General features: G+C 70.7%; 214 protein-coding genes, 2 tRNA genes, 1 other RNA gene and 1 pseudogene (2 of these 218 cut by a window edge). 107 read left to right on the top strand and 111 right to left on the bottom strand.

Annotated features, from left to right (window positions below):
• Positions 1-55, bottom strand: the 5' portion of a protein-coding gene (locus KUG39_RS09590) for a ligase-associated DNA damage response DEXH box helicase (protein WP_216914762.1). It extends 2,456 nt beyond the left edge of the window; only the first 55 of its 2,511 coding nucleotides appear in the window; it begins with the start codon at positions 53-55; the stop codon falls past the left edge of the window.
• Positions 56-77: 22 nt separating this feature from the next.
• Entirely contained in the window at positions 78-287 is a 210-nt protein-coding gene (locus KUG39_RS09585) for a DUF350 domain-containing protein (protein WP_094584670.1), read from the bottom strand.
• A 54-nt stretch (positions 288-341) separates the two neighbouring features.
• On the opposite strand from KUG39_RS09585, the gene KUG39_RS09580 reads away from it, so the two are divergent.
• From KUG39_RS09580 to KUG39_RS09565, 4 genes are all read left to right on the top strand, one after another.
• Positions 342-1,376 carry a hypothetical protein gene (locus KUG39_RS09580; protein WP_216914760.1) on the top strand — a complete coding sequence of 345 codons (1,035 nt, stop codon included), beginning with the start codon at positions 342-344 and terminating at the stop codon, positions 1,374-1,376.
• 1 nt (position 1,377) lies between these two features.
• Positions 1,378-1,611 carry a hypothetical protein gene (locus KUG39_RS09575; RefSeq protein ID WP_094584667.1) on the top strand — a complete coding sequence of 78 codons (234 nt, stop codon included), beginning with the start codon at positions 1,378-1,380 and terminating at the stop codon, positions 1,609-1,611.
• Positions 1,608-3,155: a polyamine aminopropyltransferase gene (locus KUG39_RS09570; RefSeq protein WP_216914758.1), complete on the top strand. Its 1,548-nt coding sequence runs from the start codon at positions 1,608-1,610 to the stop codon at positions 3,153-3,155. The genes KUG39_RS09575 and KUG39_RS09570 overlap by 4 nt, the downstream gene beginning before the upstream one ends.
• Before the next feature lie 93 nt (positions 3,156-3,248).
• The gene (locus KUG39_RS09565) at positions 3,249-3,857 is read left to right on the top strand and encodes a DUF4178 domain-containing protein (protein ID WP_216914756.1); all 609 of its coding nucleotides are present in this window, start codon (positions 3,249-3,251) and stop codon (positions 3,855-3,857) included.
• On the opposite strand, the gene KUG39_RS09560 is transcribed toward KUG39_RS09565, so the two are convergent.
• The 3 genes from KUG39_RS09560 to KUG39_RS09550 all read right to left on the bottom strand — a co-directional run bounded on the left by KUG39_RS09560 (position 3,833) and on the right by KUG39_RS09550 (position 10,277).
• On the bottom strand, positions 3,833-5,509 hold the full coding sequence (locus KUG39_RS09560; protein ID WP_216914754.1) for an ATP-dependent DNA ligase: 1,677 nt from the start codon (positions 5,507-5,509) through the stop codon (positions 3,833-3,835). The genes KUG39_RS09565 and KUG39_RS09560 overlap by 25 nt on opposite strands.
• A 16-nt stretch (positions 5,510-5,525) precedes the next feature.
• Positions 5,526-9,065, bottom strand: coding sequence for a bifunctional diguanylate cyclase/phosphodiesterase (locus KUG39_RS09555; RefSeq protein ID WP_216914752.1), 3,540 nt, complete (start codon positions 9,063-9,065; stop codon positions 5,526-5,528).
• Positions 9,066-9,236: 171 nt separating this feature from the next.
• The gene (locus KUG39_RS09550) at positions 9,237-10,277 is read right to left on the bottom strand and encodes a ligase-associated DNA damage response exonuclease (RefSeq protein ID WP_216914930.1); all 1,041 of its coding nucleotides are present in this window, start codon (positions 10,275-10,277) and stop codon (positions 9,237-9,239) included.
• Positions 10,278-10,386: 109 nt separating this feature from the next.
• On the opposite strand from KUG39_RS09550, the gene KUG39_RS09545 reads away from it, so the two are divergent.
• Positions 10,387-11,472 (top strand): class I fructose-bisphosphate aldolase, encoded by a 1,086-nt coding sequence (locus KUG39_RS09545; RefSeq protein WP_094584659.1) that lies wholly within the window; start codon positions 10,387-10,389, stop codon positions 11,470-11,472.
• 34 nt (positions 11,473-11,506) lie between these two features.
• Here KUG39_RS09545 and nadA read toward each other — a convergent pair whose 3' ends face one another.
• A complete protein-coding gene (gene nadA, locus KUG39_RS09540; protein WP_216914928.1) occupies positions 11,507-12,472 on the bottom strand; it encodes a quinolinate synthase NadA in 966 nt (321 codons plus the stop codon).
• 68 nt (positions 12,473-12,540) lie between these two features.
• Here nadA and KUG39_RS09535 point away from each other — a divergent pair, with 68 nt between their 5' ends.
• From KUG39_RS09535 to KUG39_RS09525, 3 genes are all read left to right on the top strand, one after another.
• Entirely contained in the window at positions 12,541-13,416 is an 876-nt protein-coding gene (locus tag KUG39_RS09535) for a TIGR04168 family protein (protein WP_094584657.1), read from the top strand.
• On the top strand, positions 13,410-14,495 hold the full coding sequence (locus KUG39_RS09530; RefSeq protein ID WP_216914750.1) for a hypothetical protein: 1,086 nt from the start codon (positions 13,410-13,412) through the stop codon (positions 14,493-14,495). The genes KUG39_RS09535 and KUG39_RS09530 overlap by 7 nt, the downstream gene beginning before the upstream one ends.
• A gap of 315 nt (positions 14,496-14,810) precedes the next feature.
• Complete coding sequence (locus KUG39_RS09525) at positions 14,811-15,566, top strand: glycoside hydrolase family 24 protein (RefSeq protein WP_190609523.1); 756 nt, start codon at positions 14,811-14,813, stop codon at positions 15,564-15,566.
• Between the two features lie 4 nt (positions 15,567-15,570).
• Here the strand turns inward: KUG39_RS09525 and KUG39_RS09520 are convergent, their stop codons facing one another.
• Positions 15,571-16,482 (bottom strand): TPM domain-containing protein, encoded by a 912-nt coding sequence (locus KUG39_RS09520; RefSeq protein WP_286193085.1) that lies wholly within the window; start codon positions 16,480-16,482, stop codon positions 15,571-15,573.
• A gap of 49 nt (positions 16,483-16,531) precedes the next feature.
• Between KUG39_RS09520 and KUG39_RS09515 the strand changes: the two genes are divergently transcribed.
• Entirely contained in the window at positions 16,532-17,710 is a 1,179-nt protein-coding gene (locus tag KUG39_RS09515) for a class I SAM-dependent methyltransferase (RefSeq protein WP_216914748.1), read from the top strand.
• Positions 17,711-17,886: 176 nt separating this feature from the next.
• The gene (locus KUG39_RS09510; RefSeq protein ID WP_216914940.1) at positions 17,887-18,072 is read left to right on the top strand and encodes a DUF8642 family protein; all 186 of its coding nucleotides are present in this window, start codon (positions 17,887-17,889) and stop codon (positions 18,070-18,072) included.
• Between the two features lie 6 nt (positions 18,073-18,078).
• On the opposite strand, the gene KUG39_RS09505 is transcribed toward KUG39_RS09510, so the two are convergent.
• The 3 genes from KUG39_RS09505 to recQ form a co-directional block, all read right to left on the bottom strand.
• On the bottom strand, positions 18,079-19,173 hold the full coding sequence (locus tag KUG39_RS09505) for a DUF4912 domain-containing protein (RefSeq protein ID WP_216914745.1): 1,095 nt from the start codon (positions 19,171-19,173) through the stop codon (positions 18,079-18,081).
• Positions 19,174-19,311: 138 nt separating this feature from the next.
• Positions 19,312-20,451, bottom strand: coding sequence for a 3-dehydroquinate synthase (gene aroB, locus KUG39_RS09500; protein WP_216914743.1), 1,140 nt, complete (start codon positions 20,449-20,451; stop codon positions 19,312-19,314).
• Between the two features lie 27 nt (positions 20,452-20,478).
• Complete coding sequence (gene recQ / locus KUG39_RS09495) at positions 20,479-22,308, bottom strand: DNA helicase RecQ (protein ID WP_216914741.1); 1,830 nt, start codon at positions 22,306-22,308, stop codon at positions 20,479-20,481.
• Between the two features lie 82 nt (positions 22,309-22,390).
• Here recQ and KUG39_RS09490 point away from each other — a divergent pair, with 82 nt between their 5' ends.
• The 4 genes from KUG39_RS09490 to KUG39_RS09475 all read left to right on the top strand — a co-directional run bounded on the left by KUG39_RS09490 (position 22,391) and on the right by KUG39_RS09475 (position 25,353).
• Positions 22,391-23,287 (top strand): carbohydrate ABC transporter permease, encoded by an 897-nt coding sequence (locus KUG39_RS09490; protein ID WP_216914739.1) that lies wholly within the window; start codon positions 22,391-22,393, stop codon positions 23,285-23,287.
• A gap of 43 nt (positions 23,288-23,330) precedes the next feature.
• On the top strand, positions 23,331-24,653 hold the full coding sequence (locus KUG39_RS09485) for a 5-(carboxyamino)imidazole ribonucleotide synthase (protein WP_216914737.1): 1,323 nt from the start codon (positions 23,331-23,333) through the stop codon (positions 24,651-24,653).
• A 6-nt stretch (positions 24,654-24,659) separates the two neighbouring features.
• Positions 24,660-24,842, top strand: a non-coding RNA gene (gene ssrS / locus KUG39_RS09480) — 6S RNA.
• Positions 24,843-24,903: 61 nt separating this feature from the next.
• The gene (locus KUG39_RS09475) at positions 24,904-25,353 is read left to right on the top strand and encodes a hypothetical protein (protein WP_216914735.1); all 450 of its coding nucleotides are present in this window, start codon (positions 24,904-24,906) and stop codon (positions 25,351-25,353) included.
• Here the strand turns inward: KUG39_RS09475 and KUG39_RS09470 are convergent.
• On the bottom strand, positions 25,298-25,573 hold the full coding sequence (locus tag KUG39_RS09470; RefSeq protein WP_094584642.1) for a DUF2103 domain-containing protein: 276 nt from the start codon (positions 25,571-25,573) through the stop codon (positions 25,298-25,300). The genes KUG39_RS09475 and KUG39_RS09470 overlap by 56 nt on opposite strands.
• Positions 25,574-25,582: 9 nt before the next feature.
• Positions 25,583-25,876 (bottom strand): ATP-dependent Clp protease adapter ClpS, encoded by a 294-nt coding sequence (gene clpS / locus KUG39_RS09465; protein WP_094584641.1) that lies wholly within the window; start codon positions 25,874-25,876, stop codon positions 25,583-25,585.
• 63 nt (positions 25,877-25,939) lie between these two features.
• Between clpS and petN the strand changes: the two genes are divergently transcribed.
• From petN to KUG39_RS09450, 3 genes are read left to right on the top strand one after another with little or no spacing between them, the layout of a single operon-like run.
• Complete coding sequence (petN, locus tag KUG39_RS09460) at positions 25,940-26,041, top strand: cytochrome b6-f complex subunit PetN (RefSeq protein WP_094584640.1); 102 nt, start codon at positions 25,940-25,942, stop codon at positions 26,039-26,041.
• Complete coding sequence (locus KUG39_RS09455) at positions 26,019-26,183, top strand: hypothetical protein (protein WP_015108282.1); 165 nt, start codon at positions 26,019-26,021, stop codon at positions 26,181-26,183. The genes petN and KUG39_RS09455 overlap by 23 nt, the downstream gene beginning before the upstream one ends.
• Positions 26,183-27,562 (top strand): hypothetical protein, encoded by a 1,380-nt coding sequence (locus KUG39_RS09450; protein WP_216914733.1) that lies wholly within the window; start codon positions 26,183-26,185, stop codon positions 27,560-27,562. Before KUG39_RS09455 ends, KUG39_RS09450 begins: the two co-directional genes overlap by 1 nt.
• On the opposite strand, the gene psb29 is transcribed toward KUG39_RS09450, so the two are convergent.
• Positions 27,525-28,220 (bottom strand): photosystem II biogenesis protein Psp29, encoded by a 696-nt coding sequence (gene psb29, locus KUG39_RS09445; RefSeq protein ID WP_190609508.1) that lies wholly within the window; start codon positions 28,218-28,220, stop codon positions 27,525-27,527. The two genes, KUG39_RS09450 and psb29, sit on opposite strands and share 38 nt — an antisense overlap.
• A 95-nt stretch (positions 28,221-28,315) precedes the next feature.
• On the opposite strand from psb29, the gene clpP reads away from it, so the two are divergent.
• A complete protein-coding gene (gene clpP, locus KUG39_RS09440; protein ID WP_094584637.1) occupies positions 28,316-28,906 on the top strand; it encodes an ATP-dependent Clp endopeptidase proteolytic subunit ClpP in 591 nt (196 codons plus the stop codon).
• 66 nt (positions 28,907-28,972) lie between these two features.
• Here clpP and ftsH read toward each other — a convergent pair whose 3' ends face one another.
• From ftsH to pyk, 4 genes are all read right to left on the bottom strand, one after another.
• Entirely contained in the window at positions 28,973-30,952 is a 1,980-nt protein-coding gene (ftsH, locus tag KUG39_RS09435; RefSeq protein WP_216914731.1) for an ATP-dependent zinc metalloprotease FtsH, read from the bottom strand.
• 75 nt (positions 30,953-31,027) lie between these two features.
• Complete coding sequence (locus tag KUG39_RS09430; protein ID WP_216914729.1) at positions 31,028-31,336, bottom strand: DUF1830 domain-containing protein; 309 nt, start codon at positions 31,334-31,336, stop codon at positions 31,028-31,030.
• A 190-nt stretch (positions 31,337-31,526) separates the two neighbouring features.
• Positions 31,527-32,756, bottom strand: a complete 1,230-nt coding sequence (locus tag KUG39_RS09425) for an ABC transporter permease (protein ID WP_094584634.1) — start codon at positions 32,754-32,756, stop codon at positions 31,527-31,529.
• A gap of 27 nt (positions 32,757-32,783) precedes the next feature.
• Complete coding sequence (pyk, locus tag KUG39_RS09420; protein ID WP_190609502.1) at positions 32,784-34,568, bottom strand: pyruvate kinase; 1,785 nt, start codon at positions 34,566-34,568, stop codon at positions 32,784-32,786.
• Positions 34,569-34,627: 59 nt separating this feature from the next.
• On the opposite strand from pyk, the gene KUG39_RS09415 reads away from it, so the two are divergent.
• Together KUG39_RS09415 and KUG39_RS09410 are read left to right on the top strand one after the other, a co-directional pair.
• Positions 34,628-34,957, top strand: coding sequence for a nucleoside triphosphate pyrophosphohydrolase family protein (locus KUG39_RS09415; RefSeq protein ID WP_094584632.1), 330 nt, complete (start codon positions 34,628-34,630; stop codon positions 34,955-34,957).
• A gap of 98 nt (positions 34,958-35,055) precedes the next feature.
• Positions 35,056-35,529, top strand: a complete 474-nt coding sequence (locus KUG39_RS09410) for a hypothetical protein (protein WP_216914924.1) — start codon at positions 35,056-35,058, stop codon at positions 35,527-35,529.
• Here the strand turns inward: KUG39_RS09410 and KUG39_RS09405 are convergent.
• The 3 genes from KUG39_RS09405 to ilvA are packed head-to-tail and all read right to left on the bottom strand — an operon-like array spanning position 35,523 to position 38,141.
• Complete coding sequence (locus KUG39_RS09405) at positions 35,523-35,810, bottom strand: YggT family protein (protein WP_216914727.1); 288 nt, start codon at positions 35,808-35,810, stop codon at positions 35,523-35,525. The two genes, KUG39_RS09410 and KUG39_RS09405, sit on opposite strands and share 7 nt — an antisense overlap.
• A gap of 52 nt (positions 35,811-35,862) precedes the next feature.
• Complete coding sequence (gene scpB / locus KUG39_RS09400) at positions 35,863-36,492, bottom strand: SMC-Scp complex subunit ScpB (RefSeq protein ID WP_216914725.1); 630 nt, start codon at positions 36,490-36,492, stop codon at positions 35,863-35,865.
• Between the two features lie 41 nt (positions 36,493-36,533).
• Positions 36,534-38,141, bottom strand: coding sequence for a threonine ammonia-lyase, biosynthetic (gene ilvA, locus KUG39_RS09395; protein ID WP_216914723.1), 1,608 nt, complete (start codon positions 38,139-38,141; stop codon positions 36,534-36,536).
• Between the two features lie 96 nt (positions 38,142-38,237).
• On the opposite strand from ilvA, the gene dxs reads away from it, so the two are divergent.
• Together dxs and KUG39_RS09385 are read left to right on the top strand one after the other, a co-directional pair.
• The gene (gene dxs / locus KUG39_RS09390) at positions 38,238-40,157 is read left to right on the top strand and encodes a 1-deoxy-D-xylulose-5-phosphate synthase (RefSeq protein ID WP_216914721.1); all 1,920 of its coding nucleotides are present in this window, start codon (positions 38,238-38,240) and stop codon (positions 40,155-40,157) included.
• A complete protein-coding gene (locus KUG39_RS09385) occupies positions 40,147-41,394 on the top strand; it encodes an NAD(P)/FAD-dependent oxidoreductase (RefSeq protein WP_216914719.1) in 1,248 nt (415 codons plus the stop codon). The genes dxs and KUG39_RS09385 overlap by 11 nt, the downstream gene beginning before the upstream one ends.
• A 4-nt stretch (positions 41,395-41,398) precedes the next feature.
• Here KUG39_RS09385 and psaK read toward each other — a convergent pair whose 3' ends face one another.
• From psaK to KUG39_RS09370, 3 genes are read right to left on the bottom strand one after another with little or no spacing between them, the layout of a single operon-like run.
• Positions 41,399-41,656 carry a photosystem I reaction center subunit PsaK gene (gene psaK / locus KUG39_RS09380; protein ID WP_094584626.1) on the bottom strand — a complete coding sequence of 86 codons (258 nt, stop codon included), beginning with the start codon at positions 41,654-41,656 and terminating at the stop codon, positions 41,399-41,401.
• A gap of 55 nt (positions 41,657-41,711) precedes the next feature.
• Positions 41,712-42,071 (bottom strand): DUF3593 domain-containing protein, encoded by a 360-nt coding sequence (locus KUG39_RS09375; RefSeq protein ID WP_094584625.1) that lies wholly within the window; start codon positions 42,069-42,071, stop codon positions 41,712-41,714.
• Positions 42,068-42,385, bottom strand: coding sequence for a DUF2499 domain-containing protein (locus tag KUG39_RS09370; RefSeq protein ID WP_216914717.1), 318 nt, complete (start codon positions 42,383-42,385; stop codon positions 42,068-42,070). The genes KUG39_RS09375 and KUG39_RS09370 overlap by 4 nt, the downstream gene beginning before the upstream one ends.
• A gap of 55 nt (positions 42,386-42,440) precedes the next feature.
• Between KUG39_RS09370 and csaB the strand changes: the two genes are divergently transcribed.
• Complete coding sequence (csaB, locus tag KUG39_RS09365) at positions 42,441-43,472, top strand: polysaccharide pyruvyl transferase CsaB (protein WP_216914715.1); 1,032 nt, start codon at positions 42,441-42,443, stop codon at positions 43,470-43,472.
• Between the two features lie 4 nt (positions 43,473-43,476).
• Here the strand turns inward: csaB and KUG39_RS09360 are convergent, their stop codons facing one another.
• The 11 genes from KUG39_RS09360 to KUG39_RS09310 form a co-directional block, all read right to left on the bottom strand.
• Entirely contained in the window at positions 43,477-44,046 is a 570-nt protein-coding gene (locus tag KUG39_RS09360; protein ID WP_216914713.1) for a peroxiredoxin, read from the bottom strand.
• A gap of 52 nt (positions 44,047-44,098) precedes the next feature.
• On the bottom strand, positions 44,099-44,335 hold the full coding sequence (gene rpmB, locus KUG39_RS09355) for a 50S ribosomal protein L28 (RefSeq protein WP_216914711.1): 237 nt from the start codon (positions 44,333-44,335) through the stop codon (positions 44,099-44,101).
• A 48-nt stretch (positions 44,336-44,383) separates the two neighbouring features.
• Positions 44,384-45,394, bottom strand: a complete 1,011-nt coding sequence (locus KUG39_RS09350) for an ABC transporter ATP-binding protein (RefSeq protein WP_216914709.1) — start codon at positions 45,392-45,394, stop codon at positions 44,384-44,386.
• Positions 45,391-46,185 carry a carbohydrate ABC transporter permease gene (locus KUG39_RS09345; RefSeq protein WP_190609483.1) on the bottom strand — a complete coding sequence of 265 codons (795 nt, stop codon included), beginning with the start codon at positions 46,183-46,185 and terminating at the stop codon, positions 45,391-45,393. Before KUG39_RS09345 ends, KUG39_RS09350 begins: the two co-directional genes overlap by 4 nt.
• Positions 46,182-47,048, bottom strand: coding sequence for a carbohydrate ABC transporter permease (locus tag KUG39_RS09340; RefSeq protein ID WP_216914707.1), 867 nt, complete (start codon positions 47,046-47,048; stop codon positions 46,182-46,184). The genes KUG39_RS09345 and KUG39_RS09340 overlap by 4 nt, the downstream gene beginning before the upstream one ends.
• The gene (locus KUG39_RS09335; RefSeq protein WP_216914705.1) at positions 47,045-48,454 is read right to left on the bottom strand and encodes an extracellular solute-binding protein; all 1,410 of its coding nucleotides are present in this window, start codon (positions 48,452-48,454) and stop codon (positions 47,045-47,047) included. The genes KUG39_RS09340 and KUG39_RS09335 overlap by 4 nt, the downstream gene beginning before the upstream one ends.
• Before the next feature lie 50 nt (positions 48,455-48,504).
• Positions 48,505-50,424, bottom strand: coding sequence for a molecular chaperone HtpG (gene htpG / locus KUG39_RS09330; RefSeq protein ID WP_216914703.1), 1,920 nt, complete (start codon positions 50,422-50,424; stop codon positions 48,505-48,507).
• 87 nt (positions 50,425-50,511) lie between these two features.
• Positions 50,512-50,739 (bottom strand): ferredoxin family protein, encoded by a 228-nt coding sequence (locus KUG39_RS09325; RefSeq protein ID WP_015108256.1) that lies wholly within the window; start codon positions 50,737-50,739, stop codon positions 50,512-50,514.
• 27 nt (positions 50,740-50,766) lie between these two features.
• Complete coding sequence (locus KUG39_RS09320) at positions 50,767-51,954, bottom strand: ATP phosphoribosyltransferase regulatory subunit (RefSeq protein WP_216914701.1); 1,188 nt, start codon at positions 51,952-51,954, stop codon at positions 50,767-50,769.
• 41 nt (positions 51,955-51,995) lie between these two features.
• A complete protein-coding gene (locus KUG39_RS09315) occupies positions 51,996-52,910 on the bottom strand; it encodes an inositol monophosphatase family protein (RefSeq protein WP_190609474.1) in 915 nt (304 codons plus the stop codon).
• Entirely contained in the window at positions 52,907-53,275 is a 369-nt protein-coding gene (locus tag KUG39_RS09310) for a 2Fe-2S iron-sulfur cluster-binding protein (RefSeq protein ID WP_190609472.1), read from the bottom strand. The genes KUG39_RS09315 and KUG39_RS09310 overlap by 4 nt, the downstream gene beginning before the upstream one ends.
• A gap of 60 nt (positions 53,276-53,335) precedes the next feature.
• Between KUG39_RS09310 and KUG39_RS09305 the strand changes: the two genes are divergently transcribed.
• Positions 53,336-53,422: transfer RNA gene (locus tag KUG39_RS09305), tRNA-Ser, on the top strand.
• Positions 53,423-53,561: 139 nt separating this feature from the next.
• Here KUG39_RS09305 and pstB read toward each other — a convergent pair.
• The 3 genes from pstB to pstC are packed head-to-tail and all read right to left on the bottom strand — an operon-like array spanning position 53,562 to position 56,334.
• On the bottom strand, positions 53,562-54,371 hold the full coding sequence (gene pstB, locus KUG39_RS09300; protein WP_094584610.1) for a phosphate ABC transporter ATP-binding protein PstB: 810 nt from the start codon (positions 54,369-54,371) through the stop codon (positions 53,562-53,564).
• A gap of 50 nt (positions 54,372-54,421) precedes the next feature.
• Complete coding sequence (gene pstA, locus KUG39_RS09295) at positions 54,422-55,330, bottom strand: phosphate ABC transporter permease PstA (RefSeq protein ID WP_216914697.1); 909 nt, start codon at positions 55,328-55,330, stop codon at positions 54,422-54,424.
• Between the two features lie 50 nt (positions 55,331-55,380).
• Positions 55,381-56,334 (bottom strand): phosphate ABC transporter permease subunit PstC, encoded by a 954-nt coding sequence (pstC, locus tag KUG39_RS09290; RefSeq protein ID WP_216914695.1) that lies wholly within the window; start codon positions 56,332-56,334, stop codon positions 55,381-55,383.
• Positions 56,335-56,458: 124 nt separating this feature from the next.
• On the opposite strand from pstC, the gene dnaK reads away from it, so the two are divergent.
• The 4 genes from dnaK (at position 56,459) to murQ (ending at position 60,982) form a co-directional block, all read left to right on the top strand.
• Complete coding sequence (dnaK, locus tag KUG39_RS09285) at positions 56,459-58,600, top strand: molecular chaperone DnaK (protein ID WP_216914693.1); 2,142 nt, start codon at positions 56,459-56,461, stop codon at positions 58,598-58,600.
• Positions 58,601-58,605: 5 nt separating this feature from the next.
• Positions 58,606-59,550, top strand: a complete 945-nt coding sequence (locus tag KUG39_RS09280) for a DnaJ domain-containing protein (protein WP_216914691.1) — start codon at positions 58,606-58,608, stop codon at positions 59,548-59,550.
• Positions 59,551-59,636: 86 nt separating this feature from the next.
• Positions 59,637-60,038, top strand: a complete 402-nt coding sequence (locus tag KUG39_RS09275; protein ID WP_216914699.1) for a DUF3110 domain-containing protein — start codon at positions 59,637-59,639, stop codon at positions 60,036-60,038.
• Complete coding sequence (gene murQ / locus KUG39_RS09270; RefSeq protein ID WP_216914689.1) at positions 60,035-60,982, top strand: N-acetylmuramic acid 6-phosphate etherase; 948 nt, start codon at positions 60,035-60,037, stop codon at positions 60,980-60,982. The genes KUG39_RS09275 and murQ overlap by 4 nt, the downstream gene beginning before the upstream one ends.
• Here murQ and mtnP read toward each other — a convergent pair.
• On the bottom strand, positions 60,948-61,919 hold the full coding sequence (mtnP, locus tag KUG39_RS09265) for an S-methyl-5'-thioadenosine phosphorylase (RefSeq protein WP_190609462.1): 972 nt from the start codon (positions 61,917-61,919) through the stop codon (positions 60,948-60,950). The genes murQ and mtnP overlap by 35 nt on opposite strands.
• 49 nt (positions 61,920-61,968) lie before the next feature.
• Between mtnP and KUG39_RS09260 the strand changes: the two genes are divergently transcribed.
• The 6 genes from KUG39_RS09260 (at position 61,969) to KUG39_RS09235 (ending at position 73,307) form a co-directional block, all read left to right on the top strand.
• Complete coding sequence (locus KUG39_RS09260) at positions 61,969-62,409, top strand: peptidylprolyl isomerase (protein WP_094584601.1); 441 nt, start codon at positions 61,969-61,971, stop codon at positions 62,407-62,409.
• A gap of 659 nt (positions 62,410-63,068) precedes the next feature.
• Complete coding sequence (locus KUG39_RS09255) at positions 63,069-65,780, top strand: beta strand repeat-containing protein (protein ID WP_216914687.1); 2,712 nt, start codon at positions 63,069-63,071, stop codon at positions 65,778-65,780.
• Between the two features lie 92 nt (positions 65,781-65,872).
• A complete protein-coding gene (locus KUG39_RS09250; RefSeq protein WP_216914685.1) occupies positions 65,873-67,936 on the top strand; it encodes a calcium-binding protein in 2,064 nt (687 codons plus the stop codon).
• A gap of 47 nt (positions 67,937-67,983) precedes the next feature.
• Positions 67,984-68,799 (top strand): peptidylprolyl isomerase, encoded by an 816-nt coding sequence (locus KUG39_RS09245; protein WP_216914683.1) that lies wholly within the window; start codon positions 67,984-67,986, stop codon positions 68,797-68,799.
• A 3-nt stretch (positions 68,800-68,802) separates the two neighbouring features.
• Positions 68,803-71,901, top strand: a complete 3,099-nt coding sequence (locus KUG39_RS09240; protein WP_216914681.1) for a peptidase domain-containing ABC transporter — start codon at positions 68,803-68,805, stop codon at positions 71,899-71,901.
• Complete coding sequence (locus KUG39_RS09235) at positions 71,898-73,307, top strand: beta-barrel domain-containing protein (protein WP_216914679.1); 1,410 nt, start codon at positions 71,898-71,900, stop codon at positions 73,305-73,307. Before KUG39_RS09240 ends, KUG39_RS09235 begins: the two co-directional genes overlap by 4 nt.
• A gap of 15 nt (positions 73,308-73,322) precedes the next feature.
• Here the strand turns inward: KUG39_RS09235 and KUG39_RS09230 are convergent, their stop codons facing one another.
• Positions 73,323-75,872: a hypothetical protein gene (locus tag KUG39_RS09230; RefSeq protein ID WP_216914677.1), complete on the bottom strand. Its 2,550-nt coding sequence runs from the start codon at positions 75,870-75,872 to the stop codon at positions 73,323-73,325.
• A 132-nt stretch (positions 75,873-76,004) separates the two neighbouring features.
• Entirely contained in the window at positions 76,005-77,714 is a 1,710-nt protein-coding gene (gene ribBA / locus KUG39_RS09225; protein WP_286194000.1) for a bifunctional 3,4-dihydroxy-2-butanone-4-phosphate synthase/GTP cyclohydrolase II, read from the bottom strand.
• Between the two features lie 79 nt (positions 77,715-77,793).
• Here ribBA and argC point away from each other — a divergent pair, with 79 nt between their 5' ends.
• Positions 77,794-78,858: an N-acetyl-gamma-glutamyl-phosphate reductase gene (gene argC / locus KUG39_RS09220; protein WP_216914639.1), complete on the top strand. Its 1,065-nt coding sequence runs from the start codon at positions 77,794-77,796 to the stop codon at positions 78,856-78,858.
• Here argC and purN read toward each other — a convergent pair.
• Positions 78,849-79,508 (bottom strand): phosphoribosylglycinamide formyltransferase, encoded by a 660-nt coding sequence (gene purN, locus KUG39_RS09215; RefSeq protein WP_216914637.1) that lies wholly within the window; start codon positions 79,506-79,508, stop codon positions 78,849-78,851. The genes argC and purN overlap by 10 nt on opposite strands.
• A gap of 7 nt (positions 79,509-79,515) precedes the next feature.
• Here purN and KUG39_RS09210 point away from each other — a divergent pair, with 7 nt between their 5' ends.
• The 3 genes from KUG39_RS09210 to KUG39_RS09200 are packed head-to-tail and all read left to right on the top strand — an operon-like array spanning position 79,516 to position 82,473.
• Positions 79,516-79,860 carry a DUF1257 domain-containing protein gene (locus KUG39_RS09210; protein ID WP_216914635.1) on the top strand — a complete coding sequence of 115 codons (345 nt, stop codon included), beginning with the start codon at positions 79,516-79,518 and terminating at the stop codon, positions 79,858-79,860.
• On the top strand, positions 79,853-81,601 hold the full coding sequence (locus KUG39_RS09205; protein ID WP_216914633.1) for a M61 family metallopeptidase: 1,749 nt from the start codon (positions 79,853-79,855) through the stop codon (positions 81,599-81,601). Before KUG39_RS09210 ends, KUG39_RS09205 begins: the two co-directional genes overlap by 8 nt.
• Positions 81,598-82,473: an N-acetylmuramoyl-L-alanine amidase gene (locus tag KUG39_RS09200; protein ID WP_094584590.1), complete on the top strand. Its 876-nt coding sequence runs from the start codon at positions 81,598-81,600 to the stop codon at positions 82,471-82,473. Before KUG39_RS09205 ends, KUG39_RS09200 begins: the two co-directional genes overlap by 4 nt.
• A 40-nt stretch (positions 82,474-82,513) precedes the next feature.
• Here the strand turns inward: KUG39_RS09200 and KUG39_RS09195 are convergent, their stop codons facing one another.
• Complete coding sequence (locus KUG39_RS09195; protein ID WP_094584589.1) at positions 82,514-83,317, bottom strand: helicase DnaB; 804 nt, start codon at positions 83,315-83,317, stop codon at positions 82,514-82,516.
• Positions 83,318-83,602: 285 nt separating this feature from the next.
• Here KUG39_RS09195 and KUG39_RS09190 point away from each other — a divergent pair, with 285 nt between their 5' ends.
• The 3 genes from KUG39_RS09190 to fghA are packed head-to-tail and all read left to right on the top strand — an operon-like array spanning position 83,603 to position 87,216.
• A complete protein-coding gene (locus KUG39_RS09190; RefSeq protein WP_216914631.1) occupies positions 83,603-85,204 on the top strand; it encodes a glucose-6-phosphate isomerase in 1,602 nt (533 codons plus the stop codon).
• Between the two features lie 19 nt (positions 85,205-85,223).
• Positions 85,224-86,336, top strand: coding sequence for an S-(hydroxymethyl)glutathione dehydrogenase/class III alcohol dehydrogenase (locus tag KUG39_RS09185; protein WP_216914629.1), 1,113 nt, complete (start codon positions 85,224-85,226; stop codon positions 86,334-86,336).
• A gap of 31 nt (positions 86,337-86,367) precedes the next feature.
• Positions 86,368-87,216: an S-formylglutathione hydrolase gene (gene fghA, locus KUG39_RS09180; protein ID WP_216914627.1), complete on the top strand. Its 849-nt coding sequence runs from the start codon at positions 86,368-86,370 to the stop codon at positions 87,214-87,216.
• Here fghA and leuS read toward each other — a convergent pair.
• Together leuS and KUG39_RS09170 are read right to left on the bottom strand one after the other, a co-directional pair.
• On the bottom strand, positions 87,200-89,821 hold the full coding sequence (gene leuS / locus KUG39_RS09175; protein ID WP_216914625.1) for a leucine--tRNA ligase: 2,622 nt from the start codon (positions 89,819-89,821) through the stop codon (positions 87,200-87,202). The two genes, fghA and leuS, sit on opposite strands and share 17 nt — an antisense overlap.
• A gap of 46 nt (positions 89,822-89,867) precedes the next feature.
• Positions 89,868-90,107 carry an Hfq-related RNA-binding protein gene (locus tag KUG39_RS09170; protein ID WP_094584584.1) on the bottom strand — a complete coding sequence of 80 codons (240 nt, stop codon included), beginning with the start codon at positions 90,105-90,107 and terminating at the stop codon, positions 89,868-89,870.
• Between the two features lie 43 nt (positions 90,108-90,150).
• On the opposite strand from KUG39_RS09170, the gene dapF reads away from it, so the two are divergent.
• The 5 genes from dapF to KUG39_RS09145 all read left to right on the top strand — a co-directional run bounded on the left by dapF (position 90,151) and on the right by KUG39_RS09145 (position 95,162).
• Positions 90,151-91,296 (top strand): diaminopimelate epimerase, encoded by a 1,146-nt coding sequence (gene dapF, locus KUG39_RS09165; protein WP_216914671.1) that lies wholly within the window; start codon positions 90,151-90,153, stop codon positions 91,294-91,296.
• A complete protein-coding gene (locus KUG39_RS09160) occupies positions 91,280-92,473 on the top strand; it encodes a cysteine desulfurase family protein (protein WP_216914623.1) in 1,194 nt (397 codons plus the stop codon). Before dapF ends, KUG39_RS09160 begins: the two co-directional genes overlap by 17 nt.
• 26 nt (positions 92,474-92,499) lie before the next feature.
• Positions 92,500-93,189 (top strand): DUF1995 family protein, encoded by a 690-nt coding sequence (locus KUG39_RS09155; RefSeq protein WP_216914621.1) that lies wholly within the window; start codon positions 92,500-92,502, stop codon positions 93,187-93,189.
• Between the two features lie 76 nt (positions 93,190-93,265).
• Positions 93,266-93,796, top strand: coding sequence for a DUF4330 domain-containing protein (locus KUG39_RS09150; protein ID WP_216914619.1), 531 nt, complete (start codon positions 93,266-93,268; stop codon positions 93,794-93,796).
• 1 nt (position 93,797) lies between these two features.
• Entirely contained in the window at positions 93,798-95,162 is a 1,365-nt protein-coding gene (locus tag KUG39_RS09145; RefSeq protein ID WP_216914617.1) for a D-alanyl-D-alanine carboxypeptidase/D-alanyl-D-alanine-endopeptidase, read from the top strand.
• Positions 95,163-95,183: 21 nt separating this feature from the next.
• Here KUG39_RS09145 and KUG39_RS09140 read toward each other — a convergent pair whose 3' ends face one another.
• Positions 95,184-96,131: a coiled-coil domain-containing protein gene (locus tag KUG39_RS09140; RefSeq protein WP_094584578.1), complete on the bottom strand. Its 948-nt coding sequence runs from the start codon at positions 96,129-96,131 to the stop codon at positions 95,184-95,186.
• Positions 96,124-96,627 carry a pantetheine-phosphate adenylyltransferase gene (gene coaD / locus KUG39_RS09135; RefSeq protein WP_216914615.1) on the bottom strand — a complete coding sequence of 168 codons (504 nt, stop codon included), beginning with the start codon at positions 96,625-96,627 and terminating at the stop codon, positions 96,124-96,126. Before coaD ends, KUG39_RS09140 begins: the two co-directional genes overlap by 8 nt.
• Positions 96,628-96,711: 84 nt before the next feature.
• On the opposite strand from coaD, the gene KUG39_RS09130 reads away from it, so the two are divergent.
• From KUG39_RS09130 to KUG39_RS09105, 6 genes are all read left to right on the top strand, one after another.
• A complete protein-coding gene (locus KUG39_RS09130) occupies positions 96,712-97,203 on the top strand; it encodes a flavin reductase family protein (RefSeq protein ID WP_190609430.1) in 492 nt (163 codons plus the stop codon).
• A 9-nt stretch (positions 97,204-97,212) separates the two neighbouring features.
• On the top strand, positions 97,213-99,225 hold the full coding sequence (uvrC, locus tag KUG39_RS09125; RefSeq protein ID WP_216914613.1) for an excinuclease ABC subunit UvrC: 2,013 nt from the start codon (positions 97,213-97,215) through the stop codon (positions 99,223-99,225).
• Positions 99,222-99,539 carry a hypothetical protein gene (locus KUG39_RS09120; RefSeq protein WP_094584574.1) on the top strand — a complete coding sequence of 106 codons (318 nt, stop codon included), beginning with the start codon at positions 99,222-99,224 and terminating at the stop codon, positions 99,537-99,539. Before uvrC ends, KUG39_RS09120 begins: the two co-directional genes overlap by 4 nt.
• Positions 99,540-99,623: 84 nt before the next feature.
• Complete coding sequence (gene hemJ / locus KUG39_RS09115; protein WP_286193063.1) at positions 99,624-100,253, top strand: protoporphyrinogen oxidase HemJ; 630 nt, start codon at positions 99,624-99,626, stop codon at positions 100,251-100,253.
• Positions 100,240-100,905 carry a PHP domain-containing protein gene (locus KUG39_RS09110; protein WP_094584729.1) on the top strand — a complete coding sequence of 222 codons (666 nt, stop codon included), beginning with the start codon at positions 100,240-100,242 and terminating at the stop codon, positions 100,903-100,905. Before hemJ ends, KUG39_RS09110 begins: the two co-directional genes overlap by 14 nt.
• A gap of 29 nt (positions 100,906-100,934) precedes the next feature.
• Positions 100,935-101,471, top strand: a complete 537-nt coding sequence (locus KUG39_RS09105) for a hypothetical protein (protein WP_216914611.1) — start codon at positions 100,935-100,937, stop codon at positions 101,469-101,471.
• Positions 101,472-101,495: 24 nt separating this feature from the next.
• Here KUG39_RS09105 and cobN read toward each other — a convergent pair whose 3' ends face one another.
• Positions 101,496-105,263 carry a cobaltochelatase subunit CobN gene (cobN, locus tag KUG39_RS09100; RefSeq protein ID WP_216914609.1) on the bottom strand — a complete coding sequence of 1,256 codons (3,768 nt, stop codon included), beginning with the start codon at positions 105,261-105,263 and terminating at the stop codon, positions 101,496-101,498.
• A 53-nt stretch (positions 105,264-105,316) separates the two neighbouring features.
• Between cobN and KUG39_RS09095 the strand changes: the two genes are divergently transcribed.
• Genes KUG39_RS09095 through KUG39_RS09085 form a run of 3 tightly spaced genes read left to right on the top strand, consistent with a single transcriptional unit; the run spans position 105,317 to position 110,229 of the window.
• Positions 105,317-106,234, top strand: coding sequence for a branched-chain amino acid transaminase (locus tag KUG39_RS09095; protein WP_094584571.1), 918 nt, complete (start codon positions 105,317-105,319; stop codon positions 106,232-106,234).
• Positions 106,234-109,905 carry a methionine synthase gene (metH, locus tag KUG39_RS09090; RefSeq protein WP_216914607.1) on the top strand — a complete coding sequence of 1,224 codons (3,672 nt, stop codon included), beginning with the start codon at positions 106,234-106,236 and terminating at the stop codon, positions 109,903-109,905. Before KUG39_RS09095 ends, metH begins: the two co-directional genes overlap by 1 nt.
• 51 nt (positions 109,906-109,956) lie before the next feature.
• Positions 109,957-110,229 carry a small RNA NsiR4-regulated ssr1528 family protein gene (locus KUG39_RS09085; protein WP_094584569.1) on the top strand — a complete coding sequence of 91 codons (273 nt, stop codon included), beginning with the start codon at positions 109,957-109,959 and terminating at the stop codon, positions 110,227-110,229.
• Between the two features lie 31 nt (positions 110,230-110,260).
• On the opposite strand, the gene KUG39_RS09080 is transcribed toward KUG39_RS09085, so the two are convergent.
• On the bottom strand, positions 110,261-110,488 hold the full coding sequence (locus KUG39_RS09080) for a DUF8667 family protein (protein ID WP_015108208.1): 228 nt from the start codon (positions 110,486-110,488) through the stop codon (positions 110,261-110,263).
• Positions 110,489-110,604: 116 nt separating this feature from the next.
• Between KUG39_RS09080 and KUG39_RS09075 the strand changes: the two genes are divergently transcribed.
• Positions 110,605-110,991: a DUF2237 family protein gene (locus KUG39_RS09075; RefSeq protein WP_190609421.1), complete on the top strand. Its 387-nt coding sequence runs from the start codon at positions 110,605-110,607 to the stop codon at positions 110,989-110,991.
• Positions 110,992-111,013: 22 nt separating this feature from the next.
• On the opposite strand, the gene KUG39_RS09070 is transcribed toward KUG39_RS09075, so the two are convergent.
• The gene (locus KUG39_RS09070) at positions 111,014-111,742 is read right to left on the bottom strand and encodes an SDR family NAD(P)-dependent oxidoreductase (RefSeq protein WP_216914605.1); all 729 of its coding nucleotides are present in this window, start codon (positions 111,740-111,742) and stop codon (positions 111,014-111,016) included.
• A gap of 63 nt (positions 111,743-111,805) precedes the next feature.
• Here KUG39_RS09070 and KUG39_RS09065 point away from each other — a divergent pair, with 63 nt between their 5' ends.
• From KUG39_RS09065 to KUG39_RS09050, 4 genes are all read left to right on the top strand, one after another.
• Positions 111,806-112,726, top strand: a complete 921-nt coding sequence (locus KUG39_RS09065) for an NAD(P)H-dependent glycerol-3-phosphate dehydrogenase (RefSeq protein ID WP_216914603.1) — start codon at positions 111,806-111,808, stop codon at positions 112,724-112,726.
• A 117-nt stretch (positions 112,727-112,843) separates the two neighbouring features.
• Positions 112,844-113,893: a SpoIID/LytB domain-containing protein gene (locus KUG39_RS17310; RefSeq protein WP_353617369.1), complete on the top strand. Its 1,050-nt coding sequence runs from the start codon at positions 112,844-112,846 to the stop codon at positions 113,891-113,893.
• Positions 113,883-114,713 (top strand): ATP adenylyltransferase family protein, encoded by an 831-nt coding sequence (locus KUG39_RS09055; RefSeq protein WP_216914601.1) that lies wholly within the window; start codon positions 113,883-113,885, stop codon positions 114,711-114,713. Before KUG39_RS17310 ends, KUG39_RS09055 begins: the two co-directional genes overlap by 11 nt.
• A gap of 166 nt (positions 114,714-114,879) precedes the next feature.
• Positions 114,880-115,644, top strand: coding sequence for a sigma-70 family RNA polymerase sigma factor (locus KUG39_RS09050; protein ID WP_216914599.1), 765 nt, complete (start codon positions 114,880-114,882; stop codon positions 115,642-115,644).
• Here the strand turns inward: KUG39_RS09050 and KUG39_RS09045 are convergent.
• The gene (locus KUG39_RS09045; RefSeq protein ID WP_094584563.1) at positions 115,592-115,783 is read right to left on the bottom strand and encodes a sigma factor SigF; all 192 of its coding nucleotides are present in this window, start codon (positions 115,781-115,783) and stop codon (positions 115,592-115,594) included. The two genes, KUG39_RS09050 and KUG39_RS09045, sit on opposite strands and share 53 nt — an antisense overlap.
• A 143-nt stretch (positions 115,784-115,926) precedes the next feature.
• On the opposite strand from KUG39_RS09045, the gene KUG39_RS09040 reads away from it, so the two are divergent.
• Positions 115,927-117,588: a DUF3370 family protein gene (locus tag KUG39_RS09040; RefSeq protein WP_216914597.1), complete on the top strand. Its 1,662-nt coding sequence runs from the start codon at positions 115,927-115,929 to the stop codon at positions 117,586-117,588.
• Positions 117,589-117,633: 45 nt separating this feature from the next.
• Positions 117,634-118,716, top strand: a complete 1,083-nt coding sequence (locus tag KUG39_RS09035; RefSeq protein WP_094584561.1) for a J domain-containing protein — start codon at positions 117,634-117,636, stop codon at positions 118,714-118,716.
• Between the two features lie 988 nt (positions 118,717-119,704).
• On the opposite strand, the gene KUG39_RS09030 is transcribed toward KUG39_RS09035, so the two are convergent.
• On the bottom strand, positions 119,705-120,199 hold the full coding sequence (locus KUG39_RS09030) for an allophycocyanin subunit alpha-B (protein WP_216914595.1): 495 nt from the start codon (positions 120,197-120,199) through the stop codon (positions 119,705-119,707).
• Positions 120,200-120,321: 122 nt separating this feature from the next.
• Here KUG39_RS09030 and rlmD point away from each other — a divergent pair, with 122 nt between their 5' ends.
• On the top strand, positions 120,322-121,692 hold the full coding sequence (gene rlmD, locus KUG39_RS09025; protein WP_216914593.1) for a 23S rRNA (uracil(1939)-C(5))-methyltransferase RlmD: 1,371 nt from the start codon (positions 120,322-120,324) through the stop codon (positions 121,690-121,692).
• Here the strand turns inward: rlmD and pheT are convergent.
• Positions 121,689-124,145, bottom strand: a complete 2,457-nt coding sequence (gene pheT, locus KUG39_RS09020) for a phenylalanine--tRNA ligase subunit beta (protein WP_216914591.1) — start codon at positions 124,143-124,145, stop codon at positions 121,689-121,691. The two genes, rlmD and pheT, sit on opposite strands and share 4 nt — an antisense overlap.
• A 112-nt stretch (positions 124,146-124,257) precedes the next feature.
• Between pheT and rpmG the strand changes: the two genes are divergently transcribed.
• The 3 genes from rpmG to KUG39_RS09005 all read left to right on the top strand — a co-directional run bounded on the left by rpmG (position 124,258) and on the right by KUG39_RS09005 (position 126,804).
• Positions 124,258-124,452 (top strand): 50S ribosomal protein L33, encoded by a 195-nt coding sequence (rpmG, locus tag KUG39_RS09015; RefSeq protein WP_015108195.1) that lies wholly within the window; start codon positions 124,258-124,260, stop codon positions 124,450-124,452.
• Positions 124,453-124,541: 89 nt separating this feature from the next.
• Positions 124,542-124,763 (top strand): 30S ribosomal protein S18, encoded by a 222-nt coding sequence (gene rpsR / locus KUG39_RS09010; RefSeq protein WP_006041316.1) that lies wholly within the window; start codon positions 124,542-124,544, stop codon positions 124,761-124,763.
• Position 124,764: 1 nt separating this feature from the next.
• Positions 124,765-126,804: an RNB domain-containing ribonuclease gene (locus KUG39_RS09005; protein ID WP_216914589.1), complete on the top strand. Its 2,040-nt coding sequence runs from the start codon at positions 124,765-124,767 to the stop codon at positions 126,802-126,804.
• An 11-nt stretch (positions 126,805-126,815) separates the two neighbouring features.
• On the opposite strand, the gene KUG39_RS09000 is transcribed toward KUG39_RS09005, so the two are convergent.
• Genes KUG39_RS09000 through KUG39_RS08990 form a run of 3 tightly spaced genes read right to left on the bottom strand, consistent with a single transcriptional unit; the run spans position 126,816 to position 129,616 of the window.
• Positions 126,816-127,130 carry a hypothetical protein gene (locus KUG39_RS09000; RefSeq protein ID WP_233133818.1) on the bottom strand — a complete coding sequence of 105 codons (315 nt, stop codon included), beginning with the start codon at positions 127,128-127,130 and terminating at the stop codon, positions 126,816-126,818.
• Between the two features lie 36 nt (positions 127,131-127,166).
• On the bottom strand, positions 127,167-127,757 hold the full coding sequence (locus KUG39_RS08995) for a hypothetical protein (protein ID WP_216914587.1): 591 nt from the start codon (positions 127,755-127,757) through the stop codon (positions 127,167-127,169).
• A complete protein-coding gene (locus KUG39_RS08990; protein ID WP_216914585.1) occupies positions 127,754-129,616 on the bottom strand; it encodes an FAD-dependent oxidoreductase in 1,863 nt (620 codons plus the stop codon). The genes KUG39_RS08995 and KUG39_RS08990 overlap by 4 nt, the downstream gene beginning before the upstream one ends.
• A gap of 149 nt (positions 129,617-129,765) precedes the next feature.
• Here KUG39_RS08990 and KUG39_RS08985 point away from each other — a divergent pair, with 149 nt between their 5' ends.
• Both KUG39_RS08985 and lptC read left to right on the top strand, forming a co-directional pair.
• Positions 129,766-131,316, top strand: a complete 1,551-nt coding sequence (locus KUG39_RS08985) for a methionine--tRNA ligase (protein WP_216914583.1) — start codon at positions 129,766-129,768, stop codon at positions 131,314-131,316.
• On the top strand, positions 131,313-132,446 hold the full coding sequence (gene lptC / locus KUG39_RS08980) for an LPS export ABC transporter periplasmic protein LptC (protein WP_158219496.1): 1,134 nt from the start codon (positions 131,313-131,315) through the stop codon (positions 132,444-132,446). Before KUG39_RS08985 ends, lptC begins: the two co-directional genes overlap by 4 nt.
• On the opposite strand, the gene KUG39_RS08975 is transcribed toward lptC, so the two are convergent.
• Entirely contained in the window at positions 132,364-133,041 is a 678-nt protein-coding gene (locus KUG39_RS08975; RefSeq protein ID WP_216914581.1) for a cofactor assembly of complex C subunit B, read from the bottom strand. The two genes, lptC and KUG39_RS08975, sit on opposite strands and share 83 nt — an antisense overlap.
• A gap of 37 nt (positions 133,042-133,078) precedes the next feature.
• Here KUG39_RS08975 and psb32 point away from each other — a divergent pair, with 37 nt between their 5' ends.
• The 6 genes from psb32 to KUG39_RS08945 all read left to right on the top strand — a co-directional run bounded on the left by psb32 (position 133,079) and on the right by KUG39_RS08945 (position 137,388).
• The gene (gene psb32, locus KUG39_RS08970) at positions 133,079-133,867 is read left to right on the top strand and encodes a photosystem II repair protein Psb32 (RefSeq protein WP_216914579.1); all 789 of its coding nucleotides are present in this window, start codon (positions 133,079-133,081) and stop codon (positions 133,865-133,867) included.
• A gap of 22 nt (positions 133,868-133,889) precedes the next feature.
• Positions 133,890-135,035 (top strand): proton extrusion protein PcxA, encoded by a 1,146-nt coding sequence (gene pxcA / locus KUG39_RS08965; protein WP_094584551.1) that lies wholly within the window; start codon positions 133,890-133,892, stop codon positions 135,033-135,035.
• Positions 135,022-135,603 (top strand): bifunctional adenosylcobinamide kinase/adenosylcobinamide-phosphate guanylyltransferase, encoded by a 582-nt coding sequence (locus KUG39_RS08960; protein WP_216914577.1) that lies wholly within the window; start codon positions 135,022-135,024, stop codon positions 135,601-135,603. Before pxcA ends, KUG39_RS08960 begins: the two co-directional genes overlap by 14 nt.
• A gap of 12 nt (positions 135,604-135,615) precedes the next feature.
• Positions 135,616-136,107, top strand: coding sequence for a tRNA (cytidine(34)-2'-O)-methyltransferase (locus KUG39_RS08955; RefSeq protein ID WP_094584550.1), 492 nt, complete (start codon positions 135,616-135,618; stop codon positions 136,105-136,107).
• 154 nt (positions 136,108-136,261) lie between these two features.
• A complete protein-coding gene (locus KUG39_RS08950; protein WP_286193062.1) occupies positions 136,262-137,269 on the top strand; it encodes a LysM peptidoglycan-binding domain-containing M23 family metallopeptidase in 1,008 nt (335 codons plus the stop codon).
• Between the two features lie 45 nt (positions 137,270-137,314).
• A tRNA-Met gene (locus tag KUG39_RS08945) sits at positions 137,315-137,388 on the top strand.
• A gap of 97 nt (positions 137,389-137,485) precedes the next feature.
• Here the strand turns inward: KUG39_RS08945 and KUG39_RS08940 are convergent.
• Positions 137,486-137,842: a hypothetical protein gene (locus tag KUG39_RS08940; protein WP_190609392.1), complete on the bottom strand. Its 357-nt coding sequence runs from the start codon at positions 137,840-137,842 to the stop codon at positions 137,486-137,488.
• Positions 137,843-137,889: 47 nt separating this feature from the next.
• Between KUG39_RS08940 and KUG39_RS08935 the strand changes: the two genes are divergently transcribed.
• The gene (locus tag KUG39_RS08935; RefSeq protein ID WP_216914573.1) at positions 137,890-138,489 is read left to right on the top strand and encodes a peroxiredoxin; all 600 of its coding nucleotides are present in this window, start codon (positions 137,890-137,892) and stop codon (positions 138,487-138,489) included.
• Positions 138,490-138,493: 4 nt separating this feature from the next.
• On the opposite strand, the gene purQ is transcribed toward KUG39_RS08935, so the two are convergent.
• Both purQ and purS read right to left on the bottom strand, forming a co-directional pair.
• Complete coding sequence (gene purQ, locus KUG39_RS08930) at positions 138,494-139,147, bottom strand: phosphoribosylformylglycinamidine synthase subunit PurQ (RefSeq protein ID WP_216914571.1); 654 nt, start codon at positions 139,145-139,147, stop codon at positions 138,494-138,496.
• An 11-nt stretch (positions 139,148-139,158) separates the two neighbouring features.
• On the bottom strand, positions 139,159-139,416 hold the full coding sequence (gene purS / locus KUG39_RS08925; protein ID WP_094584545.1) for a phosphoribosylformylglycinamidine synthase subunit PurS: 258 nt from the start codon (positions 139,414-139,416) through the stop codon (positions 139,159-139,161).
• A gap of 93 nt (positions 139,417-139,509) precedes the next feature.
• On the opposite strand from purS, the gene KUG39_RS08920 reads away from it, so the two are divergent.
• Positions 139,510-139,872, top strand: coding sequence for a hypothetical protein (locus KUG39_RS08920; protein ID WP_233133816.1), 363 nt, complete (start codon positions 139,510-139,512; stop codon positions 139,870-139,872).
• Between the two features lie 47 nt (positions 139,873-139,919).
• Here the strand turns inward: KUG39_RS08920 and cobW are convergent, their stop codons facing one another.
• Together cobW and KUG39_RS08910 are read right to left on the bottom strand one after the other, a co-directional pair.
• Positions 139,920-141,017 (bottom strand): cobalamin biosynthesis protein CobW, encoded by a 1,098-nt coding sequence (cobW, locus tag KUG39_RS08915; RefSeq protein WP_216914569.1) that lies wholly within the window; start codon positions 141,015-141,017, stop codon positions 139,920-139,922.
• A 52-nt stretch (positions 141,018-141,069) separates the two neighbouring features.
• On the bottom strand, positions 141,070-141,642 hold the full coding sequence (locus tag KUG39_RS08910; protein ID WP_286190922.1) for a pentapeptide repeat-containing protein: 573 nt from the start codon (positions 141,640-141,642) through the stop codon (positions 141,070-141,072).
• A gap of 47 nt (positions 141,643-141,689) precedes the next feature.
• On the opposite strand from KUG39_RS08910, the gene upp reads away from it, so the two are divergent.
• The 4 genes from upp to KUG39_RS08890 all read left to right on the top strand — a co-directional run bounded on the left by upp (position 141,690) and on the right by KUG39_RS08890 (position 144,851).
• On the top strand, positions 141,690-142,355 hold the full coding sequence (gene upp, locus KUG39_RS08905; protein WP_094584543.1) for a uracil phosphoribosyltransferase: 666 nt from the start codon (positions 141,690-141,692) through the stop codon (positions 142,353-142,355).
• Positions 142,356-142,397: 42 nt separating this feature from the next.
• Positions 142,398-142,685 (top strand): hypothetical protein, encoded by a 288-nt coding sequence (locus KUG39_RS08900; RefSeq protein ID WP_094584542.1) that lies wholly within the window; start codon positions 142,398-142,400, stop codon positions 142,683-142,685.
• Positions 142,686-142,733: 48 nt separating this feature from the next.
• Complete coding sequence (gene ilvD / locus KUG39_RS08895) at positions 142,734-144,410, top strand: dihydroxy-acid dehydratase (RefSeq protein WP_094584541.1); 1,677 nt, start codon at positions 142,734-142,736, stop codon at positions 144,408-144,410.
• Positions 144,411-144,626: 216 nt separating this feature from the next.
• Positions 144,627-144,851: a ribbon-helix-helix domain-containing protein gene (locus KUG39_RS08890; RefSeq protein ID WP_094584540.1), complete on the top strand. Its 225-nt coding sequence runs from the start codon at positions 144,627-144,629 to the stop codon at positions 144,849-144,851.
• Between the two features lie 18 nt (positions 144,852-144,869).
• Here KUG39_RS08890 and KUG39_RS08885 read toward each other — a convergent pair whose 3' ends face one another.
• Positions 144,870-145,805 carry a helix-turn-helix transcriptional regulator gene (locus KUG39_RS08885; RefSeq protein ID WP_216914567.1) on the bottom strand — a complete coding sequence of 312 codons (936 nt, stop codon included), beginning with the start codon at positions 145,803-145,805 and terminating at the stop codon, positions 144,870-144,872.
• Positions 145,806-146,376: 571 nt separating this feature from the next.
• On the opposite strand from KUG39_RS08885, the gene KUG39_RS08880 reads away from it, so the two are divergent.
• Complete coding sequence (locus KUG39_RS08880; protein ID WP_216914564.1) at positions 146,377-149,592, top strand: chemotaxis protein CheB; 3,216 nt, start codon at positions 146,377-146,379, stop codon at positions 149,590-149,592.
• On the opposite strand, the gene KUG39_RS08875 is transcribed toward KUG39_RS08880, so the two are convergent.
• The 7 genes from KUG39_RS08875 to glpX all read right to left on the bottom strand — a co-directional run bounded on the left by KUG39_RS08875 (position 149,583) and on the right by glpX (position 156,582).
• Positions 149,583-149,981: a DUF8659 family protein gene (locus KUG39_RS08875; protein WP_216914561.1), complete on the bottom strand. Its 399-nt coding sequence runs from the start codon at positions 149,979-149,981 to the stop codon at positions 149,583-149,585. The two genes, KUG39_RS08880 and KUG39_RS08875, sit on opposite strands and share 10 nt — an antisense overlap.
• Positions 149,968-150,522, bottom strand: a complete 555-nt coding sequence (locus KUG39_RS08870; RefSeq protein ID WP_216914559.1) for a CIA30 family protein — start codon at positions 150,520-150,522, stop codon at positions 149,968-149,970. Before KUG39_RS08870 ends, KUG39_RS08875 begins: the two co-directional genes overlap by 14 nt.
• An 8-nt stretch (positions 150,523-150,530) precedes the next feature.
• Positions 150,531-151,262, bottom strand: a complete 732-nt coding sequence (gene pgl / locus KUG39_RS08865) for a 6-phosphogluconolactonase (protein ID WP_094584535.1) — start codon at positions 151,260-151,262, stop codon at positions 150,531-150,533.
• Positions 151,259-152,677, bottom strand: a complete 1,419-nt coding sequence (gene gnd, locus KUG39_RS08860) for an NADP-dependent phosphogluconate dehydrogenase (protein WP_094584534.1) — start codon at positions 152,675-152,677, stop codon at positions 151,259-151,261. Before gnd ends, pgl begins: the two co-directional genes overlap by 4 nt.
• Positions 152,678-152,789: 112 nt before the next feature.
• Positions 152,790-154,085: a glucose-1-phosphate adenylyltransferase gene (locus tag KUG39_RS08855; RefSeq protein ID WP_094584533.1), complete on the bottom strand. Its 1,296-nt coding sequence runs from the start codon at positions 154,083-154,085 to the stop codon at positions 152,790-152,792.
• A 147-nt stretch (positions 154,086-154,232) separates the two neighbouring features.
• A complete protein-coding gene (locus tag KUG39_RS08850) occupies positions 154,233-155,543 on the bottom strand; it encodes a glutamyl-tRNA reductase (RefSeq protein ID WP_094584532.1) in 1,311 nt (436 codons plus the stop codon).
• Between the two features lie 34 nt (positions 155,544-155,577).
• Positions 155,578-156,582, bottom strand: coding sequence for a class II fructose-bisphosphatase (gene glpX / locus KUG39_RS08845; RefSeq protein WP_216914557.1), 1,005 nt, complete (start codon positions 156,580-156,582; stop codon positions 155,578-155,580).
• Between the two features lie 204 nt (positions 156,583-156,786).
• Between glpX and rpe the strand changes: the two genes are divergently transcribed.
• Positions 156,787-157,470, top strand: a complete 684-nt coding sequence (gene rpe, locus KUG39_RS08840; RefSeq protein WP_216914555.1) for a ribulose-phosphate 3-epimerase — start codon at positions 156,787-156,789, stop codon at positions 157,468-157,470.
• 96 nt (positions 157,471-157,566) lie between these two features.
• Here rpe and ccsB read toward each other — a convergent pair whose 3' ends face one another.
• The 7 genes from ccsB to KUG39_RS08805 form a co-directional block, all read right to left on the bottom strand.
• Entirely contained in the window at positions 157,567-158,478 is a 912-nt protein-coding gene (gene ccsB / locus KUG39_RS08835) for a c-type cytochrome biogenesis protein CcsB (RefSeq protein ID WP_094584721.1), read from the bottom strand.
• Between the two features lie 56 nt (positions 158,479-158,534).
• The gene (locus tag KUG39_RS08830) at positions 158,535-159,755 is read right to left on the bottom strand and encodes an LptF/LptG family permease (RefSeq protein ID WP_502988644.1); all 1,221 of its coding nucleotides are present in this window, start codon (positions 159,753-159,755) and stop codon (positions 158,535-158,537) included.
• On the bottom strand, positions 159,752-160,480 hold the full coding sequence (lptB, locus tag KUG39_RS08825; protein WP_094584529.1) for an LPS export ABC transporter ATP-binding protein: 729 nt from the start codon (positions 160,478-160,480) through the stop codon (positions 159,752-159,754). The genes KUG39_RS08830 and lptB overlap by 4 nt, the downstream gene beginning before the upstream one ends.
• Positions 160,477-160,965, bottom strand: coding sequence for an LptA/OstA family protein (locus KUG39_RS08820; protein WP_233133815.1), 489 nt, complete (start codon positions 160,963-160,965; stop codon positions 160,477-160,479). The genes lptB and KUG39_RS08820 overlap by 4 nt, the downstream gene beginning before the upstream one ends.
• Before the next feature lie 29 nt (positions 160,966-160,994).
• On the bottom strand, positions 160,995-161,411 hold the full coding sequence (locus KUG39_RS08815; protein WP_094584527.1) for a DUF309 domain-containing protein: 417 nt from the start codon (positions 161,409-161,411) through the stop codon (positions 160,995-160,997).
• Positions 161,408-163,216: a translational GTPase TypA gene (gene typA, locus KUG39_RS08810; RefSeq protein WP_015108155.1), complete on the bottom strand. Its 1,809-nt coding sequence runs from the start codon at positions 163,214-163,216 to the stop codon at positions 161,408-161,410. Before typA ends, KUG39_RS08815 begins: the two co-directional genes overlap by 4 nt.
• A gap of 323 nt (positions 163,217-163,539) precedes the next feature.
• Entirely contained in the window at positions 163,540-164,253 is a 714-nt protein-coding gene (locus tag KUG39_RS08805; RefSeq protein ID WP_190609363.1) for a M15 family metallopeptidase, read from the bottom strand.
• 170 nt (positions 164,254-164,423) lie between these two features.
• On the opposite strand from KUG39_RS08805, the gene chlP reads away from it, so the two are divergent.
• Positions 164,424-165,809, top strand: a complete 1,386-nt coding sequence (gene chlP, locus KUG39_RS08800; RefSeq protein ID WP_094584525.1) for a geranylgeranyl reductase — start codon at positions 164,424-164,426, stop codon at positions 165,807-165,809.
• 40 nt (positions 165,810-165,849) lie between these two features.
• Here chlP and KUG39_RS08795 read toward each other — a convergent pair whose 3' ends face one another.
• Positions 165,850-167,187 carry a hemolysin family protein gene (locus KUG39_RS08795; protein ID WP_233133814.1) on the bottom strand — a complete coding sequence of 446 codons (1,338 nt, stop codon included), beginning with the start codon at positions 167,185-167,187 and terminating at the stop codon, positions 165,850-165,852.
• A 66-nt stretch (positions 167,188-167,253) separates the two neighbouring features.
• Complete coding sequence (gene glyS, locus KUG39_RS08790) at positions 167,254-169,419, bottom strand: glycine--tRNA ligase subunit beta (RefSeq protein WP_216914553.1); 2,166 nt, start codon at positions 169,417-169,419, stop codon at positions 167,254-167,256.
• A gap of 113 nt (positions 169,420-169,532) precedes the next feature.
• On the opposite strand from glyS, the gene sir reads away from it, so the two are divergent.
• Complete coding sequence (sir, locus tag KUG39_RS08785; RefSeq protein WP_216914551.1) at positions 169,533-171,302, top strand: sulfite reductase, ferredoxin dependent; 1,770 nt, start codon at positions 169,533-169,535, stop codon at positions 171,300-171,302.
• On the top strand, positions 171,302-171,745 hold the full coding sequence (locus tag KUG39_RS08780) for a hypothetical protein (RefSeq protein ID WP_216914549.1): 444 nt from the start codon (positions 171,302-171,304) through the stop codon (positions 171,743-171,745). Before sir ends, KUG39_RS08780 begins: the two co-directional genes overlap by 1 nt.
• Here the strand turns inward: KUG39_RS08780 and KUG39_RS08775 are convergent.
• From KUG39_RS08775 to KUG39_RS08725, 11 genes and pseudogenes are all read right to left on the bottom strand, one after another.
• A pseudogene (locus KUG39_RS08775) lies at positions 171,706-172,425 on the bottom strand (M15 family metallopeptidase). The gene KUG39_RS08780 and the pseudogene KUG39_RS08775 sit on opposite strands and share 40 nt — an antisense overlap.
• Before the next feature lie 36 nt (positions 172,426-172,461).
• A complete protein-coding gene (gene recG / locus KUG39_RS08770; protein ID WP_353617366.1) occupies positions 172,462-174,948 on the bottom strand; it encodes an ATP-dependent DNA helicase RecG in 2,487 nt (828 codons plus the stop codon).
• A 35-nt stretch (positions 174,949-174,983) separates the two neighbouring features.
• A complete protein-coding gene (locus tag KUG39_RS08765; RefSeq protein ID WP_216914547.1) occupies positions 174,984-176,084 on the bottom strand; it encodes a hypothetical protein in 1,101 nt (366 codons plus the stop codon).
• Between the two features lie 10 nt (positions 176,085-176,094).
• Positions 176,095-176,754, bottom strand: coding sequence for a translation elongation factor Ts (tsf, locus tag KUG39_RS08760; RefSeq protein ID WP_094584521.1), 660 nt, complete (start codon positions 176,752-176,754; stop codon positions 176,095-176,097).
• A gap of 38 nt (positions 176,755-176,792) precedes the next feature.
• On the bottom strand, positions 176,793-177,509 hold the full coding sequence (rpsB, locus tag KUG39_RS08755; protein ID WP_094584520.1) for a 30S ribosomal protein S2: 717 nt from the start codon (positions 177,507-177,509) through the stop codon (positions 176,793-176,795).
• 107 nt (positions 177,510-177,616) lie between these two features.
• Positions 177,617-178,555, bottom strand: coding sequence for a glycosyltransferase family 2 protein (locus KUG39_RS08750; protein WP_216914545.1), 939 nt, complete (start codon positions 178,553-178,555; stop codon positions 177,617-177,619).
• 115 nt (positions 178,556-178,670) lie between these two features.
• Positions 178,671-178,826, bottom strand: a complete 156-nt coding sequence (locus tag KUG39_RS08745; protein ID WP_011293689.1) for an Asl3888 family RNA-binding protein — start codon at positions 178,824-178,826, stop codon at positions 178,671-178,673.
• A gap of 42 nt (positions 178,827-178,868) precedes the next feature.
• Entirely contained in the window at positions 178,869-179,612 is a 744-nt protein-coding gene (locus KUG39_RS08740; protein ID WP_094584518.1) for a DevA family ABC transporter ATP-binding protein, read from the bottom strand.
• A gap of 19 nt (positions 179,613-179,631) precedes the next feature.
• Positions 179,632-180,798 carry an ABC transporter permease DevC gene (gene devC / locus KUG39_RS08735; RefSeq protein WP_216914543.1) on the bottom strand — a complete coding sequence of 389 codons (1,167 nt, stop codon included), beginning with the start codon at positions 180,796-180,798 and terminating at the stop codon, positions 179,632-179,634.
• Complete coding sequence (locus tag KUG39_RS08730) at positions 180,795-181,661, bottom strand: efflux RND transporter periplasmic adaptor subunit (RefSeq protein ID WP_094584516.1); 867 nt, start codon at positions 181,659-181,661, stop codon at positions 180,795-180,797. Before KUG39_RS08730 ends, devC begins: the two co-directional genes overlap by 4 nt.
• Positions 181,662-181,672: 11 nt before the next feature.
• Positions 181,673-182,425: a phycocyanobilin:ferredoxin oxidoreductase gene (locus KUG39_RS08725; protein ID WP_094584515.1), complete on the bottom strand. Its 753-nt coding sequence runs from the start codon at positions 182,423-182,425 to the stop codon at positions 181,673-181,675.
• 42 nt (positions 182,426-182,467) lie between these two features.
• On the opposite strand from KUG39_RS08725, the gene KUG39_RS08720 reads away from it, so the two are divergent.
• Together KUG39_RS08720 and KUG39_RS08715 are read left to right on the top strand one after the other, a co-directional pair.
• A complete protein-coding gene (locus KUG39_RS08720; protein WP_216914541.1) occupies positions 182,468-183,742 on the top strand; it encodes a M16 family metallopeptidase in 1,275 nt (424 codons plus the stop codon).
• The gene (locus KUG39_RS08715; protein WP_216914539.1) at positions 183,739-185,094 is read left to right on the top strand and encodes a M16 family metallopeptidase; all 1,356 of its coding nucleotides are present in this window, start codon (positions 183,739-183,741) and stop codon (positions 185,092-185,094) included. Before KUG39_RS08720 ends, KUG39_RS08715 begins: the two co-directional genes overlap by 4 nt.
• Here the strand turns inward: KUG39_RS08715 and KUG39_RS08710 are convergent.
• On the bottom strand, positions 185,054-185,338 hold the full coding sequence (locus KUG39_RS08710) for an NAD(P)H dehydrogenase assembly family protein (protein ID WP_353617365.1): 285 nt from the start codon (positions 185,336-185,338) through the stop codon (positions 185,054-185,056). The two genes, KUG39_RS08715 and KUG39_RS08710, sit on opposite strands and share 41 nt — an antisense overlap.
• Positions 185,339-185,443: 105 nt before the next feature.
• Between KUG39_RS08710 and KUG39_RS08705 the strand changes: the two genes are divergently transcribed.
• Genes KUG39_RS08705 through KUG39_RS08690 form a run of 4 tightly spaced genes read left to right on the top strand, consistent with a single transcriptional unit; the run spans position 185,444 to position 190,260 of the window.
• A complete protein-coding gene (locus tag KUG39_RS08705; RefSeq protein WP_233133811.1) occupies positions 185,444-186,025 on the top strand; it encodes a biotin transporter BioY in 582 nt (193 codons plus the stop codon).
• Positions 186,025-186,501: a signal peptidase II gene (gene lspA / locus KUG39_RS08700; protein WP_216914537.1), complete on the top strand. Its 477-nt coding sequence runs from the start codon at positions 186,025-186,027 to the stop codon at positions 186,499-186,501. The genes KUG39_RS08705 and lspA overlap by 1 nt, the downstream gene beginning before the upstream one ends.
• Positions 186,482-188,668 carry a transglycosylase domain-containing protein gene (locus KUG39_RS08695; protein WP_190609345.1) on the top strand — a complete coding sequence of 729 codons (2,187 nt, stop codon included), beginning with the start codon at positions 186,482-186,484 and terminating at the stop codon, positions 188,666-188,668. Before lspA ends, KUG39_RS08695 begins: the two co-directional genes overlap by 20 nt.
• Complete coding sequence (locus KUG39_RS08690) at positions 188,665-190,260, top strand: YcjF family protein (protein WP_216914535.1); 1,596 nt, start codon at positions 188,665-188,667, stop codon at positions 190,258-190,260. The genes KUG39_RS08695 and KUG39_RS08690 overlap by 4 nt, the downstream gene beginning before the upstream one ends.
• Before the next feature lie 116 nt (positions 190,261-190,376).
• On the opposite strand, the gene KUG39_RS08685 is transcribed toward KUG39_RS08690, so the two are convergent.
• Positions 190,377-191,810, bottom strand: a complete 1,434-nt coding sequence (locus KUG39_RS08685) for a pyridoxal phosphate-dependent decarboxylase family protein (protein ID WP_216914533.1) — start codon at positions 191,808-191,810, stop codon at positions 190,377-190,379.
• Between the two features lie 83 nt (positions 191,811-191,893).
• Between KUG39_RS08685 and KUG39_RS08680 the strand changes: the two genes are divergently transcribed.
• The gene (locus KUG39_RS08680) at positions 191,894-192,397 is read left to right on the top strand and encodes a nucleoside deaminase (protein WP_216914531.1); all 504 of its coding nucleotides are present in this window, start codon (positions 191,894-191,896) and stop codon (positions 192,395-192,397) included.
• Position 192,398: 1 nt separating this feature from the next.
• Here the strand turns inward: KUG39_RS08680 and KUG39_RS08675 are convergent, their stop codons facing one another.
• Both KUG39_RS08675 and KUG39_RS08670 read right to left on the bottom strand, forming a co-directional pair.
• Positions 192,399-193,595: a pyridoxal-phosphate-dependent aminotransferase family protein gene (locus KUG39_RS08675; RefSeq protein ID WP_216914529.1), complete on the bottom strand. Its 1,197-nt coding sequence runs from the start codon at positions 193,593-193,595 to the stop codon at positions 192,399-192,401.
• A gap of 47 nt (positions 193,596-193,642) precedes the next feature.
• Positions 193,643-194,161, bottom strand: a complete 519-nt coding sequence (locus KUG39_RS08670; protein WP_190609337.1) for an allophycocyanin subunit beta — start codon at positions 194,159-194,161, stop codon at positions 193,643-193,645.
• A 163-nt stretch (positions 194,162-194,324) separates the two neighbouring features.
• On the opposite strand from KUG39_RS08670, the gene KUG39_RS08665 reads away from it, so the two are divergent.
• Positions 194,325-195,596 (top strand): glutamine synthetase family protein, encoded by a 1,272-nt coding sequence (locus KUG39_RS08665; RefSeq protein ID WP_216914527.1) that lies wholly within the window; start codon positions 194,325-194,327, stop codon positions 195,594-195,596.
• 1 nt (position 195,597) lies between these two features.
• On the opposite strand, the gene KUG39_RS08660 is transcribed toward KUG39_RS08665, so the two are convergent.
• Complete coding sequence (locus KUG39_RS08660; protein ID WP_143594024.1) at positions 195,598-195,867, bottom strand: hypothetical protein; 270 nt, start codon at positions 195,865-195,867, stop codon at positions 195,598-195,600.
• A 65-nt stretch (positions 195,868-195,932) separates the two neighbouring features.
• Here KUG39_RS08660 and KUG39_RS08655 point away from each other — a divergent pair, with 65 nt between their 5' ends.
• Positions 195,933-196,268 (top strand): DUF6439 family protein, encoded by a 336-nt coding sequence (locus KUG39_RS08655; protein WP_353617364.1) that lies wholly within the window; start codon positions 195,933-195,935, stop codon positions 196,266-196,268.
• Here the strand turns inward: KUG39_RS08655 and KUG39_RS08650 are convergent.
• The gene (locus tag KUG39_RS08650) at positions 196,234-196,659 is read right to left on the bottom strand and encodes an ATP-binding protein (RefSeq protein ID WP_216914523.1); all 426 of its coding nucleotides are present in this window, start codon (positions 196,657-196,659) and stop codon (positions 196,234-196,236) included. The two genes, KUG39_RS08655 and KUG39_RS08650, sit on opposite strands and share 35 nt — an antisense overlap.
• Before the next feature lie 32 nt (positions 196,660-196,691).
• Positions 196,692-197,438, bottom strand: a complete 747-nt coding sequence (locus tag KUG39_RS08645) for a GUN4 domain-containing protein (RefSeq protein WP_216914663.1) — start codon at positions 197,436-197,438, stop codon at positions 196,692-196,694.
• A 147-nt stretch (positions 197,439-197,585) separates the two neighbouring features.
• Here KUG39_RS08645 and psb28 point away from each other — a divergent pair, with 147 nt between their 5' ends.
• Genes psb28 through KUG39_RS08630 form a run of 3 tightly spaced genes read left to right on the top strand, consistent with a single transcriptional unit; the run spans position 197,586 to position 200,034 of the window.
• Positions 197,586-197,960 (top strand): photosystem II reaction center protein Psb28, encoded by a 375-nt coding sequence (psb28, locus tag KUG39_RS08640; protein ID WP_094584502.1) that lies wholly within the window; start codon positions 197,586-197,588, stop codon positions 197,958-197,960.
• Entirely contained in the window at positions 197,957-199,030 is a 1,074-nt protein-coding gene (locus KUG39_RS08635) for an AI-2E family transporter (RefSeq protein ID WP_216914521.1), read from the top strand. Before psb28 ends, KUG39_RS08635 begins: the two co-directional genes overlap by 4 nt.
• The gene (locus tag KUG39_RS08630; RefSeq protein WP_094584500.1) at positions 199,027-200,034 is read left to right on the top strand and encodes an AI-2E family transporter; all 1,008 of its coding nucleotides are present in this window, start codon (positions 199,027-199,029) and stop codon (positions 200,032-200,034) included. Before KUG39_RS08635 ends, KUG39_RS08630 begins: the two co-directional genes overlap by 4 nt.
• Before the next feature lie 34 nt (positions 200,035-200,068).
• On the opposite strand, the gene KUG39_RS08625 is transcribed toward KUG39_RS08630, so the two are convergent.
• The 7 genes from KUG39_RS08625 to rsmA form a co-directional block, all read right to left on the bottom strand.
• The gene (locus KUG39_RS08625; protein ID WP_094584499.1) at positions 200,069-200,296 is read right to left on the bottom strand and encodes a hypothetical protein; all 228 of its coding nucleotides are present in this window, start codon (positions 200,294-200,296) and stop codon (positions 200,069-200,071) included.
• The gene (secF, locus tag KUG39_RS08620; protein WP_216914518.1) at positions 200,293-201,252 is read right to left on the bottom strand and encodes a protein translocase subunit SecF; all 960 of its coding nucleotides are present in this window, start codon (positions 201,250-201,252) and stop codon (positions 200,293-200,295) included. Before secF ends, KUG39_RS08625 begins: the two co-directional genes overlap by 4 nt.
• Before the next feature lie 9 nt (positions 201,253-201,261).
• Positions 201,262-202,788 carry a protein translocase subunit SecD gene (gene secD, locus KUG39_RS08615; RefSeq protein ID WP_216914516.1) on the bottom strand — a complete coding sequence of 509 codons (1,527 nt, stop codon included), beginning with the start codon at positions 202,786-202,788 and terminating at the stop codon, positions 201,262-201,264.
• Between the two features lies 1 nt (position 202,789).
• The gene (locus KUG39_RS08610) at positions 202,790-203,773 is read right to left on the bottom strand and encodes a pyruvate dehydrogenase complex E1 component subunit beta (RefSeq protein ID WP_094584496.1); all 984 of its coding nucleotides are present in this window, start codon (positions 203,771-203,773) and stop codon (positions 202,790-202,792) included.
• A 154-nt stretch (positions 203,774-203,927) separates the two neighbouring features.
• Complete coding sequence (locus KUG39_RS08605; protein WP_094584495.1) at positions 203,928-204,230, bottom strand: DUF3082 domain-containing protein; 303 nt, start codon at positions 204,228-204,230, stop codon at positions 203,928-203,930.
• A complete protein-coding gene (gene ispE / locus KUG39_RS08600) occupies positions 204,227-205,177 on the bottom strand; it encodes a 4-(cytidine 5'-diphospho)-2-C-methyl-D-erythritol kinase (RefSeq protein WP_216914661.1) in 951 nt (316 codons plus the stop codon). Before ispE ends, KUG39_RS08605 begins: the two co-directional genes overlap by 4 nt.
• Positions 205,178-205,182: 5 nt before the next feature.
• The gene (gene rsmA / locus KUG39_RS08595; protein ID WP_216914514.1) at positions 205,183-206,028 is read right to left on the bottom strand and encodes a 16S rRNA (adenine(1518)-N(6)/adenine(1519)-N(6))-dimethyltransferase RsmA; all 846 of its coding nucleotides are present in this window, start codon (positions 206,026-206,028) and stop codon (positions 205,183-205,185) included.
• 25 nt (positions 206,029-206,053) lie between these two features.
• Between rsmA and KUG39_RS08590 the strand changes: the two genes are divergently transcribed.
• On the top strand, positions 206,054-206,425 hold the full coding sequence (locus KUG39_RS08590; protein WP_216918287.1) for a hypothetical protein: 372 nt from the start codon (positions 206,054-206,056) through the stop codon (positions 206,423-206,425).
• A gap of 47 nt (positions 206,426-206,472) precedes the next feature.
• Here KUG39_RS08590 and KUG39_RS08585 read toward each other — a convergent pair whose 3' ends face one another.
• The 4 genes from KUG39_RS08585 to KUG39_RS08570 form a co-directional block, all read right to left on the bottom strand.
• Positions 206,473-206,838 carry a YraN family protein gene (locus KUG39_RS08585; protein WP_094584493.1) on the bottom strand — a complete coding sequence of 122 codons (366 nt, stop codon included), beginning with the start codon at positions 206,836-206,838 and terminating at the stop codon, positions 206,473-206,475.
• A gap of 62 nt (positions 206,839-206,900) precedes the next feature.
• Positions 206,901-207,410, bottom strand: coding sequence for an HPP family protein (locus KUG39_RS08580; RefSeq protein WP_353617640.1), 510 nt, complete (start codon positions 207,408-207,410; stop codon positions 206,901-206,903).
• A 93-nt stretch (positions 207,411-207,503) separates the two neighbouring features.
• Complete coding sequence (locus KUG39_RS08575; protein ID WP_094584492.1) at positions 207,504-207,998, bottom strand: DUF2721 domain-containing protein; 495 nt, start codon at positions 207,996-207,998, stop codon at positions 207,504-207,506.
• Positions 207,999-208,010: 12 nt separating this feature from the next.
• The gene (locus KUG39_RS08570; protein ID WP_216914508.1) at positions 208,011-209,612 is read right to left on the bottom strand and encodes a putative bifunctional diguanylate cyclase/phosphodiesterase; all 1,602 of its coding nucleotides are present in this window, start codon (positions 209,610-209,612) and stop codon (positions 208,011-208,013) included.
• 227 nt (positions 209,613-209,839) lie between these two features.
• Here KUG39_RS08570 and KUG39_RS08565 point away from each other — a divergent pair, with 227 nt between their 5' ends.
• The 4 genes from KUG39_RS08565 to KUG39_RS08550 are packed head-to-tail and all read left to right on the top strand — an operon-like array spanning position 209,840 to position 212,524.
• On the top strand, positions 209,840-210,367 hold the full coding sequence (locus KUG39_RS08565; RefSeq protein ID WP_094584490.1) for a pentapeptide repeat-containing protein: 528 nt from the start codon (positions 209,840-209,842) through the stop codon (positions 210,365-210,367).
• Positions 210,368-210,377: 10 nt separating this feature from the next.
• Entirely contained in the window at positions 210,378-210,833 is a 456-nt protein-coding gene (locus KUG39_RS08560) for a hypothetical protein (RefSeq protein ID WP_216914506.1), read from the top strand.
• 42 nt (positions 210,834-210,875) lie between these two features.
• Positions 210,876-211,265 carry a LexA family protein gene (locus tag KUG39_RS08555; RefSeq protein ID WP_233133809.1) on the top strand — a complete coding sequence of 130 codons (390 nt, stop codon included), beginning with the start codon at positions 210,876-210,878 and terminating at the stop codon, positions 211,263-211,265.
• A complete protein-coding gene (locus KUG39_RS08550; RefSeq protein WP_216914504.1) occupies positions 211,244-212,524 on the top strand; it encodes a Y-family DNA polymerase in 1,281 nt (426 codons plus the stop codon). Before KUG39_RS08555 ends, KUG39_RS08550 begins: the two co-directional genes overlap by 22 nt.
• 5 nt (positions 212,525-212,529) lie before the next feature.
• Here the strand turns inward: KUG39_RS08550 and KUG39_RS08545 are convergent, their stop codons facing one another.
• Both KUG39_RS08545 and dnaG read right to left on the bottom strand, forming a co-directional pair.
• Positions 212,530-213,528 (bottom strand): GGDEF domain-containing protein, encoded by a 999-nt coding sequence (locus tag KUG39_RS08545; RefSeq protein ID WP_216914502.1) that lies wholly within the window; start codon positions 213,526-213,528, stop codon positions 212,530-212,532.
• A gap of 59 nt (positions 213,529-213,587) precedes the next feature.
• Positions 213,588-215,672, bottom strand: a complete 2,085-nt coding sequence (gene dnaG / locus KUG39_RS08540; protein WP_094584486.1) for a DNA primase — start codon at positions 215,670-215,672, stop codon at positions 213,588-213,590.
• Positions 215,673-215,796: 124 nt separating this feature from the next.
• Between dnaG and KUG39_RS08535 the strand changes: the two genes are divergently transcribed.
• Entirely contained in the window at positions 215,797-216,711 is a 915-nt protein-coding gene (locus KUG39_RS08535) for a DMT family transporter (RefSeq protein WP_353617363.1), read from the top strand.
• Positions 216,708-218,126 carry a cation:proton antiporter domain-containing protein gene (locus tag KUG39_RS08530; RefSeq protein WP_216914499.1) on the top strand — a complete coding sequence of 473 codons (1,419 nt, stop codon included), beginning with the start codon at positions 216,708-216,710 and terminating at the stop codon, positions 218,124-218,126. The genes KUG39_RS08535 and KUG39_RS08530 overlap by 4 nt, the downstream gene beginning before the upstream one ends.
• Here the strand turns inward: KUG39_RS08530 and KUG39_RS08525 are convergent.
• Positions 218,115-218,588 (bottom strand): hypothetical protein, encoded by a 474-nt coding sequence (locus tag KUG39_RS08525; RefSeq protein WP_216914497.1) that lies wholly within the window; start codon positions 218,586-218,588, stop codon positions 218,115-218,117. The genes KUG39_RS08530 and KUG39_RS08525 overlap by 12 nt on opposite strands.
• Before the next feature lie 22 nt (positions 218,589-218,610).
• On the opposite strand from KUG39_RS08525, the gene ruvA reads away from it, so the two are divergent.
• From ruvA to KUG39_RS08510, 3 genes are all read left to right on the top strand, one after another.
• Positions 218,611-219,261, top strand: coding sequence for a Holliday junction branch migration protein RuvA (gene ruvA, locus KUG39_RS08520; protein WP_216914495.1), 651 nt, complete (start codon positions 218,611-218,613; stop codon positions 219,259-219,261).
• A gap of 77 nt (positions 219,262-219,338) precedes the next feature.
• Positions 219,339-219,608 (top strand): 30S ribosomal protein S15, encoded by a 270-nt coding sequence (rpsO, locus tag KUG39_RS08515; protein WP_015108092.1) that lies wholly within the window; start codon positions 219,339-219,341, stop codon positions 219,606-219,608.
• Positions 219,609-219,618: 10 nt separating this feature from the next.
• Complete coding sequence (locus KUG39_RS08510; protein WP_216914493.1) at positions 219,619-220,044, top strand: PAM68 family protein; 426 nt, start codon at positions 219,619-219,621, stop codon at positions 220,042-220,044.
• Here the strand turns inward: KUG39_RS08510 and KUG39_RS08505 are convergent.
• Positions 220,024-222,470 carry the 3' portion of a DNA polymerase III subunit alpha gene (locus tag KUG39_RS08505; RefSeq protein ID WP_216914657.1) on the bottom strand. The gene runs 1,084 nt beyond the window's last position, so the window shows 2,447 of its 3,531 coding nt (coding positions 1,085-3,531); the start codon falls outside the window, past its right edge; the stop codon is at positions 220,024-220,026. The genes KUG39_RS08510 and KUG39_RS08505 overlap by 21 nt on opposite strands.

Here is a 222,470-nt window from a genome sequence, read left to right as displayed (position 1 = left end):
GGCTGGTGAACCAGGCCTCGATCGGCCGCAGCGCCGCCGCGGTGGAAGGGGTCAAGGGTTGGCGGGGCGGGGACGGATCAGGTGGAGAGCACCGCCACCACAACGGCGGCGATGGCCAGGATCACGGCCCCCAGCACCACCCCGGCGGCGATGTTGCCCCGGCGGATCTCGGCCCGGTAATCAATCGGAGAGAGCCGATCGAAGAGCAGGAGCCCGACATAGATGAGGATGATGCCCAGAAAGGTCCAGCCGACCATCAGCAGCATCTGGAGCAGTGGTTTGACCATCCCCGCGTCGCGAAGCCGGCCCCACCGTAGGGACAGCCCGGAGGCCGCCCGCTGATGGGGCTGTCTTCCCCGGGCGGACGGCGGGATCCGTCGCTGCTGCTCTGGCCGCTGGCCAGCCTGCTGCTGCCGCTTCTGCCTTTGCTGGTGCTGGCGGTCTCGGCGCTGGAGTGGCCCCGGCGGCTGGTGATGGTGGTGCCTGAAGGCCAACGGGTGCTCAGTGCCCCGTTCGAGCTGCGGGACGGCTGGCTGGGCAGCCCCCGGCTGACGTTGACGGCCGAGATCCCCCCCAACAGCAGCGTCGAGCTGGATGTGGCCCTCCTCGATGCCGGCGGCCGCACCGTGCTGAGCCTCACCAAGGACGGCTGGCGGGCCAGCGGCACCTGGGCGGAGGAGGGGGAGAGCGGCACCTGGGAGGAGGGCGACGCGGGCCTGGCGCTGGCGATGCGTCCGGGCCGCACCGGACGCTTCCAGCTGGCGGTGCAGCTGCAGGATCTGTTCGATGAAGCGGGCCGCCCCCTGCCGAATCCGGTCGTGGTCCGCGGCAGCATCCGCAATCACAGCGTCGACGCCCCCCTGCTCCTGTTCACCGCCGTAGTGACGCAGGCGACGGCGCTGGTGCTGCTGATGGCCTGCTACGGCATCGCCCGGGGCCGCTGGGTCCGCCGCAGCGATGAGGGCGTCGCCGCGATCCGCTGTGAGGCCGGTGGCCAGGGCCTGGTGCGGGTGGGGGTGGTGGCCCGCTGGGAACTGCCCCATGACAATCCCCCCCTGGGCCAGCCCCCGGCCACCGCTTCTCTGGAGCTGCGGGTGTGCGACGCCTTGGGGCGCCCCTGCCTCCGGCACCGGCAGACGGTGACCGTGGCCCACCGCTCCAGCGATGGGGACCACTGGCTCTCGGCCTGCCAGGTGGTCCATCTGCGGATGCCGGAGCCGGGCAGCCACCGCTTCCGCGTGCAGCTGCCCGAGACCTTCCGCGCCGACGGGGACCTCTGGGAGATCGAATGGCTGCGGCTCACCGTGGAGGACGGGCTCATGACGCCGCGCCCGGTGCCGGTGTTGTCCCCGGACGCCGTGACGGAGGGCCGCTGAGATGGTCGATGAGCGCGCGGTGGTGATGGTGCTGGCCGTGACGGTGGTCACCGCCGGCACCCTGGCGGCCATCACCCGCCCCGGCCTCTGGCGCCTTGGCCAGGAGGGGACCCCGGCCGCCTCCAGCGGCGTCCGCTACGGCGGCAGCTACCGCTCCGGCCGCTGGGTGACGGCGACACCCCGCCGGCAGGACTGGTCGGGCTTCCAGGGGCGCGGACCCGGCGCGGCCAAGTGACGGCCAGGAGCCTGCCGGCCCTCAGCCCCGTTCAGGTGCGGGTGCTGCTGGCGGCGGCGGCCCTCTCCTCCAGCGTCAGCCTGGTGCTGGAGCTGATGCTGATCACCCAGGCCAGCTATCTGCTCGGCGATCACGCCCTGGCCACCGGCGTCGTGGTGGGCACCTTCCTGGCCGCCATGGGTCTGGGTGCCTGGGTGAGCCAGTTCCTGGCCACCGGGCCCGACCCCGGTATGCCCCTGTTGCAGTGGTTCCTGGCGGTCGAACTGGCCCTGGCGCCCCTGTGCCTGCTGGCGCCCCTCGGCCTGTTCGCCCTGTTCCGGCTGGGGGGGCCGGTGTGGCTGGCTCTGGTGGTGTTCACCGTGCTGGTGGGGGCGCTCGGTGGCATGGAGGTGCCGCTGCTGACCCGCCTGCTGGAGTGCGGCCAGCAGCTGCGTGTCGCCCTGGCCAGGGTGCTGGCCCTGGATTACCTGGGTGCCCTGGTGGGGGCCCTGCTGTTTCCCCTGGTGCTGCTCCCCTGGCTGGGGCTGCTGCCCACCGCCGGCCTGCTGGCCCTGATGCCGCTGGTCAGCTGCGTGGTGATCGTCGCCGTGTTCCCGGTGGGGCGGCTCTGGCGCCGCTCGATCGCCGTCGCCGTTCCCGTGGTCGCCCTGGCCGGCCTGGGGCTGGTTCCCCTCGGCGACCGGATCGAGGACGGGCTTTACGAGGATCCGGTGGTGGGCCGCATCCAGAGCCGCCACCAGCGCATCGTGCTCACCCGCCGCCGCGACGACCTGCGCCTGTTCCTCGACGGCCAGCTGCAGTTCTCCAGCCTCGACGAGTACCGCTACCACGAGGCCCTGGTGCATCCGGCGATGGCCTGGCACGGTCGGCCTGCCCGGGTGCTGCTGCTGGGGGCGGGCGATGGCCTGGCCCTGCGGGAGGTGCTGCGCTGGCCCGCGGTGCGGCAGGTGGATGTGCTGGAGCTCGACCCGGCCATGGTGCGCCTGGCCCGGGAGCAGCCGTTCCTGCGGCGCCTCAACGGCGCCAGCCTCGAGGACGCTCGGGCGCGGCTGGTGATCGGCGACGCCTTCGAGCGGGTGCGGCAGCTGCGGGGCACCTACGACGTGATCATCGCCGATTTTCCTGACCCGGCCACGCCGGCCCTGGCGCGTCTCTACAGCGTCACCTTCTACGGCCGCCTGCTGCGGCGGCTCGCCCCCCACGGCCTGCTGGTCACCCAGGCCTCGACGCCGTTCTTCAGCCCCAGGGTGCTGGCCTCGATCCAGGCCACCCTGGCCGAGCTGCGGCTGACCACCCGCCCCTACGGCGTGGATGTGCCCAGCTTCGGGCCCTGGGGTTTCGTGATGGCCCACCGGGGCCCGCCGCGGCCGGCTCCGGCCGTGCTCCCCTTCCAGGGCCGCTGGATCGACCAGGGCCAGCTGGATCGCCTGTTTCCCCTGAGCAGGGATCTGGCCCTGCCGCCGGGGGAGCGGGTGCTGCCGAACCGGCTGCACCGGCCGGTGCTGGCCGACTACCAGCGCCAGGGCCGCTGGCGGGAGAACTGATCGTCACCGCCACCCGGACCGCCACCGGCGCCAGGCGACGGCGTCCATATGCTGGGCCCGCCGGCCTTGATGGTCCGGCCCCCGAGCGCTCCGATGGCCGTCTGGCTTCTCCTGCTCCTGCTGCTGCTCGCCGCCGTCGCCCTGGTGCTGGGGCGGCGGGCCCGCCTGCGGCGCCGTGCCCCGAAGCTGCAGGCCCGCACCCTGTTCAACCTCACCACCGGCGACATCGTTCAGCACGACGGCCGTGACTGGGTGGTGGAAGACCGGCTGCTCTACGACGACGACGGTTTCCAGTGGCTGGAGTACCTGCTGCGCGACGGCACCGATGGCCGCTGGCTGAGCGTCTGTGAGGACGACTGGCTGGAAGTGAGCTGGTTGGAGGACGTCCCCGCCGCCGAGCTGGAGGGTCTGACGGCCGACTTCCCCGAGCACGTGCGCTGCCGCGGCCAGCTCTATCACCTCAAGGAGACGGGTCGGGCCTCGGTGACCGCCGCCGCCCGGGTGATGAACCGGCGCCTGACGGGCTGCCGTTACGGCGATTACGAGGGGGCGGAGGGCCGGGTGCTGTCCCTGGAGCGCTGGGAGGAGGGTGGTGATTCCGGGCCGCCGGAGCTCAGCCTGGGCCTGCGCATTGACCCGGCCGCACCGCTGCTGCTGCCCGGGGATGGCCGCTCGGTCTATCGCTCAGCTGTTTCCCCCTGACCAGCCGATCGCTGAGCCGGATTCTGCAGCAGGGCCAGGGCACTGGCGAGGGTATCGGCGGATTCGGCGGTGCGGTCACGGCGCCAGCGCAGGATGCGGGGGAAGCGCACGGCCAGGCCGCTGCGGTGGCGGGAGGAGCGCTGCAGGCCCTCGAAGCCCAGGGTGAAGACCTGCAGCGGTTCGACGGCCCGCACCGGACCGAAGCGCTCGGTGGTGTGGCGGCGGATCCAGCGGTCCAGCTCGGTGATCTCGCCGTCGTCGAGCCCCGAATAGGCCTTGGCGAAGGTCACCAGGCGGCCTTCGCCGTCCCAGAGGCCGAAGGTGTAGTCGGTGTGGAGGTTGGCGCGGCGGCCGCTGCCGGCCTGGGCATAGAGCAGCACCGCATCCAGCTCCATCGGCTCCAGCTTGTGCTTCCACCACAGCCCGCGGCGCCGGCCGACGCCGTAGGCCGAATCGAGGGCCTTGAGCATCAGCCCCTCGGCGCCAACCGAGCGGGCCTGCTGCCGCAGGGTGTCCAGCTCCTCCCAGCTCCCCAGCGGCAGCACCGGGGAGAGGCGCAGGAGCCCGGCGGCGGGGGTGGAGACCGCCTCCGGCAGCCCCCGCACCAGATCCTCCAGGGCGGCGCGGCGCCGGCCCAGGGGCTCGGGGCGCAGGTCTTGGCCCCCCTTCTCCAGCAGGTCGTAGGCCACGAAGGCCGCGGGACACTCCCGCAGCAGGGCGACTCCGGGCTTCTGCCGCCCCAGCCGCCGCTGCAGGGGGCCGAAGCCGGCGGGCTGGCTCGCCCCGGCCGACCAGACGGTCAGCTCCCCATCCAGCACCGTGCCCGGCCCCAGCAAGGCGGCGACCCCCTCCAGCTCGGGGAAGCTGCCATTGATCAGTTCCTCGCCCCGGCTCCAGAGAAAGGTCTGGCTGTCGCGTCGGATCAGCTGGGCCCTGATCCCGTCCCACTTCCACTCCACCTGCCAGCCGGCGGGGTCGGTGGCGGCGAGGCGCTCCGGCTCCAAAGGGGAAGCCAGGCAGAAGGGATAGGGCCGGCTGATCGGGGCGGCCGCGCCGGCCTCCAGCGGCGCCAGCAGGGCCTGCATCGTCTCCAGGGAGGGTTCGAAGCCGCCCATCAGCCGGTGGGCCAGCTCCGCCTCCTCCAGCCCTGCCACCTCCGCCAGGGCCCGGGTGACCAGGCCGGCCGCCACCCCCACCCGGAAGCCACCGGTGAGCAGCTTGTTGAACAGGAAGACCTGCCCCTCGGGGAGCCCCGCCCAGACCGCCAGCACCGCCTCGGCCTGCGCCTCGCCCTCCAGGGCGGCCAGGGCCGGCAACCGCGTGCCCATCCACGCGGCCAGGGGCAGCTCCAGGGGCGGGGCCGGCGGCAGGGCCAGCCGGGGGAGCAGCAGGGCGATGGTCTCGGCCGAATCCCCCACCTGGGCGTGGCAGGAATCGAACAGCCATTCGGGCAGACCGGAGCCCTCCAGAGCGATCTGCCGCAGCCGCCGGCCTGTGATCAGCCGCCGGCGCCGCTTGCCCAGCAGCAGGGCCAGGGCCCAGGCGCCATCGGCCGGATCGGCCACCCGGAAGAAGCCGGCCAAAGCGGCCACCCGGGCCCGGGTGCCGCTGCTGTGCTCCAGGGTTTCGATCAGCTCGGCAAACAGCTGCATGGCCCCAGCCCCAGGTTCAGAGGGCGACCACCCGGTGGCGGCCGGCGGCCTTGGCTGTGTACATGTTGCGGTCGGCCCGCCGGAGGAACAGATCCGCATCCTCCCCGGCCCCGTGCAGGGCGATGCCGATCGAGAACGAGGGCTCGAGGGTGGCGTCACTCCAGGTGATCGGCTCGCTGATGCTGGTCTGGAGGTCTTCGGCGAAGGCGATCGCATCCTCCAGATGCTCGATCCCCTCCAGCAGCAGCAGAAACTCATCACCGCCGATCCGGCCGGCATGGTCACCACGGCGGGTCCGGGCCTGGATCCTGCGGGCCACGGTTCTCAGCACCGCATCACCGCAGGCGTGGCCATGGCGATCGTTGATGCCCTTGAAGCCGTCACAGTCGCAGAAGAGCAGGGCCAGGGGCTGGGCGCTGTGGGCCCGTTCATCCAGGAGCAGCCGCTCCAGCCGCTCGAGGATGGCGGCGCGGCTGCAGAGGCCCGTGAGGGGATCGGTGTTGGCGCGCTGCAGCAGCAGGCGTTCCTCCAGGACCTGCTCATCCACCGGCTGGAGCGTGATCACATAGCCATGGGCCAGGCTCAGGGGGGCCCCGACCGGATCCACCTCGCCACTGGTGTCGACCCCCTGGGTATCGAGGCTGCGCAGCTGGTCGCCGTCGAGCCTGCGGACGCTCAGCTGCACCCAGCTCCAGCCTCCGCCGGGATCGGCCAGCCGCAGACGGCCCTGGCGGATCGGGCCCGACTCCGCCAGCCACTGGTCGAGATCCACCGGCCCGGGTGGCTCCTCGGCGGAGGCGAACAGATCCCGGAACCTCCGGCCGTGCCACTGCTTCTGCTGCCAGCCTGTCATCGGCTGCAGCGACGGCGACACCCACACCACCTGCTGGTGGTGGTTCAGCAGCAGCATCACATCGACGATGTTGTCGGCGAGCAGTCGGTAGAGGGCCGCCACATCCGCCAGGCTGCGGGCGGCCTGGTCCTGCTCGGTCACATCCCGCCAGGTGACCGCGAGCATGCCGCGCTCCGGGGTGATCTCGATGTCGAACAGGCGACGGCCCGTGGCCATGGGCCCATCGGTGGCGGCAAAGCCACTGACGGCGGTGGGGACGTTGCGCATGGCGGCATCGCCATACAGATCGATCAGGCCCTTCTGGCCCATCGACGGGCTGATGGCCAGCAGGGTCTGGCCCAGGATCGCCTCGCGGTCCTGCTGCAGGTGGGAGCAGACGGCTCTGTTGACATCCAGAACCCGGAAGTCTTCGATACTGCCGTCATGGCGATGGACCGACTGCAGCAGCAGAAAGAAATCGCGGCTGGCGTCCACGGCCGTTCGCAGCAACGTGAGCTGCTCGAACGTGCCGGGCAGATGGGCCCCATCCGTCGGCAGGCTGGACGGGGCTTCGCTGCCCTGCGGCGCGCTCGACCAGCGCTCCGGGGGAGGCATCACGGCGGCGTCCGGATTCAGGAGCAGGGCCTCGAAGGCCTCCGGTTCCAGTGGAGGGCCGCACAGGAAGCCCTGGAAGCAGTCGCAGCCAAGATCCTGCAGCATCCGGCGCTGCTCCTCGGTCTCCACCCCCTCGGCGGTGCATTCCATCCCCAGGCCATGGGCCAGGGCGATGGTGGTGGCCACGATGGTCTGATCGACGGGGGAGGTCGCCAGCGCCTGCACGAAGGTGCGATCGATCTTGAGCCGATGGACCGGCAGGGTCCGCAGCAGTTCCAGGGAGGAATAGCCGGTTCCGAAGTTGTCGATCGCGATCCGGAACCCCTGATCGGCCAGCACCCGCAGCTGTTCACGGGCCAGCAGGGGATTGCGGATCAACGCCGTTTCCGTGATCTCGAGTTCCAGCTGCTCCGGCCGCAGCTGGTGCTCCGCCAGGGTCTCCAGCATGGCGCCGATGAAGCGCCCGTCCGGCAGCTCCAGCTCCCGCGGGGAGACGTTCAGGGCCAGTCGCGGGGGGCGGAGGCCCGCCGCCTGCCAGTCGCTGATCCGCTGGGCGGTCTGACGCAGGACCCAGGGGGAGAGCTGCAGGATCAGACCGCTCTCCTCGGCCAGCGGCAGGAAATGGCTGGGCGGTACCGAGAGGCTCAGATGGTTGGTCCAGCGCAGCAGGATCTCTCCGCCGGCGAGCGCGTTGGATGGGGTTCGCTGCGGTTGAATCAGCAGCCGGAACTGTTCGCGATCCAGCGCCTGGGAGAGCTGCAGGCTCAGCTCCATGCGCTCCTGAATCTGGCGGCAGATCGTGCTGGAGTACGCACACACCTGAAGGCTTCCCTGGGCCTTCGCCTTCATCAGTGCCGTGTTGGCGCACTGGATCAGCGTCCGGCTCTCCTGGGCGTGCTCGGGATAGGTGGCGATGCCCACGGAAAAGGTCGGGTCGAGGGGCAGGTCCTTCAGTAACGGCTGCTGCTGGCCCCACGCCTGCTGCAGACGACGGGCGGCGCCCATGGCATCACCGATGGAGCGGACTCCCTCCTCCATGAGGATCAGAAACTGGTCGCTGCCCAGCCGCGCCAGCCAGTCGCCCGGGCCGATCAGATCCCGCAGCCGGCCGGCCATGGCGCGGAGCACCCGATCGCCGACATCGGATCCGAAGTGGTCGTTGATGTCCCCGAAACCATCCACATCCAGGCTCAGGACCGCCATCGACGCGTTGTAGCGGCGACCGCTCAGGCGTCGGTTCAGCTCCTCCAGGGTGGCGAGCTTGTTGGGAAGTCCGGTGAGGGGGTCGCAGGAGCGCTCGCCCGCCACAGCCTGCATCAGGGCCTGCTCGCCGGTGACATCCCTGAGGGTCCCCACCATGCGCGCCGGCGCTCCGCTGTGGTCGTAACTGAGGTGACCCACAGCCTCCACCATCACCTCCGTGCCGTCCCCGAAGCAGACCCGATGGCAGCTGCGGAACACATCGCCCCGGGTGACGGCTCGCCGCACATCCATGTGCCAGCGGAGCCGGTCGTCGGGATGCACCAGGGCGCCGTAGTCCCGGAGCGAGGTGTGCTCACCGCTGCGCTGGCCTTTGCAGAGGCGCCGGGTCTGCTCCGACCAGCGCATGCGGCCGTCACTGAAGCGCAGATCCCAGACACCGATGCCGCTGATCGAGGATCCCTCCTCCAGCAGGGAGAGGGTGTCGGCGAGTTGGATTTCCCGATGGCGCTGCTGGGTTTCGTCGCTGACGCAGCTCACGATCAGTTGCTGCCCGTCGATCTCCAGGACACGGCTGCGGACGATGACATCGCGGATGGAGTCATCGCTGCAGCGATGACGGGTGTGCATGGTCCCGCCGCCGGCGGCGATCAGCTCGCGGCGACGCTCGGCCACCCAGGCAGCGTCGTGATCGGGATCGGCCTGGATCGCTTCCGGGGACAGGGCAAGCAGTTCCGGGATGCTGTACCCCAGATGGGTGTGGGCTGAATCATTGCAGGCGAGAAATTCGCCGCTCAGCGCATCGGAGGCGAGCAGGTCGGTGTCGGTGAGGTCGGCGATCAGGCAGAAATCGGCCAGGCGATCGTGGAGGGTCGCGATGTGGTCTGCCGATCCCCCACGTTCACCCATGACGCCACCGTCCCTTCCTGAAGAACGCTAAAGGCGAGCTGCCCCCGTCACCCCGGACCTTCAACAGTTATTGATTCCCTCGCCGCCCATACTGCGGTTCCATCGCGAACATTCAGCGGGCCTTGATCTCTTCAAGGCTTCAGGCCCGTAAAGCTTCAGGCCGGCAAGGTTTCAGGCCGGCAAGGCTGCGGCCACCTCCCCCTCCTCATTGCGCTGCCCCTCGAAGGCCCTCCCCAGGGGCTCGGCCGCCAGTCCCAGCTCCTCGCGCAGGTAGCGGGCCAGTCCGTCGCTGTTGCCGTGGGTGACGTAGATCTGCCGGGCGCCGCAGTCGCGCACCGTGGCCAGCAGCCCGTCCCAGTCGGCGTGGTCGCTGAGGGCGAAGCCCCGCTCGAAGCCGCGCCGCCGCCGCGCCCCCCGCACCGCCATCCAGCCGCTGACGAAGGCGGTCTGGGGGGTCGTGAACCGCCGCATCCAGGGCGAGCGGTGGGCCGAGGGAGGCGCCAGCACCAGGCGCCCCGCCAGTGAGGCGCTGCGGGGGAGCTCGCTCAGCGGCCGCGTCGGCGGCAGCACCACGCCCTGGCTCCGGTAGGGCTCCATCAGCGCCTGCACCGCCCCGTGCAGCAGCACCTCCTCCTCCACCCCCAGCACCGCCAGCTCCGCCAGCAACCGCTGGGCCTTGCCGAAGGCGTAGGCAAACAGCACGGAGGGCCGCTGGGGTGCCCCGCGCCACCAGGCCAGGATCTCGGCGGCCACCCGGTGGCCGGGCCGCCAGCGGTAGATCGGCAGGCCGAAGGTGGCCTCGGTGATCAGCACGTCGGCGCTCACCGGCTCGAAGGGGGCGCAGCTGGGGTCGGCATCGCGCTTGTAGTCGCCGCTGACCAGCCAGGTCTCGCCGCCGGCGGTGATCCGGATCTGGGCCGAGCCCAGCACATGGCCGGCCGGATGGAACGACACCAGGGCCTCGCCGATGCGGCGCTCCTGGCCGTAAGCCACCCCCGTCAGTTCGATGCCGGCCCCCAACCGCTGGCGCAGCACGCCCTCACCAGGGGTCGCCGCCCAGTAGGCGGCGCTGCCGGGCCTGGCGTGGTCGGCATGGCCGTGGGTGATCAGGGCCCGGCTCACCGGTCGCCAGGGGTCGATCCAGGCCGCCGCCGCCGGGCAGTAGAGCCCCTGGGGGGTGAGCTGGAGCAGGCCGTCGGGCGGCAGGGCCATGGCGCGCTGGTGCTGCTGCAGGGGGATGGCGGCATCCTGGCGGCCCCGGGCCCATTGACGGCGTGCGGGCTCACCACTAGCCATGGGGACAGCCGTCGCCCCTGGCCCGATGTCACTCGACACCCATCGCGAGGAGCTGGAGGCCACCGCGGCCGCCCTGGCCCGGCCGGGCACCGGCCTGCTGGCGGCGGATGAATCCACCGGCACGATCGGCAAGCGCTTCGCGGCGATCGGTGTCGAGAACAGCGAGGAGAACCGCCGCGCCTACCGCACCCTGCTGGCCACCACCCCCGGACTCGGCGAGACCATCAGCGGCGTGATCCTCTACGAGGAAACCCTCTACCAGGAGGCGGCCCCGATCCCGGGCCGGCCGGCCGGATCGATCGTCGATCTCTTCAAGGAGCAGGGGCTGGTGGTGGGGATCAAGCTGGATCTCGGTGTCGAGCCCCTGGCCGGAGGCCTGGCCGGCGAGACCTGGTGCACGGGCCTGCGGGGGCTGCAGGAGCGGGCGGCCCTGGCCTACGCCCGCGGTGCCCGCTTCGCCAAATGGCGGGCCGTGCTGCGCATCAGCGCTGACGGCTGCCCCTCGGAGCTGTGCGTGCGCGAGAACGCCTGGGGGCTGGCCCGCTACGCCCGCACGGCCCAGGAGGAGGGCCTGGTGCCGATCGTGGAGCCGGAGATCCTGATGGACGGCGACCACGACATCCTCACCACTGCGGCGGTGCAGGAATGGGTGCTGCGCAGCGTCTACGAGGCCCTTGGCCGCAACGGCGTGTTCCTGGAGGGCACCCTGCTCAAACCCTCGATGACCTTGCCAGGCGCCGAAGGCTCCGACCGTCCCGGCGCCGCCCAGGTGGCGGCCTACACCGTCCGCACCCTGCGCCGCAGCGTGCCCCCGGCCGTGCCGGCGATCCTGTTCCTCTCGGGGGGACTGGGGGAGGAGGAGGCCAGTGTCCTGCTCTCGGCCATCCATGCCGCCGACCCGGGCGCCCCCTGGCACCTGGGGTTCTCCTACGGCCGGGCCCTGCAGCATTCCTGCCTGAGTGAATGGAAGGGGAGCGACACGGCGGCGGGCCAGGCGGCCCTGCTGGCCCGCGCCCGGGCCAACGGCGCCGCGGCCCGCGGGGCCTATGTGGCCGGCTCCGAACCCTCCGGTGATGCCGGCTCGCTGTTCGTGGCCAACTACAGCTACTGAGCCGCTGCCGAGTCCAGGGGTCCGGGCCGGCCCCTCAGGCGCTCATCGCCAGCATGCGTTCGATCGGCACCAGAGCCCGCAAGCGGATCTCCTCGTCGAGCTCGATGGCCGGCGCCATGGTGTGGAGGCATTGCCACAGCTTCTCGAGGGTGTTCAGCCGCATGTAGGGGCAGGCGTTGCAGCTGCAGCCATCGGCCCCGGGCACCTCATGGAAGGTCTTCTCCGGTGCCCGCCGCCGCATCTGATGGAGGATGCCCGGCTCGGTGAGCACGATGAAGGAGGGGGCCGGGCTGGTCTGGGTGCGCTGCAGCAGCTTGCTGGTGGAGCCGATGAAGTCGGCCAGATCGAGCAGGTGCTGCTGACACTCCGGATGGGCGATCACCTCGGCCTCGGGGTGTTCCTGGCGCAGGCGCAGCAGGGCCTGCTCGCTGAAGGTCTCGTGGACGATGCAGCTGCCGGGCCAGAGGGTGAGCTCCCGGCCGCTCTGGCGGGCCACCCAGCGCCCCAGGTTCTGGTCGGGGGCGAACAGGATCGGGCGATCGGCCGGCAGCTGCTGCACCAGGTGGACCGCGTTGCTGCTGGTGCAGATCAGGTCGCTCTGGGCCTTCACCGCCGCGGAGCAGTTGATGTAGCTCACCACGACGTGGTCGGGGTGGCGCTGGCGGAAGTCGGCGAAGGCGTCGGCCGGACAGGCGTCGGCGAGGCTGCAGCCGGCTTCCAGGTCGGGCAGCAGCACCGTGCGGCCGGGATTGAGGATCTTGGCGGTCTCCGCCATGAAGTGGACGCCGCAGAAGACGATCACCTCGGCGTCGGTGCTGGCGGCGCGGCGGGAGAGCTCGAGGGAGTCACCGATGAAATCGGCGCAGTCCTGGATGGCGTCGTCCTGGTAGTAGTGGGCCAGGATGATGGCGTTGCGCTCGTTCTTGAGCGTGTCGATCGCGGCGGCCAGCTCAGCACGGGGCGGGCAGGCCTCAGGGCTGGGTTGGGGCGTGTGGGTCAGCGTCTGCGTGAAGACCAACCGATGCCCCTTCTCATGCACGATGATCCCACTCTAGGAAGCGGTCGGTATTGGCTGAGCTGAACATCGCCATTGCGGGGGATCTGCACGACCAGTGGGATCGCAGTGACCACGACGTGCTGGATCGGATCCGTCCGGATGCCCTCCTGCTGGTGGGCGACCTCAGCGACGGCAAGTGCCGCATCCCCGAACTGCTCGCCACCCTGGAGCTGCCGATCGCCTGCGTGCTCGGCAACCACGATGCCGGCAAGGACGGCAGCGGCCGCACCCTGCGCCGCCAGCTGGAGCTGCTCGGCGAGCGGCACTGCGGCTGGGGTCTGAGGGAGCTGCGTCCTCCCGGACTGGCGGTGGTGGGCGCCCGTCCCGGCACCGCCGGCGGCGGCTTCCACCTCTCGAAGGCAGTGCGATCGGTCTACGGACCGGTGGGCCTGCAGGAGTCCGCCGAGCGCATCAGCCGGGCGGCCCTGGCCGCCGATCCCCAGCTGCCGCTGATCCTGCTGGCCCATTCCGGCCCCAGCGGCCTGGGCACCCAGGTGGACGACCTTTGCGGCCGGGACTGGAAGGCACCCGCCTGCGACTGGGGGGATCAGGATCTGGCCCTGGCGGTGGACCAGATCCGCCGCCGCCGCCGCCTGCCCCTGGTGGTGTTCGGCCACATGCATCACGCCCTCTGCCATCACCAGGGGGAACGGCTCAGCTTCCGCCGCGACGCCCAGGGCACCGCCTTCCTCAACACCGCCTCTGTTCCCCGCCACGGCGTGGATCAGCAGGGACGGGCCCTGCGTCACTTCAGCTGGGTCGTCTTCTCAGACGGCGATCTGCGCCACATCAGCCACCGCTGGTACGGCATCAACGGCGCCCTCCATTACGAGCAGACCCTCTGGACGGCGTCCCTGCCGGCGGCGGGGGTGCTGAGTCCTTGCTGATCCACGCCTGCGTCAGCAGCCATGGCTTCGGCCACGGATCCCGCACGGTCTCGGTGCTCTCTGAACTGGCCGCCCTGAGGCCCGACTGGCGGCTGGTGGTCTCCACCGGGCTGCCCCAGGGGTTCCTGGAGCTGTCCTTCGGACGTGTGCCCTACGAGCTGCGCCCCTGCCGCTGGGACGTGGGGGTGATCCAGGCCGATGCCCTCGGAGCCGATGCCGTCGCCACCCTGGCCGCCCTCGAGCGGCTGGAGGAGGAGCTGCCGGCGCTGGTGGAGCGCGAGGCCCGCTGGCTGGAGGACCAGCGTCAGCCGGTCCTGGTGCTGGGGGATGTGCCTCCGGCGGCGGCCCTGCTGGCCCGTCGACTGCAAGTGCCGCTCGTGTGGCTGGCCAGCTTCGGCTGGGACGTGATCCATGCCCCCATGGGCCCGGCCTTCCGTCCCTGGGCCGATCGCCACCGGCAGCTCTACGGCCAGGGGGATCTGCTGCTCCATTGCCCCCTGTCCCTGCCGATGGACTGGGGGGTACCGGAGGTGCGGCTGGGCCTGACCTGCTCCCGGCCCCGGCTCGATGGCGAACGGCTGGCCCGGGAGCTGGACCTGCCGGCGGACCGGGAGCGGGTGGTACTGGTCAGCTTCGGGGGGCTCGGCATGGCGATCGACCCGGCGCTGCTGGCCCGCTGGCCCGAGCATGTGTTCATCGGGCCGGAGCCGCTGCTGGCCACGGTGCCCAATGGCCGTTGCCTGCCGCCGGGGGTGCGCCCCCTCGACCTGATGCCCCTGGCCGGACGGCTGATCACCAAGCCCGGCTACAGCAGTTTCTGCGAGGCCTTCAGCCAGGGGGTGGGCATCCATCTGGTGCACCGGAGCGGCTTCGCCGAGGCGCCGGTGCTGGAGGAGGACCTGCGCAACCACGGCTGGCACCGGCTGCTGAGCCAGGAGTCCTTCCGCCGCGGCGACTGGGAGCTGGACCAGCCCCTGATTCCCCCCCGGCGCGGCCCCCTGGCGGACGACGGGGCGTCCACCGCCGCACGGACGCTCGTGACCTGGCTGGAGGGACGATCAGCACTGCCTATGGGGTAGGCCTTCAGGATTTGATCATCTGTTCATCGAATCCGGGAGATATCAGTCCCTGGCTGTAACCGGAATGCAAAACGTCATTCTTGATACAAGTAGACAGTTGTTCGACCGTCACAAATAAGGAATCGATTCTGCTGATTCATCGGCAAATTACCGCCAAGTCTCGGCGGCATGAATTCAATTTCTCTGCCACGGGATCACTGGTTCTTCCTGTTGTCGTTCTCCAGAAGACCTGGTCACACCAAGCGCATCAAGCCGGATTGACTCTGTTGTTACTGCAACGGGTCTTCCCCCACTTGTCCTTCACGACCTCTCCTCTTGCCGAACCTTCAGCGCACCCCCCTGCTTCTCGCCCTCGCCGGACTGGGTCTGAGCCTGGCCGGGCCAGTCAGGGCCGCCGAGGGCTCCCAGGGCTGGGGGGCCAGCAGCGCCGCCTCCGCCGGCCCCACGCGGGTCGCGATGCTGACGCCGCTGCCGGCCGCCCCCCGGGTCTTCGCCATCACCCCCGAGCGGCGCGCCCTGCTCAACACGATCCGCTACGCCGAGGGCACCTGGGCCAATGGCCATGAAATCGGCTACCGGATCCTCTTCGGCGGCAGCCTGTTCGACTCCCTCGAGCGCCATCCCAACCGCGTCATGCGCACGGCCCGCTACGCCAGTGCCGCCGCCGGCGCCTACCAGTTCATGCCCCCGACCTGGGACATGGTCACCCGGGCCCTCGGCGTGCGCGATTTCGGACCGGAGTCCCAGGACCAGGCCGCCCTGTTTTTAGTACAGCGCCGCGGTGCCCTGCACCTGGCCGACCGCGGCGAGCTGAGCGCCGACCTGGTCGCCCGTCTCGCTCCCGAGTGGGCCTCCTTCCCCACCATGGCCGGCCGCAGCTTCTATGGGCAGCCCGTGAAGCGCCTGAACGACCTGCGCCGCTTCTACGAGCAGAACCTGGCCCAGCTCCGCCGGGAAGCCGCCGCCGTCTGGGAGGACGTGGCCATCCGCCAGGTGCCACCGGCCTGCAGCGACGAGAGCCTGTCCTGTCAGCTGGAGCGCGTCAGCACCCCCGCCACCTCCGCTCCCTGAGCGCTCAGCCTTCCCCCTTGCCCTCCAGCCGCACCCCTCCGAGGGTCTTCTGGGCGATCAGGTAGGCCAGCACCGCCGCTCCGAGGAAGCCCAGCACGTTGCGCAGCAGCGGCAGCACGTCGTGGGTGCGCGTGATGATCGGTCCCATGCCCAGGGCGACGAACAGGATCACCCACAGGGGCGAGAGCAGCAGCACCCAGGTCCACTCCACCCGTCGACCCTCCTGGCGGGGGAAGGCGGCGAACCCCACGATCAGCCCGCCCAGGATTGAGGTGCACAGGGTCAGGATCCACTGCTCCTGGGGCAGGCCTGGCACCACCTGGCAGCCGCCGATCGCCAGGCACCCCTTCACGGCATGGATGGCGGAGAGGATCGAGCCGTCCTCGCCGTGGTCCCGCACATAGAACTGATTCCCATAGCGGGTCTGGAGTTCCACCCAGAAGGTGCGGGGCATCAGGGCGAACAGGGCTTCGCCCACGTTGAAGTTCAGCAGGTTGCCGCCGCGGGGATCGGCCACCAGCAGCAGGCTGCGCTCGTCAAGGTCCCAGAAACCCTTGACGGCCAGGCCGGGCGTGCGCTCGTACTGGGTCAGCACCCGCAGCTTCCAGCCGCTGGTGGCTTCGAAGTCCTCGAGTTCGCTCTCCAGGGCCCCCCGCTCGCCATCGGTGAGGGCCTTGGCCAGGTCGATCACCGGGGTGGGGTGATCGGGCAGCAGCTGGGGGTTGTCCGCCGCCAGGGCGGGGCCGCCGCCGCCCGGCAGCAGCCAGGTGGCGAGCACGAGGCAGACCGTGGCCAGGGCGGCCCCGAGCCGCCGCCCCAGGGGGCCGCTTCGCGCGGGCCTGCGCCGTTGCGGTGCCTGAACCGTCTCCGCCGTCACCGCCACCGATCCCGCTGCCCCATCTGCCGCCATTCGCATCGTTCCGTCGTCCATCGGTCAGCATTCTCACCGAGTCCCCCCACGCCGCGTGACCACGTCCCACCCCGGCTCCCCGGCGGCTCCTGACTGGCTGGCCCAGCGCCTGCGGGCGGCGGGCGGCTCGGTGCCGTTCCTTGACTACATGGACTGGGTCCTGCACGACCCGGACCATGGCGCCTACGGCAGTGGCAGGCTCCAGATCGGTCCGGGAGGCGATTTCGCCACGGCCCCTTCGCTGGGGGAGGAGTTCGCCCGCCTGCTGGCCCCCCAGGTGGCCCAGTGGCTGGCCCAGCTGCCCGCTGACGAACCCCTGGCCCTGGTGGAGACCGGACCGGGGGAGGGGCAGCTGGCCCTGCAGCTGGCCGAAGCGCTTCATGCCGGCTGGCCCTCCCTGGCCAGGCGCACCGAGCTGGTGCTCGTCGAGCCGAATGCCGGCATGGCCGAGCGGCAGCGCCGGCGGCTCGCCGCCTGCCCCCTGCCCGTGCGCTGGGCCGACTTCCGCACCCTGGCGGACGCTTCGGTGCGCGGGGTGGTGCTGGCCCACGAGGTGCTCGACGCCCTGGCCGTGGAGCGGATCGAGCGACGGGGTGGGCGCTGGTGCCGCCAGCGGGTCGTCCTGGAGGGCGACGGCCTGCGCCTGGAGGCCGGCGAGCCCCTCTCAGTGGCCTTGCTCGAGCCCCTGGCCGACCTCGGACTGCTGCCCCTGGATGAACGCCGCCCCGAGGGCTGGTGCAGCGAGCTCCATCCCGGTCTGGCCCCCTGGCTGGTCGCCTGCGGTGAAGCGCTCGCCCAGGGCTGGCTGCTGGTGATCGACTACGCCCACGAGGCCCGCCGCTACTACGCACCCCAGCGCAGCAACGGCACCCTGATGGCCTACCGGCGCCAGCGGGCCAGCGACGACCCGCTGCAGGAGCCGGGCCACTGGGACCTGACCGCCCACCTCTGCCTGGAGAGCCTGGAGGTGGCCTCCCGGGCCGGAGGCTGGCAGACCCTGGGCGTCTGCCGTCAGGGGGAGGCCCTGCTGGCCCTCGGGCTGGCCCAGCGTCTGCATGGCCTCCAGCAGGAGAGCGGCACGCCGCTGGCGGAGCTGCTGCAGCGCAGGGAGACCCTGCTGCGGCTGGTGGATCCTGCCGGGCTCGGTGAATTCCGCTGGATCGCCCTGCGCCGCGACGGTGAGCCGCCGACCCCGATGACGGAGCCCCTGTTCTTGCTGCCACCCACGGTGTGAACCCAGGGTTCCAACGCAACTCAGCGTTACATCTCAACGCAGCGTTACAACTCAAGCCTTCAACACCTCAACCGCCGCCGTTACATCCCCTCACAAAGGATTGAGCATTCCTGCTCAATCCTTCAGGCGCCATCAGGCGATGAGGTTAGGTTGAAAAGACTTCCAGAGGAGCGGCCATGGACAGGGTTCTGGGTGATCGCGTGGCTGATCGGGCTGCCGTTCGGTCGGCGGATCAGCTTGCTGTCAATGGCGCCGCGAACGACGATCCCGTCGAGCGTTACTTCGCCTGCATCACCACCTGCTCCCTCGACGACGGTGAGTGCATCACCATCTGCACCGAGGAGTTGCGGGAGAGCCACTGAGGCTCCTCAGAACCATTCCGACTGGGCCTCTTCGCGCGGATTGACGTTGGCGTGGGGGGTGGTGCGGCGGAACTCCATGGTGATGCTGCGCTTCTGCTCGCCATCGGCCGCCAGGGCCTCGATCGGGTAGAGCTGCTGGCCGTCACGGAAGGGCACCTGCAGGCGGAAGGTGCCATCGGCGGAAAGGGGAACGGCCTCACCGCCGATGCTGAGGCTCGCCGAGGGGTCGGTGGCGCCGTAGACGATCAGCTCGGCGTCGGCCACCAGCCAGAAGGAGCGCTGGCGGGGGGCCACCCCACCGATGCCGGAACCGCTGCGGCCGGAGGCCCAGGGGCCGGCACCGGAGGCGGACAAGGCACCGCCTGCGGCGAGACCAGCGGCGGAATCCATCTCGTGGAAGGCCTCGGAGCCACGGCCGAGGCGGCGCCAGGGGCTGGTGGCGCTCTGGTAGAGCCGCTCGTGCAGATCGTTGACGATCTCCCGCGCCGGCATGGCTCCAGGAGCCGGCTCGGCGGCGGGCGGCATGGAGAAGGCCACGAAGGGATCGGGCGTCGTCAGGGCCGGTCCGTCCAGTTCCGGCACATGGGCGGTGGCGGAGAAGGCCATGGAGATCCAGCCGCCACTGCCCCCCTTGCGGAAGCCCAGTTCCACCCTGTAATCGCGTCCGGAGAGGGGAACCGGCAGGTACCACTCGCTGGCCTGGCTGTCGACGACCACCTCCTGCAGGGTGTGGGGATGGGTGGATCCCCCATCGAGGCCCGTGACGTCGGCGACGCGCAGGCACAGCTGGGTGGCCCCTTCCGCCTGGGCCCGCTGGCGGTCGGCCGGCTCGATGAACCAGCGCACCTGGGACCACTGGGGATCACGGGGCACGAAGGCCACCCAGCTGGCTCCACCGCCGCTCTCCTGGGGCGCGGGGTCAGGGGTGGAGGGCGCCTGGGCCGGAGCCGCCGCCGCCGGAGGCTCCTCCACGGGAGCGGCGGATGGGTCGGGCTCAGCGGTCTCCTCCTGGCCGCCGAGCCCGATGGTTCGGGCCAGGGCACCGAGTCGTCGCAGGGGCTGGCTCAGGAAGTTGTTGAACCGGCTGGGACGACTGCTCATGGGCCGTGGTGAATAAAACCTTCCGGTGATGGTCTCCGATCCGGGGGGATCGCGCCTTCCCTGTCAGCGAAAGACCACGATTGAACCCCTTCCCTGGGGGGCATGGCCGGCAGGAACCCCCCGGATCGGGCCGCCATGTCAGGGGGCCCCGATCGAACTGGCGACCGCCAGGGCGGCCTTGATGGTGGCGGGTTCGACGTCGTCGCGGATCGTGACCGAGCCCACACCGGTGGGCAGCACGAAACGCACCTTCCCCTGGCGCACTTTCTTGTCCGCCTGCAGGGAGGCCAGCACCGCCTCCGGATCGAGGGCCGGCCAGTCCATGGGCAGGCCGGCGGCGGCGATCAGGCGTCGCTGGCGGTCCTGATCCGCCTGGCTCCAGAGACCCATGGCCACGGCGATGTCGCCGGCCGCCAGCATGCCCAGCCCCACGGCCTCGCCGTGCAGCCAGGTGCCGTAGCCGCTGAGGTTCTCCACCGCGTGGCCCAGGGTGTGTCCGTAATTGAGGATCGCCCGCAATCCCCCTTCCCGTTCGTCCGCCGCCACCACGCGGGCCTTGGCGGCCGCCGAGCGCTCCAGCAGCCGCTGCAGGAGCACGGGGCCGAGGGCTTCCCGGCTGGCCAGGCCACCGCGGGGGTCCCGTTCGGCGGCCGTCTCCAGATCCCGGAAGAGAATCCCGTCGCCGATGACGGCGTACTTGATCACCTCCGCCATCCCGGCCCGGAACTCCCGTTCCGGAAGGGTCGCCAGCACCAGGGGGTCGATCAGCACCAGCTTGGGCTGGTGGAAGGCGCCGATCAGGTTCTTGCCACCGGGATGGTTCACCCCGGTCTTGCCGCCGATGGCCGCATCCACCATCGCCAGCAGGGTGGTGGGCACCTGCACCACGGCGATGCCCCGCAGCCAGGTGGCGGCGGCGTAGCCCGCCATGTCCCCCACCACACCGCCACCGAGGGCGACGATCAGGGAGCTCCGCTCCAGGCGGTGGGCGAAAGCGGCGTCGTGGATGGCCGCCACCGTGGCGGGGTTTTTCTGTTCCTCCCCGGCCTCGATCACCAGCGTCCGCACCACAAAGCCGCTGGCCTCCAGGCTCTGCAGCGCCCGGGCGCCATGGAACCCTTCCACGTCGGGGTTGGTCACCATCAGCACCCGGGTGCCGCTCTGGATTCCTCTTTCGAGCAGGAAGGACCCGAGGCCCCCGAGCAGGCCTTCACCGATCAGGATCGGGTAGGGATCGGCAGCGAGGGACACCGTGATGGTGCGGTACTCCTGCGGCACGGAGGAAGGGGCGAGGGTGGCCCGAGGCTAGGCCTGGGGCGACTGGCGCCGGACCACCTCCAGCACCGCCTCCCCGTAGCTGGCCAGCTTGGCGTTGCCGATGCCGGTGAGACCGGCGAGTTCCTCAAGGCAGGCGGGGCGGCGTTCGGCGATGGCCACCAGCGTGCGGTCGTGAAAGACCACATAGGGAGGCAGGCGCTGCTGCCGGGCCTGCTCCAGCCGCCAGGCCTTCAGGGCCGCCAGGAGTTCCGGATCGGCGGACTCCGCGCTGGCCCCTGGTGTGGCGTTCCCGGAGGGGCGCACCCCACGCCGCTCCCGGGCCGGAGGCGGCAGCCGGACCTCAAGCCGCGACTCCCCCCGCAGCAGCGGCCGCACCAGGTCATCGGGGCCGAACTGCAGGCCGCCGTGGCCATCGGCGGCCGCCACCAGGTAGCCCCTGGCGGTGAGCTGGCGGAACAGGCTGCGCCACTGCAGCCGGTCCAGTTCCTTGCCGATTCCGTACACCCCCAGCTGGTCATGGCCGAGGCTGCGGACCCGGGCGGTGTCGCCCCCCAGCAGCACGTCCACCAGATGGGCGGCCCCGAAGCGGCCGCCTGTCCGGTACACGGTCGAGAGGGCCTTGCGGGCCGGCTCGGTCACGTCCACGCCCTGGTTCGGCTCCAGGCAGACGTCGCAGTTGCCGCAGTCGCCGCTGCCCGTTTCGCCGAGATAGTCGAGCAGGATCCGGCGGCGGCAGCCGGAGGTCTCGGCGAAGCCGATCAGGGAGTCGAGCCGGCCATGCTCGATCCGCTTCTGGGCCGTTTCGGCGTCGGACTCCTCGATGAAGCGGCGCAGCGGCGGCACGTCGGCGGCGCCGTGCACCATCCAGGCGATGGCGGGCAGCCCATCGCGGCCCGCCCGGCCCGTCTCCTGGTAGTAGGCCTCCAGGCTCTTGGGCAGGTCCACATGGGCGACGAAGCGCACGTCCGGCTTGTCGATGCCCATGCCGAAGGCGATGGTCGCCACCACGATCACGCCGCTGCCATGGCGGAACCGCTCCAGGGCGGCGCTGCGTGTGTCCGCCGCCAGGCCGGCGTGGTAGGGCAGGGCGTCATGCCCCTCGGCCTTGAGCAGTGCGGCGAACTCCTCCACCCGCTTGCGGGAGCGGGCGTAGACGATGCCGGCGTGGCCCCGCTGGCTGGCGAGAAATTCCAGCAGCTGGCGCTTCGGCTCGCTCTTGTCCCGCAGCAGGTAGCGGATGTTGGGCCGATCGAAGCTGGCCAGGAACACCGCCGCCTGCTCCAGACCCAGGCGCGCCACGATCTCGGTCCGGGTGCGGGGATCGGCGGTGGCCGTGAGGGCGATGCGGGGAACGGCCCCGAAGCGCTCGGCGAGTACCGCCAGCTGCAGGTACTCGGGCCGGAAATCGTGGCCCCACTGGGAGACGCAGTGGGCTTCGTCGATGGCGAACAGGGCCAGGGGCAGATCGGCGAGCCGCTCGATCAGATCACCGTTCAGCAGCCGCTCCGGCGACACGTAGAGCAGATCCAGCCTCCCGGCCTGCAGCTCCCGCCAGGTGGCCGCCGCCGCCTCGCCGCTCTCGGCCGAGTGCAGGGCGGCCGCCCGCACGCCTGCCTGCCGCAGGGCCCCCACCTGGTCCTGCATCAGGGCGATCAGGGGCGACACCACCACGGCCGTGCCCGGCCGGCAGAGGGCCGGGATCTGATAGCAGAGCGACTTGCCGCCACCGGTGGGCATCAGCACCAGGGCCGATCCCCCCGCGCAGACGTGCTCGACGATGGCAGCCTGGGGGCCGCGGAAGGCGTCGTAGCCGAAGACCTCCCGCAGCACCTGCTTCGGCGTCGGCGTTGGGGTCATGGGGAAAGGGGTGGGGCGGCACCAAGGGGGCTCCTGCCTCGGTTCCGATTGTGCATCGCCCCGGCTCCGGCAGGATGCACCCATGGCCCCACCCACCCCCGCCGCACCGGCTGCCACCCGCTCCGCCTGGGCGTTCCTGACCCCCGCCCTGGTGCTGCTCGCCGTGTCGGTGCTGATCCCGGCGGCCATGGCCCTGCTGATCAGCTTCACCCGCACCGGGCTGGATGTGGGCGAGCCGCTCACCTTCGTGGGCCTGGCCAACTTCCGCCGCCTGCTGGCCGACCCGATGCTGCTGCGGGTCACGGGCACCACCTTTCTCTATCTGGTGGGGGTGGTGCCGCCGATCGTGCTCGGATCCCTGGCCCTGGCGGTGCTGGTCAACCGACAGCTGCCGGGCATCCACTGGTTCCGTGGCGCCTTCTATACCCCGGTGCTGGTGTCGCTGGTGGTGGCGGCGATCGCCTTCCGCTGGCTCTACGCAGAGAACGGCCTGGTCAACGGCTGGCTCGGCGCCCTGCTGGGGGATCGCTTCTCACCGATCGGCTTCCTCACCTCCACCGGCCTGGCCCTGCCCTCGGTGATGCTCGTGACCCTCTGGAAGGGCCTCGGCTACTACATGGTGATCTTCGTGGCCGGCCTGCAGGGGATCTCCGCCGATCTCTACGAGGCGGCGGCATTGGATGGCAGCGAGGGATGGCGCCGCCATCTGGACATCACCCTGCCCCTGCTGAGGCCCTACATCACCCTGGTGGCGGTGATTTCGGCGATCGGGGCCACCAAGGTATTCGAGGAGGTCTACCTGATGACCCAGGGGGGCCCGGCCGACAGCACCCGCACGATCGTCTACTACGTGTACGACCAGGCCTTTTCCGAGCTGGAGATCAGCTACGCCTGCACCGTCGGGCTGGCCCTGTTTCTGATCGTGCTGCTGCTCAGCCTGCTCCGTTACGCCTTCGCCGCCGAGAACCCGCTCCAGTGATCCCCCCGCCAGGGATCCCCCTGCAGGGGGCCTCGACGACCTGATGCCAGGCTGGTTTCAGCTTCGAGCCACCAACCCCAGGGTGCAGATCATCGCGGACCCCCTTTCCCAGACCACGCCGGCACCGCTCGAGGCCATCGGCATCGTCGGCGGTGGCCAGCTGGCCTGGATGCTGGCCGAGGCCGCCCGGGATCTCGGTGTCGCCCTTCACGTGCAGACGCCCGGCGCCGAGGATCCGGCCACCCGCGCCGCCGCCAGCGTGGTGCTGGCGCCGGTCGAAGACGTGAACGCCACCCGGGAGCTGGCCGGCCGATGCGGCGCCATCAGTTTCGAGAACGAGTGGATCCCGCTCGAGGATCTGCGGGCCCTGGAGGGGCCCGCCCTGCAGTTCCTGCCGGGTCTCGACGCCCTCCAGCCCCTGGTCAGCAAGGCGGGCCAGCGGCGGCTGCTTGGCGACCTGCATCTGCCCGCCCCCCGCTGGTGCCCCCTGGCCGATGTGCTCCAGCCGGAGCCGCCCCTCACCCAGGCACCTGACGCGGATGGGCTGCCGCTGGTGGCTCCCCCGCGTCCCCTGCAGGCGCCGGCGCTGCCGCGCCTCCCCGATGGCTTCGCCTTTCCCCTGATGGCCAAGGCCAGCCGCGGGGGCTACGACGGCCGGGGCACGGTGCCGGTGGCCGACCTGGGGGCCCTCGAGCAGCTGCTCCAGCGCGTCGAGCCAGACGACTGGATCCTCGAGGAACTGGTGAGCTTCGAGCAGGAGCTGGCCCTCGTGGCCTGCCGTGACCGCCAGGGGCAGGTGGCCTGCTACCCCCTGGTGCAGACCCACCAGCACAGCCGTGTCTGCGACTGGGTGCTGTTCCCGGCACCGGTGGACCACCGGGTCGAGGTGTTCGCCCGCAATGTGGCCGCCTCCCTGCTCACCGCCCTCGACTACGTGGGGGTGCTGTCGATCGAGTTCTTCTACGGGCGCTCGGGGCTGCAGGTCAACGAGCTGGCCCCCCGCACCCACAACTCCGGCCATCTGACGATCGAGGCCTGCCGCACCAGCCAGTTCGCCCAGCAGGTGCGGATCGTCGCCGGGCTGCCGATAGGTTCCACCGATGCCGTGGTGCCCGGGGCGCTGATGGTCAACCTGCTGGCGCCGGAGACGGGCGATGACGAGCAGCTCGTGCGCCGGCGGGCGCTGGAGGCGCTTCCGGGCGCCCATCTGCACTGGTACGGCAAGCGGGGCGGTGGGGTGGGCCGCAAGCTGGGCCATCTGACCCTGCTCCTGGATGGCAGCACCGCGGAGGAGCGGGAGCTGCAGCGGCAGCGCCTGCTGGCCGAGGTGCGGGCCATCTGGCCGCTCCCCCACCAACCCGCCTAGGATGGGTTCGGACTGCTGTGTTGGTGACTGCCTTTCACAGTTTTCTGATCTGACTCCCTTTCGACATGGGGAGTCTTCAGCGACGGCAACGTAGACCGGCTTCATTGCCGGAAACGAAGCCCCGCCCCTGACTCCCCTTCTGGTTCATCCAGGTCGAACACTGGGGCAAGACGGCACGGCGGTCCACCCCTTTCAGCCCATCCCGATCACAGCCGGCCCGGCATGCTGGGGAGACGTCCCCCCTGCCGCCGTGAACAGCGAGCCCTCGAGCTTCCTGCAGGCCTTCGAGCGCCTGCTCGCCCGCGCCCCGGGTCCGGTCTTCCCCCGGGCCCGGGCGCTGTACCTGCAGAAATACCCCCTGGAAGGGGAGGCCGGGGGCGATTTCCGCACCTTCCTGCTGGAGGAGGAGATCCAGGAAAGTGCCGCCGGCGCCCTGCGGATCCGGGCCCTGGCCCTGGCGATCGTGGCCTGGGGCCAGCCCCGCTTCGATGCGGCCGCCGCATCGGCCTACCTCGAGCAGCGCTGGGGACTGCACCCCAGCGATCTCCAGGTGGTGGAAGGGGCGAACTGGTTCCGCGACAGCGGCGCCTACGGCCGCTTCGGCACCCCGGCCGTCTACGAACGGGCGGCCCCCACCAGCCTGCTCAGTTCGTCAACCGATCCAGCTCCTCCTGCAGCTGATCCCGGCTCAGCCGGGTGACCACGAACACCTCCTGGGCCGTGCTGCCCCGGCGGGCCAGCAGCTTGTGGCCTCCGGTGATCGGGGTCGACACCCGCAGCCGCAGGCCGACGCTGCGGCCCCTGACCCGGGTGATCACCGCCGGGGTGATCGTGTCGATCTCCTTCAGGGTCGCCAGCCTTCGCAGCAGCGGGATCAGGCCCTCCACGTAGGTGCTGTGGGTGATCACCAGCCGGGCCATGGGTGCCGCTCAGCCGTGGCCCAGGGGCGCCATCGTCAGCCCTTCGGCGGAGAGCAGCTGGTGGTAAAGCTCCCCCTGCTCGAGCGGTCCGCTCCAGACCACCGCCGAACCCTCGCCATCGATCCGGTGGGCCAGCTCCCAGGCCCGGTCGGGCTGCATGCCGGGCAGGTGGCGCACGAGCACCGCGACCACGTGCTGGAAGGTGTTGACGTCGTCGTCGAGCACGATCACGTTGACGCTGGGGTAGCCCTCAGACCGGCGCTGGGCGATCGGGGCGGTACTTCTCGAGGGAGCGACGACCATGGGCCCACAGAGGCTGCCGGTCACCAGCGTAGGTAACATGCGCGCAGTCTTGAACCGGTCCCGATGTTGATCACCCTTGGTTGGTCCGCCCTGGCGGCCATCTTCAGCTTCTCGATCGCCATGGTCGTGTGGGGCCGCAACGGTGACAACAGCATCGGTTTCTGATCTGGCCTTCCCCACCACCACCCTGCTGGCGGGCCTCGCCTCCGCCCTGCTGCTCTTCGTGAGCGTGGGCGTGATCTATCTCTCCACCGTCGAATGGCGGGACAAGCGTCGGCGCCGCTCCAGTGAGGGCCGCAACCGCTGATGGGATCGCCCACGGCGGCTCTGGCCCTGCCGCGTCTGCCCCGCAGGCTGCCGCTGCCGCCCCTGCCGCTCACCACGGTCACGCTGCTGCTCCTGCTGCTGCTGCCGGGCCTGGCCCTGTGGCGCTGGCCCCGGCCCCGGGCCCAGGGGCTCGAGCAGCTGATGGCGGTGAGCAGCCTGCTGCAGAGCTTCCCCGCCAGTCCCGAGCGGCCGGTCCCGGCCCTGTGGAGCGAACGCCTCGGCGAGGCCCCGGCCACCCGCCTGTGGCGCGAGCAGCGCCGCACCTGGTGGCAGTTCTGGGGACCCCACACCGATGGCGGTGCGTACCTGGTGGTGCAGGAAAACGCCGGAGCCGGAGCCGGTCGGCCCCTGCCTGCCGATGCCCTGCGGGTGGGCAACCTGCTGGTGGTGGCACCCGATCCCCTCTCCCGGCGCCTCCTGCAGGACCAGCTGCGACCGGACCAGCGAGCCGGCCGCGGGTTGTTCAGCGCCTGCCTCCCCCGGCTGGAGACCGGCCAGGGGGTGTTCTGGAACGCGTCCGGCCTCGGGGCGCTGGTGGGTCCCCTCGCCCCCCTGCTGGAGGCCTACCAGGAGGGCTGTCTGTCCCTGTCGCTGCAGTCCTCCGAGGTGCGCTGGCGCGGCGAAGCCTCCGACAGGCCCGCCGCCGTCGGCCCGGCCGGCAGCCTGAGATCCCCGGATCTGGCGGCCCCATCCAGGCCGCCCCTGCCGGCGGATCAGCTTCTGGAACTCCAGGGGTCCTCCCTTGAGCAGCTGTTCCGCGGGCTGCTGGCCCGCCAGCTGATCCGCGATCCCCTGGCGGCCCGCTATGGCATCGACACCAAGGGGCTGGCCCTGCTGCGGCGTTCCCCGTTCCGCCTGCGGCTCCACCCCCAGGCCACCGGTCCCTTCCAGGCCTCACTCGAGCTCCAGGTGGCGGTGGGGCCCGATCGCCAGGGTTGGCGTCAGCTGCTGCTGGGCCTGGCCAAGGCCCTGCAGGCCCAGGGGCTGGAGGATGGCCCCGGCAGCACCACGACCTCCCAGGCCCTGGCCGCCACCTGGAGCCGGCAGGACGGCGTGGTGCTGGGGGGATGGCGCTGGATCGGCGAGAGCGGGCCTTCGCCCCAGCTGCTCCTGTTCCTCGGTCCGGTGCCAGGCCGGTGGCAGCCCATGGCGATCGCGGGGACGAGTGCCCCCGCCAGCGGCGAGCTCTGGTTGCGGGTCCGGCCCCGGGGCCTCGACCAGCTGGGCCTGCTGCCCGAGCCCCTGCCGGAGCTGGTCCGGCGTGCCGACCAGCTATGGATGGAGTCCGTTCCCGGTGAATCCGCCAGCGGCGGCGCGGGGCTCAGCTGGCTGAAGGGACGCCTTCAGGTGAGCCGCTGACGGCCTGACGCTCTCGCCGCCGCCGCTCGGCGGCCACGGTCTCCTCCATGAGCTCAACGGCCATGGACATCTTCTCCAGGTTGCTGGCGTAAAGGGCCAGGTCCTTATCGAGGCGGTCGCGCAGCAGGCCCATCGACGCGCCGATCTCGTGGGCCAGCTGGCGCAGGGCCTGGGGCTCCATGGCGTCGTCGGCCAGGGCCTGCTCCAGCAGGGCCAGCAGGCCGACGGCCATCAGGCGGGAATAGTGGAAGTCGGGCCGGCGGATGCCGGCCAGGGCGGTGGCCACCGGCGGCGGCGCCCCCTCCCCCTGGCTCTCGATCCACTGGCGCACCTCGGCCTGGCTGTGGCGCCCCATGGCGGCCAGGGCGTCGTTGCACTGGCGACGCAGGTCGGGCCCGTCGAAGCCGGAGGAGGCGCACAGGGCGTCGAAGAGCGGGCCCTTCTGGGCCTCGGGGCGGTAACCCCGGGCAAAGCCATCGAAGACCTGCACGACCCCGACGGCGAACAGGGGATCGCTCTGGAAACCCTTCTGACGGCTCAGCAGGTGGAGCTCCACCAGCAATTCGTCGACCATGCGCCGGTAGAGGGGACCGATGACATGGGGGAAGGCGCCATGGAAGGCGCGTTTGCTGTCGGCGACGGTGAGAGCAGCGCTCACGCGGTTGGATTCTTCGTTGCTGCGACCTTAGCGCTGCAGGCACTCGACCCGATCGGCGGCTGGGTAGGATCGTTTCAATCGCCTGTCTGGAGCCCATGATCCCGATCGTCATCGAGGAGTCGGGTCGCGGTGAAAGAGCCTTCGACATCTATTCGCGCCTGCTGCGCGAGAGGATCATCTTCCTCGGCGAACCGGTGACGGCGGAATCCGCCAACCGCGTGGTGGCCCAGCTGCTGTTTCTGGAGGCCGAAGATCCTGAGAAGGATATCTTCCTCTATGTCAATTCCCCGGGCGGTTCGGTTTACGACGGCCTCGGCATCTTTGATACGATGCAGCACATCAAACCTGACGTCCAGACCGTCTGCGTCGGGCTGGCGGCCAGCATGGGTGCCTTCCTGCTCTGCGCCGGCGCCAAGGGCAAGCGCAGCAGCCTGAGCCACTCCCGGATCATGATTCACCAGCCCCTCGGCGGCGCCCGGGGCCAGGCCAGCGACATCCGCATCCAGGCCGATGAGATCCTCTATCTCAAGGACAAGCTGAATCGTGAACTGGCCGGCCGCACCGGTCAGGATCTCGAGCGGATCCAGATCGACACCGACCGGGACTTCTTCATGTCCCCGGCCGAAGCGATGGCCTACGGCCTGATCGACAAAGTGATCGAGAAACGGCCCGTTCGCCCCGTCTGAGCCGAAAGCAGAGACAAAAAAAGGGCCTGCCGGAGCAGGCCTTTTTTCATGGCGAAGGGCCGGCCCTCAGGGGGCCTCGCTGGTCTCGGCGACGGCGGCTCCCTCATGGGAGGCAGCAGCCAGGTCGGCGGCCGTGAGCAGGGGGGAGAAACGATCCTTGTCAGGAATCGAGGCAAACTCGGAGACGATCAGCCGGAACTCATCGCCATCGAGGCTTTCCTTCTCGATCAGCAGTTCCACCATCCGGTCCATGCAGGCACGGTGCTCGGCCACCAGCTTGACGGTGTCGGTGTAGCAGCTCTGGACGATCTGCCGGACGGCCTCGTCGATCTTGTGGGCGATGGCATCGGAGACATCGCTGCGGGTCATCAGATCACGGCCCAGGAACACCTCCTGGTTGCCGGCCTCCAGGGACATCGGTCCCAGGTCGCTCATGCCGAAGCGGGTCACCATCTGGCGGGCCATGGAGGCCACCTGCTGAATGTCGCCGCCGGCACCGGTGGTCACCTCGGCGTGGCCGAACACCACGTCCTCGGCGGCACGGCCCCCCAGGGCGCCCATGATCCGGGCCCGCAGCTGGGCGCGGCTGACGAGCATCTGCTCCTCGTCGGGGGCGAACCAGGTGAGGCCCTGGGCCTGACCGCGGGGGATCAGGGTGACCTTCTGCACCGGATCGTGCTGCTTGACCAGGGTGCCCACCAGGGCATGGCCCACTTCGTGGTACGCGATCAGGCGCTTGCTGCGGCCGTCGGTGAGGGGTTTGCCCTCCATGCCGGCGATGATCCGGTCGACGGCGTCGTCGATCTCGGCCAGGCCGGTGGCCTCCTTGCGCCTTCGGGCGGTGAGAATCGCCGCCTCGTTGAGCAGGTTGGCCAGGTCGGCACCGGTGAAGCCGGGGGTGCGGCGGGCGATCATCTCCAGGGAGACGTCGTCGGCCAGCTTCTTGTTGCGGCTGTGGACCTTGAGGATCGAGAGGCGTCCCTTGATGTCGGGGGCGTCGACCTGCACCTGGCGGTCGAAGCGGCCGGGGCGCATCAGGGCCGAATCCAGGACGTCGGGGCGGTTGGTGGCGGCGATGATGATGATGCCGCTGTTGCCCTCGAAGCCGTCCATCTCGGTGAGCAGCTGGTTGAGGGTCTGCTCCCGCTCGTCGTTGCCGCCGCCGATGCCGGCGCCGCGCTGACGGCCGACGGCGTCGATCTCGTCGATGAAGATCAGGCAGGGGCTGTTCTCCTTGGCCCGCTTGAACAGGTCGCGCACGCGGCTGGCGCCGACACCGACGAACATCTCCACGAACTCCGAACCGGAGAGGGAGAAGAACGGCACACCGGCTTCACCGGCGATGGCCTTGGCCAGCAGGGTCTTGCCGGTGCCGGGGGGGCCCACCAGCAGCACGCCGCGGGGAATCTTGGCCCCCACCGAGGTGAAGCGCTCGGGGGTCTTGAGGAAGGTGACCACCTCCTGCAGATCCTGCTTGGCCTCCTCCACCCCGGCCACGTCGTCGAACTTGACGCCGGTTTCAGCCTCCATGGCGAACCGTGCCTTGGACTTGCCGAACTGCATCGCCTGGCCGGGGCCGCCCGGCATGCCGGAGGAGCGCCGGGCCAGGAAGATCAGCGAGCCGATCAGCAGCAGCGGGAACAGCAGGTTGCCCAGCAGGCCGAGGGCCGGAGGGGTGGACTTGGGCGGATGGACATCGAAGCTGATGCCCTGGTCCTTGAGTTTGTTGATCAGCTCCGGCGCCACGCCGGGAAGATCGACCCGCAGGCGCTGGACGCGGTTGTCGAGATCGGGATCCACCGCCTCGATCACGGCGGTGCGGCCCCCGTCAAAGATGTCGACGGCGGTGACGCGTCCGGCTTCCACGTAATCAAGGAAGCGGCCGTAGCTCATGCGGGCCACCGCGGCATTGCGGGGCGCCGTGGTGTCGCCGCCGCTGTCGGCGGGGGCCAGACGCCCCCCGGAACTCAGCAGCTGCCAGCCCAGGAACAGGGCCACGGCGACCGGCAACAGCCACAGGGCAAGGACACGCCAGCGCTGATTCATGGTTGTGAAGCTTTCGGACAACCTTAAGAGCGCAGGGCCCGGAACCGGGAGCCCGCGACCCCCGGCGAGGAGGGCTCAGCCGGCCTGGAGCCAGGGATTGAGCTCAATGCCGCCGGCGGCGGCCTCCGGCACCGGCGCCGATTCCATGATCAGTTCGCGGGCCTCGATCGATTCGAGCAGCTCCGGACCGCCCAGGCCGTGTGTCCAGATCTCCACCTCGCTGCGCTCCGGACACTGAAAGGTCAGGAGTTCGAAAGGAAAGACGACCCGTTCGAGGAAGAAATGCTCCGGCCCGATGCAGCGCAGGATGACCATGCGGTCGGAGCCGTTCCGGTAACCGCAATCCACCTGTTCCGTCCTGGCCAGTTGATCCAACACCTTCATGCGGCGACGTCCATACCATCAAGCCATTGCGGCTGTGGGGATTCGGTGACGAAGGCGACGGATTGCCAGTCTTAATCTTTTCTTCTGTTCTCCCCGGGCCAAGGCAAGGCTAAGGCCCGCAACCGGCCAGGCCGCCCTGGCCCCGCAGGGTCGTCCCCGGGGTCCGGCGGGTCCGCGAGTCCGAACGCCTTCAGAGACTCCTGAGGGCAGCGATCGGATCCAGCCGGGCGGCCCGGCGCGCCGGCACCACCCCGAAGAACAGACCGATCGAGCCGGACAGCCCCACCGTCAGCAGCACCGTGCCGGCCTCGATGGTGGCCGGCAGGGGGGTGAAGGCCGCCACCAGGCCGACGGTGCCCAGGCCCAGGGCACTGCCGATCACCCCGCCGAGGCTCGCCAGCACCAGGGATTCCACCAGGAACTGGAGCAGGACGTCGCTGCTGCGGGCGCCGAGGGCCTTGCGCAGGCCGATCTCCTCGGTGCGTTCACTCACCGACACCAGCATGATGTTCATGATGCCGATCCCGCCCACCAGCAGGGACACGGCACCGATGGCACCGAGCATCAGGGTGAGACCGCCCGTGATCGTTCCCACGATCGTGAGGGCATCCTTCTGGGAGCGCACGGCGAAGTCGTCCTCCCGCAGGATGCGGTGGCGCTGGCGCAGCAGGTTGGTGATCTGGAAGGCGGCGGCGCCGGTGCTGGCCTCATCCTTCGCCTCCACGCTGATGAAGGTGAGGCTGATGCCGAAGGTGGGATCCCGCCCGCTCAGCTGGCTCACCATGGTGGTGAGGGGGATGTAGGCGTTCTCGTCCTGGTTGGAGCCAAACACCGCCCCCTTCGAGGCCAGAACACCGATCACCTCAAAGGACTTGTCCCGGATGCGCAGCTGGCGGCCCAGGGCCTCGCCGGTGGGCATCAGCTTCTTCTGCAGATCGGGCCCGATCACCACCACGTTGCGGGCCCCCTTGAGATCGCGCTCGTCGATGAAGCGGCCCCGGGTCACTTCGAAGCTGCGCACGGGCAGGAATTCCGGCGTCACCCCCGAGACCGAGACCGATGAGCTGAAGCCCCCGGCCTGGGCGACTTCGTTGAGGGTGATCTGGGGGGCGACACGACGGACGCTCGGCACCTGCTCGGCGATCGCCTTGGCGTCCTCCAGCACCAGGGTCCGCGGCATCTCGATCCCCTGGCGCCGGGTGTCGTTGTTGCCCGGCACCACGAACAGCACGTTGGCGCCCAGGGTGCTGAGCTGACTCTCGGCCAGGTTTTGGGCCCCGCGCCCGACCCCCACCAGGGTGATGACGGAGGCGTTGCCGATCACGATGCCGAGCATGGTGAGCAGGCTGCGCAGACGGTTGGAGCGCAGCGTCAGCAGCGCCATGGACACCGTTTCGCTCAGGGGCAGCTTGGAGGCCATGGCGGCGCAACCGGAGTGGCTTCGGTTCTAGAGGAACGAGGGCACCGACGAAGCGTGGGCACTGCGGGGGCCCCGGTGGACCACACCCTCCTGAATCTCGAGGGTGACCACCTCACCCATGCGCAGTTCGAGGGTGGCGTTGGCCACACCGACGATCACGGGCACGCCCAGACGCTCGGCGATAACGGCGGCGTGGCTCTGGCGGCCCTCCTCCTCGGCGATCACTCCGCGGGCCTTGCGGATCGCCTCCAGGTAGGCGGCGCTGGTCTCGCGGACCACCAGGATCTCGCCGGCCTCCAGGCGGGCCGCATCCTCGGGCGAGCTGGCCAGCCGCACCTTGCCGCTCACGGTGCCGCTGCCGATGCCGACACCGCGACCCATGACGGCCGAGACGATGCCCACCTTGACAAGGTCGGTGGAGCCGCTCACCCCCTCCAGGGTGCCGGCGGTCTGGACCACCAGATCACCGGCTCCCAGCAGGCCCAGCTGCTGGGCCGTGGCCATGGCGACGCTGAAGGTGCGGCTGCTGCTGGACTGGTCCTGGATCAGCAGCGGATTGACCCCCCACACCAGTTGCAGCTGGCGGGCCACCGTGACGTCGGAGGTGATGGCCAGGATCGGGGTGCTGGGGCGGAACTTGCTGACGTTGCGGGCCGTGGAGCCGGTCTTGGTCAGGGGCAGGATCGCGGCGGCGTTGAGCTGGCGGGCGATGCTGCTGACCGCCTGGCAGATGGCGTTGGGGATGGTGGTGGCCATGTGGCTGTCCAGCACCCGCTGGGGATAGTCGCGCTCGATGCGGCGGGCGATCTGGTCCATGGTGGCCACCGCTTCCACGGGGTAGTCGCCCACGGCCGTCTCGTTGGAGAGCATCACCGCGTCGGTGCCGTCCAGGATGGCGTTGGCCACATCGCTCACCTCGGCGCGGGTGGGCCGGGGGCAGGAGGCCATCGAATCCAGCATCTGGGTGGCCGTGATGATCGGGATGCCGAGGCTGTTGGCCTTGCGGATCAGCTCCTTCTGCAGCAGCGGCACCTCCTCGGCGGGCATTTCCACCCCGAGGTCGCCACGGGCCACCATCACCCCGTCGCAAAGGGGCAGGATCGCGTCGATGGCGTCGATGGCCTCGAACTTCTCGATCTTGGCCACCACGGGCGTGTCGTGACCGTGGCTGCGGATCAGCTCCCGGATCTCCAGCATGTCGGAGGGGTTGCGCACGAAGCTGAGGGCGACCCAGTCGACCCCCTGCTGCAGGCCGAAGGTCAGGTCGCGGCGGTCCTTGGGGGTCAGGGCCCGGATCGACAGCTGAACATCGGGGAAGTTCACCCCCTTGTTGTTGGAGAGCACCCCGCCGACGGTGACCTTGCACTTGAGGGTCTGTTCGGGGCCGTCCACCTCCACCACCACCATCTCGACGCGGCCGTCGTCCAGCAGGATGCGGCTGCCGCTGCTCACCTCGTCCGCCAGCCGGTCGTAGGTGACCGTGGCGATGGTGTTGTCGCAGTTGACGGCCCGGGAGGTCAGCGAGAAGGGATCCCCCTTGGCCAGGGTGATGGGACCGGCCTGGAAGCGGCCCAGGCGGATCTTGGGACCCTGCAGATCCTGGAGGATGCCGATGTGGACGCCCATTTCGTGGGCCACCTGGCGGATGGTGGCGATCCGATCGGCGTGATCGCTGTGATCGCCGTGGGAAAAGTTGAGACGGAAGGTGGTGGCGCCGGCGGTGATCAGCTGCCGCAGCACCTCGGGTGACTCGGTGGCGGGCCCGATCGTGGCCACGATCTTTGTGCGACGCATGAGATCGTGAGGGGCCATTGGACGACCTTGTACAAGGGCGGAAACTACCATCCGGGCTTGCCAGGAGCGCGCTTGAAATGGACTTTCAGGACTACCAGCAACGCTCCCGTGAGACGGCGCGCTACCCGGAGGCGGGTGCCAACATCCTCTACCCGACCCTGGGGCTCTGCGGCGAGGCCGGCGAGGTGGCCGACAAGGTGAAGAAGGTGCTGCGGGACCGGGGCGGCGTGTTCGGCCCCGAGGTCCGCGACGACCTGCGGCTGGAACTGGGCGATGTGCTCTGGTATGTGGCCCAGCTGGCCACGGAGCTGGGGCTCGACCTCGACGATGTGGCCGGCGCCAACCTGGCCAAGCTGGCCGACCGCGCGAACCGTAACGTGATCGCAGGCAGCGGCGACCGGCGGTGACTCAGCAAAGGACCGTCGTTCCAGGGCCAGGAATCTCGTCCAGGGCCTGGGGCCGGATCGGGTCCGCCAGCCTGGTGGTGGCGGGAGCCCGGCTGCTGGTGGGGCTGTCTCTGGTGCTGCTGGTGCTGGTCGGCGCCCCCGCCCTGGCGGGCGCCACCGACCTGAAGGTGTCGGAGGTGATGCTGGAGCCATGCCCGGCCGATGACCTGGGCACCCAGCCGACCCTGGCCCGCCCCAGCGGCGCCACCTGCTGGGCCCTGCGCGGCGTGGTGGATAACCCGGGATCGAAGCCCGTGGTGGACACCGATGTGTTCGGCCTGATCCTCGATGCCAGCGGCGAGCCGGTGCTGCCCAACCGCACCCGGGTGGGATCCATCGGCGATGTGCCCCCTGGCCGCTCCAGCTTCGCCCTGCGGCTGGCGGTGCCCGCCGGCACCCCCGGCCCCCTGGGCACCCGCAGCGTCAAGGCCCGGGGCTTCAGTGCCCCGGTGCGCACCCGTGCCGGCGTCGACGACGAGCTGCTGCCCCTGGAGGAGGCCCTGGCGGCGTCCCCTGCCGCCGACCCTCAGTAGAGGCCGCCGGAGAGGGTGGCGATGGAGGCCCCCAGAAGGCTCTGGGCCAGCTGCAGGGCGATGAAGGCCACCAGGGCCGAGAGGTCGATGCCGCCGAGGGGCGGAATCAGGCCCCGGAAGGCGTTGAGATAGGGGTCGGTGATGGCGCTGACGCTGGAGAGCAACGGGTTGCTCCAGTCCAGGTTGGGGAACCAGCTGAGCAGCACCCGGACCAGCAGCACCAGCAGGTAGATGCTCAGGGTCTGGGCCAGCACCTGGAGCAGGAAGACGAGGATGCTCATGGAAGGGGTCGGGGGATGGGGCTGCAGGCTTGCGCCGTCACTTGGTCCAACTCTATGGATCCGCCTCTTCGTCGGGTGGTGGCGGGGTTCCGGCCGTCTCGGCGGCCGCCAGGCGTGAGCCCAGGGCGGCCAGATCATCGGCCTTCAGGGAGAAGGTGCGGTGGAACTTCTCGCTCAGGCTCAGCCAGTAGGAGCGGCCGTCGCTCTGGCGGCGGCGTTCGATGAAGTCCTGGGCCAGCAGCTCCCTGATGTGGTCGTAGGCCCCTGAGCCGCGCAGCTCCACCAGCTCCGACTGCAGCAGGCGCTTCTTGAGGGCGATGGTGGCCAGGGTCCGCAGGGCGGCGATGGAGAGGTCCACCGGCAGCAGGTTCTGGACCAGGTCCCCCAGGCCGGCACGCAGCTGCAGGGCGTAGTGCTGGCCCTCCTGGTGGATCTCCAGGGCGGTGTCCCGGTGCGCGTAGTCGGCCATCAGGGTGATCAGGGCCAGCTCGGTATCGTCCCTGTCGATGCCGGCGATGGCGGCCAGCTCAGCCAGCTCCAGGGGCCGACCCTTCAGGTAGAGAATCGCCTCGAGCCGGGCCGGCAGGGACAGGCCCGGGGTGGCCGCCACCGAGCGATCGCCTACGGAGGGCTCGCCTTCAGGAGGCTTGCCTTCAGAAGGCAGGCGGTCGGGTTCAGCCATGGGGACGTCCGGCACGGCGTGGCGGCAACGTATCGCAGGCCTCAGACCCCCACCAGCCCGCCCGGACTGGCCAGGGACCGTCCCACCTCACCCAGGAACAGCCGGTAGGCCGGATTGCCGGTCTCCTCCCAGTGCTGGTAGGGGAGATCGGCGAGGAAGGCCTGCCAGGCCTCCAGCTCCGCTGGCGGCACCTGAACCCCGACCACGATGCGGCCCACGTCGGCGCCGTGGTTGCGGTAATGAAAAATGCTGATGTTCCAGTTGGGGTGCAGGGCGTTCACGAAGGCCATCAGGGCTCCGGGCCGCTCCGGGAACACGAAGCGATACAGCCGCTCCTCCCCCTGGTTCAGGGCCGCCCCCGCACTGGCCGGCAGCCGTCCGCCCACCATGTGACAGAGGTGGAGCTTGGCCAGCTCGTCGCCGCTCAGGTCGAGACAGGGAAATCCCTGGGACTCCAGGGCGGCCATGAGTTGGCGGGTGTCCTGGTGGCCGCTGATCTGCACCCCCACGAAGATGTGGGCCAGCTGGGGATCGGCGAGGCGGTAGCTGAACTCGGTGAGGCTGCGCTGGCCGAGGACGGCGCAGAAGCGCGCCAGGCTGCCGGGCCTCTCCGGGATCTCGACCGCCAGCAGGGCTTCGCGCTCCTCCCCCAGCTCGGCCCGCTCGGCCACGAAGGCCAGCCGGTCGAAGTTCATGTTGGCGCCGCAGGCCACCGCCACCAGGGTGCGGTCCCGCAGCTGCCTCTGGGCCACGTCCTTCTTCATCCCCGCCACCGAGAGGGCGCCGGCCGGTTCCAGGATCGAGCGGGTGTCCTCGAAGACGTCCTTGATGGCGGCGCAGATCTCGTCGGTGTCCACCGTGACCATCCGGTCGACGCAGCGCTGGGCCAGGGCGAAGGTGTGCTCGCCCACCTGCCGCACGGCCACCCCGTCGGCGAACAGGCCCACCTGCTCCAGCCGCACCCGCTTCCCCGCCGCCAGTGAGCGGGTCATGGCGTCGGCATCGCTCGGCTCGACCCCGATCACCTCCACCCGGGGCCAGAGGCTCTTGACGTAGGCGCCGATCCCGGCGATCAGGCCGCCGCCGCCCACCGCCACGTAGATGGCATCGGGGGGATCGGAGCACTGGCGCAGGATCTCCAGGGCGACCGTGCCCTGGCCGGCGATCACGTCGGGATCGTCGAAGGGATGGATGAAGGTGAGCCCGCGCTGGCGCTGCAGGCGGTGGGCTTCCTCACAGGCCTCGTCGTAGGTGTCGCCGTGGAGCACCACCTCGGCCCCCCGGGCCGCCACCGACCGCACCTTCATCTCCGGCGTCGTGACCGGCATGACGATCACGGCGGTGCAGCCCAGCCGCTGGGCCGCCAGGGCCACCCCCTGGGCGTGGTTGCCGGCGCTGGCGGCGATCACCCCCCGGTCGAGCTCGGCGCGCTCCAGGCCGACCATCTTGTTGTAGGCGCCGCGCAGCTTGAAGCTGAACACGGGCTGGAGATCCTCCCGTTTGAGCAGCACCTGGTTGTGCAGCCGGCGGGAGAGGTTGGGGGCGGGATCGAGGGGGGACTCGATCGCCACGTCGTACACCCGGGCCCGCAGGATCCGCTGCAGGTAGGCGGTCGCCCCGGGGAACGCGTCGTCGTCGGCCATGGTCATCGCTCCAGTGTCGCAACCCGACCCCGGAACGGTGGCGTCCGTCGCCGTGGGTCGGGGCGAACCCCGTAGATTGGCCACCTGGAAGCAAGGAAGGGCATGCATCTGAGCGAGCTGAGCCATCCGAATCAGCTGCACGGCCTGAGCACCGCAGAACTCGAGGCCATGGCTCGCCAGATCCGCGAGAAGCACCTGGAGGTGGTGGCCACCAGCGGCGGGCACCTGGGTCCGGGCTTGGGGGTCGTGGAACTCACCCTCGCCCTCTATCAGACCCTCGACCTGGAGCACGACCGGGTGGTGTGGGATGTGGGCCACCAGGCCTATCCCCACAAGCTGGTGACGGGCCGTTACAAGGATTTCCACACCCTGCGCCAGCAGGGCGGCGTGGCGGGTTACCTCAAGCGCAGTGAGAGCCGCTTCGACCACTTCGGCGCCGGCCACGCCTCCACCAGCATCTCGGCCGCCCTGGGCATGGCCCTGGCCCGCGACCGTCGCGGTGAAGATTTCAAATGCGTCGCCGTGATCGGTGACGGCGCCCTCACCGGCGGCATGGCCCTGGAGGCGATCAACCATGCCGGCCACCTGCCGCGCACCAAGCTGCTGGTGGTGCTGAACGACAACGACATGTCGATCTCACCGCCGGTGGGGGCCCTCTCCACCCACCTCAACCGCATGCGGCTCAGCAAGCCGGTGCAGTTCCTCTCCGGCAGCGCCGAGGAGGCGGTGAAGCACCTGCCCTTCCTGCACGGGGAGCTGCCCACCGAGCTCAAGACCCTCAAAGAGAGCATGAAGCGGCTGGCGGTGCCCAAGGTGGGGGCCGTGTTCGAGGAGCTGGGCTTCACCTACGTGGGTCCGATCGACGGCCACGACATCCCCGAGATGGTCCGCACCTTCCAGGCGGCCCACCGCTGCGAGGGCCCGGTGCTGGTGCACGTGGCCACCACCAAGGGCAAGGGCTACCCCTACGCCGAGGCCGACCAGGTCGGCTACCACGCCCAGTCGGCCTTCGACCTGGCCACCGGCAAGGCCTACCCCTCCAGCAAGCCCAAGCCCCCCAGCTGGAGCAAGGTGTTCGGCCAGACGCTGGTCAAGATCTGCGAGCAGGATTCCCGGGTGGTGGGCATCACCGCCGCCATGGCCACCGGCACGGGTCTGGACCTGCTGGAGAAGGCCCTGCCCCAGCAGTACTTCGACGTCGGCATCGCCGAGCAGCACGCCGTCACCATGGCGGCCGGCATGGCCTGTGAGGGCCTGCGGCCGGTGGTGGCGATCTACAGCACCTTCCTGCAGCGGGCCTACGACCAGCTCATCCACGACGTGGGCATCCAGAAGCTGCCGGTCACCTTCGTGCTCGACCGGGCCGGCATCGTCGGCGCCGACGGCCCCACCCACCAGGGCCAGTACGACATCAGCTACCTGCGGGCCGTGCCCAATTTCACGGTCATGGCCCCGAAGGATGAGGCCGAACTGCAGCGCATGCTCGTCACCTCGATCGCCCACGACGGCCCCTGTGCCATCCGGATTCCCCGCGGCGAAGGCGAAGGCGTGCCGCTGATGGACGAGGGCTGGCAACCCCTGGAGATCGGCCGCGGTGAGCTGCTCACCGACGGCGATGGCGTGCTGATCGTGGCCTACGGCGCCATGGTGGCGCCGGCCATGGCCACTGCCGGTCTGCTGCAGGAGAAGGGTCTGCGGGCGGCGGTGGTCAATGCCCGCTTCCTGCGGCCCCTCGACGAGGCGCTGATCCTGCCCCTGGCCCGCCGCATCGGCCGGGTCGTGACGATGGAGGAGGGGGCCCTGCCCGGTGGCTTCGGAGCTGCCGTGGTGGAATCCCTGAACGACCACGATCTGCCCGTCCCGGTGCTGCGCATCGGCATCCCCGATGTCCTGGTGGACCACGCCAGCCCCGACCAGAGCAAGGAGAAGCTGGGGCTGACTCCCTCCCAGATGGCCGACCGCATCCTCGAACGCTTCGGGCCCGTCTTCCGCGCCACCGTTCCCACCGCCCTTGCCGTCTGAGTCGTCCCTCCGCTGCCAGGTGCTGGTGGTGGGGGCCGGACCGTCCGGCGGTGACCTGGCCCGGCGTCTGGCCCTCCAGGGGGTGGATGTGGTGCTGGTCGACCGCCTCGACGACCTGAGCCGCTCCGCCTTCAGCAGCGCCGCCCTGCCGATCGAGACCATGACCAGCCTGGGCCTGCCGGCGGAGGTGGTGGGCAGCCGCTGGCGGGAATGGCAGCTGATCGGGCCCGGGGCCGCCACCCGGCGCTGGGCCGCCCCGCAGCCCCTCGGGGTGGTGCTGGATTTCGGCGCCCTGCGCCGCTGGCAGGCCGACCAGTGCCGCCGCTGGGGCGGCCGGGTGCACCTGGGCCTGCACGCCTGCTCCAGCCGCCAGGAGGGCGAGCAGGTGGTGACCATGCTGCGCCGCTCCGACGGCAGTACCCTTGAGGTCCGCAGCGACTGGACCGTGGATGCCAGCGGCCACGAGCGGGCCCTGCTGGGGGATCCGCCGGTGACGGACCGCCGCCGCGATGCTCTGGTGCGGGCCGCCGGCCTTGAGTGGCTGCTGCGGGTCTCCCCCTCCTGCTGGGAGCGCTGGGCCGACCGGCTCAGCTTCTGCCTGGGCAGCGACTGGGTGCCCCAGGGCTACGGCTGGATCTTTCCGATGCAGCCCGGGGTGCTGAAGCTTGGTGTCTGCCGGCTGGTGGATGGCGAGCGCCGCCAGCCGCCCCTGGGTGGGCTGATCGCTGACCTGGGCCGCCGGCTGCTGGCGGACGAAGGGGCGGGCGGCGAGCCCTTCGAGGTGCTCGACCGCCACGGCGGCCTGGTGCGCAGCACGATCCGGCGCCGGGAGCCTCACCAGCGGGGCCGCCTGGTGGGGCTGGGGGATGCGGTCAGCACCGCCAACCTGCTCGGCGGCGAAGGGATTCGCCACGCCCTCACCAGCAGCGCCGTGCTGGCGCCGCTGCTGCAGCGGGCCCTTATGGGCCCGGGGTGTTCTTCGATGCAGGCGGAGCGAGCCCTGCGCGACTACGCGCCACAGCTGCGACGTGCCCTGGGCTGGCGCTGGTCGCTGAGCGGCCGGCTGGCACGGCGCACCTGGCTGGGCCTGCACGGGCCCGGGGCCGATGGCCGTCTGGACCGGGTGCTGCGGGGGCTGGAGAGCCGCAGGGCGGAGGATCTCTCAGCCCTGCTGTTCGGTTATCGGTTCGAGCGGTACGGCCTCAGGGCGCTGCCGTACCTGCTCGGCTGGCGCTGAGAGCTCAGAGGACGCCGCGGGAGGCCAGACCCAGGATCGCGCCCATGCCCAGGATGTGGCCCAGGCTGGTGGTGCCGAGCATGGCGCCATGGCTGAAGCCGCCGAAGAAGTTGTCGCTGGGCAGCTTGAGGCCCTCTTTCTGCTGCTGGATGGTGGCCTTGCCGATGGCGATGGCGATGACGTTGCAGACGATCATGACCAGGGCCACCTTCGGGGACCAGCTGATCGAAGCGGGAGCCATGGCCAGGAGAGGAGCGATCATGATGCACTTGCCGACGCCCCATCTTCCGGGTCAGGGCGACCTGTGCCCCGCCCACTTAAGACTTGTTGACCTGGGTGCCGGCTGAACCCGCCGCCGGGGGTTCCGCAGGGAGCAGCCGGAACCCCAGGAGCACCACCAGGTTGCTGAGGGTCAGGAAGGCTTCGGCACCGCCGTGGAGGGGATCGACGTCCGCCAGCTGCCGGCCGTAGACCTGCTGGGCCACCACCGCGGCGGCGATCGTGACCGCCACGAACAGCAGCGTCAGCTGGAATCCCCGCAGCGCCAGCCGTGGGAAGGCCCGCACCTGGCGGGCCCACCACAGGAAGGCCAGGTAGGGGAGCAGGGAAAGCACGAAGAACGGGGCCGGATCGATGGCGCCGAGGCCCTGGAACCAGGCGGCCAGGGGCAGGGTCACGAGGCTTCGTCCTCCGGGGAGAGCCGCTGCTGGCGCAGCAGGTTCCAGGCGGCCAGGGCCATGGCCCCGTTGCCAAGGGCGGTGAGGCCGGCCTGCAGCACCACCAGGCCCCTGAGGGCCTCGCTGTTGTCGAACAGATGCCAGGTGCAGGCGGCCATGGCGCTCACCAGCGCCGGCACCATCGCCAGGGCCAGCCAGCGCCAGCCCCCCTCCCGCCGCCGGCTGCCGAAGGCCTGCACGGCCAGGATCGCCAGCATCCACTCCAGCACCGAGGTGATGTGGATCCACCAGGTGGGCAGCGACAGCGCGTGCATGGGCGGGGCCTGGTGCGATCCGTAATGTACGGAGCCGGAACCACCGCTGCGTCGGATGCGTGCTCTGATCTGCGGCTATTACGGAGAGCACAACCTCGGTGACGATGCCCTGCTGGAGGTGCTGCTGGGTCAGCTGCCGGCCGGTTGCCGTCCCCTGGTCACGGCCCATGACCAGGCCCTGGTGCGGGAGCGATTCGGGGTGGAGACCACCGACCGCCGCCGCCTGAAAGGGGTCCTGGCCGCCCTGGGGCGCTGCGACGCCCTGGTGCTCGGCGGCGGCAGCCTGCTCCAGGACGCCACCAGCTTCCGCAGCCTCCTGTACTACGGCGCCCTGATGCTGGCCGCCCGGAGTCGGGGCAAGCCCGCGCTCCTCTGGGGCCAGGGGCTGGGCCCCCTGCGCCGTCGCCGCAGCCGGCTGCTGGTGCGGGGACTCCTGCCCCTGGCCACGGCGATCAGCTGGCGGGACCCGGCTTCCGCAGCCCAGGCGAGGGAATGGGGGGTGGCGGCCGGCGTGGGGAGCGATCCGGTCTGGGCCCTGTCCGCTAGGGTCTGGAACGGCAGGGGCGGGCCGATCGTGGTCTGCTTCCGGCCGGTGCGACAGCTCGATGCCGCGGCCTGGCGGCCCTACCTGCAGGCCCTTGAGGGGCTGGCGGTGGCCGCCGACCGACAGGTGCTCTGGCTGCCCTTCCACCAGGACCAGGACCGGGGACTGCTGGCCGACCTCAGCGGGCAGGGTCTGGTGGGGCCGGCCCTCGCCGCCCGCAGCCGGGAACTGGCGGCCGCGACGCCGCAGGAGGCCATGGACGCTTTCGCCCAGGCGGGCCTGGTGCTGGCCATGCGGCTGCACGGACTGATCCTGGCGGCCCTGGCGGGCAGCCCCTGCGCCGCCCTCAGCTACGACCCCAAGGTGGCCGCCGCGGCCGCCGGCATCGGCTGCCCCTGCCACGACCTGGAGGCTGCGCCGCCCCCAGGCCTGCAGCAGAGCTGGGCCACCGTGCTCGACCAGCCACCGGATCCGGCCGGCATCGCCGCCCTGCGTCAGGAGAGCCAGGTGCACCGGGCGGTGCTGGACACCCTGAAGGGCTGACGGCTCAGCCCGCCCTCTCCCCCTGCAGGCGGACCAGTTCGGCGAGCACCTCCTGGCTGTGGCCGGACGGTCGCACCGCCACCCAGCTGGCCCGCAGCACCCCGTCCGGGTCGATCAGAAACGTGTGACGCGCTGAGAACGGCGCCAGCCAGGAGCCGTAGCGGCGGCTGGTGGCCCCGCCCGCATCCGACAGCAGCGGGTAGGCCAGACCCTCGCTGCCGCAGAACGACAGGTGCGCGTCCCGGTCATCGGCACTCACCCCCACCACCTCGGCGTTGCGGGCATGGAATCCCTCCAGGTCCCTCTGGAAGCCGCGGGCTTCGAGGGTGCAGCCGCTGGTGAAGTCCTTGGGATAGAAGTACAGGGCCAGCCAGCGGCCCCGGAAGTCCGCCTGGCCCAGGTGCGTCGGCACGACCGTGCCGTCCGCAGACGGGGCAACCCCGTCAAGGTCGAAGGCGGGGGCCGGCTGGCCGATCTCGGGAAGGGTGCCGCCCATGGCCTTGGCCCGGTCCGGCCGGACCAGCAGGCTGAGGGCGGCCAGCAGGGATCCCCCCAGAAACGTGCGACGGTCCACAACCAGGCTTCGATCAGGGCCGGACCCTAGCGGGGCCGGCCGGGGGATCCGTTCAGATCTTGGCCAGATTGACGCCGAGTTCCTTGGCGTAGGTGCCGAGACCCTTCTTCTGGATCGTCTTGAGGGCGCGGGTGGACACGCGCAGCTTCACGAAGCGGTTGCCCTCGGCCCACCACAGGCGCCGCTCCTGCAGATTCACCTGCTGCAGCTTCTTGGTGCGCACGTGGGAATGGCTGACGGCCATGCCGTTGTTGGCGCGCTTGCCGGTGAGCTGACAGACCCGGGACATGACGATGTGACGACGGTGGACGATGCAGGCCTGAGCCAGCCTGCGACTTTACCAAACGGGCCCATGGCCATGGAGCCGGGCGCCGCTGAGGGGGTCGAACCAGAGTTCATGCTGCCGCTGCCAGCCCAGGCGCGGTTCCGCCGGCAGCGTCAGATCGGGGTCGCAGAGCACCCGCAGGGGCCCCCAGCGGCTGTCGAGCCAGAGAAGCTGCTGGTGGCTCCACCATTCGCGCCGCAGCAGCCGGGCCGCCACCGGCCCCTCCTCGGCCAGATGCAGATGCTCGGGCCGCAGGCCCAGCTGGCGCCCGGGCGCGATCGTCAGCAGGTTGATCGCCGGCCGTCCCAGGAAGCAGGCCACGAAGCGGTTGGCCGGATCGGCATAGAGCTCCCGCGGGCTGCCCACCTGCTGCAGCCGGCCCCCGTCCAGCAGGGCGATGCGGTCGGCCATGCCCACCGCCTCCTGCTGGTCGTGGGTGACGTAGATCACCGGCTGCTCCCGGCCGCACAGCAGCCGCCGCAGTTCCGGCCGCAGCTCCTCCCGCAGCTGGGCGTCGAGGTTGCTCATCGGCTCATCCAGCAGCATGATCCGCGGCTGGCGCAGCAGGGCCCGGGCCAGGGCCACCCGCTGGCGCTGGCCGCCGGAGAGCTGGGCGGGCCGGCGCTGTCGCAGCTCCTCGAGCTGCAGCATCTCGAGCACGGCCCCGAGGCGCCGCTGGCGCTCGGCGGCGGCCACGCCGCGCACCTTCAGCCCCAGCTCCAGGTTGCCCTCCACGCTCAGGTGGGGGTAGAGGGCGTAGCTCTGGAACACCATCGCCACCTGGCGTTCGCCCGGGCTGAGGGCGCCCAGGTCCTGGCCGTCCAGGAGCACCTGGCCGGCACTGGCGGGATCCAGCCCCGCCACCAGACGCAGGGTGGTGGACTTGCCGCAGCCGCTCGGCCCGAGCAGGGCGAGGCATTCGCCGGGGGCGACGGCCAGGTCGAGCCGGTCCAGCAGCCGGCGCCCCCCCACCTCCCGGCACAGCTGGCGCAATTCCAGACCGGCTCCCGTTCCAGCGTTCATCCCTTCACCGCCCCGCGGGTGAGACCCGAGACGATCGGCCGCTGGGCCAGCAGCACCAGCAGCAGCAGGGGCAGGCTGCCCAGCACCGTGGCGGCGGCGAAGGCGCCGTAGGGAATGGTGAACACCGAGCCGCCGCCGATCCGGGCGATGGCGATCGGCAGGGTGAGCAGGTCGTTGCGGCTGATCCAGGTGAGGGCGATGGCGTACTCGTTCCAGCTGGCCAGGAACACCAGGATGCCCGTGCTGGCCAGGGCCGGCCCCAGCAGGGGCAGCAGCACGTGCCGCAGCCGTTGGCCGAGGCCCAGGCCCTCCAGCCGGGCCGCGTCCTCCAGCTCGCCGGGAAGGTCGGCGAAGGCGGCCCGCAGCAGCAGCACCGCCAGCGGCAGCGACAGGCCCGCGTAAGGCAGGCTCAGGGCCAGCAGGTCATTGGCCAGGCCGAAGCGGCGGGCGATCTCCAGCAGTGCCAGGAACAGCAGCACGGTGGGGAACATCGCCGCTCCCACCAGTCCCAGGCCGACGCCCCAGCGCAGCAGGCCGCGCTGCTGCTGCAGCCCATAGGCGCAGGGCACCGCCAGCAGCAGGGTGAGCAGGGTGGTGGCCAGGGCCACCAGGGTGCTGTTGCCCAGGTAGCGCCAGAAGGGCGGGTCGCCGGAGAGCACCAGCTGGTAGTTGGCCAGCGTCCAGGGGTTCCCCTCCAGCAGCGGCGCCACCAGTGCCTCGGGGCGCAGCAGGGAGGTGCGCAGCTGCCAGAGCAGCGGCCCCAGGCTCCAGAGCAGCACCAGCAGCCTCATGCGACCCGCTCCCGCCGCCACAGCAGCCAGCCGCCACCGAGCAGCACCAGGAGCAGCAGGAAGGTGGCGAGCATCACCGTGGCGGCATAGCCGAAGTCGAGGAAGCGCATGGCATTGAGGTAGGCGTAGAGGGCCAGGCTCTCGGTGCTGCCGGCCGGGCCGCCGCCGCTGAGCACCTGGATCAGGTCGAACACCCCCAGGGCCTGGGCCAGCCGGAACAGCAGGGCCAGGGTCAGGTAGGGCACCAGCAGCGGCAGGGTCAGGCGGCGCAGGATCTGCAGACGGCCGGCGCCCTCCAGCCGCAGGGCTTCCTCCAGATCCTCGGGAATGGTCTGGAGTCCGGCCAGGAGCAGCAGGGCCACGAACGGCAGGGTCTTCCAGACATCCGCCAGGACCACGAAGAACCAGGTGGTGGCAGGGGTGGAGAGGAAGCCGTAGCTGCTGCCGCCAAGGGAGCGGATGGCGGCGTTGAGGGGGCCGTGGGGATCATTGAGGATCCAGCGCCAGCCCAGGGCCATCACGGTGGTGGGCAGGGCCCAGGGCAGCAGGGTCAGGGCCCTGAGGGTCCCCCGGCCCCGCAGGGGGCGATGCAGCAGCAGGGCCAGCCCCAGGCCCCCGGCCAGTTCCAGCGCCACCGAGCAGACGGCGAAGCGCAGCGTCTGGACCGCATCCGTCCAGAAGCGGGCGTCATCGAGCAGCCGCCCCCAGTTGGCGCCCCCGTTCGGTACCGGCTCCATCCCGGTGAGCACCGAACTGGCCTGGAAGCTCAGCCAGCCGTAGCGCAGCAGGGGGTAGACGAACACCGCCGCCAGCAGCAGCAGGGCGGGAGCCATCAGCAGCAGGCTGGCCGCGCGGGGTTTCATCGGTCCACGGCAGGGCGGCCCCCTGCACTCTCGCCTGCAGTGTCGCCGGCCGGTCCCGCCAGCGAGCGCAGCACCTGCAGGCTCTGGCGCTGAGCGGCCGCCATGGTCGGGCCGGGCCCCCCCTGGCCAGTGAGCATGCCGTTCACCTGCCGGGCCAGCAGATCGCTGAGCTGGGCATAGGCCGGCGTGGGTGGACGCAGCTGGGGATGCTGCAGGGCCTGGCGCTGCACCGTCAGCAGCGGGGCACGGCGCTGCAGGTCGGGATCGTCGTAGAGCGTGCTCCAGGTGGGGGCATAGCCCTGCTCGATGGCGAGCTGCCGCTGCACGACCGGACCGGTGAGCCAGCGAATCGCCGCCACAGCCTCCTCCGGGTGGGGGCTGCCCTTGATCAGGGAGAGGCCCCAGGTGCCCAGGGTGCCGCCCCCCTGCTCCCCGGGGGCCCCCACCATCGCCGTGACGCCCACCTTGCCCTTCACCGGGCCTTCGCCCTTCTCGATCTCCCGCCAGGCGTAGGGCCAGTTGCGCAGGAAGGCGGCGTCACCGGCGGCGAAGGACTGCAGGGCGTCGTTCTCGGCGTAGCTGGCCACCGCCGGTGGGCTCACCCCGTCCTGCAGCAGTGCCGCGAGCCACCTCGCCGCCGCCACGGCCTCCGGACTGTCCAGCTCCGTGCGCGCTGTGGAACCGTTCCACCAGCGGGCACCGAAGCCGTGCAGCACCTCCACCATCACGCAGCTCAGCCCCTCGTACTGGCGCCCCTGCCAGAGGTAGCCCCAGCGGACCCTGCCGCGGCGCTGCAGGTCCCGGGAGATCGCCACCAGCTCCTCGGTGTCGCGCGGGGGACGCTCCATCAGATCGGTGCGCCAGTAGAGCAGGCCGGTGTCGCCGGTGAGGGGCATGCGCCAGAGGTGGCCGTCGAGGCCGTTGCCCAGGCGGGCGCCGGGCTCCATCGCCGCCAGCACCTCCGGCCCGAACCAGCGCTCCAGGGGCTCGAACCAGCCGGCGGCCACATAGCGGGCCAGCCAGCTGACATCCACCAGCAGCAGGTCGAAGGGGGCCTCCCCCAGCAGCAGGCTGCCGGTGGCCAGATCGGAGATGGTCTCGGTGTCCAGGGGCCCGCGGATCACCTCCAGGGCAATGCCGGCACCGCTGGCGTTGAACTGGGCCACCGGAGCGGCGACCGCGTCGGCCAGGGGGGCGGGCATCAGCACCCGGATGGTCACCGGCTCGGCGGCCGCCGCCGGGATGCCCGACTGACCCGAGCTGGGCAGCCCGGAGCTGGAGAGGCCGGATGCGGGCAGCAGCACCAGCAGGACCGTGGCCGACAGGAGGGCCAGCAGGGCGTTCGTCAGCAGCTTCGGGAGCGACCGCCACCGCCGCAGACTCGAGAGGGGGGGGCGGGCCGCCATGGGGGCAGGTTAGGCGGGCTGCCCCGCCAGACCCGCCAGACTCGCCGGCCTCAGAGGCCGCGCTGCATCAGCTGTCCCATCAGGTCGGCACTGCGCTGCTGGAAGCCGGCCAGCTGGTTGGGTTCCAGGCCCCCCACGGCCAGGCGTGCCATCTCGTAGACGTGGCGACTCAGATCCTCGGCCAGCTGGAGGCTGGGGGAACTGCCGCCGCCGGTGATCACGGCACCGGAGGAGAGCTTCAGCAGGCCCTCCACAAGGGGATGACGGCGGTTGACCAGCAGCACGTGGTGGTCGGGCAGACCCGGCAGCCGCTGCTCCATCAGGGCCCCCATGTCGTTGAGGCGGCGCATCTGCTCCGGCAGCAGGATCAGGGCGGCCGGGGAACCCTCTCCCTTCAGCGACTGCACCTGGACGGTGATCTTGTCGTTGGCGAGGGCGGCCTTGAACAGACCCCGCAGCTTCTCGCCGTTGTCGACGCCGTCGGCATCCGCCAGCTCGCTCTCCGGCTCATGCAGGCTGTCATCGAGTTCGGCGTCGACCCGCTGGAAGCGGAGGTCGCCGTGGCGGGCCTCCAGCCAGGGGATGAACTGGGAATCGATCAGGGTGTCGGCGAGCAGCACCTCGGCCCCCTGCCCCTTCCAGAGGGCCAGGGCCCCGGCCTGACCTGCCTCATCGGTGCAGTAGAGGATGCGGGTGGCGTTGTCGGCCGGCAGCCGGCCGCGGTAGCCGGCCAGGGTGGTGTACGTGCGGCCGTCGGTGGCGACGGGATCGGGGGCCACCTCCGCCTCCCCCTCCGCCGACGGCTCGCTGGCCGCCGCGGTGGTGCCGAACAGGATCAGGTCGGCCACCTGGTCGGCGAACTTGTCGTCCTCCATGGCGCCGATCTTGATGAAGGGGGCCAGGGAATCCCAGATCTCGGCGTAGCGGGCCGGCTCGTCGCGGTGCAGTTCCTTGAGCCGGTCGCCCACCTTCTTGGCCACGAAGCCACCGATCGAGCGCACCCGGCGGTCGGTCTGCAGGGCACTGCGGCTCACGTTGAGGGGGATGTCGGGCGAATCGATCACGCCGCGCAGGGGCAGCAGGTAGCGGGGCACCACCTCCTTGATCGAATCGCTGACGAACACCTGGTTGCAGTAGAGGCGGATCTCACCCTTCTCCCAGTCGGCCCGGCCGGTGATCCTGGGGAAATAGAGAATGCCCTGCAGGTTGTAGGGGTAGTCGGTGCTGAGATGCACCCAGAGCAGGGGATCTCCCTGGAAGGGGTAGAGATAGCGGTAGAGGGCGATGTAGTCGTCGTCGCCCAGATCCCGGGGGCTCTTGCGCCAGGGGGCCTCCCGTTTGTTGACCGTTTCGCCGTCCAGCTGCACCGCCACCGGCAGGAAGTCGCAGTAGGTGGTGACCAGGGTGCGGATTCGGGAGGGCTCGATGTACTCCAGCTCCTCCTCCATCAGATGCAGGATCACGTCGGTGCCGGGTTCGGACCGTTCCGCCCCTTCAAGACTGAAGTTGGGCGAGCCGTCACAGCTCCAGCGCACCGCCTCGGCCTGGGGCCTGGCGCTGAGGCTGACCAGCTCCACCCGCGAGGCCACCATGAAGCTGGAATAGAAGCCCAGGCCGAAGTGGCCGATGATGGCGTCGCTCTCGCTCTTGTATTTCTCGAGGAAGTCTTCGGCGCTGGAGAAGGCCACCTGGTTGATGTAGCGCTTCACCTCATCGGCGGTCATGCCGATGCCGTTGTCGCTGATGGTGAGGGTCTTGGCTTCCCGGTCGATGCGGATGGAGATCGTTCCCCCATCCCCTTCGCTGCAGTCGCCGGCCATGGCGGCCATGCGCCGCTTGCTGATGGCATCGACGCCGTTGCTCACCAGTTCCCGCAGGAACACCTCATGGCCGGAATAGACGGCCTTCTTGATGATCGGGAAGATGTTCTCGGTGTGGATCTGAATCTGGCCCTGTTCCAGCACCGTCATGGCGAAAGAGAAGAATCGCCCTGAACCTAGGTGGGGGTGCGCGGCGGCTCAAGGCCGGCGAGGGTGGGGTCTCCGAACCAGCGGGCGTCAGCCGCCGGGCTTCTGCAGGTCGGGCCGCTCCTCGGGCAGGATCGCCCCCGCCACCGGACACACCTGCAGGCAGATGCCGCAGTCGATGCAGGTGTCGAAGTCGATCCAGTAGAAGGCCGTGCCCTTGCTGTTCGCACCCGCTCCGGGGTGGATGCAGGCCACCGGGCAGGCGTCGACGCAGTCGGCCACGCCCTCACAGACGTTGGTGACGATCGAATGGGCCATCGACGCGAAAGAGCGAGCGGCCGGATCCTAGGCAGCCAGCCACTGGGCACCGCGGCAGCCCCGTTCCGCCGCCAGCTGGTCCGCCGCCGCCTGGTCGACGCAGGGCTGGGTGCAGAGTTCGGCGGCCTCGCCGCCGCCGTGCAGTTCCGCCATACGGCGCAGGGCCGCCCCGAGGCCGGCGGCGGTGGCGCTGGCCACCAGCCAGGGCCCCGGGGGCTCCACGGCGGCCGTGCCGGACGTCGCCGATTCGAGCAGATCGCGGATGGCCTCCACGTCGAAGCCGAAGCCGGTGCCGGCCGCCTGGGCGGCGTCGCTGCAGAAGCGGCCCACCAGACCGTCGTAGCGGCCGCCGCTGGCGATCGCCACCGGGGCATCGCTGCCCTGACAGACGAGCTTGAACACCAGCCCGTCGTACAGATCGAAGTGGGGCTGGAAGGTGGGATCCAGCTGCACCCGCACCCCGAGGGCGCTGGCCGGCTCCTGGACGCTGGCCAGGGTGGCGGCGAGGGATTCCAGCAGCGGCACCGGTCCGAGCCACTGCTCCAGCTGATAGAGCACCCGCACCGGCTCACCCCGCAGGCCGATCAGGGCCATCAGCCGCTGGCGTTGACTGTCGGGCAGGGAGAGGGCGGCGAGGGCGAGGGGATCGAAGTCGGTGAGGGCATGGCGCGCCGCGGAGCGCTGCTCCGCCGGCACCTGGCTCAGCAGGGCGCTGAGCAGGCCGTGGTGGCCCACCAGCAGGGTGGGGCGGTGCTCGGAGGCAAGCTCCAGGGTCGCCACGGAGGCCAGCAGTAGATGCAGCAGTTCCGTGTCGGCGGCGGGGGAGGGCTCGCCGAGCAGTTCCACCCCGCTCTGCAGCTGTTCGCTGATCCGCTGGCCACCGCCGTCGCCGATGAAGCTGCGGAAGGTGGTGCCGCTGGCCCAGAGCCGCAGGGGGCGGGGGCGGCCGAGCATGCGGGTGCTGGCGGCCCGGGCGATCGGAGCGGTCAGCTCCGGCCGCAGGCCGAGGGGCTCATCGGCCGCCAGCCGCACGAGCTCCCGTTCGGCGATGGCGCCGCCGGCCTCGAGGGTGTCGAGCCGCTCGATCGTGGGCGGTGCCACCTCCTGGTACCCCCAGAGGCGGTACACCGTGGCCAGCAGGTCGCAGAGTCGCCGGTTGCTGTCCACCTGACCCGGGTTGAGGTCCCGGGCGCCGGCGGCAGGTTGGAGGGCCATGGAGGGGAAGGCTCGGGCGGTGGGGTGGGGAGGGGCGGATCCTATGGAGCGTCGGCCGCGCCGCCGGCCGGGTCTCCGGCGGTGGCATCCAGCTCCGGGGCGCCGAAGCTGGCCCCGGTGAGGGGACGGCACTGGGCCAGTCCCTCGATCAGGGGCTGGCGCAGGGAGGGCGTGCAGGCGATCACCCGCCCGTCGGCCAGGTCGAGGGGACCGCCGTCATAGGCGCAGACCTGCCCGCCGGCCTCCTCCACCAGCACCACGCCGGCCACCAGGTCCCAGGGGGAGAGGCCCCGCTCCCAGTAGCCATCGACCCGGCCGGCGGCGACGAAGGCCAGATCGACCGCCGCCGCCCCCGCCCGGCGCACCCCGTGGCTGCGGTGGGTGAACCAGGCGAACTCGGCGTAGTTGTTGTCGAGGCGCCGCACCCGGTCGTACGAGAACCCGGTGGCGAGCAGGGAGTCGGCCAGGGCGCCGCAGTCACTGACGCTCAGCCGTCGGCCGTTGCACCAGGCCCCCCGACCCGGGGCGGCCCAGTAGTGCTCCTCCAGCACCGGCACCTCCAGGGCACCGAGCAGGGGCAGGCCCCGCCAGCTGAGCCCCACGGAGGTGCCGAAGAACGGGAAGCCGTGGGCGTAGTTGGTGGTGCCGTCGAGGGGGTCGACGCACCAGAGCAGATCCCCCTGGCCGGCGAGCTGGCCACTTTCCTCCGCCAGCACGGCCACGGTGGGGCTTCCGGCCGCCAGGACCGCCAGCACGGCCGCCTCGGCCGCCAGATCCGCCTCCGTGACCAGGTTGCCCGCCGTGCCCTTCTCCTTCACCTGCTCCAGCCGGCCGAAGTGGCGCCGGAGTTCACGGCCGCCGGCTTCTGCGGCCTCGCGGGCCACCTGCAGGAGCCGCTCCAGCTCGGGGGCATCAAGGCCGGACCCCTCCAGGGCCCGTTGGCAGAGGGAGCTCATTCGTCGTCCAGGGGCAGGCCGGGACGCACCAGACCACGGCCGAAGAAACGGCCGAACTGGCGGTCGTAGACCTCGTCCTCATCCTGGGTCTCCACCTCCAGGGGGCCGGTGGCCCGGGCCACGCACAGCAGGCCGTAGCCCTCCTCACGCAGCTGCTTGGAGAGGCCGAGGGCCTCCCGCTGGTCGATGCTTCCATCCAGCACCCGCACGGCGCAGGCGGTGCAGCAGCCGTTGCGGCAGCTGAAGGGCAGCGGCTCTCCCTGGGCCTCGAAGCTGCGCAGGATGTACTCCCCTTCCGGAACGTCGAGACGGATGACACGGTTGGCCTGTCGCCAGTGGACCGTGATCGGGTGGGTGCGGGTCATGGGGCGCTGGGGGGCGTGGTGCAGCCCCTGCTACATTGCCATCTGCCCCATTTCGCCGCTGGAGAGGTGGCCGAGTGGTCGAAGGCGCAGCACTGGAAATGCTGTATAGGGGCAACTCTATCGAGGGTTCGAATCCCTCCCTCTCCGTTTGATGAAGCCGGTCCCCAGGACCGGCTTTTTTTTTCGCCCTTCGCGACAGGAGTCGACACAGGAAAATCCCGCCAGCCCTGGCAGCGAGCGGGATGTCTGGGTTGGTTTGCTGATGCCGCCTCCCCGCATCGGGGGTTCAGCCGAAGCGTCCGCTGACGTAGTCGAGGGTCGACTGCTGGCTGGGGGAGTTGAAGATGTTCTCGGTCTCGTTGAATTCCACCAGATAGCCCACCTTGCCGGTGCCACCTTCAACGGCCTCGGCATTGAAAAAGGCTGTCATGTCGGCGACACGCACCGCCTGCTGCATGTTGTGGGTGACGATCATGATCGTGTAGCTGCGCTTCAGTTCGTGCATCGTCTCCTCGATCTTGAGGGTCGAGATCGGATCGAGGGCCGAGCAGGGTTCGTCCATCAGGATCACCTCCGGTTCGGTGGCGATGGCCCGGGCGATGCAGAGGCGCTGCTGCTGGCCGCCGGAGAGGGAGAAACCGCTTTCCTTGAGCTTGTCCTTGCACTCGTCCCAGACGGCCGCCTTGCGCAGGGAACGCTCCACCAATTCGTCCATGTCGCCCTTGTAGCCGTTGATCCGGGCACCGAAGGCGATGTTCTCGTAGATCGACTTGGGGAAGGGATTGGGCTTCTGGAAGACCATGCCGATGCGCCGTCTCACCTCCACCGGATCCACCCGCCTGTCGTAGAGATCGTGCTGATCGAAGATCACCCGGCCCTTGAGGCTGCAGCCTGGAATCAGGTCATTCATGCGGTTGAGGGCCCGCAGCACCGTGCTCTTGCCGCAGCCCGAGGGTCCGATGAAGGCGGTCACCTTGCCCTTGGGCAGATCCATGTAGACGTTCTTGACCGCCTCGAAGCTGCCGTAGGAGATGGTGACGTCCTGCAGGGACATGCAGACGTCGCTGGCCACGGTGGAGGAAGGGGAAGCAGTCATGTCAGGGATGGGGTGAGACGGAGCCGGAGGGGATGGGGAAGGAGAGGACGTCAGGTGCGCGACACCCGGCTGATCCAGCGGGCCAGCAGGTTGGCACCGAGAATCATGATCACCAGCACGAAGGAGGCGGCCCAGGCCAGCTCGTTCTGGGCCTCATAGGGCATGATCGCGAAGTTGAAGATCAGCACCGACATGGTGGCGATCGGATTGAACAGCCCCTCGGGCCAGAAGGGGGAGAACAGGGCGGTGAAGATCAGCGGAGCCGTTTCGCCGGCGGCCCTGGCGATCCCCAGCACCACCCCGGTGGCGATGGGGGTGAAGGCGGCCGGCAGGGTGATCCTGGTGATGGTCACGAAGCGGGAGGCGCCGACGCCGTAAGCCCCCCAGCGCAGTTCCTGCGGCACCAGCAGCAGGCCCTCGTAGGTGGTCTTGATCACGGTGGGAAGCATCAGCACCGAGAGGGCGATGCCGCCGGCCATGGCGCTGAAGCTCTGGTCGAAGAAGATCCGGGTGGCGACGATCAGGGAATAGATGAACACGCCGCAGATGATCGAGGGCACCCCGGCCAGCACGTCATTTCCGAAGCGCACGAAGCGGGAGAACCAGCCGTTCTGGGCGTACTCCGAGAGGTAGACACCGCCGCCCACCCCCACCGGAATGGCGATCAGGGAGGCGATCAGGGTGACGAGGATCGTGCCCAGGATGGCGTTACCGATGCCGCCGCCTTCAAGGCCGGGGGCCGGGGGCAGTTCCGTCAGCAGTTGAAGGCTGAGCAGCCGCCCCCCCTGGAACAAGACGTAGATGATCACCAGGAACAGGGGAATCACCGCGACCACCGCGAAGAATCCCGCGATGGCGGTGGCGATCTGGTTGAAGCGGTTGCGCTTCAGGGACGGGTCGTAATGGAGGGTGAGCCGTTCCGTGAAGTGACGGGTCGTCGGCGGAGTCGAGACGGACATGGCCAGGGAACGTCGTGAACGCGGGTGGGTGGGATCGGAAGGGTTGCGGCTCAGTAGCGCAGGCTCAGGCGCCGCACGATCCACTGGGCCATCACGTTGACGACGAAAGTGAGGATCATCAGCACGACGGCCGCGTACATCAGGGCAGAGACCTGGATGCCATCCGCTTCGCCGAACTGGTTGGCCAGCATCGAGGAAATGGTGTTGCCCGGGGCCAGGAGCGAGACGCTGAAATTAAGGGAGTTGCCGATGATCATCGTCACCGCCATCGTCTCGCCCATGGCCCGGCCGAGGGAGAGCATCACACCGCCCATGATCGAGGAGACGGCGGCCGGCAGGATGACGTTGAAGATGGCGCCCCAGCGGGTGGTGCCCACCCCATAGGCCCCCTGGCGCAGCTCGATCGGCACCTGGTTGAGGGCATCACGGGAGATGGCGGTGATGATCGGCAGCACCATCACCACCAGGATCAGGATCGCCGGCGCCGTGCCGGGACCCTGGGGTGCGGTGGCGAAGAACGGTGTCCAGCCCAGGCTGGAGTGGAGAAAACCAAGGAAGGGGCGGATCGCCGGCTCCATCACGAAGATGGCCCACAGACCGAGCACCACCGAGGGAATGGCGGCAAGCAGTTCCACCATCAGGCCGATCAGATCCCTGACGCCACGGGGGAGCAGGTCCTCGGTGATGAAAATCGCCGTTCCCAGACCGATGGGCACGGCGATGAGCAGGGAGAGGATCGCAGTGACGAGGGTGCCGTAGATGGCGATCAGGGCCCCGTAGTCCTCGTTGACGGGGTCCCAGGCGGAGGTGGTCAGGAACCTGAGGCCGAAGGTGGCCATGGCCTCCTTGGCGCCGCTGAACACCGTCACGAAGATCGCCACAAGGACGATCCCCACCGAGGCGGCCAGCACGAGGGTGAGCTGGCGGAAGCCGATGTCGACCAGCTTCTCCTGGGGTGGCCGCCGTCTGAGGGTGAACGCGTCGGTGGAGGGGGTGCTCCTCATGCAGCAATGATGCCGGTCGGCATGGACGTTGCACCTGATCTCAGCACGAGTTTCAGTCGGCCCGTTTAAGCTCGGTTTAACGGTCGACGGGCTCCGGTAGCGTTGGGCCGCCATCAGGACTTCCATGGGGCGCATCGTCGGCATCGATCTGGGCACCACCAATTCGGTGGTGGCCGTGCTCGAAGGCGGCAGGCCCCAAGTCATCGCCAATGCGGAAGGGGGGCGCACCACCCCTTCGGTGGTGGGGTTCAGCCGTGACCAGGAGCTGCTGGTGGGCCAGCTGGCCCGGCGCCAGTTGGTGCTCAATCCCCGCAACACCTTCGCCAACCTCAAGCGCTTCGTCGGCCGCAGCTGGGACGAACTCGACGAGGGCAGCCTGGGCGTGCCCTACAGCGTGCGCGCCAACGACCAGGGCAACGTCCGCGTAATCTGCCCGGCCACGGAGCGGGAGTACGCCCCCGAGGAGCTGGTGGCCTCGATCCTGCGCAAGCTGGTCGACGACGCCACCACCTACCTGGGCGAAGCGGTGGAGGCGGCCGTGATCACGGTGCCGGCCTACTTCAACGATGCCCAGCGCCAGGCCACCCGCGACGCCGGTCGCCTGGCGGGCATCACGGTGGAGCGGATCCTCAACGAACCCACCGCGGCGGCCCTGGCCTACGGCTTCGATCGCAGCACGGTCAAGCGGGTGCTGGTGTTCGACCTGGGCGGCGGCACCTTCGACGTCTCCGTGCTGCGCATCGCCAACGGCGTCTTCGACGTGATGGCCACCAGCGGCGACACCCAGCTGGGTGGCAATGACTGGGACCGCCGCATCGTCGACTGGGTGGCCGAGGCCTTCCTCGCCGAGCACGGCATCGACCTGCGCCGCGACCGCCAGGCCCTGCAGCGCCTCACCGAGGCCGCCGAGAAGGCCAAGCAGGAGCTCTCGGGCGTGCAGAGCACGCCGCTGTCGCTGCCCTTCATCGCCACCGGACCCGACGGCCCCCTCCACATCGAGACCACCCTGGAGCGGGGCACGTTCGAAGGCCTCTGCCCCGACCTGCTCGACCGGCTGCTGCGCCCGGTCCAGCGGGCCCTGCGGGATTCGGGCCTGAGTGCCGACGCCATCGACGATGTCGTGCTCGTGGGCGGTTCCACCCGCATGCCGATGGTGCAGGAGATGGTGCGCACCCTGATTCCGCGGGAGCCCTGCCAGTCGGTCAACCCCGACGAGGTGGTGGCGATCGGCGCGGCGGTGCAGGCCGGCATCCTCACCGGCGAGCTGCGCGACCTGATGCTCAACGACGTCACCCCCCTCTCCCTCGGGCTGGAGACGATCGGTGGGGTCATGAAGGTGCTGATTCCCCGCAACACCCCGATTCCGGTGCGCAAGTCGGATCTGTTCAGCACCTCGGAGGCCAATCAGTCGTCGGTGGAGATCCATGTGCTGCAGGGGGAGCGGCAGATGGCCGCCGACAACAAGTCCCTCGGCCGCTTCCGCCTCTCCGGCATCCCGCCGGCCCCGCGCGGCGTGCCCCAGGTGCAGGTGTCCTTCGACATCGATGCCAACGGCCTGCTGCAGGTGTCCGCCACCGACCGCACCACCGGGCGCCAGCAGAGCGTCTCGATCCAGGGGGGCTCGAACCTCAGCGAGGAGGAGATCAACAAGCTGCTGGAGGAGGCGGAGCGCAAGTCGGTGGAGGATCGCCGCAAGCGGGCCGTCATCGATCGCCGCAACCGCGCCCAGACCCTGGTGGCCCAGGCCGAGCGGCGGCTGCGGGATGCCGCCCTGGAGCTGGGCCCCGCCGGTGCCGACCGCCAGCAGCGCGCCGTGGAGCTGTCCCTGCGCGATGTGCAGGATGTGCTGGCCCAGGAGGACCCCGCCGACCTCGAGCTGGCCGTGAGCCAGCTGCAGGAGGCCCTGTTCGGCCTCAACAGGCGCCTGCTGGGGGAACGGCGGGCGGAGAGCGGCCCGCTCCAGGGTCTCAAGAACACCCTGGGGTCCCTCAAGGACGAGCTCTTCTCTGACGACGACTGGGACGACTGGGGCGGATCGGGCCGCTCCGACCCCTGGTCGAGCCCGCCCCGGCCGCTGCAGCGGGATCCCTACCCCCTTGGCCGCTTCGCCGAGCGGGAGGCCGGCTATGACGACGACTCCCGCCGCTGGGACAACGGACGCTCCTGGGATCGTCAGGAGTCCTACGACCGTGAGGTCTCCGGCGAACGGCACCGCCCACGCCGCGGCGGCCGCTACGACCAGGACGATCCCTGGGCCGACGGCTGAGGGTCGTGAGCCAGTCCCCCACCTCGAACCCGGTGGCCAGCGCCGCCCGTGATCACTGGGAGGTGCTCGGCCTGGCTCCGGGCGCCGACGCCGCCGGCATCAAGCGGGCCTTCCGCCAGCAGGCCCGCCGCTGGCACCCGGACCTCAACGGCAACGACCCGGTGGCGGAGGCCCGCTTCAAGGAGGTCAATGAGGCCTACGCGGTGCTCTCCGATCCGGTCCGCCGCCGCGCCTGGGAGGCCGGTGAGGGTCAGGACAGCGCCGGGCTCGACAGCGACCCCTTCGCCTCGGGCTTTCCCCGCTTCGAGGACTACCTGGCGGAGCTGTTCGGCCAGGAGCGCCGCAGCCCTCGCGACTGGGAGGAGGAGCCCGTCGAGGAGGAGCCCGCCGCGGCCGGCGAGGTGGCAACGGCGCCGGCCTCACCGCCACCGGTGATGGCCGCCACCGACGAGGAGACCCTCGTGACCCTCACCCCGGAGCAGGCCCTCAGCGGACAGCGGCTGGAGCTGGAGCTGCGCGACGGCACGGTGGTGGAGGTCTGGACGCCGCCTCTGGCGGGCGATGGCTGGCGGCTGCGGCTGGCCGGGGTGGCGGCCGGCGGGGCCGACCACTTCCTGCAGCTGCGGGTGCGCACCGAGGAGGGCCTGCGCATCGACGGCCTTCGGGTGCATTACCAGCTCGATCTCCACCCCGCCGATGCCGCCCTCGGCTGCCAGGCGGTGGTGCCCACCCTGGAGGGCCCCGTGCGGCTGCGGGTGCCGCCCGGATCCTCCAGCGGCCGGCTGCTGCGGCTGCGGCAGCGGGGGCAGCGCCACGGGGACCAGCGGGGCGACCAGCTGGTGGAGGTGAGGATCCTCGTTCCGGAGCGGCCGACGGAGGCGGAGGAGGCCCTGTTCCGGCGCCTGCGGGAGCTGGACCGGGAGCAGAACGGCCCCAGGGACGGGGACTGAACCGCCCATCGACCGCCAACGGATGAGACACTGGCCTGCGCCCCACCCCTGACGATGTGACAGACGGCGGTCTCCCACCCAACCCGGTGCATGTCCTGCTGTTCGATCCGGGCAGTGACCAGGAAGGCATCCACTCGCTCGAGCTCGGCGGCCGCACGGTGGTTCTGTTGTTTGAGAACCCCGACGACGCTGAGCGCTACGCCGGGCTGCTCGAAGCCCAGGACTTTCCGGTGCCCTGCGTTGAGGCCCTCAATCGCCAGGATCTGGAGGATTTCTGCGCCGAGGCGGGCTACGAGGCCCGTTTCGTCCCCGCCGGCTTCATGCCCGAGAGCGAGGAGGAGCGGCTGCTGCTCGCCCCGCCCGAACGCAACATGGAGGTGACGGGCTGGAAGGAGGAGCCGACGGCCCCCGACGTGGAGGACCCCCATGGCCCCGCCGGCGATGCGGAGCTGGAGGCCTTCCGCCGTCGCCTCGAAGGTCTGCTTTGAGCGCCACCGGCGACGACAGGGGCCACCTGCTCACCGAGCGGCCCAACCCCGCCAGCGAGACCCTCGACCAGCTGCCGACGGCAAGCCTGGTGGAGCTGTTCTGTGCCAACGACCTGCTGCCCCAGCAGGCGGTGGCCGCCGCCGCGCCGGCCCTGACGGCCGCCATCGACGCCATCGCGGCACGCCTGGCGCGGGGCGGGCGCCTCTTCTACCTGGGGGCGGGGACCTCGGGACGGCTCGGGGTGCTGGATGCGGCGGAGTGTCCGCCCACCTTCTGCAGTCCCCCGGAGCTGGTGCAGGGCGTGCTCGCGGGTGGAGCCGCGGCCCTGCTGCGCAGCTCCGAAGGGCTCGAAGACCTGCGGGAGGCGGGCCGCGACGACCTCATCCAGCGGGGCTTCGGCCCGCATGATGCCCTGGTGGGCATCGCCGCCGGCGGCACCACCCCCTACGTGCTGGGGGGACTGGCCCACGCCCAGGCGATCGGGGCCCTCACCGTGGCCATGGCCTGCGTGCCCGCCCAGCAGGTGCCGATGCCCTGCGACATCGACATCCGCCTGCTGACCGGGCCGGAACTGCTGACCGGCTCCACCCGGCTCAAGGCGGGCACCGCCACCAAGATGGCGCTCAACATCCTCTCCACCGGCGTGATGGTGCGCCTGGGCAAGGTCTTCGGTAACCGGATGGTGGATGTGGCCGTCACCAACAGCAAGCTGGAGGACCGGGCCCTGCGCATCCTTCGGGATCTGGCCGGCGTTCCCCGCGAGCAGGGACTGGGCCTGCTGGAGCAGGCCGGGGGGTCGGTGCGGCTGGCGCTGCTGATGGCCGCCTCCGGCCTCGAAGCCGGGGCGGCCCGTGCGGCCCTGGAGAGCCACGGCCCCGGCCTGCGCCAGTGCCTCGAAGCCCTCGGCGTCAGTCTGCCGCCGTCGTCGCCCCCTCTTCGCTGAACGGTCCCCAGTAGGGGGCGGTGAACAACTCGGTGCGGCGCCGGGTGGCCGGCGGCACCTGGGCGGCCGGCGTCATCAGGGCATCGCGCAGGGCCTGGTGGGCCGGGCTGGGGGGCCGCAGGGCCTGCACCCGCTCGGCGGCCAGCCGCACGATCTGCTGGGCCAGGGCCGCATTGGCCCGCAGGTTGTCGATCACCAGCTCGACGGTGACGGCGTCATGCATCGCATGCCAGCAGTCGTAGTCGGTGACCATCGCCAGGGTGGCATAGGCCATCTCCGCCTCCCGAGCCAGCCGTGCCTCGGTGTGGTTGGTCATGCCGATCACCGTGCAGCCCCAGGAGCGGTAGAGCTCGGATTCCGCCCGGGTGGAGAAGGCCGGCCCCTCCATGCAGAGGTAGGTGCCGCCGCGGTGGAGCTGGCGCCCCTCCGGCATCAGGCTGTCGCTGACGTCGCCGAGGACCCGGGAGAGCACGGCGCAGTAGGGGTCCGCATTGCCGACGTGGGCCACCAGGCCCTCCCCGAAGAAGGTGAGCGGCCGCTGCATGGTGCGATCGATGAACTGATCGGGCACCACCATGTCGAGGGGCCGCACGTTCTCCTGGAGGGAACCCACGGCGGACACCGACAGGATCCAGCGCACGCCGAGGGAGCGCAGGGCCCAGAGGTTGGCCCGGTAGGGGACCTCGCTGGGGGTGAAGGTGTGGTGACGGCCGTGCCGGGCCAGGAACACCACCTCCAGATCGCCGATGCGGCCGATCCGCAGGCTGTCGGAGGGGGCTCCGTAGGGGGTGTCGACCGTCAGTTCGCGCACGTCCTCGAGGCCCTCCATGGCATAGAGGCCGCTGCCACCGAGCACCCCGAGGCGGGCCCGGGAAAGGTCGGACGTCGGCAGACCGCTGGCCTGGGTCGATGGGGAAGGGGGCTCGGTGGTGGCCATGGATGCGGGGTGCCCTGGACGGATACAGTCGAAGTTTGCCTCCTCGACCGTGCCCAAGGCCCTGATGGACACCGACGCCGGACTGATCACCATCGATCTGTTCGACGCCGATGCCCCCGGTACCGTCGCGAACTTCGTGAAGCTCTCGAAGGACGGCTTCTATGACGGCCTGGCCTTCCACCGGGTGATCAACGGCTTCATGGCCCAGGGAGGTTGTCCCAACAGCCGCGAGGGTGCCCGCGGCATGGCCGGCACCGGTGGCCCCGGCTACACGATTCCCTGCGAGATCAACGCCCAGAAGCACAAGGCCGGCAGCCTGTCGATGGCCCATGCGGGCCGCAACACCGGTGGCAGCCAGTTCTTCCTGTGCCATGGTCCCCAGCCCCACCTGGATGGCCAGCACACCGTGTTCGGCCACACCGAGAACATCGATGTGGTGCTGGCCCTGAAGAACGGCAGCCGGATCCGCAAGGTGACGATCGAGGACTGATCGAGGACCAGGCCGCGCCAGGCCTCACCGATGCTGCGCGACTGCGTCGGCTGGCCTGGCGATCACGTTTTCTGATCGATGCGATGGCGCTGCAGGCGTCCAGGCCCCTGAGTCCGCCCTTCCCACCCCAGGGATCGGGCGCGGCAGGGGCTGTGGACGATTCAGGGGCATGGCGCCCCGGTCCACGATGGCGTTCGGGACGGGGAGGATTGTCCGCTCCACGGGAGGGAGCACCGTCGACGCCGCCGGCGGTGGGTGATGAACGGCTGAATCAGTAACAACCAAGACAGATCAACCGATCTGCGGGGCTGCGACGCAGCCGGAGTCCAAGTCCATTGGACGGCTGTGGCATGGCGTTCATGGGCTTCGGACGCTCCCCTCGGCTCTCGTGGAGGATGGAAATGATGGCAGCTCGGGGGATAGATCCTGATTCGGCACATCTCCCTTTCCCTGATCACTACCCCGCTGCTGATAAGAGTCACGGCATGTTGAGCTCATGCAGATCTGCAGCACATAGGCTGACTCGTAACTATTAGGCACATCATCTTCCGGGGTCGAGGAATGACAACGGTGGTAGGAATGAAGAGCGGCCCGGCTGAGCATCTCTGCCTTGCCCTCCTGGGATTACAGGACATAAAGACCCTTCATCCTCACGACTCATGACCGCCACCAACATCACCCGCACTGTCGGGATCGACAAATCCTCCATTGAAGTCGGCACCAGCACAACGGTGACGGCGTCGGCGGATTCCACCACACCCGCCATTGATGACGTCGTTTCCGGCGACGCCAGTGCCACGGCGGCCACCACGGCCCAGGCCGCCATTCTCAACAGCCGCATCAAGATCGGCACCTCCGGCACACTGAATGCCGTCGAGGAGGGAACGGTGGGGGCCGCAGCCACCACCACCAGCGGCAATGCCACGGCCAGCGCCAGCAACAACGGCCCCACCGGCGGGATCATCAACACCTGGCACCATCCCAACCAGATCCAGGTGGGCACCAATGCCGTGGTGTCGTCCACCGCCACCAATGACGCCCTCGCGGTGGCCGAAGCGGTGGACGGAGCCTCCAGTGCCTCGGCCAATGCCGGCAAGGTGTTCGGCCTCAAGAACGTGGGACTCAATGCCGGCCAGGGCACGAGCCTGGCGGCCAGCGCCACCGGGACCAGCACCGCGGCGGCCGAATCGGTGGGACTGCCGCCGGGAACGGGAGCGTCCACCGCAACGGCCGGTGCCTACGACGCCAAGGTGGTGGGCATCTACGCCAGCGGTGCCAAAGGCGGCGAGGTGCCTCCCCCGACCGATGAGGACGCTGCGAGCGCGTCCAATGGCGGCGAGAAGAAGCCCCTGACGATCTCCTTCGGCAGCACCGGAACCGTCTCGGCCTTCGGCACGGGCGCCTTCGACGCCTCCGCCACCAGCGTGACCGGGGCGGCTGACGCCCAGAGCCGGGCCAAGCTCGTGGCCGGCATCGCCGTCGGCCGCGACCGGTTCTCCAACTCCAACGGCGCCAGCGAGAGCCAGAGCGCACCGGAGATGACGTCCCCGGGTGGTCTGGTGATGAGCTTCGGGGAGAACGGGGCGGTGGCCGCCCAGGGCTCCGTGGGCAACGGCGGTGTGGGTGCCAGAGCGACGGCTGAAACGGTGACCGGCCCGGCGGCCGCCACCGTGGGCATCAAGACCATCGGCGGCATCGTCGATGTCAACCAGCTGGGCAATCAGAGCCTCTCCAATGGCCCCGGCTCCAGCTCCATCCTCACCGTCGGCAAGGACGGTGACATCCAGGCCGCCGCCGTGGGCAACAGCGCCGCCTCCGCCAAGGCGGTGACCGCCCCTGCCAACGTCGACGTGTCGGCCACCACCAACCACAACAACGTGGTCGGCATCGCCATCGACAAACTGGCCATCGGCGAGAACGCCACACGCCTGTTTGCCCAGGGCTTCAGCAAGCAGGCGGCCACGGCCCAGAGCACCACCTCCGGCGGTGATCCGATCGCCAGTGCCGCCAATGGCGACTTCGTCGCCGGCGTGCACGCCACCACGATCACCGTGGGCCGCAACGCCACCGACCCCGTGGCCGATGCCTCGCTCAACGCCAGCGCCACGGCCGGTGCCGTCACCACGACCGCCGGCAGCACCGCCCTGGCCGGCAACGGTTCCACGGTGGTGGGCTTCAACCAGAGCAGCCTCGCCATCGGCGAGAACGTGCTTGGAACCGGCGTCTTCAGGGCCACCGCCGCCTCCGATCTGGCTGCCGGCGCCACCGCCACCACCGGTGACACCACCGCCCGGGCCGGCGGCAGCGGCTCGAGTGTGATCGGCCTCAACGCCTCTCCGGTCACGATCGGCAAGGCCGGCAGTGTGGCGGGTTCCGCCAGCGGCACCGTGGGGGCCACCGCCGCCTCGGTGACCGGCGACGCCGTGGCGGAGGCCGCGCAGAAGGCGCGTGGGATCAAGGACAGCAAGATCGCCATCGGCACCGACGGCAACGCGACCGGCACCGCCGGCCTGACCGGTACGGCGTCGGCGACCACCACCACCGGTGACGCCGACGCCGCCACCGATCTGTCCGCCAAGGGGATCGACAACGACGTCACGATCGCCATCGGCAAGGCGGGCAACGTGACCGGCACCGCCACCGTCACCGACAGCCGCACCCTGGCCTCCGCGGTGACCGGCGCCACTGATGCCAGTTCCGACCTCAAGGCGATCGGCATCCACCTCGGCAACACCAAGGTCACGATCGGCACCATCGGCAACACCACCGGCACCGCCACGGCGGCCGCCCCCAGCGTCCTGTCCACCACCACCACCGGTGATGCCAGCGTCGGGGTCGAGCAGACCGCCATCGGCATCAAGGGCAGCGGCTACGACGGCATGGGAGCCCTCAGCAGCTCGGGCGGCAGCGCGATCAGCGCAGGCCTGGCCGGCAACGTCATTGGCCGGGGCACCGGCAGCGCCCTCGGCACCGCCAACACCATCACGGGCGACGCCCTGGCCGGTACCGAGGCCTTCATCGCCGGCATCAAGAAGGTCGACCTCTCCGCCGACAACGTGACCGCGGAAGCGCAGGGGACCTACGGGACCAATGCGATGGCCGTCACCGGTGATGCCACCGCCAGTTCCGACGTGAAGGTGGCAGGTCTGCTGGGGAACTGGAACAACGCCAGCCTCAACGGCGATCTCAGGGCCACGGCGCGTCTGGTGAACGAGGTGATGGCCTCGACCACCACCGGGATGGCCACCGCCACCGCCAACAGCGATGTGGTGGGCATGAGCGGCTACCAGATCAACATCCTCCAGAGCGGCAACATCACCGCCTCGGCGGTGAGCGAGACCCTGGCCCAGGCCTCCACCGTGACCGTCTGACGTCGCTGCGGAGCGATCTCTCCTCCGGGGCCGGATCCACCGATCCGGCCCCTTCCCCTGACTCCCTTCCGGTCCCTGCGCCCCGTTGCCCCATGGCGATTCCACCCATCACCACCGCCCTGTCGCGGGCCCTGGCCCTGCGGCTCGACCAGGGCAGCACCTATCTCGGCGGCAGCCTCCAGCTCACCATCGCACCCAGTGCCCAGGCCAGCAACCGGGTGGTCCTGCCGGCGCCGGAGCCGGTCGGCTCCATCGCCACAGCCCTTGGCCTGGGCCTCGGCTCCAGCCGGTTCCTGGCCAGTCCCGCCGACGCCTCCTTCTTCGACAGCCCCGGTCTGTCGATCGTCACCGGGGGCGGCGCGATCGCGGGAACGGCGGCCGCCACGGCCACCACGGTCGGCCGCAACACCAATCTCGCCGATGCCACGGCCACCAACATCGGCCTGGCCAACCTCGACGTGGTCACCCGCGGCGGCGGCGCCCTGCGGATCGGCACCCCCGCCGACCCCCTGCGGGCGGCGGCCTCGGCCGCGACCCGGTCCCTGCTGCCCGCCGGGGGCCTGCCGTCACTCACGGCCCAGCTGTCTGCCCTCGCCACGGTGCGGGGGCTGGAGGGTGCCCCGTCCGCCGATTCCCCCGCAACGGGCGTCCTCCCCACCTTCTTCGGCCAGCCCAACGCCGCGGTACTGGCCTCCGCCACCCTTGACGCCGATCCGGGGCCGACGACCAGCGCCGCCCGCGCCGTGGCCGATGCCAGGGGCATCGAGGGCTACCGGGTGATGGCCCTGCCGGCGGCGGCGCCGGGGTCCGCGGCCCAGATCAGCGGCATCGCGGCCGCCAGCCTCTCCCTGGCGGGCGCCCCACCCAGCGGAGCCGAGCCAGCCGAGCTCTCGGCGACGGCCATCGGCATCGATCACGCCGTCCTGCGGGGGCCTGTGACTGGAGCGGTGAGCGTTCAGGGATCGGGCCTGGCCCAGCTCGACACCGCCAGCACTCCGCCACCCGGATCCCTGCGGCTGAACAGCCTGCAGGGCATCGGTCTGCTGGCCGTCGATCTCCAGAGCAACGGCGGTGCGCCCATCACCAACGAGGGGGCCACCGTGGTGGGCATGGGGGGCTTCGCGTCGCCCGGAGGCAGCGGATGGCTGCCGGCCATGGACGCGGCGGGCATTGATCGCTCCACGATCCTCACCGGCTCCGGCAACGACGTGGTGATGGGCCGCATCCACACCGAGCAGAGCTCGGGGCTGGACGCCGACGGTGACGGCGTTCAAGAAGCCGATGTGTTTCTGGATGCCTCCGCCCTGATCGGCGGGCCCGGTGGCTTCGACGGGATCCGCGACAGCCGGATCAACACCGGACTGGGGGACGATGCGGTGGTCGGCGCCGCCAGCCGCAGCCGGATCGAGGCCGGCGGCGGCGACGACGCGATCCTCCTCGACCGTGCCCGCAGCTCCTCCCTCGATGGCGGCTTCGGCGACGACGCCATCGCGGTGATGGGCCTGGCGCTCGCCAACAGCCTCCAGGGCGGTTTCGGCAACGACAGCCTGACGGTGGCCGCCGGCGACGGCAACCGCCTGGACGGCGGCTTCGGCCAGGACCTCACGGTCGGCGGGACTGGCTCGAACACCTTCCTGCAGTCGAATGCGGGTTCGGCGCTCAATGCCTCCAGCAGCGACGCCTTCGCCCAGCGACTGGCGGATCCGGCGTTCTGGGGATCGCTGGGGAACCAGCAGAAGCAGGAGCTCTGGGAGCAGGGCGCCCTGGTGCAGGGCGGCCAGACGCTGGGACTCCTGGACACCATCAGCAACTTCGACGCTGCCCGGGGCGACGTCCTCGAACTCAGCAGCACCCTGGGCTCCCTCACCCAGTCCCTCTGGCAGAGCCAGGGGGCGATCTTCGGGATCCAGGGCGGCCAACTGGTGGTGCGTGACGGCCCCCAGAACAGCCAGATCGGCGTGGTGGTGGGAAGCCTGGCGGACATCCGCTCCCTCGGCATCGGCTCGCCCTCGCTGGCCTACGCCACCGACACCCGCCAGCTGCTGTTCGATGCCGACGGCGACTGGTCGAAGGGCAGCCGCAGCCTCGGCACCGTGACCATGGCCGATCCGGGCGCCCTCACCAAATCCAGCATCCAGTTCGGCGGCGGCGGCTGACCCGGGGCGATCGCGCCCGTTCCCATCCATCCCCGAGGGAGTGACCCATGCCTTCCGTTCCCCAGCTTCACCATGAGCTCGGCCGCGCCCTGGAGGCCATGGCCCGCCTCCCCCTCCACGATGTGCTTGAGCAGCGGGGGGTCCTGCGGGCCCTGGCCCGGGAGCTGGCGCTCGAAGGCCTCCGGCAGGAGGCCCGTTTCTCGTCGGATGAGGTGGGCGAGATGGGGGCGCAGCTGTGGGCGGGACTGCCCGGCGACGCCCCCACCGTCCCGGAGACCGACCTGGCGGGGGACTGGATCGGCAGCCTGCCCGAGGACGTGCGGGGGAGGGTCCGCCAGCGCTGGGACCATCTCCGCCTCCAGAAGGTTCTGGAGGATCGCTACGGAGAGCGGGTGGAGGCCCACTACCTCGAGCGGCGGGCGGATCTCGAGCAGGTGGTGCTGCGCCTGATGCGCCTGCCCCAGCAGGGGCTCGCCGAGGAGCTCTACCTGCGCCTGATCGACGACGGGGCCAGCTTCGGCGCACTCGCCAGTCGCCATTCCCTCGGCGACGAGAGCGTCACCCGGGGGATCGTCGGTCCGATCGAGCTCTCCCAGCTGCACCCCACCCTGCGCGGTGTACTGGCTTCCCTGGCCCCCGGTGACATGCACCCTCCCTTTGTGCTCGAGGCGTCGATCCTGCTGGTCCGGCTGGAGCACCGCCGGCCCGCCAGCCTGAGCGAGGCCCTGCGACACCGGCTGCTGGAGGAACTCCTGCAGCCGGATCTGGAGAGCTGGCTGGAGAGCGCCCTGGCGGAGCTGCGCCGCACCCACGCGGCGGCCCCGCTCCCGCCGGCTCCCCTACCAGCCCTGGCGGGAGCCTGAGCCATGACCACCGCCCCAACCCTCGACGACCTGCTGCGCTGCTTTCCCTTCCTGGCCGACCAGCCGCCGGAGCTGCTCGGGCGCCTCTCCGCCGAGGCCGAGCTGCAGCGCTTCCAGCAGGGCCAGCCCATCTGCCGCGTCGACCACCCGCCGGCCCGGATCTTTCTCCTTCTGGAGGGCACGGCCCGCTCGGTGGTGTTTTCCCGTCGTCTGGCCCGGGGCGTCAGCACCCTGCAGCGGCTCCAGCCGGGAGCGGTGCTGGGTTGGACCCTGATCAGCTGCGGCCGCTGCTGGGAGACCCTGATCGCCTCCACCGATCTGGTGGTGGTCGCCCTGCCCCACGAATCACTGCAACGGGAACTGGAGCACCATCCGCTCCTGGCGGAACGGGTGCGGGGCGGCGTCAGCCCGTCCGAGCTGTTCGCTGTCCTCGATGCCCACCTGCTGGACTACCCGCGGGCCCTCTCCCAGGAGGTTGTGGCGGCCGCGAACCAGCTGGCCGATGGCACGGAGGTGCGCACCTGGAATCCGGCGCAGCCGGCCGCCTTCGTGGCTGAGACCGAACGGCTGTGGCTGGTGGCGGCGGGGCCGCTGCCCTTGGGCACGGCTGTGGTGGACACGGAGCCCTCCGAGGCGCAGGAGCCCCTCCGTCTTCTCGGCATCGACCGCCAGGCCCTGGCGGCGATCCTGGAACCGACGCCGCCGGAGCAGGCCGAGGTCACAGGTGATGGCTGGCGAGCCAGGCTCCTCGCCCGCTGGGAGCAGCAGCGCCCGGGCCTGGAGCCCGCCGCGATCACGGCCGCCGAGCCGATCGACCTGACGGCGCCGGCCCCCGGGCCCGTGTCGGATCCCCAGGGCCCCGAGGCCTTTCCCTGGGTGCGGGGCACCGGTCCCCTGGAGTCGCCGATCGCGGCCTTCCAGATGCTCAGCCAGCATCTCGACCTGCCCTTCCGGCGCGAGATGCTGCGCCGGGTGTTCGGCGACCAGGTGCAGCGGCACGGCGAGGCGTCCCTGCCGCTGGCGGGTGCGGTGGCCGAATCGATGGGGCTGCAGACCCAGCTGCTGGAGATTCAGGTGGGTGCTCTGCCGCGGCTGACACCACCGTTGATGATCCGCTGGGGCAACGGTCTGGCGGTGATCTGGCGCTGCACCGGCCGGTCGGTGCTGCTGGGCATTCCGGCCGTCGGCAACCAGGAGCTCTCCCTGGCGGACTTCCGGGACCAGTGGGGCGAGGCCGGGGATGTGCTGACGCTGAGGGTCAACGATCTGACGCCGCGGCGCCGGTTCGGTTTCCGCTGGTTCCTGCCGGCCCTGCGGGAGCACCGCACCGTGCTCCTTGAGGTGCTGCTGGCCAGCTTCTTCGTGCAGCTCTTCGGCCTGGTGAACCCGCTGCTGATCCAGCAGGTGATCGACAAGGTGATCATCAACAACAGCCCCGGCGCCCTCGGCGTGCTCGGGGTGCTGCTGGTGGTCTTCGCCCTGTTCGAGGGGCTGCTGCTCTGCCTGCGCACTTTCCTGTTCGTGGACACCACGAACCGCATCGATCTGAGCCTGGGGACCCAGATCATCGATCACCTGCTGCGGCTGCCCCTCAGCTATTTCGATCGCCGACCGGTGGGGGAGGTGAGCAGCCGCATCGGCGAGCTGGAGAAGGTGCGCGGCTTCCTCACCGGTACCGCCCTGACCACCATCCTCGATGCCGTCTTCTCGGTGCTCTACATCGGGGTGATGCTGATCTACAGCTGGCAGCTCACCCTGCTGACCCTCGCCGTGGTGCCGTTCCTGGTGCTGCTGGTGCTGGTGGTCTCACCGATCGTGCAGGTCCAGCTGCAGAGAAGGGCCGTCGCCCATGCCCGCACCCAGAGCCACCTGGTGGAGGTGCTCAGCAGCATGATGACGGTGAAGGCCCAGAACATCGAACTGCGCAGCCGCTGGAAGTGGCAGGATCTCTACACCGACTACGTGGCCGATGGGTTCGATAACACCCTGGTGGGCACCACGGCCAGTTCGATCAGTGGATTCCTCAACAAACTCTCCGGTCTGATCGTCATCTGGGCCGGCGCCGGCATGGTGCTGTCGGGTGCCCTCAGCCTGGGGGAACTGATCGCCTTCCGCATCATCGCCGGCTACGTCACCGGGCCCTTGCTGCGCATGACGTCGATCTGGCAGTCCGTGCAGGAAACCGCCCTCTCCCTGGAGCGGCTCAGCGACGTCATCGATCACCCCCAGGAGGCCCCCGAGGACAACGCCAGGCGCCTGGTCATGCCACCCATCCAGGGGGAGATCCGCTTCCGCAACATCTCCTTCCGCTACCAGCCCTCCTCCCCCCTGCTGCTGAAGGGCCTGAACCTGACCATTCCCCACGGCACCTTCGTGGCGATCGTCGGCGCCAGCGGATCGGGCAAGAGCACCCTCACCAAGCTGCTGGCACGGCTGTACACCCCCGAAGAGGGCGTGGTGCTCGTTGATGGGATCGACGTGGCCAAGGTGGAGCTCCATTCGCTGCGCCGCCAGCTCGGCATCGTCCCCCAGGACACGGTCCTGTTCGATGGCTCCGTGGAGGAGAACATCACCCTCACCAACCCCGACGCCAGCACCGAGGAGGTGATCGAGGCCGCCCGGATCGCCGCCGCCCACGACTTCATCATGGACCTGCCGGCCGGTTACTCCACGGAGGTGGGGGAGCGGGGCAGCAGCCTCTCGGGTGGCCAGCGCCAGCGGATCGCCATCGCCCGCACGATCCTGCAGAAGCCGCGGCTGCTGATCATGGACGAAGCCACCTCCGCCCTCGACTACCAGACCGAGCGCGTGGTGAGCGAAAACCTGATGCAGGCCCTGGCGGGCTGCACCGTGCTGTTCATCACCCATCGCCTCTCCTCGATCGTGAAGGCGGACATGATCGTCTGCATGGGGCAGGGGGCTGTCCTGGAGGTGGGCCGCCACGACGAACTGATGCAGGCCCGCGGTCCGTACTACGCCCTCTTCCGCCAGCAGGGGCGTTCCTCCCCGACCCAGTCCCCCGAAGCCGTTGCCCCGCCCGTCGTGGCCATGCCGCCACAGGCAACGGAGCCGGTCATCGCCGCAGGAGGAATGGCACCATGACCCCCTTCGCCGACGGCACCACCAGCACCAACGGCCACGGCCTCGCCGCCGCCAACGGCCATGGCAACGGGCACGGCCCCACCGCCACGATGGCGCCCGGGCAGGCCCCCCCCGCTGAGCCGGCGCCACCTCCGGTGCGTCTCTCCCGCCAGCGCCGCCGTACCCATCTGCCCCGCTCCACCAGAGGCTGGAGCCGGGCGATCATCTGGAGCCTGATCGGCCTGACAGGTTTCGGCGTCGTCTACGGCTCCGTGGCCCGCATTGATTCCTCGATCAGCACCACCGGCAAGCTGCGTCCCGTCGGTGGCAGCCTCGACGTCCTCCCGCCGTTCACGGCACCGATCCGCCAGGTTCCGGTCCGGGAAGGCCAGTCGGTCAGGGCCGGCCAGCTGCTGGTGGCGTTCGACGCCCGGGAAGCCTGGCGCGAACGGCGCGACCTGCTGCTGCAGGCGGATCTCTGGCGCCGGCAGGTGAACCAGGCGGCGCAGCCGCTGGGCCTGCCGTCCCTGCCGGGCGGAAGCCGGGAGGAGCGGCAGGTGCTGGCCCTCGATCGCCGGGACATCGAGCTGCGCCGGCGGGTGGCCCTGCAGCGACTGCGCCGCAGCCAGGCTGGCGAACGGGAGCAGACCGATGTGCTGGCGGCGCTGCGGGCCCGCTTCGCCCTCAACGCCAACATCCGCGAGCGGATGGCCCAGCTCGCCCGCGAGGGGGCGATCTCCCACCTCGAACTCGAGCGCCAGGACGAACGCCAGCTGGATCTGCTCAGCACCATCCGCCGCACGGAACAGCAGCGCGCCGCCGCCGGCAGCGGCGTGGTCGAGAGCCTGACGAACCAGGAGCAGGTGGGCACGGACAACGCCCGCCGCCTCTGGGATCGCTACGACGAGGCCCGCCATCGGCTGCTGGAGACGTCCACCCGCCTGGGCCAGGTGGAGGAACGGCTGCGACTCGGCCGGGTGGTCGCGCCGCGCGCCGGCAGGGTCTTCGATCTTCAGGCCAGGTCGGGGGAGATCTCCAGCCCGGGCCGTCCCCTGCTCCGGCTGGTCCCCCAGGGACCCCTGGAGGCGGAACTGGCGATCTCCAACCGGGACATCGCCTTCCTGCGGCCGGGGATGGCGGTTGATGTGCGGGTGACCTCCCTCCCCTTCACCGACTACGGCTCCCTCAAGGGGACCGTGGTGCGGGTGGGGGCGGATGCCCTTCCCCCCGACCCCCGCAGCGGCGAGGAAACCTTCCCCGTGCTGGTGCGCCTGGAGCAGAGGCCACTGGGACGGAACGGCCGCAGCTACCCCCTGCAGGCGGGCATGGCCGTCACGGGGCTGGTGCAGCTGGGCACCCGGCCGGTGCTGGCCCTGCTCAACGACCGGTTCGGCGGCGTCCTCGACGCCACCCGCACCATGCGCTGAGCCCCCTGCAGTGGCTCAGGCCGCCGCGGCGGCCCCCGGCACGGTGCCTGCGGCGGAACCGGCATCGGGTGAGCGCAGGCCGGGGAGTTCGGCGATGGCGGTGACGCTTCTGTCGGACCCCAGCAGCACCAGCCGGCTGCCCAGGTCCCCGGTGGCGATCGCCAGCTGGTCCACTCCGGTGGGCCGGGTTCCCATGCCGCTGACCAGTTGATCCAGGGGGGCGATCGGCAGCAGCCGGGGCTCGCCGATCCCCTCCAGACCCGCCGGCGTCAGGTCGACCGGAACCGGCTCCCCCGCCCGATCGGCGAGGAGGCCGCCCAGACGCCAGGCGATGGCATCGGTCAGGCCGATGCCGCCACCAGGGCTCCACTCCAGATCCGCCAGCACCGGCAGGGCACGGTCGTTGCCCTGGGCCCGCATCCGGATGGCCTCCATCCCGGCCAGCACGAAGCGATCGCGTCCTGCGCCGCCGCTGACGACCAGCGGTGGCGCGCCCGCTCCGGCGCGATCCTCCAGGGCCCCCAGATCCAGCTCGAACCGGTCGTCGCCGGCCCCGGTCCGCAGCGTCTCGAAGCCGCTGATCCCCCCGAGGATGCCGCTGGCCTCGCCACGGCCAAGATCGACCACCACCCCCTCCAGCCAGGCGCCGTAGTCGAGCCCGTCGCGGCCATCGCCACCCTGCAGGATCCCGTCGAGCCTGCCGGTGGCCCCCACCGTCACCAGGGCATCCCCATCGCCGAGGAACAGGTTCTCCCAGCCGCTGAAGTCGAGCGAGCCGATCGTTCCGCTCCCGGGGGCCTCGAGGTGGACGGCCATCACCCCTTCCCCCCTGGCGACCCCCTCGTCCCCAGGGGCGTTCACCAGGCTGTCGAAGCCGCCGCCGCCGTCGAGGGACCCGGCCAGCCGCGCCAGGGGAGCATCGATCCGGTCGTCCCCGCCCGCCGCCGCCAGCCTCAGCTGCGCCAGGGCCTCCCCCGCCAGATGGAGCGACAGGGTGTCGTCCCCCTCTCCGAGGCCGACGGCATTGCTGGAGTCCGCCGCAACCGTCAGTGTTGAGCCGGTCACGGGTCCGTCGAAGTCGAGCCGGTTGGTGCCAGGGCCCGCGGCGATGCGGGAGCCGGTCACGGCGCCCTCCACGCTCAGCCGGTCGTCCCCTTCCCCCAGGTCGACATCGGAATCCAGCAGGGCGACCCTCTCGGTGACGGCCTGCCAGGTCAGGTCGCGCCAGGGCTGATCGAGCCAGGTCCGGATGCTGACCACATCGTCGCCTCCGCCCACCTGCAGCCGGCTGTTCACCAACCCGAGGGCCCGGGCCCGCAGCTGCAGGGAAGCATCGGTTTCCGCCGGATCGGCGGCGGCCGGCAGGGTGATGCTCAGGCCCGGGCCACCACCCTGGGGATCCCGGAAGCCACTGGCGATCAGCACCCGGTCGTCCCCATCCCCCAGGAGGATGGCGCTGTCCTGCATGGCCTGGGCGAGCAGGTCGATGCCGATCTGACGCTTCACCGCGCTCACCTGGGAGTGGAGCTGGAACCGGGCCAGGCTGCTGAGTTCCAGCGTGCCCCCTCCGCCCGCGTCCTCGAGGCGGCTGTCCAGCATGCCGATCAGGGACTGGAGAACCTGCCCCCGGGCCAGGCCGCCGGCCACCAGAGCCAGATCGATGGCGTCTGAGACCCGCAGAAGGATGTCGTTGGCCTCTGGCCCCAGCTGAAGACTGGCCCGGTTCATGCCGGTGGTGTGGGTCGCCAGGCTCAGGTCGGCATCGTCGAGCACGGAAAGGGCCAGGAGTGTCAGCTCGCGATCGGACCCCACCTGCACCCGGGGGGTGCGGATGTCGCGCAGATCGATCACCGTGTCGCGGAGGGCCTCGAGGGTCTGGTGGTAGCGGCTCTCGGCCCCCCCTTCCACCGATCGGCTGACGATGCTGTCGTCGCTGCGGACGACGACCCGGAACGTCGGGATCTCCGGCGGCGCCACAGACCTCGCCATCATCGGCTGTTCCGGGCCGTCCCCGGTCACGTCGCTGGTCGCCTCACTGGTCGCGTCGCTGGACTCCAGGGCAACGCTCCGCTGCTGGCGCCGGGCGGCAGCGGGGGAGCCGGTCCAGAGCAGCCCGGAGCCGGCGGCGACCGGCGAGCGGAATCCCGACAGAGGCGCCTCCTGGGCCCAGGTGTTGGCCATGGCCGCCGCTGCCGCCTGGCCGGGCGGCGAGAGGCCACGTTCCCCTGCGCTCACCGGGCCAGAAGGATCGGCAGGGGCGAGCCCTCGATGGGCGCCACCGGATGCGGCCGAGCCGGGCTCCCACCCGGCCGGGGCTCCTGCGTCAGCACCAACGCCACCGGCCATGCCCGCCGCCCGAGCGCTGCCCTGGCCCGCAGCGCCTGCCCCCGGCCCGTTCTCCGGCGGCGGCCCTCCGCCAGCGGCCGCCGCCATCGCCCCGTCCTGCATCAAGTAGAGGAACGTCAGCCACAGGGCCGTTCCGGTCAGTCCGGTCTCCAGGGAGAGCCGGCCGGGATCGCTGCGCAGACTCATCGCCCTGCGGAACTGCTGGATGGCCTGACCCATCGACTCCCCTTCTCGCCGAGCGCTGCCTCACCCCTAGCCCGGTTTCGATCGGCGCCGGACGCGGTGGTGCAATGACGCTGTGAACCTGCGACCCGGCGTCACCGTCCTTAAGGACGCCGCCCCGCCGGCGCCTCAGGACCAGACGATGAAGGCCCCGGGGGTGAGATTGAGCAGGGGGCAGGTGAGGGTCCGCCCTGCCTCCCCGCTGGCGCCCCCGTCCACCGGCCCGCCGCCATCCGCCGCCGACGGAACCAGGTCGGCCAGCTGGCGGCGCTCCGGCTCCAGGTCGATGCTCGGATGGCCCTTGCGGCGGGCGTCGGGCGCCAGCAGCAGGTTGACGCCGGTGGTGCCCTGCCAGCGGGCCATCTCCATCAGCGGCCCGGCCAGGTCGGCGGCGGTGAGCTGCCGCGACTGGTGGGCCGCCAGCAGCAGGGCCAGCCCGGGACCGTCGAGCAGGGCGAGCAGGCGAGGATCCTCCTCGCGCTCCAGCAGCAGCCCCTTGCGCCGGGCCCAGTCCCGCAGCACCTCCAGACGGTTCGCCACCAGCAGGGGATCCTGGGGGCCTTGCCAGCCCAGCACCGCCGTCAGGCCATGGGATTCGGTCTCCATCAGGTGGCCCAGCTTGGTGCGTTTCACCCGCAGGTAGGCAGCGTTGTGGAGGCCGGGGTCCATCACCAGGGGCACCCGGTCGACCACCTCGAGCCCGTAGCCGCCCAGACCGGCGATCTTGCGGGGGTTGTTGGTGATCAGGCGCAGCCGGCGCACGCCCAGGTCGCTGAGGATCTGGGCCCCGACGCCGTAGTTGCGCAGGTCGGCGGCGAAGCCCAGGCGTTCGTTGGCCTCCACCGTGTCGAGGCCGCCGTCCTGGAGGCTATAGGCCTTGAGCTTGTTGATCAGGCCGATGCCGCGCCCCTCCTGGCGCAGGTAGACCACCACCCCTTCCCCGGCCGACTCGATCATGCGCAGGGCCGCCTCCAGCTGGGGGCGGCAGTCGCAGCGGAGCGAGCCGAAGGCATCGCCGGTGAGGCATTCGGAGTGCACCCGCACCAGCACCGGGCCGGTGCCCCGTTCCGGGTACCCCTTGACGATGGCCACGTGCTCGCTGCCGTCGAGTTCGTTGCGGTAGCCGATCGCCCGGAACTGGCCGAAGCTGCTGGGCAGGGTGGCCTCCGCCTGGCGGGCCACGAACCGCTCGGTGTCGAGGCGGTAGCGGATCAGGTCGGCGATGCTGATCAGCCGCAGGCCGTGGTGCCGGGCGTAGTCGGCCAGCTGGGCCAGCCGGGCCATGGAGCCGTCGGGATTCTGGATCTCGCAGATCACCCCGGCGGGGTAGAGGCCGGCCAGGCGGGCCAGGTCGACGGCCGCCTCCGTGTGACCCGCCCGCTGCAGCACCCCGCCCTGGCGGGCCCGCAGCGGGAAGATGTGGCCGGGCCGGCGCAGGTCGCCGGGCCGGGTGTCGGGATGGATCGCCACCTGGATCGTGCGGGCCCGGTCCTCCGCCGAGATGCCCGTGCTCACCCCCCGCTCCGGGCCCGCATCCACGCTCACGGTGAAGGCGGTCTGGTTGCTGTCGGTGTTGCGATCCACCATCAGCGGCAGATCCAGGGCATCGAGCCGCTCGCCCTCCATCGCCAGGCAGATCAGCCCCCGGGCATCGGTGGCCATGAAGTTGATCTGCTGGGGGGTGGCGAACTGGGCCGCGCAGATCAGGTCGCCCTCGTTCTCCCGGTTTTCGTCATCGACCACCACGATCGACTCGCCGTTGCGAATGGCCGCCAGGGCATCGGCGATGGCATCGAAGTGAATGCCCGTGGACTGGCGTGGGCCGGACAGGACGGTCAAGGGAGCGAGATGGATCGTGGAAAGGATCGAACCTCATTTATAGGGTGCCGGTACGATCCAGCGTTCTTCTGCGTTCCGCATGGCTGGCAAGCGCGTTGCGGTGATCGGTGCCAGTGGCTACGGGGGACTGCAGACCCTCAGGCTGCTGCAGGGCCACCCGGACCTCACGGTGAGCTTTCTGGGCGGGGAGCGCAGCACGGGCAGGCGCTGGAGCGAACTGGTGCCCTTCCTGCCGCTGGAGGACGACCTGGTGGTGCGCTCACCGGATCCGGAGGCCATCGCCGCCGCCGCCGATCTGGCCGTTCTGAGCCTGCCGAACGGCCTGGCGGCCGGTCTGGTCCCCGAACTGCTGCAGCGCGGCGTGAAGGTGGTGGATCTCTCGGCCGACTACCGCTACCGCTCCCTGGCCCAGTGGGAGGAGGTCTATGCCGCTGAGGCTCGCCAGGCCGCCCGCCAGGATGACGATCTCTGCCGGGAAGCGGTCTACGGGCTGGTGGAGGTGGCGGAGGCGCGGATCCGTGAGGCCCGCCTGGTGGCGGCTCCCGGCTGTTTCCCCACCGCCAGCCTGCTGGCCCTGCTGCCCTTCCTCGAGCAGGGACTGATCGAGACCAGCGGCATCGTCATCGACGCCAAGACGGGCACCTCCGGCGGTGGCCGGGCCGCCAAGGAGAACCTGCTGCTGGCCGAGGCCGCCGAAGCCGTGGCGCCCTACGGCGTTGTTGGCCACCGCCACACCAGCGAGATCGAGCAGCTGGCGGGCCAGGCGGCGGGCCAGGCGATCCAGCTGCAGTTCACGCCCCACCTGATGCCGATGGTGCGGGGCCTGCTGGCGACGGTGTACGGGCGGCTGCGGGACCCCGGCCTGACGGCGGAGGACTGCACGACCCTGCTCAAGGCTTCCTACCGCCACAGCCCCACGGTGCAGGTCCTGCCGGTGGGGGTCTACCCCTCGACCAAGTGGGTGCGCAACACCAACCGCTGCCTGCTCTCGGTCCAGGTGGACCCGCGCACCGGCCAGCTGATCGTCATGAGCGCCATCGACAACCTGGTCAAGGGCCAGGCCGGCCAGGGGGTGCAGTGCCTCAACCTGCTCAGCGGCTTGGAGGCCGGAACCGGACTGCCGCTGCTGCCCTTCTACCCCTGAGCCAGGCGCCGGGCGGCGAGGCTGACGGCCAGGGGCAGGATCCGGTGCTCCTGGCGCTGGATGCGGGCGTGGAGCCGTTCGCGGTCGTCGTCCGCCAGCACCGGCACCGCCGCCTGCACCAGGATCGGCCCCGCATCGACTTGCTCGGTCACCAGGTGGGCGGTGCAGCCGGCCAGCGTGACCCCGGCCGCCAGGGCCTCCCCCACCCCGTCGGCGCCGCGGAAGCTGGGCAGGAGGGAGGGGTGGATGTTCACCAGCCGCTCCGGGAAGGCTCCGATCAGCACCGGGGTGACGATGCGCATCCAGCCCGCCATCACCACCAGATCGACCCGGTGCGCCTCGAACAGGTTGATCAGGGCGCGATCCAGGGCTTCTCGCGAGGGCTGCTGGCGGTGGTCGATCACCTCACAGGGGATGCCGAGCCGTTCAGCCCGCTCCCGCGCCCCGCAGTCCGCCCGGTTCACCGCCAGGACGACCACCTGGCCATCCAGCCGGCCGTCGCTGCAGGCCCGCGCCAGGGCCTCGAAGTTGCTGCCCGTGCCGGAGGCCATCACCGCCAGTCGCAAAGGGGCCTGGGTGGCCGGAGTCGGCTGTGGCAACGGCCACTGGAGAGACCCGCCGGGATCGCTATGGTCAGCGGAATCGGGCATTGCGTCCATGTCCCATCTCTCCATCCTGCCCACCGTTCTGCGGGATGCCGAGGTCCTGGCGGCCACCCTCGCCAGCCTTGAGCTCCCCTGGCGGTGGGGGGGAGAACTGGTCGGATTCGCCGGCGAGCGCCAGGCGGTGACCCTGCAGCTCCAGCTCAGCGATGGCCAGGGCCTGGGATGGGCCCACCAGGACGACGGCTCCCTTGCCCTGGTGGGCGATCTCCAGCGCATCAGCCGCAATACCGTCCTGCAGCGGCTGCTGGGCCGGATCACGCGGGCCTATGCCGCCCGGGCGGCCCTCCAGGAGGCCAGCCTGGCCCTCCCCACGGCGTCGATCGAGCTCCGTGTCTGACGACCCACCCCAACCCGACACGGCCGCCGGGCCGGTCGTCCAGCTCGACCTGCGTGAGCCCCACCGCCATCGGGTCCAGGTCACCCTCCATCTCACCCCCCGGTCTCTGCGGACGGAGCTTCAGCTGCCCGCCTGGACGCCGGGCTCCTACCTGATCCGGGACCACGTCCGCCACCTCGAGGCCCTGGAGGTGGATCAGGGGGAGGGCCACGTCATCCCCACACGGATGGCGGAGGCCCGCTGGTGTCTTTCCCTCACCAGCCTCGCCCCCCTCGTCGTCCGCTACCGCCTCCAGGCCACCGAGCTGAGCGTGCGCACCTGCCACCTCAACGCCGACCACGGCTTCCTGGCCCTGGCCGGCGTGGTGCTGGAGGCCTCGGGCGAACGCTGGAACCCCCACCGCCTGGAGCTGCGGCTGCCCGAGGGCTGGCAGGCCTTCGTTCCCCTGCCAACCGCCGGCGACGGGTCCTGGATCGCCGGCGACTACGACCGGCTGATCGACGCGCCCCTGGAGGCCGGCCCCCATCCCAGCCACCGGTTCAGCGTCGCCGGGGTGCCGCACCGCTGGGTCACCTGGGGGGGCGATCTGCCCGTCGAGGATCCCGCCTGGCTGGCCGATGTGGAACGGATCGCCCTGGCCTGCTGCCGCCTGATGGGGGAGGCCGCCCCCGCCAGCGACGATTACCTGTTCGTGCTGCACCTGCTGGAGGCGGGCTTCGGCGGGCTGGAGCACGACCACGCCAGCGTGCTCCAGTACGGCCGCCGGGCCCTGGCGGCTCCCGGTGGTCGCCGCAAGCTGCTGCAGCTGGTGGCCCACGAGTACCTGCACCAGTGGAACGTGCGGCGTCTGAAGCCCGCCGAACTCACGCCGCTCGACTACGGCCGGGCCACGATCGTGTCCGGTCTCTGGTTCGCCGAGGGGGTGACCTCCTACCTCGACCTGCTGCTGCCCCTGGCGGCCGGCGTGGGCACGGAGGCCGACCTGCTCGAGGACCTGGGGGCGGACCTGAGCCGCTACCTGCTCACCCCCGGTCGCCGGGTCCAGGGGCTGCGGCAGAGCGCCGAGGAAGCCTGGGTGAAGCTCTACCGCCAGGATGCCTCCTCAGCCGACAGCCAGATCAGCTACTACCTCAAGGGGGCCGTGGTGGCCCTGGTCCTCGACCTGCACCTGCGGCGGCACGGCTCCAGCCTGGGGGTAGTGCTGCGGGGCCTGTGGCGCAGCCACGGGGCCGCGGGGCGTGGCTACACCAACGGCGATCTGATCGACGCCTTCGCCGGCCAGGCCCCCGACCTGGCGGAGCTGCTGCCCCACTGGCTGGAGAGCACCGATGACCCCGACCTCGACGCCTACCTGGCCGACGTCGGGCTGGCGCTGCGGCCGAAGCCCGCCCAGGAGCCCTTCCTCGGCTGGCAGCTGGACGAGGCCGCGGGGGGCACCATGCGCCTGAAGCGGGTGCACCGGGACGGTCCGGCGGAGCGGGCCTGCCTGCAGGCGGGCGATGAGCTGCTGGCCCTCGACGACCTCCGCCTGCGCACCCCGGAGGACCTGGCCCTGGCCCTCGCCATCCCCACGGCAGCGGTGGAACGGCAGCTGCTCTTCTGCCGGGAGGGCCGGGTGCGCAGCACCGGCCTGCAGCCCGATCCCCCGGCCATCGCCAGCTGGCAGCTGGTGATCGATCCCGAACGCGACAGCGCCCACACCCGCGACAACCGGCAGCGCTGGCTGTCGCTGCAGCCATGACGTCGTCCTTGCGCCCCCTGGTGCTGGCGGTGGCCGGTGCGGGTGTGATCAGCTTGGGGGGACTGACCTGGCTGGGCCGTGACCTGTTCGGCGCCCCGGGCAACGCCGGTGGCCGTGCCTCCCTTCTCGATCTGCTGGAGGAAGTGCGCCAGTCCCCCCCCGATGGGGGGACGTCGCCGCCACCGCCGGAGCAGGTCCTGCCACCGCCCCAGGCCGCCTGGCGTGCTCCCCTGGGGGGGGCCTGCCAGGCCGACCCCGCCCTGCGCGCCCGTCTGGCGGGCCTGGCGGAGCGACTTCGCTACGACACCGTCCGGCTGCGTATCGACCCAAGCAACTACGGCGAGCGTTTCCGCCGGGATGCCTTCGGCCAGACGCTCGACACCACCCCCCAGGTCGTCGTGCTGCACGAGACCGTCTTCGGCATCAACTCCGCGATCAACACGTTCATGACGCCCCACCCGCGGGACGAGGACCAGGTGAGCTACCACACCCTGATCGGCCTCGACGGCCAGGTGGTGGAGGCGCTGGACCCGGCCAAACGGGCCTTCGGCGCCGGCAATTCCGCCTTCAACGGCCGCTGGGTGGTGACCAACCCGGAGCTGGCCGGTTCGATCAACAATTTCGCCCTGCACCTCAGCCTGGAGACGCCCCTCGACGGGGAGAACCAGGGGGGCAGCCACAGCGGTTACACGGCCGCCCAGTACGACGCCCTCGCGGTCGTCCTGGCCCGCTGGATGCGCCGCTACGGCATTCCCCCCAGCAACATCACCACCCACCAGCACGTGGATCTGGGCGGGGAGCGCATGGATCCGCGCAGCTTCGACTGGGGGGAACTTCAGGTGCGGCTGGCCGCCCTCGGGGTGCTCTGCTGATCGGGACGCGCTGGGCCCAGGCTCAGATCAGGGGGCCGGCTCAGATCAGGGGGCTGGTGATCGGTTTGCGGGTGCCGTAGAGCAGGGCGTGCAGCTCCGGGTCCTGCATGTAGCGGAGCACCCGTCCGGGGTAGTCCAGCTTGCCGTTGTGGAGGTAGGCCAGGGTGGCGATGGCCTTGGCATCGGCGGGGGAGGTGCTGGCCATCAGCAGGGCGTTGTCGGAGAGCCCCAGGGCTTGCTTCAGGCGAACGAACTTGCCCACCAGCAGCCGCACGTTGCGGTCGGGGTCGAGGAGCTCCATGCGCGCCTCATCGATCTGCTCCGGGGTGGCATCGGCGGGCAGGAGCCCCTGTTTGACGAGCTCGCCGACGCTGAGCTGGGCGGGGCCGTGGGTGCTGAACAGGCCGCTGCGGGCCGCCAGGGGCAGGTCTTCACCGGGCTTGGCGTGCTGCAGCTCATCGAAGAGCACGGCGGTGACCAGCATCGGATTGATGTGGTGGCGGCGGCTCTCGTTGAGGATCACCGGCCTGAGCTCCTCGAGCCGGCCGAGGGTGTGGCTGCGCAGGGGCTGGAGCTGGTCGATGCCCTCGGTGAACAGCTGGGCCAGCCTGGGCTGGGGGCCGTGGACGCCGAAGCGGCGGTTGAGCTCCCGCAGTTCCTCGGGACTGAAATCGACCGGATCGGGCCGCAGCCCTTCGCTGGTGGATGGACTGATCAGGGGGAAGGCCTTGTCGTCGCGCTCGCCATCGGTGAGCAGGAACGGGCTGCGGGATCGCACCTGGGGTTCCCGGCTCAGCGGGATCAGGGCCAGGCCGCCGGCCACCAGAAGCAGTCCCAGCTTCATAGCGTGGCCGTACAAGCCGCGTCGCAGTGCGTGGCTCCGCTGGCGAGCCTGGGGCGCGACCGCCGGCTGGTGGCCGGAGCGTCGTGGCTTAGTTCCGGCGAGGCGGGACAGCAAGCGGAATGGCGTTCTTTAGATCAATTGTAACGAACACGGCCGGATTCTTCCCGCTCCGGGGGCGCTCCGGTGGCCGGCCCCGTGGTGGAAAGCGCGCATCCGCCGATCCGCTTGCCGAACGTGGAGGCTGATGGATACGGTTCGGGGGCCCGTCACGGCGTCCCAGGAGCCATGTCCCCGCTGCCGCCGTTGAACGGCCAAGACTCCGCTGCCCTCTGGGAGCGATTCCGCCAGCTGCTCTGGCACGACCCTGATCTTGCCCTCTGGCTCGACGTCAGCCGGATGGCCCTGGAGGAGAAGGACCTGGAGGGCTTCGAAGCCCCCTTCGCTCGCGCCTTCGCTGCCATGGAGGCCCTCGAGGGCGGTGCCATCGCCAACGCCGACGAGGGACGGCAGGTGGGCCACTACTGGTTGCGGGCCCCGGAACTGGCCCCCGATCCGGCGGTGGCCGCCGCCATCGCCGCGGAGGTGGATCGGCTCGAAGCCTTCGGACACGAGGTGCTGGCTGGAACGGTCACGGCCCCCGGCGGACGGCCCTTCACCGACGTGCTCTGGATCGGCATCGGCGGTTCAGGCCTCGGCCCGCTGCTGATGCTCAGGGCCCTGGAGCGCCAGGGGGTGGGACTGCCGTTCCACTTCTTCGACAACGTCGACCCCGACGGCATGGCGCGCACCTTGGCCGCCCTGGCCGACCGTCTCACCACCACCCTGGTGATCGTGGTCAGCAAGTCGGGGGGCACCCCCGAACCCCACCTGGGCATGGTGCAGGCCCGGGCGCGGGTGCTGGCCGCCGGCGGCGACTGGAGCGCCCAGGCGGTGGCCATCACCATGGCGGGGAGCCACCTGGATCAGGAGGCCAAGGTGGCCGGCTGGCTGCGCCGTTTCGACATGTTCGACTGGGTGGGCGGACGCACCAGCATCACCAGTGCCGTCGGTCTGCTGCCCGCTGCCCTGATCGGCGCCGACCTGCGCGGCTTCCTGGACGGGGCCGCCGCCATGGACCGGCTGACCCGGGTGCCGGACCTGCGCACCAACCCCGCCGCCCTGCTGGCCGCCTCCTGGCACGTGGCCGGCGGCGGGCAGGGGCGTCGCGACATGGTGGTGCTCCCCTACCGGGACCGGCTGGAGGTGTTCAGCCGCTACCTGCAGCAGCTGGTGATGGAGTCGCTGGGCAAACGGCTCGACCGCGACGGCGTTGTGGTGCACCAGGGCCTCGCCGTCTACGGCAACAAGGGCTCCACCGACCAGCACGCCTACGTGCAACAGCTGCGGGACGGTCTCGACAACTTCTTCGTGACCTTCATCGAGGTGCTGGAGGACCCGGCGGAAATCCCCACGATCGACGGCGAGTGCCCCGCCGATTTCCTCGAGGGGTTCCTGCAGGGCACCCGGGCGGCACTGGCCGAACAGGCCCGCCAGAGCATCACCATCACCCTGCAGCGCTTCGACGCCCGGGCCCTCGGGGCCCTGATCGGCCTGTTCGAGCGGGCGGTGGGGCTCTACGGCGAACTGGTCAACATCAACGCCTACCACCAGCCCGGGGTGGAAGCTGGCAAGAAGGCGGCCGCCGGCATCCTGGGTCTGCAGAGTCGGGTGGAGGCCCTGCTCGCCGATGGCCAGGCCCGCTCCTTGGCCGCCATCGGTGCGGAGCTGGAGCTGGAGGCGGTGGAGCCGGTGTTCTGGCTGCTGCGGCACCTCTGTGCCAACGACCGCGGCTATAGGGCGAAAGGCGACTGGGGGCAGCCCGACGGCCTGGTCTTCCAGCACACTTGAGGGGCCTTCTCCCTTAGCCATGGTCCGATCCCGCGCCGCGGTCGCCTGGGCCGCCGGTCAGCCCCTGGAGATCACCGAGATCGATGTGGAGGGCCCCCGGGCCGGCGAAGTGCTCCTGCGGGTGGTGGCCACGGGCGTGTGCCACACCGATGCCTTCACCCTCTCCGGCGCCGACCCCGAGGGGATCTTCCCGGCGGTGCTCGGCCACGAGGGCGGGGCGGTGGTGGAGGAGGTGGGCCCGGGCGTCACCTCGGTGGCCGTTGGGGACCACGTGATTCCCCTCTACACGCCCGAGTGCCGCTCCTGCCGCTTCTGCCTCTCCGGCAAAACGAACCTCTGCCAGGCGATCCGCGGCACCCAGGGCAAGGGCCTGATGCCCGACGGCAGCAGCCGCTTCTCCCGGAACGGCGAACGGATCTTCCACTACATGGGCACCTCCACCTTCTCCGAGTACACGGTGGTGCCTGAGATCGCGGTCGCGAAGATCGCCCCTGAGGCGCCGCTGGAGAAGGTGTGCCTGCTGGGCTGCGGCGTCACCACCGGCATCGGCGCCGTGCTCAACACCGCCAAGGTGGAACCGGGCAGCAGCGTGGCGGTCTTCGGCCTCGGCGGCATCGGTCTGGCGGTGATCATCGGGGCGGTGATGGCCGGGGCGGAGCGGATCATCGGCATCGACACCAACCCCGACAAGTTCGCCATCGCCGGCCAGCTCGGCGCCACTGAGTGCCTCGATCCCAGGGCCTTCGACGCCCCCATCCAGGAGGTGGTGATCGACCGCACCGATGGCGGCGTGGATTACTCGTTCGAATGCATCGGCAACGTCCAGGTGATGCGCGCCGCCCTGGAGTGCTGCCACAAGGGCTGGGGCGAATCCACGATCATCGGCGTGGCCGGAGCGGGCCAGGAGATCGCCACCCGGCCGTTCCAACTCGTGACCGGGCGGGTGTGGCGGGGCTCCGCCTTCGGCGGGGTGCGGGGACGCACCGAACTGCCCGGTTATGTGGAGCGATTCCAGCAGGGGGAGATCCCCCTTGACACCTTCATCACCCACACCATGGGGCTGGAGGACATCAACCGGGCCTTCGACCTGATGCACGCCGGCAAGAGCATCCGCTCCGTGATCCACTTCTGACCCCCCTGCGACCCCGGAGGTCGGCGTCCCCATGCTCGAGCTGCTCAGCGAGAACCGCAGTTTCGGCGGCCTGCACCGCCGTTACAGGCACCCTTCCTCCGAGCTGAACGGGCCGGCGAATCTGGCGGTGTACCTGCCGCCCCAGGCCCTCGCCGGGGAGCGGGTGCCGGCCCTTTACTGGCTCTCAGGGCTCACCTGCACCGACGAGAACGTGATGCAGAAGGGCGGCGCCCATCGCCTCGCCGCCGAGCTCGGCCTGGCCCTGGTGGCCCCGGACACCAGCCCCAGGGGAGCGGAGGTGCCCACCGACCCCGATGGCGGCTGGGATCTGGGGCAGGGGGCCGGCTTCTACGTCGATGCCACCGAGGCCCCCTGGGACCGCCATTACCGGATGCACGCCTACGTGGTGGAGGAGCTGCCCGATCTGCTGGAAGCGGAGCTGCCCCTGAGCCAGGCGCGCGGCATCAGCGGCCACTCCATGGGGGGCCACGGCGCCCTGGTGACGGCCCTGCGCCACCCGGGCCGCTACCGCTCCGTGTCCGCCTTCGCCCCGATCTGCCACCCTTGCGCCTGCCCCTGGGGCCAGAAGGCCTTCGGGGCCTATCTGGGGGCGGATCCAGCGGCCTGGGCCGCCTGGGATGCCACGCTCCTGCTCGCCTCAGCGGCGGAGCGGCTGCCCCTGCTGGTGGACCAGGGCACGGCCGACCCCTTCCTCGAGACCCAGCTGCGGCCCGCCGACCTGGCGGCGGCGGCGGAGGCGGCGGGCCACCCCCTGCGGCTCCGTTACCAGGAGGGCTACGACCACAGCTACTTCTTCATCGCCAGCTTCATCGACGACCACCTGCGCCACCACGCCGCGGCCCTCAGGGCACCAGGTTGACCAGCTTGCCGGGCACCACGATCACCCGCCGGGGCGGCTGACCCTCAAGCCAGCGCTGGGCCACGTCGCTTTCCAGCGCCAGCTTCTCGAGGGTGGCCGCATCGGCGTCGGCAGGCACCTCCAGGCTGCCGCGCATCTTGCCCTTCACCTGGATCACCAGGGGGATGGTGTCGCGCACCAGTGCCGCCGGATCGATGGCGGGCCAGCGCTGGGCATGGACGCTCGCCCCGGCGCTGATGGGCTGCTCCTCCCCGTGGCCGCAGAGTTTCTGCCAGAGCTCCTCGGCCAGGTGGGGGGCGAACGGCGCCAGCAGGATCAGCAGGGTGGCCAGGGCCTCGGTGGCCACGGCCGGGCCGGCCGCCTCCAGATGGGCAGCCAGGGCGTTGCTGAGCTTCATCAGCTCGGAGACGGCGGTGTTGAGCTGCAGCTCCCCTTCCAGGTCTTCGCTGATGGCGGCGATGGCGGTGTGAACGGCCCGGCGCAGCTCCCTTTCGCCGTCGCTGAGGGAAGCGGGATCCGGCGCCGGCTGGGGGGCGTCAGGGCCGCTCAGGCGCAGGCCCCGGCCGTGGGCCCCATCCACCAGACGCCAGAGGCGCTGCAGGAAGCGGTACTGGCCTTCCACATCGGCGTCGTCCCACTCCAGATCCTTCTCCGGAGGGGCCTTGAACAGGATGAACATGCGGGCCGTGTCGGCCCCGTAGCGGTCGATCACCACCGCCGGATCCACGCCGTTGTGCTTCGACTTGGACATCTTTTCGTAGAACACCTCCAGCACCTCGCCGCTGATCGGATCGCGGGGGTCGCTGGGGTCGGCCACGTTGGCCGGGGCGACGTACTGCCCGGTCTGGGCGTTGCGGTAGGTGATGCCCTGCACCATGCCCTGGGTGAGCAGGCGGGCGAAGGGTTCCGAGAAGCCCAGCAGGCCCCGGTCCCGCAGCACCTTGGTGAAGAAGCGGGAATAGAGCAGGTGCAGGATGGCGTGCTCGATGCCGCCCACGTACTGATCCACGGGCAACCAGCGGTCGACGGCATCGCGGCCAAACGGGCGCTGGTCGTTGTGGGGATCGCTGTAGCGCAGGTAGTACCAGGACGAACACATGAAGGTGTCCATGGTGTCGGTCTCCCGCTTGGCGGGCGCACCGCAGCTCGGGCAGGGCACGTTCACCCACGACGCCAACTTGGCCAGGGGGGTGCCCCCCTTGCCGCTCAGGGGGATGTCGCGGGGCAGTTCCACCGGCAGCTGGTCGTCGGGGACCGGCACCACACCGCAACTGTCGCAGTGGATCACGGGAATGGGGCAACCCCAGTAGCGCTGGCGGGAGATCAGCCAGTCGCGCAGTCGGTACTGCACCCGTCCCTGGCCCCAACCCTGCTCCTCGGCCCAGGCGACGATGGCCGACTTGGCCTCGGTGGTGGTCAGGCCGTCGAAGGAACCGGAGCCGATCAGCACACCGCCTTCGGTCCAGGCCTGGCCTTCGTAGGCGTGGGGGTCGGACCCTTCCGGGATCACCACCCGGAGCACCGGCAGTTCGTACTGCCGGGCGAAGGCGAAGTCGCGCTGGTCGTGGGCCGGCACACCCATCACGGCACCGGTGCCGTAGTCGGCCAGCACGTAGTCGGCGATCCAGACGGGAATGCGTTCACCGCTGGCGGGGTTGCGGGCCCAGGCGCCGATCGGCACGCCCCGCTTGGGCCGGTCCTCGGCCGTCCGCTCCTGCTCGCTCTGGCGGCTGACCAGATCGCAGAAGGCGGTCACCGAGAGGCGGCAGTCGTCCGTGGTCAGCTCGTCCACCAGGGGGTGGTCCGGGGCCAGCACCACGTAGGTGGCCCCGTGGATGGTGTCGGGTCGGGTGGTGAAGACGGTGATGGCGGCACCGCTCTCCGTGGTGAAGGTCAGCTCGGCACCGAGGGAGCGGCCGATCCAGTTGGCCTGCATCGTGCGCACCCGCTCCGGCCAGCCCTCCAGGGAGGGGAGATCGTCGAGCAGGGCATCGGCGTAGGCGGTGATCTTCAGAAACCACTGGCGCAGCCGGCGCTTCTCCACTTGGGCACCAGAGCGCCAGGAGCGACCTTCCGCATCCACCTGCTCATTGGCGAGCACCGTCTGGTCGATCGGGTCCCAGTTGACCGTCGCCTCCTTGCGGTAGGCCAGGCCGGCATCGAGGAACTGCAGGAACAGCCACTGGGTCCAGCGGTAGTAATCGGCGTGGCAGGTGGCCACTTCCCGGTCCCAGTCGATCGAGAGGCCGAGCCGCTTGAGCTGGTCCCGCATCTGGGCGATGTTGCGGTCGGTCCAGTCCCCCGGGTCGACGCCCCGCTCGATGGCGGCGTTCTCCGCCGGCAGTCCGAAGGCGTCCCAACCCATGGGATGGAGCACCTGCCGTCCCCGCAGACGGGCCGCCCGGGCGATCACGTCGGTGATGACGTAATTACGGACGTGGCCCATGTGGAGGCTCCCCGACGGGTAGGGGAACATCGAGAGGGCGTAGTAGGGCTCGCCGGCGCCGTCCTGCGGCTCGGGGGTGACGTGCAGTCCCAGCTGCTCCCACTGCAGTTGCCAGCGTTGCTCGATCGCTTCGGGCCGGTAGCGGGAAGAGTCAGTCACGGGCCACAGGGAATGGGGGTGATCGTGTCACAGCCCACGGAGAGGCTCAGCTGAGGGCCCGCAGCGAAGCCACGGCGGCCAGGCTGATCAGCAGCAGCGGCGTGCCGGGTTCGGTGCTCATCGCCAGGAAATGGCTGTCCTGCCAGCGGATGATGCCATCGAACTCCTTACCGGACAGCAGGACGACGTTCACAGGGGTGCGGATGCGGATCAGCTCCTGGACGTGCCGCACACTGGGCAGGGTCGTGTCGAGCCTGGGTCCCCGTTTTTCAAAGAAACTCTGCATAGGATCGACCCCAATCTCCAGGTCTCACGGAACGGTGCTTCAGGTGCTCCAATTCAGTAAATACCAGGGCCTTGGAAATGACTTCTTGCTGCTGGACGGCCGCAGCTTAGAGGATCCTGAGGACCTCTTCGGCCTGACTCCCGACCGGGTGCAGCGGCTCTGCGACCGCCGCTTCGGGGTGGGTGGCGATGGCGTGATCCTCGCCCTGCCGCCGAGGGAGGGCGGTGAGCTGCGGATGCGGATCTTCAACGCCGATGGCACCGAGCCGGAGATGTGCGGCAACGGCATCCGCTGTCTGGCGCGCTTCCTGGCGGACAGCGACGGCGACGAGGCTCCCCGCAGCTGGGAGATCGAGACCCTCGCCGGTCGCATCGTGCCGGCCCTTGCTGAGGACGGTCGCATCCGCGTCGATATGGGCCCGCCGTTCCTGACCCCCGAGACCGTGCCCACCACCCTGGCGGTGGGGGAGCAGGGGCTGCCGGTGGGTGAGCTGGAGGTGCTGGGCCAGCGCCTGGCCGTGGCGGCCGCCGGCATGGGCAATCCCCATGCCGTCGTGCCCGTCGCCGACGTGGCGGCGATCGATCTGGAGGGCCTCGGTGCCGCCCTGGAGGTGCACGGGGCCTTCCCGGCCCGTACCAACGTCCACTTCGTCCAGGTGCTCGCCCCCGACCATCTGGTGATGCGGGTCTGGGAGCGGGGGGCGGGCCCCACCCTGGCCTGCGGCACCGGCGCCTGCGCCACCCTGGTGGCCTGTCATCGGCTCGGCCTGGCCGCCCGCCACGCCCGGCTCGACCTGCCCGGGGGCCCCCTGGAGATCCAATGGGACGAAGCCAGCGGCCACGTCTTCATGACCGGTCCGGCCGAGGCGGTGTTTGACGGGGTCGTGGCCCCGTCGCTGTTCGACGAAGACGCCGCGCTCCCTGCCGCCATGGCGGTGGCCGCGCCGTCCAGCGCCCCGGTGGAGAGCGGGAGCGCCCCCCACGGTGACGCAGGCGGTGCCGCCATCGACTGCGCCACCGCCTGCGTCAACGGCTGCCTGCGTCCGGAGGCCTGCCCCAGCGCCGAAGCCCGGGCCCGCGTCACGGCCCTGCTGGAGGGGTGCTCCCTCGACGATCTGGTGGCCCTGGCCGGCGAATCCCTGGAATCCCGCACCCGGGGCCGCCTCTCCCGCGATGCCCCCGCCCCCTGAGATCTACCTCGACGCCTGCGCCACCGCCCCTCCGGCGGCGGCGGTCCTGGAGGCCATGGCCCGTGCCCACCGTGAGGCCTGGGCCAACCCCTCCAGCCTCCATGGCCACGGCCTGGCGGCGGCGGAGCTCCTGGAGCGCGACCGCCAGGCCCTCGCCGCCCGGCTCGGCTGCGGCGGGGATGAACTGGTGTTCGTTTCCGGGGGGAGCGAGGCGATCCACACCGCCCTGGTCGGCTCCGACGGGCCGCTGGAGCCGGGTCGGGTGCTGCTCTCGGCGGTGGAGCACCCCGCCAGCTATGCCGCCGCCGCCGCCCTGGCGCGCCGGGGCTGGGAGGTGCAGCTCCTGCCGGTGGACCGGCGTGGCGTGGTCGATCTGGAGGACCTGCAGCGCCTGCTGTCGCCCCCGACCCGGTTGGTGTCGGTCCTCTGGGGCCAGAGCGAGGTGGGAACGCTCCAGCCGATCGAGGCGATCGGTGCCCTCTGCCGCCAGGCCGGGGTGCGGTTCCACGTCGATGCGGTGCAGGTGGTGGGCCACCGCCCGGTCGATTTCAGCCGGCTGCCAGTGGACCTGCTCAGCTGCGTGGCCCACAAGCTGCAGGGTCCCCGCGGCGTGGGGGCCCTGCTGGTGCGGCGTGGGGTCGGGCTCGAGCCCCTGATCGGCGGTGCCCAGGAGGGGGGCCGTCGCGGCGGCACCGAGCCGGTGGCCCTGGTGGCCGGCTTCGCGGCGGCCCTCGAGCTGGCCGACCGGCGCCTGTCGGCCCACGGCGGCGCCGATCCCATGGCCTCGCTGCGCGATCCCCTCCTGGCCGACCTGCGTCAGGTGGAGGGCGTGCGCCTGAGCGGCCCGGAGCCGGACGACCCCGCCGGGCGCCTGCCGCACCACATCAGCCTGCTGGTGGACGGGCCCGAGGGCCGGCCCCTGGGCGGTCGGCGTCTGGTGCGGGAGCTGGCCCGCCAGGGTTATGCCGTTAGCAGCGGTTCGGCCTGTGCCAGTGCCGGTGGCGCTGCGGGCACGGCCGGCACCAGTGCCGTGCTGCTCGCCATGGGCTATGGCCCCGCCGAGGCGGCCAGCGGCCTGCGGATCAGCCTGGGCTCCTGGCTCACCGCCGCCGATCTGGCCGGCCTGCCGGCGGCCCTGGAGCTGGCCCGGCGCAGGGTGGCGGAAGCGCCTGGGTAGGGTCCGATCAGCCCTGCCGCCAGCCGATGCTGCCCGCCGACCTGCGCACCGCCGAAGCCGAAGCCCTCCAGGCCCTCCAGGCGGCCCTGGCGGCCGGATCGGGGGGACGCTGGACCGTGGAGTTCCGCTTCGAAGGACTGCGCCTGATGCCGGTGGTGCTGCGTCTGCTGGAGGGGCTGATCGCGGAGCGACCAGGGGTGCAGCTGCTGTTTCCGGATGCCGGTGCCACCGCTCTGGCCCGACGGGATGCTCCGGCCCTGGCCGAGCACATCGGCAGCTTCTCCGACCAGCAGCGGCGCCAGCAGGAGGAACTCTCCAGCGGCGTGCTGCTGCTGGTGGGGGCGAGCCAGGCCGAATACGAGCTGGTGGAGGCGGTGTGCGGCCGCCACAGCGACGCCGTGGTGCTCGTCAATCCCGCCCTGGAGGATGCCGCTGTGGGCATCGGCAGCGTGGCGCGCCAGCGGCGCCGCGGCTTCCTGGCCGGCTGGCGGGCCGCCTATGCCCTGCTGCCCAAGGCCGACCGCGCCCTGCGCTGCGCCTACCCCGGCGAATGGGAGCTCTACCGGCTCGACCCCGACGGCTTCCGGCTGGCGGGCAGTTTCGAGCAGAAGCCCGATACGGAGCAGCAGGACCTGGCCCTCAGCGGCCGCGAGGAGGCCGGTCTGGGCAGCAACCTGCGGGCCCTGGGCCAGATGATCGAGGACCTGCAGAACTGAGACGCCGGTCCGGGAGGACCCGCCCGGGGCGGCTGGTGCATCCCGGAAAGGCTGCGTACACTTCGCGGGCTTTCCCATGCCCATGCCCAGCGAATCGCCCCGGTCCCGTTCCTTCAGCCTCGTCGACGTCGGCGCCGCCGTCGCCGCCCTGCTGGCGATCGGGGGCGTGATCTGGAGCCCCCGGCTCAGCGGGGCCGTGGCCCAGGCCACCGGCGCCCTCGAGCCCGTCACCGTGATGGTGGACGTGCGCGGTGCCCCTGCGGCTTCCCCCGTGCAACTGCTGCAGCAGGCCCGCGCCGAGGGCAAGGTGGCCATCGTGATCCGCAACCAGCCCCACGGCAGCGTGGAGGTCAAGGAGATCGTCCCCTTCGACCGGATCATCTCCACCCTCACCCCCGACGGGAAGGTGGTGAGCGCCCCCGATCCCAACCAGAAGACCTTCAGCACCTTCGATGGACGTTTCGTGCTGGAGGGCCAGGGGCGGCGCACCGCCGGTGGTGTCGTCTTCGGCAACCAGACCATCAAGATCGGCGCCCCGGTCGAGTTGGAAGGCACCAACTACCGCTTCAACGGCACCGTCACGGACCTGAAACTCGGAACCTCCTGACATGACTGCGTCCGCCCGCCCCGGCCACCGCCTCCCCTGCCCCGTCCAGCACCGCCTCCGCCGCCCCCTGAGGCTGGCGACGCTGCTGCTGGTCGTCGGCGGCACCTCCCCGGCGGGCCTGGCGGCCTGGGCCCAGACCGAGCCGGCCCTCCCCTCGGCCCGCAGCCAGCGACCTTTGCCAATGGCGGCCCTGCCGGTGGCTCCCCCCCCGGTGGGCATGCCGCGGCTGGCCACCGAAGTCACCTGCCCCAGCCTGCAGCGCCAGGTCGCCCTGGTGCTGGGCGACGAGCGTTCCCGCTGGAGCGTCAGCGTCGCCGACGGCAGCGGCCGGCTGCTGGCCGACGTCAACGGGCGCCAGCCCCGGGTGCCGGCCTCCAACCAGAAGCTGGTCAGCAGCGCCTTCGCCCTCGATCGCCTCGGACCCGACTACCGGCTCACCACCCAACTGTGGCGGCTTCAGGACGGCACCCTGCGGCTCACGGGGCAGGGGGATCCCGACCTGGCCCTGCCCCAGCTGCAGCGTTTCGCCCAGCTGGCCATGGCCGCCGGGGCCAGCTCCCCGGTGGGAGGCGGTCCGGTCCGCCTGGAACTGGCGGAGGAAGCCTCCCAGAACTGGTGGCCCAGCGGCTGGCATGTGGCCGACCGGGCCTACGCCTACGGCGCCCCGATCACCCGCCTGGCGATCACCAGCAATGCCATCGACGATGCGGTCAGCAATCCCCCCTCCCGGCTCCAGACGCTGCTGCGTCGAGCCATGAACCAGGGCGGCGGCTCGCCCCTGCAGCTGACCCTGGTGTCCGCCCGCCAGCCCCTGCCCGCCGACGCCGTGCTGATCCACGAGGAGCCCTCCACCTCGATGCACGGCTTGATGAGCCTGGCCAACACCGAAAGCCACAACTTCACCGCCGAAGTGCTGCTGCGCCAGGCGGCCGGCACCTGGGACGTGGCCGAGGCCAGCCGCCTCAACACCCTCTGGCTGGTCGAACAGGGCCTGCCGATGGAGGGGGTCCGGGTGGCGGACGGCAGTGGCCTCGACCGCGCCAACCGGGTCACCAGCCGTTTCCTGGTGGCCCTGCTGCTGCGCATGGACCACCATCCCTACTCCCGGGACTACATCAGCTCCATGGCCATCGCCGGGCGCCGCGGCACCCTGCGCAACCTTTACAAGGGGACCAGCCTCGATGGCCGGTTCTTCGCCAAGACCGGCACCCTCACGGGGGTGCGCTCGATCAGCGGCGTTCTGCAGACGGCGGACGGGCCCCGTTACGTCAGTGCCGTGTCCGCCGGGGCGGGGGCTCCGAACACCACCATCGGCCGTGTCCTGCGGGAGGTGCAGGCCGTGGGGGCCTGCCCTTCTCCGATCTGAGGCGGCTCCGAGGCGAACGCCTCAGCTGGCCAGCCCCCGGCTGGCGGCACGGCGCAGACGGCCGGCGGCGCGACGGGCCCGGTCGACGGCGGCGTTCTCCAAAGGAATGGGGGCTTCGGGGGGACGGCTGGCGGCCTGGGTCTCCTGGGACTGCAGCCGCACCAGCTCCCGCCGGCCGCCGAGCACCACCTGGCTGAGCTCCTTGAGACGCACCTCCAGTTCCCCGAGCACCTGCTCGGCGTAACGGTTGGCGCCCTCCTGGATGGCGGCCGATTCCTGACGGGTGCGGGCGATCAGGGCATCGCACTGCTGCTGGGTCTGCTGACGGAACTGCAGGGCGTCGGCGTGGAGACGCTCCGCCTCCGCCTGGCTTTCCCGCTGGACCCGCAGACCCTCCTGGCGGATGCCCTCCAGTTCCTGCAGAGCCTGGGCCCGGCTGCGTTCGTGCTGCTCGACCAGCTGGCGGTTGCGCTCCGCCGCCTCCTGCTCCAGCTGCTGGCGCCGCTGCTGGGCCTCCTGCTCCAGCTGCTGCCGGCGGCCGGCGAACTGCTGCTCGAACTGGGCCATGCGGGCCTGGTGCTCCTGTTCCGTCTGGGCCACCTGCTGGCGGGCCTGCAGGACCATCTGCTCGCACTGCTGCCGAGCCAGTTCCCGCTGTTCCGTCACCTGGCGCTCCGCCTCCTGGCGGATGGCGGCGGCGTTGATCAGCTGCTCCCGCTCGCGCCGCGCCTGGGTGACGATCTCCTCGGCCTGCACCCGGGCCTTCTCGATGAAGCCCTCCCGCTGCCGGATCAGGTCCTCCGCCTGGGAGATCTGCCCGGGCAGGGCCTCCCGCAGCGCGTCCATCATCTCGATGGCGTCCTGCTCGTTCACCAGACGGCCGCCGCTGAAGGGGATCCGGCTGCCGTCGAGAACGATGTCCTCCAGCTGATCCAGCTGATCGAGAACGGTGAAACGGACCTCAGCCATATCGGGTTCCGGGAGCTGCCTGTCGATTAAAGAGCCTCTCCAGGTCGATCGCCACTCCCGGCGGGACCATGTGACCCACGTCCCCGCCGAAGCGGGCCACCTCCTTCACCACCGAGCTGCTGAGAAAGCTGTGGTGGGCTGCGGTGGCCATGAACAGGGTCTCGACCCGGGGGGCCAGGGTCCGGTTGGTGTGTGCGATCTGCAACTCGAACTCGAAGTCGCTCATCGCCCGCAGGCCCCGCAGGATCACCTGGGCGCCGCAGGCCTGGGCGTAGGTCACGGTGAGGCCGTCGAAATGGCCCACCTCGATGCCGGCCATGCCCTCGGTGGCCAGGCGGATCTGCTCCAGCCGCCGCTCCAGGGGGAAGGCGGGCTGCTTGGAGGGGTTCATCAGCACCGCCACCACAACCCCGTCGAAGAGGCCGGCCGCCCGCTCGATCAGGTCGAGGTGGCCCAGGGTGAGGGGATCGAAACTGCCGGGATAGAGGGCTCGCATCCGACCAGCCTATGGAGACGGGCCCATGGCAGGTTCCCGACCCGGGCGGGTTCCTAGAGTCCAGCGATCCCTGCCGCCCACCCCATGACCGACGTTGCCCTGGACGCGGCCGCCAAGAAGACCCTGCTGCGCAAGATCCCCCACGGTGTGTTCATCTGCGGGGTGGCCGAGGGTGACGAGGTCAACGGCTTCACCGCCAGCTGGGTCACCCAGGGCTCCTTTGAGCCTCCCCTGGTGGTGATGGCGGTGCGCGCCGACTCCACCAGCAACGGCATGATCCAGCGCAGCGGGCGCTTCTGCCTGAACGTGCTGGCGGCCGATCAGAAGGACCTGGCGGCGGTGTTCTTCAAGCCCCAGAAAGGCGTGGGGGGACGGTTCGATGCCGCCCCGTTCCACCTGGGGCCCCTCGGCCTGCCGGTGCTCGACGACGCCCTTGGAGCGGTGGAGTGCACGCTGGTGGGGCAGGTGGCCCACGGCGACCACACCGTCTTCGTGGGAGAGGTGAAGTCGGCGACCCTGCACCGCGACGCCGCCGCCCTGGAGCTGTCCGCCACGGGCTGGCAGTACGGCGGTTGAGGCCGGGCCATGGCTGAGCCGGTTGCGCCTCCGGGCGGCACTCCGGGCGGTGATGTCGTCGGGCCGCTGCTGCTCCAGCGCGAGCGGCTGTCGGCCCGGCTGCGGGAGCTGCCGGCGGAGCCGGGCTGTTACCTGATGCGGGATGCGAGCGACCGCATCCTCTACATCGGCAAGTCGAAGAGCCTGCGGGCCCGGGTGCGCAGCTACTTCCGCGACTCCCACGACATCAGCCCCCGCATCGCCCTGATGGTGCGCCAGGTCTGCGAGATCGAGTTCATCGTCACCGACAGCGAGGCGGAGGCGCTGGCGCTCGAGTCGAACCTGATCAAGAACCACCAGCCCCACTTCAACGTCCTGCTCAAGGACGACAAGAAGTACCCCTACCTCTGCATCACCTGGAGCGAGGCCTACCCGCGCATCTTCATCACCCGCCGCCGCCGGCTGCGCAGTCCCCTCGACCGCTTCTACGGGCCCTACGTGGATGTGGGCCTGCTGCGCCGCACCCTGGCCGTGGTCAAGCGGGTGTTTCCCCTGCGCCAGCGTCCCCAGCCCCTGTACCGCGACCGCACCTGCCTCAACTTCGACATCGGCCGCTGCCCGGGGGTCTGCCAGGAGAAGATCGGCTCCGACGACTACCACCGCATCCTGCGCAAGGTGGCGATGGTGTTCCAGGGCCGCAACGACGAGCTCCTGGATCTGCTGCGGCAGCAGATGGAGCGCTACGCCGAGCGGCTCGATTTCGAGGCCGCCGCCCGGGTCCGTGACCAGCTGCAGGGCCTCGACCTGCTCACCGCCGACCAGAAGATGAGCCTGGGGGACAGCTCCGTCAGCCGGGATGTGATCGCCCTGGCGGCCGATGATCGCGTGGCGGCCGTGCAGATCTTCCAGATGCGTGCCGGCAAGCTGGTGGGGCGGCTGGGCTACACCGCCGATGCGGCCATCGCCACCCCGGCGGAGGTGCTGCAGCGGGTGATCGAAGAGCACTACAGCCAGGTGGAGCCGGTGGAGATTCCGCCGGAGCTGCTGCTGCAGCACCCCCTGCCCGCCCAGGATCTGATCGGCGACTGGCTGGCGGAGCGGCGGGGACGCAAGGTGCGACTGGCCGTGCCCCAGCGGCGCCAGAAGGCGGATCTGATCGAGCTGGTGGAGCGCAACGCCGGTTTCGAGCTGGCCCGGGCCCAGCGGGGGGCGGAGCAGCAGTTGCTGGCCACCGAGGACCTGGCCCAGCTGCTGGAGCTGGCGGTGCCGCCCCGGCGGATCGAGGGCTACGACATCAGCCACATCCAGGGCAGCGATGCGGTGGCCTCCCAGGTGGTGTTCATCGACGGCCTGCCGGCCAAGCAGCACTACCGCAAATACCGGATCCAGAGCAGCAGCATCCGCGCCGGCCATTCCGACGACTTCATGGCCATGGCGGAAATCATGCGGCGGCGTTTCCGCCGCTGGTCCCAGGCGAAGGCGGAGGGGGCCGACCTGGCCGCCCTGCGCCGCGCCGGCGCCTCGGCCCTGCACACCGATGGCCTCAGCGACTGGCCGGACGTGGTGATGATCGACGGCGGCAAGGGGCAGCTGTCGGCGGTGATGGAGGCCTTGCGGGAGCTGGACCTGCACGAGGAACTGACGGTGTGTTCCCTGGCCAAGCAGCGGGAGGAGGTGTTCCTGCCCGGCGCCCGCGAGCCCCTCGACACCGAAGCCGACCAGCTGGGGGTGGTGCTGCTGCGGCGGCTGCGGGATGAGGCCCACCGCTTCGCCGTCAGCTTCCACCGCCAGCAGCGGGGTGAGCGGATGAAGCGCTCCCGCCTCAGCGACATCGCCGGCCTGGGTCCGAAGCGGGTCAAGGACCTGCTGGCCCACTTCCGCTCCATCGACGCCATCCAGCTGGCCAGCCCCGAGCAGATCGCCGCCGTCCCCGGCATGGGGCCGGCCCTGGCCCGGCAGGTGTGGGAGCACTTTCACCCCCCCATGGACACGGCCGACGCTGCCGACGCCCGCCACGGGGAACCCCTGGAGCTGGCGGGATGAGGCCAGCCGTGCGGGCCTGGGGTCTGGGGGGTTGGGCTGGCCTGCTGCTGGCCCTGCTGCTGCTGGCGTTTGTCCCGGCGCCGGTGGCGGCGGCTCCGGGGCTCTGCGTCGGTCCGGTCTGCGGGGACGAGATCAGCCGCAGCGCCAAGCACCACTGGCAGCTGAGGCTCCGGGTCAGCGACCAGGAGAGCCGGCGGGAGCGGATCGTGGTGGATTGCCGCGATGGCGGCATCAGTCCGCGGCAGGGCCCCGTGGACCGGGCCTACAGCGCCGCCGTGGCCCGCCGCTGCTGCCGCCTGGTGGGGGAAGGCTGAGCCCGGCCCACCCGATGGCGATGAATCGCAGCACGGCGACTAACTTGGCGGTCCGTCGCCCATCGCCCTCCCCCGGGCCCTGACATGACGCTGCCGCTGTCCCTGCCCCTGACCCTGGCTGTGACCTTGCCCCCCGAGGCCTACCTCTGGTTCAAGACCCTCCACATCGTCGGGGTGGTGGTGTGGTTCGCCGGCCTGTTCTACCTGGTGCGCCTGTTCATCTACCACCGGGAGGCCGCCGAGCTGGAGCCGCCCCTGCGCCAGGCTTTCGAGGAGCAGTACGGCCTGATGGAGCGGCGCCTGGCCAACATCATCACCACCCCCGGCATGGTGGTGGCCGTGGCGATGGCGGTGGGCCTGCTGCTGGTGGAGCCCCTCTGGCTGAAGCAGGCCTGGATGCACGCCAAGCTGGCCGTTGTGGTGGGCCTGCTCGTCTACCACCACCTCTGCTACCGGCTGATGGGGCAGCTGCAGCGCGGTGAGTGCAACTGGAGCGGCCGCCAGCTGCGGGCCCTCAACGAACTGCCCACCCTGATGCTGGTGCTGGTGGTGATGCTGGTGGTCTTCAAGAACCAGTTCCCCACCGGTGCCGCCACCTGGTTCCTGGTGGCCCTGGTGGTGTTCATGGCCGCCTCGATCCAGTTCTATGCCCGCTGGCGGCGGCTGCGCGCCGAACGGCTGGCCCAGCAGGAGAGCGGCGGTGCTGCGGCCTGAGGCTCTCGCCCATCCCCTCACACCTGTGCTGCGCCAGGTGCGCGCCGACAGCTGCCCGGAGCGGTTCAACTTCCACTGCCACACGATCTGCAGCGACGGCAGCCTCCACCCCGACGATCTGGCGGCCGAAGCGGTGGCCATCGGCCTGGAACACCTGGCCGTGACCGACCACCACGGCCTCGCCGCCCATGGCGCCATCAGCGCCGCCCTGGACGACCACCGCCGGCGGGGGGCAGCCACCCCGACCCTCTGGCGCGGGGTGGAGATCAGCTGTCTGCTGGAGGGCTGCCTGGTCCATGTGCTGGGGCTGGGCTTCGCCGCGGAGCACCCCTCCCTCCACCCCTACCTGCAGGGCACCTCGGTGGTGGGGCCGGCCCTGCGGGCCGAGGCGGTGGTGGCGGCGATCCGTGCGGCCGGGGGCCTGGTGCTGCTGGCCCACCCCGCCCGCTACCGGCTGCCCCACCAGCGCCTGATCGCGGCAGCGGCGGATCTGGGCTTCGACGGCGCCGAGGTCTGGTACGACTACGCCATGCAGAGCCGCTGGCAGCCCACGCCGCTGGTGTGCGAGGCGATGGCCGCCGATCTGGAGCGCCGGGGCCTTCTGATGAGTTGTGGTACGGATACCCATGGGCTGGTGCTCCGTGGCCGCTAGGGTTTGCTGACACGTTTCTCCTTGCGTCGATGGGCCTGCTCGATCGTCTGTTCGGTTCCCGTGCCGCCTCGGTGACCAAGCCTGAGGCTGCCGCCAAGGCCAAACCCAAGGCCGAGACCTTCTTCCTTGATCCCGAGGCCTCCACCAGCCTGGGCGATGTCAAGTTCATGAAGCGGTCCAACACGATCCGCCACACCTTCCCCGGCAACGCCGACAGCCCGGGTGAGAAGGAGATGGTGGCGGAGGTCGCCTCGATGGAGGCCCGGGTCGAGAAGATGACCCCCGGTCTGGCCGGCATCCAGCCCACCGAGAAGGGCTCGGTCAACCTCACCGGCGGCATCCCCAAGCCCGTCAAGAAAACCTTCGCTCAGCAGATGAGCGCCGCCGAACTGGGGCAACGCATCAAGGGCGCGGCCGTGACCCCCACCAACCTGCCGGGAGGTCCGGCGGCGGCCAAGCAGCAGAAGGAGGCCGAAGCCCAGGCCCAGCCGGCCAGCTCCCAGCAGGCGGCCAAGCCCGGCACCACCGATCCCTTCCGCTCCATGGTGAGGGATCTGGAGCTCTGATCCCCGCGGCGCCGGGAGCCTGGTTCAGCGCTGCTCCACCAGGCTCTCGCTCTCCAGCACCAGCTGCCGCAGCCACTCCAGCCGCTCCGGATCGGCCCCGTCCCAGAGGCCGCGGTGGTGCGCCTCCAGGAGCCGTTCGGCCATGTCCCGCAGGGCCCAGGGGTTGGCGCGCCCCAGAAACTCCCGCACGGCCCCGTCCTCCAGCCAGGCGGCGCTGATGGCGCCGTAGCCCCAGTCGGGGACCCGCCCGGTGCTGGCGTCGTAGGCGAACAGGTAATCGAGGCTGGCGGCCATCTCGAAGCCGCCCTTGTAGCCGTGCTCCTGCATGGCGGCGATCCAGCGGGGATTGAGCAGCCGGGAGCGCAGCACCTTGTCGAATTCCCGCTCGAGCCGGTGCAGCCGGGGCCGCTGGCTGCGGGAGTGGTCGCCGAACCAGAGGGCCGGGGCCCGTCCCTGGAGCTTTTCAGCGGCGGCGCTCAGGCCCCCCTGGAACTGGTAGTAGTCGTCGGAATCGAGCAGGTCGTGCTCCCGGTTGTCCTGGTTGTGCAGCACCACCTGCACCTGGGCCAGGCGCCGTTCCAGGCCGGCCCGATCCGCCGTGGCCTCGATGGCGCCGCCGCTGGCCCCATCGCCAGGGTCACCGTCGTAGCGCCAGGCGCTCCAGTTGAGGAAGGCGTCGCCCAGGTCGCCGCGCTCCTCCCAGTGGCCGCTGTCGATCAGGCCCTGCAGCCCGGCCCCGTAGGCGCCGGGCGCTGAGCCGTAGATGCGCCCCCCGTGCCCTTCCAGCCGGGCGGAGGCCGCCAGGGGGTTGTCCTGGGGGGCCTCCTCGAGGCCGGCCACCAGGCGGGTGGCCCGGTTGAACCAGCCCACCAGCTGGGGGAAGGCATCGCGGAACAGCCCGGAGATGCGCAGGGTCACGTCCACCCGCGGCCGGCCGAGCAGGCGCAGGGGGATCACCTCCACGTCCACCAGCCGGCGGGTGGGGCCATCCCAGACGGGCCGCACCCCCATCAGGGCCAGGGCCTGGCCGATGTCCTCGCCGCCGTTGCGCATCGTGGCGGTGCCCCAGACGGAGAGGGCCAGGGTGCGCAGGTCGTCGCCCTCCTCCTGGAGATGGAGCTGCAGCAGCAGCTCGGCGCTGCGCCGCCCCAGATCCCAGGCGGCCTCCGTCGGCAGGCCGCGCAGATCGACGCTGTAGAAGTTGCGCCCCGTCGGCAGCAGATCCGGCCGACCGCGGGTGGGCGCCCCCGAGGGCCCTGCCGCGATGCGGCCGCCGGCCAGGCCGGTGAGCAGGGCCTGGCGCTCGGACTCGCCGCAGGCCAGCAGGGGCGGCAGCAGGGCGCGGCGAAGGTGGTCAAGGGCGCGTTGGGTAGCCGCCCCCGCCCACGGCCCCTCGGGCGTCTCCGGTGAAGCCGTCGGTGTTCCGGGGGCTCCACCCAGCTCTCCCTCCACCAGGTCCAGGGCGAGGGCCTCCAGCAGGGCCACCCCGTCGCCGATGTGACGCAGCACGGGACCATTCGTCCTGAGGAGGCTGAGCCGCCCGTGGTCGTCGGCGGAGAGGGGGGCCTCCTCGGGATCGGACCAGGGGTCCAGATCCAGCCCCAGATCGAGGGCGAGGGCCTGGGTGAGCCCCGGCACCCCCGCCTGGGGCGGCCGGGCCAGGCACAGCAGCAGCTCGGCCAGCTTGGCCGGCGCCGGCAGGGTGCCGAAGGTGTGCAGCCCAAGGCGGATCTGGGCCTCCTTCAGCTCACAGAGGTAGCCGTCAGCGGCTTCCAGCTGGCCGTCCAGATCCGGCAGGGCCGTGGCGGGCAGCTGGAGCTCCTCCAGCCGCTGGCCGAGGCGCTCCCGCAGCAGCGGGGCCCGGGCACTGCCCAGCTGGCGCGCCTCCCAGTACTCATCCAGCAGGGCCTCAAGGCCCTGCAGATCCCCATGCAGCCCGGCCCGTCCCAGGGGCGGGGTCAGGTGGTCGAGGATCACGGCCTGGGCGCGGCGCTTGGCCTGGCTGCCCTCGCCCGGGTCGTTGACGATGAACGGATAGAGATGCGGCAGGGGCCCCAGGGCCCATTCGGGGAAGCAATCCTGCGACAGCCCCAGCCCCTTGCCCGGCAGCCATTCCAGGTTGCCGTGCTTGCCCACGTGCACCGCCACCTGGGCGCCGAAGCTCTGGCGCAGCCAGAGGTACTGGGCCAGGTAGGCGTGGGTGGGGGGCAGATCGGGACTGTGGTAGCTGAGGCTGGGATCCCGGTCGAAGCCGCGCTCCGGCTGGATCAGCAGTAGCACCCGGCCGAAGCGCAGCCCGCGCACCGGGAACGCCCGGCCGGTGCTCCCATCCGCCAGAGCCACCGGTTCCAGTCCCGCGTCAGTGTCGGGCGGCCCCCAGAGCGCCTCCAGCCTCTGGCGGCCCTCCAGCGGCAGGGTGGCGTACCAGGCCCGGTAGGTGTCCAGGGGCAGGTGGTCCAGGGGCGGGCGATGGCCGCTTTCCGGGTCGTTGCTGCGGCCCTCGAGCAGCCGGTGGATGAGGGCGTCGCCATCGGCCGGCAGGGCAGCGGCTGCCCCCAGGTCGTAGCCGGCCTCCGCCAGCCAGCCGAGCATCAGGGCGGCACTGGCCGGGGTGTCGAGGCCGACGCCGTTGGCCAGGCGGCTGTTGCGGTTGGGGTAGTTGGCCAGCACCAGGGCCACCCGACGCCTGGCGGCCGGCGTGCGGCGCAGGTCGATCCAGGCGCCGGTGAGGCGGGCGACCCAGTCGAGGCGCTCCCGGTCGGGCACATAGCGGTGCAGGGCCGTGGCCAGGCTGTCGCTGGTGGCGCTCCATTCCTTGAAGGCCCCCACCCGGGTGGTGAGGCGTCCGTCCAGCTCCGGCAGGGCCACCTGGAGGCTGAGGTCCAGGGGTGCCAGGCCGATGCTGCTGGCACGCCAGGCTTCGCGGCTGCGGCCGCTGCAGAGCACCTGCAGCACCGGCACCCCCAACCGTTCCCACAGGGGCGCCCCCAGCCCCGCCTCCTCGAAGGACACCGAGGCGAAGCCCGTGCCGCAGAGCACCGCCTCCGCCCCCTCCCGGGCCAGCAGATCGGCCACCCCCCGCTGCACGGCCCCATCGCGCAGGCTGCTCACCCACAGGGCCCGCGGCGCCAGCCCCCGGCCGCGCAGGGCCGCCAGCAGCGCCTCCATCAGGGCCAGGTCCCCCGCCTGCCAGAGGGCCCGGTAGAGGATCACCCCCACCCGGGAGCCGGGCTCGTCGCGCCAGTCATGGGGGAGGGGATCGGCGGCCGGTACGGGCCACGGCGGCTCGGGACGCTCCCCGGCCAGCAGGGCGGCCAGGGTGCGCAGCAGCAGGCGCAGGTTCGCCGGCCCCCCCTCCCGCAGGCAGGCCGCGCAGGCCGACGCCAGGGGCCCGTCGAGGTTGCCGAGGCAGGCCAGGGCCTGCTCCTCCTCGGCGGTGCCGGCCAGCACCAGCAGCTGGCGGCCTGCCGCGGCGCCGGCCCACTGGCGCAGGCACTCCAGCCCGTAGCTCCAGTGGCCGCGTCCCCCCAGCAGCCGCACCACCACCAGCCTGGTGCTGGCGAGGCTGCTGGCCACGTAGTGGTCGATCACCGCCGGGTGCTGCAGGGCCGAGAGGTTGAGGGCCCGCAGCTCCCCAGGCAGCAGCTCCGGCTCGGCCTCGAGCAGCTGGGCCACCGCCAGCAGATCCGTGTCGGCACTGCTGAGCAGCACCACCGGGGCCGGTGGCTGCTCCACGAAGAGGCCGCCGTCGTCCTCCGTCCTGTCCCCGGCGATGGACGCGAGTCGATGCATCACCCCATCCTGCCGAACGCGATGAGAAGATCGCATCGTCGCCACCGCCTTCCATGCACCAGTTCCTGCCCTATGCCTGGTTCGGCGGACAATGCGTCCCCTTTGCCGAGGCCACCCTCTCGGTGGCCACCCATGCGCTGCATTACGGCACGGGCGCCTTCGGTGGCATGCGGGCCCTCCCCAACCCCGCCGACAACAACGAGATCCTGCTGTTCCGTGCCGATCGCCATGCCCGTCGCCTCAGCCAGAGCGCCCGGCTGCTGCTGACGGAACTGCCGGAGGAGACGATCCATAACGCCATCCATGCCTTTCTGCAGGCCAACCGGCCCACCTGCCCGATCTACCTGCGGCCGTTCGTCTACACCAGCGATCTGGGCATCGCCCCGCGGCTGCACAACATCCAGACCGACTTCCTCATCTACGGGATCGAGATGGGCGACTATCTCTCCCCCGAGGGTGTCAGCTGCCGGATCAGCAGCTGGTGCCGCCAGGAGGACCGCTCCCTGCCCCTGAGGGGCAAGATCAGCGGCGCCTACATCACCAGTTCGCTGGCCAAGACCGAAGCCGTCAAGAGCGGCTTCGATGAGGCCCTGCTGCTCAACAGCCGCGGCAAGGTGAGCGAGGCCAGCGGCATGAACCTGTTCATCGTCCGGGACGGCGTGCTGATCACCCCGGGGGTCGATCAGGACATCCTCGAAGGCATCACCCGGGCCAGCATCATGGAGCTGGCACGCTCGATGGACATCCCCGTGCTCGAGCGGGCCGTCGACAAGACCGAACTGATGATCGCCGACGAGGTGTTCCTCAGCGGCACCGCCGCCCGCGTCACCCCGGTGCGCCGGATCGAATCCACCGACCTCTCCAGCCACCGCCCCGTGATGGAGCGTCTGCGCGACCGCCTCACGGCGATCACGGAGGGCCGCGATCCCTCCTATGACCACTGGGTCACCCGCATCCGCATCGACGCCTGATGGTCGTCACCGCCGCCATCCACCACCCCACCGACCGCATCGGCTTCCTCGACTGGCTGCACGGTCCGACCCGGCCGGTGCTCGTCTTCGACGGCGCCACGGGCACCTCCCTGCAGGAGATGAACCTGACGGCGGAGGATTTCGGTGGTGCGGCCCTGGAGGGCTGCAACGAGAACCTGGTGTTCACCCGGCCCGATGCGGTCCAGGCGGTGCACCGTCAGTTCCTGGAGGTGGGTTGCGACGTGATCGAGACGGACACCTTCGGGGCCGCCTCGATCGTGCTGGCCGAATACGGACTGGAGGACCAGGCCTTCGCCATCAACCGCCGGGCCGCCGAACTGGCCCGCGAAATGGCCGCCGCCTACAGCACCCCCGACAAGCCCCGGTTCGTGGCCGGCTCGATGGGGCCCACCACCAAGCTGCCCACCCTCGGCCACATCGATTTCGACACGATGAAGGCCTCGTTCCGCGAACAGGCCGCCGGCCTGATCGCCGGGGACGTCGACCTGTTCATCGTCGAGACCTGCCAGGACGTGCTGCAGATCAAGGCGGCCCTGCAGGGCATCGAGGAGGCCTTCAGCGCCGCAGGAGAGCGGCGGCCCCTGATGGTCTCGGTGACCATGGAAACCACCGGCACCATGCTGGTCGGTTCCGACATCGCCGCCGTGGTGGCGATCCTGGAGCCGTTCCCGATCGACGTGCTCGGCCTCAACTGCGCCACCGGCCCGGAGCAGATGAAGGAGCACATCCGCTATCTGAGTCAGCACAGTCCCTTCGTGGTGAGCTGCATCCCCAACGCGGGGCTGCCGGAGAACATCGGCGGGGTGGCCCACTACCGGCTCACCCCCACCGAGATGCGGATGCAGCTGATGCACTTCGTCGAGGATCTGGGGGTCCAGGTGATCGGTGGCTGCTGCGGCACCACCCCCGCCCATATCGGCGCCCTGGCGGACCTCGCCGCCGGCCTGAAGCCCGCCCCCCGCGAGGTGCGGCAGCCCCGGCAGCGGCTGGAGCGGCCGCCGCTCCACTACGAGCCCGCGGTGGCCTCGATCTATGGCGTCACCCCCTACTTCCAGGACAACTCCTTCCTGATCATCGGCGAGCGGCTCAATGCCAGCGGCTCCAAGAAGGTGCGCGAGCTGCTCAACGCCGAGGACTGGGATGGCCTGGTGGCAGTTGCCCGGGGCCAGGTGAAGGAGAACGCCCACGTGCTCGATGTGAACGTCGACTACGTGGGGCGCGATGGGGTGAAGGACATGCACGATCTGGTGAGCCGGCTGGTCACCAACGTGAACCTGCCGCTGATGCTCGATTCCACCGAGTGGCAGAAGATGGAGGCGGGCCTCAAGGTGGCCGGAGGTAAATGCATCCTCAATTCCACCAACTACGAGGACGGCGACGAGCGCTTCTTCAAGGTGCTCGAACTGGCCCGTGACTACGGCGCCGGCGTGGTGGTGGGCACGATCGACGAGGAGGGCATGGCTCGCACCGCCGAGCGCAAGTTCGCCATCGCCCAGCGGGCCTACCGGGATGCCCTCGAGTTCGGCCTGCCGGCCCACGAGATCTTCTACGACCCGCTCGCCCTGCCCATCTCCACCGGCATCGAGGAGGACCGGGCCAATGCGGCGGCCACGATCGAGGCCATCCGCCGCATCCGCCAGGATCTTCCCGGCGTGCATGTCGTGCTGGGGGTCAGCAACGTCAGCTTCGGGCTGTCCCCGGCCGCCCGCATCGTGCTCAACTCGGTGTTCCTGCACGACTGCTGCGCCGCCGGCATGGATGCGGCGATCGTCAGCCCGGCGAAGATTCTCCCCCTGGCAAAGATCAGCGAGGAGCATCAGCTGATCTGCCGCGATCTGATCCACGACCGGCGGCGGTTCGAGGACGGCATCTGTGTCCACGATCCCCTCACCCTGCTGACCACCGAGTTTGAGGGCGTCAGCGCCAAGGAGGCCCGGGCCTCAGGGCCTTCGCTGGCCGATCTGCCCCTGGAGGAGCGGCTCAAGCAGCACATCATCGACGGGGAGCGCATCGGCCTGGAAGCTGCCCTGCAGGAGGCCCTGGCGGAGCATCCACCCCTGAAGATCATCAACACCTTCCTGCTGGATGGCATGAAGGTGGTGGGCGAACTGTTCGGCTCGGGCCAGATGCAGCTGCCCTTCGTGCTGCAGAGCGCCGAAACCATGAAGGCGGCCGTCGCCTTTCTCGAGCCGCACATGGAGCGCAAGGAAGGTGAATCCAGCAGCAAGGGCAAGTTCCTGATCGCCACCGTCAAGGGCGACGTTCACGATATCGGCAAGAACCTGGTGGACATCATCCTCACCAACAATGGCTATGAGGTGGTGAATCTGGGCATCAAGCAGAGCGTCGACGCGATTGTTGAGGCCCAGCGCCAGCACGGCGCCGACTGCATCGCCATGAGCGGCCTGCTGGTGAAATCCACCGCCTTCATGAAGGACAACCTCGAAACGTTCAATGAGGTCGGCATCTCCGTTCCCGTCATCCTCGGCGGGGCGGCGCTGACGCCGCGGTTCGTCAACGGCGACTGCCGAGCGGCCTACCGGGGCCAGGTGATCTACGGCCGGGACGCCTTCGCCGACCTGCGCTTCATGGATGCCCTGATGGACGCCAAGGCGGCCGGCCGCTGGGACGACCTCCAGGGTTTCCTCGACGGCGCTCCCGAGGGCCTGGGGCTGGGAGAGTCCGCGGCTTCCGGGGCGCACGCGGAGCCTGGGGAGACTCCGGTGGCGAGCCAAGCTGTGGCGGCCGAGCCCGTGCCGGCCGGCAGCGACGAGCGCTCCGCGGCGGTGCCGGCCGAGCCGGCCATCGCGCCCCCGTTCTGGGGCACCCGGGTGCTCACCGAGGCGGAGATCGACCTCGACGAGGTGTTCGCCTACCTGGATCGCAACGCCCTCTTCGCCGGCCAGTGGCAGCTGCGCAAGACCCAGCAGCAGAGCCGGGAGGACTACGAGGCCATGCTCGCCGAGAAGGCGGAGCCGGTGCTGCAGGAATGGCTCGGACGCTGCCGCCAGGAGGGTCTGCTCACCCCCCGGGTGGCCTATGGCTACTTCCCGTGCGGCCGCGCCGGCAACTCCCTGGTGGTGTTCGATCCAGGAGCGATGGCCGATGGGGCAGCGCCCGCCAGCGGCGGCGGCGAGCTGGGGCGCTTCGCCCTGCCGCGCCAGCGCGGCGGCAACCGCTACTGCATCGCCGACTTCTACCGCGACCTGGAGCCGGGCCCGGACGGCGCCCTGAGGCCGACGGATGTGCTGCCCATGCAGGCGGTCACCATGGGCGAGGGGGCCACCAGCTTCGCCCAGGAGCTCTTCCGGGCCGACCGCTACAGCGACTACCTCTATTTCCATGGCCTGGCGGTCCAGATGGCCGAGGCTCTGGCCGAATGGACCCACGCCCGCATCCGCCGGGAGATGGGGTTCGCCGCCGGCGAGCCGGCCGCCCTGCGGGACGTGCTTGCCCAGCGCTACCGGGGCAGCCGCTACTCCTTCGGCTATCCCGCCTGCCCCAATGTGGCCGACTCCCGCCAGCAGCTCGCCTGGCTGGGCACCGACCGCATCGGCCTGACGATGGACGAAAGCGACCAGCTGGAGCCGGAGCAGAGCACCACCGCCCTGGTGGCCCTGCACAGCCAGGCCAGGTATTTCAGCGCCTGAGGCCCGCCCCCCGGCCATGGCAGGCTTTGCTCACCCTTCGCATCCCTGGCCATGGCCATCGCAGGACCCGGCGGCGTTGATGACGCCATCGCCGCGGGCGTGGATCTGGACGGCTCCCCGATCCCGGCCGCCATGCTTGCCCTCTACGGCGAAGTGATGGAACTGGAGAGCCGCCGGGCCCGCAGCGGGGTGAAGAAGTCGATGCGCAACCGCATCGTCCGCACCGGAGCCAAGCATCTCGATCGGCTCACCCTCGACCAGCGCCTGCGGGAAGCCGGCTGGGAGGGCCTCAAGGACAAGGAGATCGCCTTCTTCTACGGCTGAGCCCTCCCGACGGACCCAGCGCCGGAGGGACTCAGCTGCAGAGCTCCTCCAGGCTGTCGATCACGTCCTGCTGGAAGGCATCGAGAGCGTCGGAGTCGCTCAGGTCGATCCCCTCACCGGCGGCGTTCTGGGTGAGCTCCTGGAAGTGGAAGGCACCCTCGCCATGGGCCAGAAACTCCATGGCGGAGGGCTCACCGCTTTCCTTGTAGGCGTCGCAGAGGGCCAGGAAGGCCGCATCCTCGGTGAAATCCCAGCTCATGAAGGGGGTCGTGCTGAAAGACCTTTAACCCCTCTCCCCCGGAATTCGTCAACCTCCTGGGGGCAAATTGTGCCAGTCCTCCGTCAGACTCTCCCCGTTCCTGCACCGCCCCGGCCTTGGTCGCCTCCCCCCTGCAGCCCCCTGCCGAAAGCCGCAATGTGCTGGGAGAACCACTGCAGGAGTGCGGGTGTGCGCCGCTCACCGGTTGGTTCAGGGATGGCTACTGCCATGCCGATCCCGGTGATTTCGGCCGTCACACGGTCTGCTGCGTGGTGAACGAGTCGTTTCTGAGCTACAGCCGCGCCCAGGGCAACGACCTGTCGACACCGATGCCCGCCTACAACTTCCCCGGCCTGCGCCCCGGCGACCACTGGTGCGTCTGCGCCGCCCGCTGGCTGGAGGCCTATGAGGACGGCATGGCCCCGCCGGTGCGGCTGGAGAGCTCCGCCTTCTCCACCCTCGAGGTGATTCCCCTGGAGGTCCTGCGCAGCCACGCCGCCTGAGCGGCGCCCGGCATCCCCCGCCTCACCAGGGCACCGGCGAGCCGTCCCAGGCGAGGAAGGCACCGCTGCCGCAGGCCGTCTGGCCCTCCAGCACATCGAGCAGGTGAGAGGCGGCCCGCTCCGGGCTGAACAGGGCCGTGGGCGGCACCGAGCGGCCGAAGGGGGCCGAGAGCGGGGTGGCGGTGGTGCCGGGATGGAGCAGGGTCACGCAGGCGTGGGGCAGCCGGCGCTGCCATTCGATCGCCAGGGTGCGCAAGAGCTGGTTCTGGGCCGCCTTGGCCGCCCGGTAGGCGTACCAGCCGCCGAGGCGGTTGTCGCCGATGCTGCCCACCCGGGCCGACAGGCTGGCGAAGTGCACCGGGAGTTCCCTTGGCAGGGCGGCTTCGATCGCCTGGGCCAGCAGCAGGGGGCCGAAGGCGTTGACGGCGAAGCTGCGCTCCAGGGCCTGGCGGTTCACCTGGGAGAGGCGCTTCTCCGGCTGCAGGGGGCCGTCGTGCAGCAGCCCGGCGGTGTTGATGACGACCCGGAGGGGCGCGAGCTCACCGGCGGCACGGGCAGCCAGCGCGGCAAGACTCGGGTCATCGGCGAGATCGAGCGGGATCTCCGCCCCACGGCGGCCGGCGGTGCGGATCCGCAGCCCGGGTGCCCGCCGGGCCAGCTCGGCCGCCAGCGCCAGGCCGATGCCCCCCGGGCCCACGATCAGGGCCTGACCTTCCCAGTCCTGCCAGTAGGGGTTGGTGGGGGTCGGCATGGCGGACACGGGGATGGCGCATGATGGCGGTTCCTTCCGGGGAACCGCCCCGCGCGTCGGTCCATGAGTCTGCGCATCACCGTGCTGGGTCGGGGTGCCTGGGGCGGCACGTTGCTGCGGCTCTGGGAGCGCCAGGGTCACCATCTGCGCAGCTGGTCGCGGCGGGATGGGGGGGACCCGGCGGCCGTGCTGCAGGACTGCGACCTGGTGGTGGTGGCCGTGTCGATGGTGGGGGTCGCCCCCCTGGGCCAGAGCCTCCAGGGACGCTGGCCGGAGGGCCTGCCGCTGCTGAGCTGCAGCAAGGGCATCGATCTGGACAGCCTCTGCACCGCCAGTCAGCTCTGGCGGCGCCACCTGCCGGCGGTGCCGCTGGCGGTGCTGAGCGGCCCGAATCTGGCGGAGGAACTCGACCGGGGCCTGCCGGCGGCCAGTGTGCTCAGCAGCGACGACCCGGGGCTGGCCCGACGGCTGCAGGAACAGCTGCGGACCCCACACCTGCGGCTGTACACGAATGCCGACCCCATCGGCACCGAGGCGGCCGGGGCCCTCAAGAACGTGATCGCCCTGGCGGCCGGCATCAGTGACGGCCTGGGCCTGGGGGCGAACGCCAAGGCCTCGCTGCTTTGCCGGGGCCTGGCGGAGATCGCCGTCGTGCTCCAGGCCCTCGGCGGCCAGTCGACCACCCTCTACGGCCTGGCCGGCCTGGGGGACCTGCTGGCCACGGCCAACAGCAGCCTCAGCCGCAACTACCGCTTCGGCAGTCTGCTGGCCGAGGGCTGTGACGAAGCCACCGCCCTCGGCCGGATCGGCGCCACCGTGGAGGGGCCCCGCACCGCCCGCGCCACCCTGGCCCTGGCCGAAAGGGAGGGCTGGCAACTGCCCATCTGCGGCCAGGTGGTGCGCCTGCTGGCGGGCGAGCTGGAGGCCCGCCAGGCCGTGCAGGAGCTGATGCAGCGCGACCTGCGGGCCGAAGCCGCGCCCTGAGCCGAGACGGCTGTCCCGGTGTGGCGGCACGGTGCAATGGGGCGACCGTCCTGCGCCGGGCGGCGACGGAGCCGGATTCTCCGGCATGATCCTCTCAATCCTTTGTGAATCCTTGCCGTGAGCCGGCACGTCAAGGCCGCCATCGCCGCCCTCCGGGCCACGGGCCGGCGCCTGCTCCACGGTTGCCGCCGCCATCCGATCCTGCTCACCGCCCCCCTGGCCGTCGTGGCGGTGGGGGCCGGTTTCGCCGCCCAGGAGCTGATCCCGGCGGGGGCCTCCCGCTCGGATCCCGATCTCCTCGAAGCCCTGATCGCCCAGCCCCGGGAGGTCTCCCAGCAGGCCGCCGAAGCCAACGAAGCCCCCGACAAGGATCTGCTGGCGGCGGCCTCCCTGCAGGCCCAGCGCACCAGCCTCAGCCATCCCGACCCGGCGCTGGTGGAACCGGAGGCCGGCGCGGAGGTCCCCCTCGAGATCCGGGTGGCCCTGCTGGGCGCCTCCCCCTCCCCCCGGCTCGGCGCCAGCGGCTACTGGCGACTGGTGGACCGGGACGGACGCCCCGTTCAGGAGGGCGGCCCCGCTGACGCGCCTGACCTGGCGACGGCCATGGCCGGACGGGCCGAGGTCTGGATGGAGACGGGGTCCGACCATGTCCTGCAGGTGGACGGGCGCCCCTACGAAGGCCGCCTGAGGGTGCTGCGCGGATCCCAGGGCCTCCAGGTCGTGAACCACGTCTCCCTGGAGCGCTACATCAGCTCGGTGGTGGGTGCCGAAATGCCCAGCAGCTGGAACATGGAGGCCCTCAAGGCCCAGGCCGTGGCGGCCCGGTCCTACGCCATGGCCCACATGGCCCGTCCGGCCAGTGCCCACTGGCACCTGGGCGACACCACCCGCTGGCAGGCCTACCGGGGCCTGGGCAGCGTCACCGCCCGCACCCGCCAGGCCACCGCCAGCACCTCCGGGGTGATCCTCAGCTACCAGGGGGGCATCGTTGAAAGCCTCTATGCAGCCACCACCCGCATCACCCAGGAGGCCCACGGTCACCTGGGGGCCAGCATGAGCCAGCACGGCGCCCAGGATCTGGCGGAGCAGGGCCTGCGGTACAACGAGATCCTCGGGCGCTACTACCGGGGCGCCTCCCTGGCCCGACTGCAGGCCGGTGCGAGCTGAGCGCCATTGGCAACGGGCCCGTGAGGTCTCGGAGCTGGCCCGCCGCCAGGGAGCCCTGGTGCCCCTCGATACGCGCATCCTGCCGGACCCCGGCATGGAGCCTTTCGTTCTCCGCGAGCTGCTGTCCTCCACGCCTCGCCATCTGCGCCAGGGGGGGCCCCGGCCCAATCCCTTCCTGCCCTGGGACAGGCCCCTGCAGGTGGACCTGCTCGAGCCAGCCCACGTGCTGCTGCTGAACAAGTACCCGGTGCAGGAGGCCCACCTGCTGGTGATCACCCGTGACTGGCGCCCCCAGGGCGGCTGGATCGAGACCTCCGACTGGCAGGCAGTGGCAAAGGTGGGCCAGGACACCGGCGGCCTGTGGTTCTTCAACAGCGGCGCCCGCTCCGGCGCCAGCCAGCCCCATCGCCATCTGCAGCTGCTGCCACGCCGGCCCGGCGAGCCCAGCTGCCCCCTGGCGCCGCTGTTCCTGGAGCAGCTGGAGACGGGGGAGCACGCCTGGAGCTGGGCCTACCGCCTCAGCCGGCGCAGCGATCCGCTGGGTGGGTCCGATCTCGAGGGCCTGTACCACGCCCATGCCCGGGCCCTGGAGCTGGGGGAACCGGGCCGCGACGGCGAGCCCCTGCACCCCTACAACCTGCTGTTCGACGACGACTGGTTCCTGACCGTCCGGCGGGTGAGGGAGCACGGGGCCGGATTCAGCGTCAACGCCCTGGGCTTCGCGGGCTTCCTGCTGATCACCAAGGGCTCCGACAGGGGCTGGCTGGAGCGCCACGGTCCCTGGGCCCTGCTGAAGGACGTGGCGGCCCCCCGGGCCTGAGGCTTCGCATCCGGGGGCCGGGTCCTGGTTCGGGAAACTTCCGTGGTTCCACGGTTGTGCGTTCCGGTCCTCCTGGCCCTCTCTGGAAAAGGAGCGCACCGCCAGCCGTCATCGGCGCCGCGGCTCGCCCTGCTTCCACGACATCGACGCCCCAGGCCCCACGACCATGGCCCCCTCCCCCACCAGCCGCCAGACGCTTCCCTCCAGCGCCGCCCGCCGCAACCGGCGCGTGGAGCAGTACCGGGCGGTGGTACGCCCCCTGGCGCTCCACTATTCCCGCTGCAGCCGTGAATCCTTCGAGGATCTGCTGCAGGTGGGCCTGATGGGCCTGATCCGGGCCGCCGAGCTCTACAGCGAGGATCGCCGGACACCGTTCGAGGCCTTCGCCCGGCCCCACATCCGCGGAGCGATCCTCCATTACCTGCGGGATGCGGCCCCGATCGTGCGGCTGCCGCGCCGACAGGCCGAGCTTCAGGAGCGCTTCAACCGCCTCAGCCGTCACCCCGTCCTGCTGGAGGATCCCGGCCGGGCGATCACGCAGCTGAGCCGGACCCTGGGGGTCACCACGACGGAATGGCGCCGGCTGGAGGTGCAGCGGCTGCTGGCCAGGCCCGCCAACCTCGACGATCCGGCACTGGTCGAGGCCGTGGCCGCCAGCACCGCCAGTGAGTCCTGCCGCCAGGAGGAGCCGGGTCCTTCGGTGGCCATGCTGCTGGCCCTGCTGGAGCCCCGCCAGCAACTGGTGGTGCGCCAGGTGGTTCTGGCCGGCTGGAGCTACCGGCGCCTCGGGCGCCAGATGGAGGTCAGCCCGATGACGGTGAAACGCCTGCTGCACAAAGCCCTGGAGCAGCTGCGACTGGAGCTCGATGCCCGCGGGCTCAGCCCTGCGGATCGGCCTGATCGCGGTGCATCTGCTGTTCCAGGGTGCTGATGGCGGCGTTCATCGCGGCCAGCTGCCGCTCGATGCCATCGCGCCAGAAGCTGAGCAGGCGCAGCTTGCGTTCCTGATACCGCCGCAGGGCGCTGGCTCCGGACTCCGACCCGGAGCAGTACCCGAAGGGAGGAATCATGACAAAATCTGCAGAGTGGGTCCGTTCTAGCGAGCCCGTCGTTCCATCCGGGGCTGCCCAGGTCCACGCACCCCCTAACGGTTGGGACGGTCGCATCCCGCCTTACCGTCCTCTGGCCACCCACACCACCAGCCTGTCGCAATTTGAGATCAGTCCCCTCCATTGGTCCCATCGGTGTCTGGCTGACGCTGGGTCTGGGCCTGGTGCTGGCACAGCCCGCCCACGCCTACGTGGCCCTGATGGCCGGTCAGAAAGCCCGGCCCCTGAACGGCACCTTCAACAGCGTGCCGGTGCTGCACTCCAACCAGCCGGAGGAGGTGGAGGGGCCGGGGATCCTGATCAACACGGCGCCCGGCTACGCCTATGCCGCCGAGACGGGCCAGGCCCTGCGCAATGCCGAGTACACCTTCAACGGGGAATTCGGCATGCACCTGCACCACAAGTACTTCCCCCCCAACCGGCGCTCCATCGCCCCCGGCAGCCGCCGCGCGGAGCTCACCCTGGCGGCGGTCCTGATCAATCCGGGGGTGCGCCCTGTCCACATCCGCTTCTCCAAGGGGGCGGTGCGCAACAGCTTCGAGGCCCCCTACCTGGCCAACAACCTGATGGGGGTCAAGCCGCTCGGTCCCCGGCCCTGGAACACCGGCCCCGGGGACGCCACCGCGGTGCAGATGCTCCGCGGCCGGCTGGACAGCCGCCTGACCGACGAGATCACGATTCCGGCCCGCAGCCGCATCGTGCTCTTCCAGACCCAGCTGCCGGCCCTGGGGATCGCCAACGCCCTGCTGCGCGGCCGCAGTGACGGCCCCTTCCAGATCGCCGTGGTGGCCGCCAAGGCGGAGGACTCCTACAGCCAGGTGCTGGCGGTGCTGGATGAGGGCCGCCTGGCCCCGGGGAGGGTCTATCTGAGTCGCATCAACGACATCCACAACCGGCGGATCTTCTCCCGGGTGGGCGGCGTGGCCCTTGGCGATGCGTACCAGGCCTCGATCACCCACGATCTCGACGCCAAAGGGCCGCTGCACGTGCCCTTCACCAGCACCGACCGGCACCATTTCGGCACCCGGGACGTGCAGGTCAACGCCCTGGCCACCCGCATGGTCGATTCGTCCCTCGACAACGTCGGCACCTACGGGGTGCGCTTCGACATCGACCTGAACCTCAAGGGCAACGGCCCCTACGAGCTGGTGATGAGCCACCCCACCCTGATCGGCGGCCAGCCCTTCACGGCCTTCCGGGGCTCCATCCAGATCCAGACCCCCGCCGGCCTGCGGGAGGTGCATGTGGGGCTGCGCTCGGGGCAGAGCCTGTCCCTGGGCCAGATCGATCTCACTCCAGGGGTCGTGAACCCCGTGCGGGTCAGCCTCGTCTACCCGGCCGATGCCACCCCGGGCCATCTGCTGAGCGTGGTGAGCGCCAGCCAGCTGGCCATGGTCCAGGAACGGGAACGGCAGCTGGAACTGGCCCGGGCCGGTGCCACCGTCCGGCCTGCCCCGCCGCCCGTCGCCCCTCCGGCGCTCACCGTCCTGCCGCCGGCCGCCACCATCACCCCGACGCCGACGGGGGGCGGCACCGGTCCCCTGGTGCCGCCGTCCCAGATGCTCCGTCCGGCGCCGGCCCCCGGTTGGCTGACGCCGCCACCGCCGCTGCCCTCAACCAACCGGGGCGTCCTGGCCCCGTCCCCCATGATCACGCCGATGCGCAGCCGCTCCGGCACCGCCGCGGGCGGCGGATCGCTGGTCGATCGCTACCGGGAGGCCGTGGAGGCCCAGCAACAGTTCCTGCGGGACCAGCGGGGACCCTGACCAGCCGTCCGATGCCAGCGAACCCAGCACCGATGGAGGGCTGCCTTGGCTGAGAAGTCGAACGACGCCCGACAGCGGATCAGCCTCGACCTCACCCGGGAGCTGGTGGCCCACCTGGATCACCTGCGGCGGGAGTGGGGCATCCGCAGCCGGGGCGATGTGCTCGAGCGTCTGCTCGACGATCTGTTCGGCTCCGGTGAGGAGGGGGACGGTGAGGCTGACGGCGATGGCCTTGGTGTTGGCGATGCCGGTGGGGGCCTTGGTCAGGCGCCGGAGGGCCGGTCAACCCAGCGTCACGACGATGACGAGCGGGACCTGGAGGAGCAGGGGGCCCTGGTGCTGGTGGGCCGGGGGGCGATGGACACCCTGCAGGCGGAATTCGAGTGGGAAGCGCCGGCAGAGCATGCCCCGCGGCCCCAGCCTGCTGGCGGGGGCATCGATCTGCCCGGGTTCGTGCGTCGCCGCTCTGATGTCCTCAAGCGCAGCCTGCGGCCCACGGCACGGCAGAGCGCCGGGCCCCTGCCCCTGACCCCCCTGCCGCCCCTCGGCGGGGAGGTGGTGCAGCAGGCGATGGAGGAGGCCGGCAACCACTGGCGCACGCTCTATGGGTCGCCGGCTAACGAAGCGGTGCTGGAGGCGGCCATGCTGTGGCTGGCCCAGGACATCTGGCCCCAGTCGGACCAGAGTGATGGGCGGACGTTCACCTGGTCCGGCGCCTGCCAGGTGATGCAGCAGTTCGTTCCCGGCTGGAGCGATGGCCCGCCGACGTTCGAGCGGGTGATGGTCACCGCCGGTGTGCTGGAAGACCCCTTCAGTGGTTCGACCCTGAGCCTGCGAATCCCGACCCTGATCCGGCGCTTCGTGCACCGCTTCCGCCGCCGCCGCCGCGGCACGTCCTTCCAGACGCTGGAGCACACCATGACCCTGCACGGCGCCCTGCGGCTGCTGCAGTTGCCCACCGATCCCGGCCAGCGCCTGACCCTTGCCCAGATCCGCGAGGCCTACCGGGACATGGCCCAGAGCCACCATCCTGACGCCGGCGGGTCGGTTGAGGCGATGCGACGCCTCAACGAGGCCTATCAACTGCTCAAGGAGCTCTATCGGCAGGGCGCTGCGAGCGACCGCTGATCTCACCGCGCGCACCGATCAGGGGCGTCGTGAGTTGCCCAGGCATCTCGGATGAGACAAGGACCTGGTCTAACACTGTGTCCCAGGTAGGCAGCATGGGATGGAGGGCTCCCATCCCCATGACGCTTGCATCTCAGCCGACCCAGATAAGACCAGCTGCGTGTCTCGGCACTGGACTTGTACGCTATCCGCAGGACCGTGATTTTTCGTCGATTTCATTTGTGGCGACCGACCTCCTCCACGTTGTGACCTCTGCCGACAGTCGACGACCGATGGACCGCAGGCGCAGTGGCTGTCCAGGGGTGCCTGCCCAGGCCGATGGCCATGTCCATGGTTTGGACAGCGCCTGAAACGCCTTGGAACTACTGGCTCCCGAATCTTTGCGTATCTGTCTTTGACACAGATACGCAGCTTGAATCGATGGCCCGAAGCGACCGATCCCGCGGAAACCGCTCGAAGACCCCCAGATGGAGAGCCGTCGCCAAAGGCTTGTCCATCCGCACGCAGAGAACCCGCAGCATGCTCATCAGAAGTCTCAGCTGAGTGTTGTCATGGGACTGGTCTTGCGTCCCATGTGCGACAACTGAGGAGCTTCCGCTGGATCCGCTTCCCACGCGCCATGGCGGCCCCATCTCCGACCAGGCCATCGCCTTGCCGACCAGGCATGCCGTCCAGCACCTGGACCACGAACCGCCAACCCATGAACCAGCCAGCACCGCCGTCCATGCGTCGCAACTGGCTGGCTCGGGTCTCAGTCCAGGACAAGGAGCGAGTCCCGCATGAGAACTATGATTCACCCCTGCCGCTGCCCAGGTGATCGTCCGTGCCACCGGCGGGCATCGCTCCCATCGCAGAAGTCCATACAAAAAACCCCGTCACGAACGTGACGGGGAGGAAGGCTCGAAGGCTTACGGGAATTTGGCTGGTCGTCTCATGCCGGACCCACTGTCAGACCAGGGATTGGACCAGGGTGAGACGATCGGGCCGCTCAGGTGGAGGTCTGGAGTCCCTGGATCAGGTAATCGAAGTAGGGGCCGGCCAGAGTGGCTTCTTCAGCACCCAGCAGCACCAGGGCCGCCTCCTTGAGGGTGCGCATCGCCTCCACCATGCCGGGGAGGGGCACGCCCAGGCTGTTGTACATCTCGCGGGCGCCCACCACGCCGATCTGCTGAATCAGCTCGGTGCTGCCGGCCAGGATTCCGTAGGTGACCAGCCGCAGGTACCAGCTGTAATCACGCAGGCACTGGGCCCGTTGCTTCTGGCCGAAAGCATTGCCTCCGGGGGCCACGTAGTCCGGCTTGCGCAGGAAGAGCTGTTTGGACGCTTCGGCGATGATCTTTTTCTCGTTGTCCGTCAGCACCCTGACGACACTCAGCCGGCGGGCCCCGCCGCTGAGGAACTCCACCATCGTGCGCAGCTCGCCGCCGGTGGGGTAGCGGAGCTGATCATCGGCCTGGAGGATCAGATCGCGAACGACGCTCATAGCAGCGACCACAGTCCGGCGAATCCTATCGAGCCCGAAGCCTCCGCCAGGGCTCCTGGCGCAAGGTGTAACGCCCCTTTGCACGACCCCCGATAGGGTCGCTGCAGTGCTGCGGAATCCAGATGGCCTCGGTGGGCGACAGGCTCGAGCTGGAGATCACCGACCTGGGCCATGACGGGCAGGGGGTGGGGCGCCACGACGGGCTTGTGGTGTTCGTCAGCGGCGCCCTGCCCGGGGACACCGTGCAGGTGCGCCTGCAGGCGGTGGCGCGGCGCCATCTGGTGGGTCAGCTGCTGCGGGTGCTGACGCCCTCTGGCGACCGCCGCCGGCCCCCCTGCATCCTCGCTGACAACTGCGGTGGCTGCAGCCTCCAGCCCCTGGCGGACGGGGCCCAGGCCGCCTGGAAGCAGCGCAGCCTCGAGCAGACCCTGCAGCGCATCGGCGGCCTGAGCGCCCCTGTGCGGCCGCTGCTGGCGGCCGATCCGACCCTCGGCTACCGCAACCGCGCCCTGATTCCTCTGGAGCGCCGGGCCGATGGCCGCCTGCGCGCCGGCTACTACCGCCGGGGCTCGCACCAGATCGTCAACATGGCCCGCTGCCCGGTGCTCGACCCGCGCATCGACGCCCTGATCGCTCCCCTCAAGGCCGACATCGAAGCCAGCGACTGGCCGATCGATCGCCACGGCAACGACTCCGAGGCCGTGGAGGGTCCCGGTCTGCGCCACCTGGGCCTGCGGGTGGGGGCGGCCACCGGGGAGCTGCTCATCACCCTGATCAGCAGCCATGACGACCTGCCCGGCCTCGAGGCCCTCGCCGACGCCTGGTGCGAGCGCTGGCCCGAACTGGTGGGTGTCTGCCTCAACCTCCAGCCCCTGCCCACCAATCGGCTGATGGGCGACGAGACCCGGGTGATCCGCGGCCGGGAGTGGCTCCACGAGTCCTTCGCCGGGCTGCGCTTCCGCATCGCCGCCGACACCTTCTTCCAGGTCAACACCCGCCAGGCCGAACGGCTGGTTCCCCATCTGATCGAAGCCCTCGGCCCGGCTCCCGCCGGCGGCTGCCTGCTCGATGCCTACTGCGGCATCGGCACCTACAGCCTGCCCCTGGCCGCCGCCGGCTGGCAGGTCACCGGCCTGGAGCTGCACGCCGGTGCCGTGACCATGGCCCGGCTGAATGCCTCCGCCAACGGCCTGGAGGATCGGGCGAGCTTCGAGCAGGCCGACGTGCCCCAGGTGCTGGAGGAGCGCCTCCAGGGCCAGCAGGCCCTGGTGCTGGATCCGCCCCGCAAGGGGCTGAACCCGTTCGCCACCGCCGCGATCCTGGCGGCACGACCGGAGCGCATCGCCTACGTGAGCTGTGATCCGGCGGCCCTGGCCCGCGACCTGGCCCAGCTGTGCGGCTCAGGGGTCTACCGGCTGAACTGGGTGCAGCCGGTGGACTTCTTCCCCAACACCAGCCACGTGGAGGCCCTGGCGGCCCTGGAGAGGCTCTAGCGGCGCTGTTCGGCGCCGAAGCGGCGCTCCAGGGCCTCGCGCACCCGCCCATGGGCCGCCTCCACCTCCTCGTCGGTGAGGGTGCGGGCGCTGTCGCGGTAGCGCAGGCGGAAGGCCTGGCTGCAGCGGCCGGCCTCCACCTGGGCGCCCTCGTAGCGGTCGATCAGCTCGGCCTGCTCCAGCAGAGGCTTGCCCGCCTTGCGGATCGCCGCCAGCAGGTCGGCGGCCGTGGTGTCGGCGGGAACGACAAGGGCCAGATCGCGTTCCGAGGCCGGCACGGTGGGGTAGGCGCGGAAGCTGGGCTGCCAGCGGTTGCGGCGGGTGCCGGCGCTGAGCAGGGGCTCCAGTTCGAGCTGGAACACATAGGTGGCGGCCGGCAGGTCGAGGGCGTCGGCCTCGGCCGGGTGGAGCTGGCCGAACCAGCCGGCGGACTTGCCTTCCACCAGCAGCTGGGCGGCGCGGCCGGGGTGCAGCAGCGGGGCGTCGGTCAGGGGACGGTCCTCCAGGGGCAGGCGCAGGGGCTCCAGACCGGCCTGGAGCACGCCGCGGGCCTGGAAGTAGTCCGGGGGGGCGGGCTTGCCGGAGCTGCGCCAGCGTTCGGCGCGCCGCTCCCCGGCGATCACTCCCACCAGCAAGGTGCGTTCCCCATGGCGCGCCTCACCGCTGGCCCCACCACCCGGGAACACCCGGCCGATCTCGAAGCCCCAGAAGCCCCCCAGGGAGGCCTGCAGGTTGCGGCGGGCGGCCTGGAGCAGCTCTTGGTGCAGGTTGTCGCGCAGGTGGCCGTAGTCGGCCAGGAGCGGATTGGCCAGGGGCACCCGGCCCGGGGCCGCCGCCACCAGCGACAGGGAGACGATCTCCTGCAGGCCGGCGGCGCAGAGGCTGCGGCGCAGGCGGCGTTCCAGCTGCTGGGCCGGCTCCAGGCCGCCGGGGATCAGCGGATCGGGCAGATGGGCGGCGAAGTGGTCGTAGCCCACCAGCCGGGCCACCTCCTCGATCAGGTCGACTTCACGCCTGAGGTCCATGGCCCGCTCGGGCGGCACCCGCACCTGCCAGCCCTCCTCGTCCTCCTCGAGGACGCAGCCGAGGGCCTCCAGGGTGGCGGTGATGCGTTCATCGTCCAGGTCCTGGGCCTCGCCCTCCACCAGCACCGGACCCAGCAGGTTGTGGAGGGCGTCGCGGCGCAGGGCAAGGGGCGCCTGGGGAGACGGGGACCGCTGGTGCAGCCAGCGGCCCTCCACCCGGGCTCCGGCCAGCTCCTGCAGCAGGGCCACGGCCCGGTCGGCGGCGGCCAGGGTGATCTCCCGCGGCACCCCCTTCTCGAAGCGGCTGCTGGCCTCGGTGCGCAGCCCGACGCTGCGGGCGGAGCGGCGCACCGCCTGGGGGGCGAAGACGGCCGCCTCCAGCCAGATGGCGGTGGTGGCTTCGGTGACGGCCTCGGCGAGGCCCCCCATCACCCCGGCCAGGGCAATGGGGTGGCCCGCGCAGGTGACCACCAGGGCCTCCTCGCTCAAGGTGCGCTCCTGGCCGTCGAGGGCGACGAAGGCCTCACCGCTGCGGCCCTGGCGCAGGCCGATGCTGGCCGGCTCGGGGGTGCCGCCCATCAGCGCCCCCAGGCGATCCCGGTCGAAGGCATGCAGGGGCTGGCCCGTCTCCAGCATCACCAGGTTGGTGATGTCCACCACGTTGTTGATGGGGCGCACACCGGCCCGCTCCAGGCGCTGGCGCAGCCAGTCCGGGGAGGGACCGACCTTCAGGCCGTCGAGGGCGGTGAGGCTGAACAGGCCACCCGCCTCGATGGCCTCGCGGTCGGCCGCCGGTGCGGCCAGGGGCTGGGCCGTCACCACGGGCGCCGCCGCTGGGAAGGTGGTGCTGCCGCCGCTGAGGGCCGCCACCTCGCGGGCGATGCCGCGCATTGAGAGGCCATCGGGGCGGTTGGCGGTGATCGCCAGTTCCAGCACCTGATCGTCCAGGCCGAGCAGCGGACCCACGGGCGTGCCGAGGGGGGGCACCGTGTCCAGCAGCTGGTCGAGTTCGGCGATGCCATCGCTGCCGTCGTCGAGACCCAGCTCCCGCAGGGAGCAGATCATGCCGCTGCTGGCCACCCCCCGCAGCTCGGCCGGTTTGATCGTCAGCCCCACCGCCGGCAGGGTGCTGCCCACCAGGGCCACGGGCACGTGCAGGCCCTGGCGCACATTGGGGGCGCCGCAGACGATCTGAAGGGGCTCGCCAGCCCCCACATCCACCTTGCAGACACTGAGCTTGTCGGCATTGGGATGGGGATCGCGCTGCACCACATGGCCCACCACCACCCCGGCCGCCCGGGCCGCCAGATCCTCGATGGCCTCCACCTCGAAACCGGCGATCGAGAGGCGCTCCGCCAGGTGTTCAGGCACGAGAGCGGCCGGTTCCACGCTGACCAGCTCCCGGAGCCATTGGAGCGAAACCAGCATCGGAGGGTTGCACAGCAGCCGCCCACATTAGGAAGCGATCAGGGCCCTCCCCATCGGGAGGTAAGGTGCAGGATCGTCTCTCTGCAACGCATCCGCGGCGCAACGTCCTTCCATGGCCAAGAACAAGGGCGTCCGGCTGGTGATCACCCTCGAGTGCACCGAATGCCGGTCCAACCCCGCCAAGCGGTCCCCTGGCGTGTCCCGTTACACGACCCAGAAGAACCGCCGCAACACCACCGAACGGATCGAACTCAAGAAGTTCTGCCCCCACTGCAACGCCTCCACCGTCCACAAGGAGATCAAGTGAGGCTGGATTCCCTGCGGAATCCCATCGCCTGATCGTCCCGCGGCCCCTGCAGCGGCAGTTTTCTCCTTTCGTTCCCCCACTCCGTTCCCATGTCCAGTTCCTTCTTCAAGAAGCGCCTCTCACCGATCAAGCCCGGTGATCCGATCGACTACAAGGACGTCGATCTGCTCAAGAAGTTCATCACCGAGCGCGGCAAGATCCTGCCCCGCCGCCTCACCGGCCTGACCGCCAAGCAGCAGCGCGACCTCACCAATGCCGTCAAGCGGGCCCGGATCGTGGCCCTGCTGCCCTTCGTGAATCCCGAAGGCTGAGTTGCCCTCCGCCTCGCGTCGGTTCACGGCGGGTGACCTGGTCGGCCTCCACGACGACAGCCGCAGTCTGCTGGCGGTCGTCGTGGCCGAGAAAGGCACGCGCCTCGATCTCAAGGTGGGTTTCGAGGCCAAGGCCGTCCACCGGGGGGTCCGGCAGCTCGATCTGCTGGCCGCCCTCCCCAGCGATCAACCGCCCCCCACACGCCTGTCCCAGCCCCCCTGGGGTCTGAGTCCGGAGGCGTTGCAGCAGGCCGCCCCCAGCCCCCGGGAGCTGGGGGCGGCCTGGTTGTTGCTGCTGGACGACCCGTCGTCCCTCGAGCTTGGGGACTTCGTCGACCTGATCGGCGACGGCGGCAACCCGATCCAGCGGGCCGCCTGCTGGCTGTGGCTGCAGGGCCCCCAGACCCTGTTCCGTTGGCGCCAGCAGCAGGTGGAGCCCCGGCCGCTGGTGGATGTGCGCCGGCTGCGGCGGGACGCCCGCCGCCAGCAGCTGGCCGAGCAGCGCCGTCGCCGGTGGCAGGACGCCCTGCGCCAGCGCCGCCCGATCGATCCCCAGCAGCTCGATCCCGAACAGCGCCAGCACCTGGTCCTGCTGCGGGAGTGGGCCAGCGGCGACACCAGCCGCCCCCTGCCCGACGACCTGCACCGCGCCCTGCAGGCGGCCCACTGCGCGATGGAAGCCTCGCCGATCCGGCACCTGCTGGTGGACCTGGGCCTATGGGAGCGGCACCATCTGCCCTCGCTGGAGAACACCACCTGGCAGGCGGGCTTCAGCGAGGAGCTCGAAGCTGAGGCCCGGCGGCTGGTGGCGCTGGCCGCCACGGAGCTTCCCGGTGACGAGCGCCGCCGCGACCTCACCGGCCTGCACACCGTCACGATCGACGATGCGGACACCCGCGACATCGACGACGGCCTCTCCCTGGAGCAGGGGCCCGATGGCACACCGCGGCTGTGGATCCACATCGCCGACCCGGGCCGGCTGGTGGCAGCGGACAGCCCCCTCGACACCGAGGCCCGGCGCCGGGCCAGCAGCCTCTACCTGGCCCGGGGGCCACTGCCAATGTTCCCCGAGGTGCTCAGCACCGGCCCGATGAGCCTGCGCATGGGTCAGTGCTGCCCGGCCCTGAGCCTGTGGGTGGAGCTGGCCGATGACGGCGCCGTGGCCGCCCATGGGCTGGAGTCCAGCTGGGTGCGGCCCGCCTACCGCCTGAGTTATGCCGATGCCGATGAGCTGATCGAGCTGGCCCCGCCCCAGGAGCGCTATCTCGAAGAGATTCATGCCCTGATGGAGCGGCGGCGGCGCTGGCGGCTGGCCCGGGGGGCCCTCGATCTGGACCAGCCCGAGGGTCGGATCCGCTGCGACGAGCTGGGGGCCCAGCTGGAGATCACTGAGCCGTCCCCGTCGCGCACCCTGGTGGCCGAGGCCATGATCCTGGCCGGAGCCGTGATCGCCCAACACGGCCAGGAGCAGGGTCTGGCCCTGCCCTACCGCAGCCAGCTGACGGCGGAGTTGCCGCCTGAGGTGGAACTGGCGAGCCTGCCAGCCGGTCCGGTGCGCCATGCCGCCATCAAGCGCTGCCTCAGCCGGGGCCATCTGGGCACCACTCCAGCCCCCCACTTTTCCCTGGGCCTCCCCTGCTACGTGCAGGCCACCTCACCGATCCGCCGTTACAACGACCTGCTGGTGCAACGCCAGCTGCTGGTCCATCAGCAGGGGCAGCCGGTGCTGGAGGAGGCGGAGCTGGGGGCGCTGCTGGCGGAGCTGGAGGGGGCCATCCGCCAGGGACTGCAGATCGCCCGGGAGGACCAGCGCCACTGGCAGCAGGTGTGGTTCGAGGCCCAGGAGCAGCACCAGTGGCCGGGGCTGTTCCTGCGCTGGCTGCGGCCCCAGGACCGGCTCGGCCTGGTGCACCTGCCCGATCTGGCCATGGATCTGGCCGCCGAGTGCCATGGCGACCCCGGTCCCGGCGACGCTCTGCTGGTGCGGCTGCAGCAGGTGGATTCCCTGCGGGACCTGCTGCGCTTCACGGCCGCGGGCTGACCCCGGCGGCCTCAGGGGCTGAGGTTGTACTTGCCCATCGCCTGCTGCTTGCAGATGGTTTCGGCCTGGGCAATGGAGGCTCGGGCGTTGACCTGCTGGGCGACGCAGGTGCAGGTGTCCTTCGCCAGGCCGGCCGGCACCGGCTTGCCCGCCTTGGTGAAATCGGCATTCACCGCCAGGGTGCAGTAATGGATGATCAGCTGGTCGCGCATGTTGTTGAGGCCCTGGGCCCGGGCGGGCAGGGCGGCCAGCAGCAGCGCCGAACCTGCCACCGAGAGCAGCACGGGCAGGGGCCGGAGGGCGGATCCTGGGTTAGTGGAAACCATGGGGCAAGGGAGCTGATCAGCCCATCCTGACCGAACTCAGGCCGGCTGGCCCAGGCGCTGCAGGCGGCGTCGCCGCCAGAGCAGCAGCACCACCACCCCCACGCAGGCCAGGCCCACCGCCGCCGGGAACAGGGCCGTGGTCAGCGTCAGCCGCTCCAGGGACAGGAGCACCAGCAGGTTGCGCAGCACGAACAGGCTGAAAAAGCCGATCCGTTCCTGCTCCGGGTGGCTCCAGGCGCGCCGCAGGGTGGGGCCGAAGCCCAGCAGATCCACCAGGGTGAGCACCATCACGGCCCCGAGCGGATCGGCGGTGAGGAACCAGAAGGGCAGGGCCGAGGCGGCGCCGGCCAGAAACAGCCCATCGCTTGTCGTGATCGCCCGATCGGCGCCATGGGTGAAGGCCAGCCAGGCGATGGAGAAGGTGATCAGGGCCGACACAGCGGTGGGCCAGGCCCCGACCCCGCCGCCGGCGGCCCAGGTGGCCAGGAACACCAGCAGGGTGGTGACCCCCCAGATCAGCCAGGAGAACACATGGGGGCGGGTGCGGCCGTCCCGAATGGAGCGGATGTAGGGGAGGAAGGCCGCGAAGGTGAGGGCGATGGCCGCCGCGCTGAGCAGTGCCTTCACGGCACGGCGCGCGACACCCGCAGCCAGGGGCCCCAGGGGTTGGCGCAGCCGATCAGGGCTGCAGGGGTGGGGCGATCGAGGCTAAGGAGCCAGTGGTGCAGGGCCGGCTCCAGGGTGATCACCGGCCAGGCCCCCGCCTCGCCGTGGAGCACGTAGCCGCCCTTGCCATCGGGCACCAGCTCCCCGCGCCAGAGGCGCTCGCCGGGCTCCGGCGGCGGCGTCCAGCCCGACAGTGCCGCCAGTTCCGCCGCCTCGAGTTGGCCGTGGCGATCCAGACGCTCCGGGGCCTCCAGCGCCTCCAGCTGCCGCTCGCGCCAGCGGGGGTGGTGCCAGGGGGTGTCCCACAGCGGCACCACACCGGCCGGAGCCAGCGGATCGCCGATCAGGGCCTCCTGCAGACGCCGCACCGGCAGGGCGGCCGGCTCCACTCCATCGAGCACACACAGGGCCGCCGCCAGACCGGCGGCCTGGCCGATGTTGAGCACCAGGGGCTGGAGCCGGGTGGCGCCGTTGGCCATGTGGCTGACCCCGAAACCCTTGTCGGCCGCCAGCAGGTTGGTCACCCCCTCACTCACCAGGGCGCCGTAGGGGATGGTGAACGGGGTGCCGCTCCAGCGGCCGCCCCAGCGGCAGCTCTTGGGGGCCAGGGGCCAGTCGCCGCCAGGGTAGTGGTGGTCATTGGCGTAGTTGCCCACGGCGATGCAGGTCAAGGCCCCATCGGCGGCGCGGCTGAGGGGGGCGATGCAGGCCCCCTCCCCCTGGGGCAGCAGGTGTTGCTCCAGCACCAGCTCCCGGGCCACCAGCCGGCGGCCCTCCCGCCAGTAGGGCATCAGGGCCAGGGATCCGGCGCCGCTGAGCCGGCCGGCGCTGGCCTCCTCGGGCGTCGGAAACACCGCTGCGGGGCCCAGCCAGCCGCCGCTGGCCTGGCGCAGGGCGGCGGCGAAGGCCTCGCTGTGGTCGCGCATCGCTGCGAGCAGCTCCCCTTCGACCGCAGCGACGTCGGTGGCGGCACCTCCGGCGAAGCATTCCGGAAAAGCCCGCTCCAGGCCGTGGTGCCAGTCGTTGCCGTGCAGGGGCCAGTTCAGCATCACCAGGCCCCCGGGCAGGCGGCCGTAGGTGAGGGTGCGCTCCAGGCCGAAGGACTCGGTGGCCGCCGCGAAGGGCTCCGGCAGGGGAGGGGGGCTGCGGCGCCAGGCCTCCCTATCGGGGGCCACCGGTCCCCCCCTCTCGTCCAGCTGGCCCAGGCACACCCAGGTGGGCGACTGCACCGGCTGCCGCTGGAAGAAGGGGTCGTTCCCGAGGCGCTCGGCCGTGGGGGCGCTGGGTTCCTGCCAGAGCTCCCTGGCCTCCCAGCCGAAGCGGAAGGGGGCGCCGGCCAGGGGATAGAGCTCGCCCCGGTCGCTGCCATCGATCACCACCGTCGGCAGCAGGCGCCGCTGGACGCCCCTGTACTCCACGGTCACGGCGCCGATGCGGTCGCCGTCGCGCTCCACCGCCTCCAGCCGCACGCCGGACCACCACTCCAGCCGTTCCTCGGCCGCCACCCAGCGGCGCAGGATCCGCTCGGCGCTGGCGGGGCGGTAGCCGAAGCAGCTCACCCAGTTCTGATCCAGCCCCTCCGGCTCGATCCACTGCAGGGCGCGCAGCAGGGCCCCCCACAGGCCGCTCTGCCAGGGGCTCAGCTCGTTGCCGTCAGGCGCGCACACCCCGGCCGCGCTCACCATGCCGCCCAGCCACGGCCCGGGGGTGAGCAGCAGGGTGTCGGCGCCGGAGCGGGAGGCCTGCAGCGCCGCGGCGACACCACCGCTGCCGCCGCCCCACACGAGCACCTCAGCCCTGCGATCGAAGCCCGTGCGCATCGGGGAGAAGGGGCCGGGGTCAGGGGGCCAGCATCCCATCCCAAGGCCATGGGTAGGATCCGGGCCCCGGGCCTGGGCCCTAGGGCGTCACGGGGGCCGTCACGGGACACCCACCTGCCGCCGGCGGACCCGGCCGACGTCGCCTGCCGATGACCTATACCCTCACCACCCCCCTCTATTACGTCAACGACCGCGCCCACCTGGGCAGCACCTACACCACCCTCGCCTGCGACAGCATTGCCCGCTTCCGGCGGCTGCAGGGGGAGCGGGTCACCTTCATCACCGGCTGCGACGAGCACGGTCTGAAGATCCAGCGCTCGGCCGAAGCGGCCGGCCTCACCCCCCAGGCCCACTGCGACGCCATCAGCGGCGAGTACCGCGACCTGTGGCGCCGCTGGGGCATCAGCAACGACCGCTTCATCCGCACCACTGACCCGCGCCACCGGGCGGTCGTGGAGCAGTTCTTCGCCCGGGTCGAGGCCAGCGGCGATGTGGTGGAAGGGCGCCAGCAGGGTTGGTACTGCGTCGCCTGCGAGGAGTTCAAGGAGGAATCGCCGGCAGCCACCGAGCCCCACTGCCCGATCCACCTGCGCCCCCTGGAGTGGCGCGACGAGCTCAACCTCTTCTTCCGCCTCTCCCGCTACCAGGAGCCGATCGAGCAGCTGGTGGCCAGTGACGGCTTCATCGCGCCGCGCTCCCGGCGCCGGGAGGTGGAGAACTTCGTCGCCGGTGGCCTGCGGGACTTCTCCATCTCCCGCCTCGACCTGCCCTGGGGCATTCCCGTGCCCGGCTATGACGGCCATACCTTCTATGTGTGGTTCGACGCCCTGCTGGGCTACCTCTCGGCCCTGCTGGAGCCGGACGATCCCGCCGACCTGAGCCTGCTGGCGGAGCGGGGCTGGCCCGCCCAGCTGCACGTGATCGGCAAGGACATCCTGCGTTTCCATGCCGTCTACTGGCCGGCGATGCTTCTGTCGGCCGGGCTGCCCCTGCCGGAGAAGGTCTTCGGCCACGGCTTCCTCACCCGGGAGGGCCAGAAGATGGGCAAGTCCCTGGGCAACGTGCTCGATCCCGACGTCCTGCTCGAGCGCTGCGGCAGCGATGAGGTGCGCTGGTACCTGCTGCGGGACATCCCCTTCGGCGATGACGGCGATTTCCAGCAGCAGCGCTTCAGCGATCTGGTCAACAACGACCTGGCCAACACGATCGGCAACCTGCTCAACCGCACCTCCTCGATGGCGCGCCGCTGGTTCGACGGTGGCGTGCCACCGGCCGGAGCCGCCGCCAGCGCCGACCATCCCCTGGCCGTGCGCTGCCTGGCCTGCGCCCAGACCGTCGACGGGGCCCTCGAGGCACTGGATTTCCGCACGGCGGCCGCCGCGATCCTGGAGCTGGCCGAGGCGGCCAACGGCTTCCTGAACGATCGCGCCCCCTGGAAGGCGATCAAGGCCGAGGAGGGCCGCGACGGTGTGGCCGAAGACCTTTATGCCGTGCTGGAGACGAGCCGCTGGGTGGCCGTGCTGCTGGCCCCGCTGCTGCCGGATCTCTCCGGGCGCATGCTCGGGCAGCTGGCCCAGCCGGTGCTGCTGGCCGACAACGGCTGGACGGCGGCCCGACACTGGGGGAAGCTGGCCAGTGGTCTGGCCCTGCCCGAACCGACGCCGGTGATGCACCGACTGGAACTGGATTCCCCCCTTTGACGCTTTCCCTCCCCGCGCGACCCTGGCGCCTGTCGGCCCTGCTGGTGCTGCTGCTCGCCGGCTGCGGCCGCGGCGACGTCGCCCGCGAGACGGCGCCCACCCCCTTCGTGTTCCGTTCCCTGGATCTGCGCCAGCAGGACGTGTTCGGACGCCCCAACTGGGAACTCACCAGCCCCGAGGCCCGCTACGACCTGCGTCGCCGGGTGGCCCGGGCCCTCCAGCCCCGCGGCGTGATCTACAGCGACGGCAAGCCGGCCTACCGGGTGGAGGCCTCCACCGGCACCGTGATCAACGACGGGGCCGTGATCCTGCTGGAGGGGCGGATCCGGCTGCAGCGGCTCGGGAAGGAGCCGGTGATGATCCAGGGCTCCCGGGTGCGCTGGCTTCCCTCCCGCAACCTGATGGAGATCGACCGCCATCCGGAAGGGTTCGACCCCCATACCCGGCTCTCCGCCGAGCGGGCCACCTTCCGCCTCGATAAGGACACCCTGGAGCTGCAGGGCAAGCCCCAGCTGCAGCGCTGGGCCCAGGCGTTCGATCCCTTCCGGGCCAACCCCGTCGGCGACCCCCAGATCCTGGTGACCGTGACCTCGGTGCTCTGGCAACCGGGCAGCGGTGCCCTCACCGCCCGTGGGCCGGTGCTGGGGGAACGGCGGCCGCCGGGCTCGGCCTCCACCCGCCCGCTCCAGACCCTCACCGCCACCTCCCTGGTCGGCAACACCCAGACCCAGCTGTTCAACCTCGGACCGCCGGTTCTGTTCAGCGACCCGGCGGTGGCCGGCGGCGCCAGCGCCCGGGGCAAGGCCCTGCAGGTGGACGCCGGCCAGCATCTGGTGCGGATCCCCTCGGGCTGCTTCCTCCAGCAGGACGGTGCCAGCCTCGAAGCTCAGAGCTGCTCCTGGAACTGGCAGACCCAGGCGGTCACCGCCGATGGCTCGGTGCTGCTGCAGCGGCCCGCCAGCCGCCAGCTCACCCGCGGCAGCGTGCTGCGGGGCCAGCTGGGCAACAAGGGGACCGTGGTGGTGACCAACCCGGGAGGCCGGGTGTTCAGCCAGTTCCAGGTGCCGCCGTCGACGACACCTCCGCGGCCGGTGGCGCCGCGCCCGAAACCCGAGCCAATTCGCCTGTGAGCCTGCGGGCCCAGCCCTCGACCCACACCAGATCGCTGCGGCTGAAGCAGCGGGGCGACCAGCCGCCCAGCACCAGCACCCCCTCGGTGCCGAGGGGCTGGACCACCACCGCCGGCAGGCCCGAGGGCAGGCTGCTGAACTCGTCCCTACCGGGGTAGAGCTTCAGGTCCACCAGGGAAATGGCCTTGCCGCTGGCCATGCTGCGGGCGCAGATCGCCCCGGGCAGGAAGTCGCCGCTGCCCATCACGCCCCGCTCCAGCAGGGTGTGCCCGCGCCAGTGGAGCAGCACCACCGCCGCCGGCGTCGCCGTCAGCAGCATCGTGCTGCCCCAGCCCAGCTCCTCGGCCAGGGAAGCCTCCAGATCCGGCACCAGACGCAGCCCTTCGGGGCCCTCCAGCGGCACCCGCTCCGGTGCCACGGGCTCCACCCGCTGCCAGAGCAGGGCCACCAGCAGCAGCAGCACCGCCAGGATGCTGGCCAGCACCGAGGCCCGCTCCAGGGGCGGCTCCAGGCTGGGGGCGGTCATCTGATTGAGCACCACCAGGGCCAGGCCCGTGGCGCCGCAGGCCAGGACGACGCGGGCGGGGGCGGACATCGTCATCGTGGCGTCCGGCTCCGAAGCTGCCTTCAGGATGCCGGAACGGAGCCGCAACGGCAGACTGGTGGCGTCTTGCACGATGGCCTTGGCTTCAGTGACGCCTTCGGTGGCGGCAGTCCACCCCGGCCCCACCCGCCGCTCCGGGCTGCTTCGCTCCCTGCTCTCCCTGGTGCTGGCCATCGGCCTGGTGCTGGCGGCTCCGGTCGCAGCCGCCCGGGCCCTGTCGGCGTCGGATCTGCCCGCCCGTCCACCGGCCGAGCACGTGCTCGACGGCGCCGACGTGCTCAGCCGGGCGGGCAAGGCCGAGATCGAGCGCCAGTTGCAGGCCTTCGGCGCCGAACGGGTCGATGCCCGCCTGATCACCCTCACCCGGCTCGACTACGGCCTTGACCTCAACACCCTCGCCGGACAGCTGCTGGAGCGCTGGACGGCCGATCCCCCGGCCGGCAGCAGTCCCGATCCCTTGCTGCTGCTGCTGATCGATACCCAGACCCGGGCCACGACGATTGCGGCCCAGCCCCCCCTCGACCGCCAGCTGCCCAGCGAGCTGCTGAAGAGCACCGCGGCCACCACGATGGCCCAGCCGCTGCGCAGCGGCGACCGCTACCGCCAGTCGGCCGTCGACGCCCTGCAACGCCTTGCCACCGTTCTCCAGGGCGGGGAAGATTCCGGCGAACCTGTCATCGAGGAGACGGCCGCCGTCGTCAGCAACATCCCCACCCGGGAGGAGACCTCCAGCAGCAATGCCTTCACCTGGGTGATCGTCCTGCTGGTGGTGGGCACCGTGGTGCCGATGCTCACCTGGTGGGTCTTCTCCCGCTGATCCCCCCGCTACCCGCCTCCCCATGGGACTGACGAACTGGATGGGTACCTTCGGGCGGGCCCGCTCCCTCGACCTGAGTTCCGATCTTGAACGCGGCTATGAAGCCGCCCTGCTCATCCAGAGCATCGAGATGGAGCACTACAACGACCGGCCGGTGCGTCCCGAACTGGAGCTGAGCATCCCGCGGGCGATGCAGTCCCAGGTGCTGCGCCGCTTCCGGGCGGCCCTGCAGGTCTGCCGCCAGTCCAGGGGCGTGCTGGCCCCGTACCGGCAGGAGCTCTCCGGCCAGGAACTGCGCCAGTACCAGCTGATCGACACGGTCACCGCCCGCTATGCCGTGGCCCGGGAGGAGCTGCCGGCCCTGAGCCGCACCCCGGAGATGCTGCCCCGCAGCCTGGTGAGCGTGGTCGACCAGGTGCGCCGCCAGCTCGACCCGGAGGCAGAGGCCAGCGTGGTGGCGGGCTTCCGCCGCCGCCGCGATTCCACCCTGGTGTCGCTGCGGATCCTGCTGCTGCTGGTGCTGGTGCCGGTGCTGGTGCAGCAGGTGAGCCGCACCTACGTGGTGTCGCCCCTGGTGGATCGCTTCGCCCCCGACAACGCCTTCCTCGCCTACCCGAAACCCCACCTGGAGGAGCGGGCCGTCGAGAAGCTGCGGGTGTACCAGGCGGAGATCGAATTCGACGCCCTGCTGGCGGGCAAGGCCCTGCCCAGCCGCGAGGACCTCCAGACGGAGCTGGCCAAGCGGGCCCAGGAGCTCAAGGAGGAGGCCGACCAGGAGAGCACCCATGCCATCAAGAACGTCCTGGCCGATGTCTGCGGTTTCATCGGCTTCGTGGCGGTGGCCATCGCCGGACGGCGCGACATCCAGGTGCTGCGGGGCTTCATCGACGAAATGGTGTATGGCCTGAGCGACAGCGCCAAGGCCTTCGCCATCATCCTGTTCACGGACATCTTCGTGGGATTCCACAGTCCGGAGGGCTGGACGGTGCTGCTCGATGGTGTCGCCCACCATCTGGGATTGCCGGCCCAGGAGAATTTCGTGATGCTCTTCATCGCCACCTTCCCGGTGGTCCTGGCCACGATTTTCAAGTACTGGATCTTCCGTTACCTCAACCGCGTCTCGCCGTCCTCGGTGGCCACCCTGCGCAACATGAATGGTGGCGGCTGAGCCCCCGGCCGGGGTCCAGCGCCATCCGCGCCTCACGCTGGTCAGTGGACCTTCGCGGGGCGGCAAGAGCCGCTGGGCCGAGCATCTGGCCGGCGCCAGCGGCCTGAGGGTGATCTACCTGGCCACCGGGCCCTCCCTGCCCGACGACGACGCCTGGCAGGAGCGGCTGCGGCGCCACCGCCTCCGGCGTCCCCCTGAATGGGGCTGCCGCGAGGTGGGCGGTGAGCTGGCCGCCGAGCTGGAACGTCTGCAGGTCGGGCAGCTGGGGCTGGTGGATTCGCTCGGAACCTGGGTGGCCGCCCACCTGGAGCTGGAGGCGCCGGACTGGCGACTCCGCTGCGACGAGCTGCTCGGGGCCATCGGCGCCTGCCCGGCGCCCCTGGTACTGGTCTGCGAGGAGACCGGCTGGGGGGTGGTGCCGGCCACGGCGGCCGGATCCCGCTTCCGCGACCGGCTCGGGGCGATGCAGCAGACCCTCCAGGCCCACAGCGAGGCGGCCTGGCTCGTCCTGCAGGGGCGTGCCATCGACCTGCTGGCCCTGAGCCAGCCCGTGCCTCCCGGCTCCTGAGGACCGCCCCGGATGCCCCGCGTCGTTCTCTACCAGCCCCAGATCCCGCCGAACACCGGCAACGTGGCCCGCACCTGCGCCGCCACCGGCTGCGAACTGCATCTGATCGAGCCCCTGGGCTTCACGATCAGCGACCGCCATCTGCGCCGGGCCGGCCTGGATTACTGGCCCTGGGTGTCGCTGCACCGCCACGGCGACCTGGAGCGCTTCCAGGCGGAGCGACGGCGGCGGGGTGGCCGTCTGGTGGCCCTCAGCAGCCAGGCGGAGGCGTCCTACACCGATTTCCGCTTCCATCCCGACGACTGGCTGCTGTTCGGACGGGAGACGGACGGATTACCGAACGACCTGCAGGCGTCGGCCGAGGCGCGGCTCACCATCCCGATGGCCTGCCGGGCCCGGGACGGCCAGGGGGGCGTCCGCAGCCTGAATCTCTCGGTGTCCGTTGGCATCGTGCTGTTCGAGGCCCTGCGCCAGATCGGGCCGGCCGCAGGCAGCGACTCCTGAGACCCAAGGGGGACGGTCCCGATGTCCCGACCGAGTTGTGCCTGAGGAACCTTGCCGCCTGTGGTTCATAGCGCTACTCTCTGCCGGACCCGCAGATGTTGGCTTCTCTGCTGGGTTTTGTCCGCTGGATGTGAAATGCATGAAGCCTTTCCGCTTGATTCTTCCCTTTCTGCTCTCCACACCGGCCGTCGTGCCGCTCGTGGCCGTTATCGCTGACGATTCCCCCAGCACGGTGTCCACCGAGACCCTGCTGGCCTCCCTGCCTTCCGCCACCGACCGGGTCTGGGTCAAGGTGCGCCGTCCGGTGTCCATCGAGGAGCTCTCCACCGCCCTCGACCTCGATGAGAGCCGCCTGGCCCGCCTCAATGACGTCGATGAAGACCACCGCTTCGGCAACGGCGACTGGCTCGTGGTGCCGTCCCGGGGCAAGGAGCGCATCGGCCGCATCGCCTCCCTTGACGCCTCTGCCCAGCGCCAGAGCCCCCCTGTCTCCACCCCTCCGCCCGTCGAACGGGATGGCGTCGTCCGCTTCGGCGACACGGTGCTGAAGCTGGCCCAGCGCTACGGCCTGAGCGTGGCCGAGCTGGTGCGCCTCAATCCGGGCCTGGAAACCGCCCGCCTGGTGGTGGGCAGCCAGGTGCGACTGGCCCAGTCGGCACCGGGCCGTTCCCGCATGCTGCTGGGCCTGAAGCCCTCCGTGAGCGGCGGCATCAGCTGGCCCGAGCTCCCCGAGTTCGGCGACCCCCAGCCCCCCTTCGAGGGTGGCACCACGGCCCCCTCCACCAGCTGGATCTGGCCCACCCGCGGGGTGTTCACCTCCGGGTTCGGCTGGCGCTGGGGCCGGATGCACAAGGGCATCGATGTGGCCAACAACGTCGGCACCCCGATCATGGCCGCCAGGGAGGGCCAGGTCGTCTTCGCCGGCTGGCATGACGGCGGCTACGGCTTCCTGGTGGAGATCGCCCATCCCGACGGCAGCCGCAGCCTCTACGCCCACAACAGCCGCCTGCTGGTGGCCAGGGGCGAGACGGTGACCCAGGGTCAGGTGATCAGCCAGATGGGCAGCACCGGCCGCAGCACCGGTCCCCACCTGCACTTCGAGATCCACCCCCCCGGCCGCGGCGCGGTCAACCCCCTGCAGATGCTCCCCCCCCGGGCCTGACCCGGCCGGGGGCCGAGCAGGCCATCGTCTAAAGTCAGATGGATTGGCTCGGTAGCTCAGCTGGTTAGAGCGTGGGATTCATAACCCCAAGGTCGGGAGTTCAAGTCTCCCCCGAGCCACTTTTCCCTGGGTCATTCGTCCCTCAATCCTTGTAACCAGGGTGGAGACATTCTCCCCTGGTTACAGCAACGTTGACGCCCTCGCGACGCTTCAGATTCAGCGCATCTCGATGGCGTTGAGCCGTTCACGGAAGCTGCGGGCATTGGCCGCCTCCTGGCTTTCCACACTCTCGACCCGGGCCGGCAGCGGAGCGATCACGGGCAGGGCAGGCGCGGCGGTGACGACGACGGGCTGGGAGCTCTGGACCGACCGGCGGCTGCGGCCGTAACCCCCGGACTGGGAACGGTTCTGGAGCGCACGGGTGAGGCTCTTGCTGCGGTTGGCGGCGCCCACGGTTTCCCCATCCTTGGGGCGGATCAGGGGATTGCCCTTGAGTTCGGAGCGCAGCTGATTGATGAGCCGGAAGTGGCCGGTGGTGTTGTATTTCCGCAGAACGGTTGGATCCCAACCCATGGCAGAGGCATCGCTACTTTGGACAGCATCGTAGGGCCAGGCCCACCATGACCAGCAGCGGCAGGCTCGTGGGCCTCAAAGCCCCTGACTTTCGCGCCACCGCCGTGGTGGATCAGGAGTTCAGAGAGGTGTCGCTGCGCGACTATCGCGGCAGGGATGTGGTGCTGTTCTTCTATCCCCTCAATTTCACCTTCGTCTGTCCCACGGAGATCACGGCCTTCAGTGATCGCCACGGGGAATTCGCCCGCCTCGGCGCCGCCATCCTGGCCGTGTCCGTCGACAGCCCCTATAGCCATCTGGCCTGGGTACAGACCGAACGAAAGAGCGGGGGGCTCGGGGATGTGGCCTACCCCCTGGTGTCGGATCTCAACAAGGAGATCGCCAGGGCCTACCACGTGCTGGACGAGGAGGCCGGCACGGCCCTGCGGGGACTGTTCCTGATCGACCCCGATGGGGTGATCCGCCACAGCACCGTCAACGATGTGGCCGTCGGCCGCAGTGTGGACGAAACCCTGCGGGTGCTGCAGGCGTTCCAGCACGTGCGGAACCAGCCGGGCCAGGTCTGTCCCGCCGACTGGACGCCCGGGGCCCGCACCCTGGCCACCGATCCCCGTGGCAGTCGCGACTACTTCGCAGCCCTGGACTGAGAGCTCAGCCCAGCAGCGATTGCAGCAGGCGCCGGCCGTCGAGGCCGCCGGTGACCGGATCACAGGCCCGCTCCGGATGGGGCATCAGGCCGAGCACATTGCCGGCGGGGTTGCTCAGGCCGGCCACGTCGCCCCGTGATCCGTTCGGATTGGCGAGGTAGCGCAGCACCACACAGCCCTGATCCTCGAGGCGCTCCAGCTGCTCAGGCTCCACCTGATAGCGCCCTTCCCCGTGGGCGATCGGCAGGCTGATGCGCTCGCCGGCGCCGTAGGCGCCCAGCCACCGGCAGGCCCCGGGCCGCACCTCCAGGGGGCTGCTCTGGCAGAGGAAGTGCAGATCCCGGTTGCGGGTGAGGGCTCCGGGTAGCAGGCCCATCTCCGTGAGCACCTGGAAGCCGTTGCAGATGCCGAGCACGGGCCCGCCGCGCTCGGCGAAGCTGCGCACCTCCTCCAGCGCGGGGGCAAAGCGGGCGATGGCGCCGCAGCGCAGGTAGTCGCCGTAGCTGAAGCCCCCCGGCAGCACGACGGCCTCGAGGCCGGACAGGTCGCGCTCCTCATGCCAGAGGAAACGAACGGGGATGCCCAGGCAGCCCTCCAGGGCCCAGGCCACGTCCCGGTCGCAGTTGGAGCCGGGAAACACAACGATGCCGACGGTCATCGGTCCGCCCCTCAACCCGCTTCGGCCAGATCCAGCGACCAGTCCTCGATCACCGGATTGGCGAGCAGGCGGTCGCTGAGCAGCTCAAGCCGGGCCTGGGCGGTGGCCCGGTCCGGCGCCTCCAGGTCCAGCTCGATCGCCTTGCCGATCCGCAGGCGCTTCACGCCCTCCACCCCGAGCCGGGCGGCGGCGGCCCGGGTGGCCTCCCCGGCGGGGTCCAGCACGGAGGGGCGCAGGGAAACCTGAACGCGGGCGTTGAAGAGCGGCACCGGGGGCACGGACGTTTGTTAAATCTTGGCAGCACGCCCCACCACCCCCCCGGCGCAGCACCAGCCTGGAGTTGATGCTCCGCACCGCTGGTCGTGGTGCCCTCCCTGCGACGGTTTCTGCTGGATCCGCTGGGGCCCGGATTGCTGGCCTGGCTGGCGGGCCTGGCCCTGGCCTGCACGGCCCTGCAGGCCCACTCCCTGCCGGGGCTGGTGTCGCTGCAGTGCCGCGTTGCCGATGGTCCCTGGCAGGAGTGCCAGATGCAGGTCGAGGAGCTCGGCCTCCACTGGTTCCTGCTGGTGGGGGGCCAGAGGATCGAGTTCCGCCATGACGGTCGGGGCCGGGTGACGATGCTCAAACCCTCCGGCAGCTGGCAGCCGGTGAACAGCCGCTGGGTGGAGAACACCGATCTCTGCTGGGATGGGATCTGCGCCCGGGGCGACATCCCCCTCGACTGACGCGGGGCCCGTGCCAGTGGCCGCCCCAGGGTGCCGCGTCTTGGGCCTCAAAGGCGATCGAGGGCGTCGCGCAGGGGGCCGGCGGCGCCGGCGGTGGCCAGCACCACCAGCTCCAGGCCGTCGGGGCCATCGCCCTCGGCGGGGGCGGCGGCAGGGGCCATCCCCTCCCGCTCCTCATACCAGCAGTCCAGCCGACGGCCGACCCCCTGGATCTGCAGCGGCAGGCGCTTGCCGTCCTGACGCAGCCGCCCCTTGAGCCGCACGACGGGATGGTCGATCAGCAGTTGCTGCAGCTGGGCCTCCAGGGCGGCTCGCCCCCATTGGCCGGCCCGTCGCAGGACAATCGACTCCATCGCCACGTGGGCATGGTCGTGGTGGTCGTGATCGTGATCGTGGTCGTCGTGGTGGTGATCGTGGTCGTCATGGTCATGGTCGTGGTCGTGATCACGGCCGGGACCATCCAGCACCAGGGAGGGATCAAGACGGCCCCGGGCCATCGGCAGCACCACGGTGCCGGGGCGCAGGTCGGCGCGCAGCGCCTCGCTCACCCGGGCCAGGGCCTCCGGCTCCAGCCGGTCGGCCCGGCTCACCAGCACCAGGTCGGCCGCACCGAGCTGGTCGGCGAACAGGTCCTCGATGGCGCTGATGTGATCGAGGCTGGGGTCGGCCCGGCGCTGGGCCTCCACCGCCTCGGCGTCCCCCACCACATGGCCGGCGGCCATCGCCTCGCCATCCACCACCGTGACCACCCCGTGCACCCTGGTGCGGCTGCGGATCTCCGGCCAGCCGAAGGCGGCCACCAGGGGCTCGGGCAGGGCCAGGCCGCTGGTTTCCACCACGATGCCGTCGAGCCGGTCGGCCCGCTCCAGCAGCCGCTGCATCGTGGGCAGGAACTCATCCTGGACGGTGCAGCAGAGACAGCCATTGGCCAGCTCCACCAGCCGGTCGTCCAGCTCGTCCTCGGGGCAGAAGCCGCAGGAGGCGATCAGATCGCCGTCGATGCCCACCTCACCGAACTCGTTGACCAGGACGGCCAGCCGCAGTCCGCTCTCCAGGAGCAGGTGGCGCAGCAGGGTGGTCTTGCCGGCCCCCAGAAATCCGGTCACCACCGTGACCGGCAGCCGTCGGGTGCTGGTGGCGGTCATCGGGGCTCGGGCAGGGGGAACCGAAACCTAGGGGAGGCGCCACCGACTGGGGTCAGCGGCAGCCCAGGCTCTCCCGCGTGTCGACGCCGGTGAGGGGATGGCTGCCGGCGGCACGGGCACAGAGGGCCTTCTGCTCCGGCAGATCGAGAACCGCGTCGCTGAAGTCCGCCCCGTCGATGCGGGCATCCCGGAAGCGGCTCTGCATCAGCATGGCGTTGCGGAACTGGGCGCCCCGCAGGTCGGCCCCGTCGAAGCGGGTGGCGAAGGCCACCACGTCCTCCAGGTCGGCGCCGCGCAGGTCGGCCTGGCGCAGGTCGGTGGAGTTGAACACGGCCCCGCGCAGGTCGGCGTCGCGCAGATCGAAGCCCTCCATCGAGGCCTTGAGGAACTCCTGCTGCTGCAGGTTGCGGCCCCGCAGGTCGGGGTCGAGGTCCTGGAAGGAGCGCTGGGCGCGCAGCTCGGGGGCGGTGATCGCCTGGGCCGGGGCCACCGGCAGCACGGTCCAGACGAGCAGCAGGCCCAGCACCGTCCCCAGCACGCCCCCCAGGACGGACCCCAGCAGGTCGGCCAGCGGGGCCCTGGAGCGCCGGACGATCACGGGGGAGGGAAGGGAGCTGGGGACCATGCCACACCGGTACGCTGCCGGATCAAGCTAGGCAGACGCAGCCCGTCATGAGCATGTCCCTGCGGGTGGTGGTCCCCCCCCATCCCCTGATCGGCCACTGGCTCACCCTGCTGCGCGACGGGGCCACCCCCTCGCCCCTGTTCGCCACCGCCATGGCGGAGCTGGGCCGCTGGCTCACCTATGAGGCCCTGCGCGACTGGCTGCCCCATCGGCCGGTGTCGATCACCACGCCCCTGGGCCACTGCGACGGCCAGGTGGTCGATCCGGAGGTGCCCCTGCTGGTGATCCCGGTGCTGCGGGGGGGCCTGGGGCTCTGGCAGGGGGCCCAGTCCGTGCTGCCGTCGGCCCAGCTGGCCCATGTGGGCATCGAGCCCTGCGGGCCGGATCACAAGCCCCACTGGTTCCTCGACGACCTGCCGGCCACCATCGATCCCCGCAGCGGCGTGCTGGTGTTCCTGCCCGTCCTCGCCAGCGGATCGATCCTGCTGGCCCTGCTCGACCGTCTGGCGGGCCTGGGGGTGGAGGGCCAGCGGCTGCGGGTGATCACCACCCTGGCCGCGAGCCCCGGGCTGAAGGTTGTCGGCGAACACCACAGCCAGCTCACCATCTACTGCGCCGGCATCGACCCCGAGGTGGACAGCCGCCACCGCGTCGTCCCGGGTTTCGGCGAGGTGAGCGAGCGGCTGTATGGAATCGCCGCCGCCACTGCCTAGGCTGGGCCCCTCAGGTCCCGATGCCCCTTCCTTTGCAGGTTCATGGCTGATTCCCGGCAGCAATCGTCCGCCAGCGGCAGTCTGGTTCTGCTGGCCGGGGCCGCCGGGGCGGTGATGGGCGCCGCCGGGCTGGCGGTCTGGCTGCTGCGCCGGGCTGATCGGCACCGGCTCGCCCAGCGCCAGCTGCGGATGCTGCGCGTCTCCCGCCTCAGCGAAGCCTTCGAGGAGCCGCCGGTGAGCAGCGACCAGCTGCACGACCGCGTCCAGAAACTCAACCAGGCGATCGACGAGGTGCGGCGCCAGCTCGAGCAGCTGCAGCCCCAGGCCTGAGGGCGCAGGCCCCTCGGTAAGTTGCTGCAGACCCGTTCCTCCCCGGCCATGCTGCGCTCCGACGCCATCACCAAGGGCCTCCAACGCTCCCCCAACCGGGCCATGCTGCGGGCCGTCGGTTTCGGCGACGGGGACTTCGGCAAGCCGATCATCGGCATCGCCAACGGCTACAGCACGATCACCCCCTGCAACATCGGCCTCAACGACCTGGCCCGGCGGGCCGAGCAGGCCGCCCATGGGGCCGGAGCCATGCCCCAGATGTTCGGCACCATCACCGTCAGCGACGGCATCTCGATGGGGACCGAGGGGATGAAGTACTCCCTGGTGTCGCGGGAGGTGATCGCCGATTCGATCGAAACCGCCTGCAACGCCCAGAGCATGGATGGCCTGCTGGCCATCGGCGGCTGCGACAAGAACATGCCCGGCGCCATGCTCGCCATGGCCCGCATGAACATCCCGGCGATCTTCGTCTACGGGGGCACGATCAAGCCGGGCAAACTGGGTCCCTGTGACCTCACCGTGGTGAGTGCCTTCGAGGCGGTGGGGCAGCTTTCCGGCGGCCGGATCGACGAGGCGGAGCTGCTGGCGATCGAGAAGAACGCCTGCCCCGGCGCCGGCAGCTGCGGCGGCATGTTCACCGCCAACACGATGAGTTCGGCCTTCGAGGCCTTCGGTCTGAGCCTGCCCTACAGCTCCACGATGGCGGCGGAGGACCCGGAGAAGGCCGAGAGTGCCGCTCGCTCGGCCGAGGTGCTGGTGCAGGCGATCGCGGCCGGCATCCGCCCCCGGGACCTGCTCACCCGGGAAGCCTTCGAGAACGCCATCGCCGTGATCATGGCGGTGGGCGGCTCCACCAACTCGGTGCTGCACCTGCTGGCGATCGCCCGCACCGCGGGCGTGCCGCTGACGATCGACGACTTCGAGACGATCCGCCAGAAGGTGCCCGTGATCTGCGACCTCAAGCCCAGCGGCCGCTACGTGACCGTGGACCTGCACCGGGCCGGCGGCATCCCCCAGGTGATGAAGCTGCTGCTCGACGGCGGCCTGCTGCACGGCGACTGCCGCACGATCGAGGGGCGCACCCTTAAGGAGGTGCTCGCCGACGTGCCCTCCGAACCTCCGGCCGGTCAGGACGTGATCCGGCCCCTTTCGAACCCCCTCTACGCCCAGGGCCACCTGGCGATCCTGCGGGGCAACCTGGCCGAGGAGGGCAGCGTGGCCAAGATCAGTGGCGTCAAGAACCCGGTGATGACCGGCCCGGCCCGGGTGTTCGAGAGTGAGGAGGACGCCCTGGCCGCCATCCTCGCCAAGCGCATCAGCGCCGGCGATGTGGTGGTGATCCGGTACGAGGGTCCGGTGGGCGGCCCCGGCATGCGCGAGATGCTCGCCCCCACCGCCGCGATCATCGGTGAGGGTCTGGGGGATTCGGTGGCCCTGATCACCGACGGCCGCTTCTCCGGCGGCACCTACGGCATGGTGGTGGGCCACGTGGCCCCGGAAGCCGCCGTGGGCGGCACCATCGCCCTGGTGCAGGAGGGCGACAGCATCACGGTGGATGCGAAGCAGCGGCTGATCCAGCTCAACGTGGCCGAGGAGGAGCTGGCCCGGCGCCGCAGCGCCTGGACGAAGCCCGCCCCCCGCTACCGCACCGGGGTGCTCGGCAAGTACGCCCGGCTGGTGAGCAGCAGCAGCCTGGGGGCCGTCACCGACCTGTACCCGGACTGAAGCGCGGGCCTTCAGCCCGATTTCAGAAACGTGCAGTTTGCGCAGGGCGATGCAGGCCTGCACTGACGGCGCAGGCCCCCTGCTGCTGACCGCAGCAGGGTGAATCGCCGGCCAGCACTGGCATCTGGTCCACGGAGGGGCTCCGGCGCTTCATGAAGCATCTGGCCACCGATCACAAAATCGGGCCTAGAGCATAGGAAGTCACCCCCTGGACCCATGCGAAGCCACTCCGAACCCGGTCCCTTCCTGCGGCCGGTGCGCGTCACGATCACCGTCCCCTACAACGCCTACCAGGCCCTGGTGGAGCGCAGCAACGTCCAGGGGCGCTCCCTCTCCAACCTGGCCGCCTACCTGCTGGAGTCGGCCCTGCAGGGCGGGCAGGCAGGCGAGCACAACCCGGGCCGCATGGAGTCGGCGGATGGGTTCCGACGCCGGGCCTGAACGCTGCGGGAGTCCCGGCTACTCCGGCCGGGACTCCCGCAGCAGCTGGGACGGCTTGACGTGGAACCGCTGCTGGAAATCCACGCTGAACAGTCCCAGGGAGCGATAGCCGCACTCGCGGGCGATGCTCCCCACCGAGTCGTTCAGATTCGGCCGCTCCAGCCGTTGCCGGGCACGGTCAAGACGCTGCATCTTGATCCACTTGGTGGCGGTGCAGCCCATGCGCTCGGCGAAGGCATACTGCAGGGCCCTGCGGGAGTAATGGCTCCTTGATTCCAGGTCGGTGAGGGTGAGCGGCTCCCCCAGATTCTGCTTGATGTAATCGATCAGTTCGTCAAAGGAATCGCGGCCCTGCCGCTGCCGGTGCAGGAGCCGATCCAGGGTCTTGTCCTGGCGGATCTCCGGCAGCAGCATCGCCACGATCAGCCGATAGATCTGGTCGTCAAAATGCAGCCGATCGAGCAGACCCCGGCCATACCCTGAGAGCTGCCCCGCCATGGCGATGGTCTGCTGTAGGGCCATAAGCAGGGAAGGGGCGACAGGATTCCGGGGCGGGCTCCAGCCGTGGGCCTGGCAGACATTCTCCTCCCAGTCTTTCGGTTTCTGCTGATAGCCCCCCATTGCCATCGCCGTCTCCAGAAGTCGATCCCGCGTCAGGGAAAAAGCCACCGCGGATGACAGGGTGCTCTCCATCGTGCAGGCCGCATTGGCCATCAGCACACACCCTCCCCTGGTACAGGGCCAGGTGGTGGAGCCCTGTCGCAGCCGCTGTTCTCCGCCGTAGCCCAGCACGACAATGTGCTCCTGGCGTTCGGAAAAGGCCATGCGCATCGGCCTCGCCGTCCAGGCCGTCGCCACGAGGCTGCCGAGGTGGAGATTGGCGCCGTAACACCACCAGGAGGCCTCCGTTTCCAGCGGAATGATGTCCACCAGCGGCAGGGCCTCCTGCAACATCGCGGTGCAGGAATGGGAGGTGCAGGAATGTGGATCCTCACCCAGCTGATGCTGAAGCAGCAGGGGGTTGGAGAAATGGGCAACTTCAGGGTGCCATTGGCTGGGGAAGCAAGGCTCGCTGCACATACGAACTCCCACCTCCTCACTTTCACCATTCGTTCAGGGTATCACACAATGAGCATGAATTCCTTAGAGCCAGTCACCTGTGCGCTGATCGAGACGTCGTGCTTACAAGCCTCAACATCCTTCACGACAGAAGTGTGCTGTTGATTGCAGTTCATGATGATTCCCTGCAGTGATCAGAACGGATGCAATCCCATGCGAGTACCGCATGCGGCTGGACCCCATCACGGTCATCGAATGCGGGCATGCGATGCGGTCCGGCATCACCGTCAGGTCTCACAGTTATGGATCGCCTCAGCGGCGGATCGTTCCTTCACACCATGAAGGTCAGGACGGCTGTGGCGGTTTACATTGAGTGCACACGTTCATGGTGCCGATGTCAAAGGAAGAATCCAGTGACGCGGAGTCTTCCCCGGCGCCATCCACGTCCCCCGGTTCACAGGCCGGCATGCATCTGGTGGCCATCGGGGCCTCGGCCGGCGGCCTGGAGGCCCTGCAGACCCTTCTGGGCAACCTTGCCCCCGGCGGCAGCGTGGCCTATGTGGTGGCCCAGCACCTCTCGCCCGACCACGGCAGCCTGATGGTCGAGCTGCTGGCGCGGGTCACGGCGCTGCAGGTGGTCGAGGCGGTCGACGGGGCCGCCTTGCTGCCGGACACGGTCAGCGTCTGCCCCCCCAACCACGACATCAGTGTGGAAGGGAAACGGTTAAGGCTGGTGGCGCCCGAACCCCGCTTCGGCCCCAGCCCCAGCGTTGACCGTCTGTTCGATTCGGTCGCCGAGCACTGGAACGGCCATGGGGCCGCCGTGGTGCTCTCGGGCACCGGCTCCGACGGGGCCCGCGGCCTGCGGGCCGTGCGGGCCGCCGGTGGGCTCACGATCGCCCAGACGCCCGAGAGCGCCCGGTTCGCCGCCATGCCCACCGCCGCCGTTGCCCTGGGTGGGGCCGACCTCGTCCTCGAGCCGGCCGCCATCGCCCATCACCTCACCGGGCTGATGGGCTCGGCCGGCGACTGGGTGGAGCTGAACACTCCCGACCTCAGGGGCCTCAACGTCTCCAGTGCCCTGGAGCTGCTGCTGCACAACAGCGGCATCGACTTCAGCCAGTACAAGGCGTCCACCCTGCAGCGTCAGCTGGCACGCCGCATGGCGATCCGCCAGATGGAGAGCATGGAGGAGTACCTGCGGCTGCTGGCGGCGGACAGCAGGGAGGTCTCGGCCCTGGTCCACAACCTGCTGGTCACCGTGACCTCCTTCTTCCGCGACCCGGAGTCGTTCGCGGTCCTCGGCGAGCTCCTGAAGGACTATGTGGCCCAGCGCACCCGCAAGGACCGCCTGAGGGTGTGGGTGCCGGGCTGCGCCACCGGCGAGGAGGTCTATTCCATCGGGATGCTGTTCAGCGAGGCGCTCGGCCACCCCCAGGACCTGACCCATCACCTCAAGATCTTCGGCACCGATCTCGACGAGGACAGCCTGGCCGTGGCGCGCCGGGCCACCTATCCCGCCGCCTCCAGCCTCGCCATCCCGGAGTCGCTGCGGGAACGCTTCGTGGTGCCGTTCCACGGCGAGGTCCAGATCTGTGAGGCCCTGCGCAACTGCGTGGTCTTCGCCCGTCACAACGTGGCCGTCGACCCGCCCTTCCCGCGTCTGGACCTGATCTCCAGCCGCAACACCCTCATCTACTTCACCCAGCCCCTGCAGGACCGGGTACTGACGCAGTTCCGCTTCGGCCTGCTGCCCTCGGGTCTGCTGTTCCTCGGCCGCACGGAGTCGCTGGGCCACAGGACCGAGGGCTTCGATGTGGCCAACGCCGAGCACCGCATCTTCCATCGCACCGCGGAACACCAGTTCAGCCGCTACACCCCGGCCATCCAGCCCTCCCAGCGCCAACCGACCCTGTTCAGCCCGGTCGGGAGGATCTCGATCCTGCGGGAGACCGTGGTCGAGGAGCATGTCGCCACCCTCGAAGCGCTGGTCCGCACCACCTGCGCTCCCTGCGTGATCCTCGATGAGAACCACGGACTGGTGGAGGTGATCGGCGATGTCAGTCCCTTCTGCCGGCTCACCGAGGGCCGGATCTCCACCGCCGCCACCACCTTCCTGCTGCCGGAACTGCAGGCCGAGGCCCGCGCCCTGCTGCTGATCGTGCGGACCGACCGCCAACCGGTCCGCAGCCGGCTGCTGCACCTGCCGGACTTCGCCATCAACCTGCGGCTGGAGGTCCGGCCCCTCCAGGTCAACGAGCGGGTGCTGACCCTGCTCAGCTTCCTGCGGGAACCCCCCGACGGCGCCGATCAGGCCTCCACAGATATTCCGCTGATCCGCGACCCGGACTTCGACCAGCAGATCGCCAGGCTGGAGAAGGAGCTGCTCACCAGCCACGACACCCTGCGTCGTTCCCTCTCGGATCTGGAGGAGGCCAACGAGGAGCTGGAGGCTTCGGCCGAGGAACTGCAGGCTTCCTCGGAGGAGCTGCAATCCTCCAACGAAGAACTGGAATCCTCCAACGAGGAGCTGCAGGCCACCAACGAGGAACTGGCCACCCTCAACCAGGAGCTGCGGGCCAGAAGCTCCGACCTGCAGGCGCTCAGCACCGACCTGGAGAACATCCAGAACTCCCTCAACCAGGGCATGGTCATCGTCGACCGGGAGCTGTGCATCACCCGGTTCACCCCCCTGGCGGTGCGGGTCTTCGCCCTGGTGGAGGATGACATCGGACGGCCCCTGCTGGGCATTCCCACCACGGTGCCCCTGCCGGGACTGCGGTCGGCCCTGGCGGAGGTGGTCGGCGGTGCTCCCCGGCGCAACATCGAAGCGGTCAACGAGGACATCGCCTACCTGGCCCAGGTGCTGCCCTACCAGGAACGGGAGGGGCAGCGGCTCGGAGCGATCGTCACCCTCACCGACGTGTCGGAACTGCTGGCCCTGCGACGGGCCGCTGAGGACTCGCTCGATTCCTTCTCCAGCCTCACCGATGCCCTGGAAGAGGCGGTGTGGAAGCGGGACGCCGACCTCCACCGGCTGCTCTATGCCAGCCAGCGCATCCTGCCCCTGACGGGCTGGAGCCCGGCCGAGCTGTTCGCCCGTCCGGAGCTGCTCGACGACGCCATCCTTCCGGAGGACCGGGATCGGGTCTGGGCCAGCCGTGACCCGGCCCAGGGGGGCTGGTCGGTGCAGTACCGGATCATCCGCCGCGATGGCGAGCAGCGCTGGGTGACGGAGAACGCCAAGGTGCTCACCGAGGAGATGGATCGCTATGTGGTCGGCACCCTCTCCGACATCACCCAGCAGCGCCAGGCCCAGGAACATAGCCGCGACCTCTCGGTCCTGTTCGAGACCCTGATCCGCAGTCCCAGCTTCTCGGTGGCGGTGTTCGACGGCAACCAGCGGGTGGTGATGGTCAACGCCAGCCTGTGCCGCCGGATCGGCTTCGAGCGCGACACCCTGGTGGGGTCGCCCGCCTCCCTGTTCTGCCAGCTGCCGGAGGAGGCGACGACCCCCGTGGTCAGCGATGCGCCCGCCGATGGGCCGCTGTTCGTGAGTGACTCCTTTTCCCTCCGCCATCGGGATGGCCGCACCCTGGAGGCCAGGGTCGAGCTCTGGCCGCTGCCCTCGACGATGGGGACCGGCTCGCTGCTGATGGTGCTGCCCTCGCCTCAGCCCTGATCGGGCCGCAGCAGGGCCCGCAGGCGGCGGGCCAGGGCCTCCAGCGGCCCCCCCTGGGGCGGACAGCTGCAGCGCACCCCCGTGGCCCCATCCATCCAGACCGGATGGCTGCCCTGCCACAGCAAGGGGTGGTCCTCCCCCTGGCGCCAGGCCAGGGTGAGGTTGAGATCCTCACCGCTGCGGTAGATCTCCAGCTCCAGATCCTCCGCCGGCACCCGTTCGCCCTCGGGTGTGCGGGCCTCCAGCCGCAGGCAGAGATCCAGGCTGTCCCCGTGCACTGCCCCCACCACTGCATGGCGCAGGGGCTTGCGGCAGAGATCGGCCGCCGCCGCCACCAGCTGGCAGAGGTCGGTGTTGGCGCTGCCGATGGAGGACTCAGGCGACGGCATCGATCGCCATCACCTCCAGGGTGAGCGGACCGGCCCGGAAGCCCGGGTTGGCGGAGCCATCGTCGCCGAACTTCGAATGCAGGATCTGGAGCCGGGTGATCCGCTCGGCGTCGAAGCGCAGGGGCAGGCCGAGGGGCAGGGCCTCGATCGGCTTGGCCCGGATCGAGGCCCGCAGCTGGGAGAAGGGGATCCGCACCCGGCAGGGGCCATCGGGATCGGTGGCGAAGTTCGCCACCCAGCGCACACCACCGGGGATCATCTCGGTGAGACCCGCCACCCCGTCGGCGCAGGCCACCGCCAGCTTGTAGTGGCGGCCGTCGCCGTGGAGCTCCAGCTCGAAGGCGGCCTGCTCCGAGAGATCCAGGGGAGGGGAAAAGATGGGCGAGCGGCAGCTGACGAAACCACCGCCCTGCTCCACCACCTCCGCCTCCAGCCGCAGCCCGCGACTGCTGACCGTGCACAGCCCCGAACTGCGCCCACCCATGACGGTGTCGTTGAGGGCATGCCAACCACTGAAGCCATCGCCGCGGATCACCTGCATGGGAGCCCTCAGGCGCCGGGGAGGTCGGCGGCGGCGGCGGCATCGGCCAGGATCACCACCACGCCGGCCGGCCGCACCAGCCGGGCGGGGGTGCGCTCGGCGGGCTCACTCGGGTCCAGCAGCCGGGCGAGCGCCTGGCGTTTGCCGGCGCCGCTGACCAGGAAGATCACCCGGCGGGCCGCCGAGAGCACCGGCGCGGTGAGGGTGATGCGGGGCAGGCCCTTGCCCTCGCCGATGGTGACCGGGCGATCGCTGACGCCAGGGGCCGCCGTGCCGGGGAACAGGGAGGCGGTGTGGCCGTCGTCGCCCAGGCCCAGCAGCAGCACGTCGAAGCGGGGCAGGACGCCGGGACAGAGGACCGCCAGCTCGGAGGCGTAGGCCTCGGCGCTGGCCTGCGGGGTGGGGCGGTCGGTGGGCACCGGGTGGAAACGGGCACGGCTGGCCGGCGATTGGGCCAGCAGGGTTTCCCGCAGCATGCGGGCATTGCTGGAGGGGTCGTCGGCCGGCACCCAGCGCTCATCCCCGAGCAGCACATCGACCCGCTCCCAGGGCAGGTGTTCCTCGGCCAGCCGGGCGTAGGCCGCCCGGGGGGTCTCCCCCCCGGCCAGGGCGATCTGGGCCCGGTCCCGCTCCGCCAGGGCCAGATCGATGCCGGAAGCGATCTGCTCCGCCGCCTGGCGGGCCAGATCTTCCGGGCTGGTGGCGACGATCAGCTGATAGCGCGTGCTGGGTTCGGTCAAACGAGCCACTCGGTGTGGAACGCGCCGGGGCGGTCCGTGCGCTCATAAGTATGGGAGCCGAAGCAATCGCGCATGGCCTGCACCAGGTTCTGGGGCAGGCGGCCGGTGCGGTAGCTGTCGATGTAGTCGAGGGTGCTGCTGAGGCAGGGCACGGGGATGCCCGCCAGGGCGGCCCCAGCCACCACCTGGCGCAGGCCGGCCAGGCGCTGGTTGACCTGGGCGGCGAACCAGGGATCGAGCATCAGGTTGGGCAGGGAGGGATCGGCGCCGTAGGCGTCCTGGATGCGTTGCAGCAGCCGGGCCCGGATGATGCAGCCCCCCTTCCAGATCTGGCCGATGGCCGAGAAGTCGAGGTTGTAGTCGTGGAGTTTGGAGGCCTCCTGCAGCAGGGCCATGCCCTGGCCGTAGCTGGCGATGCAGGCCAGGATGCAGGCATCCCGCAGCGGCGCCATGCCGGTGGCCGGCTCCCCGAGGGGGAAGCTGTGGGGGGCGGGGGCGTGCAGCACCGCTTCGGCGGCCATCCGCTCGCTGCGCAGGGAGCTCAGCACGCGGGCGTTGAGGGCGGCGTAGATGGTGGGCACGGGCACCCCCATCTCCAGGGCGCTGACCACGGTCCACAGGCCGGTGCCCTTCTGGCCGGCGGCATCGACGATCAGCTCCACCAGGTCACCGCCGCTTTCGGGATCCTTGGTGCGCAGGCACACCTCGGTGATCTCCACCAGGAAGGAGGCCAGCTCTTCGGTCTGGTTCCAGCCCCCCAGCACGTCGGCCATGGCGTCGCCATCGAGGCCGCCGATGCGCTTCATCAGGTCGTAGGCCTCGGCCAGGATCTGCTCGATGCCGTACTCGATGCCGTTATGGACGGTCTTGACGAAGTGGCCGGCGCCGCCGGGGCCGATGTAGGTGACGCAGGGGCCGTCCTCCACCTGGGCGGCCATCTTGGTGACCAGGCTCTCGATGGCGTCGTAGGCCGCCTTGGTGCCGCCGGGCATCATGCTCGGCCCCTCCAGGGCCCCCTTGGCGCCACCGGAGACGCCCATGCCGATGTAGCCGAAGCTCTTGCTCTCCAACTCCTTCACCCGTCGCTCGGTGTCGGTGTAGAGGGAGTTGCCGCCGTCGATCAGCAGATCGCCTTCCTCGAGCAGCGGCGAGATGCTGGCGATTGTGGCATCCACCGGATCGCCCGCCTTCACCATCATCAGGATGCGGCGGGGCCGCTCCAGCGCCGCCACGAACTCCTCGAGGCTGGCCGCTCCCACGATGTCCTTGCCGGCGCCGCGTCCGGCCAGGAACTCCTCGGTCTTGGCGTAGGTCCGGTTGTAGACGACGCTCGAGAAGCCGTTTCTCTCGGCGTTGAGGACCAGATTCTCACCCATCACGCCGAGGCCGATGAGTCCGAAATGCGCCTTGCCCATAGGAGCGTGGATGTCTTGCTTCCTCGCCACTGTGGCCAGCGGTCGGCGGAGCGTCGGTGTCCCGGGGGGGGATGTCAGCAACTGCTGGCCCAGCCCTCCCCCGGGGCGGGCCTCAGATGACGGTGCCGTCGGCGATGGTGCCGTTCTTCACCACCACGACGATGCCGTTGCGGATATAGAAGTTGAGCTCCGGCCGGTCGGCCTCCTCCACCCGGTCCTTGTTGACGATGGTGACGTCGCGGCCGATGCGCACGTTCTTGTCGAGGATCGCCCCCTTCACCGTGGTGCCCCGGCCCACGCCGATCGGGGTGCCGCCCCGCTCGCGCAGCACCAGCCGTTCCTCGGAGGATTCGAAGAAGTCGGCCCCCATCAGCAGGGTGTCCTGGAGCACCACCTCGTCTTCGACCCGGGAGCGCACGCCAAGCACGCAGTGGTGGATGCTGCAGGCCTTGAGCAGGGATCCTTCGCCGATGATCGACTGGGTCACCTGGGCGTCCTGCAGCTTGCTGGGGGGCAGGTAGCGGGGCCGGGTGTAGATGGGGAACTTCTCGTCGTAGAAGGAGAAGGCCGGGTTGGGCTGGTCGGTGAGGGCCAGGTTGGCCTCGTAGAACGCCCCGATCGTGCCGATGTCCTCCCAGTAGTCGTCGAAGAGGAAGGTCTGCAGGTGGTCCCCCCGGCCGAGGGAGGCGGGGATGATCTCCTTGCCGAAATCGGTGGCCTCCGGATGGCTGGCCAGCAGGTCGAACAGGGTGTTGCGGTTGAAGACGTAGATCCCCATCGACGCGAGATAGGGCCGCTTGGCGGCCTCCTCGGCGGAGAGGCCGAGGCTCTCGGTGTTGACCCGCATGGCCTCCAGGGCGTCGCCCTTGGGCTTCTCGCTGAACTCCAGGATCCGGCCGTCGGAGGAGGTGCGCATCAGTCCGAAGCCCTCAGCCTGGGCCGCATCCACCGGCAGGGCACCCACGGTCAGTTGGGCGCCGCAGTCGATGTGGTGCTGGACGAACTTGCTGTAGTCCATCCGGTAGAGCTGGTCACCGGAGAGGATCAGGACGTGGTCCACGTCCCACTCCTGGAACAGCCACTGGTACTTGCGCACCGCATCAGCGGTACCTTCGAACCAGCTGGGGCTGTCGGGGGTCTGCTGGGCGGCCAGCACCTCCACGAAGCCCTGGCCGAAGCCGGAGGAGAGGTTGTAGCTCATCGTCAGGTGACGGTTGAGCGAGGCGCTGTTGAACTGCGTCAGCACGTAGATCTTGTTGATCTCCGAGTTGATGCAGTTGCTGATGGGAATATCGATCAGTCGGTATTTCCCGGCGAGGGGAACGGCGGGCTTCGCCCGCATCTTGGTGAGGGGGTAGAGACGCGTTCCCGCACCGCCTCCCAGGATGATGGCCAGAACGCGTTTCATGAGCCCAGTCCTCGGTCCTTGGCTGGCCAGACCGTACTGGAGCGTGGTGACGCGGAGCGCCGCGCTGCTGCTTCTCGGTTCATGTTCCGTTGCAGTGAAATGGGGTGCTGGAGCCGGTGAAGCGGGGACCCTCCCGGGGGGCGGGGCTCAGGCCTCCGGCGGGTCGTCGTGAAGCTCGAAGAGGTCCTGCAGCACCCCCATGGCCGCGCGCCGCTGCTGGCGGGGCTGGGGGGCGCGCAGCCGGGTGACGGGCGTGTGCAGGATCTTGTTGATGATCCCCTTGCTGAGGGCTTCGACCACCTTCCGCTCCCGGGCGGAAAGGTCCGGGCCCATGCGGCTGAGGGCCTTCTGCAGCTCCTGCTCCCGGATGTCCTCCAGCTGGAGACGCAGCCGGTTGACCAGGGGCACCGCCTCGAGGCCATCCCACCATTCCAGGAACAGCCTGGCCTCCTCGGCCAGCAGCCCCTCGGCCTCGGCGGCCATCTCCCGGCGGGCCTCCTGGTTGCGGGCCACCACCTCCTGGAGATCGTCGACGTCGAAACTGTCGACACCCTGGAGTTCGGCCGCATCGGCGCTGATGTTGCGGGGCACACCGATATCGATGAGCATCAGGCTGGAGCGGCGGTTGAGCCCCTCCAGCCGCCGGGCCGTGATGATCGGCTCCTCGGCGCCGGTGCTGGTGAAGACCAGCGAGCAGGTGCTCAGGCAGTGGTCGAGGTCGTCCAGGGGACGGCACTGCACGGGCAGGGCGGGGAAATCGGCCGCCAGGGCCTCGGCCCGGGCGACGGTGCGGTTGAGCACCACCACCCCCCGGCAGCCCTTGGCCTGCAGGTGCTGCAGCAGCAGCCGGGCCATGCGGCCCGCCCCCACCACCGCCACCTGCTCCTGGTCGAGCGGCACCAGATCATCGGTGCCCCGGGCCTGGCCCACCTTCAGCTGGGCCAGCTCGACGGCCGCCGAGCTGATCGACACCGCCCCGGTGCCCAGGTTGGTCTCGGTGCGCACCCGCTTGCCGGTGCTCACCGCCTGGTTGAGCAGGCGGTTGAGGATCGGGCCCACGGAGCGGTGCTCCTGGCCGAGGCGCACCATCTTCTTCACCTGGGAGAGGATCTGACCCTCCCCCAGCACCAGGCTGTCGAGCCCGGCGGCCACCCGCAGCAGGTGGCCCACGGCCTCCTCGTGGTGGTAGGTGAACAGATGGGGACGCAGCTCCTCCACCGCCAGGCCGGACTGCCGGCTGAGGAAGTCGCCGACGGCCGTGATGCCCTGTTCGGGATGGCGCAGGAGCGTGTAGATCTCCAGCCGGTTGCAGGTGCTCAGGATCGAGGCCTCGATCACCTGCTCATCCGCCCGCAGCCGCTGGAGGGAATCCTCCATGGTCTGCTCGGGGATGCTCAGGCGCTCGCGGATTTCCACCGGAGCCGTGCGATGGCTCAGACCGACGACGGCGATGTGCATGGAGGCGGGCTCCGAGGTCCGGACTCTGGTGGGATCAGCGCAGGGCGATGCTCTTGGCGCCCTCCTTGATATGCACCGTATCGGTGAAGCGGGCGCTGCGGTCGAGGGTGCTGATGATCAGGCTGCTGGTGCGGGTGCAGTCGGCCTCGAAGACCACGCCCTTGAACAGCAGGCCGGGGGTGATGCCGCTACCGGCGAAGACCACGTTCTCGCCGGAGGCGAGCTCCTCGGCCTCATAGACCTTGTCGACGTCGGTGATGCCCATCTCGTTGAGGCGGGCGATGTTGCCCTCCTTGGTGTAGTCGGCCCACTCGCTGGTCTGGGCGATGGCGGGGTCGTACACCAGCTGGCCCTGGAAGTGGCCGCCGAGGGCCCGCAGGGCGGCGGCGGAGATCACACCCTCGGGGGCGGCGCCGATGCCCATCAGGCAGTGGGTGCCGGTGCCGGCGAAGCCGCAGGCGATGGCGGCCTGCACGTCACCGTCGCTGATCGGCTTGACGCGGGCGCCGGTGGCGCGGATCTCGGCGATCAGGGCCTTGTGGCGGGCGCGGTCCATCACCACGATGGTGAGGTCGCTGGCGGGCACACCCAGGCACTCGCTCAGGATGGCGATGTTCTCGGTGGCGCTCTTGCGGATGTCCACCTTGCCCTTGGCGGCCGGGGGCGCCGCCAGCTTCTTCATGTAGAAATCGGGGGCATAGAACAGGCCGCCGCGGTCGCTGGCGGCGAGCACGGCCATCGAGCCGTCCTGGGCGTTGGCACAGAGGTTGGTGCCTTCGCAGGGGTCGACGGCGAAGTCGACGCCGGGGCCGGTGCCGCTGCCGACTTCCTCGCCGATGTAAAGCATGGGGGCTTCATCGCGCTCCCCTTCCCCGATGACGATCCGGCCCTGCATGGCAATGCTGCCCATGCGGGTGCGCATCGCCTCGACGGCAGCCGCATCGGCTTCGTCCTTCTTGCCGAGGCCGGTCAGGCGGGCAGAGGCGATGGCGGCCTGCTCGACGACTTCGAGCAGTTCCTGGATAAGAGTGCGATCCACAACGGTCCGGCAGGGGGAGGGGCCTCAACGAGGGGCCGGCACGCCGGAGGCGGACCGCAGGCAAAGCGGGGAAAGATCCAGCCGCTGCAAGGCCTCTCGGAGTCGAAGCGGGGCCATCGTATCAGCGCGCCCGGGAGCACCCCGGGAGACCCATGGTGGGCCGCTCCTTACAATCCCTTCATTCTTCCGCTGCGGTGGCCGTCCATGAGCACCAAGCCCCTGGTGATCTCCCCGTCGATCCTTTCGGCCGACTTCTCCCGCCTCGGCGACGACGTGCGGGCCGTCGACGCCGCCGGTGCCGACTGGATCCACGTGGACGTGATGGACGGCCGCTTCGTGCCCAACATCACCATCGGCCCGCTGATCGTCGAGGCCCTGCGCCCGGTGACGACCAAGCCCCTGGACGTGCACCTGATGATCGTCGAGCCCGAGAAGTACGTGGCCGATTTCGCCAAGGCCGGCGCCGACATCATCAGCGTCCAGGTGGAGGCCTGCCCCCACCTGCACCGCAACCTCAGCCAGATCAAGGACCTGGGCAAGATGGCCGGTGCCGTGCTCAACCCCAGCACCCCCCTCGACACCCTCGAGTACTGCCTGGAGCTCTGTGATCTGGTGCTGATCATGAGCGTCAACCCCGGCTTCGGCGGCCAGAGCTTCATCCCCTCCCAGGTGGAGAAGATCCGCCAGCTGCGCCGCCTCTGTGATGAGCGGGGTCTGGATCCCTGGATCGAGGTCGACGGCGGCATCAAGGCCGGCAACGCCTGGCAGGTCATCGAGGCCGGTGCCAATGCGATCGTCAGCGGCTCCGGTGTCTTCGGCCAAGCCGACTACGCCGAGGCCATCACCGGCATCCGCAACAGCCGCCGCCCCGAACCGGCGCTGGTCTGATGCTCAAAAGGCCGCCCACAGCGGGCGGCCTTTTGATGGACAGGACCTTGAGAGTGGGGCCCGTGAGGAACGGGCCCTTTCTTGTTGCGCCGCTGCTCAGCTGCCCAGGAACCAGCCGTAGCTGTGCAGGCCGATGCCGAGCAGATTCACGCCGATGTAGCAGACGGCGATCACCACCAGGCCGGCCGACGCCACGATCGCCGGTCGGCGCCCCTGCCAGCCCCGGATCAGACGGGTGTGCAGGTAGGCGGCGTAGACCAGCCAGCAGATCAGGGCCCAGGTCTCCTTGGGATCCCAGCTCCACCAGCTCCCCCAGGCCTCATTGGCCCACACGGCGCCGCTCACCAGACCCACGGACAGCAGCAGGAAGCCCACCGTGATCGTGCGGTAGCTGAGGCTGTCGAGCTGCTCGCTGATGCGGAAGCTGCTGCTGCTGAGCGCCATGGCACCGGGGCCGTCGCTGGCCAGCTGGGCCTGGCGGAAGCCGCCGCTGCCGATCGAGCTGCTGCGCAGCTCCAGATCCTGGTTGCGGTCGACGAACAGCACGGCCACCGACAGCAGGGAGCCCACCAGCAGGGCGGCATAGCTGACCATGATCACGCTGACATGCATCACCAGCCAGCTGGAGCGCAGCGCCGGCACCAGGGGCGAGGCCTCCTGGAGGCGATCCGGCAGGGCGAAGCTGGCGAAGGCCACGCAGCCCAGGCCCATCGGGGTCGCCGCCGCCGCCACCAGCGGGTTGGGCCAGCTGCGCTCCACCAGCAGCTGGGTGAGGGTGCAGGCCCAGGCCAGGAAGCAGAGCGACTCGTAGAGGTTGCTGATCGGGAAGTGGCCCGACTCCCACCAGCGCAGCACCAGCTGGGCGGTGAGGCAGAGATTGGCCGAAGCCACCAGGATCCTGACCACCGGGTTGCTGTGACCGCCGCTGACGGACCAGAAGGCGATGGGCAGCACCAGCAGGAGCAGGGCGAAGGCCGCGAGGCCGAGGCCGATGACCGGATCGTTCACCAAGGGAGCGGATCGAAACCGACCTACTTTGCCGTGCCATCCCCCCGGTGGGGGCCTCAGCGGCTCGCCTGACGCAACAGCCAGAGTCCTCCGGTCAGGCCAATGATCACCGGCAGCCAGGCCGCCATGAAGGGCATCAGGGTGCCGGTGATCCCCAGGGAGCTGAAGATGAAGGACATCAGGTAGTAGCCGAAGATCAGCAGCACGCTGATGCCGAACCCCTGGCTGCGGCTGGTGCGCGAGTTGGGTCGGACCCCCAGGCTGCTGCCGATCAGGCCGAACACCAGGCAGATGGCCGGGAAGGCGAACTTCTCCTGGATGCGCACGCGCAGGCGTCGGGCTTCCTTGGTGTTGTTGGCCTCCAGCAGCAGCCGCTCGGCCGTAAGCGCCTGGCCCACGGTCATGGTGCTGGCGTCGGTGGGCAGCTGGGCCACCTCGATCGGGTCGCGGGTGAAGGGGTAGAGGTAGCGGTCGAAGCTGGCGGAGGTGGTGGTGCCGGTAGCAATGTCGATATTGGTGATGCGGCCCTTGTTGAACTCCCACATGCCCTCCGCCTCGTTCCACTTGCCGGTGAGGGCCGTGAGCATCTGCCGGTAGCCGTGGCGGGAAAAGTCGAGCAGGGTGACATCGAGCATGACCCCCTTGCGGAACTGGCGGGCATGGAAGATGTGGGTCAGCCACTTCACCGATTCGCCGTTGGGCAGCTTGACGTCGGTGAAGCGGGAATAGAGGGCGTTGTCGCTCTGCTCGGTGGCGATGGCCTTGCCCAGGGCCCGCTCCAGGCTGTTGGTGGCTTCCAGATTCGCCCGCGGCACGATCGCGTCGTTGAAGACGAAGGTGAGCAGGGTCATCACCAGCGCCAGGGCCATGGCCGGCAGCACCATGCGCCGGGTGCTCACGCCCACGCTGCGCAGGGCGGTCAGCTCGCTGCTTCCCGACAGGCGGCTGTAGGCCAGCAGGGTGGCCATCAGGGTGGCCATCGGGAAAGACAGCACCAGGAAGGAGGGCAGCCTCAGCAAGAGCACCTTCATCGCCGCCAGCACCGGCAGGCCGGACTCGGCCACCCGGCGCACCAGCTCGAACACCGCTCCCACCGAAAGGGACACGGCCGTGAAGGCGGCGATGCCGAACAGCAGCGGGCCCAGCAGTTCCTGCAGCAGCCAGCGGTCGAGCAGGGGCAGATCCCGCCAGCGCGGCACCCGCTTCCAGTCACGCAGCCGTTGGCCGCCCGGCAGCTGCAGCCAGGTGGGGCGCTTCTCGAGCAGGGCCCCCTTCAAAGCTGGAAGCCCTCGCCGAGGTAGTGACGCCGCACCAGGGGATCGTTGGCCACGGAATGGGAGGCACCGGAGGCAAGGATCCTGCCATCGGCCAGGATGTAGGCCCGGTCGGTGATCGCCAGGGTCTCCCGCACGTTGTGATCGGTGATCAGCACGCCCATGCCCCGGCCCCGCAGGCTGTCGATCAGGGCCTGGAGATCGGCGACGGCCATGGGATCCACCCCCGCGAAGGGTTCGTCAAGCAGCAGGTAGCGGGGGCCCTGGTCGCCCACGGCGAGGGCCCGGGCCACCTCGCAGCGGCGCCGCTCACCGCCGGAGAGCTGGTAGCCGCGGCGGTGCTGGAAGCCGCCCAGATGGAAATCCTCGATCAGCACCTCCAGGCGTCGGCGGCGCCCGGCCGGATCCGAACCGCTCTCCTGCAGGGCGAGCATCAGGTTGTCGCGGACGCTGAGCTGGCGGAACACGCTCGCTTCCTGGGGGAGGTAGCCGATGCCGAGACGGGCGCGGCGGGGCATGGGAAGGTGGGCCACCGACTCACCATCCAGCAGCACCTCACCGCAGTCGGGCCGCAGCAGGCCGGTGACCAGGTTGAAGGTGGTGGTCTTGCCGGCCCCGTTCGGACCCAGCAGCCCGACCACCTCCCCGGGGTGGAGATCCAGGCTCACGTCGGTCACCAGGGGGCGGCCGGCGAGGGTGATCGCCACCCTCTCCAGAACCAGGCTCACGGCTTGGGGGTGGCAGGCTTGGCTGCGTCAGGCTTGGACGTGCCCTGCTGCTGCAGGCGGAACTTGCTGAAGACCTGCTTGCCGGCCGGCGGCTCCGCCAGCATGCGCTCGCTGTCGAGCTGATACACCAGCCGCTCCGCCCGCAGCCGCTGGCCATCGGTGTCGATCACGTCGACATCGCCGGTGAGCACCAGGCGCCCCTCATTGCTGAAATACTGGGCCTGCCGCGAGGTGGCCGTCATGCCGCGATCGGCATAGACGATGCGCACGTTGCCCGTGGCGGTGACGATGCCGTTCTGATTGTCAGCCTGCTGCACGTCGGACTCGATCGTGACCATGCCGGTGGCGGGCGTCTTCGGCCGCTGGGTCTGGGCCGTGGCGGCCGGCGCCTGGGCCGCGACGGGGCGGGACGGGAGCACCAGCAGGGCGGCGCCCACGAACCCCGCGGCGAGCACGAACAGCAGTGGGCGGGGGGGCAGGGTCAAGGTGGAAATCGTGGAGGCCTTGAGTGTGCTCAATGTACCGGCGCCGTGCCCGTTCCCCGCGCCAGTTCCAGGCGCGGCAGGGGCAGGCCGCTGAGGTCGGCCTGCTGCTGGAGGGCCTCCAGCCGCTGGGCGGCCAGAAGCCGGACCGGCCCCAGGGCCAGGCCCAGGGCCTCGTCGCCGCAGCCCCGCAGCCGGCCCAGCCCCTCGCCCATCAGCACCGTGGCGCCGCGGCGGTTGTCGCGTTCCAGGTGCAGTTCAGCCACGGCGATCTGCAACAGACCCTGGAGAACGGGCCGCATCGGACCCTGGGTCTCATGCCAGAGCTCCTCGAAGCCGTCGTGGCAGGCATACCACTCGGCCGCGTTGAAGTGTTCGATCGCCTGCTGCAGGCGAGGGTCCGCCTGCAGCAGGGTTTCCTCATCGGCGGATGGGGCGCCGGGACTCAACGCTTGGCGGGCTTCTTCACCGGCATCTTGCGCAGCCGGATCGACTCGGGGGTGACCTCCAGCATCTCGTCGGGGCCGATGTACTCGAGGGCCCGCTCCAGGGTCATCTGGATCGGCGACTGGAGGGTGTCGAGCACCTCAGCGCCGGCCGAGCGGATGTTGGTGACCTGCTTGGCCTTGCAGACGTTGAGCTCGAGATCGGGCGGACGGTTGTGCTCGCCGACGATCATCCCCTTGTAGACCTTGGTGCCGGGGGTGATGAAGAACTGGCCGCGGTCCTCGGCGCCCTTGAGGGCGTAGAAGGTGGCGGTGCCCTCCTCGAAGGCGATCAGCACGCCGTTGCGGCGGGCGTCGAAGTCACCCTGCATGGGGCGGTAGTCGAGGAAGGAGTGGCTCATGATCCCCTCGCCGCGGCTGGCGCGGATGAACTCGCCCCGGAAGCCGATCAGACCCCTGGAAGGCACCACGAACTCCAGCTGGGTGCGGCCGTCGCTGGTGGCCTCCATGTTCTGCATTTCGCCCTTGCGGATGCCCAGCTTCTCGATGCAGCTGCCCACCGCCTCCTCGGGCACGTCCATCACCAGGGTCTCGAACGGCTCGTGGGGCGTGCCGTCGATGGTGCGGAAGATCACCTGGGGCTGGGACACCTGGAACTCGAAGCCCTCGCGACGCATCGTCTCGATCAGGATGCCGAGGTGCAGCTCACCGCGGCCGCAGACCGAGAAGCGGTCGGGGGAGTCGGTGTCCTCGACCCGCAGGGCCACGTTGGTGAGCAGCTCCCGCTGCAGGCGATCACGCAGTTGGCGGCTGGTGACGAACTTGCCTTCCTTGCCGGCGAAGGGGGAGTCGTTGACGACGAAGGTCATCTGCAGGGTGGGTTCGTCCACCTTGATCAGCGGCAGGGCCTCGGGATGGTCGGGGCAGGCGATGGTCTCGCCGATGTTGACCTCATCGAAACCGGCGACGGCCACCAGATCGCCAGCCCGGGCTTCGGGGATCTCCACCCGCTGCAGCCCCTGGAAGCCGAGCAGCTTGCTGATGCGACCGCGCTTGATGCTGCCGTCGTCGCGGATCAGGGCGACGTTCTGTCCGCCGGCGATCGTGCCGTTGTGGACCCGGCCGATCATGATCCGGCCGAGAAAATCGGAGTAGTCGAGGGTGGTGACCTGCATCTGCAGGGGCTTGGTGGGATCACCCACCGGAGGCGGCACATGCCGCAGGATGGCGTCGAAGAGCGGCTTCATGTTGTCGCTCTCAGTGGCCATGTCGGGCTTGGCGTAACCGCCCATGCCGCTGCCGAAGAGATAGGTGAAATCGCACTGGTCGTCATCGGCGCCGAGCTCGATGAACAGATCGAGCACCTTGTCGACGGCCTGCTCGGGATCCACACGGGCCCGGTCGATCTTGTTGACGAAGACGATCGGCCGCAGGCCCTTCTCCAGGGCCTTCTTGAGCACGAAGCGCGTCTGGGGCATGGGGCCTTCGTTGGCGTCCACGATCAGCAGACAGCCATCCACCATGCCCAGCACCCGCTCCACCTCACCGCCGAAGTCGGAGTGACCGGGGGTGTCGACGATGTTGATGCGGATGCCGTTGTAATCCACGGCGGTGTTCTTGGAGAGGATCGTGATCCCCCTCTCCCGCTCCAGATCGTTGGAATCGAGCACACAGGTGGGCACCGCTTCACCTTCGCGGAAGATGCCGGACTGCTCGAGCAGGGCATCCACCAGGGTGGTCTTGCCGTGGTCGACGTGGGCAATGATCGCGATATTGCGTATCGGGGCGCCTTTGATGTCGCCGCTCATGGGGATGTCGTCCTGCGAAGGTGAGGGAAGGGGTTCGACGGAATCGAATCGACGGTGGTCGTTTCCAGGGAAACGGGGCGTTGATGGCGAGACGAAGAAGACATGTCGCTGTCAACGTTGCGTTCAGCCAGGCGTTCAGGTGGGCGGAATGGGGAATTCAGGGCCCTGAACGGGGACCAACCAGCGCTCTGACGCTTCGTCAGGGTTTTCGGGGAACCCTGCCGCGCCGGCCCGGTGGGACATGTGGCGAACGTTGAAGCGAATCTTTATCCTACTCCCACCCCCTCCCGCGGCACCGGCGGCGGGTCCCCGAACCTGCCGGTTCAGCGGGCCAGGCGCTGGGCGGGCTCGAACATCTCCAGGGCTTCGGTGGACCCTTCGAAGCGCCAGTGCCAGGGTTCGTAGCTCACCCCCTGGCGGTTGCCCCTGGGGAAGGAACGCACGAAATGGAAGCGGGCCGCGTGGCGATCGAGCCAGCGGTAGGCGTCGGTGGTCTCGAAACTCTCCATCAGATTGGTGGCCGGCAGGCGACCGTCCCCCAGGTCCACGGCGAAGCCGGTGCTGTGTTCGGAGAAGCCCGGCGGCGCACTGACCCGCGCCCGGTCGGCGGAGGTCTGGTTGCGCTCGGCCTTGACATCGAAGAACAGCTGCTTCTGCAGATCAACGCTGCGCCAGGCACTCAGCACGGTGAGGACGACACCGTCGGCATCGGCGGCGGCGCGCATGTCCTCGAGGGCACGGGCCGCGTCCGGCCGCAGGCGCAGGCCGGGAGCGATCGCCACCAGGTCGGCGGGCGCGGCCTCGGGGTAGGGAAAGTGGCCGAGGAGCCGACCGTCCGGCCCGAGGCGGGCCGACAGACCGGGAACGGGCGTGGGGGTGATCCAGGTGCGCAGGGGGCCGATCAGCAGCAGAACGGCCCCACCGGCCAGCAGGGCGCCGGTGAGTCCCACCTGGGCCATCCGCCTGGGGAGGGAGGCCGGCCGGCGCGGGCGGGGCGTGGTGCGCCGGGCCAGCGGGATGTCGTCACCGAGGGGCATCACCGAGGGGCATCACCGAGGAGCATCACGGATGCGGGGCGGAGACGGCCTCTGCTCCGGGCCTGACCGATCCTAGTTGGGGGTCATTTCATAGGTTTCTCTACCGGGCGGTTACCCGCACGGCGGTGTTAGCTTCCAACCCACATCCCAATGGCGGAGCAGGTTTCAAGATGTTGCGAGTGGCAGTCGTGGGCGGCGGCCCCAGCGGTTCCTGTGCTGCGGAAGTTCTCGCCAAGGCCGGCATCGAGACCTGGCTGTTCGAGCGCAAGCTCGACAACGCCAAGCCCTGCGGTGGGGCGATCCCCTTGTGCATGGTCGAGGAATTCGACCTGCCGGAATCGATCATCGACCGCAAGGTGCGGAACATGCGGATGATCTCCCCCTCCAACCGGGAGGTGGACATCCACCTGGAGAACAGCAACGAATACATCGGCATGTGCCGCCGGGAGGTCCTCGACGGCTTCCTGCGCAACCGGGCCGCCGAACTGGGCGCCCACCTGGTCAACGGTCTGGTGCAGAGCATCGACACCGGCAGCCAGCGCCAGGGTCCCTACACCCTCCACTACGCCGACTACTCCTCCGGCGGCCCCACCGGTGAACTCAAGACCCTCGAGGTGGATCTGATCGTCGGCGCCGACGGGGCCAACAGCCGGGTGGCCAAGGCCATGGACGCCGGGGACTACAACGTGGCGATCGCCTTCCAGGAGCGGATCCGGCTCCCCGCCGAGGAGATGGCCTACTACGAGGACCTGGCCGAGATGTACGTCGGCACCGACGTCTCGCCCGACTTCTATGCCTGGGTGTTCCCCAAGTACGACCACGTGGCGGTGGGCACCGGCACCATGCAGGCCAACCAGTCCCTGATCAAGGGGCTCCAGAAGGGCATCCGCGAGCGGGCCAGCCGCCGGCTGCTGCGCGGCGAGGTGATCAAGGTGGAGGCCCACCCGATCCCCGAGCATCCCCGCCCCCGGCGGGTGGTGGGCCGCATGGCCCTGGTGGGCGACGCGGCCGGTTACGTCACCAAGAGCTCCGGCGAAGGCATCTACTTCGCCGCCAAGAGCGGCCGCATGTGTGCCGAGGAGATCGTCGCCGCCAGCGCCTCCGGCAGCCGCATCCCCACCGAGAAGGATCTCAAGGTCTACATCCGCAAGTGGGACCGCAAGTACGGCGCCACCTACAAGGTGCTGGAGCTGCTCCAGAACATCTTCTACAGCAACGATGCCGCCCGTGAGGCGTTCGTCGAGATGTGCGATGACAAGGACGTGCAGCGCCTCACCTTCGACAGCTACCTCTACAAGCGGGTGGTGGCGATGAACCCCTGGCAGCAGATCAAGCTCACCGTGCTTACCCTGGGCGCCGTGCTGCGGGGTCAGGCCCTGGCTCCCGCCGGCTACAAGCCGGTCCCCAGCGCCGTGCGCTCAGCCGAGGAAGCCGAAGCGATCCTGGCCGCCGCCGAGCCCCGCTCCTCGATGAAGCCCGCCGGCGTCCATGCCGTCACGCCGCCCGTGGATCCCGATCCCGACGCCGTCAAGGAGCCCGTGCTGGTCGCCAAGTGAGAAGGGGGCCTGCCTGAGACAAGCCGGCCTGAGGACATCCTCAGGCCGGTTCCTTTTCGATCCGGCTGACCAGCAGCTTGTCGACCCGGTTGCCGTCCATGTCGACGACCTCGACCCGCAGGCCGTCCCACTCGAAACAGTCGCCGGCCTTGGGAATGTGCTCGAGGTAGTGCATCACGAAGCCCCCCAGCGTCTGGTAACCACCGCGGTCCTCCTCAGGGAGCCGGCCCTTCCCCACCAGATCCTTGAAATCAGCGATGTCCAGGGCGCCATCGAGGAGCCAGGAACCGTCCTGACGGACGATGATCATCGGGTCCTCCAGGTCCTGGCCTGAGGAGAGATCACCGACGATCGCCTCCATCATGTCGTTGAGGGTCACCAGCCCTTCAATGCCGCCGAATTCGTCGGTGACCAGGGCGATGTGGACCCCCGAGCTGCGGAACTGCTCGATCAGCTTCAGGGCCCGGGTGCTCTCGCCCACGTAGAGGGGCGGCTGCAGCAGGGCCTCGATGTCCCGGGGTCCGTCGCCGAGCTGGGCCGCCAGCAGGGTGCGGCCACGGACCACGCCGACGCAGGCGTCGAGGCTGCCGCGGGCCACCGGGAACAGGGAGTGGTTCACCTCCATCACCCGCTGCAGATGGGTCTGCGGCGATTCGGCCAGGTCCAGCCAGCAGATGTCGGTGCGCGGCGTCATGATCGCCTTGACCGGTCGGTCGGCCAGGCGGAACACCCGCTCCACCATGGCGTGCTCCGCCACCTCGAACAGGCCGGATTCCGTTCCCCGTCGCAGCAGGGTCCTGATCTCCTCCTCGGTGATCTCCGGCTCACCGGTCTCGCCGATGCCCATGAGGCTGAGGAGGCGATCGGTGGAGGCCCCCAGCAGGTGAGCGAGGGGGGCCATCCAGCGGGACAGGGCCCGCATCGGGGGCGCCACGGCGCAGGCGATGCGTTCCGGGTCGTTGAGGGCGATGCGCTTCGGCACCAGCTCCCCCAGCACCAGGGAGAGGAAGGTGATGGCGGTGACCACGATCCCCAGGGCGAGGGGTTCGGCCCAGGGGCGCAGCGCCGGCACCGCCTCGAGCAGCGGCTGCAGCGACTGGGCCACCCGGGAGCCACCGAGGGCGCCGCTGAGGATGCCGATCAGGGTGATGCCGATCTGAACAGTGGAGAGGAAGTCGTTGGGGGAGCGGATCAGCTGCAGGGCCACCCGCGCGGGATGGTGGCCCCGCTCCGCCTCCTGCTCCAGGCGCAGGCGACGGGCCGACATCATGGCCAGCTCGGATCCCGACAGGACCCCGTTGAGCAGGATCAGCACGCCGATCACCAGGCCTTCCAGCAGCAGCGACGACAGGGACGACGACGGCGAAGGGGACGGCAACGGGGTGACGGGCACGGATGACGACAGTAAGCAGGACGGCGAAAGGGGGGCCGGAGGGCCTGCGTCTCAGCCCCCCAGACGGCTGAAGTCGGCGAGCACCGAGGCCTGGTTGCGCAGCACCGCCAGCAGCCGCAGGCGGTTGCGGCGCACCTCCGGCTCGTCGCAGAGCACCATGACGCTGTCGGGGCCGTCGAAGAAGGCGGCCAGGGTGGCGCCGCTCTCCCCCAGCAGCCGGGCCAGCGGTTCGTAGCGGGCGGTTCCGCTGGCGGCGGCATGGACCGCCAGCCGCTCCAGCACCGCCAGCACGGCGGCCTCGCTGGGGGAACCGAACAGATCCGGGTCCACCACCCCATCGGGGCTGACCAGATCCGCCGCCAGGTCGGCCTGTTCGGCCAGGCGAGAGGCCCGCTGCACCACCGCCTGCACCAGGGGCAGGCGGCCTTCGCTGCGCAGACGTCGCAGCAGCTCCACCCGGGCACGGGCATCGGCCGGATCCCGCAGCAGCCGCTCCAGGGAGACGCCATCGCCGGCCACGGCCTGGACCAGATCGGCACTGGAGCCCTCCTCCTCCAGCAGGCTGGCCAGGCGCTGGCGCAGGAAGTCGAGCAGGTCGGCGGCCAGGGCCAGCGGCTGCACCGCCAGATCGGGCAGCAGCCGCTGCCAGTGGGCGGTGGCCTCGGCCATCAGGCCCACCAGATCGAGTGACCAGGCCCGATCCCAGAGGATCTGGAGCAGGCCGTTACCCGCCCGGCGCAGGGCGTAGGGATCGGAGGAGCCGCTGGGCCGCTCCCCCCTGGCGAAGATGCTGAGCAGCAGCTCCAGCCGTTCGGCCAGGGCCAGCACCGCCCCCGCCTCGGAACCCGGCAGGGCGTCGCCGGCGCCGCGGGGCTGGTAGTGCTCCAGCACCGCCAGGGCCACGGCGCGGGTCTCGCCCTCCGCCAGCAGGTACTTGGCCCCCATCACCCCCTGCAGCTCCGGGAATTCCCCCACCATCTGGCTGACCAGGTCGTGCTTGCACAGGGGAGCGGCCCTCCGCGCGGCGACGGCGGCGGCATCGCCCACCGGCAGGCGACGGCAGAGCAGATCCGCCAGCCAGGCCAGGCGCTGGCTGCGATCGGCCAGGCTGCCGAGCCCCTCGGCGAAGGTGACCCGATCAAGGGCCTCCACCCGCTCGGCGCTTCTCTGGCGGCGATCCGCCGCCAGGAAGAAGGCCGCGTCCGCCAACCGGGCCCGCAGCACCCGCTCGTTGCCGCGCCGGATCGTGTCGGCCGCGCCGGCCAGGCCGTTGGACAGGCAAAGGAACCTGGGCATCAGGGCCTCCCCGGCCACCAGGGCCAGGGGATCGGCCGGTGCGTCCGCCAGGCGCAGGGGCACGTAGCGCTGGTGGGAGCGCATCACGGTGCTGAGCACCTCCGGGGGCAGGTCCAGGTAGTCGGCGTCGATGGAGCCCTCGATCAGCCGGGGGGACTCCACCAGGTCGACAAGCTCGTCGAACAGGGCTTCCGGCAGATCCAGCTCGGCCCCCGCCGCTGTCGCTGCCGCCTCCAGGGCGGTGCGGATCGCGGCGCCCCTGGCCTGCCGGTCGACCTGAACATCGGCGGCCTCCAGGGCGGCGGCATAGCCCGCGGCGGAGGGGATCGTCACCGCTCCGTCGTGGAGACGGTGGCCGCGGCTGAGGCGATCGCTGGCCAGGGGCGGATCCACGTCGGTGAGCGCCACCGGCACCACCGCCTCGTCGAGCAGCGCCACCAGCCAGCGCAGGGGCCGGCTGAAGCGGCCATCACCGGCACCCCAGCGCATGAAGCGCCGCCCCTGCAGGGAACGGATCCAGCCGGGAATGCAGCCGGCCAGCACCTCGGCGGTGGGGCGGCCGGCCTCGGTGGTGCGGGCGAACACGAAGGGGCCCTTGTCGGTCTCGCGGATTTCCAGCTGGTCGGGGCTGCAGCCGCAGCGCCGGGCGAATCCGATGGCGGCCTGGGTGGGCTGGCCATCGCGGAACGCCTGCTGGGCCGGCGGACCCTTGCGATCCTCGACCAGGTCCTCCTGCTCCCGGGGCAGGCCGGTGACGGTCACGGCCAGTCGCCGGGGGGTACCGCCGGTGCTGATCGTGTCGCAGGCGAGGCGGGCTTCCCGCAGGTCGCGGGCCACGATCGCCTCCAGCTGGGGCTGGGCCAGGCGCACGAAATCGGCCGGCAGTTCCTCGGTTCCGATCTCCAGAAGAAAGGTGGCCATGCAGGGGAGCGGGCAGAAGGCGACTGTATGCAAAGGAGGGAAACGGCCGGAACCTCCGGCGGTGCGCCACGTCCCGTTCGCTAGTTTCAGTTCAGATACCGTTCCGCATGCCGATGTCCTCGACGACGGTCGCCGACAGCACGTCGCTCCCATCGGCTCCCCCCGCCAAGCCCCCCACCAAGCAGGAGGCGCTCAAGGCCGGCAGCGGCCACCTGCATGATCCCCTGGCGGGCGAACTGGACAACGATCTGCCCAGCTTCACCGATCCCGCCGTCCAGATCCTCAAGTTCCACGGCAGTTACCAGCAGGACGACCGGGACAAACGCCGTAAGGGCGCCGACAAGGACTGGCAGATGATGCTGCGGCTGCGCAACCCGGGCGGGCGCATCCCCACCTCCCTTTACCTGGCGCTGGATTCCCTCGCCGATCGGCTGGGCAACGGCACCCTGCGCATCACGACGCGCCAGGCTTTCCAGATGCACGGCGTCCAGAAGACCGACCTCAAGGAGGTGATCGGCGGCATCGTGCGGGCCCTGGGCTCCACCCTGTCGGCCTGCGGGGACATCAACCGCAACGTGATGGCCCCCGCCGCCCCCTTCGAGCGCGATGGCTACCCGGAGGCCCGCCTGCTGGCCGATCGCATCGCCGACCTGCTGGCCCCCCAGGCCGCCGAGGGCTCCTACCTCGACCTCTGGGTCGACGGCGACCTGAGCTATCGCATCAAGCCCAAGGGCCCCGTGAAGAAGGCGCGCCGTCTGCAGGAGAGCGGAGCCGTGTTCAGCGGTGACGCGGCCGAACCCCTCTACGGCTCCACCTACCTGCCGCGCAAGTTCAAGGTGGCCGTCACCGTCCCCGGGGACAACTCGGTGGACCTGCTGACCCAGGACATCGGCCTGGTGCTGTTCAGCGACCCCTCCGGCCGGCCGCTGGGCTGCAACGTCTATGTGGGCGGTGGCATGGGCCGGACCCACAACAAGGACGAGACCTTCGCCCGCACCGCCGATCCCCTCGGCTACGTCGGCGCCGCCCATGTGCTGGAGCTGGTGCAGGCGATCGTCGCCCTGCAGCGGGACCACGGCGACCGGGAGCAGCGCCGCCACGCCCGGATGAAATATCTGATCCACGACCGGGGGGTGGACTGGTTCCGCACCGAACTGGGCCGGTACTTCCCCCATCCGATCAAGGGGATGCGCCGGGAGCCCCCCGCCGTCCTCACCGACTACCTGGGCTGGCATCGCCAGTCCCCGGGCCTGTGGTTCGTGGGCCTGCCGGTGCTGTGCGGACGCCTGCAGGGGGAGCTCAAGAGCGGCCTGCGCCGTCTCGTCGAGACCTACCAGCTGGAGGTGCGGCTCACCCCCAACCAGGACCTGCTGCTCTGCAACATCGGCAGCGCCCAGCGGGCGTCGGTGCGGGAGGGTCTGGCGGCCCTCGGCCTCACCGCCCCCGAGGCGCCGGCCCCCCTGGCCCGCCATGCCCTGGCCTGCCCGGCCCTGCCCCTGTGCGGCCTGGCGATCACCGAAGCCGAACGGATCCTCCCCGAGGTGCTCGACCGCCTCGAGGCCCTGCTGGAGCGGCTGGAGATCCGCAAACCGCTGCTGGTGCGCATGACGGGCTGCCCCAATGGCTGCGCCCGCCCCTACATGGCCGAGATCGGTCTGGTGGGCAGCGCCGTGGACGCCTACCAGCTGTGGCTCGGCGGCAGCCACGGCCTGACGCGGCTGGCCAGCCCCTACCTGGAGAAGATGCCTCTGGAGAAGCTCGAGGCCACCCTGGAGCCCCTGCTGGTGGCCTGGCGCGACGAGGGCGGCCCCCGCAGCCGCTTCGGCGACTTCATCGAGCGGATCGGGGCCGAGCGGGTCACCGGGCTGCTCGCCGCTTCCTGATGGGCCGCCCCACCGCCGGCCCCGTCCAGCCCCTTCTGGGCGCCCTTCTTGGCATGGTGCTGGCGGGGCTGCTGCCCTGCTCAGGGCGGACCAGTGAGGCGGCGGAGCGGCCGCGGGCGCCCGAGGCCCCGGTGCAGTACTTCCAGTCCGATCCCCTGGCCTGCCAGCCGGACGCCATCAGGGCCGCCTACAAGACCCATCTGCAGCCCTTCGCCGACCAGAGCCCGGCGGTGCTGGCCCAGCTGCGCCGCGTGCAGGACGACATGACCCTGGCCAGCCTCAAGCGCTGCGTCCAGAAGGGACTGCTGACCCGCCCCCAGGCCAGCGTGCTGTTCCGGGAACTGGGCCTGACCCTGCCGGGCACCGTGATCCCCGCCACCAGCAGCCCGGCACCCGCCACCGCTCAGCCCGCACCGTCCCCGGCACCGGCCACGGCGCCGTAGAGGGCCTGCGGTTCGCCGCGGCGCCAGGCCCAGAGCTGGTCGCCGTGGCTGAAATGCCACCACTCGTTGGGGTGCTGGGCGAAGCCTGATTCCTCCATCACCGCCGCCAGCAGCCGGCGCCGTTCGTGCCACTCGGCGGCCTCGCTGCCGGGGGCGGCCCCGGCGTGGTGGTCGGGCTCGGAGATGGCGCCGATCGCATCGATCTCCCCGCCCATGGCCAGGGGGCGGCCGCTGGCCTCGGCCAGGGTGAGATCCACCGCGGCGCCGGTGCTGTGGGGGGGCGGGGTGGCCGGATCGGCACTCGGTGGGGCCCAGAAGCGATCCACCTCCGCCGCCACGGCCTGCTGGAGGAGGCCGAAGGCGTCGGGGTCGAGGCCCCGCTCGCGGCAGGCCTCACGGAAGGCCTAACGCACCATGAACGCCTAAACTGCGATGGGGCGCCAGGCGTCGAAGATGGCCAGCCGCCACTCGGGCCGGCGCAGCTGCAGCCGCTCCTGGGCCCGCTCCAGCCGATCGATCACCCCGCGCCGCAGCCGGAACGGGCTGGCACCGGCGCCGTAGGGAGCCCCCAGGGCCTGGTAGGGATGGGGCTCCAGCCGCCACAGGCTCGGCGGCAGATCGCCCAGGGGCTCGCCCCCATCGGCGATGGGGATCGGACTCCAGGGGCGCAGGGGCGGCATGGGGGCGGCGGGTCCGGCTCGGGCCGGTGGTCTGGCTCAATTCAACTGGGCCGCCTCCACCGAGCGGCGCCGCTGGGCCTCGAGGGCCCCGCGCAGATGCGGGTGGCGGGCCAGGTCGGGATCCTGCGACAGAATCCGCTGTGCCGCCGTGCGCGCCTCCTCCAGCACCGCTCCGTCGTCGCTGAGGCTCGCCAGGGCCAGGTCCGGCAGCCCCGACTGGCGGGTGCCGAGCACCTGGCCGGGGCCCCGCAGCCGCAGGTCCATCTCGGCGATCTCGAAGCCGTCGCCGCTGCGGGCCAGCAGCTCCAGCCGCTGGCGGGCCATGGCGTTGTCGCCCTCGTGCAGCAGCAGGCAATGGGAGGCGGCGGCCCCCCGGCCCACCCGGCCCCGCAGCTGGTGCAGCTGGGCCAGGCCGAAGCGCTCGGCATGTTCGATCACCATCACACTCGCCTCCGGCACGTCCACCCCCACCTCCACCACCGTCGTGGACACCAGCACCTGGGAGCGCCCCTCCTGGAAGGCGCTGATGGCCCGCTGCTTCTCTTCACCGGTCATCCGGCCGTGCAGCAGCCCCACCGTGAGCTCAGGGAACACCTCCTCGTCGAGGTGGCGGTGCACCTCCACCGCCGAGCGCAGATCGAGCTTCTCCGATTCCTCCACCAGGGGCAGCACCACGTAGGCCCGCTGCCCCTTGGCCACCTCCTGGCGCACCAGCTCCCAGGCGCCGGCGCGTTCGGATCCCCGCAGCAGCCTGGTGCGGATCGGCGTGCGGCCCGGGGGCAGTTCATCGATCTGGCTGAGGTCCAGATCGCCGTGGATCGAGAGGGCCAGGGTGCGGGGAATGGGGGTGGCGGTCATGGTGAGCAGATGGGGCTGGAGCCCCTTGGCCAGCAGCCGGTTGCGCTGCCGCACGCCGAAGCGGTGCTGCTCGTCGACCACCACCAGCCCGAGGCGATCGAACTGCACCGGATCCTCCAGCAGGGCGTGAGTGCCCACCAGCAGCTTCACCTGGCCGTTGACCAGGTCCTGCAGCACCTGGCGGCGGCGGCGGGCGGGGGTGGAGCCGGTGAGCAGCTCGATGCTGACGTCGAGCTGGGGAAGCCAGCCGGCCAGCTTGTGGAAGTGCTGGGCCGCCAGCACCTCGGTGGGGGCCATCAGGGCCCCCTGACAGCCGGCGGCGATGGCACCCAGCAGGGCCGCCAGGGCCACCACCGTCTTGCCGCTGCCCACGTCCCCCTGGACCAGCCGGGCCATGGGCTGGGGGCGCTCCATGTCGGCGCGGATCTCCGCCAGTACGCGGCTCTGGGCACCGGTGAGGGGAAAGGGCAGCAGGTCGAGGAAGCGGCTCACCAGGTCCTCGCCGCCGCTGGGCAGGAGCAGCGGCGGGGCCGGAGAGCGGCGCAGGCGCTCGCGCCGCTGCCCCAGGGCCAGCTGCAGCAGCAGGAACTCATCGAAGACCAGGCGCCGGCGGCAGCGCTGCAGCTCCTCGCGGTCGGCGGGGCGGTGCAGCCCCAGCAGCGCCTCGCCACGGCCCGTCAGGCCCAGCTCCAGGCGCAGGGACTCCGGCAGGGGATCGGGCCAGCGGCTCGCCGCCGGCAGCACCGCGGCGATGGCCCGGGCGAGGGCCTCGCCACTGAGGCCCTCGGTGAGGGCATAGACGGGCACGAACCGTCCGATCCGCTCCGACCGCACCGGCGCTCCGGGGGCCTCCAGCACCTCCAGCAGGGGATCGCCGAAGCAGGGGCCATAGGGGCTGTCCTTCACCAGCCCGCTGACGGCCACCGTGGCCCCAATCGGATACAGGCGCTGCTGGGCCTTGAGCCAGCCGGGGCTGCTGAAGCGGCGGCCGGCGAAGAAGCGCGTCACCTTGAGGCGACCCGTCACGTCCTGCAGCTGCAGCTCCAGGATCGCCAGGTTGGGGTTACGGGGGCTGCCGAAGGCATGGCAGCGGCGCACCGTCGCCACGATGGTGGCGGTGCGCCCAGGCTCCAGGGCCGCGATCCGCACCAGATGGGCGTAATCGAGGTAGTCGCGGGGGTAGTGGTGCACCAGATCGCGCACCACCAGCAGGCCGAGGGCGGCGAGGCGGGTGGCGGTCTTCGGGCCGATCCCGGGCACCTCCGCCAGGGGGGTCTGGGGATCGAGCCGCTGGGGAGCGCCGGCGGTTGGCCCCACCGCAGGATCAGGGGGCCCCAGCCGCAGGCGTGGGGGTCCCACGGGCCGGACCTCCTGCCGGCGGCGGCGCAGCTCATGCAGCGCCTGCCGCAGGCGCCGCACCAGCGACTGGCGGCCCGCCAGCGCCAGGGCGCCGTAGCCGGCGAAGTCCCGGGACAGGGCGGCCAGCTGCTGGCGCTCGGCGGCCTCGAGCCCCTCCGGCGCCGCCGCCAGGGAACTGCCGATGAAGCCGCTGAAGCGATCGCGGCGCCCCTGGAGATCAGCGAAGCCGGCTTCGGCCTCGAGGCGGCAGGCCAGCTGCAGGGGCGTGCACCAGCGCTCCAGGGCCTGCTCCAGAACTTCGGACACGGACGCGGCCGCACCTTCCACGGAGGGGGTGCCGTTCAGTCGGTCGGAATCGATGGGGGGCGGATGTCCTGCAGCCAAAGCTGTTCGGCCTGATGGATCCGTAGCCGCCGTTGCAGGCGACGGAACTGCTGGGCCATTCTGCGAACCTCCTGGCGATGCTGCTGCAGCCGCCGCCGGCAGGTGCGCAGGCGGGGTTCCTCCAGCTCCAGATCGGTGGGCCGCAGCAGCACCGCCAGCGTCTGGGCCTGGGGGCCGCGGGCTCCCGGGAAGGGCAGGGGCAAGCGCATCAGGTTGGCGGGGGCGGCCATGGTCTCCAGCTGGCCGGCCAGCACCGCATCCAGCAGGCTCACCGGCAGCAGGCTGCGGCTCACACCACCACGCAGCAGCTCCACATTGATGGCATGGGAGAGGTTGCGCAGGCGCCGGGCCAGGGCCAGCTCCATGCCGTCCATCCAGCGCAGCACCCGCTCGGGATCGTCGGGAAGCCGCCCCGCCTGCCAGAGGGAATCCTCCAGCTCCTCCAGTTCGGACCGCCCCTTCGTCTCGTCCGAGGGTCCTTCCTCGGGGCCCTCCTCGGAATCCTCGTCAGGGTCGTCGAACTGGGCGTCGTCCGGATCGTCCCGCTCCCCTTCGTCGGTGTCCGGAGGGGGAGCCTCCCCATGGCCCAGCGCACCCCAGAGGAAGGATCCGCCGGCGAGGGGCGGGGCGAAGTCGATCTGCACCGACCCCGGCGGCAGGGTCTCCGGTTCCCCGCCCCCGCTCTCCCCCTCCCAGGTGAGTTCCTCCAGCAGCTGCTCCCGGTCGTGACGGTCGCGGCGCTGGCGCTCCCGGGAGATCTGGGCCGCCAGGATCACCAGGTGCTCCACCGTGAGCAGGCTGCAGCAGCGCCCCACCAGCTCCTGGATCTGGCCGTGCAGGAGCTGCCGGCGCTCGAGCGGGAGTTCGGTGTAGCGCTGGGGGTGGACCTGGGTGGCGAGATGGAAGCAGGCCTGGCGGACCTGCTGGGGCAGCGCCTGGCGCAGCACCTGGAGGTACAGGGCGACGTGGCGGTAGAGCTCCGGGTTCGACTGCGTCAGCCGCCGGTTCAGGGCCTGGAGCTGACCCGGCAGATCGATCGAATCGGACGGGTCGCTCAACGGCTCCGGCTCAGGCCGCCTTGCCCATCGCCGCCACTTCAGCGGCGAAATCCGACTGCTCCACCTCAATGCCCTCACCGAGGGTGTAGCGGGTGAAGCGGCGCACCCGGATGTTCTCACCGGTCTTGCCGGCGGCCGACTTGACCATCTCACCGACGGTCACGGTGTTGTCGCGGATGAAGGGCTGGTCCATCAGGGCCAGTTCCTTGAGGCGCTTGCCGATGCGCCCCGCCACGATCTTGACCTTCATCTCCTCCTTCTTGCCGGCGAGATCGTCGCGACCCATCTCGATGGACTTCTCGCGCTCCGCCACTTCGGGGGGGATGTCGTCGGTGCTGACGTATTCCACGTTGGGGCAGGCGGCGATCTGCATCGCCACGTTGCGCACCAGCTCCTGGAAGAGTTCGCCGCGGGCCACGAAGTCGGTCTCGCAGTTCACCTCCACGAGCACACCAACGCGGGCGCCGGTGTGGATGTAGCTGCCGACGGCCCCTTCGGCCGCCGTACGGCCGGCCTTTTTCTCGGCGGTGGCGATGCCCTTCTGGCGCAGCCATTCGGCGGCCTTGGTGGCATCCCCACCGGACTCGGTGAGGGCCTTCTTGCAGTCCATCATGCCGGCGCCGGTCTTGTCGCGCAGTTCCTTGACGAGCTTCGCTGTGATCTCAGCCATGGGTCGGGAGGGAGGGAGGTCGGGAGGGAGAGAACGGCTCAGGCGTCGTCGTCGCCGCCGCGCTGATCCTGCGCTCCATGGCGGCCTTCATTGATGGCATCCGCCAGCCGGCCCAGCACCAGTTGCACGGAACGCACGGCGTCGTCGTTGCAGGGGATGGGAACGTCGCAGAGATCGGGATCGCAGTTGGTGTCAAGCATCGACACCAGGGGGATGTCGAGCTTGCGGCACTCGAGCACGGCGTTGGTCTCGCGGCGCTGATCCACCAGCACCACCACATCTGGCAGGCGGCGCATGTTCTTGAGGCCGCCCAGATACTTCTGCAGACGGTCGAGCTCACGCCGCAGCACGGCGGCTTCCTTCTTGGGCCGCATGGCGATGGCACCGGAGGACTCCATGCGCTCCAGGTCCTTGAGGCGGTCGATGCGGGCCCGCATCGTGCTCCAGTTGGTGAGCATGCCGCCCAGCCAGCGCTGGTTGACGTAGGAAGCGCCGCAGCGGGCGGCTTCCTGGGCGATGACCTCGGAGGCCTGCTTCTTGGTGCCGACGAACAGGAAGCGCTTGCCGCTGCGGGCGGCACTGCGGGTCCATTTGTAGGCGTTGTTCATGCAGACGGCGGTCTGCACGAGATCGATGATGTGGACTCCGTTGCGCGCGCAATAGATGTAGCGCGACATCTTGGGATTCCAGCGACGGGTCTGGTGTCCGAAGTGGGCACCAGCTTCCATCATCTCGGCGAGAGTGACGACAGCCATTGGGGTTGTGGGGTTTCGGGTTGGCCTCCACCTGCCAGGGATGCCGCTCCCAGAAAAGGGGGCCGGATCACCCGAAACGTGCAGGTGTGCGGTGTTGGGTTACCGGGTCAACCTACCAAATGGCCCTGCTGGCGGGCTTCGGCATGGAGGGCCCGCACCCCGAAGCGGTTGAGGGGCAGCCGCAGCAGCTCCATCGCCAGCCCCGCCTTGCCGTGGCGGATCAGCCAGCGCAGCAGGGGCCGCAGGGTCCGTTCATTGATCAGGCCGCCGAGGGTGAGCAGCTCCCAGAGCGCCAGATGCAGCCAGGTGTACTGGATGATGAAGCGCACCCGCCGGGTGGGGTGCTTGCGGTAAAAAACCAGGCCCATCTTGGCCCGTTCCCGCTCCACCCGCACCAGATCGGGGATCTGCTCGAGGCTCAGGGGCGGATGCCAGTGGTAGCCCACGGCCTCGGGGCAGCGCACCAGCCGCACGCCCATGCGGCGCAGCCGTTCCCCGAGCTCCAGATCCTCCCAGCCGTAGAGGCGGAAGCCGGTGTCGAACAGGCCCGACTGCTCCAGCACCCGGCGGTCGATCGCCACGTTGCCGGTGGCGAAGTAGGCCCAGGAGAGATCCCGCAGTTTGTGGGGCTCCGACGTGGGCGCTTCGAAGTTGTGGGTGTTGATCACGGCGCCGTAGGTGAAGCAGAGCCGGTCGCCGCTCTCCTGCCAGGCCCGCGCCAGGGCCGTGGCGTGGTGCAGCAGGAACCGCTCCGTCACCACCAGATCACTGTCGATGAAGACGATCACATCGCCGCGGGCCTGCTCCACGCCGCGGTTGCGCCCCTCGGCGGGGCCGCCGTGGTCCTGGCGGATCAGGCGCAGATGGGGGAAGGCGGTGGCATGGGCATCCAGCCAGCGCACCGTGTCGTCGGTGGAGCCGTCGTCCACCAGCACCACCTCGTAGGCCTGCAGGGGGCCGTCGATCTCCTGGAGCTCCAGGGCCTGCAGGCACTGGCGCAGGATCGGCAGCCGGTTGTAGGTGGGGATGACGACGCTGATGAACATCGGGTGACGGTGCGAGGCAGGGCCGCTGGCAGCGGGTGGGTCGGTCGTGGCGGCCATGAAAAAAGGGGGATCCCGATCGAATCCCCCCGGTGCCGCCATGACCGGACAGGCGTGATCAGTCGGCGGCGCCGCCGTTGTTGGCCGTGCCGGTCACGCCGTTGCCGGCCCCTTCACCGCGGCCGTCGTTACGCAGCTTGCGCTTCTTGAACTTGCGGGCGTAGGCCCGGTTGCGCTCCTGCTTTTCCTTCTTGAGGTTCCTGCGTTTCGACATAGGTGATGCGAGCCTTGAAAAGACTGTGAGGTTCCACCCTACTCACCCGACCACGGCCTCACCGGCCCACAGCCGGCCATCCTCCATCCGCACCAGGCGGTCGGCCACATCGAGGATGCGGGGGTCGTGGGTGACCATCAGCACGCCGCAGCCCTCGTCCCGGGCCAGGCGCTGGAGCAGTTCCACCACCTCCCGGCCGGTGCGGCTGTCAAGGGCGGCGGTGGGCTCGTCGGCCAGGAGCAGGCGGGGGTGGGCGGCGAGGGCCCGGGCGATCGCCACCCGCTGCTTCTGACCGCCGGAGAGGTCGTGGGGCAGCTTGCCGAGGTGGTCGGAGAGGCCCACGGCCCGCAGCCACTCGCGGGAGAGGTCGCGGCGGGCGCGGTAGCCCAGATCCGGCAGCAGGTCGGCCCCCATCTGCACGTTCTGCTCGGCGGTGAGGCAGCGGAGCAGGTTGTGGCCCTGGAAGATCATGCCGACGTTGCGGCGCAGCAGCTGGCGCTCATGGCGGCTGGAGCCGTTCAGCTCGCAGCCCAGCACCCGCACCGACCCCTCCATCACCTGGCGCAGGGCCCCCACCAGGGTGAGCAGGGTGGTCTTGCCGCAGCCGGAGGGCCCCGTGAGCAGCACCACTTCGCCGGGGTGGATCTCCAGATCGATGCCCTGGAGCACCTGGCGCCGCATCGCGCCGGAGCCGTACCAGTGGCTGAGACCCCGCACCGACACCGTGGCGAGGCCATCGGCCGTGCCGGCCACGGGCGGGGCGGAACCGGTGTGGAGCGTGGTCATCGGCTCAGGAAGGAATGGCTCAGAAGATGTCGGCCGGATCGGCGTCGCCCAGCTTGCGCATTGCCATCGCCGCCGACCCCATGCACATCACCAGGATCATCAGGAAGACGGTCATGGACCGGTCACCGGCCATCGCCACCGGCAGCTTGGTGGCGGCATGGATGGCGGCATACAGCACCTGGCCGGCGAGGTAGGCGGGCACGTAGCCGAAGATCGCCAGCAGCAGCCCCTCGCGCGCCACAACCCCCAGAAGGGTGAGCAGGCTGTAGCCCATGGCCATCAGGGTGGCGTACTCCGGCAGGTGGTCGCTGACGTCGGAGTAGAGGATCTGATAGACGATCACGCAGCCCACCACGAAGCCCATGGCGGCGCCCAGGGTGAAGATGAAGCCGATGGCGGTGCTGGTGCGCCAGTAGTCCATCTCCAGATCCAGGAAGCCCTGCTTGGTGAGCACGGTCACGTCTTCCGGCAGCAGGCGGCGCAAGCGGTCCACCACCTGGGCGGGGTTGGCCCCGGGGCGCAGGCGGATCAGACCCAGTTCGATGCTGCCGGGCGGGTTGTTCGGCACCAGGCTCAGGAGGGTTTCCCGGCTGGTGAGGAGGTTGCCGTCGGCACCGAAGGAGGGCCCTGAACTGAACAGGCCCGCCACCCGCAGCCGCTTGCCGGCCACCTCGCTCTCGACGGTCCGGCCCTCCCGGAACCATTTCGCCACCGGTCCGAACTCGTCACGGGAGAGGTCGTCGAAAAGCACCCGGCCCTTCTGGGTGAGGCGGGGCGCCATGGCGGTGACGGCCGGATCGAGGAACAGGGGATCCCCCGGTTCAAAACCCAGGGCCAGGATCGAGCGCGTGCCCTTGGTCTGGGGGTTGCGCCAGAGCAGCAGGTTCCAGTGCACCGGGGTGATGCCGGTCACGTCCGGATCGGCCTTGGCCTGCACGAGCCGTCGCTCGGGGAAGCCGGTCATGCTGATCGAGCTCTTGCTGCGGGGGCTGAGCAGCACCAGATCGGTGTCGAACAGCTTGTGCACCGTGACGCTGGAGTCGAACAGGGCGTCGCGGAAGCCCAGCTGCATGAACATCAGGATCCCGGCGAAGGTGATCCCGGCCAGGGCCACCGCCAGGCGCATCGGCTGGCGGGTGAGCAGCAGCCAGGCCAGCGGGATGCGGCGTCCCTGCCAGAGGCTCATGGCTGCATGCGGGCGATGACCTTGAGGCCGCTGAGGTCGGCGACCTTCGCCCCATCCTGGGGATCGAGCCGCACCCGCACCTCGACGACGCGGGCATCGGCATCACCGGTGGGATCGGTGGAGAGCACCTCCCGCTGGCGGACCTGGGGACTGATGCGCCGCACGGTGCCCCGGAGGGTGCCGTCGAAGCCGCCGTTCTCACTGGTGAGGGTGACGGCCTGGCCGACACGCACACGATCGATGTCGCTTTCGTAGACCTCGATCGAGGCTTCCATGCGATCGCTGGCCCCCAGCTCGAGGATGCCCTTGTCGCCGGGCCGTTCGCCGACGCGGGACTGGATGCGCAGCACCGTTCCGTCGATCGGGGCACGCAATTCGGTGTTGACCAGGTCGGTGCTGGCCTTGACCAGGGAAGCCCGGGCCTCCTGCAGCTGCCCCTGGAGCTCCAGAGTGCGCTGCTCAAGCACATCCAGATCGGCGGCGGAATAGGCGCCGTCGCTGGCCAGCTTGCGATAGCGCGCCAGGTCGCGGGTCTGGATGGTGAGCCGGCGGCTGAGGTTGGCGATCCGGGTGCGGATCAGCTCGAGTTCCGCCCGCTGCAGGGGCTGGTTGTCGAAACGGGCCAGCAGCTGGCCGGCCCGCACCCGGTCACCCTCGGCCACCAGCAGCTCGGTGATGCGGGGGCTGCCGCCGATGCCCGTGATCGGCGCCGCCAGGATGCGCACGTCACCGTCGGGCTCCAGCTGGCCCAGGGCCGCCACGGCCTCCACCGGGGCCGGCGGACGGGCGACAGCGGCGGCCGGAGGCTTGGCGGGCTGCAGGCGCTGGTACAAGACGACGCCGCCCACCAGCAGACCCGCCACGCCGGCGACGATCAGGCCGTTGCGCCAGGGACCGGTGGGTCGTCGAAGAGCAGGTCCTCGATGTAGCGGTCCGCCCACTGGGGGTTGAACGCCTTCTCCAGCACCCTCCGGGTCTTGTCGTTTTGTTTCTGTTGCTTGCAATACCTCAGCTGCCCGCGCCATCGCGCAACCGTAGCCGGATCGTCATGGGCTTGGGAAGGGCTCGCCGCCGCCGCTGTGGCCAGCACGCCGAGGAACGTCGCCACCTCCTCGACGAACCCCTTTTCCTCCGCCTCCGACTCCGGCCGCACGAAGAGCACGTGGGGGGAGAAGATCGATCCCCAGGGGGGCAGATCGCGCACCTGGGCGAAGGCGGGCCGCTCCCGGCCGGCCAGGGCCTCCGCGATGGATTCCGGCAGGGTCTCCCCAACGGGGGAGAGATCGACGATGGCGGCGCTGACCCCGGCCTTGCCGGCGACGATGTCGGCGCCGAAGACCGGCAGGTCGTGGCGGGGATCGGGGAAGAAGACGCAGTGGAGGATCTGCAGCCCGGCCCCGAGGCGCGCCGTCTCCAGGTGCAGCTTGCGCAGCCCGCGGCAGCGGTGCACCTCGTTGCGGATGAACAGGGCATCCCCGTCCAGGCTGCCGCTGATCGCCTCCAGTTCCGGGTCGATGGCCAGGGGGGCCAGATCCGGCAGAGCATGGCGACAGAGCCGGATCCGCTCCGCCAGGGAATCCACCAGGGGATGGATGCCACCGTCAACGGCCGGTGCGACCTCACCCATGGACACGTCGTCACAGCAGAATGCGGATCCTGCCATGCATCCGTGAGCGATTCCCTGGGTTGTTGCGGGTCCTTGCTGCCCGGTCTGGCCGTCCCCGTCAGCCACACCCTCGCCAACGGGGTCGAACTGGTGCAGCTCGACCTGGAGGACGCCCCCCTGGTCTGCCTCGATTTCTGGTGCCGGGCCGGCAGCGCCTTCGAGACGCCCGCGGAGAGCGGCCTGGCCCACTTCCTCGAGCACATGGTGTTCAAGGGCAGTGACGGGCTTGCGGCCGGGGAGTTCGATCGCCGCATCGAGGCCCTGGGGGGCAGCAGCAATGCCGCCACCGGCTTCGACGACGTCCACTTCCACGCCCTGATGCCCCCGGAGGGGGCGGCCGAGGCCCTTGATCTGCTGATGGATCTGGTGCTGCAGCCCCGGCTCGACCCCGACAGCTTCGCCATGGAGCGGCAGGTGGTGCTGGAGGAGCTGGCCCAGAGTGAGGACCAGCCCGAGGAGGTGGCCCTGCAGCGGCTGCTGTCCCTGGCCTGTCCCGACCACCCCTACGGTCTGCCGATCCTGGGGCGGCGCCAGGCCCTGCTCGACCATGACCCGGCCGCCATGGCGGCCTTCCACAACCGCCAGTACGCCGCCGGCCGCTGCGTCCTGTCCCTCGCCGGTGCCGTCGGCGATGGCGCCCTGATGGATCGGGCCGCCAGCGGCCCCCTCGCGGCCCTGGCGGCCAGCGGCGCGCCGATGGTTCCAGCGGAGCTGAGCGTCACCCCGGGGGTGCACCGGCTGGCGGTGCCGCGGCTCGAGGCCGCCCGCCTGCTGATGCTGTGGTGGCTGCCGCCCGCCGCCGATCTGGAGGCCATGGCCGGGGCCGACCTGGGCACCACCGTGCTGGCGGAAGGACGCCGCAGCCGTCTGGTGGAGCGGCTGCGGGAGCAGCTGCAGATCGTGGAGAGCATCGATCTGGACCTGCACGCCATGGAGGGCGGCAGCATCGCCCTGCTGGAGGCCGTCTGCGATCCCGAGGAGCTGGGCGAGGTGCGGCAGGCCATCGACCAGGTGTGGCAGGAGCTCCGCCAGGACTCCCTGGATGAACAGGAGTGGGGACGGGCCCGGCGCCTCGTCGCCAACGGCTACCGCTTCTCCCTGGAATCCCCCGGCGGCGTGGCCTCCCTGATCGGCAGCAGCCGCCTCTGGGGCCGGCCCCAGCCCCTCGGCCATCCCCTGGAACTGCTGGAGCGCTGGTCGCCCCAGCGGCTCAAGGAGCAGACGCTGCCCCTGCTGGATCCGGCCCGGGCCTGCGTGCTCGAGGCGGTGCCGGCATGAGCATCGCGCCACCCCCCGGCAGCCAATCCCCCGGCAGCCACCCGTCCGGCAGCGAAGACAGCCGCGTCCTGGAGGGCGGCCTGCCCCTGCGGATCCTGCACCGGCCCGGGCCGGCGATCCTGGCGGCCCGCCTCGCCATCCCCGGCGGCAGCGGCCGCGACCCCGCCGGTGCCCGCGGCGCCCACCAGCTGCTGGCCGGCACCATGACTCGGGGCTGCGGGGACCTCGATGCCGAGGCCCTCGCCGACTGTGTCGAGGGGGCCGGTGCCGCCCTGCGGGTGGAGGCCCACGAGGATGGCCTGGTGCTGGCCCTGAAGTGCGCCGCCGACGACGCCACCACCCTGGTGCCCCTGCTGCTGGCGATGGCCCGGCGGCCCCGGCTGGAGGCCGACCAGGTGGCGATCGAGCGCCAGCTCAACCTGCAGATGCTGCAGCGCCAGAAGGAGGACCCCTTCCAGCTGGCCCACGACCAGCTGCGCCGGTTGCTCTACGGCGACGGGCCCTACGGCCATGACCCCCTCGGGATCGAAGCGGAACTGGCCGGCCTCGGGCCGGACGATCTGCGCCCCCTGGTGGAACGGCTCGGCAGCGACGGCGCCGTCCTGGTGCTCTGCGGCGACGCCCCCGCCGCCCTGGGGGAGGTGCTGGAACGGGAACTGGCGGCGTCCCCCTGGAACACCCACGCCCCGGTGACCCAGCCCTTCGCCGGTCCGCCGCCGGCCACGGGGCCCCTGGGCCAGCAGGTGCAGGACACCGAACAGGTGGTGCTGATGCTGGGGGCCGCCACCGTTCCCCTGGCCCACCCCGACGCCCTGGCCCTGCGGTTGCTGCAGGCGCACCTGGGCCTCGGCATGTCCAGCCGCCTGTTCATCACGATGCGGGAGGAGCGTGGTCTGGCCTACGACGTCGGTGTGCACCTGCCGGCCCATGCCGGCGGCGCACCGTTCGTCATGCACCTGTCCACCTCGGCCGAGCGGGTGGCGGAAGCCACCACCTGCCTGCTGGACGAGTGGCAGCGGCTCCTGGAGGAGCCGCTGGACGAGGGCTCACGGCTGCTGGCCCTGGCCAAGTTCCAGGGGCAGGACGCCATGGGGCGCCAGACCTGCTCCCAGATCGCCGAGCGCCTGGCGCTGGTGCTCAGCCAGGGCCTGCCCGCCGACCATGTGCGCCGGGTGCTGGAGCGGGCCCCTGGCCTCGGCGCCGAGGATCTGCGCTCGGCTGCCTGCCGCTGGCTCGCCTCCCCGTCCCTGAGCCTGGTGGGCCCGGGCCCGGCCCTGGCGCAGGCGCAGCTGGCCTGGCAGAACCACGGCCTCAGCCGTCGGCCGGGGCGGGCTCCAGATCCGTCGCGTTGATCAGGAAGGTGCCGCGGCGGAAGCGGATGGCCCGCAGATCCAGGGCCCGGATCTCCACCACGCGGCCCACCTCCCCCGGATCCACCAGGTCCGGCGGGCGCAGCATCGGCATCGGGTCGGCGGTCTTGAGGTAGCGCAGCGGCTGGCGCAGCCGCACCGCATCCCCCAGGTGGATCTCCACCGGCGGAACCGTCGGCGCCATCTCCTCGGCGGTGGGCGGGTCGGTGGGGGTTGAATCCGGCATCGGTACGGGGTCCGGCGGTAGGGGGCTCCGGCGGTACGGGTGCCCGGCGGGCGGGCTGGGGGCCCTTCTCAGCCGAACCTAGCTGCAGCAGGATGGGCGCCAGCCATGGACGGTTCATTGCGGGCCCTTGCCACCTGGAGCGGAGCGATCGCCGGCCTTCTCCTGATACTCGTCGGCGGTCTGGTGCCGGCCGCCTTCCCGGTCCACGAGGCGGCGGGCTGGGCCGTGCGTCCGCTCGGCATCACCCTGCAGGTGCCGGCCCTGCTCCTGACGGCCCTGGTCTGCGGTCCCCGCAGTGCCACGCTGGCGGCTGTGGCCTATCTCAGTGTCGGTCTGTTCCAGCTGCCGGTGTTCCATGAAGGGGGCGGCGTCGGCTACCTGCTCGATCCGGGCTTCGGCTACCTGGCGGGCTTCCTGCCGGCCGCCTGGATCACCGGCAAGCTGGCGCGCCAGCCGGGCATGGACGATCCCCTGACCCTCGCCGGCGCCGCCGCCATCGGCCTGGTGGTGCTGCATCTCTGCGGCCTCGCCAACCTCCTCCTGGGCAGCCTGGCCGGCCGCTGGGGCGGCGACACCCTCACCCTGGTGGTTGGCTACAGCCTGGCCCTGCTGCCCCAGCTGCTGCTCTGCTGCGCCGCCGGTGTCCTGGCCTGGCTGCTGCGCCGTCTGCTGCTGGTGCCCTCGTGATGACACGAACACTGCGCCAGCGGCTGAACCCCCTGTTGCTGGCTGCCGTCGCCGTGGGGCTGGATCAGCTCAGCAAGCGCTGGGCCGTCGAGAACCTGGCCAGCGGCAGCATTGAGCCCCTGCTGCCCGGCCTGCTGCAGCTGCAGCGCGTCAGCAACACCGGGGCGGCCTTCAGCCTCTTCGCCGGGGTGCCGAACCAGCTGGGCCTGGTGAGCGCCCTGGTGAGCCTCGGCCTGCTGTTCTGGATCCTGTGGCGTCCTCCCGCCGGCCTCTGGAACGTGCTGGCCCTGGGACTGCTGCTCGGGGGCGCCGTCGGCAACGGCATCGACCGCTGGCGCCATGGGGCCGTGGTGGACTTCCTGGAGTTCGTCCCGATCCATTTCCCGATCTTCAACCTCGCCGACGTCGCCATCAACCTGGCCGTGGCCTGCTTCCTCATCGACCTGCTGCGACCCCATGCCGACCGCCATCCTTGAAGGGCTGGAGCAGCGGCTGCGGCCCCGGGCTCCCGGCCCCCGGCTCACGGTGCAGCGGCCGGGCCTGCCGGATCTGGAGCAGCCCCTGCACGGCAGCCTCTACCGGATCGGCCGCGCCGCCGACAACGCCATCGTCATCGACCACACGGCGGTCAGCCGCCACCACGCCCTGCTGGAGAACCACGGCGGGCATTGGCTGCTGAGCGATGCCGGCTCCACCAACGGGCTGTGGTGGCGGGGCCGGAGGGTGCGGGAGCTGGTGCTGCGCGAGGGGGACCGGGTGCGCTTCGGGCCCGCCGATCAGGCGGATCTGCCCACGCTCCTGTTCGAGCGCGACGGCAGCACCCGCCTCGACCGGATCGGCCGCTGGGGGGCGCGGGCCGCGGCGGTCGTGGCCGGCGGCGGCAGCCTGCTGCTGGCCCTGTCCCTGCTCCAGGTGCCCACCCGCGGCAGCCTGGCGACGGTGCGGGGCCCCCTGCTCCTCTACGACCGCCAGGATCGACCGGTGGCCTCCGTGGCCGATCGCAAGCGCCGCGAGCTTGCCGAGCTCGGCGCCTACCCCCCGGTGCTGATCGATGCCCTGCTGGCCAGCGAGGACAACCGCTTCTGGTGGCACCCCGGCGTGGACCCGATCGGCACCGCCCGGGCCCTGGTCACCAACCTGCTGGGGGGCCGGGTGCTCGAAGGCGGCAGCACCCTCACCCAGCAGATCGCCCGCAGCCTGTACCCGGAGCAGGTGGGGCAGGGCGAGACCCTGGGGCGCAAGTGGCGGGAGCTGCTGGTGGCCCTGCAGCTGGAGGCCCGCTTCAGCAAGGAGGAGCTGCTGCTCAGCTACCTCAACCGGGTCTATCTGGGGGCCGTCTGGGGGTTCGAGGACGCCTCCCGGCGCTTCTTCAACCGTCCGGCCTCGGCGCTGAAGCTCGAGGAGGCCGCCCTGCTGGTGGGCCTGCTCCCCTCCCCGAACGGCTACGACCCCTGCGTCGATCCCGCGGCGGCCCTCGCCTCCCGCAACCAGGTGCTCGACAAGATGGCGGCCACCAACCGCATCTCCGCCGACCAGGCCCGGCGGGCCCGGCGCCAGCCGATCCGCCTGGCCGCGGATGCCTGCCGCTCCGCCCAGCAGCGCGGGGCGCCCTTCTACACCGACCAGGTGCGCCGCGACCTGGAGAACCAGGTGGGCAAAGCGGTGGCCGCCGAGGGCAATTTCCTGATCGACACCCACCTCGATCCGCTGCTGCAGGAGCGGGTCGAGCTGCTGCTGCGCCAGCGCATCGACGCCAGCCGATCCCTGGGGGTGAGCCAGGGGGCGGTGGTGATTCTCGACAGCCGCACCGGAGGCATCCGCGCCATCGCCGGCGGCCGGGATTATCTGCAGAGCCAGTTCAACCGCGCCTCGATGGCCCTGCGCCAGCCCGGCAGCACCTTCAAGCTGGTGCCCTACGTCGTCGCCCTGGAGCGGGGCGCCCGGCCCGGGGACCGGATCGGCTGCGGACCGCTGGACTGGGGCGGCCAGCACTTCAGCAGCGGCTGCGGCGGCAGCCTCAGCCTGCGCCAGGCCATGGCGATCAGCAGCAACACCGCCGCCCTGCGGCTGGCCCGCCGGGATGGCCTCGACGCCGTGGTGGGCAAGGGCCGGGACCTGGGGTTCACCAGCCCCCTGGCCCCGGTGCCGGGCCTGGCCCTGGGCCAGAGCGAGGTGACCCTGCTGGAGCTCACGGCGGCCTATGCGGCCGTCGCCGCCGACGGGCTCTGGCGTGCCCCGACCACGATCCGGCGGCTCACCGATGCCGAGGCCTGCGGCGCCTCCCAGGCGCCGGGGGAACGGGGCGGGGCCGATTGCCGGGCCTCCGCCGGCAGCTCCAGGACCATCAGCAACCCCGGGAGGCGGGTGATGAGTCCCGCCACCGCCAAGGCGATGCGGACGCTGCTGGAGGCGGTGGTCAGCGGCGGCACCGGCAGCGCCGCCTATGTGGGCGCCGGCAGCTGGGGCAAGACCGGCACCACCAACGAGGGCCGGGACCTGCTGTTCGTGGGCTATGCCCCCAGACGCCAGTGGGTGATCGGCATCTGGCTGGGCAACGATGACAACAGCCCCACCGCCGCCAGCAGCTCCCTGGCCGCCTCCCTGTTCGGCGAGATCGTGCGCTCCGCACCGCCGGGACCGTGAAGCTGCCGCAGCGGCTCTGGATCTGGGTCTTTCTGGGTCTGCTGGCGCTGGTGGTGCTGGGCATGGTGCTTCAGGCGATCCAGCAGCTGCAATGGACCCTGAGCACCTGGCTGCCCTACTGGATGGTGGGGCCGCTGATGCTGATCATGCTGGCGGCCCTGGTGGTGGCCCTGGCCCAGGTGGGCTGGCCCTGGCTGCGCCGGCTGCGGCAGGGCGGCACAATGGGCCCCGGGAAATCCGCCCCCGCGGCGGTGCCCTCCAGCCGCCGGGAGGCGGCCCAGCGGAACCTGGGCTCCATCGACCGCACCCTGGCCCAGGTGCGCGACGCGGTGGAGCGGGAGGCCCTGCGTCAGGAACGGCAGCGGATGGAGGCGGAGCTGGAGCGGGGCGACCTGGTGATCGTTGTCTTCGGCACCGGCTCGACCGGCAAGACCTCCCTGATCCGCGCCCTGCTGCAGGAGCTGGTGGGGGAGGTGGGGGCGCCGATGGGCTCGACCACGGCCGCCACCCGCTACCGGCTGCGGCTGAAGGATCTGCCCCGGGCCGTGATCCTGGAGGACACCCCGGGGATTCTCGAAGCGGGGCGCGAGGGCCGCGAGCGGGAGCGCGTGGCCCGGGAACTGGCCGCCCGGGCCGACCTGCTGCTGCTGGTGCTGGACGGGGACCTGCGGGCCAGCGAGCTGGAGGTGTTCGAAGCCCTGGCGGGCCTCGGCAAGCGGCTGCTGCTGGTGCTCAACAAATGCGACCTGCGCGGCGAAGAGGAGGAGCGTCGGCTGCTGGCACTGCTGCGGCAGCGCTGCGCCGCCCGCCTCGGCCCGGAGGATGTGATCCCCGCCAGCGCCGCCCCCCAGAGCGTGCCGATGCCGGGCGGCCGGCCGCTGCAGCCTGAGCCGGAGGTGGAGGCCCTGCTGCGCCGCATCGCCGCCGTCCTCCATGCCGACGGGGAGGAGCTGATCGCCGACAACCTGCTGCTGCAGTGCCGTCGCCTCAGCCAGGCCAGCCAGGATCTGCTCGACCGCCAACGCCGCAGCGATGCCGGCACGATCGTCGACCGGTACATGTGGATCGGCGCCGGGGTGGTGATGGTGACGCCGCTGCCGGGCATCGACCTGCTGGCCACCGCCGCGGTGAACGCCCAGATGGTGGTGGAGATCGGCCGCGTCTACGGCGTCAGCCTCAGCCGCGAGAACGCCCAGGACCTGGCCCTCTCTGTGGGCCGCACCCTGGCGGGCCTCGGCCTGATCAAGGGGGGGGTGGGTCTGATCACCTCGGCCCTGAGCCTCAGCCTTCCCGCCCTGGTGGTCAGCCGGGCGGTGCAGGCCGTCAGCGCCGCCTGGCTCACCCGGGTGGCGGGCCGCAGCTTCATCACCTACTTCCGCCAGAACCAGGACTGGGGGGATGGCGGGCTGCAGGAGGTGCTGCAGCGCGAGTACGACCTCAACCAGCGCGAGGGGATGCTGCGCCGCTTCCTGGAGACGGCCCTCAGCCGGGTGGTGGAACCGCTGCAGCAGCGGCAGGCGCGGCGGCTGCCGCCACGCCCAGGGCCTCGGGGGGCGGGGGCTGAAGGGGACCGCGGGAATCCAGGACGGTGATCAGCACCAGGTAGGCCACCCCGATCAGGATCGAGAGGGCGCCGGTGAGGATCGCCACCCAGCGGCCACGGCGGTCGTTCGCGGGGCGCTGGGGCGCCACCGGCTCCGGCTTCGGTTCAGCCATCGGCCGCCTCCGCCAGGCTCCGCTGCACCACCAGGGCCAGGCGCTCCAGGTGCTCGCTGCCCGTGTGGGGGTTGCCCAGCACCGCCTTGAGGTGGTGGAGCCCCCGGTAGACGGGCCGCGACAGCATCAGCTGCTCCCCCAGCAGGGCCGCCCGGGTGGCCGCACTCCAGCGTTCGGCGCCGGCGGCGCCTGAGCCCTCGGGGCGGAAGGCAAGCAGGTGCAGGGGACCGCTGCAGAGGGTCAGGCCACCGATCGCCCGCAGCCGTCGCTCCAGCTCGCTGCGGCGCTGGACGGCCGCCTCGATCAGGGCGGCCATGCCGTCGAGGCCGAGCTGGCGCAGTCCCAGCCAGAGCTTGAGGATCTCCCCCGGCCGGGTGCCCTGCAGGCCCGCCTCCCCCTGGTGGCCGCCGCCCCAGCTGGGCTCCATGTAGGGCAGGCCGGTGCCGAAGGCCCGCTGCAGGTGGCGGGGGTCGGCCAGCAGCAGCAGGGAGGAGGTCTTGGTGATGCCGAGCAGCTTCTGGGGGTTGACCGTGATCGAATCGGCCAGCCCCAGGCCGCCCAGCAGGGGCCGGAGTCGCTCGCTGAAGGCGAAGATCGCCCCGATGGCCCCATCCACGTGCAGCCAGTGGCCGTAGCGACGGCAGAGGGCGGCGATGGGCTCCAGGGGATCGAGGGCGCCCCGCACGGTGGTGCCGGAGGTCGCCACCACGGCGATCACGGGGATGCCGGCCCGATCGAGCCGGGCCAGCCTCTCCTCGAGGGCCAGGGGGTCCAGGCCGCCGGCAGCGGTCACCGGCAGCCGCACCAGGGCGTCGGCCGGCAGGCCCATCACGGCCACGGCCTTGATCAGCGAGACGTGGGCCTCCTCGCTGCACAGCACCACCGCGTCGCCCCGGGTCGCCAGGCCCCGCTGGTGGCGGGCGGTGACCAGGGCCATCAGGTTGCTGAGGCTGCCGCCGCTGGCGGCCACCCCGCCGGAACCCTCGGGCAGGCCGAAACGCCCCGCCATCCAGGCGCACAAGGCCCGCTCCAGGCGGCTCAGGCTGGGGGAGAGCTCCTCGGCCAGCAGGTTGTTGTTCAGCCCGGCGCAGACCAGATCGGCCACGATCGAGGCCGACAGGGGCGGCGGGTCGAGGTGGGCCAGGGCGCCGGGATGGTTGGGGTTGTAGGCCCCCTCCATCACCAGCTGGAGATCGGCCAGCAGCCGGTCGCTGCGCAGGCCTTCGGCCTCCGGCTCCACCGCCGGCAGCACGCTCAGCCCGGGCAGGGGGGTGCCGTGGCCGGCCTGGCCCAGCCAGCGGCACAGCAGGGTCGACGCCTGGTGCAGAAAAGCTTCGAGGGCCGGATCCGCCGCGAACGGATCGACGAAGGAGCCGCGCTCCCTGGGGGGCGGCGCTGGCCGCTGGGCGGGGGGGACGCTGGCCAACGGCGACGGTGGGGGCTTCGGCATTCTGCCGCTTGCCCCTCCGGAGGCATGGCTAGAAGAAGTCCATGCTGCATGACGCGTCCATGCTGAATGACGCCGCCAGCCAGCTCTGGATGGACCGGCTCCTGCGCCTCGCCGACGCGGTCGGGGCCGGCGGGGAGATCCCGGTGGCGGCGGCCCTGCTGGATGAGGCCGGCCGCTGTGTGGGCTGGGGCAGCAACCGGCGCCACCGGCGGGCGGACCCCCTGGGGCACGCCGAGCTGCTGGCCCTGCGCCGGGCGGCGGCGGCCCGGGGCGATTGGCGCTTCAACGGCTGCACCCTGCTGGTGACCCTCGAGCCCTGTCCGATGTGCGCCGGCGCCCTGATTCAGGCGCGGGTGGGCACGGTGATCTACGGGGCGGCCGATCCGAAGCGGGGCGGCCTGGGCGGCAGCCTGGATCTGTCACGCCACCCCAGCGCTCACCACCACATGGTGGTGCGGGGGGGCGTGCTGGGGGAGCGGGCCGGGGAACAGCTGGAGACCTGGTTCCGGCAGCGGCGCCGGGCCCATCAGGAGCACCGGGCCGGGGGAGAGGGCCAGGCCTGACTCAGGCGATGGCGGCCGCGACGGCCGCGGGCGACGGCCGGAAGGCGGGCAGTTCGCTCTCGAAGATGGCGAGCAGGCGATCGACGTTCTCCGGGGTGCTGTTGTAGCCCATCAGGCCGATGCGCCACACCTTGCCGGCCAGATCCCCGAGCCCGCCGCCCACCTCGATGCCGAAGCGGTCGAGCAGGTGGCGGCTGAAGGCCTTGCCGTCGACACCCTCGGGGATGCGGACGGTGGTGAGGGTGGCCAGGCGCAGGGGCTCGCTGACATGCAGCTCAAGCCCCAGCCGCTCCAGGCCGGCCCAGAGGCGCTCGGCATTGCTGCGGTGGCGCGCCCAGGCGGCTTCCAGCCCTTCTTCGGCCAGAAGCCGCAGGGCTTCGCGCATGCCGAAGTTCATGTTGACCGGGGCGGTGTGGTGGTACACCCGGTCGCTGCCCCAGTACTTGTTGAGCAGGGAGACATCGAGGTACCAGTTGGGCACCTTGCCGGAACGGGCGGCCAGCTTGGCCTCGGCCCGGGGGCCCATGGTGAAGGGGCCCAGACCGGGGGGGCAGCTGAGGCCCTTCTGGCTGCAGCTGTAGGCCAGGTCCACCTTCCAGGCATCGATGTGCAGCGGCACGGCCCCCAGGGAGGTGACCGTATCCAGCAGCAGCAGGCAGTCGTGCTGGCGGCAGAGGTCGCCGATGCCCTCCATCGGCTGGCAGACGCCGGTGGAGGTCTCGGCGTGCACCATCGCCAGGATGGCGGGCTTGTGGGCGACCAGGGCGGCTTCGAGTTCGGCCAGATCGAAGGCCTCTCCCCAGGGCCGCTCGATCGTGACCACCTCGGCCCGGTAGCGGCCGGCCATGTCGACCAGGCGCTGGCCGAAATAGCCCATCACCGCCACCAGCACCTTGTCGCCGGGTTCGATGGTGTTGGCCAGGGTCGCCTCCATGGCGGCACTGCCGGTGCCGCTCATCGGAATGGTGAGCCGGTTGTCGGTCTGCCAGGCGTAGCGGAGCAGTTCCTGCACCTCACCCATCAGGTCGATGTAGAGGGGGTCCAGGTGGCCGATCGGCATCCGGGCCAGGGCCTGCAGCACCGTGGGGTGGGCATTGGACGGTCCTGGACCCAGCAGCAGACGCTCGGGGGTGGCGATGGGATCCAGGGCGAGCCGGTGGGCGCTGCTGACGGATGGAGGCACTGGGAGAGAAGGCAAGACCTGGCGGGGAGGCAGTAGTGAACTGAGATTAGGGAACGGTCGCCTCAGCGGGCCCGGACGTTGCTGGAGCCGAGGCCGCGGCAGAGGTGCTCAAAAGGCGCCCGCACCAGGGCGGTATCCACCATGCCGGCATCGGCCAGCATCTCGGCGATCACCTCACCGAGCAGGGCGATGCTGCGGACGGTGGGACCGGTGGGAACCCCCAGGCTCTTGTAGGTGTCATCGAGACCGTTCAGCACCCGCTCGTCGAGGATCGTGAAGTCGTCGGCCACCAGGGCGTAGCTGGCGTAGCGCAGGAAGTAATCCATGTCCCGCAGGCAGGCCGCCAGACGCCGGGTGGTGTAGGCGTTGCCGCCGGGGAGCAGGAGTTCGGGGTCCTCCAGCCAGAGGCGCTGGGCCGCCTCCCGCACGATGGTGGCGGCTTCCCGGTTGATCAGCTCGACCGCGGCCAGCCGCAACTCCGCCTGACCGAAATAGGAATCGATCCGATCGATCGCGGAGCGATCGAAATAGCGGCCCAGCTGGTCGTAGCGACCGATCAGACCGGTGATGGCATCTCGCATGGACGAAACGGATCGACGCACCTGAAGCGGAAGGTAGCACTCGCAATCCGCCAGATTCCTGTGCTGCGGCTGGTTCTGGGGAATCTGACAGAAACGGTTACGCGGCCACCGGCGGATCGGGGGGGCACCATCGTGGCGGCAGCCTTCCCACCCGCCCCCCGCCATGGCCCCCTCCGCCCAGGACGTCCTGCGCCGCCTCGGTGACGACGGCATCGAGCGCCTCGACCTCAAGGTGACGGACCTGGCGGGGCGCTGGCAGTCGATCGGCCTGGATGCTCATCTTCTCGGGGAGGGAGCCTTCCACCACGGCCTGGCCCTCGACGGCCTGGTGCTCCATCCGGACCCGGCCACCGCCTGGATCGACCCTTTCCTCGCCCCCCGGAGCCTGAGCCTGATCGCCGCGGTCGAGGGGCCGCCCGACGGCGCTGGGCGCCTCCGCCACTGCCCGCGCACCCTGGCGGCCCGTGCCCTGGCCCTGTTGGCGGGCTGCGGACTGGCGGATGCCGCCCGCTTCGGCACCGAGTCGGGCTACTTCCTGTTCCAGGAGCTCACCTCCCAGGCCGACGAGCTCGGCTGCGGTTACCGCATCGCCCTCGGGGCCGCTCCGCCGGAGGCTCTGCACAGCGAGCTGGCGCTGACCCTGGCGGCCCTGGGGATCCGGGCCCGGCTGCCGCTCCAGCCGGCGGCCGGTCCCCTCCAGCACCTCACGCTGGCCAGCGACGATCCGCTGCGGGCCGCCGACGCGCTGATGGTGAGCCGCTACGTGGTGCGGAACGTGGCCCGCCGCCACGGCTGGAGCGCCACCTTCCTGCCCAGGCCCACCCTGGAGGGCGCCTGCGCCGGCCTGGCGGTGCACCAGAGCCTCTGGAAGGCGGGCCATCCCCTGTTTGCCGGCGAAGGCACCTACGGCGACCTCTCCCAGACGGCCCGCTGGTACCTGGGGGGGCTGCTGCGCCATGGCCCATCCCTGGCCGCCTTCACCAACCCCGGCACCAACAGCTACCGGCGGCTGGGGAGCGGGCCCCAGGCGCCGACCCGCCTGGCCTATGCCCGCCACGACTCCGCCACCGTGGTGGCCGTTCCCGAGCCGGAAAGCGATCCCGGCCGGCGGCGGCTGGTGCTGCGCCAGGGCGACAGGCTCGCCAATCCCTACCTGGCCTTCAGCGCCATGCTGCTGGCGGGCCTCGATGGGGTGCGTCACCAGATCGATCCCGGCCCCCCTGCTGATCGGGAGCCCGCCCCATCGCCTGCCACCTTGCCCACCGACCTGCGCTCCGCCATGGCGGCCCTGGCCGCCGACCACGACTACCTGCTGGCCGGCGATGTCTTCGGCCGGGAGCTGCTCGATGACTGGACCGCCCTGAAGCGCCGTGAGGTGGAGGCCCTGGAGCAGCGACCCCATCCGCTCGAGTTCGTCGGCGAAGCCGACGCCTGAATCAGGGCCTGAGCAACCAGGCCAGCAGCAGCCCGAGCCCCCCCCAGCGCAGGGCCGTCCAGAAGCGGTCGCTTTGGCGCCCGCGTGGCAGCAGGGCCTCCGGGAGCGGATCCAGCAGCCGCTGGGCCAGCTCCAGCCGCTGGCGCCTGCGGCGCAGGCTGACACCGCTGGCGGCGACCGCCCCGGAGCGACCGGCCAGGCTCAGCACCGCCGCCAGATGGTGGAGCACTCCGGGGGACGGGGAGCGGCGGGGGCGCTGGGGACGTCTCATGGCGGCGCGATCGACAGGGCGTGGCCTGGAGCGACAGGATGGATCCACTTCGGTCCGATCGTCCAGTGGAAGCCCCCGCCGCTCCAGCCGGATCGCCTTCCACGGCCGGCGCCGCCGTCCCGGCGCACCGCTCCTGGCCTGCCGACGCCCTGCCCCTGGCCGAGCAGCTGCACCGCCAGCTCAGCATCGGCGATCGGGAGTGGCACGCCCTGAAGCGTCAGCGGCCCCGGCGGGCCGCCGAACAGGTGGCGGCGGCGCTGGTGCAGCTGCTCGCCGCCGATGACCCCGGCGCCAGTGCAGCCACCGACGGCCGCCTGCGCGCCATCGCCCTGCTGGAGAACGCCCAGGCCTGGCTGCGGGCCGAGATCAGCGATCCGGGCTGTCCTGCCCACGGGCGCTGACCGCCGCCCGACGGGCCGCCAGCTGCAGGCGGTTGCCCCGGCCGCTCCAGCGCACGTCGTCGAAGCAGTGATGGATGAGGAACAGACCCCGGCCGGAGGGGGCATCCTCCTGGCAGGGCAGGCAGGCGTGGCGAGCGTGGGCCGGCAGGCCGGGGCCCTCGTCCTGCACCTGCCAGATCACCCAGCGCGGCGTGACGATCCGCCGGACCCTCAGGCACTTGCCCGGATCGCAGCCGTTGCCGTGCCGCACCGCATTGACCAGGGCCTCCTGGAGACCGAGCTGAAGCTCCGCCTGGCGCAGAGCGCAGCCGATCGGTTCAAGGAGCAACTCCACCAGCGGCGCCAGCTGCAGGGTGGAGGGGGTGATGTAGTCGGCCCAGCGGAGCTGCATGAAGCAGGTAGTCCCATTCGCCTGACCGGAACCTAACGCGGGCGCCCTGCCGCTGCCTCCTCCAGGCGCGCCTGGATCGCGGGATGTTGCAGAAGGGCATCCATCAGGCGCACGCCCCGGAGCTGGTTGATCAGGGGCATGTGGCCCTCCGGGGCCTCGATCGACCACTGGAAGGAGCCTGGGTAGCGGGTCCAGGTGCCGTCGGTCTTCCAGGCCAGACGGGGCCAGAGGCGCTCCCACTGCCCCTGGCAGGCCTGCAGCAGCCTGGCCTGGGCCGAGAAGCCGAAGCGTCCCTGGGAGTAGCAGGTCCAGAGGCGGTCGAGGCTGGTGAGATCGGTGGCGGGCATGCCAGCCACCTCGCTGTAATAGACGTAGCCGCGGCGCACGGCCCCCTCGCCGGCCAGCTGGCGCAGGTGCTCGCTGGTGAGCCGGTCGGCCTCCTCGAACGCCTGCCGCATCAGGTGCAACTGCAGCGGCGCGTAGTCGAGTCCGGCGACGCTGGTGACGGCGAGCCAGCCCTGGGGATAGCGGGCCAGCAGGGCCTCCTGGCGGGCGCTGTCACCGGAGGCCAGCAGCAGCTGGATCAGGTGGCCGGCGGCCCAGTCGTCTCCGGTGGCATCGAGGAGGTCGAGACGGTCCGGGATCCGATCCAGCAGGGCCGACCCGGCCTGTCCAAGGGTGCCCAGCAGGCTGCGGCGCTGACGGGCCGAGCCCGTGAGGAAACGCTCCAGCAGCTGATCGGCATCGACGGTGCTGGAAACCGGAGGACCGGAGAGCATGGGGGAGACGACCGGCCGGAAAGGCAGCAGGGTGGGACCCACTATGTCAGGAGCGATGGGCACTGGCCTGGTGCCGGGGGTCCGGCCGTGAAGCCCCGCAAAGAGCCGTGACGGGCTCTGCCTAAAGTCACCTTTTGAGCGAGTGCCATGGCCGCCGCCATTCAGTTCTTCCGCGGGGTGGACGAGACGGTCGTGCCCGACATCCGCCTGACCCGTTCACGGGATGGCCGCACCGGCCAGGCCACCTTCGTGTTCGAGGAGCCCGAAGCCCTGGCCCCCCAGTCGATGGGGGACATCACCGGCATGTTCATGCTCGATGAGGAAGGCGAGATGGTGACCCGGGAGGTGAAGGCCCGCTTCGTCAACGGCAAGGCCAGCGCCCTGGAAGCCACCTACACCTGGAAGAGCACCGCCGACTTCGAGCGCTTCATGCGCTTCGCCCAGCGTTACGCCGACGGCCATGGCCTGGGCTTTGCCGGCCAGGGCGATGAGTCGGCCGAGGAGGCTCAGGAGGACGTTTGAAATTCGGCCAGTGGCTGGGCCTGATCGCCCTGCTGGCGGCGCTCGTTCTGTTGTGGAGCCTGCGTGACGCCCTGATCCTCCTGTTCGCCGCCGTGGTCCTCGCCATGGCCCTGTGCACCCTGGTGGGCGCCATCCGGGAGCGGATCGGCGTCGCCCGTCCCATCGCCCTGCTGCTGGCCCTGCTGCTGGTCAGCCTGGTGGTGCTGGTGGTCGCCACGGTGGTGATCCCGCCGTTCATCGCCGAGTTCCGCGAACTGGTGCAGCAGGTGCCGCGGGCCTGGGCCGAGCTGCTCAAGCTGCTGCGCCAGGCCCTCGAGGGGGCGTCCCAGATGGTGTATGGCCGCCGGGACGGCAGCCTGGACTGGCTGAAATCGACCCTCCAGATTCCCGCCACCCTGCCCCCCGACCTGCTGGGCCGGCTGGGCGGCGGCGCCATCGGCCTGGTGGGCGTGGCCGGCAACCTGGGAGCAGGCCTGCTCCAGACGCTGTTTGTCGTGGCCGTCTCCCTGATGGTGGCCGCCCAGCCCACCGGCTACCGGGAGGCCCTGCTGCTGCTGGCGCCGTCCTTCTACCGGCGGCGCCTGCGCCAGGTGCTGGTGGCCTGCGGCACCGCGCTCAGCAGCTGGATGGTGGGGGTGCTGATCAGCTCCGTCTGCGTGGGCCTGCTGGCGGCCATCGGCCTGTCCCTGCTGGGGGTGAAGCTGGTGGCGGCCAATGCCCTGCTGGCGGGCCTGCTCAACATCATCCCCAACGTGGGACCCACCCTGAGCACGGTCTTTCCGATGTCGGTGGCCCTTCTGGATGCCCCCTGGAAGGCCCTGGCCGTCCTGGTGACCTACGTGATCATTCAGAACCTGGAGAGCTACGTCATCACCCCCTCGGTGATGCACCACCAGCTGCAGCTGCTGCCCGGCCTGACCCTCACGGCCCAGCTCGTGTTCACCCTGCTGTTCGGCCCCCTCGGCCTGCTGCTGGCCCTGCCCCTGGCGGTGTGCCTCCAGGTGCTGCTGCGGGATGTGCTGATCCATGACATCCTCGACCCCTGGAAGCGGGAACGGCGGCAGACATGAAGGCACGCACCCTGCTCGGGGCCCTGGCCCTGGTGGCGCTGTTCCTGCTGCTATGGGAACTGCGCTGGGTGCTGCTGATCCTCTTCGGCGCCGTGGTGCTGGCGGTGGCCCTCGATGTGCCCACCAGCCTGCTGCGCAGACTCACGCCGCTGAACCGGGGGGCGGCCCTGTCGCTGGTGCTGCTGGTCCTGCTGGTGATCGGCTGGGTGCTCGCCAATCTGCTGCTGCCGGAACTGATCGACCAGGTCCGCCAGTTCAGCCAGCTGGTCCCCGAACTGCTGGATCGGCTCGGGGATGTGGTTCCCAAGACCCCCCTGCTGCGCGACCTCGACCGGCAGCTGGCCGAGGGGACGCTCTGGGACCGGCTGCAGCCCCTGGGCGGCCAGCTGCTGGGGGTGGCCGGGGGTGCAGCCAACAGCACCATCCAGCTGCTGCTGATGCTGCTGCTGGCGATCCTGATGGCGCTCGATCCGGCCAGCCACCAGCGGCTCCTGATCGCTGCCACGCCGCGGTTCTACCGCCCTCGCATGCAACAGCTGCTGGGGGAATGCCGCGAGGCCCTCGGGGGCTGGCTGGCGGGCATGACCATCTCGGGCACGGTGGTGTTCGTCACCACCTGGGCGGGCCTGGCCCTGCTGCAGGTGCCGCTGGCCCTGCTCAGCGGCCTGGTCTGCGGCCTGCTCACCTTCGTGCCCACCATCGGTCCCACGGCCGCCACGCTGCTGCCGCTGGCGGTCGCCCTGCTGATCTCCCCGGCCAAGGTGGTCCAGGTGCTGGTGCTGCGGCTGCTGCTCCAGAACGGCGAAGCCTTCCTGCTCACCCCGCTGCTGCTGAGCCGCACCGTCAACCTGCTGCCCACGGTGGCCCTGATGGCCCAGCTGAGTCTGGGGGCCCTGCTGGGACTTCCCGGACTGCTGCTGGCCCTGCCCCTGGTGGTGGTGCTTCAGGTGGCCTGCGAGGAGGTGCTCGTCCGTGACGTGATGGATCGCTGGGATCGGACCTGATCGCGGGAACGGCCGGGGGCCGGGGCTGGCCGTCTCAGCCGCGGACGCGTCGGTAGTGGTGCCAGAGGGAGGGCTGGGCCACCAGCACGGTGACGGCCAGGAGGTGGGAGCGCACGGCGGCGGTGAGGGAGGTCAGGGTGAGGTGGTCCCAGAGCAGGATCAGCTCGACCCGCAGGTCGATCAGGGCCAGCACCAGCAGCACCACCGGCAGCAGGGGCCAGCCGCCGCGCCGGATCGGCTCGCTGCGGTCGGGGCCCCTCATCGCTTCGAGAACACCGGCAGCAGGGTGGGCGCCAGGCCGATGCTCGACCAGCTGCCGACGGCAATGCCCACCGTGAGCGCCACGGCAAACCAGAACAGGGTGCTGCCGCCGAAGAAGATCAGGGCCACCAGGGGCAGCAAGGTGGTGAACGAGGTGTAGAGGGAGCGCGTGAGGGTGGCATCCACGGCCACATCCACCTGCTCCACCAGGGGAAGGTCCCCGAGGACACGGCGCTGCTCGCGGATCCGGTCGTAGACGACCACCGTGTCGGTGACGGAGTAGCCAGCCACGGTGATCAGGGAAACGGCGAACAGGGAATCCACCTCGATGCCCTGGAGCAGCCCCAGCCAGGCGAACAACCCGCAGGTGATCAGTACGTCGTGGGCCAGGCAGAGCAGGGCCAGCCCGGCGAAGATGCCGCTGTAGCTGAAGGTGATGTAGACGGCGATGCCGGCGAAGCTCACCAGCAGGGAGACGAGGCTGCCCTGCAGGAGCCGCGAGCCGAGGGTCGGTCCGATCGTGTTGACCGAGGTGCCGCTGGAGAGCAGGGGGCCGACCCGGTTAGCGAGGTCATCGATGACCGCCTTGCTCTGGTCGGCATCGAGGGCCGGCAGGCGAAGGATCAGGGAGCGGCCGCCGTCGAGCACCTGAACCGAGGCGCTGCCGAGGCTGGGGGCCACCTCACCTTCTGGGGAGGGCAGGGCAAGGCCGGCCAGGCCCTGGCGCACCTCGGCGGCGGTGACGGGCTTGCAGGGGGCACAGTCCCGCTCCACCTGCACCTGGGTGCCGCCGGTGAAATCAAGGCCGGGCCGCAGCGGTGCGCCGATCGACGGGTTCAGCCAGCAGAGGGCCAGGCCCAGCAGGCTCAGGCCGCAGGCCAGGATCGAACCCACCCAGGCCAGACGGCGGTGGCGGCTGATGCGGAAGCGGGGGGACGGGGGGGAGACGGAGGTCATGGTGGTCATTCAGGCCAGGCCCGGCTGGGCCGCAGCGGATCGGGCGGGCGGCAGCTGGCGGGCGGGGAGGAAGTAGGTGGGGCGCCGCAGGGCCGGGTAGCTCATCAGCAGCCGCAGCAGGGTGCGGGTGCAGGTGAGGGCGGTGAACAGGCTGAGCACCAGGCCGATCGCCAGGGTGACGGCGAAACCCTTGACCAGGCCGGTGCCCAGGAAGAACAGGGCCGCACAGCTGATCAGGCCGGTGACGTGGCCGTCGATGATCGAGGACAGGGCCAGGGAGAAGCCAGTGTCGATGGAGCGGATCAGGGTGTTGCCGGCCCGCAGCTCCTCCTTGATGCGCTCGAAGATCAGCACGTTGGCGTCCACGGCCATGCCGACCGAGAGGATGAAACCGGCGATGCCCGGCAGGGTGAGGGTGACGGGAATCAGGGCATAGATGGCCAGGTTGAACAGGGCGTAGAGGCTCAGGGCCACCACCGCCACGATCCCGGGCAGGCGATAGACCGACATCATGAAGATGGCCACCAGGACCAGGCCGGAGAGGCCGGCCACCAGGCTGGAGCGGATGTTCTCGGCCCCCAGGGACGGGCCGACGGTGCGCACTTCAACGATCTTCACCGGCAGGGGCAGGGAGCCCCCCCGCAGCTGGACCTCCAGGTCGCGGGCCTCCTCGGCGCTGAAATTGCCGGTGATCGAAGCGGAGCCGCCGGTGATGCCGGCCACCTTGAACTGCTCGCCGACGCTGGCCTCGCTGATCGAGCGGCCATCCAGGACGATGCCCAGCAACCGGTTGGTGCCAGCGATCGACTGGGTGAGGGCGGCGAACTTCTCGCCCCCTTCCCGGTTGAAGCCCAGGGTCACCTCCCAGCCGGTTCCGGTGGCCTGCTGCTGGCGGCCGGCGCTGGTGAGGTCCTTGCCGGTGATCAGGGCAGGCCCGTAGAGGGCAAGGATGCGGCGATTGGTCTCCCGGAGCAGCAGCTCCAGCTGGTCGACCTCACTGGCGCCGGCGGGAACCTTGATTCCGAGGGACGTGAGCGCCTTGGCCAGATCCTCCGGCGACAGGGAGGACGGTGGCGGCGGCGGTGTAGCCGTGGGGTCATCGAGGGCGGAGGGGGGCCGCTTGGAGCGCAGCACCGACTCCGCCTGGCGCTTGAGGCCCAGCAGGCCTTGCATCTCCTGCTCGGTGCCGGGCTTCTGGGCGCGGAACTCCAGCAGGGCCGTGCTGCCGAGCACCCGGGCCGCCTGGCTGGGATCCTGCTCACCCGGAAGCTGCAGCACCAGCTGGTCGCTGCCCACGGCCTGGAGGGTGGATTCGGCCACACCCAGGCCGTTGATGCGGCGCTCCAGCACGTCCTTGACGGCCTCGAGCTGTTCGGTGTCCACCCGGGTGATGGCCCCGGCGGGCATCACCTGGAGGGTGAGCTGGCTGCCGCCGCGGAGATCGAGGCCCAGCTGCAGGCCGTAGTTGGCCAGCAGGGCCCCGGAGGCGATGGTGAGGGCGAGGATGAGGGCGAACCAGCCCTGTTGACGTCCCATCTCAGCGACGACCCGCCTTCAGATCGTGCGCCGCGGCAACGATCTGGTGGGGCTGAATGATGGTGAGGTTCTCCAGATTGCCGTTGTAGGGCGTGGGGATGTCCTGGGAGGAAAGGCGCACCGGCCGGGCGTCGAGGTCGTCGAAGCAGTGCTCGGTGATCAGGGCGATCAGTTCGGCCCCGATGCCGCCGGTCTTCATGCACTCCTCCACCACCACCACCTTGTGGGTCTTGCGGATCGAGCGGGCGATGGTCTCCATGTCGAAGGGCTTGAGGCTGATCAGGTCGATCAGCTCGACGTCGACCCCCTCGGCCTCAAGCTGCTCCACCGCCTTGAGGCAGTGGTGGCGCATGCGCGAGTAGGTGAGCATCGTGACGTCCTTACCTTCGCGGACGACCTCGGCCTGGTCGAGGGCACAGATGTAATCGCCCTCGGGGATGTCCTCGCTGAGGTTGTAGAGAAGAACGTGCTCGAAGAAGAGCACCGGATTGTTGTCGCGGATGGCGGCCTTCATCAGGCCCTTGGCATTGGTGGGGGTGCTCACCGCCACGATCTTGATGCCGGGCACGGCATGGAAGTAGGCCTCAAGGCGCTGGCTGTGCTCGGCACCGAGCTGGCGGCCGACGCCGCCGGGTCCGCGCACCACCGCCGGGATCGTGTAGTTGCCGCCGCTGGTGTAACGCAGCATCCCCATGTTGTTGGAGATCTGGTTGAAGGCGAGCAGCAGAAAGCCCATGTTCATGCCCTCCACGATCGGCCGCAGGCCGGTCATGGCGGCACCGACGGCCATGCCGGTGAAGCTGTTCTCGGCGATGGGGGTGTCCAGCACCCGCAGTTCGCCGTACTTCTCGCAGAGGTCCTTGGTGACCTTGTAGGAGCCGCCGTAATGGCCCACGTCCTCTCCCATGACACACACATGGGGGTCGCGGGCCATCTCCTCGTCGATGGCTTCGCGCAGGGCGTTGAACAGGAGAGTTTCAGCCACGGAGCAGGGGCCTGTGCGCGGCCAACCTATCTCAGCCGCCGGCGGCGAAGGTGCTGAGCAGCAGGACCGACAGGAGCATGCCCGGCAGCAGCAGGACCACCAGCAGACCCAGATCGTGGGGTGTCATCGGGGGGAGGGGCGGCTGGGAGGCAGCTTAGGAAGGGGATTCGGCCTCGGCCGGCCAAAGGCTGCGGATGAACACCAGGAACAGCCCCAGGCCGATGAAGGCGAAGGTGAAGGTGGCCAGGAAGCACATGCCCACCATCAGGGTCTTCATGGCGGTGGCGATGCTCTGGGCGAAGGCCGAGTCGAAGTGGGGCGGATGGGTCACGTACCAGCCCACCACCCGCTGGCTCACCCCCAGGCTCAGCCAGGCCAGCAAGCCGCTGGTGAGGGCGCCGGACAGGAAGCTGAGGGGTCCCTTGCGCGGCGGCGGGGCGGGTCGTTCGTCGGTCATGGCGCGGATCCATCCGTCACCAGGCTGACACCGGATCCGCCGCAGCGGCAGCACCAGGCGTCGAAGCCCAGCGCCGCCAGGGGCTCCGCCAGGGCATCGCGGGCCGCCTCGGCCGTGGCCAGGTCCGGGTGGAGCGCGAACAGACTCGGCCCCGAGCCGCTCATCGCCACGGCGAGGGCCCCCGGGCCACGGCGCAGCAGGTCGAGGCCGGCGCGGATGCTCTCCACCTCCGGCTCCACCACCGCCTGCAGGTCGTTGCGCAGGTGGGGCAGGGGGCCCCGGCCGGCCAGGGCCGCCACCAGGGGACCCTGGCGCAGGGCCTGGCGCCGCTGCTCAAAGTCCTCCTCGGCGTCGAGATAGAAATCGCCGCGCAGGTCCCGGCAGCGGCCGTAGGCCCAGGGGGTGGAGACGCTGGCCTCGGGATGCTTGATCAGCAGCACGGCCTGGCCAGGCGCCCCGGCGGCCGTCACGGGCTCGAGCCGCTCACCGCGGCCGAAGCAGAGCTGGGTGCCGCCCTCCAGGCAGAACGGCATGTCGGATCCCAGCTCGGCCGCCAGCCCGTGCAGCCGCGCCGAGCCCAGGCTCAGGCCCCAGAGGGCATCGAGGCCCACCAGGGCAGCGGCCCCATCGCTCGAGCCCCCCGCCAGACCGGCGCCGATGGGAATGCGCTTGTGCAGCGTGATGTCCACCCCCAGCTCCGGCAGGCCGACCCGGGAGCGCAGCAGCTCGGCCGCCCTGACGATCAGGTTGGTGCTGTCACTGGGCAGCTCAGCGCTGTCGCTGCGCAGCCGGATCGTGGCGTCGGCGGTGGACCGCAGCACCAGGGTGTCGGCCAGGTCGATGCTCTGCATCACCATCGCCAGCTCGTGGTAGCCGTCCGGCCGCAGACCCAGCACCTCCAGGTGCAGGTTGATCTTGGCGGGGGCCCGCACCGTCACATCTGCCATCGGGATCACGCTCCGCCGGGATCGGCGCTCGATGCCCGATTCAAGCCGGTGGCGAGCGCCAGCCAGCGCTCGGGCGCCAGCTCCTGGGGCCGCTGCTGCAGATCGACGCCGGCGGCGGCGGCCACCTCCAGCAGGGCCGACGCCGGCAGCAGTCCCGCCAGGGTGGTGCGCAGCATCTTGCGCCGTCCGGCGAAGCAGCGTGTCAGCAGCCGCTCCACCGCCAGGGCCTGCTCCAGCGGCGGCAGGGATTCCGGCGGGACGGGCTCGATCACGATCACCTCCGAGGTGACCTTCGGCGGCGGGGAGAAGCAGCGGGCCGGCACCGGGCAGACGCTGCTGCAGCGGGCCAGCAGCTGCAGACGCACGCTGAGGGCCGAAAAGGCGCTGCTGCCCGGCCGGGCCCTGATCCGCTGGCCCACCTCCTGCTGCACCAGCAGCACCAGGCGCTCGAAGCGGCAGGGGGCGGGCCGGCCCAGGCGCCCCACCAGCAGCTCCAGCAGCGGTCCGGTGATGTTGTACGGGATGTTGGCGACCACCTTGGTGGGCGAGGGACGGTCGGGGAAGGGCAGCGCCAGCTCCAGCACGTCCCCCTCGATCAGGGTGAAGCGCCCGTCGCCCCCGAACCGCTGCCGCAGGCCCGCCACCAGGTCCCGGTCCAGTTCCACCGCCAGCAGCGAGGCCGCCGGCGACGCCAGCAGCCGTTCGGTCAGGGCGCCCCGGCCCGGGCCGACCTCCAGAACATGGTCGTCGCCCCGCAGGTCGGCGGCCGCCACGATGCGATCGAGGATCTGGCCATCGGTGAGCCAGTGCTGCCCGAAGCGCTTGCGGGCCCGGTGGCCGCTGAAGGTCATGGAAGCGCCGGCAGGTCTCCCCAGATTGCAGCGCCGTCAGGCCTGGCTAGAGCTGGAGCAGCGTTTCGCCCTCCCTGCCATGGCACGTGGTTTCCGACTGAGCGCCGCCGGGCTGAGCGGCGCCCTGCTGGCCGGCGGCCTTGCCCTGCTGGCGGTCCCTGCCCGGGCCGGCAGCGTCACCGCCGAATCGATCTTCGACCGTCAGGCGACCCGCCAGCAGGCCAGGAGCCAGGTGCCCAAGGGCGCCACGGTCACCCGCACCGTCTGCGAGGACCTGGAGGTGGGCCTGGACAACACCCGCTACCGCTGCACCGTGTACTACACGATGACGCCCGCCCCGACCCCAACCCCGGCGGCCACGCCGGCCCCTTCCGCCCCGGCCACCGGCCAGCCCTGAGTCGCCCGCTCCCCCTCTCCTGGGGGGCACCTCGGCGGAGGATCCCTTCAGTCGCCCAGCCGGATCCAGCGCACCGGCGCCCGGGAGGGCGGCAGCGGCACCAGGGCCGCCACCTGCTCCACCGGCGTCCGCTCCCAGCGCGGATGGGCCGCCAGCCAGCAGTCCCAGGCCCGCGCCAGCCGCTGGCGCTTTGACCAGCGCAGGGCCGCCGCCCCGCCGCCATCCAGGCCACCGCTGCGGCGCCCCTTCACCTCCACCAGCAGCAGCCGTCCCGGCTTGTGGAGCACCAGGTCCAGTTCGCCCCAGCGGCAGCGCCAGTTGCGCTCCAGCAGCTGCCAGCCGCGCAGCCGCAGCAGCCGCAGCACCCGCTGCTCCGCCCAGGCTCCCTGTCGCTGGGCGGGGCTGGGGGGCATGGCCGGTGGGGATGGCTGACCCAGGGTTCCCCGTTGCGGTCCTGGCGAACCGATGACGCAGCTCAGATCCAGTGATGGGGATAGGAGCGGCCGGGGACCAACCAGGCCATGCCCAGGGCCACCAGCAGGAGCAGCACGGAGCCCGCCAGGACAGGCATCAGCACATAGCCAGGGCCGGCATGGAGGAGCACCCCAAGCAGGGCGACGGCGCCGGCGGGAGGATGGAGGCAGCGCAGCACCTGTCCGGCGGCGATGGCCAGGGCGACCGCCAGGCCCATCACCCAGGGAGCCGTCCCGAACCAGGCGACACAGGCCACGCTCACGATGGCCGCCGACCCATTCCCCAGCAGCAGATTGCGGGGCTGGGCCAGGGGGCTTTCCGGATGACCGAACAGCAGGACACTGGAGGCTCCGAGGGGAGCGGCCACCAGGGGATAGTGACTGGTGACGCTGATCAGCCCCAGAAGGGTGATCGCCAGCAGCGCACCGAACCAGGACAACAGCACCTGAGCGGGCAGGAAGCTCGGCTGATACTCCCGGCCCTTGCGCCGCTGGGACCGGATCAGGCGCAACAGCCAGGCCATTGCAGAACTGTATCGAATTTGACAGTTCACTGGCGCTGGTGCTGACTGGATCAGCGTTGACTGCTCTCAGTTGAACTGCACTCAGTAGTACCGGCGCGGGTTCTGGCTGATGGCCAGCTGCACCTCCAACAGGAACAGCAGCAGACCCACGATCATGGCGCCCATGGCCGCCACGAACAGGGGCACCACGATGGCGGTGACATCAAGGGCCGCCACCGCGCTGATGAACAGCACCGCCACCACGGCGGCCACCAGCAGGGCGGTGACGGTGACCGCCAGGATCGCCCGGTTGATCAGGAAGGTGCGGCGGCGCTGCACCGCCAGCACCTGCTCCAGCCGGTCCCCGTCCTCGGGATCGGGATCCGGCTGCGCCCGGCTCTTCGCCAGGGCCTCCTGCAGGACACGGGTGCGGTCGATGATCCGGGCCAGCCGGGAGCTGAACAGGCTCAGCAGCCCGGTGACACCGGTGAACAGGAACACCGGCGCCACCGACAGCTGGATCGCCTTGGAGAGCCCCGCCACCGAGCGCCCATCGCCGATGTCGATGGACAGCAACAGGGGGAGGCTCCAGGCCATCCGGGGATCCCCTCAGGCCTCCGTTGCGATCTGGCTCTGGAGCAGGGCCTCCAGCTCCTGTTCGGAAAGCGGGGCCGAGAGCTGGTACCCCTGGCCGTGGCGACAGCCGAGGGTGAGCAGCATCTGCCGCTGGCGGGAGCGTTCCACCCCCTCCACCACCACCATGATCCCGGTGGCGTCACTGAGCCGGATCACGGCGCTGAGCATGGCCTGCTGCAGCTGGTCGTAGTCGATCGCGGAGATCAGGCTCCGGTCGATCTTGACTTCGCTGAAGGGCAGCTCGGTGAGCCGCTGCAGGCCGGAATAGCCGGTGCCGAAATCATCCATGGCCAGCGCGAACCCCTGCCGCCTCAGATCCCGCAGCTGGTCGGCCACATGGGTCGACATCTCCAGGATGCTGCCTTCGGTGAGCTCCAGGACAATGCGATCGGGCGTCAGCTGGTGGCGTTCCAGGGCCATCAGCAGGTCGCTGCTCCAGGTCGGATCCTGCACCTGGAGCGGCGAGACGTTCACGCAGATCCTGCCCAGCTGCAGCCCGGCGAGGTCCCAGCGGCGGAGGGCCTCGAACGCCCGCTCCATCACCCAGCGCCCCAGGGAGGAGATCTGGGCCGTGGCCTCGGCCACGTCGATGAAGTCGGCGGGGGACTGGCGTCCCAGCACCGGGTCGTCCCAGCGGCAGAGCACCTCGGCGGCGATCACCCGGCCGGATTCCAGCTCGATGATCGGCTGGAAGGCCAGCTCCAGCTGCTCCTGCTCGATCGCCAGGGCGAGCGGACGGGCCAGCAGTTCCTGCAGCTGGACCGACCGCTCCACCGGCGCCGCGATGCAGCAGCTGGGAAAGGGCTGGCGGTGGGTTTCCTCCAGCGCCCGGGTGGCGGCATCCAGGAGCACCGAGAACTCGCTGCCGTCGTCGGGGGCCCGGCTGATGCCCACGTTCAGCGATGGCTCGATGACGTGCTCCAGCACCGTGGTGGGGCTCTCCAGGCTGGTCAGCAGCTCGCCGGCCATTTCGCGCACCGCGTCGATGCCCATCGCTCCCGGCACCAGGGCCAGCAGGCGGTCCCCCCCCTGGCGGGAGAAGAAGCCACCGGCCGGAAGGGCCGCCTCCAGGCGGTGGGCGATCTCCTCGATCAGGGCCTCGCAGGCGGCGATGCCCAGCCGGCCGCGCACCAGGTCGAGCTGCAGCACCTGCAGATGCAGCAGCACGGCACCGGCCCCGTAGCGGTCCGTCACCAGGCCATCCAGATCCGCCAGGTTCACCCGCTGGTCGAGCAGCTCCAGCAGGCACCAGACCGCCCCCGGCCCGGCGTTGGCGGGCAGGCGGCTGAGCGACAGGGGAATCGCCCCATCGATCTGAGGCCCACCGACCAGATCACTGCGCAGGCTCGCCACGGTCCCCGCCAGCAGCGGCGCCACGTCGGCGGCACAGAGCTCCTGCAGGGACCGCTGGCGCAGCGCCGCCAGCTCCAGCCCCGAACGCCGGCAGAAGGCCCCGTTCGCCGCCAGGATCACCCCCTGTCCATCGGCCAGGGCCGCCGGCCGCTCGATCTTCTGCAGCAGGCCCTCGATCGCTCCGGCCCCTGGCTCCCCTGCCTCGGCGACACGGCTCACCATCGTTGTTCCGTGGTGTGGGGTTCCGTGGTGTGGGGCCAGCGGCCGGCCCCTGATCGCCGGAAGGCCCTGGGCTGGAAGTCCCTGGTCATCAATGGTTGCGGAGATCGAACGGGCCGCCGATGCGGTCCTGCATCACGCTAGTCGCCCTCTCCCCATCGGCATCCCTCACCGGGCCTCGGAGCGCCGTGGAGCCCTTGCCTAGGCTGATCTTCTCCGCTTCATCGCCGATGACGCGCCCCCTCTCCCCGCCGCCCACCGTGCCCCGGTTCCCGGCCCTGCTGCTGGCCCTGCTCCTGGCCCTGCTGCTGGATGGACTGCTGCTGCTGGCCCGCCCCATGCCGGTGGCGGCGGCGATGGACTACGCCAAACAGGTGCTGATCGGGGCCGATTTCCACGGTGCCGACCTGCGCGGTGTCACCTTCAACCTCACCAACCTGCGCGACGCCGATCTCTCGGGGGCCGACCTGCGCGGCGCCAGCCTGTTCGGCGCCAAGCTCCAGGACGCCGACCTGAGCGGCAGCGACCTGCGGGACGCCACCCTGGATTCGGCCGTGTTCGAGGGCACCGACCTGCGCAACGCCCGCCTCGACGACGCCTTCGCCTTCAACACCAAGTTCCGTGGGGTGCTCATCGACGGCGCCGACTTCACCAACGTGCCCCTGCGCGGTGATGCCCTCACCAGCCTCTGTGCCGCCGCCAGCGGCACCAATCCCGTCAGTGGCCGCCTCACCCGCGACACACTGAACTGCAGCTGAGCCCGCCCCGATGAGCTTCGATGCCCGCAGCCGCGAGCGGCTGGAGGCCCTCGGCCGCCAGCTGCCCCGCCCGCTGCCCGCCCCGCCGCCTCCCACCCCGGCCGCCGGCGCTCCGGCCCCCGGGTCATCGGCGCTCGAGCGTCGCCATCCGGTGGAAACCGAGCAGGACCCCCAGAAGCTGTTCCGCGCCCTGATGAACGTCAGCGCCGACGGCAGCGTGCCGCCCCATCTGCTGGAGCGCCTGCGGCAGCTGGAGACACCTCCCACCTCCGCCGGCAGCCCCCGCCCGGTCCCCAGTGGTGGCCCAAGTGGCGACCCGAGCGGCCCTGGGGCCTCCCCCGGGGCCACCACCCAGGGTAGCACCCCGACCCCCCGGACCGGGGCGAACCGGCGCCCCCCGGCCGACGACAGCGAACGGGAGCTCTACACCGCCTTTCAACAGCTGCTGCTCGAAGACGGGGACTGACCAGTACATTCGTACTAAGGTGAAGTCTGTCGCCCGGGGCCCGTGCCCGATCCCCCTCACCCCGATCCCCGTCACCCCGATCCCGGCCCGGGGGTCGACCTCAACACCCAGCTGAACCTCCACCCCGAGCGCACCCTGCTGCTGCGCGTCTGCGGCGATTCGATGGTCGGCGCCGGCATCCGCCACGGCGACCTGCTCGTCGTGGACCGGGGGGTCGCTCCCCGCTCCGGCCGCATCGTGGTGGCCCTGCTGGAGGGGGGCTTCACCCTCAAGCGCCTGGTGCGCCGCGGGCCGCGCTGGTGGCTGGAGGCGGCCAACCCCGCCTACCCGCCCCTGGCCCTCGGCGGCAGCGACGACGACCGCCTCTGGGGCGTGGCCCTGCACGTGATCCGTTCGCTGCCGGGAGGTCGATGGCCCAGGCCACAGTCCTGATCGACGGCAACAACTTCTACGCCTCCTGCGAGGCGGCCCTCGATCCCGCCGTGATCGGCAAGCCCCTGGTGGTGCTTTCCAACAACGACGGCTGCATCGTCTCCCGCAGTGCCGAGGCCCGCGCCATGGGCATTCCCATGGGCACCCCCTGGTTCCAGGTGCGCCACGACCTGGAACGCCGCGGCGTGGTGGTGCGCAGTTCCAACTACGGCCTCTACGCCGACATGAGCCAGCGGCTGATGGCCAGCCTCGAAGCCTGGGTGGAGGAGCTGGAGGTCTATTCCATCGACGAGGCCTTCGGTCGCCTGCACCGCCCGCCCGGCGACGGCGACCTCAGCGCCTGGGGGACAGACCTGCGCCGCCAGGTGCGCCGCCAGCTGGGCCTGCCGGTGGCGGTGGGCATCGCCCCCACCAAGGTGCTGGCCAAGATCGCCAACCGCATCGCCAAGCGCGACCCCTCCCATGGCGGCGTCTTCGATCTGGGCCAGGCGGGGGATCCGGGCCCCTGGCTGGAGGCCATCGCCATCGAGGACGTCTGGGGCATCGGCCGCAAGCTGTCCCGCTGGTGCCGGCTGCGGGGCATCGCCAACGCCCGGGCCCTGCGCGACATGCCGAGCGGCGAGCTGCGGCACCGCTGCGGCGTCGTGGGGGTGCGTCTGCAGCAGGAGCTGCGCGGCCACAGCTGCCTGCCCCTGGTGGCGGTGCCGCCGGCGAAGCAGGAAACCTGCGTCAGCCGCAGCTTCAGCGAGCCGGTCACCAGCCTCGAGAGCCTGCGGCAGGCGATCGCCACCTACCTCAGCCGGGCCGGCGAGAAGCTGCGCCGCCAGGGACAGCGGGCGGGCAGCGTCACGGTGTTCGTGCGCAGCAGCCCCTTCAACGGCACCCGCTTCTACGCCAACGCCGCCACCGTCGCCCTGCCCCTGCCCAGCAACGACACCGCCGTGCTGCTCGCCGCCGCCCTGCCCCTGGCCGAGCGGCTGTTCCGGCCCCACAAGCCGCTGCAGAAGGCGGGGGTGCTGCTGCAGGATCTGCAGCCGGCGGCGCTGCTGCAGCACCATCTGCTGGTGCCGCTGCCGCCGGAGCAGCAGCGGCGGCGCGAGGCCCTGATGGCCGCCGTCGACGGCCTCAACCGCCGCTACGGCAGCGGCACGGTGCAGTGGGCCGCCTGCGGCCTGCGGCCCCGCTGGACGATGCGCCGCTCGCGCCTGTCCCGGGCGGCCACCACCCGCCTGAGCGATGTGCCGGTGGTGCGGGCCTGAGGCCCTCAGGGGCGCTCGAAGAGGCTGGCGACCTGGTCGCGGCCGTTGCCCTTGGCCAGCTCAAGGGCCCGCTCGGCCCGCAGGATCAGGTCGGGGAAGGCGTGATCCTGGGAGGCCAGGGCGGTGAGGCCGCCGCTGATGTGCAGGCGGAAGTCGGAATGGGTGTGCACCCCGGACATGTGGGTGACGGCGGTGCGGAGGGCCTCGGCCAGGGCCATCGCCCGATCCGCGTCGATGCCCACCAGCAGCAGGGCGAACTCCCCATCCCCCAGGCGGGCGGCGAAGTCCTGCTCCTGCAGGAAGGTGCGGGCCAGCTGGACCAGATCGGCCAGCACCCGGTCGCCGGCGGCGTGGCCCCAGCGGTTGTTGATCAGCCGCAGATTGTCGACATCGAACAGCAGCAGCGACAGGGGATGGTGATCGCGGCGGGCACGGGCGAACTCCCGCTCGCCGATGGTCAGGAAGGTGTGGCGGGTGGGCAGGCCGGTGACCGGGCAGAGGTGGGCGAGGCGCCGCAGTTCCAGTTCACGCATGGCCAGCTGGGCAAGGCGGTGCAGCACGGCGCGCTGCTCGGCGCTGAGGTCCCGGGGCTCCCGGTCGATGACGCAGAGGGTGCCGAGGTTGTGGCCCTCCGGCGTCTGCAGGGGCGCGCCGGCATAGAAGCGGATGTGGGGATCGGCGAAGACCAGGGGGTTGCTGCGGAAGCGTTCGTCGGCGCGGGCATCGGGCACCACCATCACGTCGTCGTGGACGATCGCGTGGGCGCAGAAGGCCATCTCACGGGGGGTTTCGCGCACGTCGAGGCCCCGCTTGGCCAGGAACCACTGCCGGTCGGCCTCCACCAGGGACAGGGCCACGATGGGCGTCCGGAAGATGGCGGCGGCCAGATCCAGGATCCGGTCGAAGTGCTCGTCGCTGTCGGCTTCGAACAGCCCGTAGCGCTCCAGGTCGCGGAGCCGCTGGTCCTCATCGGCGGGGACGGGAAAGGCCGGATATGACGCCATGGGACCTTGCCTCCACAGAAACTGTAGGCAGAACGGAAGGCGGCGAGCGGATCCCGGCGTCAGGCGGCCGGGGCCGTGAGGGTCTCCTCGTAGCCGGCACGGCGGCCGTCATCCAGCTGATTCAGATAACGGCGTTCGGCGTAGTAGGCCTCCTGGAAGCGCAGGGCGTCGCCGTTGAGCGCGTCGAAGAGGTCGTGGATTCGGGTCTCCATGTCGAGGCCGGCGCCGGTGACCGGGGGGGCGGCCGCCGCAGGGGGGGCGTCGCGCTCCTCCTCCAGCAGCCGGGCGATGCAGTGCTCCAGGGTCTGGAGGCGCTGGCTCGACCAGGCATCGAGCAGGTGGCGGCAGCGGCGCAGCACCCGCTGGCGCTCCAGCGACGCCGTGGCCCCCCGCAGCTGCAGGGGTGGGTGGGCCAGGGCCAGCCGCTGCACCTCACTGGGCTCCAGCAGGGGGGTGAGGCGGCTGAGCAGGGCGCTCTGCTCCACCAGCAGCCGGTCGCCCAGCAGGCGGGGCAGATCGAGGTCGGCCAGATCCAGGCCGGGGTCGGTGCCCCGGTTGATGGCCTCGAGCCGGCCGGCCCCGAGGTTGTCCTCCTCCAGTTCACCGATGGCGGCCCAGAGCTGGCGGTGGTGCTGGAGGGCGAAGTCATCGAGCTCCCGGCGGCGCAGCTCGGCGCGGATCACGCCGCGCCAGGCGGGGCAGTGAAGGTAGAGGCGCAGGATCTCCGCCTCGGCCCGCTCCCGGTGGCCCACCTCCCCGGGTTGCTCCCATTTCGCCGAACGGCCGTGCCAGCGCTGGCCCTTGACCTGCTGGCGCAGGTCCTCCTCCAGCTGGATGGCCAGCCGGGCCTGGCCGCCGGAGAGGCGCTCCGCCACCTGCTGCAGGTAGTGGCTGCGCACGGCCGACTGGGGCAGCTTGCCCAGCAGTTGCACCAGCCCCGAGACGGCCTGCTGGAACTGGTCGGCCCGGGCCAGATCCTTGCCTTCGAGCACCTGCTCGATCTGCCAGTCGAGCCAGAGGGGGGCCTGGTCCAGCAGGGAGCGGTACTCCCCCGGGCCGTGCTGCTGGAGAAACTCGTCCGGGTCCTTGCCGGCGGGCAGGTGCAGCACCCGCAGCTCCAGCTGGCCCTGCAGCGCCAGCTGCTCCACCTCGCCGATGGCCCGCTGGGCGGCGCGGATGCCCGCCCCGTCGCTGTCGAAGTTGAGGATCAGGCGCCGGCTGTCGCAGCAGCGGCACAGCTGGGTGATCTGGCTGGAGCTGAGGGCCGTGCCGAGGGCTGCCACCGCATTGGTGATGCCGGCGGCGTGCAGGGCGATCACATCGAAGTAGCCCTCCACCACCACGGCCCGGTCGTCGCGGCGGATGGGGTCGGCGGCCCGATCCAGCCCGAACAGGTGCTTGCCCTTCTCGAACACCTCCGTTTCCGGGGAGTTGAGGTACTTCGGCTCGGCCCCGTCCAGGCCGCGCCCGCCGAAGCCGATCACCCGGCCCTGGCGGTCCCGGATCGGCACCATCACCCGGTCGCGGAAGCGGTCGTAGAAGCCGCCGCCCCCCTTGCGGGCCACCACCAGGCCGGCGGCCTCCAGCAGGTCGGGGCCCAGGCCCTCCACCTGCTGGAGGTGCTGCAGCAGGCCGTCCCAGCCGGCCGGGGCATAGCCCAGCTGGAACGCTTCCAGGGTGGTTTCGGAGAGGCCGCGGGTCTGGCGCAGGTAGGTGAGGGCCGCCGCCCCCTCCGGTGCGCGCAGCTGGCCCTGGAACCAGCCCGCCGCCAGGGCCAGCACCCGGTGCAGCCGGTCGCGGCGGGAGAGCTGCTGGCGCAGCCGCTCCTGCTGGGGACCATCGAGGGTCTCGACCGGCAGCTGGTATTTGCGCGCCAGATCCAGCACCACCTCGCTGAAGCTGGTGCGCTGCAGCTCCATCAGGAACTTGATGGCGTTGCCGCCGGCCCCACAGGAGAAGCAGTAATAGAACTGCTTGGCGGGCGACACCGTCATCGACGGGGATTTGTCGTCGTGGAACGGGCAGATCCCGACGAATTCCCGGCCCTTCTTCTTGAGCACCACGTGCTCCCCCACCACATCAACGATGTCGGCCCGCTCCTTGACGGCCTCGATCGTGCGGGGGTGGAGACGGGGAAGGCTCAAGGGTGAAGGCTCAAGGGGAAGGGCTTGTGAGGTAAGGAGTGGAGCAACGGGCGCCACGCCCCCCAGCGGTGGTGGTCGGACTGGCGCCATTCTGGGGCCTGCCACCACCGCTGGAGATCGCCGGGTGAACCGAATCAGCCCCGTCGGCGGCGCTGGTGCCCTCCCGGCCGGGGCCTGGATGGTGCTGAGCGCCCTCGCCTTCAGCCTGATGGTGGTGGGGGTCAAGCAGGTGGGCGACCGTCTCCCCCTGGCCGAGGTGGTGCTGGCCCGTGCCCTGGTGAGCCTGGCCCTGAGCTACGCGATGGTCCGCCGGATCGGCGTGGATCCCTGGGGGCAGCGCCGGGGGCTGCTGATGGTGCGGGGTCTGGTGGGCAGTGCCGCCCTGTTCTGCGTCTATGCCGCCGTTGTGCACCTGCCTCTGGCCGCCGCCACGGTGCTCCAGTACCTCTACCCCACCTTCACGGCGCTGCTGGCCTGGCTGCTGCTGGGCGAACGGCTGGGGCGGCGCGTGCTGGCGGCCATGGGGCTGGGCTGGCTGGGGGTGCTGCTGGTGGCCCGGCCCACGGCCGGCGCCCCCCTGCCGGCGCTCTGGGTGCTGGTGGCGGTGGCCGGCGCCCTGCTCACCGCCGTGGCCTACGTGAGCGTGCGTCGCCTGGCGGAAAGCGAGCATCCGGCCGTGATCATCCTCTACTTTCCGCTCGTGGCCGTGCCCCTGAGCCTGCCGGCGGTGCTGCTGGATCCGGTGCTGCCCACACCGCCCGAGCTGCTCTGGCTGGTGGCGATCGGGGTGTTCACCCAGCTGGGCCAGGTGGGGCTCACCCGGGCCCTCACCCAGCTGCCGGCGGCCCGGGCGACGGCGATCAGCTACGTGCAGGTGGGATTCGCCGCCCTCTGGGGCTGGTGGATCTTCGGGGAGCCCATCGATCTGCCCACGGCGGCTGGGGCGGGCCTGATCCTGGTCGCCACATTGATCTGCCTGGGCAAACCTCCGGGAGTCGCCGGGGCGGTGCCATCGACGCAGAAGCCGCCCGTACGATGACGCCGCCGGATTGGGTCCCTCTGCTGTCCCCGCCATTCCCCGTTGGGCTCCATTGCTGGCTGGCCACGGTGGTGGCGGGCTTCAGTCAGGGAGCGGAGACGCCACTGATCAGGCCGCCGATCGCGCCCGGCATCGTCCCCCTGCCGCTGATGATGCTGACCATCGGCGGCATCTTTCTCGGCACCCTGGCGATCAGTCGCTTTTCGCTCAAGATCGGAGTGCCGGCGATTCTCGGCGTTCTGTTGTTCGGCCTGCTGATCAACCCCTCCGTCACCCTGTTCAGCCATGACACGATCCTGCGACTGCAGGTTCTGAGTCTGTCGATCCTGCTGTTCAACGCCGGACTGGAAACCGATATCCGCTCGATTCGCGGCTTTCTGGAATACGGCATCATCCTGGCGGTGGGAGGGGTAATCATCTCCAGCCTGATGCTGGGTCTGATCATCTGGTTTGTGGCCTCCCCCGATGCGGCCGGCATCGAACTCGGTTTCCGGCAGGTGCCGCTGGCCGTGGCGATGCTGATCGCCGCCTGTCTGGGGTCGACCGACGCCGGGGCCACGATGAATGTGCTGCAGCTGGTGGAGCGGGCGATCCCACGGCGGCTGGCGGCCCTGGTGCAGTTCGAATCCTCCGTCAACGATCCCACCGGCATCCTGTTTCTGGGCGTGGTGATCGGCCTGACGACCCTGGAGGGGGCCAGCGGCGGGCACCAGGTCGTGGTGGTGGAGCAGCTGCAGACCTTCCTGCAGAAGATCGGCTCCGGTCTGCTGATCGGGGTCTGCGTGAGCTATCTGGGGCGCTTCAGCCTCAACCGGCTGGTGCGGGAGAGCAACCAGCTGCTGATCCTGGGCATCGCCATCAGCCTGATCTCCTACGGCGTGGCGGAGCTGATGGGTGGTTCCGGCTTCATCAGCGCCTACGTGGCGGGCCTGATGCTGCGCAACCACACCTACAGCAACGAACGGATCACACCGGAGGCCCTGCAGCAGACCCTGCTGCCGTTCAACAACATGACCGAGATCACCGTCTTCCTGATCTTCGGTCTGAGCGTCCATCCGCTCGAACTTCTGCCGGCGCTGCCCGAGGGCATCGTTGTCGCCCTGGCCATGATGCTGGTGGCCAGGCCGGCGAGTGTGCTGCTGCTGCAGCGCTTCTCCCCCTTCACTCTGCGGGATTCGCTCCTGGTGTCCTGGTGCGGTCTGCGGGGGGCCGTTCCCCTGGCCCTGAGTTTCGAGATGGTCGACGCCATCCCCAGGGTGCGCGGCATCGACCCGGCCGCGGTGCCGTCCCTGGTGCAGAACGCCGGCGGCATCGTCTTCTGCGTCGTGGTGATCAACCTGCTGGTGCAGGGCCTCACCCTGCCGCACGTGGCCCGCTGGCTGCGGCTCTCCGAAGGGGCCCCCTCAGCCCCGTGAGCGCAGGGGCAGGGGGTCGGTGATCCAGTCCTGGCTGCTGCCGTCGCTGCTGCCGCTGGGGCGGGCCAGCCGCCAGCTCTCCCCCCTGGAGCCCGGCTGCAGGTAGAGCTCGAAGGGGCTGTCGACCCGGATGGCATCCCCCGGCAGGCGCCAGTCGAAGCGACCGGTGAGGTGCAGGCCGCGGTCCGCCCCGATGGCCACGGCATCCTGGGCATCGACCCGCACCCGGCTCACCTCAGGCATCCCGTCCGCCTGGAGATCGAGGGCCTGGGCGATGGCTCCCTGGGTGAGCTGGATCTGCAGGGAAAGGGCGTCGAGCAGCACGCTTCTGGGGGGCTGGCCGACCCTGCCGCAGCCGCCCAGAAGCAGCAGCACGGCCAGCAGCCCCGCCAGCAGCAGCTCCGGCACCGGGGCCGGCAGCGAGGGGAGGCGAGCCGGGGGGCTTGGCAGGAGGGGCAGCATGGGGGCTGACGCACGTCTCACCATGATCGGCTGGCTGCAGGGGCGACTGGCCGAACCATGGCAGCAGGCTCACCGTTGCGGGGCGCTGCTGATCTGCCAGGGGGTGGGTTACGAGGTGCAGCTCACCCTGCGGCAGTGGCGTCGCCTGCCGGAGGAGGGCAGCGAACTGGCGCTGCACATCCACCACAGCATCCGCGACGACGGCTGGACCCTCTACGGCTTCCCCGATCGGCGTGAGCGGGACCTGTTCCGCGAGCTGGTGGCCGTGAGCGGCGTGGGCCCCCAGATGGCCCTGGGCCTGCTCGGGGCGCTGGAGGTGCCCGATCTCGTGCGCGCCATCGTCCACGCCGACCTGCGCAGCCTCTGCCTGGCTCCGGGGGTGGGCAAGCGCACGGCCGAACGGCTGTCAGTGGAGCTGCGAGCCCGCCTGCAGGAGCGCTTCAGCGGCCTGGTGGATCCCCTGGAGGACGACGGGGAGCCTGGCGATGGGGTCGACGGCGTGCCTTCGGCCCCCTGCCGCGAGGAGGTGCAGATCACCCTGGTGGCCCTCGGCTACGAGCCCCTGGAAATCCACCGGGCCCTGCGGGCCGTCGCCGCGGGGATCGATGGGTCCGCCGGCGCCGACGACTGGATCCGGGAAAGTCTGCGCTGGCTCTCCCGCGCCGTGGCCTGAATCGGGCCGCTCCTGGGGAGGGTCAACGGGCCGCACGTTAAGGTGTTGGTTTGCACCGTTCGGGCTCAGATCCGCCCATGCCGCTCACCACCACCCAGAAACAGGAACTGATCAATTCCCATCAGGCCCACGGCACTGACACCGGCTCGGTGGAAGTGCAGGTCGCGATGTTGAGCGAGCGGATCCAGCAACTCAGTGGCCACCTGCAGAAGAACATCCACGACTTCTCCTCACGCCAGGGGCTGCTCAAGATGATCGGCCGCCGCAAGCGTCTGCTCGGCTACCTCCGCGCCCAGAGCGAGACCCGCTACGCCGAACTGATCAAGAAGCTCGGCATCCGCGGCTGAGGACGGATCCATGGCCCGTCGGCCGAAGCCGAAATCCTTCGGGGCGGACCGCCCCGTGCAGACCCCGGCCAGGGCGCCCCGCCAGCAGGTGATCCCGGATGCGGTGGCCAACCGCATGGTGCGGCGCATCGCCATCGCCACCGGCACCCCCACGGTGCTCGGCATGGGGGTGTTCGTCGCCAGCTACCTGCTGGTGAGCCGGGGCGTGCTCGACATCCCCCCCGGCCTCACCCTGGTGGGCTCCGGGGCCTTCTTTCTGCTCGGCCTGCTGGGCCTCAGCTACGGCGTGCTTTCGGCCAGCTGGGAGGACGCTCCCGGCAGCGTGCTGGGCTTCGAGCAGATCGGCGTCAACATCGGCCGGGTGCGGGCCTCGGTGCGGGCGATGCGCCAGGGCGCTCCGGGCACCGGTTCAGGATCAGGCACTCCCCAGGGGTGAGCGCAGCCAGGCCCTGAAGTCGGCCGAGGCCAGGGTCTGCACGGCCGCAGGCGCGTCGGCGACGCAGAACTGACCCCCCAGGCGCACGAAGCGGGTTTCGTCCTGGTGCTTCACCAGGGCCACCACCGGCACCCGCACCCCCGCCTCGTCCTGGCCAGGCCGGTGGCGGGTGAGGCATTCCCGCAGGCGGTGCTGGACGGCGATGTCGCCGGCCTGCTCGGGGGCCAGCTCCACCATCACCAACTGCAGGTCCTCGATGCTGCGGCAGTCGTCCACGAGCAGCTGCACCCGGTCGTCGCGGCGGTCGACGCCGGCCCAGAGCAGCAGGCGGGCATCCACCATCAGGTGGTCGGCCAGGCGGGCGTAGCTCTTGGGGAACACCACCGCCTCGCAGGAGCCGGTGAGGTCCTCCAGCTGCAGCACGGCCATGCGGTCCCCCTTGCGGGTGGTCACCTGGCGGATCTCGCTCACCATCACCACCACGCTCACCTTGGCCTTGTCGGCCATCTCCTCGAGATTGGCCAGGCCGATCGGCGTCAGCAGCCGCACCTGGGACGCCAGCTGGCGCAGGGGGTGGTCGGAGATGTAGAAGCCCAGCAGCTCCTTCTCCAGCTTCAGCTTCTCGGTGGGGGGGTAATCGGGCACCGGAGCGGCCTTCGGCGGGGCGGGGGCCTCCACGGCAGCGGTGCCCTCCGAAGCACCGGCAGCCCCGCCGCCGAACAGATCGAACAGGTTGCCCTGGCCGCTGGCCCGGTCGCGGGCGCGGGAGCTGGCCCAGTCGAGCACCAGATCGAGGTCGGCCATCAACTGGGCCCGGTTGGCCCTGGGCTCCAGGCCATCGAGGGCGCCGCAGTGGATCAGCGACTCAAGCGCCCGGCGGTTGAGCTGCTGGCCCGGGATCCGGTCGCAGAGATCGGCGAGGTGCAGGAAGGGGCCGCCGCTGGCGCGGGCCTCGATCAACTGGCGGATGGCGCCATCGCCCAGGTTGCGAATGGCGGAGAGGCCGAAGAGGATCTTCTTGCCCACGGGGGTGAAGTCGATGCCGGAGGCATTGACGTCCGGCGGCATCACCTCAATGCCCATGGCCTGGCAGTTGGCGATGTAGCGCTGCACCTTGTCGGTGGTGCCGGCATTCACCGTGAGCAGGGCCGCCATGTAGGCCACCGGATGGTGGGCCTTGAGGTAGGCGGTCTGGTAGGTGACGGCGCCGTAGGCGGTGGAATGGCTCTTGTTGAAGCAGTACTCGGCGAACAGCACCATCTGGTCGAACAGCGCGTCGGCGATGGCGGCCTCCACACCCCGTTCGCTGGCGCCGGTGACGAACTGGTGGCGGTGCTTCTGCATCTCCGACACCTTCTTCTTGCCCATCGCCCGCCGCAGCAGGTCGGCCTCACCGAGGGAATAGCCCGCCAGATCCTGGGCGATCCGCATGATCTGCTCCTGGTAGACCATGATCCCGTAGGTCTCCTTGAGGATCGGCTCCAGCTTGGCGTGGGCCACATCGATGGCCTCGCGGCCATGCTTGCGGTTGATGAACTTGGGGATCAGGCCCGCATCGAGGGGGCCCGGCCGGTAAAGGGCCAGGATCGAGGAGATGTCCTCCAGGGAGGAAGGCTTGAGATCGCGGACGATCTGGCGCATGCCGCTGGATTCGAGCTGGAAGATGCCCTCCAGATCGCCCCGGGCCAGCAGGGCGTAGGTGCCCGGATCGTTGGCCGGCAGGGCATCGGGGTCGAGCCGTTCCCCCTCGGCCTGGGCCACCAGCTCGATCGTCTTCTCGATCATGGTGAGGTTCTTGAGGCCCAGGAAGTCCATCTTCAGCAGGCCCATCGCCTCGACGTCCTCCATGAAGTACTGGGTGATCACCTGGCCGTCGTTGTTGCGCTGCAGGGGCACCAGTTCGTCGAGGGGTTCGGCGGCGATCACCACGCCGGCGGCATGGACGCCGAAGGTCTTGTTGGTGCCCTCGATGCGGCGGGCCAGGTCGACCCAGTGGCGCACCTTGGGATCGTTTTCGTACTTCTCGCGGAACTCCGGCACCGGCGACTCGGCGCCGATCATCTCGGCGAGCTTGGCGGGCTTGCCCCGGGCCACGGGAATCAGCTTGGCCAGCCGGTCGGCTTCGCCGTAGGGGATGTCGAGCACCCGGGCCACGTCCTTCAGCACCGCCTTGGAGGTCATCCGGTTGAAGGTGATGATCTGGGCGACCTTGTCCTCGCCGTAGCGCTGTGTCACGTACTCGATCACCTCACCGCGGCGCTCGATGCAGAAATCGGTGTCGATGTCAGGCATCGACTTGCGTTCCGGGTTGAGGAAGCGCTCGAAGAGCAGGCCGTGCTCCACCGGATCGATGTTGGTGATGCCGAGGGAATAGGCCACCAGCGAACCGGCGGCCGAACCCCGGCCCGGCCCCACCGGGATGCCGT

It is taken from the genome of Synechococcus sp. CCAP 1479/10 (assembly GCF_019038515.1).
Lineage (GTDB): Bacteria > Cyanobacteriota > Cyanobacteriia > PCC-6307 > Cyanobiaceae > Cyanobium.
The sequence above is the reverse complement of the archived record's forward strand: the minus strand, read 5'-3'. Positions and strand labels throughout refer to the sequence as shown.

Excerpts from the sequence above, each read along its gene's own strand:
- KUG39_RS09585 (WP_094584670.1), bottom strand. The coding sequence starts at position 287 with ATGGTCAAACCACTGCTCCAGATGCTGCTGATGGTCGGCTGGACCTTT.
- KUG39_RS09580 (WP_216914760.1), top strand. The coding sequence starts at position 342 with ATGGGGCTGTCTTCCCCGGGCGGACGGCGGGATCCGTCGCTGCTGCTC.
- KUG39_RS09575 (WP_094584667.1), top strand. The coding sequence starts at position 1,378 with ATGGTCGATGAGCGCGCGGTGGTGATGGTGCTGGCCGTGACGGTGGTC.
- KUG39_RS09565 (WP_216914756.1), top strand. The coding sequence starts at position 3,249 with ATGGCCGTCTGGCTTCTCCTGCTCCTGCTGCTGCTCGCCGCCGTCGCC.
- KUG39_RS09560 (WP_216914754.1), bottom strand. The coding sequence starts at position 5,509 with ATGCAGCTGTTTGCCGAGCTGATCGAAACCCTGGAGCACAGCAGCGGC.
- KUG39_RS09555 (WP_216914752.1), bottom strand. The coding sequence starts at position 9,065 with ATGGGTGAACGTGGGGGATCGGCAGACCACATCGCGACCCTCCACGAT.
- KUG39_RS09550 (WP_216914930.1), bottom strand. The coding sequence starts at position 10,277 with ATGGCCCTGCCGCCCGACGGCCTGCTCCAGCTCACCCCCCAGGGGCTC.
- KUG39_RS09545 (WP_094584659.1), top strand. The coding sequence starts at position 10,387 with ATGTCACTCGACACCCATCGCGAGGAGCTGGAGGCCACCGCGGCCGCC.
- KUG39_RS09520 (WP_286193085.1), bottom strand. The coding sequence starts at position 16,482 with ATGCGAATGGCGGCAGATGGGGCAGCGGGATCGGTGGCGGTGACGGCG.
- KUG39_RS09510 (WP_216914940.1), top strand. The coding sequence starts at position 17,887 with ATGGACAGGGTTCTGGGTGATCGCGTGGCTGATCGGGCTGCCGTTCGG.
- KUG39_RS09505 (WP_216914745.1), bottom strand. The coding sequence starts at position 19,173 with ATGAGCAGTCGTCCCAGCCGGTTCAACAACTTCCTGAGCCAGCCCCTG.
- recQ (WP_216914741.1), bottom strand. The coding sequence starts at position 22,308 with ATGACCCCAACGCCGACGCCGAAGCAGGTGCTGCGGGAGGTCTTCGGC.
- KUG39_RS09490 (WP_216914739.1), top strand. The coding sequence starts at position 22,391 with ATGGCCCCACCCACCCCCGCCGCACCGGCTGCCACCCGCTCCGCCTGG.
- KUG39_RS09485 (WP_216914737.1), top strand. The coding sequence starts at position 23,331 with ATGCCAGGCTGGTTTCAGCTTCGAGCCACCAACCCCAGGGTGCAGATC.
- KUG39_RS09470 (WP_094584642.1), bottom strand. The coding sequence starts at position 25,573 with ATGGCCCGGCTGGTGATCACCCACAGCACCTACGTGGAGGGCCTGATC.
- clpS (WP_094584641.1), bottom strand. The coding sequence starts at position 25,876 with ATGGTCGTCGCTCCCTCGAGAAGTACCGCCCCGATCGCCCAGCGCCGG.
- petN (WP_094584640.1), top strand. The coding sequence starts at position 25,940 with ATGTTGATCACCCTTGGTTGGTCCGCCCTGGCGGCCATCTTCAGCTTC.
- KUG39_RS09450 (WP_216914733.1), top strand. The coding sequence starts at position 26,183 with ATGGGATCGCCCACGGCGGCTCTGGCCCTGCCGCGTCTGCCCCGCAGG.
- clpP (WP_094584637.1), top strand. The coding sequence starts at position 28,316 with ATGATCCCGATCGTCATCGAGGAGTCGGGTCGCGGTGAAAGAGCCTTC.
- ftsH (WP_216914731.1), bottom strand. The coding sequence starts at position 30,952 with ATGAATCAGCGCTGGCGTGTCCTTGCCCTGTGGCTGTTGCCGGTCGCC.
- KUG39_RS09430 (WP_216914729.1), bottom strand. The coding sequence starts at position 31,336 with ATGAAGGTGTTGGATCAACTGGCCAGGACGGAACAGGTGGATTGCGGT.
- KUG39_RS09425 (WP_094584634.1), bottom strand. The coding sequence starts at position 32,756 with ATGGCCTCCAAGCTGCCCCTGAGCGAAACGGTGTCCATGGCGCTGCTG.
- pyk (WP_190609502.1), bottom strand. The coding sequence starts at position 34,568 with ATGGCCCCTCACGATCTCATGCGTCGCACAAAGATCGTGGCCACGATC.
- KUG39_RS09415 (WP_094584632.1), top strand. The coding sequence starts at position 34,628 with ATGGACTTTCAGGACTACCAGCAACGCTCCCGTGAGACGGCGCGCTAC.
- KUG39_RS09405 (WP_216914727.1), bottom strand. The coding sequence starts at position 35,810 with ATGAGCATCCTCGTCTTCCTGCTCCAGGTGCTGGCCCAGACCCTGAGC.
- scpB (WP_216914725.1), bottom strand. The coding sequence starts at position 36,492 with ATGGCTGAACCCGACCGCCTGCCTTCTGAAGGCAAGCCTCCTGAAGGC.
- ilvA (WP_216914723.1), bottom strand. The coding sequence starts at position 38,141 with ATGACCATGGCCGACGACGACGCGTTCCCCGGGGCGACCGCCTACCTG.
- dxs (WP_216914721.1), top strand. The coding sequence starts at position 38,238 with ATGCATCTGAGCGAGCTGAGCCATCCGAATCAGCTGCACGGCCTGAGC.
- psaK (WP_094584626.1), bottom strand. The coding sequence starts at position 41,656 with ATGATCGCTCCTCTCCTGGCCATGGCTCCCGCTTCGATCAGCTGGTCC.
- KUG39_RS09370 (WP_216914717.1), bottom strand. The coding sequence starts at position 42,385 with ATGCACGCGCTGTCGCTGCCCACCTGGTGGATCCACATCACCTCGGTG.
- csaB (WP_216914715.1), top strand. The coding sequence starts at position 42,441 with ATGCGTGCTCTGATCTGCGGCTATTACGGAGAGCACAACCTCGGTGAC.
- rpmB (WP_216914711.1), bottom strand. The coding sequence starts at position 44,335 with ATGTCCCGGGTCTGTCAGCTCACCGGCAAGCGCGCCAACAACGGCATG.
- KUG39_RS09350 (WP_216914709.1), bottom strand. The coding sequence starts at position 45,394 with ATGAACGCTGGAACGGGAGCCGGTCTGGAATTGCGCCAGCTGTGCCGG.
- KUG39_RS09345 (WP_190609483.1), bottom strand. The coding sequence starts at position 46,185 with ATGAGGCTGCTGGTGCTGCTCTGGAGCCTGGGGCCGCTGCTCTGGCAG.
- KUG39_RS09340 (WP_216914707.1), bottom strand. The coding sequence starts at position 47,048 with ATGAAACCCCGCGCGGCCAGCCTGCTGCTGATGGCTCCCGCCCTGCTG.
- KUG39_RS09335 (WP_216914705.1), bottom strand. The coding sequence starts at position 48,454 with ATGGCGGCCCGCCCCCCCCTCTCGAGTCTGCGGCGGTGGCGGTCGCTC.
- htpG (WP_216914703.1), bottom strand. The coding sequence starts at position 50,424 with ATGACGGTGCTGGAACAGGGCCAGATTCAGATCCACACCGAGAACATC.
- KUG39_RS09325 (WP_015108256.1), bottom strand. The coding sequence starts at position 50,739 with ATGGCCCATTCGATCGTCACCAACGTCTGTGAGGGCGTGGCCGACTGC.
- KUG39_RS09320 (WP_216914701.1), bottom strand. The coding sequence starts at position 51,954 with ATGGCCCTCCAACCTGCCGCCGGCGCCCGGGACCTCAACCCGGGTCAG.
- KUG39_RS09315 (WP_190609474.1), bottom strand. The coding sequence starts at position 52,910 with ATGAGCTCCCTCTGCCAACGGGCCCTGGAGGGGTCCGGCCTTGATGCC.
- KUG39_RS09310 (WP_190609472.1), bottom strand. The coding sequence starts at position 53,275 with ATGACCCGCACCCACCCGATCACGGTCCACTGGCGACAGGCCAACCGT.
- pstB (WP_094584610.1), bottom strand. The coding sequence starts at position 54,371 with ATGACTGCTTCCCCTTCCTCCACCGTGGCCAGCGACGTCTGCATGTCC.
- pstA (WP_216914697.1), bottom strand. The coding sequence starts at position 55,330 with ATGTCCGTCTCGACTCCGCCGACGACCCGTCACTTCACGGAACGGCTC.
- pstC (WP_216914695.1), bottom strand. The coding sequence starts at position 56,334 with ATGAGGAGCACCCCCTCCACCGACGCGTTCACCCTCAGACGGCGGCCA.
- dnaK (WP_216914693.1), top strand. The coding sequence starts at position 56,459 with ATGGGGCGCATCGTCGGCATCGATCTGGGCACCACCAATTCGGTGGTG.
- mtnP (WP_190609462.1), bottom strand. The coding sequence starts at position 61,919 with ATGGCCACCACCGAGCCCCCTTCCCCATCGACCCAGGCCAGCGGTCTG.
- KUG39_RS09255 (WP_216914687.1), top strand. The coding sequence starts at position 63,069 with ATGACCGCCACCAACATCACCCGCACTGTCGGGATCGACAAATCCTCC.
- KUG39_RS09250 (WP_216914685.1), top strand. The coding sequence starts at position 65,873 with ATGGCGATTCCACCCATCACCACCGCCCTGTCGCGGGCCCTGGCCCTG.
- KUG39_RS09245 (WP_216914683.1), top strand. The coding sequence starts at position 67,984 with ATGCCTTCCGTTCCCCAGCTTCACCATGAGCTCGGCCGCGCCCTGGAG.
- KUG39_RS09240 (WP_216914681.1), top strand. The coding sequence starts at position 68,803 with ATGACCACCGCCCCAACCCTCGACGACCTGCTGCGCTGCTTTCCCTTC.
- KUG39_RS09235 (WP_216914679.1), top strand. The coding sequence starts at position 71,898 with ATGACCCCCTTCGCCGACGGCACCACCAGCACCAACGGCCACGGCCTC.
- KUG39_RS09230 (WP_216914677.1), bottom strand. The coding sequence starts at position 75,872 with ATGGGTCAGGCCATCCAGCAGTTCCGCAGGGCGATGAGTCTGCGCAGC.
- argC (WP_216914639.1), top strand. The coding sequence starts at position 77,794 with ATGGCTGGCAAGCGCGTTGCGGTGATCGGTGCCAGTGGCTACGGGGGA.
- purN (WP_216914637.1), bottom strand. The coding sequence starts at position 79,508 with ATGCCCGATTCCGCTGACCATAGCGATCCCGGCGGGTCTCTCCAGTGG.
- KUG39_RS09210 (WP_216914635.1), top strand. The coding sequence starts at position 79,516 with ATGTCCCATCTCTCCATCCTGCCCACCGTTCTGCGGGATGCCGAGGTC.
- KUG39_RS09200 (WP_094584590.1), top strand. The coding sequence starts at position 81,598 with ATGACGTCGTCCTTGCGCCCCCTGGTGCTGGCGGTGGCCGGTGCGGGT.
- KUG39_RS09195 (WP_094584589.1), bottom strand. The coding sequence starts at position 83,317 with ATGAAGCTGGGACTGCTTCTGGTGGCCGGCGGCCTGGCCCTGATCCCG.
- KUG39_RS09190 (WP_216914631.1), top strand. The coding sequence starts at position 83,603 with ATGTCCCCGCTGCCGCCGTTGAACGGCCAAGACTCCGCTGCCCTCTGG.
- KUG39_RS09185 (WP_216914629.1), top strand. The coding sequence starts at position 85,224 with ATGGTCCGATCCCGCGCCGCGGTCGCCTGGGCCGCCGGTCAGCCCCTG.
- fghA (WP_216914627.1), top strand. The coding sequence starts at position 86,368 with ATGCTCGAGCTGCTCAGCGAGAACCGCAGTTTCGGCGGCCTGCACCGC.
- KUG39_RS09170 (WP_094584584.1), bottom strand. The coding sequence starts at position 90,107 with ATGCAGAGTTTCTTTGAAAAACGGGGACCCAGGCTCGACACGACCCTG.
- KUG39_RS09160 (WP_216914623.1), top strand. The coding sequence starts at position 91,280 with ATGCCCCCGCCCCCTGAGATCTACCTCGACGCCTGCGCCACCGCCCCT.
- KUG39_RS09155 (WP_216914621.1), top strand. The coding sequence starts at position 92,500 with ATGCTGCCCGCCGACCTGCGCACCGCCGAAGCCGAAGCCCTCCAGGCC.
- KUG39_RS09150 (WP_216914619.1), top strand. The coding sequence starts at position 93,266 with ATGCCCATGCCCAGCGAATCGCCCCGGTCCCGTTCCTTCAGCCTCGTC.
- KUG39_RS09145 (WP_216914617.1), top strand. The coding sequence starts at position 93,798 with ATGACTGCGTCCGCCCGCCCCGGCCACCGCCTCCCCTGCCCCGTCCAG.
- KUG39_RS09140 (WP_094584578.1), bottom strand. The coding sequence starts at position 96,131 with ATGGCTGAGGTCCGTTTCACCGTTCTCGATCAGCTGGATCAGCTGGAG.
- coaD (WP_216914615.1), bottom strand. The coding sequence starts at position 96,627 with ATGCGAGCCCTCTATCCCGGCAGTTTCGATCCCCTCACCCTGGGCCAC.
- KUG39_RS09130 (WP_190609430.1), top strand. The coding sequence starts at position 96,712 with ATGACCGACGTTGCCCTGGACGCGGCCGCCAAGAAGACCCTGCTGCGC.
- uvrC (WP_216914613.1), top strand. The coding sequence starts at position 97,213 with ATGGCTGAGCCGGTTGCGCCTCCGGGCGGCACTCCGGGCGGTGATGTC.
- KUG39_RS09120 (WP_094584574.1), top strand. The coding sequence starts at position 99,222 with ATGAGGCCAGCCGTGCGGGCCTGGGGTCTGGGGGGTTGGGCTGGCCTG.
- hemJ (WP_286193063.1), top strand. The coding sequence starts at position 99,624 with ATGACGCTGCCGCTGTCCCTGCCCCTGACCCTGGCTGTGACCTTGCCC.
- KUG39_RS09105 (WP_216914611.1), top strand. The coding sequence starts at position 100,935 with ATGGGCCTGCTCGATCGTCTGTTCGGTTCCCGTGCCGCCTCGGTGACC.
- cobN (WP_216914609.1), bottom strand. The coding sequence starts at position 105,263 with ATGCATCGACTCGCGTCCATCGCCGGGGACAGGACGGAGGACGACGGC.
- KUG39_RS09095 (WP_094584571.1), top strand. The coding sequence starts at position 105,317 with ATGCACCAGTTCCTGCCCTATGCCTGGTTCGGCGGACAATGCGTCCCC.
- metH (WP_216914607.1), top strand. The coding sequence starts at position 106,234 with ATGGTCGTCACCGCCGCCATCCACCACCCCACCGACCGCATCGGCTTC.
- KUG39_RS09085 (WP_094584569.1), top strand. The coding sequence starts at position 109,957 with ATGGCCATCGCAGGACCCGGCGGCGTTGATGACGCCATCGCCGCGGGC.
- KUG39_RS09080 (WP_015108208.1), bottom strand. The coding sequence starts at position 110,488 with ATGAGCTGGGATTTCACCGAGGATGCGGCCTTCCTGGCCCTCTGCGAC.
- KUG39_RS09070 (WP_216914605.1), bottom strand. The coding sequence starts at position 111,742 with ATGCCGACCCCCACCAACCCCTACTGGCAGGACTGGGAAGGTCAGGCC.
- KUG39_RS09065 (WP_216914603.1), top strand. The coding sequence starts at position 111,806 with ATGAGTCTGCGCATCACCGTGCTGGGTCGGGGTGCCTGGGGCGGCACG.
- KUG39_RS09050 (WP_216914599.1), top strand. The coding sequence starts at position 114,880 with ATGGCCCCCTCCCCCACCAGCCGCCAGACGCTTCCCTCCAGCGCCGCC.
- KUG39_RS09045 (WP_094584563.1), bottom strand. The coding sequence starts at position 115,783 with ATGATTCCTCCCTTCGGGTACTGCTCCGGGTCGGAGTCCGGAGCCAGC.
- KUG39_RS09030 (WP_216914595.1), bottom strand. The coding sequence starts at position 120,199 with ATGAGCGTCGTTCGCGATCTGATCCTCCAGGCCGATGATCAGCTCCGC.
- rlmD (WP_216914593.1), top strand. The coding sequence starts at position 120,322 with ATGGCCTCGGTGGGCGACAGGCTCGAGCTGGAGATCACCGACCTGGGC.
- pheT (WP_216914591.1), bottom strand. The coding sequence starts at position 124,145 with ATGCTGGTTTCGCTCCAATGGCTCCGGGAGCTGGTCAGCGTGGAACCG.
- rpmG (WP_015108195.1), top strand. The coding sequence starts at position 124,258 with ATGGCCAAGAACAAGGGCGTCCGGCTGGTGATCACCCTCGAGTGCACC.
- rpsR (WP_006041316.1), top strand. The coding sequence starts at position 124,542 with ATGTCCAGTTCCTTCTTCAAGAAGCGCCTCTCACCGATCAAGCCCGGT.
- KUG39_RS09000 (WP_233133818.1), bottom strand. The coding sequence starts at position 127,130 with ATGGTTTCCACTAACCCAGGATCCGCCCTCCGGCCCCTGCCCGTGCTG.
- KUG39_RS08990 (WP_216914585.1), bottom strand. The coding sequence starts at position 129,616 with ATGCGCACGGGCTTCGATCGCAGGGCTGAGGTGCTCGTGTGGGGCGGC.
- KUG39_RS08985 (WP_216914583.1), top strand. The coding sequence starts at position 129,766 with ATGACCTATACCCTCACCACCCCCCTCTATTACGTCAACGACCGCGCC.
- KUG39_RS08975 (WP_216914581.1), bottom strand. The coding sequence starts at position 133,041 with ATGTCCGCCCCCGCCCGCGTCGTCCTGGCCTGCGGCGCCACGGGCCTG.
- psb32 (WP_216914579.1), top strand. The coding sequence starts at position 133,079 with ATGCCGGAACGGAGCCGCAACGGCAGACTGGTGGCGTCTTGCACGATG.
- pxcA (WP_094584551.1), top strand. The coding sequence starts at position 133,890 with ATGGGACTGACGAACTGGATGGGTACCTTCGGGCGGGCCCGCTCCCTC.
- KUG39_RS08960 (WP_216914577.1), top strand. The coding sequence starts at position 135,022 with ATGGTGGCGGCTGAGCCCCCGGCCGGGGTCCAGCGCCATCCGCGCCTC.
- KUG39_RS08955 (WP_094584550.1), top strand. The coding sequence starts at position 135,616 with ATGCCCCGCGTCGTTCTCTACCAGCCCCAGATCCCGCCGAACACCGGC.
- KUG39_RS08940 (WP_190609392.1), bottom strand. The coding sequence starts at position 137,842 with ATGGGTTGGGATCCAACCGTTCTGCGGAAATACAACACCACCGGCCAC.
- KUG39_RS08935 (WP_216914573.1), top strand. The coding sequence starts at position 137,890 with ATGACCAGCAGCGGCAGGCTCGTGGGCCTCAAAGCCCCTGACTTTCGC.
- purQ (WP_216914571.1), bottom strand. The coding sequence starts at position 139,147 with ATGACCGTCGGCATCGTTGTGTTTCCCGGCTCCAACTGCGACCGGGAC.
- cobW (WP_216914569.1), bottom strand. The coding sequence starts at position 141,017 with ATGACCGCCACCAGCACCCGACGGCTGCCGGTCACGGTGGTGACCGGA.
- KUG39_RS08910 (WP_286190922.1), bottom strand. The coding sequence starts at position 141,642 with ATGGTCCCCAGCTCCCTTCCCTCCCCCGTGATCGTCCGGCGCTCCAGG.
- upp (WP_094584543.1), top strand. The coding sequence starts at position 141,690 with ATGAGCATGTCCCTGCGGGTGGTGGTCCCCCCCCATCCCCTGATCGGC.
- KUG39_RS08900 (WP_094584542.1), top strand. The coding sequence starts at position 142,398 with ATGGCTGATTCCCGGCAGCAATCGTCCGCCAGCGGCAGTCTGGTTCTG.
- ilvD (WP_094584541.1), top strand. The coding sequence starts at position 142,734 with ATGCTGCGCTCCGACGCCATCACCAAGGGCCTCCAACGCTCCCCCAAC.
- KUG39_RS08890 (WP_094584540.1), top strand. The coding sequence starts at position 144,627 with ATGCGAAGCCACTCCGAACCCGGTCCCTTCCTGCGGCCGGTGCGCGTC.
- KUG39_RS08885 (WP_216914567.1), bottom strand. The coding sequence starts at position 145,805 with ATGTTGCAGGAGGCCCTGCCGCTGGTGGACATCATTCCGCTGGAAACG.
- KUG39_RS08880 (WP_216914564.1), top strand. The coding sequence starts at position 146,377 with ATGCATCTGGTGGCCATCGGGGCCTCGGCCGGCGGCCTGGAGGCCCTG.
- KUG39_RS08875 (WP_216914561.1), bottom strand. The coding sequence starts at position 149,981 with ATGCCGTCGCCTGAGTCCTCCATCGGCAGCGCCAACACCGACCTCTGC.
- KUG39_RS08870 (WP_216914559.1), bottom strand. The coding sequence starts at position 150,522 with ATGCAGGTGATCCGCGGCGATGGCTTCAGTGGTTGGCATGCCCTCAAC.
- gnd (WP_094584534.1), bottom strand. The coding sequence starts at position 152,677 with ATGGGCAAGGCGCATTTCGGACTCATCGGCCTCGGCGTGATGGGTGAG.
- KUG39_RS08855 (WP_094584533.1), bottom strand. The coding sequence starts at position 154,085 with ATGAAACGCGTTCTGGCCATCATCCTGGGAGGCGGTGCGGGAACGCGT.
- KUG39_RS08850 (WP_094584532.1), bottom strand. The coding sequence starts at position 155,543 with ATGCACATCGCCGTCGTCGGTCTGAGCCATCGCACGGCTCCGGTGGAA.
- rpe (WP_216914555.1), top strand. The coding sequence starts at position 156,787 with ATGAGCACCAAGCCCCTGGTGATCTCCCCGTCGATCCTTTCGGCCGAC.
- typA (WP_015108155.1), bottom strand. The coding sequence starts at position 163,216 with ATGAGCGGCGACATCAAAGGCGCCCCGATACGCAATATCGCGATCATT.
- KUG39_RS08805 (WP_190609363.1), bottom strand. The coding sequence starts at position 164,253 with ATGCCCCTCGGTGACGACATCCCGCTGGCCCGGCGCACCACGCCCCGC.
- chlP (WP_094584525.1), top strand. The coding sequence starts at position 164,424 with ATGTTGCGAGTGGCAGTCGTGGGCGGCGGCCCCAGCGGTTCCTGTGCT.
- glyS (WP_216914553.1), bottom strand. The coding sequence starts at position 169,419 with ATGGCCACCTTTCTTCTGGAGATCGGAACCGAGGAACTGCCGGCCGAT.
- sir (WP_216914551.1), top strand. The coding sequence starts at position 169,533 with ATGTCCTCGACGACGGTCGCCGACAGCACGTCGCTCCCATCGGCTCCC.
- KUG39_RS08780 (WP_216914549.1), top strand. The coding sequence starts at position 171,302 with ATGGGCCGCCCCACCGCCGGCCCCGTCCAGCCCCTTCTGGGCGCCCTT.
- tsf (WP_094584521.1), bottom strand. The coding sequence starts at position 176,754 with ATGGCTGAGATCACAGCGAAGCTCGTCAAGGAACTGCGCGACAAGACC.
- rpsB (WP_094584520.1), bottom strand. The coding sequence starts at position 177,509 with ATGGCTGTCGTCACTCTCGCCGAGATGATGGAAGCTGGTGCCCACTTC.
- KUG39_RS08750 (WP_216914545.1), bottom strand. The coding sequence starts at position 178,555 with ATGTTCATCAGCGTCGTCATCCCCACCTACAACCGGCTGCCGATCCTG.
- KUG39_RS08745 (WP_011293689.1), bottom strand. The coding sequence starts at position 178,826 with ATGTCGAAACGCAGGAACCTCAAGAAGGAAAAGCAGGAGCGCAACCGG.
- KUG39_RS08740 (WP_094584518.1), bottom strand. The coding sequence starts at position 179,612 with ATGACCACGCTCCACACCGGTTCCGCCCCGCCCGTGGCCGGCACGGCC.
- devC (WP_216914543.1), bottom strand. The coding sequence starts at position 180,798 with ATGAGCCTCTGGCAGGGACGCCGCATCCCGCTGGCCTGGCTGCTGCTC.
- KUG39_RS08725 (WP_094584515.1), bottom strand. The coding sequence starts at position 182,425 with ATGGGTGAGGTCGCACCGGCCGTTGACGGTGGCATCCATCCCCTGGTG.
- KUG39_RS08715 (WP_216914539.1), top strand. The coding sequence starts at position 183,739 with ATGAGCATCGCGCCACCCCCCGGCAGCCAATCCCCCGGCAGCCACCCG.
- KUG39_RS08710 (WP_353617365.1), bottom strand. The coding sequence starts at position 185,338 with ATGCCGGATTCAACCCCCACCGACCCGCCCACCGCCGAGGAGATGGCG.
- KUG39_RS08705 (WP_233133811.1), top strand. The coding sequence starts at position 185,444 with ATGGACGGTTCATTGCGGGCCCTTGCCACCTGGAGCGGAGCGATCGCC.
- lspA (WP_216914537.1), top strand. The coding sequence starts at position 186,025 with ATGACACGAACACTGCGCCAGCGGCTGAACCCCCTGTTGCTGGCTGCC.
- KUG39_RS08695 (WP_190609345.1), top strand. The coding sequence starts at position 186,482 with ATGCCGACCGCCATCCTTGAAGGGCTGGAGCAGCGGCTGCGGCCCCGG.
- KUG39_RS08680 (WP_216914531.1), top strand. The coding sequence starts at position 191,894 with ATGCTGAATGACGCCGCCAGCCAGCTCTGGATGGACCGGCTCCTGCGC.
- KUG39_RS08670 (WP_190609337.1), bottom strand. The coding sequence starts at position 194,161 with ATGCGAGATGCCATCACCGGTCTGATCGGTCGCTACGACCAGCTGGGC.
- KUG39_RS08665 (WP_216914527.1), top strand. The coding sequence starts at position 194,325 with ATGGCCCCCTCCGCCCAGGACGTCCTGCGCCGCCTCGGTGACGACGGC.
- KUG39_RS08660 (WP_143594024.1), bottom strand. The coding sequence starts at position 195,867 with ATGAGACGTCCCCAGCGCCCCCGCCGCTCCCCGTCCCCCGGAGTGCTC.
- KUG39_RS08650 (WP_216914523.1), bottom strand. The coding sequence starts at position 196,659 with ATGCAGCTCCGCTGGGCCGACTACATCACCCCCTCCACCCTGCAGCTG.
- KUG39_RS08645 (WP_216914663.1), bottom strand. The coding sequence starts at position 197,438 with ATGCTCTCCGGTCCTCCGGTTTCCAGCACCGTCGATGCCGATCAGCTG.
- psb28 (WP_094584502.1), top strand. The coding sequence starts at position 197,586 with ATGGCCGCCGCCATTCAGTTCTTCCGCGGGGTGGACGAGACGGTCGTG.
- KUG39_RS08630 (WP_094584500.1), top strand. The coding sequence starts at position 199,027 with ATGAAGGCACGCACCCTGCTCGGGGCCCTGGCCCTGGTGGCGCTGTTC.
- KUG39_RS08625 (WP_094584499.1), bottom strand. The coding sequence starts at position 200,296 with ATGAGGGGCCCCGACCGCAGCGAGCCGATCCGGCGCGGCGGCTGGCCC.
- secF (WP_216914518.1), bottom strand. The coding sequence starts at position 201,252 with ATGACCTCCGTCTCCCCCCCGTCCCCCCGCTTCCGCATCAGCCGCCAC.
- secD (WP_216914516.1), bottom strand. The coding sequence starts at position 202,788 with ATGGGACGTCAACAGGGCTGGTTCGCCCTCATCCTCGCCCTCACCATC.
- KUG39_RS08605 (WP_094584495.1), bottom strand. The coding sequence starts at position 204,230 with ATGACCGACGAACGACCCGCCCCGCCGCCGCGCAAGGGACCCCTCAGC.
- ispE (WP_216914661.1), bottom strand. The coding sequence starts at position 205,177 with ATGGCAGATGTGACGGTGCGGGCCCCCGCCAAGATCAACCTGCACCTG.
- rsmA (WP_216914514.1), bottom strand. The coding sequence starts at position 206,028 with ATGACCTTCAGCGGCCACCGGGCCCGCAAGCGCTTCGGGCAGCACTGG.
- KUG39_RS08585 (WP_094584493.1), bottom strand. The coding sequence starts at position 206,838 with ATGCCCCCCAGCCCCGCCCAGCGACAGGGAGCCTGGGCGGAGCAGCGG.
- KUG39_RS08575 (WP_094584492.1), bottom strand. The coding sequence starts at position 207,998 with ATGGCCTGGAGCCTCCCCCTGTTGCTGTCCATCGACATCGGCGATGGG.
- KUG39_RS08570 (WP_216914508.1), bottom strand. The coding sequence starts at position 209,612 with ATGGTGAGCCGTGTCGCCGAGGCAGGGGAGCCAGGGGCCGGAGCGATC.
- KUG39_RS08565 (WP_094584490.1), top strand. The coding sequence starts at position 209,840 with ATGACGCGCCCCCTCTCCCCGCCGCCCACCGTGCCCCGGTTCCCGGCC.
- KUG39_RS08560 (WP_216914506.1), top strand. The coding sequence starts at position 210,378 with ATGAGCTTCGATGCCCGCAGCCGCGAGCGGCTGGAGGCCCTCGGCCGC.
- KUG39_RS08550 (WP_216914504.1), top strand. The coding sequence starts at position 211,244 with ATGGCCCAGGCCACAGTCCTGATCGACGGCAACAACTTCTACGCCTCC.
- KUG39_RS08545 (WP_216914502.1), bottom strand. The coding sequence starts at position 213,528 with ATGGCGTCATATCCGGCCTTTCCCGTCCCCGCCGATGAGGACCAGCGG.
- KUG39_RS08530 (WP_216914499.1), top strand. The coding sequence starts at position 216,708 with ATGACGCCGCCGGATTGGGTCCCTCTGCTGTCCCCGCCATTCCCCGTT.
- KUG39_RS08525 (WP_216914497.1), bottom strand. The coding sequence starts at position 218,588 with ATGCTGCCCCTCCTGCCAAGCCCCCCGGCTCGCCTCCCCTCGCTGCCG.
- ruvA (WP_216914495.1), top strand. The coding sequence starts at position 218,611 with ATGATCGGCTGGCTGCAGGGGCGACTGGCCGAACCATGGCAGCAGGCT.
- rpsO (WP_015108092.1), top strand. The coding sequence starts at position 219,339 with ATGCCGCTCACCACCACCCAGAAACAGGAACTGATCAATTCCCATCAG.
- KUG39_RS08510 (WP_216914493.1), top strand. The coding sequence starts at position 219,619 with ATGGCCCGTCGGCCGAAGCCGAAATCCTTCGGGGCGGACCGCCCCGTG.